This window comes from Azospirillum canadense (assembly GCF_025961225.1).
In the GTDB taxonomy this organism is placed as follows: domain Bacteria; phylum Pseudomonadota; class Alphaproteobacteria; order Azospirillales; family Azospirillaceae; genus Azospirillum; species Azospirillum canadense.
This window is the reverse complement of record NZ_JAOQNG010000004.1, coordinates 320,488-544,834: the sequence shown is the minus strand read 5'-3', so window position 1 is coordinate 544,834 and position 224,347 is coordinate 320,488. Positions and strand designations below refer to the sequence as shown.

Sequence of the window (224,347 nt, the reverse complement as noted above, 5' to 3'; positions counted from 1 at the left end):
GCAGCGGCGAGTACGAGGCGTGGCCGGCGGGAGGGTTGCCGCCTTCCGTGACGGCCGATGAACAGGCCGACCGCCTGCGCGAAGCGCTGCGGCGGCTGCACTGGAACGTGTCGGCCGTGGCGCGCGACATGGGCGTGGACCGCTCCACGGTGCACCGGCAGATGCGGCGCTACGGGATCGTGCCGCCCCATCGGGAGTGACGCCCAAATACGTCGCCCCGCGAAGGGATTCACCACCAAGACACCAAGGCACCAAGAATCCTCGCATCCAGCATGTGGTGGATTCTTGGTGCCTTGGTGTCTTGGTGGTAAAAACCCATGCAACACCTGTGGCACCACCCTGCAACAGTCCGCGCAACACCGCCCCACCCCACACCCCCGCCAACCCCCGGATTTTAAAGAAAGTCCGCTCCGCCAACAAAATGGCACGCCCGCTGCAATAGCCTCCCCGACGCAGAAGCTGGAAGGGAGTGCAGCGTGGCCCCCGTCGTCGGCATCATCGCCAACCCCGTCTCCGCCCGCGACATCCGCAGGGTCGTCGCCAACGCGGCGAGCCTGCAGATCACCGACCGGGCGAACATCGTCCTGCGCGTCCTGGCGGCGCTCCGCGCCTGCGGGGTGACGGACGTCCTGATGATGCCGGAAAAGGGCGGTATCCGCGGCCATGTGGAGCGCGGCGTCGTCCGCGCCCGCGCGCATGGCGACACGCCCTACCCGGCCATCCACCTGATCGACATGCCGGTTACCGGCACCGTCGCCGACACCCACCGGGCCACCGAGGCCATGCGGCAGGCCGGGGTGGCGGCCATCGTCGTGCTGGGTGGGGACGGCACGCACCGCGCCGTGGTCGCCCATTGCGGCAGCATCCCGGTCGCCGGCATCTCCACCGGCACCAACAACGCCTTTCCCGAACACCGGGAGCCGACCATCACCGGGCTGGCGACCGGCCTCGCCGTCACCGGCAAGGTCCCCGCCCCGGTCGCCTTCGCCGCCAACAAGCGCATCGACGTCTGCGTCAACGGCGGGGAAGTGCGGGAGATCGCGCTGGTCGACGTGGCGATGGTGACGGAGCGCTACATCGGCGCCCGCGCGCTCTATCGGACGGAGAATTTCCGGGAGCTGTTCGTGACCTTCGCCGACCCGGAGGTGATCGGCATGTCGGCCATCGCCGGCCTGCTGGAGCCCGTCGCCCGCGACGAGAGCGGCGGGCTGATGGTCCGCCTCGCCACGCCCGAACAGCGGCAGGCGGGAACCTGCGGCACGATCCTGCACGCCCCGATCGCCCCCGGCATGATCACCCCGGTCGGCGTCACCGACTGGCGTCGCATGCCGGCCGGCGTGCCCTTCGTGCCGGAGATCAAGGCCGGCTCCATCGCGCTGGACGGCGAGCGCGAGGTCTCTTTTTCGGCGCGCGACCGCGTGTCCCTGACGCTCCGGGACGACGCCTTCCGCACCGTCAACGTGGGCGGCTGCATGCGGTTCGCCGCTCAGAACCGGCTGCTGGCCGGCGCCCCGGCGCCGCTGTCGGCGACCGCCTAACAACAACGAAGGGGAGAAACACCGTGACCGAGAATCCATTTCCCTTGAGCCGTGACGACCTCCTGAAAGCCTACCGGATCATGCGGACGATCCGCGAGTTCGAGGAACGGCTGCACATCGACTTCGCCAAGGGCGACATCCCCGGCTTCGTGCACCTCTACGCCGGCGAGGAGGCCAGTGCGGCCGGCATCATGATGCACCTGAAGGACAACGACCGCATCGCCTCCACCCACCGCGGCCATGGGCACTGCATCGCCAAGGGCGTGGACGTGCACGAGATGATGGCGGAGATCTACGGTCGCTCCACCGGCGCCTGCCGGGGCAAGGGCGGCTCCATGCACATCGCCGACCTGTCCAAGGGCATGATGGGCGCGAACGGCATCCTCGGCGCCGGGGCGCCACTGGTCTGCGGCGCGGCGCTCGCCGCCAAGGTGCGCGGCGACGGCGGGGTCGGCATCAGCTTCGTCGGCGACGGCGCGTCCAACCAGGGCACCTTCCTGGAAAGCCTGAACCTCGCCGCCGTGTGGAACCTGCCGGCGATCTTCGTGGTGGAGAACAACGGCTACGCCGAATCCACCGCGCGCGACTGGGCGGTGGCGGTGGATTCCTACATCGACCGCGCCAGCGGCTTCGGCCTGCCGGGTGTCACGGTGGACGGCACCGACTTCTTCGCGGTCTACGAGGCGGCCGGCGAGATCATCCGGCGCGCGCGCGAGGGCGGCGGCCCGGCGCTTCTGGAATGCAACATGGTCCGCTTCTACGGCCATTTCGAAGGCGACGCCCAGACCTACCGCGCCAAGGGCGAGGTGGAGGCGATCCGCGCCAGCCGCGACTGCATCAAGATCTTCGCCGAGCGCGTGATCGAGGCCGGCGTGATCCCCCGCGCCGAGTTGGAGGCCATCGACCGGCAAGTGCTTGACCTGATCGAGGACGCCGTCCGCGCCGCCAGGGGCGCCCCGCTGCCGGCCCCGGCCGAACTGCTGACCGACGTCTACGTCGCTTACTGAAAAAGCCTGCCCGATAAGGAGGAACGAACCATGGCCCGCAAGATCAGCATGAAGCAGGCGATCAACGAGGCGCTGGACCTGGAGATGACCCGCGACCCGACCGTCATCGTGATGGGGGAGGACATCGTCGGCGGCACCGGCTCCCCCGGCGAGGACGACGCCTGGGGCGGCGTTTTGGGCGTCACCAAGGGGCTGCACGCCAAGCACGGCGACCGGCTGATGGACACGCCGCTGTCGGAATCCGCCTACATCGGCGCGGCCATCGGGGCGGCGACCTGCGGCCTGCGTCCGGTGGCGGAGCTGATGTTCATCGACTTCATGGGCGTCTGCTTCGACCAAATCTTCAATCAGGCGGCCAAGTTCCGCTACATGTTCGGCGGCAAGGCGGAAACGCCGGTGGTCATCCGCGCCATGGTCGGCGCCGGCTTCCGCGCGGCGGCCCAGCATTCGCAGATGCTGACGCCCATCTTCACCCACATCCCCGGCGTGAAGGTGGTCTGCCCGTCCAACGCCTACGACGCCAAGGGCCTGCTGATCCAGTCGATCCGCGACAACGACCCGGTCATCTTCTGCGAGCACAAGAACCTATACGGGCTGGAATGCGACGTCCCGGCCGAATCCTACGCCATCCCCTTCGGCGAGGCGAACGTGCTGCGCGACGGCGACGACGTGACCATCGTCAGCTACGGCCTGACCGTCCACCGCGCCATGGAAGCCGCGGAAGCTCTCGCCAAAGAGAAGGTGGAGGCCGAGGTCATCGATCTGCGCACCCTGTCGCCCATCGACTGGGACACGGTGATCGACAGCGTGGAGCGCACCGGCCGGCTGGTCGTCGTCGATGAGGCGCACCCGCGGTGCAGCATCGCGTCGGACGTCGCGGCCTTCGTCGGGCAGAACGCCTTCGGCGCGCTGAAGGCCGGGGTGCAGATGGTGACGGCGCCGCACGTGCCGGTGCCCTTCTCGCCCGTGCTGGAAGATCTCTACATCCCGAACGCCGCCGCCATCGCCGACGCGGCGCGCAGGACGCTGGCGCCCACCGGCACCTCGCCCCGCAGCATCGCCGCCTGACCCGGAGCGCCTTCTTATGCACACTGAGCGCATCAAGCCAATCGTCATGCCGAAGTGGGGCCTGTCCATGTCGGAGGGCAAGATCACCGGCTGGCTGAAGCAGCCGGGATCGACCGTCAACGTCGGCGACGATCTGCTGGAGGTCGAGACCGACAAGATCACCAACGTGGTGGAGGCCGGGGACGCCGGCACGCTGCGCCGGGTGCTGGCGGAGCCGGGCAACGTCTACCCGGTGAAGTCGCTGATCGCCGTGCTGGCCGACCCCGACGTGCCGGACGCGGAGGTGGACGCCTTCGTCGCCGGCTTCGCCGTGCCCAAGGGCGACGACGAGGAGGGCGGCGAGGAATCCAGCCCGCAATACCTGTTCGCCGACACGCCGGCCGGAACGCTCCGCTATGCCAAGCGCGGCGATGGGAACCGGACGGTGCTGCTGGTGCACGGCTTCGGCGGCGACCTCGACAACTGGCTGTTCAACATCGACGCGCTGGCGGAGAAGGCCACGGTCTACGCGCTGGACCTGCCGGGCCACGGGCAGTCCACCAAGGCCATCGCCGACCCGTCGCTGGCCGGCCTGTCGGCGGCCTTGCGCGGCTTCATGGACACGGTCGGCATCGGCTCCGCCCATCTGGTCGGGCATTCCATGGGCGGGGCGGTGTCCATGCAGACGGCGCTCGACGCGCCGGACCGGGTGGACTCGCTGGCGCTCATCGCCTCGGCCGGACTGGGGCGGGAGATCAACCACGCCTACATCCAGGGCTTCGTCGCGGCAACGGGACGGCGCGACCTGAAGCCGGTGCTGGAGCAGCTGTTCGCCGACACCGGCCTCGTCAGCCGCCAGCTGGTTGAGGATCTGCTGAAGTACAAGCGGCTGGACGGGGTGGACGGCGCGCTGCGGGCGCTGTCCGGGGCCCTGTTCACGAACGGGGAGCAGGCGCGCGTGCTGGCGGCGGACGTCGCCGGCACGGGCAAGCCGACGCTGGTGGTGTGGGGCCAGGAGGACCGGATCATCCCGGCCGCCCACGCCACCGCACTGGGCTCCGGCTCCCGGACGGAAGTGATCCCCAACGCCGGCCACATGGTGCAGATGGAAGCCGCCGGCACCGTGAACGCCCTGCTGAAGGAGCACATCGGAAAGTGAACGGTCCCGCGGCGCGGGAGGCTACTCGGCGAGGCCGGGTTCCTCCCGCGCCGCGCCGTTGCCCGGCACCGCATCGGCCATCCCGGTCGGGGCGGTTTCCGGCATACCGAGCAGCAATGCCGCCAGCGCCACCAGGGCGGCGGCCCCGCAGGTGAGGAAGGCGGCCGTATAGCCGAAGCGGTCCACGACCAGCCCGGCAACCAGGCCGCTGGTCGAAGCCCCAACCCCCTGCATCGTCGCGATGGCGCCGAGCGCCAGGTTGTAGCGCCCGGTGCCCCGCATCAGGTCCGCGGCCACCAGCGGGGTCAGCGCGCCGAAGATGCCGGCGCCAACGCCGTCCAGAAGCTGAACGCCGATCAGCCACGCGCTGTCGTCCGACAGCGTGTAGAGCAGCGCCCGCAGCGGCAGCATGCCGAAGCCAATGAGCAAGAGCGGCTTGCGCCCCCAGCGGTCGGCGTTCCGCCCCACCAGCACGGCGATGGGCAGCATGACCAGTTGGGCGGCGATGATGCAGGACGACATCATGGCGGTCGCCCACTCCCCATGCGCGAAGGCGAGCTTCTGCCCGACGAGCGGCAGCAGCGGCGCGTTGGCGAAGTGGAACAGCAAGGCGCAGACTCCGAAGATCAGCAGCGGCCGGCATTGGACCAGCACCTTCACGCCGGACACGTGACCGTCCGCACCGCCCTCCTCCGCGCCGCGCGCGCGGCGCTGGTCGATGGCCGCGGCCGGGATCGACAGCACGGCGGCGGTGGAGAGCAGCGCGAAGACCGGCACCAGCAGGAACACCGCCCGTTGCGAGAACATCCAGCCGACCGCCCCCGCGGCGGCCGCGACGGCGACATTGCCTGCGTGGTCGAAGGCGGCGTTGCGCCCCATCCGCCGGGCAAGCTCCCGCCGCGGGACGAGGCCGAGCGTCAGGGCCGCCACCGCCGGCCCGAAGACGTCGCCGACCACGGCGATCAGCGTGTTGGCGACCAGGACCGGCCAGAAGCGCGGGACGGCGTAGATGCACAGGGCACCCGCCGCCAGCACGGCCAGCGCCAGGACGATGGCGCCGCGCTTGCGGTGGGTGGCGTCAATGGCGGCGCCGATCGGCGTCTGCACCGCAAGGCCGAGCCACCCCGCCAGCGTGGTCACCAGCCCGACCTCCGCCTGGCTCCAATGCTGCTGGGTGACGAGGAAGACGTTGAGATAGGGGCCGAGCGCCCCACGGACGTCGGCCAGCAGGAAGTTCACGGCGTCCAGCGACGCGGGGCGGAAGCCGTCCTTCGAGTCCGTTCCCTGCCCGCTCATCCGGCCGCCCCCTCGCGCCGTGGGTCCTCCGTGCCGTCCAGGAACACGGAAGCGGCCGGCAAGGATCACAAGATAAGCCGCTGCACCCGTTGCGACAGCGGGGCGTACCCGGCGAAGCCGGTCAGCAGCTCCCGGTCCAGGATGGTCAGCCGCCCTTCGGCGATATGGGCCATGCGCCGGTCGCGCAGCTCCGCCAGGGAGCGGTTCACGTGCGTGCCCGAAAGCCCGGTCGCGTCGGCGAGGTGGCGGCGGCGCAGGGGAAACTCGCAGCAGCCGTCGTTCAGCTGGCCCGCCATCTCCAGGCGTTCCGCCAGTTCCAGCATCAGGTAGGCGATGCGCTGCGGCCCCAGCGTGCGGCCCAGCACGGCCAGCCGGCCGTCGGCGCGCCGCTTGTCCTCCACCAGTGTGTGGATCAGCGCCCGGTTCAGCGCGGGGAAGCGCGCGCAGAGTTCCTCCAGGCTTGGCGCGCGCAGCCGGCAGAGCAGGACGGGGGTCAGCGCGGTGACCTCGTAGTCCCAGTCGCCGACCAGGGCGACGTGCAGGCCGAAGACATCCCCCGGCAGCAGGAACTCCAGGATCTGCCGCGACCCATCGGCCAGCCGGATGGAGCGGTAGGCCCAGCCCGAATACAGCGTGTAGATGTAGCCGCCGGCCGGGCCGGGTTGCAGCAGGCGCGCGCCGGCCGGACGGGACAGCTGCCGCTCCCGCAGTTCGGCGACGTACCGCAGTTCGCCGTCGTCCAGCGGCTTGAACAGCCGTGTCCGCCGTAGCGTGCAGTCGAGACAGGCCACGTTCGGCACGCGGGTCGAGGCCTGGGGGCGTGTCGCCGTCATCGTTCCTTCAGAGTCATCGTTCCTTCAGACCCCAGCTGCCGGGAACAGGATCGCCTGTGCAACCTCCGCTTTCTCAACGAACGGGTGCTGGGCGCGTTCCCCGCGCAACGGCGTCCCCCGCAGCGGGAAGACCGGACGCCGGTCTGCGACAAGTTCCGGCACCGTTCGTTGGCACGGAAGACGGTCCACAGGGCCGAAAGGGAGATGCACAATGCCCGCGAATCTTACGACCCCGACCCCACAAAACATTGCCCGGCGTCATGCCCGGACGCCATTGGGACTCCGCCTCGTCCTGGTGGCGGCGGGGATCGCCGCTGCCCCGGCGTTCTGCGGTGCTGCGCTTGCTCAAAGCCAAGCCCCGGCCCCCGCCCTGAACCAGACGCCGGCGGTGGACACCGGGCTCGACCGACTGCCCAGCTTCCGCCCCATGGTGGAAAAGGTCATGCCCGCCGTCGTCAACATCTCCGTCATCGAGCGCGCCACCGCCAGCCAGATGGCCGAGGCCGGGCCGGGCGTGCCCGAAGGGGTGCCCTTCGACGAGATGCTGCGGCGCTTCTTCAACGGCCCCGACCAGTCCGCACCACAGACGGGACCTCGGATGGCGCTGGGCTCGGGCTTCATCATCAGCGCGGACGGCTATGTGGTGACCAACAACCACGTGGCCGGGGACGCCGACAAGGTCACCGTCATCTTCCAGGACGGGACCAAGCATCCCGCCAAGGTCATCGGCACCGACGACAAGACCGACCTTGCGCTGCTGAAGATCGACTCCGACCGGCCCCTGCCCTACCTGAACTTCGGGGACAGCGACGACGCCAAGCCCGGCGACTGGGCCGTCGCGGTGGGCAACCCGTTCGGGCTCGGCGGGTCGGTCAGCGCCGGCATCGTCTCGGCGCGCGGGCGCGACCTGCACTCCGGCCCCTATGACGACTTCCTCCAGCTCGACGCGCCGATCAACCGCGGCAATTCCGGTGGGCCGACCTTCAACACCCGCGGCGAGGTGATCGGCATCAACACCGCCATCCTGTCCCCATCGGGCGGCAGCATCGGCATCGGCTTCGCCATTCCGTCCAACCTCGCCAAGCCGGTGGTGGCGCAACTGAAGGAGCACGGCAAGGTGACCCGCGGCTGGCTGGGCGTCTCGATCCAGGAGGTGACTCCCGACATCGCCACCGCGCTCGGCCTGCCGGAGCCCAAGGGAGCGCTGGTCACCGACGTGACCGAGGGCGGCCCGGCCGCGAAGGGGGGACTGCGCCCCGGCGACCTGATCGAGGCCTACAACGGGCAGCCCATTGAGCAGTCGCACGACCTGCCGAAACTGGTCGCCAACACCGCCGTCGGCCAGCCGGCGCAGCTGACCGTCCGCCGCCAGGGCCGGGACGAGACGATCCGCGCCAGCGTGGGCGAGATGCCCGCGGACAAGGCCGTGGCCAGCGGCGGCACGGGCGAACCATCGGGCGGCGAGGCGCTCGGGCTGGCGCTGGGCGAGCTGACCCCGCAGGTGGCGCGGCAGCTCCACCTCGCGGGTAACGCCAAGGGGGCGCTCGTCGTGGCGGTGGAGCGCGACGGCATTGCGGCTGCAGCGGGTATCCGCCCGGGCGACGTGATCGAGCAGGTGGACCAGCAACCGATGCGCGACGCCACGGCGGCGGCGAAGCGCCTGTCGGCATCGCTGGAACACGACAAGCGGGCGCTCCTGCTGATCGACCGCGCCGGCCAGCGGCAGTTCGTCGCCGTCTCGACGGAGGGCGGGCATGGGTGATGTCCGCCGGAGGTAACTCAATCGCACCCCTATCCCCTTGTGCGGACTTTCCTGTTTGCCCGTCCTGAAGGATTGTCCCGATTGGTCAACTTGGGAATTATGCCCTAGAGCGGATGCACGGCCCGGACCCGGCCAGCGCCGCGTCGTCGCTGGGCGCCGTGGGCGGGCGTGCAATCAAAGGGAGCAGGTGTCCGGAATGGCGATCCAGTCGGTGGTGGAACCTCTGTCGGGCAACCCGGCCATCGATGCCCTGCTGGACGGGGAACGGTGGATCACCAACACGCTGACCGTCGGATTTCCGGTCACGTCCTCCTCCTGGGAGAATTACAGCGCCGGCAGCGAGCCCTTCACCGGCTTCGCGACGCTGAACAGCGCGCAACAGCAGGCGGTGACCGCAGCCTGGGGAAGCTGGGCGGCGGTCGCCAACCTGACCTTCGTGCCGGTGACGGAGCCGACGCAGACCGCCGACCTCCGCTTCGCCGGCACGACGGAGGCGAGCACCGCCTACACCTACCTGCCGACCGACGTGCCCCAGGGCGGCGACGTCTGGTTCGGGCGGACCGTCACCAACGTGCCGTTCTGGGTGCCCGGCAGCTACCAGTACGCCACCGCGGTGCATGAAATCGGCCACGCCCTGGGGTTGAAGCACCCGCACGATCCCGTGGTGACCGGGGTCACGGCGCCCGCGGCGACGGACTCGATCGAACTGTCGATCATGAGCTACCGCTCCTATCCCGACGCACCGCTGAGCGGCTACACCATCCCCCGCGGGTCCTACCCGACCACCCCGATGCTCGACGACATCGCGGCGATCCAGTACGCGTATGGCGCCAACTACGCCACCAGGGCCGGGGACACCGTCTACCGCTTCACCCCCGACGAAAAGACCATCTTCCAGACGGTCTGGGACGGCGGCGGCACCGACACCTACGACCTGTCCACCTACACGACGGGCGTGTCCGTCAACCTCCAGCCCGGCGGCTGGAGCACCCTCTCCACCGCGCAGTTGGCCCGGCTGGACTATGCCGACCCGACCAAGCTGGCGCGCGGCAACGTCGCCAACGCCTATCTCGCCGATGGAGACACGCGGTCGCTGATCGAGAATGTGGTGGGGGGCATCGGCAACGACACCATCGTCGGCAACCAGACGGCGAACGTGCTGATCGGCGGCACCGGCGCCGACCTGCTGCAACTGCCCGCGGACGGCGTGGGCGACATGATCCTCTGGGCCAGCCCGGACGACGGCGGCGCGCCCGGCCAGCCGGCCGGGTTCGACCAGGTGACCGGCTTCGAATCCGGCATCGACAAGCTCGCGCTGGGCGGGGCGCTGCGCAGCGCCATCGATCGCAACGGCGACGGGATCCTGGGAGGAACCGTCCGCGGCCCCGGCGAGATCGACGGGCTGACCGACGAGGCGGTGCGGCTGTCCACCCCGCTGGCCGGGCTGACCGACCCGGGCTTCGCCAGCCTCCTCGCCGCCGTCGGCCCGTTCGTCGGACCGGCCCCGGCCCACGACGTCCTGGTCCTGGCCAACGATGGGACGAACACGGGCGCCTACCTGGTCAGCGATGCCGGGGCGCCGGGCCAAGCCGTTGCGTCGTCCGACGTGCGGCTTCTGGGCCTGTTCTCCGGCAACCCCAACGTCGGCTTGGGCGACCTGACCCTGGTCTGATTCCGACGGGACGGAAAAACGGCACCGGCTGTGACGCAGGCCACAGCGGCGGACGGCCCATGGGCGTACCGTTCGCTCATCGGACACACCCGCTTCCTTCCTCCCGTCCCCGAACCTCCGGCCGGCAGCTTCTGCCGGCCGGCTTTTTTTGGGGGGTCTCCATTCATCTGACGAATACAGGTATGACTCCGGCTGCCGGTGACGGGTCGTCCGTGCTACGTTGAGCAGATGGGACGGAGGGAGACGGGATCGGAATGGCCATCGACTTCGACAAGGTCGTGACGGTCAGCGCGGCCAAGCAGATCGCGGAGAGCATCCGTGCGGCCATCATGGACGGCCGGCTGAAGGTGGACGAACGCCTGCCGACCGAGGATGAGCTTGCCCAGCGCTTCCAGGTGTCCCGCCCGACCGTGCGGGAAGCGCTGAAGCGGCTGGCCGCGCAGCACCTCATCCGCTCGCGCCGCGGCCCCACCGGCGGGAACTTCGTGGCGAGCCCAGCGCCGGAGGAGGCCGCGCAGTCGCTGGCCAACGCCACGACGCTGATGGTTGCCGTCGGCGACATCAGCCTGGACGACATGGCCACCGCCCGGCTGGAGCTTGAGACGGTGTGCTGCCGCTTGGCGGCGCAGCACCGGACCGACGCACAATTGGAGGCCATGCGCCGAGAGGTGGAGCGCCAGCGCGACCCGGCGCTGACCGACGAGGAGTTCTGCGCGTCGGACGTCCGCTTCCACCGGGCGCTGGTCGACGCCGCCGGCAATGCCCTGCTCGGCTACCTGATGCACGCCGTCGTGGAGGCGCTGGAGCCGGTGAGCAACATGATCATCTTCCGCGTGCGCGACCGTCTGGTCGTCGCCGACCTGCACGAGCGCATCCTGCACGCCGTCGAGGCCCGCGATCCGGCCGCAGGCACGGCAGCACTGTCCGACCTCGTCGCCTACACGCGCGACCGCTATGGGGAGGCGCTGAAGCGGCGTGCGGAGCGGGCGGGGTGAAACGGGGAGGTGGTCGCACTGGCCCCCTCCCAACCTCCCCCCACTTCGCGGGGGGAGGCGTTAATCCCCTCCCCCGCCCAGCCGGGGAGGGTTAGGGTGGGGGCCCAGCGCAACCACCTCCCACAGCCAACTCACCCCTTCAAATCAACCACCACACGCCCGCGGATCTGCCCGGCGAGGATCTTCGTCGCCAGATCCGGCAGCGCCTGGAAGGGCTGGACCTCGTACATCGCCGCCAGCTTGTCCTTGTCCAGGTCGCGGGCCAGCCGCGCCCAGGCGGCGTTGCGGCGATCCGGCGGGGCCATCACGGAATCGACGCCCAGCAGGGTCACGCTGCGCAGGATGTGCGGCAGCACCGTGCCCGGCAGGTCCGCGGAGCCGGCCAGTCCACAGGCGGCAATGGCGCCGCCCCACACGGTCTGCGACAGCGCGTTCACCAGGGTCTGCCCACCGACGGAATCGACGCCGCCGGCCCAGCGCTCCTTCTGCAGCGGCGCGCCCTTCTCCAGCAAGGTGGCACGGTCGATGAAGCCCGTGGCGCCGAGGCCGCGCAGGTAGTCGTGCGTCTCCGGCCGGCCGGTGGAGGCCACCACCGGGTAACCGCGCTTGGCGAGCAGGGCCACCGCGACGGAACCGACGCCACCGGCCGCGCCAGTGACCAGCACCTCCTTGGCGCCCGGCTGGCTGGCGGGCTGGATCACGCCCCACTTTTCCAGCGCGTCCACACAGAGCGCCGCCGTGTAGCCGGCTGTGCCGATGCCCATCGCCTCTTCCAGCGAGAAGGCGTCGGGCAGGCGGGTCAGCCATTCCGGCTTCAGGCGCTGGAACCGGCTATAGCCGCCCCATTGGGTTTCCGACAGGCCCCAACCGTTGACCACGACATTGTCGCCGGCCTTCCAGTCCGGGGAGCGGGACTCGACGACGGTGCCGGCCAAGTCGATGCCGGCGACCATCGGCAGCTTGCGGGCGATGCGCCCCTTGCCGCTGACCGCCAGCCCGTCCTTGTAGTTGACGGTCGAATAGGCGACCTCGACCAGCACGTCGTTGTCGGGCAGATCGGCCAGCGTCAGGCGCTTGAAGCCGCCCTTGGGCTTTCCCTCGGCATCCTCGATCACGAAGGCATCGAAGCTCTCGGCCACGTCGAAGTCCTCCCGTCCTTGATGGCGCACGACGAACGGCGTCGTCCTGAACCGAGACGCTACGCGCGGCATCGCTATTTGTCAAACAAATAGGGATTTAGGGCGACGCGCCGGTGGCGCGGGCGGCCAGAGCGACGAGGCCGGCGGCCATCGCCCGCAGGTTCCCCTCCGCGCCCGCGGCCCCGCCGTGGCGTTCAGCCAGCCAGACCGGGTCGTTGACGGCCAGCCAGGTCCGGCCCTCCTCGTCCTGCCAGACCAGCGCTTTCAGCGGCAGGTCGATGGCGATGGTCGGGATTGCCTGCATGACCGGAGTCCCGGCCTTCGGGTTTCCGAAGACCAGCACCTCCGTCGGGCGCAGCGTCAGCCCGGCCTTGGCTGCGGCCGCCGCGTGGTCGATGCGCGCGGCAATGCCGATCCCCGCCTCGGTGACGGCGGCGACCAGCCGGTCCATGGTCTCCTTCGGCCCGAAACGGCTGGGGGAAACGATGAGTCCCTGTCCGGATGGGGTTGCGGATGGCGTTTGCGTCATGGTCCGCTCGCTGTTGCCGGCCGCGGCGGCCGGCGGGGGGAAGGACGCGGCCGCCAGGGCCACCAGCAGCGCCCCGGCGACCAAGCGGATCGCGGTCATGGTGTCAGGGGCACGGCTTGCGGTCGGCGGCCTCTTCCGCGAAGCGCGCTTCCACCTCAGCCATCTTCCGGGCCAACTCGCCCGGCGTCAGGATGCCCTTTTGGAAAAGGATGTTGGCGAAGGCGGCGAGCCAGCGCTCGTAGTAGCTGAGCTCGCCGACCATCTCGCTGCCCAGCGCCTCGACGCCACGGCGCTTTTCCTCGGTGTTGATGATCTTGTGGAAGTCGAGCACGTCGGCCAGCGCGTGGCAGCGCTTCTCCCACGGTTCCAGTTCGTGCTCCACGCGCTGGATCGGCTCGGCGGGCAGGCCGCCGATGTCGTTCGGCAGGCGCTTCATCAGCTGTTCGGTCGCGGTCATTGCAGCGCTCCTTTCGCCGTATGGCCTGCCGTCAGGGTCACCGGCACCACGCCGATCATTGCGTCCCGCGTCACCAGCGCCGCCAACTGCTCCTCGCTGAAGCCTTCCGTGCCGTCCGGCCGGCGGGGCAGCACGAGGTAGCGGACCATGGCCGTGGAATCGCTGACGCGGATTTCCACGTCGTCGGGGATGATGGTGCCGAATTCGGCCAGCACGGCGCGCGGTTCGACCACCGCGCGCGCCCGGTAGGCCTTCAGCTTGTACCAGTCCGGCGGCAGCCCCAGCACCGGCCGCGGGTAGCAGGAGCACAGCGTGCAGACGATCAGGTTGTGGACCTCGTCCGTGTTCTCCAGGACGATCAGCTGGGTGTCGTCGTAGAAGCTGATCCCCAGTTCCTCGCAGGCGGTCCGCCCGTTGGCGAGCAGGCGGCGGCGGAAGTCCGCGTCAACCCAGGCGTGCGCCACCACCTTGGCGCCGAGCGCCGGGGTGCGGGAGTCCAGCACCTCGATTTGGCGCCGGATCTCGTCGGCGCCAATCAGCCGCCGCTCGACCAGCAGTTCCCGGACCGCCGTCTCCATGATCTCGTAATAGCCGGGCATCCCGGTCTGGGCGATCTCGGCGTGCGGGTGCCCGTGCCCGTCTCCATGATCGTGATCATGGTCATGATGGTGCTGGCTCATCCGTCAGATCCTCTCAAGCCACGTCTCGAAGATTTCGATGCGCAGGCTGTCGGCGGGGTTGCCGCGGTAGTCGGCCCAGATCGCCGTCATCGGAACGGCCACGCGGTAGTAGTGGCGGCGTGCCCCGGCGTTGCGGCCGTAGCCTTCCTCCTCGTTGTCGACGGCGGCCGGCCGGATGACCGCCTCGACGGAGGCGGTCTTGCCGCGCAGGTACAGCGGAACGCGGTAGTGGCCGACCGGGGACAGCGTCCGGATGCGGACGGCGTCCCCCGGCGCGAAGACCGGTTCCTCGCCGTCCGCGGGCACGATCCCGGCGAAGGGGCCGCCATGGGCGGCCGTTTGCGATGGCATGCGGAATCCTCTTGTCAGGAGCCCTGCGGCCGGGCTCAGCCGGCCAGCGTGGCATCGAGCGTGATGTCCGCCTTCAGAAGCTTCGAGACAGGGCAGTTGGCCTTGGCGGCTCCGGCCAGCCGTTCGAAGGTCGCCGCGTCGGTGCCCGGAATCGTGGCGTTCAGCGTCAGGTGGATGGCCGTGATGGCGAAGCCGCCCTCGACCTGCTCCAGCGTCACGTCGGCGCGGGTCTCCATGCGCTCCGCCTTCAGGCCGGCCTCGCCCAGGATCAGCGACAGGGCCATGGTGAAGCAGCTGGCGTGGGCGGCGCCGATCAGCTCCTCCGGGTTGCTGCCGCGCTGGCCTTCGAACCGGCTGGCGAAGCCGTAGGGATAGGCGTTCAGCGCGCCGCTTTCCGTCGAAATGGCGCCGCGCCCGTCCTTGAGGCCGCCGCGCCACTCGGCCGAACCGTGTCGCTTGATCTTCATGGGTCGTTTCCTCCTCGATGCCGCGCCCTCGACACTGTGCGGGGTCCGGCGGCTGATCGCTGTTCGTTGATGAAAGAGCGAGGTCGGGCGCGGGCGGGATGTGGGGGCGTCATCGCCGCCCGACCCGACCTCCATGCCCGGCCCAGGAGCCTGCCGGGCAAACCAGCTGCGTTGCGGTTGGGGAAACCATACCGATGGACGCCGTCTATACGCCGCGTCCAGCAACGGCGGCGCTCGACACATGCCGGAACTTAGGCGAACAGCGACAGGACTTATAGAACGATGCACCCGTCTTTGGGACCGCGCGCAGGACCGGGCGGGGCAGCCCTCACCCCGCGGCGGTCAGCCGGCTGTCCGCCCGCTGGCGACCAGCCGCCGCATGGCGTCGGCCGGCATGGGGCGGCCGAACAGCCAGCCCTGGCCGTAATGGCATCCCAGGTCGCACAAGCGCGGCACGATGCCGTCGTCCTCGATCCCCTCGGCGACGACCTGCAGGCCAAGCGCACCGGCCAGCTGCAGCATGGCCGTCGTGATGGCGGCGGTGCGCGGGTGCTCCGCCATGCCGACGACGAAGCTGCGGTCGATCTTCAGCACGTCGATGGGAAAGCGGTGCAGGTAGCTGAGCGACGAATAGCCGGTGCCGAAGTCGTCGAGCGAGACCTGCGCGCCCAGCCCGTGGATCGCCTCGATGACGGCCAGCGCGCGTTCCGGATGGGCCACCAGCACGCCCTCGGTGATCTCCACCTTCAAGCGCGACGGCGGGAAGCCCGTGTCCTCGATGATCGCGGCCAACTGGTCGATGACCTCCAACGACGCGAAGTGGCTGCCCGACAGGTTGATGCTGAGGAAGGGCGCGCGCCCACCGTCGCTCCCGGCCGCCAGTACCGCCCGCGCGGCCCGTTCGAAGACGTGGAGGTCGACGGCGCGGATCAGGCCGCTGCGTTCCGCGGTGGGGATGAAATCGGCGGGCATGACCAGCCCGCGCTCCGGGTGCCGCCAGCGGACCAGCGTCTCGAAGCCGGCGAGCCGTCCCGATCCAAGCTCCACGATGGGCTGGAAGAAGGGTTCGAGCGCGCCCTCGGCCAGGGCCTGCCGAATCTTCAGGTCGTCGATCAGCAGGGAGAAAACGTCGCCCTCCCCGTCTCCCGGTAACTCCTGCGTCGGGTCCGGGGCCGAGGGTGCGCCGCCCGTGTGCTGCACCAGGGCGCGTTGCGCGTGGCGCATCCGGGCGATCAGGACGTGCAGCAGACGGCTGAGCAGAGGGTCGGCCTTCTCCAGATAGCCGCGCAGGACGTCCCGGGTGATCACCAGCAGCTCGACCGGTTCCAGCGCCCGCGCCGTTGCGGAGCGGGGATGGTCGTCGATCACCGCCATCTCGCCGATCAGCTCGCCGGCGCCAAGGCGGGCCAGCACGACCGGCGGGCCGTCCCGTCCGGCCACGATCTCAACCGATCCCGAACCGATCAGGTAGGCGTGGTCGCCCGGCTCCCCTTCCGAGAAGATCCGCGCCCCCGCCTCCAGCCGCAGCACGTCCATGGCACCGGCCCGGTCAAGATCGATCATCGCACACCCCGGAATTTCCAAAGGCCGGTACCTGCCAAGCCAAGCCGACTTGAGCTTTGCCGTTTCTTAATTCTGCACCGGAACCTTCCCGGCGCATAGGACGAGGATCAGGGAGCCGGCCCGCCGCGAAGGCAATCCTCCAGGCAGGACAGGAACGCCCCGACATCCAGCGGCTTGGTGAAGAAGGCCTTGGCGCCGCCTTGCAAGGCGCGCTCCCGCAGCCGGTCCGACGCCAGCCCGGTGACGAACAGGATGGGAAAGCCGAGTCCCAGGCGCCGCACGGCCGCCTGGAGGGCGAAGCCGTCCATGCCCCCCATGTGGATGTCGGTGACCAGGCACGCCGTCGCGTCGCGCCGCGGCGAGTTCAGGAAGTCCTCCGCCGAGGCGAAGGTTTGCACCCGCAACCCGAGCGAGCGCACCAAGCTGGCGGTCGCCGAGCGGACGCCCTCGTCGTCGTCGACGATCGAAATGAGGTGTGAGTGCGGCACTGGGGGATCCCCGGAAGCGACAGTCCCTCGCGGCACGTCCGCCGGTCGTCGCTACAAGGCTATAGTCTCGCCACCCGCGCCTGAGACACTATACACAAGTTTGGTAGCGGCCGACGCACGCGGCGCGGACTTGCAAGGTCTCCGCCATCCGCACAAGGTCCGCCAGCGACTGCGCGCCCATCTTCTTCATCACGTTGCCACGGTGGATCTTCACCGTGATTTCGCTGATGTTCAGCTTGCCGGCAACCTGCTTGTTCATCAGACCGGCGGCGACAAGGCCCATTACTTCGCGCTCGCGCGCGGTCAACGTCTCATAGGTCGCGCGCAGGCGGTCACTTTCGTCCTCCTGCTGCCGGCGACCGCGGTCGGTCCGGATCGCTTCCCCGACGGCGGCCAGCATGTCCTCCTCGCGGAAGGGCTTGGGGAGGAAGTCGACAGCGCCGGCCTTCATGCCGCGCACGGTCATGGGAATGTCGCCGTGGCCAGTCATCAGCACCACCGGGATCGGCCGGTCGGAACTGGCGAGCTGCGTCTGGAAGTCGATCCCGTCGATCCCCTGCAACCGCACGTCCAGCACCAGGCAGCAGGGCGCCTGGGACCGCTCGTGGGCCAGGAATTCCCCCGGCGACGCGAAGACCACCGCCCGCAGGCCCACGGAGCGGAAGAGGCTGGACAGCGCCCCCCGGACTTCCGGGTCGTCATCGACGACGAACACCGTCGGCGTGTCGTCGTCCGCCGTGTTGCCGGCCCCACCCTTGGAGGCCCCGTAGGGGATCGTCGAAGCCATCAGGCGCCCTCCTTGGCAACCGGAAGCGTGAACTGGAACGTTGCACCGACGACGCCGTCATCCCCACGGCCGTCATCCCCACGGTTGTTCGACGCCCAGATGCGCCCGCCGTGCGATTCCACGATCGACCGGCAGATCGACAGCCCGATGCCCATGCCGTTCGACTTCGTCGTGAAGAACGGCTCGAACAGCAGGCCCAGGTCCTTCTCGGCGATACCGACGCCACGGTCACGGACCGCGACGCGGATCGTGTCAGGATCGGGCCGCGCGACGTCGATGACCAGGACCCGCGACGGACCGTCGACGGCATCGGTCATGGCCTGGGTCAAGGCCTGAACGCTGTTCAAAAGCAGGTTCATGATCACCTGCTGGATCTGGACGCGATCGCCGAGAACCTCGGGCAAGCCGGCCTCCATGGTCTGGCGAAGCGTGATGCCGCCGGTCGCCAGTTCGCGCTGGATCAGAACCAGCGAGGCGTCGACCACCTCGCACAGGGCGAAGCGCTCCTTGCGCGGAACGCTCTTGCGGCTGAGCGCGCGCACGCGCTCGATCACGTCGGCCGCCCGGCGACCGTTGTCGAGCATGTGGCCAAGGCAGGCGGCCGTCTCCTCCGCGCCCGGCGCCTCCCGCCGCAGCCAGCGCCGCCCCGCCTCCCCATAGGTCACGATGGCCGACAGCGGCTGGTTCACCTCGTGCGCGATCGAGGCGGCCATCTGGCCGAGCGTCGACACGCGTGAGGCATGGGCCAACTCGGCCAGCGTGCGGGTCAGCGCCTGCTGCGTGCGGTTGCGCTCCGTCACGTCCAGCATGGTGACCAGGACCCGTTCCCAGCGCGCCGCCTCCGCCGGAATGGTCAGCCGCAGCAGGACGTCGATCCGCTCACCAGCCAGGGTCTGGAAGGACGTCTCCGCCTCGCACCGGCCGTCCCCGTCCCACATGGACGCGACCAGCCGCGAAAAGGTCTCCTCCGCCTCCGGCGTGGAGATGGCGGACTCGACCGCGCCGAGCAGCCGCCCCCGCTCCCCCGCCTGAAACAGCGCGACGGCGGTCTCGTTCACGTCCGTCACAGTGACCATGCCGACGAGCCTGCGCACCAAGTCCCGGTCCTGCAGCAGATGGGCGCGGACATCGGTCACGCCGCTCGCCTCCAGCCCTTCCAGGGCGGTGAACAGGCGGGAGAAGTCATTTTCCCAGATGGCCACCCCGGCGTTCTGGAAGATCAGGCGATAGCGGTGTTCGGCGCTACGGATGCTGGCGTCGGCCCGCTTCCGCTCGGTCATGTCCGCGCTGGTCTCGATGACGTCGCCGCGCCGCCCTCCCGTGGCGGGCCGCCAAAGCAGGCGGGTCTGCAATTCCACCGGCTGGCCGTCGCGGCGCGTGCGGACCAGGTCGCCGGACCAGGTTCCCATGGTGCGCAGCGACCGCTCGACCTCCCCGAACGGGACGGGGAAGCGTGTGCCCAGCAACTCCTGGCAGCGGGCTCCGATGGCTTCGCGCCGGGTCCAGCCGTACAGCTTCTCCGCGCCGCCGTTCCAATAGCGGATGATATCGTCGGCGTCGCAGATGATGACCGTGTCGTGCGTCAGGTCGAGGATTTCAGCCTGCTGGCCCAGGATCCGCTCGGCGGACCCCTTGCGCATGGCGAGCAGCGTGGTGAACGCGATGGCCGCGAGGCTGACCGCCAAACGCAGGTGGCTGGCGCCCCAGGGTTCGCCATAGTGCATGGCGAGGAAGCTGCCGACGGCGAGGAGCGCGCACCCCAGGCCGGTCAGCAGGACCGTGCGCGGTGCGCAGTCCTCCGCCACCAGAAGGACGATCCCGGCGTACAGGACGGCCACCGCGCTGGGCAGGGACGTGCCGGAATCGACCAGAAAAACCAGTGCTGCCAGGGGCAACGCCATGGCCGCCCGCCAGCCGCTCCGGCCCCACGGCCCCGCGAGCCGCAGGGCCGCCCGCGGCTCGGAAGATGCCTTTTGCGGGGACCCGGTCATTTTCGCTAAGTCCGAAGGTTCTATTCCTGCGCAGGCTGGAATTTTCCATGCGCGCCAGGGGGCGTCTTGAACAAGGTGAATGTTTTTGTCGGATCCGCACATCGGCAGCCAAGCCGGAGTTCGTCCGGCTGCACCCGCCGCACGGTGGCAGGCAACTTCCGACGCCGAGAAACGTGAAATATTCGAAAAATTGTTTAGATTTTCGGTGTGGACAGCGAATGAGTGCTCTGCCAACGTTCAAAAAAATCGTTCGCGCAACTCAGGGCAGCATATGCATTTCGGAGGGTGAGATGTTTGGGTTGATCGGTGGTTCGGATTTGAAGGCAAAGCTCTGCGCTTTGGACAAGTCACATTCCATCATCGAATTCGACTTGGACGGCACGATCATCTCAGCGAACGAAAACTTCCTCAAAGCCGTCGGCTACACGCTGTTGGACATTAAAGGCAAGCACCACAGCATGTTCGTCGATCCCGCGGAGCGGCATGGCTCCGGCTACCGCGGCTTTTGGGATGCCCTCCGCCTGGGCCGGCACCAGACGGCGGAATTCCGGCGCATCGGCCGGGACGGCCGGGAGATCTGGATCCAGGCAAGCTACAACCCTGTCCTGGACGGAAACGGCAAGCCCGTGCGGGTGATCAAGTTCGCCACCGACGTCACGGAACGGAAACGGCTCTTCTCCGACTTCCAGGGCCAGATCGACGCCATCAACCGCTCGCAGGCGGTCATCCATTTCGACATGGACGGCACCATCCTCGACGCCAACGACAACTTCCTCAAGGCGGTCGGCTACACGCTGGCGGACATCAGGGGCAAGCACCACAGCCTGTTCGTCGATCCCGCGGAGCGGGACGGTGTGGACTACCGCCGCTTCTGGGAATCCCTGCGCAACGGCCGCTATCAGGTCGCCGAATTCCGGCGCATCGGCCGGGACGGCCGGGAGATCTGGATCCAGGCGAGCTACAACCCGATCCTCGATCCCGCCGGGAACCCCGTCAAGGTGGTCAAGTTCGCCACCGACATCACCGCGCAGGTGCAGGAACGGCTGCGCCGCAGCACCGTCCAGACGGAGATCGACGGGGAACTCGGCGCCATCACGCGCTCGATCGCGACGGCCAACGAACAGGCGGAAAGCGCCGCTCTCGCATCGAACCGCGTCTCGTCGAACGTCCAGGCCGCCGCGTCCGGCGCCGAGGAATTGGCGGCGTCGATCGGCGAGATCGGGCGTCGGATGACCGATGCGGCCCAGGTCACCGAACAGGCGGTCGAGCAGGCCGACCGCACCAACGCCATCATGGCCGGGCTGGCGGACGCGGCCAACCGGATCGGCCATGTGGTGAACCTGATCCAGCAGATCGCCAACCAGACCAACCTGCTGGCGCTGAACGCGACCATCGAGGCCGCCCGCGCCGGTGAGGCCGGAAAAGGCTTCGCCGTCGTGGCGTCGGAGGTGAAAAGCCTCGCCAACCAGACGGCGAAGGCCACCGACGAGATCGCGGAGCAGATCGCCGGCGTCCAGGCCGCGACAAGCGAGGCGGTCGGCGCCATTGGCTCCATCGCAGGCGTGATCGCCCAGCTCAACGAGATCTCCGCCACCATCGCGTCGGCCGTGGAGGAGCAGGGGGCGGTGACCCGCGAGATGGCCGCCAACATGACCAATGCAGCGGAGGGCGCCAGTTCGGTCAGCCGAAGCATGAACCGCATCGCCTCGGCGACCCAGGCCGTCAGCGATTCCACGCGGAAGGTGAAGGAGACCTCGCAGGCGCTGTTGGCGTGAGGGCGGAGGCCGCCACGACACCTAGGCGCGACACCTAGGTATGATTGAGCGGCGTTGCGGGCGACCGCTACGGTTTCCGCCTGATCCCGGCCTTATCCTGGAGGGGTGGCATGAGCACGCGGTTCGACGCGATCATCATCGGGGCCGGCCAAGCCGGCCCGTCCCTGGCCGAGCGCCTGACGAAGGCCGGCATGACCGTGGCGCTGGTCGAGCGGAACCTGTTCGGCGGCACCTGCGTCAACACCGGCTGCATCCCGACCAAGACGCTGGTCGCCAGCGCCCGCGTGGCGCATCTGGCCCGCCGGGCGGAGGAGTTCGGCGTGGTGCTGAACGGCCCCGTCCGGGTCGACATGGCCCGCGTGAAGGCGCGCATGGACGCTGTCTCCGGCCGGTCGCGCGAAAATGTGGAGACATGGTTGCGCGGGATGACCGGCTGCACCGTTTTCCAGGGGCACGCGCGCTTTGAATCCCCGAACACGCTCCGCGTCGGGGACGAGGTGCTGACCGCCGAGCGCATCTTCATCAACGTCGGCGGCCGGGCCACCGTGCCGGACATGCCGGGCGTGCGCGACGTCCCCTTCCTGACCAACAGCACGATCCTCGACCTCGACACGCTTCCCCGCCACCTCGTGGTGATTGGCGGCAGCTACATCGGGCTGGAATACGCGCAGATGTACCGCCGCTTCGGCAGCGCGGTGACCGTCGTCGAGAAGGGGCCGCGGCTGATCGGGCGGGAGGACCAGGACGTCTCCGACGCGGTGAAGGACATCCTGGAGAAGGAAGGCGTGTCGGTCCGGCTGAACGCCGAATGCATCCGCTTCGCCCCGCACCGGGACGGCGTCGCCGTCGGCGTGACCTGCGCGTCGGGCGAGGAGCCGGAGGTGGTCGGCTCCCACGTCCTGCTCGCGGTCGGGCGGCAACCGAACACGGACGACCTCGGCCTCGACAAGGCAGGGGTAAAGACCGACGTGCGCGGCTATATCACCGTGGACGACCAGCTGCGCACCAGCGCGCCCGGCGTCTGGGCCATGGGCGACTGCAACGGCCGCGGTGCTTTCACCCACACCTCCTACAACGATTTCGAGATCGTGGCGGCCAATGTGCTGGATGCCAACACCCTTGACGATGGCCCGCGCCGGGTGAGCGACCGCATTCCCGCCTACGGCCTGTTCATCGACCCGCCGCTCGGCCGCGTCGGCATGACCGACGACGCGGTGCGCAAGTCCGGTCGCCGCGCGCTGGTCGGCATGCGCCCGATGACCCGCGTCGGCCGCGCCGTGGAGAAGGGCGAGGCGCAGGGCTTCATGAAGATCGTGGTAGACGCCGACAGCAAGGAGATCCTGGGTGCCGCCATCCTCGGCCCCGGCGGCGACGAGGCGATCCACTCCGTCGTCGACATGATGTACGCCAAGGCGCCCTACCCCACGCTCGAGCGCGCCGTGCACATCCACCCCACTGTGTCGGAGCTGATTCCGACCCTGCTCGGCGAGCTGAAGCCGCTTCGGTGACCCTGACGAACCGTCAGGATGACGATACCTGAGTATAGTTCCGCCAACCCTCCCGCTCCTGCACTGTGGCCTCGCAGAATTCACCAGAAGACATGGGCCAGACGGCACGAGGTTGAACGGTCGAGGAAGGCCGTACTTCCAAAGAGGAGGGACACATGGGCAAGATTACGACCAAGGACGGCGCGCAGATCTTCTACAAGGACTGGGGCAGTGGCCAGCCGATCGTCTTCTCGCACGGATGGCCGCTCAGCGCCGACGCGTGGGACGGGCAAATGATGTTCCTCGGCCAGCAGGGCTATCGGGTGATCGCCCACGACCGCCGCGGCCATGGCCGGTCGGACCAGACCTGGACCGGCAATACGATGGACCAGTACGCCGACGACCTCGCCGAGCTTTTTGAAAAGCTCGACCTGAGGAACGTCGTGATGGTCGGCCATTCGACCGGCGGCGGCGAGGTTGCCCGCTACATCGGCCGGCACGGCACCGGCCGCGTCACCAAGGCGATCCTGACCAGCGCCGTGCCGCCCATCATGCTGAAGACCGCCGCCAACCCCGGCGGGTTGCCGAAGGAGGTTTTCGACGGCCTGCGCAAAAGCACCTACGACAACCGGGCCCAGTTCTTCATGGACCTGAGCCTGCCCTTCTACGGCTTCAACCGGGACGGCGCCAAGGTGTCGGAGGGAACGCGCCAGTTCTTCTGGCTCCAGGGGATGATGGCCGGGGTCAAGGGCGCCTATGATTGCATCGAGCAGTTCTCGGAGACGGATTTCACCGAGGACCTGAAGAAGATGACCATCCCGACGCTGTTCATCCACGGGGACGACGACCAGATCGTGCCCATCGGCGCCGCGTCCCGCCACGCCGTCGAGATCGCGCCGAACGCCACGCTGAAGGTCTATCCGGGCGCCCCGCACGGCCTGCCGGTCACCCACCAGGACCAGTACAACGCCGACCTGCTGGCCTTCATCAAGGGCTGAGCGCCGAGGCCGGCATACTTCCCCTCTCCCCTCTGGGGAGAGGGTGGCCCGAAGGGCCTCTCGCGCAAACGAAGTTTGCGCTGACGGCGTCAGGCGGATGCCTCTGGCATCCGCTGAGAGCTGGGTGAGGGTCGCGCAAGGATCAGCGACGGATTCTCGGCGGTACCCTCACCCTCCCGTCTTCAGCGGGTCCCTCCTTCTCCCGGGGCGGGAGAGGGAATTAACCCATCACACCCTGAACCTCCGTCCAAGGCGTCTAAACCTAAGTATGGATGTGAGGTTTGAGCAAATCGACTAAGCTTTTCTCACAAGTTCAGTTCATTGCTCCAAAATAGCTATCTTTTGTTCATTCGTTTCTTTTCCGCGGAATAAGCGGATTTTTCAATGCATGGAAGGGCGGAATCTCCGGCGCGCAATCACGGAGGACGCCTTTTTCGAGGGGAAATTGGAGATGGACATGATCCGCAGCGAGTCATCGTCGCTTCACAGCATGGATTTGGCCGCCGACGCGGCGGCTTCCTCCGCCATTCTCGCACGCCACGGTGCCGGGACCGAGATCCGCCTGATGCCGCGGCAGCCGCGGGCCGTGGCGGACCTGTCCGGAGCGGACCGCGTGTCCGCGGTCGCGGAGCGGTTGCTGGAGGTCGCCAGCCATTCGCTGGAACGCGACCGCAAGTCGGTGGAAGAATGCCTAGCCCTGGCGCTGGCGCGCCTGCAAACCATCGTGACCGACCCGCCGGCCACCGCGCTGGAACGGCCCGCCGCCCCGGAGGAAAACTCCGCATCGGACAGCGTGTCATCGGATAGCACGACGGCCGGCGGCACCGGCCTCGCCGCCTGGCAGATCCGGCGCGTCACGCTCTACATCGACGCCCACCTCGCCTCGCCGGTCAAGAACAAGGACCTCGCCGCCGCGGCGAAGCTGAGCTGCGGCTATTTCTGCCAGGCCTTCAAGGACAGCTTCGGCCATCCGCCGCACGCCTACATCATGCGCCGGCGCGTCGCGCGGGCGAAGGAGATGCTGGAGGGAACGACCAAGCCGCTGTGCCAGATCGCGCTCGACTGCGGCTTTTCCGACCAGTCGCATTTCTCGCGCATTTTCCGACGCATCGCCGGCGAGAACCCGCGCATGTGGCGCCGCAAGCACCAGCTTGAACTCTAACCCGCGGGATCCACGTCCCTGGGCTGGACACTCGTCTGGAACGATGGAGCCGCCGACGCCATGGATCGCACGAGCAACGACCCGTCAGCCCGCACCCCTCGGTCGCCGGAAGAAGACCGCCTGGACAAGCGCTGCATCGACACCATCCGCACCCTGTCGATGGACGCGGTCCAGAAGGCGAATTCCGGCCATCCCGGCACGCCGATGGCCATGGCGCCGGTGGCCTACACGCTGGTGCAGCACGCGCTGCGCTACGACCCCGCCGACCCGGAATGGCCGAACCGCGACCGCTTCGTCCTGTCGGTCGGGCACGCGTCCATGCTGCTCTATTCCGTCCTGCACCTGATGGGCGTGGCGGGGATCGGGCCGGACGGCGCCTCGCTGGGCAGCGCCGCGGTGACTCTGGACGACATCAAGCACTTCCGCCAGCTCGGCAGCAAATGCCCGGGCCATCCCGAATACCGCCTGACCGCGGGGGTTGAGACGACCACCGGGCCGCTCGGCCAAGGCTGCGGCAACAGCGTCGGCATGGCGATCGCCGCCCGCTGGCTGGCCACGCGCTTCAACCGCCCGGACTTCCCGCTGTTCGATTACACCGTCTACACGCTGTGCGGCGACGGCGACATGATGGAGGGCGTGGCGAGCGAGGCCGCCTCGCTGGCCGGGCACCTGAAGCTGTCCAACCTCTGCTGGATCTACGACAGCAACCGCATCTCCATTGAGGGCGGCACCGACCTCGCCTTCACCGAGGACGTGGCCGCGCGCTTCCGCGCCTACGGCTGGACCGTGATCGACGTGGCCGACGCCAACGACACGGTCGCCCTGCTGGACGCGCTCGACCGCGTCGGCCGGTCCGGTTCCCCGACCATGATCGTCGTGCACAGCCACATCGGCTTCGGCGCGCCCAACAAGCAAGACACCGCCGCCGCGCATGGCGAGCCGCTGGGCGCCGATGAAGTCCGGCTCGCCAAGAAAAGCTACGGCTGGCCGGAGGACTCGCAGTTCCTCGTCCCCGACGGCGTCTACAAACATTTCGCCGACGGCGTCGGCCGGCGCGGCCGGGCGTTGCGCGAGGACTGGTCCTCCATGCTGGAGCGCTACACCAAGGCGCACCCGGATCTGGCCGCCGAGCTGCACCGCACGCTGAAGCGCGAGCCGCCGCCGGGCTGGGACGCCGACCTGCCGAACTTCCCGACAGACGCGAAGGGGCTGGCGACGCGCGACTCCTCCGGCAAGGTGCTGAATGCCATCGCCGCGCGCTATCCTGAACTCCTGGGCGGGGCGGCCGACCTTGCCCCCTCCACCAAGACGCGGCTGACCTTCCAGGGGGCTGGTGACCTCGGGCCCCATGAGCCCGGCGGCCGCAACCTGCATTTCGGCGTGCGCGAGCACGCCATGGGCGCCGTCGTCAACGGCCTCGCCCTGTCGCACCTGCGCGCTTACGGGTCCGGCTTCCTGATCTTCAGCGACTACATGAAGCCGTCGCTGCGGCTGTCCGCGCTGATGGAGCTGCCGTCGATCTGGATCTTCACCCACGACTCCATCGGCGTGGGGGAGGACGGCCCGACCCACCAGCCGATCGAGCAGCTGGCCGGCCTGCGTTCCATCCCCGGCCTGACCGTGCTGCGCCCGGCCGACGCGCAGGAGGTGGTCGCCGCGTGGCGCGTGATCATCGGCCTGAAGCACGACCCGGCCTGCCTCGTCCTGACGCGCCAGGCGGTGCCGACGCTCGACCGCAGCCGCTACGCCCCCGCCGCCGGATTGGCGCGGGGAGCCTATGTGCTGGCCGACCCGCCGGATGGCCGCAAGCCGGAGGTGATCCTGGTCGGCACGGGCAGCGAGGTCTCGCTCTGCGTCGGCGCCTACGAGACGCTGACGCAGGACGGGATCGCCGCCCGCGTGGTCAGCATGCCCTCCTGGGAGCTGTTCGAGCGGCAGGACGAGGATTATCGCGAAAGCGTGCTGCCGCCCGCCGTCACCGCCCGCGTCTCGGTGGAGCAGGGATCGGTCATCGGCTGGGACCGCTACGTCGGCATGACCGGCACCAAGATCGGCATGCACACCTTCGGCTCCTCCGCGCCGCTGAAGGATTTGCTGACCCAGTTCGGATTCACCCAGGACGCTGTGGTCGCCGCGGCGCGGGAGCAGATCACCGCATCCAAGAAGCGCAGCGGATAGTCGCAAACCCGGCAATCAACAGAAGGGAGCCGTGCGATGCAGCTTGGCGTGGTCGGGCTTGGACGGATGGGGGCGAACATTGCGCGCCGCCTCATCCGCGCCGGGCATCACATCGTGGTCCAGAGCCGGAACGAGGACTCCGTGAAGGCGGCCGTGGCGGACGGCGCCATCGGCAGCGCGGATCTGCGCGATCTTGTGGCGAAGCTGGAGCCGCCGCGCGCGGTCTGGGTCATGCTGCCCGCCGGCGCGGTCACCGAGGACACGGTGTGGCAATTGGCCGAGATGCTGTCGCCCGGCGACACCATCATCGACGGTGGCAACACCTTCTGGAAGGACGACATCCGCCGCGCCGCCGCCCTGAAGGACAAGGGGCTGCACTACCTCGACGTCGGCACGTCGGGCGGCATCTGGGGGCTGGAGCGCGGCTACTGCTTGATGATCGGCGGCGACACGGCGGAGGTGAAACGCCTCGACCCCATCTTCGCGGCACTCGCCCCCGGCCGCGACGCCGCCACGGCGACGCCAGGCCGCGAGGGGCGCGACCAGCGGGTGGAGAACGGCTACCTTCACGCCGGTCCCTGCGGCGCGGGCCATTTCGTGAAGATGATCCACAACGGCATCGAATATGGCCTGATGCAGGCCTACGCCGAGGGCTTCGACATCCTGAAGAACGCCAACTCGACGTCCCTGCCGGAGGAGCAGCGCTTCGACCTGCCGCTCCCCGACATCGCGGAGGTGTGGCGGCGCGGCAGCGTGGTCAGCAGCTGGCTGCTCGACCTCACCGCCACGGCGCTGGCCCGCAGCCCGACCCTGTCGGAGTTCCCCGGCGTGGTCGAGGATTCCGGCGAGGGCCGCTGGACGCTGATGGCCGCCATTGAGGAGGCGGTCCCGGCGGAGGTGCTGTCCGCCGCGCTCTACGCGCGCTTCCGCTCCCGGCAGGACCACACCTTCGCGGAGAAGATGCTGTCGGCCATGCGCAAGGGCTTCGGCGGCCATGTCGAACCTTCCCAGCGCTGACGCGAAAGCCGCGCAGGACCGGCTGAAGCGCGCCGCCGCGGAGGCAGCCGTGGCCCTTGTCGAGGACGGCATGGTCGTCGGCCTCGGCACCGGCTCCACGGCGGCCTTCGCGCTGGAGGCGCTCGCCGCGCGGGTCGCACAGGGCTTGCGCATTGCGGGCGTGCCGACCTCGGAGGCCACCGCGGCGCTGGCGCGACGGTTCGGCGTCCCGATGACCGATTTCGCCACCCACCGGCGGCTCGACCTCGCCATCGACGGCGCCGACGAGGTGGAGCGCGGAACGCTGAACCTGATCAAGGGTCTGGGCGGCGCGCTGCTGTACGAGAAGATCGTCGCCGCGGCGAGCGCCCGCTTCGTCGTCATCGCCGACGAGACCAAGCTGGTCGACCGCCTGGGGGAGCGCGCCCCCCTGCCCGTCGAGATCGTGCCCTTCGGATTGGAAGCGACACTGGGCCGCCTCGCCGACGCGGGCTTGGCACCGACGCTGCGGCGGGCGGGCGGTTCGGGCAAGCCCTTCCGAACGGACGGCGGCCACGTCATCGCCGACTGCCAGATCGGCCCTATCGCCGATCCGGTGGCGCTCGACCGGCAACTCCGTGCCATGGTCGGGGTCGTGGACAGTGGCCTGTTCATCGGCATGGCCGCTGAAACGTTCATCGGAACGGCGCAGGGCGTCCGGGGCCTTATCCCCGGCGGCTGAATAATCCCCTCTCCCTGCGGAGCAGGGAGAGGGGACTTCAGGTTGCGTGCCCCTCCACGCGCAGCACGCTGGGGAGATCGCGGAGGAAGGCGGCGCCGCGGTCGGTGGCTTCGAACAGCAGCAGGCCGCTGCGGTCATGGCCGCGCAGGCGGGCCTCGGCGTCCATGCCGGCGGCCTGCACCGCCTTGGCGACGTTGGAGACGGCTTGCCAGGTCCAAGCGCGGTGCTCGGCCCGGCTGCGGAAACCCTGCGGATCCGCGGCGTTGAGGGCGACCGTGAAGGAATGCAGCTCAATGGACATGAGAGCTCCAGGGGATTTTCGATCACGCTTTGAAAAATCTATAACGGAGTCGGACTCCGGGCGTTGCGCGCGGCACGGCCCGCCAGACTCAGAGCGCCCGCCGGGGGCGCCGGACGTCGATGCTATGGTGGAGTGGGGTGGTAGGTGTCGACGGATCGGGCGGCAGGCCCGTTGATGGAGCGAGCGCGTGTCCAACGCTCCGCAGGTCCGAACAATGTCGAAGGTCCCGGACGTGCGGCGAGGTCATTCATGGGAACGCCAGCGGTTTGAGTGCCCAACAGTGGGAATCTACCCCATGCCGGAACCGTGCGGTGTGACAACCGGAGGAGTGGCCGGAGGGGCCCGCACGGTCCCGTCACTATAACGAACAGCGGCGCTCCGTTTCTATTCCAACGAACGGCCTGCCCCACCTTTGCCGGCGTCTATGCCATGGCCGACCGGGGCACAACTGTCGGCGCGGGCTTCAGCGCGGGACGGACAGCTTCTCCGCGCTGGCGATCAGCAGGTCGATCATGGATTTCTGCTCCGCCTCGCCGGTGTCGGCCGGGATGACGAAGCAGATCGTCGCGATGCATTGGCGCGACGCGTCGCGCACCGGGGCGGCGAGGCAGGTGGTGAAGCGGTCGACCAGCGCGGTGGTGCGCACGTAGCCGTTCTCCCGCGCCTGCCGGATGTCGTGCATGAACTCGTCGCGGGCGATGCGGCGGCCGTCGGGCAGCAGAAAGTCCTCGTCCGGGATGAAAGACAGGATTTCCTCGGGCTTCAGGTGGTCGACCAGCAGGCGGCCCGAGGCGGTCCAGGGGATCGGCACCTTGATCCCGATCTCCGAGCTGATGCGGAACATGCGCCGGCCCGGCTCATTCAGCACGACCAGGTACTTGTCGCCCTCCAGCATGCAGAACTGCGAGGTCTCCCCGGACATCTCCGCCAAGTGGGCGACTTCCAAGCGCGCCTTCCGGATCAGGTCGACGCTGTCCAGGTAATCGCTGCCGTAATAGTGCATGGCCGGGCCGAAGTAGACGGTGCCGTCGTCGTCGCGCAGTTCCAGCCAGCGCGCCTCCACCAGCGTGTTCACCAGCTCGTAGACCGTGGAGCGCGGCGTGCCCGTGTCGCGCGCGATGTCCGCGATGCGCGTCGGCGTGCGCAGGCTGTGCAGATGTTCCATCAGCGCGATGACGCGGTCGATGCCGCGGGCGCGGCCGTTGGCCCGCTCCTCGCCCCGGGCGGGAGCCTTCTTCTCCGCCGTCACGCCGTTTGCCATCGCCTAAATCCCCCCTCTCGACCCACCATCCGCGGGCATCGCTTAGCACACCAAAATTCGTCTTGCGAACGATTCTTGTCCGGTATACCGTTCTCTTGTCCGGAATACAAGAATGTTGTCCGAAATATCGGACTTGCCGTTTGGGGGGCAGAATGACAAAGGTTTCACGCCGTCTGTTCACCGCCGCTCTGGGCGCGGCCCTAACCACCACTGGGACGCTGGCCGGTACGCTGGGCGCCTGGACCAGTCCGGCGCTGGCGCAGCAGCCGGGTTCGGTCATCACCGTCGCGACGATCGGGGAGCCGCCGACCCTCGACCCGGTCGGCACCACGTCCGATCTGGTGAGCATCATCACCCAGCACGTCTTCGAGACGCTGTTCACCTTCGACAAGGACTGGCAGCTCCAGCCGCTGGTCGCCTCCGCCCTGCCGCAGGTGTCGGCCGACGGCAAGACCTACACGATCCCCCTGCGCAGCGGCGTCACCTTCCACGACGGCAGCAAGATGACCGCCGAGGACGTGGTCGCCTCGCTCGACCACTGGCTGAAGGCCTCCCCGCGCGGCAAGACCGCCGCCCCGATGGTCGACAGCATCGCCGCCAAGGGCGCCGACACCATCGTCATTGCGCTGAAGGAACCCTTCGCGCCGCTGACCGCGCTGCTGGCGATGAACAACGGCGCCGCGGCCATCGTGCCGAAGTCGGTCATCGACGGCACCAACCCGCTGAAGTCGCTGGTCGGCACCGGCCCCTACAAGCTGCTGGAGCACAAGCCTGACCAGTACATCCGCCTGGTCAAGTTCGACGGCTACGCCTCCCCCGCCGGCCCGGCCAGCGGCTACGCCGGCAGCCGCGTCGCCAAGATCGGCGAGGTGCGCTTCGTGCCGGTGCCGAACGCCGCCACCCGCGTGTCCGGCGTGCTGGCCGGCCAGTATCAGTTCGCCGACAGCCTGCCGGCGGAGGCGCTGGGCCGCTTCAAAGGCGTGGCCGGCGTGCAGCCGGTCATCGTGAAGCCCTTCGGCTTCCCGCTGATGATCATGAACAGCAAGGCCGGCGTGATGGCCAACCAGAAGCTGCGGCAGGCCGTGCTGACGGCGCTGGAGCCCGGCGACATGCTGCTGGCCGGCTTCGGCGATCCGGCCTTCATCGCGCCGGAAGGTTCCATCTACGCGCCGGGCACGCCCTACTATGACGCGGCCAGCGCCAAGCCCTATGGCGAGCACGGCCTGTCCAAGGCGACGGAGCTTCTGAAGGCCGCCGGCTACAAGGGCGAGCCGATCCGCATCATGACCTCCACCCAGTACGAGTTCCTCTACAAGATGAGCCTGGTCGCCCAGGCGCAGCTGGAGGCGGCCGGCTTCAAGGTGGATCTCCAGGTGCTGGACTGGGCGACGCTGCTGCAGAAGCGCGGCGACGAGAAGGCCTGGGACGCCTTCTTCACCTACCACACCTTCGTGCCGGAGCCGTCGCTGATCACGGTCATGAACCCCAGCTATCCCGGCTGGTGGGACACGCCCGCCAAGAAGGAGGCTCTGGCCGCCTTCAACCGCGAGATGGACCCGGCCGCCCGCAAGGCGAAGTGGGTGGAGATCCAGAAGCTGTTCTACAGCGAGGTGCCGAGCATCAAGGTCGGCGAGTTCTACAACCTCGCCGCGGCCAGCGACAAGCTGACCAACTACACGCCGACCCCCTGGCCGTTCTTTTGGAACGCCGACCTGAAGAACTGAGCGCTTGAGCCTTCTTCCCCTCTCCCTGCTCCGCAGGGAGAGGGGACCTCATCCGGGACAGCACCCATGTTCGTGTACATCGTGCGCCGGCTTGCCGGCATGATGGTCGTCATGCTCATCGTCGCGGCGGTGGTCTTCGTGATCGCCCGCGTCGTTCCGGGCGACCCCGCCGCCGTCATGCTGGGCTCCTCCGCCACGCCGGAGGACATCGCAGCACTCCGCTCCCGCCTGGGGCTCGACCAGCCGCTGCTGGCACAGTTCATCCTCTATCTGGGGCAGATCGCGCGCTTCGACCTCGGCGATTCCATCTTTTTGAACCGCCCGGTGATGCAGGCTTTGGCCGAACGGTCGGAGCTGACCGGCTTGCTGACCCTGATGTCCGTGAGCATCGCGGTGCTGATCGGCGTGCCGATTGGCATCCTGTCCGCGGCCAAGCGCGGCCGCTGGATCGACCAGACCGCGCTCGGCCTCGCCATGCTCGCGGCCAGCGTGCCCAGCTTCTGGATCGGCCTGACGCTCATCAAGTATCTGGCGGTGGACCTCACCTGGTTCCCGGTCGCCGGCTACGGCGCGCCCGACGCCAGCTTCGCGGAACGGCTGCGCCACCTCGTCCTGCCGGCCATTGCGCTGGGCATCCCCAATTCCGCGCTGATCCTGCGCTTCACCCGCACCAGCATGCTGGACGTGCTCGGCGACGACTATGTGCGCACGGCGCGGGCCAAGGGCCTGCCCCCGATGGTCGTGGTGCTGAAGCACGCGCTGCGCAACGCGATGATCCCGATCCTGACGGTCATCGGACTGACCGCCGCCGTGATGATCGCCGGCGCCATCGTGACGGAGACGGTGTTCGGCCTGCCCGGCGTCGGCAACCTGATCGTCTCGGCCGTGCTGCGCCGCGACTACCCGGTGATCCAGGGCGCGCTGCTGGTCGTGTCCGCCATCTACGTCCTCATCAACCTGTCGGTCGACCTGCTCTACGCCGTGGTCGATCCGCGGGTCCGCTACTGAGAAGGGGGCCTACGCCATGGCAAGCCTTCCCGCCCAACAGCCCGCCGACACCGCAGTCCCCGTCGCCGGGGCGAGGCCGCGCAGCCGGTCGCCCTTCGCGCTGCTGATGCGCCGCCTGTTCCGCCGACCGCTGGTGGTGGTCGCCTTTATCCTGCTGCTCGCCATCCTGGCCGTGGCGGTGCTGGCGCCCTGGATCGCGCCCTTCAACCCCATGAAGATGGACATCCTGGGCCGGCTGAAGCCGCCGTCGGCCGCCCACTGGTTCGGCACCGACGAGTTCGGGCGCGACGTGCTGTCCCGCATCATGCTGGGCGCGCAGCTGTCGCTGCTGGTCGGCCTGCTGGTCGTGATCGTCGCCACCGTTCTCGGCACGCTGATGGGGCTGGCCGCCGGCTATGTGCGGCGGCTCGACGGGCCGCTGATGCGGGTGACCGACGCGCTGATGGCCTTCCCGGATATCCTGCTGGCCATCGCCTTCATGGCGGCGCTGGGGCCATCGCTCTACAACGTCGTGCTGGCGCTGGGCATCGTCTACACGCCGCGCGTCGCCCGCGTGGTGCGTGCTGCGGCGCTGGTCGTGCGCGAGATGCCCTATGTGGAGGCGGCGACCGCGCTGGGCGCCACCAGCCCGCGCATCGTCTTCCTGCACATCCTGCCCAACCTCGTCTCCCCCATCCTGGTGCAGGCCACCTTCATCTTCGCCTACGCGATCCTGACGGAGGCGGCGCTGTCCTTCCTCGGCGTCGGCGTGCCGCCGACCACGCCCACCTGGGGCAACATGATCGCCGGCGCCCAGCAGTATTTCCAGCAGGCCGACTGGCTGATCCTGTTCCCCGGCTTCGCAATCGTGCTGACCGTGCTGTCGCTCCAGATCGTCGGCGACGGGCTGCGCGACGCGCTCGACCCGCGCCTCCAGAAGGTGACGTGATGTCCATCCTGATCCGGAACGCCCGCATCCTCGACGGCACCGGCGCGCCCTGGTTCCCCGCCGACGTGTGCATCGAGGGCGAGCGCATCGCCGCCGTCGGCCCGAAGCTGAACACCGACGGCGCGGAGGTCGTGGATGCCGCCGGGCGCTACCTCGCCCCCGGCTTCATCGACGCCCACGCGCACGACGACCTGATCTACCTGCGCCAGCCCGGGCGGCCGGAGAAGGTGGCGCAGGGCGTGACCACGGTGGTGGTCGGCAACTGCTCCTTCGGGCTCTACCCGCAGACCCCGGCCAGCGCCGGCGATGTGCGCGACCATTTCGGCAGCCTGCTGGGCACCGTGTCGGCGGACGAGACCTTCGCCGACTTCGCCGCCTATCGCGCATCGCTGGACGGGCGCGGCATCGCCATCAACCTCGTCTCGCTGGTCGGGCACGCGGCGCTACGGCTGGCCGTCATGGGCTGGCAGAACCGCGCCGCCACCCCCGACGAGCGTGAAGCCATGGCGTCCCTGCTGGCGGAGCAGTTCCGCCAAGGCGCGCACGGCCTGTCGCTCGGCCTCGTCTACCCGCCCAGCGCTTGGGCCGACACCGCCGAACTGGTGCGGCTGGCCGAGATGGTGGCGGAGCATGGCGCGCTGCTGACCGCGCATGTCCGCTCCTACGAGGGCGGGCTGATCGCCTCCGTCGACGAGTTCCTCGACCTGCTGAAGGCCGGCGGGGCGAGCGGCCTGCTGTCCCACCTCCAGGCCGCCGGGCGGCCCTATTGGGGCAGCCTGCCGCGCGCGGTGGAGCGGCTGGAGATCGCGCGCCGGGGAGGGGTGGACGTCAGCTTCGACATGTACCCCTACCCGGCCGGGTCCAGCACCATCCTGCAACTGCTTCCCCCGTCGGCGCTCGCCGGCGGCGTGGAGGCCCTGCTGTCCCGCATGGCCGACGTGGACGGCCTCGCCGCCCTGCGCAGCGCGGTTGAGGAAGGCAAGGCCCCCGCCGACCCCGGCTGGGAGTCCAAGATCCGCCTGATTGGCTGGGAGAATGTCCGCATCGGCGGCGTGGGCGAAGACTCCCTCCGCACCCTCGAAGGCCTGTCCCTGGCGGAGATCGCCGAGGCGCGCCGCGAGGCGCCCTTCGACACGCTGGCCTGGCTGGTCGCCGCCGACCGCGGCCGGACCAACATCGTGATGTTCCAGCTGTCGGAGGACGACCTGGAGGTCGCGCTGTCCCACCCGCTGCACATGCTGGGGTCCGACGGGTTGCCGCGCGAAACCGGCAAGCCGCACCCCCGCGCCTTCGGCGCCTTCCCCCGTTATCTCGCCCGCGCGCTGCGCGGCGAGGGTGCCCTGGGGCTGGAGGACACCGTCCGCCACATGACCGCCGTCCCGGCGCAGCGCTTCGGACTGACCGACCGCGGGCTGGTGCGGCCGGGCATGGCGGCCGACCTGACCCTGTTCACCGCCGACGCGAGCGACCGCGCGACCTTCACGGACCCGACGCAACCGCCCCACGGCATCACCGACGTGCTCGTCGCCGGCCGCTTCGTGCTGCGCGACGGCGAACACACCGGCGCGCGTCCCGGCCGGACGCTGGCGCGCGCCTGAACCATCACACTTCATAAAGACGCTTGAGAGGGATCATGACCAACCGGACGCCGATCTTCGCCGAGAAGGGCGCGAAGCCCGCCGGCCAGTACAGCCACGCCATCGTCGCGAACGGCTTCGTCTATGTGTCCGGCCAGGGGCCGCACCACCCGGAAACCGGCGAGAAGCCGGCCGACTTCGCCGGCGAGGTGCGCCAGACGCTGCGCAACCTGGAGATCATCCTGAAGGCCGCCGGCACCGACCTCGCCCATGTGGTGAAGGTGAACAGCTACCTCAGCGACCTCGCGCGCTTCCAGGAATACAACGCCATCTATTCGGAATTTTTCCCCGCCGAGCCGCCGGCCCGCACCACCATCGGCTGCCAGCTGAACAACATCCAGGTGGAGATTGATTGCATCGCGGTGTTGCCGACGAAGTAAGCGCTTTATCCCCTCTCCCCTCTGGGGAGAGGGTTAGGGTGAGGGGGCGCCCTGCAAGGGCGTCCAAGCACTGCAATGAGCGTGCGTTGTCGGCCTTACGGCCGCCCCCTCATCCCAACCTTCTCCCCAGAGGGGAGAAGGAGTTTCTCTCACCCCCGCGTCACGGAGCCGATCCATGCGCGTCGACGATCTCGACACCCCCGTTCCCGTCATCGATCTCGACCGGGTCGAGCACAACCTGGCCAAGATGCAGGCCTACTGCGACAAGCACGGCCTGGCGCTTCGCCCGCACATCAAGACCCACAAGCTCCCCCAGTTCACCCAGCGCCAGATGGAGCTGGGCGCGGTCGGCATCACCTGCCAGAAGATCGGCGAGGCGCTGGTCATGGCGGAGGCCGGCTGCCCGGACATCCTGCTCAGCTACCCCATTGTCGGCGTCGCCAAGGTCGGCCCGCTGGCGGAATTGGCCGGCAAGACGAAGCTCACCGTCGCCATAGACAACCCCGTGGCGCTCGACACGGTCGCGGCAGCCGCGCAACAGGCCGGCGTCGAGATCGGCATCCTCGTGGAGTTCGACAGCGGCGACGGCCGCTGCGGCGTGCAGACGCCGGAGGACGCGCTGACGCTCGCCCGACGCGCCAACGGCAACGGGCTGACCGCCTTCCGCGGCCTGATGACCTACCCGCGCGGTCCCCGCACCGTTCCCTTCGTGGCCGACACGCGCAAGCTGCTCGACGAGGCCGGCATCCCGTTGCAGACCGTGTCGGTCGGCGGCACGCCCGGCTGCTGGGACACGCACGAGCTGCCCGGCGTGACGGAGCTGCGCGTCGGCACCTACATCTACCACGACCGCGCCACCGTCGGCGCCGGGGTGGCGACGCTGGACGAATGCGCGGTGCACGTCGTCGCCACCGTGGTCAGCCGCCCGACCGAGGACCGCGCCGTGCTCGACGCCGGGTCGAAGACGCTCTCAAGCGACCGTGTCGCGCCGTCCGTCGGCGAGGGCTTCGGCCTGATCCTCGACTACCCGGACGCGGTCATCACCCGCGTGAACGAGGAGCACGCGGTGGTCGACCTCTCCGCCTGCGCCAAAAAGCCCGCCATCGGCGAGCGCCTGCGCATCCTGCCCAACCACGTCTGCGTCGTCAGCAACCTGCACGACCGCATGGCGGTCAGCCGGAACGGCGAGGTGATCGGCGAATGGCCGGTCGCCGCCCGCGGCTGCACCCGCTGACACTATAACTAGGGAGTGCCCGCGATGATCGATGGGGCGATGGACGCGGACATCACGCTGGACATCCGCAACCTGGAAACCCACTTCGCCGCCGACCCCGGCGTGTCGAAGGCGGTGGACGGCGTCTCGTTCACGGTGCGCCGGAACGAGACGCTGGCCGTCGTGGGCGAGTCCGGCAGCGGCAAGTCGGTCACCAGCCTGTCGGTGATGCGGCTGATCCCGACCCCGCCCGGCCGCATCGCCGGCGGCGAGATCCTGTTCCGCGGCCGCGACGGCCGGGTGCGCGACCTCGCCCGCCTGTCCGAGAAGGAGATGCGGAGCGTCCGCGGCAACGAGATCGGCATGATCTTCCAGGAGCCGATGACCTCCCTGAACCCCGTCTACAGCGTGGGCGACCAGATCGGGGAGGCGTTGCGCTACCACCAGGGGATGGACCGCAAGGCGGCGCGGGCGGAAGCGCTCGCGCTGCTGAAGAAGGTCGGCATCCCGGCGGCGGAGCGGCGGCTGGACGAGTTCCCGCACCAGATGTCGGGCGGCATGCGCCAGCGCGTGATGATCGCCATGGCGCTGGCCTGCCGCCCCACCCTGCTGATCGCCGACGAGCCAACCACCGCACTGGACGTGACCATCCAGGCGCAGATCCTCGACCTGATGCGGCGTTTGCAGGCGGAGACCGGCACCTCCATCCTGTTCATCACGCACAATCTGGGCGTGGTGGCGGAGATCGCGCACCGGGTCGTCGTCATGTATTCCGGCCGCGTGGTGGAGGAAGGGGATGTCCGCTCCCTCTTCAAAAATCCGCGGCATCCCTACACGCGCGGCCTGCTCGCCTGCATGCCCAACCTCGGCCAGAGCCGCGGCGAGGCCGCCCGGCTGGAGGCCATCCCCGGCAACGTGCCGAGCCCCATGAACCGCCCGAAGGGCTGCACCTTCGCCCCGCGCTGCCCCTGGGCCGAGCCCGCCTGCACCACCGCCGAGCCGGCCCTGGAGCCGGTCAGCCCCGACCACTCCGCCCGCTGCCGCCGCTGGAGGGACCTGCCGTGACGACTCAACCCTTGCTCCAAGTCCGCGGCCTGGAAAAGAAATTCCCGATCCGCGGCGGGCTTCTGCAACGCCCCGTCGGCTGGGTGAAGGCGGTGGACGACCTGTCCTTCGACCTGAACCGGGGGGAGGTGCTGGGGCTGGTCGGCGAGTCCGGCTCCGGCAAGACCACGGCCGGGCGCAGCATCCTGCGGCTGATCGAGCCGACGTCGGGCTCCATCCGCTTCGACGGGGAGGAGGTCACCGGCCTGCCCCCGGCGAAGATGCGGGCTCTGCGCCGGCGCATGCAGATCGTCTTTCAGGATCCTTACGCCAGCCTCGACCCGCGCCAGCGCGTGCGCGACGTGATCGGGGAGGCGCTGACCATCCACAACATCGGCACCAAGGCCGACCGCCGCGACCGCATCGCCGCGCTGCTCCAGAAGGTCGGCCTGACCGCCGACGCCATGGACCGCTTTCCGCACGAGTTCTCCGGCGGCCAGCGCCAGCGCATCGGCATCGCCCGCGCGCTGGCGGTGGAGCCGGACTTCATCGTGGCGGACGAGCCCGTCTCGGCGCTCGACGTGTCGGTGCAGGCGCAGGTGGTCAACCTGTTGGACGATTTGCGGCGCGAACTGGGGCTGGCGGTTCTGTTCATCGCCCACGACCTCGCCGTCGTGCGCTACATCAGCGACCGCGTGGCGGTGATGTATCTCGGCCGCCTGATGGAACTGGCGCCGAGCGACAGCCTCTACGACCGCCCCCGCCACCCCTACACCCGCGCCCTTTTGTCGGCGGCCCCCGAGCCGGACCCGGACGCCCCCAAGCAGCGCATGCTGCTGGAAGGCGACGTGCCGAGCCCGATGAATCCGCCGTCGGGTTGCGTCTTCCGCACCCGCTGCCCGTACGCCCTGCCCGCCTGCGCCGAACCCGCCGCCAGCATCCCGCGCGAGGTGGCGCCGGGCCATGTCGTCTCCTGCATCCGCGACGACGTGATCATGGCGTAGGATAGAGCGCCCAAAGGCCCCACTCCTTCAAACAAGTGGGGCCTTCGACGTCACCGCCCCTCGACAAGGCCGCGCGCGGCGCTTTCGATCGCCTCGGCCTGTGGGACGAAGGCCTGTTCCAGTGGGTAGCTGGCGGGGGCCGGCGCGTCGGGGCCGGTCAGGCGGACCACCGGAGCGCGCAGGCTGCCGAAGGCCTTCTCCGCAACCAGCGCCGCGATCTCCGCGCCCACGCCGCACATGCGGCTGGCTTCGTGCACCACGACGAGGCGCCCGGTCTTGCGGACGGAGCGCAGGATCGTGTCCTCGTCCAGCGGCTTCAGCGTGCGCAGGTCGATCACCTCGGCCTCGATGCCCGCCTCGGCGAGGCGCGCCGCGGCCTGGACGCAGCCGTGCACCGTCTTGGCGTAGGAGACCAGCGTGACGTCGGCGCCCTCGCGCAGGACAGCCGCCTTCCCCAACGGAACGACCGCATCCCCGTCCGGCACCGGCCCGTCGGCGTAGGCGAGGCCGATGTCGGTGAAGAACAGCACCGGATTGTCGTCGCGGATCGCCGCCTTCAGCAGCCCCTTGGCGTCCGCGGGGTTGGAGGGCATGACCACCTTCAGGCCGGGGCTGTGGACGAACCAGGCCTCATTGTTGTGGTTGTGCTGCGCGCCCACGCCCCAGCCGGCGCCGGTCTGCGCCAGCACCACCATGGGGAAGGCGAACTGCCCGCCGGAGATGTAGCGCAGCTTTCCCGCGCTGTTGACGATCTCGTCCATCGCGTAGGTCAGGAAGGGCGCGAACAGCAGGTCGATCACCGGGCGCAAGCCGGTCGCCGCGGCGCCCGCCGCCGTGCCGGCGATGATGCCCTCGGCCAGCGGCGTGTTGCGGACGCGGGGCGCGCCGAATTCCTCGACCAGGGGAAGGCGTTTGGTGGCGACGCCCTCGCCCATCAACAGGACTGTGGGATCGCGGCGCATCTCCTCGGCCAGGGCTGCAGAGACGGCGTCGGTGACGGTCATGGTCGGCATGGGTGCCCTCTCCTCAGGCGTAGACGTCGCGGGTCAGGTCTTCGGCGCCCGGATAGGGGCTCGCCTCGGCGAAGGCGACGGCGCTCTCCATGATGCCGCGCGCCCGCGCCTCGATGGCGTCAGCCTCCCCCATGGAGAGCAACCCGTCCCGTTCCAGCCGGGCGCGCAGCACGGCGATGGGGTCGCGCCCGCGCCACTGCTCCAGCTCACTCGGGTCGACGTAGGACTGGTCGTCCGGCTCGAAATGGCCGCGCAGGCGGTAGGTCCGGGTCTCCAGCAGGAAGGGCTTGCGCGTCCGGCGCACGGCGGCGACGGCCTCCGCCGCGGCGGCCTGCACGGCCTCCACATCGTTGCCGTCCACGCTCTTGCCGTCCATGCCCAGGGCGGCGGCCTGCGGGACGACGCTGTCGGCCAGCGTCGTCTCCTTGCGGTGGACGAAGGCCTGCCACTGGTTGTTCTCGCACACGTAGAGGATCGGCAGGTTCCACAGCGCGGCGAGGTTCAGCGATTCGTGGAAGCGCCCCTCGCAGGCCGCCCCGTCGCCGAAGAAGCAGACGACGATGCCCTCCCCGCCCAAGGTCGCGCGCGACAGCGCCACGCCGGTCGCCAGCGCCAGCTCCCCGCCGACAATGGTGGAGGTCAGCACCACGCCGATCTCCTTCGCCGCGATGTGCAGCGACCCGCTCTTGCCCTTGCAGTAGCCGTCGCGCTTGCCCATCACCTCGGCCATCAGGCGGCCGGGGTCGGCGCCGCGGGCCAGCAGGTGGCCGGCACTGCGGTGGTTGGTCAGGATCAGGTCCTCAGACGACAGGGCGGAGACCACGCCGACGGCCGACGCCTCCTGCCCGACCGACGTGCAGGTCCCGGCCGCCCGCCCCTGGCCGTGCAGCCCGACCAGCGTGTCCTCATAGGCGCGAATCAGCACCATGCGCTCCAGCGCCTGGATGAGCGTGTCGCTTGTCATCGTCCCCTCCTTCAGGCCGCCAGGGCCGGCGTGGCCAGTGCGCGGGTCAGCTTGTCGTGATCGGCCGGCGTCAGCACCGATTGCGCCAACGCCATCATGCCCGCGAACGCCTCCGCCGGGGCCATGGCGCGGATCCCGCCCAGCAGGTCCGCGCGCTCGGCCGGGGTCGCGGAGGCGAGCATCCAGCGCAGCACCAGCATCATCTCATCCGGCGGCTGCGCGGCGACGATGGCCTGCTCGATGGCTTGCAGCTCCTCGTCCCGGTGGGTGCGCCAGAGAACGCCGTTGTTGTGGCTCTCCTCCGCCTCCATGTGGGTGAGGTTCTCGCCGACGAACAGCGCCAGCCGGCGGTAGAGCGCGTGGGCGGCGTCGGCGCGGGCTGGCCCATGGGCGGCCTCGACCGCACCAACGGCCGCGACGAGGGCGGCGAGGTCATGCGCGTGGTGGTCGTGGTCCGACGCGATGTCCGCGGACGAGCCCGGCGCGCGCGCCTCCATCGCCGGGTGGACGAAGCGGTTCTCATGCTCCACATGGCTGCCGCACAGCGCGAGCAGGCTGCGCACGCGGGCCAGGACCGCCACGACATCCCTGTCGTCCCCGGCGTCCATACGGCCCACGGCCGCCAGCGTGTCGACCATGAAGCCCCGCAGGGCCTTGTGAATCAGGCGATACATGTCGTACCGCGACGCCTGCCCGGTCATCCCTCATCCCCCCAATTTGTTTTGTGAACGGGGCGGACGATACGCGGGACGGCCGGCGGACGCTTGCTAAGTCATGGCTCACGAAATGCTAAAAGAATCGTAAGGCGTTGATAACAATACCCTTTGTGATTATGCCATATCCTCCAGGGCGAGCGGCCGTTGCACGACGAGGCGGAACCGCCCGCGCCCGGTCTTCTCGATGCCAAGGAAGGGGCAGCGTTCGGCCAGCCGCCGTTGCAGCAGGATCAGTCGCGCCTCCAGGTTCTCCGCCAAGTCGGGCAGACGGATGTCGGGGGCCAGCCGAAGCTCCCGGTTGGAGAAGTCGGTCCGCCCCTGCCGGACATAATCGCGCGCGAGCTTCCAGAAAATGGCGCCGGCCACACCCTTGATCAGGTAGTCATGGTCGATGAAGACGCTGTCGTCGGCGGCGTAGTGGCGGATGACCGCAGCCGCTCCGTCGGCCGGGACCGAACCGTCCTCCGCCGCCTCCTCGGGCGGGGCGGCCTGTTGCCGGAAGGCCAGGATCATGGCGCCGAGCTGGGCGGCCAGCGTCGCCAGCGCGTCCTCGTCGTCGTAGCAGAAGCGCATCTCCTGCGGGCTTTCCACGAACAGCACGCCGACGAGCTTTGGGCCGGCGAGGATCGGCACGGCGAGCTGGCTGTGCGGTTCGGGAAGGCCGGGAAAAGGGATCTCCGTAACCGGGGCAAGCTCCACGCCCGCGTCGGCCACGCTGGCGCGCACCGCGCGGCTGTAGGCGTAGTCGGTGGTCATGTGGGTAACGCGGATCGGCGTGCGCTCCCGCGCCGCCACCCCGATGACCCCGTCGCCCAACGCGACCTCCGACCCCACGCCGGACACGCTGTAGCCCATGGCGGCGACGGTGTAGAGCCGCCCGGCGCATTCGTCCAGCATCAGCACCAGCGCGTGTTCGATGCCGAAGCCGGCCCGCAGGTCGGCCAGCGCACGGTCCAGAAGCTCCGACAGGTCGGCGCAGGCCAGCATCCCCTCGCAGCTCCGCCGCACCGCCGGCAGCAGGCCGCGCTTGTGGACCGGCGGCGGAAGGGTGGCGCCCGGCACCACCTCGATCCGCTGCACCTCGTACAGGTCGGCGCCCAGCAGGCGATAGACCCCCTGCATGCCGACGTGGGACGCGATGCCGGCCAGCTTGGCCTTCATGCTCTCGAACAACGGGCCGCTGGTCTCGGTGTGCAGGTAGCGCAGGGTCAGCCGGTACTGCGCCGCCGTGGCCGGATCGACCAGCTGCACGGTGGCGGTGGGGTTGGCCAGGATGTTGGCGCGCGTCTTGTTGAAGAACTGGTAGGTCAGCGCCACCCGGCCGCTGTCCACGTAATGCACCTGGGACAGGAAGGAGACGTTCGGCGTCCCGTCCGCGTCGCTGGTGGCGATGGCGGCGGGGATGACGCCTTCCAGGCAGTCGCGGATGGAATCGACGGTCAGTCCATTGCTGCTCGGGGGGCTGGTCATGGCGTGATCACGGTCCCCGCGTTGGGGCCGGGCGTCTGGTCGAAGACACCGGTCGGCGTGAAGGCCACGGCCACGACGTCGGCCGGGTCGTGGTCCATCAGCGTGCGGACCAGCGCCTCCGTGAAGCCGATGTTGACGACATCCGCGGTGAAGGCGTCGATCTTCCGGGCGATGACGTCCCCGGCGTTGGCCGCGCAGTGCACAAGCCGGGCGTCCTGCCCTTTGATCTGCACGGAACGGTGGGTGCTGGGCTTGGAGACGGCCACCGCGATCCGGCCGGTTTCCCCGATGGCCGTCAACAGATCGGCGCAAGGTGCTGCGGCGACATACACCGTGACTGTGCGCCCGTCGGCCGACAGGCGACAGCCGAGCGCGCGGCCAAGCGCCGGCCGGTTGCCGGCATCGCTGGACGACACCAGCACGCTGACGCCCTCCGTTAGGAAGGCGCCGAGCGCCTCGCCCAGAACGACGGCCTGCGGCATTTCCCCCTGCCCCGCCCTGTTTTTCGATCAAAAAGATACCAAAGATAACCGAAAAGCGTCACGCGCAATGTTACGCACACGAACTCCCGCAAAGGGTTGAGCCGGAAAGCGTCTCGGGGGTGATACGCAGCACCCGCGATTCCTCCTGCGCCGCCCCGCTGTGACGAAATTCGGCCTCCCCTCAGAACGCCCGCACCACCCCTACGTGCGCGATGTTGCACCGCTGCATCGGGCAACATTTCGCCGATGCGGCTGATATTTGCCACAAATCGGAATAGAGTTTTAGGCGAATTCGGTAATATCTCATTAACCTTTCCCGGCCAGGGTCGAGCCATCGAAACCGCAAGGGAAAAGACTAATGGCGACGACCTCCACGACCCTGTCCAAGACGAAGATCGTCGTGAATGCCTATGGCAACTCAACCGATGGAATTGCTCCGCACTTTCGTCTGTTGATCGACGGCAAGGACGCTGGGCAGGCCTCGGTGAGTTCGACCGACGCAAAGTCCTACACTTTTGATACTGATGTTGTTGCGGGACAGGCGCACAAGATTCAGATCGTTTACGACAACGACGACATTGCGGCCGGGCAGGACCGCGACCTGGGGATCAAGTCCCTCGTGGTTAACGGGACCACCCTGAACCCGACCTCCGCCACCTACGAGCGGTATGACGACGGCGCCACCACCACGACGATGCCGGGCCAGGAAGGCCTGTGGTGGAACGGTTCGCTGACCTTCTCCACGCCGGGCGACCTCTACGCCGCTTCCACCAGCGGTAGCGCCCCTGCCGTCACCGCCCCCGCCGCCATCCCCGAAGCCGGGAGCGCCGTTTCGGGCAGCACCGGCAGCACGGACGCCGGCAGCGGGAGCAGCGGCTCCTCGACCATCGTGATCAACGCCAAGGGCGTGGCCGCCGGCGGCCAGAACGCGCACTTCACCGTCCTGGCCGATGGCCAGAAGATCGGCGGGGGCACGGTCGGCACCGACGCGCATGACTACACGTTCAAGACCGACCTGGCCGCCGACCAGGCGCACAAGATTCAGATCCAGTACGACAACGACGGCGTCGTGAGCGGCACCGACCGCAACCTGCACGTCGGCAGCGTGACGATCAACGGCCACGCCGTCTCCTCGACCGACAGCTCGGTCAGCTACGACAAGGGCACGCTGGACGGCAACGACGTGGTCAAGGGCCAGTCCGACCTGTGGTGGAACGGCACGCTGCAGGTGAACGCGGACAAGGCCCTGTTCACGTCCGACAGCGGGTCCGGCTCCTCGGGCTCTTCGGGCACCACCACCCCGGCGGCCCCGACCACGCCGACGACGCCGACGACGGGCACTGGCAGCACCGGCAGCGGCACCAGCAACACCGCCACCGGCATCGCCGACGGCTACCTGCACACCGAGGGCAGCCAGATCATCGACAGCGCCGGCAACGCCGTGAAGCTGACCGGCGTCAACTGGTTCGGCGCCGAAGGCTACGCCTTCGCCCCGCAGGGCCTGTGGCAGGACAGCTACCAGCACATCATGGACCAGATGCTGAAGGAGGGTTTCAACACCATCCGCCTGCCCTGGTCCGACGCGATGCTGGACAGCGGCCGCATGCCCACCGGCATTGACTACTCGAAGAACCCCGACCTCCAGGGCAAGACCAGCCTGGAAGTCTTCGACAAGATCATCGACTACGCCGACAAGACCGGCATGAAGATCATCCTCGACCACCACCGCTCCGGCGATGGCGCGTCGGCGAACGAGAACGGGCTCTGGTACACCGACCAGTACCCGGAATCGAAGATGATCGCGAACTGGAAGATGCTGGCCGAGCGCTACGCCGACAACCCGTCGGTCGTCGCCGCCGACCTGCACAACGAGCCGCACGGCCAGGCCACCTGGGGCGACGGCAACCAGGCCACCGACTGGCACGCCGCGGCCGAGCGCATCGGCGACGCCATCCAGACGGTCAACAAGAACTGGCTGATGATCGTCGAGGGTGTGGAGCAGTACAACGGCAACACCTACTGGTGGGGCGGCAACCTCCAGGGCGTGCAGGACCACCCCGTCGACCTGACCGTCGACAACAAGCTGGTCTATTCGGTCCACGACTACCCGCCGTCCATGGCCGGGTTCGGCTGGTTCGGCGACAGCAACTTCCCGAACAACATGGACGACGTGTGGACCAAGAACTGGGGCTACGTCGTGCAGAAGAACATCGCGCCGGTTCTGGTCGGCGAGTTCGGCACGAAGCTGGAGTCCTCGCAGGACCAGCAGTGGCTCAGCTCCATGGTCAAGTACATGGACGGTGACTACAACCTCGACGGCAAGTCCGACCTGGCCGCTGGCCATGAGGGCGTCAGCTGGACCTACTGGGCCTGGAGCCCGGGTTCGGGCGACACCGGCGGCATCATGACCGACGATTGGTCCATCAACCAGTCCAAGATGACCGCGCTCCAGCCGGCTCTCTTCGACGGCGGCACCCACTGACCGCGGGCCTCTCTCCGTCGTTCGCGTCAGCGGATCGCCCGGCACCGGATTTTCCGGTGCCGGGCGGTTCCGTTTTGGCGCCAATTGGACGCTTTGTTCTTGTACATACTGCGGTTATGCCCAACCCGGCCCGCATGGGATGCTGCCATTCCCACAGGCGGCGTGCTAGGGTCGCGACGATCGTGTTTGATAGGGCGGTCGACTTGGCCGCTCAACGCAGGGCACCCGCGTCATGAACCACATCGTCGTTCCGCAGGACCACCCGGAATGCCTGGAGTCCGCCATCTCCGAAAACGTCAACGCGATGTGGGCGATGCTGCGCGCGGAGGCGGAAGCGGTGGTGGCAAAGGAGCCGTGGCTGCGCCCCTTCATCGACACGGCCGTGCTCCTGCACCGGGATTTCCCCTCCGCGCTCGGCAGCCTGCTCGCCCGCAAGTTGGGCGATTCCTACATCTCCGCCGACCAGCTGGCCGACATGGTGCGCCGCGCGGTGGAGGACGCCCCCTGCATCGTGGACGAGGCCTGCGCGGACCTTCAGGCCATCTGCACGCGCGACCCCGCGGCCGACACCTGCCTGACGCCCTTCCTGTACTACAAGGGCTTCCACGCGCTGGAATGGCACCGCGTCGGCCACTGGCTGTGGCGGCACGACCGCCATGACCTCGCCCATTTCCTGCAAAGCCGGGTGTCGGAGGTCTTCGCGGTGGACATCCACCCGGCCGTGCCGGTCGGGCGCGGCGTGTTCATCGACCACGGCACCGGCGTGGTGATCGGCGAGACGGCCGTGGTCGGCAACGATGTGTCGATCCTGCAGGAGGTCACGCTGGGCGGCACCGGCAAGGAGCACGGCGACCGCCACCCGAAGGTGCGCGACGGCGTCCTGTTGTCGGCCGGCGCCAAGATCCTGGGCAACATCGAGATCGGCAGCCGCGCCAAGGTCGGCGCCGGCAGCGTCGTCCTGAAGGACGTGCCGCCCTGCGCCACCGTGGTGGGCGTCCCGGCCCGCATCGTCGGCTGGTGCCGCGATACCATCCCGGCACTCGCCATGGACCAGACGGTGCCGGAGCCCGAGTATCACATCTGACGGGCTTTTACGTCGCCGACAGGATCGGCCGGGTGGCTTCCGACACCGCGGCCTTGCGCACGGGCAGGCTGGCCTGCTGAAGCGCGGCGATCAGGCGGTCGCCGTGCCCTTCGTCCTCCACCTCGATCAGCAGTTCGACCTCCGCGGACTTGACGGAGAAGGCGCCGAACAGGCGCTGGTGCTGGACCTCCACGATGTTACCGCCGCATTCCGCGACGATGCGCGTCACCTGGGCCAGCGCGCCGGGCTGGTCGGCGATGTCCACTTCCAGGTTCAGCAGGCGCCCATCGCGGGCGAAGCCGCGCATTAGCACGTTGGCGAGCGTGCGCGTGTCGATGTTGCCGCCCGACACCATCAGCCCGACGCGCTTGCCGCGGAACCGCTCGGGATGGAACAGCAGGGCGGCGAGGCCGGCGGCGCCCGCCCCCTCCGACACGGTCTTTTCCACCTCGATCAGCATGGCGATGGCGCGCTCGATGGTCACCTCGGGCACCAGCACCACGTCGCAGCCGTGCTGCTTCAGAATGTCCATGGGGCGGTCGCCGACGTCGCGCACGGCGATGCCCTCCGCCACGGTCGGGCCGCCGACCTTGACCGGCTGACCGGCGAGCCGCTGGGCCGCCGCCGGGTAGGTCTCCACCTCCACCCCGATCACCTCCAGGTTCGGGCAGAGCGTCCGCGCCGCCACCGCAGCCCCGGCCGCCAGCCCGCCGCCGCCGACGGGGATGGCCAGGCAATCAAGCTCCGGCATCTCCTCCAGCATCTCCAGGATCGCGGTGCCCTGGCCGGCAATCACCGCGTCGTCGTCGTAGGGATGGACGAAGACCAGCCCCTCCCGCTTGGCGAGTTCATGGGCGAAGGCCGCGGCCTCCGCCAGCGTGTCGCCTTCCAGGATGACCGTGGCGCCGTGATAGCGCGTGCGCTTCACCTTCACGAAGGGGGTGAAGCGCGGCATGACGATGGTCGCGGCGATGCCCAGCTTCTTCGCGTGGTAGGCCACGGCCTGGGCGTGGTTGCCGGCCGACATGGCGATCACGCCGGCCGCCCGCTCCACCTCCGACAGCAGGAGCAAGCGGTTGGCCGCGCCGCGCTCCTTGAAGGAGGCGGTGAACTGAAGGTTCTCCAGCTTGACCCAGACCTCGGCGCCGGTGATCGCCGACAGCGTTTCCGACTTCAGGAACGGCGTGCGGCCGACCCGGCCGGAAATGCGCGCGGCCGCGGCGCGGATGTCGTCGATGGTGACCGGCATGTCTCTTGTTCCCTCGTGTTCCCTACCCCGTCTCGTTGGACGGGGGCGCTACCATAGCGGCGGGGAGGGCGTTCCGTACAGATCCGGTCGCCGATCGGCAAGATGCGTCGCGACCGCGCGCAGCGCCGGGTCGATGTCCACGACCAGGATCTCCTCCCCCTCCCCGGCCCGCGACAGCACCGATCCGTCCGGGCCGGCGACGGTGCTGAGCCCGCAATAGTGCAGGACGCCCTCCCGCCCGCAGCGGTTGGCGTAGGCGACGAAGATCCCGTTCTCGAAGGCGCGGGTCGGGACGACGCCGTTGGCGACGATGGTGTAGGGGTGCATCAGCGCGGTCGGCACCAGCAGCGCGTCCACCCCGGCCAGCGCGTGGCGCCGCACGAGTTCCGGGAACTCCACGTCGTAGCAGATCATCACGCCGACCCGGATCCCGCCGACCTCCGCCACGGCGAAGCTGTCCGTGCCCGGCGTGAAGGAGCCGCGGTCGAGGTCGCCGTAGAGGTGCGCCTTGCGGTGGTTGATCAGCCGCGCCCCGTTCGGCCCGATCAACTGGGCGGCGTTGTAGACCGCCCCGCCCTCGCCCAACTCCGGATAGCCGTAGAGGATGCCGAGGCCGAGGCGGCGGGCGATGCCCGCCACCCGCTGCGCCATCGCGCCGTCCGGCGGCTCGGCCAGCGCGCGCACCGCCTCCGGCCCGAGGTTGTAGCCGGTCAGCCCCATCTCCGGGCCGACCAGCAGCTGGGCGCCCCGCTTCGCCACATCCCCGGCCGCTCGCTCCAGCCGGTCGAGGTTGCGGTCCGGGGCGCCGGGCTCCGCGTCCGCCTGGAACAGGGCCAGCCGCATCGCCCCTTACCCCTTCCGCCGGGCGAGCGCGCCGACCGACAGGCAGAGGATCTCGAACAGCATCTGCGCGCCGGCCTGGGCGGTGTTGGTCGTCGCGTCGTACTGCGGCGCCACCTCCACCACGTCGCCGCCGATGACGTCGATGCCGCTCAGACCGCGCAGGATGGCCAGCGCCTCCCGCGTCGTGACGCCGCCCACCTCCGGCGTGCCGGTGCCGGGGGCGTAGACCGGGTCCAGGCAGTCCACGTCGAAGGAGACGTAGACCGGCCCATCGCCGACCACCTTGCGCGCGGTCGCGATCACGTCCTCGATGCCGCGCTTGGGAATGTCCTCCGCGTGGATGACGGTCATGCCGCTCTCGTAGGAGAACTCCCACAGATACTCGGTGCTGCCGCGGATGCCGATCTGCACCGTGCGCTCCGGATCCAGCACGCCGTCCAGCACCGCTTGGCGGAACGGACCGCCGTGGTGGAACTTGGAGCCCTCATAGGCGCCGCCGGTGTCGCAATGGGCGTCGAAATGCACCATGCCGACCGGCCGCCCGCGGCCCAGCGCCTTCAGGATCGAGTAGGTGATGGAATGGTCGCCGCCGACCGACAAGGGCACGACGCCCGCATCCATGACCTTGTGGTAGAAGGCCTGGATGTCGGCGTGGCAGGTCTCCAGGTTGAAGCGGCTGCTGAGCGGCACATCGCCCACGTCGGCCAGCGTGCAGGCGGCGGACGGTACCATGCGCAGGACATGCTCGTAGGGGCCGATGCGCTCGATGGCGCGCACGGCGCGGGGCCCGAGGCGCGCGCCGGCCCGGTTGGTGACGCCCAGGTCCATCGGCACGCCGACCAGCGCGATGTCCAGCCCGCCGAAAGCGGCGAGGTCTGGCGCATCCGGCCGGTATGGCGCGTCGAGCAGCGTGGAGACGCCGGAGAAGGGCTGCACCCGCTTGCCGCCGGAGAATTGCAGCGCGGCCACGCGCTTGAACTCCGGATCGTGGAAGTCGTCGCCGCCGGAGCCGCTGTACTTGCTGCGCAGATGGTCAAGCTTCTTGGGGTCGATCATGGATCAAATCTCTGTGGGAATGGGTCAGTCGCTCTTGGCCCAGGCGCCGAGCAGGCGCGGCAGGTCGCCGAACCAGGCGATCAGCCCGAAGACCAGGGCGGTCAGCGACACGAACAGCACCGTCACGGCCGCCATGGTCGGCGTGTAGCCGTAACGGAGCGCGTTGAAGATCTTGATGGGCAGCGTCTCCAGCGTGAAGCCGACCACCATGTAGGCGACGATGTACTCGTTCAGCGACAGCACGAAGGCGAAGGCGAAGCCGGAGATGACGTAGGGCCGCACCAGCGGCATCACCACGGTGCGCAGCACCGTCCGGTCGTCCGCCCCCATGGTCGCCGCCGCCTCCACATAGCTGCGATCCACCGCGCCGAAGCCCAGCGACAGGGTGACCAGCGGCAGTGTCACGAAGAACACCGCGTGGCTGACCACCACGGTCCAGGGCGCGCCGTACTCGCCGACCGCCGCCCAGAAGCTGAGAAAGCCCAGCGCGGTGATGACCGGCGGCAGGATGAAGGGCGTCATGCCCAGCACCTCGAACGCCCGCGCCCAGGGGGCGCGCCAGCGCCACAGGAACCACGCCAGCGGGAAGGCGATCAGCACCGCCAGCGCCGCCGACAGCGTCGCCACCACGAGGCTGGCGATCAGCGCGTCGCGCCAGCCCGGATCGGTGAACACCTCCGCGTACCAGGACAGCGAGAAGCCCTGCGGCGGGAAGGTCAGCGACTTCTTGGCGTTCACGGAGACGCCGGCCACCACCATGATCGGTGCGGCGAGCACCAGCGCGATCAGGGAGGCGAGAACCGTGCTCAACTTGCGTGCCAGCATCACGCCGCCTCCTCTTTCCGGCCGGCGAGCAGGGCCAAGCCGACGAGCGCAAGGCTGACCAGCACCAGGAACACCGCCATGGCCGCCGCAAAGGGCATGTTGGCCTGATAGATCGCCTGGTCGGTGATCAGCACCGACAGGGTCCAGTGCTGTGGCTTGCCCAGCAGCTGCGGCAGCAGGTAGGAGCCGAGCGCGAAGACGAAGACCATGATCGTCGTGGCGACGATGGTGTTGCGCTGCCCCGGCACGACCACGGTCAGGAAGGACTTCAGCGGCGAGGCGCCGAGGGTGCGCGCCGCCTCCACCAGGTTCGGGTCGAAGCGGGCGAGCGAGGGGTAGAGCACCAGCACCGTGTAGGGGAAGGCCTGGTAGACCAGCCCCGCCAGCAGCGCGCCGAAGCTGGGGCTGAGCGCCATCGGCTCGCTCATCAGCCCCAGCGCCACGAACAGGTTGGTGATGCCGGCGGTGCGCGACAGCAGCGTCGACCAGGCGAAGCCGATGATGACTTCCGACAGCGACAGGATCGACAGCAGGAAGACCAGCCAGCGGATCTGGTTCACCCGCGGCAGCCGCACCAGCCGGTAGGTGAAGGGAAAGGCGATGCCCACGGACATCGCCGCGACCAGCGCCGCCAGCCCCAGCGAGAAGGACATCACCCCGCCGAAGAAGGTGGTCAGGAACCGTTCGTAGTTCGAAAACACGAAATCCGGCTCGTAGAAGCCGCCCGGCACGCGCCGGAAGACGCTGACCGCGATCATCAGGCTGAAGGGGATGACGAAGAAGACGACGAGCATCAACGCCGGGAACAGGATCGGCGAATGCTCGGCCAGGGTGCGGGGGGCGCGGCGGATCATTGCGGCCTCTCACCCATGGGGGGAAGGACGACGCAGGCGGCCGGCGGGAACTCCACCGACAGCGGGCCGCCGGGCTCCACCGGCGGTCGGTCCTGCGGGCGCGACACGGCGACAATCTCCCGCCCGGCCACGTCGATGCGGAACTCCACGCTGGCGCCGAGGTCACGCATGAAAGACAGCCGGCCGGTCAGGCGGTTCGGGCCGTCATTGCCCGCGGGATGGACGATCACCTCCTCCGGCCGCACCGACAGCAACACGCGGCCGGACGGCGGCAGGTTCGGCAGGTGCAGCTGCCCGCCGGGCACCGCGACAGCACCCGGCGCCGTCACTTCTCCGTCCAGCAGGTTGGTCAGGCCGATGAAGTCGGCGACGAAGGCGTCGGCCGGCTGGCGGTAGACCTCCATCGGCGGGGCAGCCTGGTGGATGCGGCCCTGCGACATGACCACCACGAGGTCGGCCATGGTCATGGCCTCCCGCTGGTCGTGGGTCACGACGATGGTTGTGATGCCGAGCCGCTGCTGAAGCTGCTTCAACTCGATTTGCATGGCCTCGCGCAGCTTGGCGTCGAGCGCCGACAGCGGCTCGTCCAGCAGGAACAGCTTGGGCTTCAGGGCGAGCGCGCGGGCGATGGCGACGCGCTGGCGCTGGCCGCCGGACAGCTTCGACACCGGCCGGTCGGCCACGCCGGGCAGGCGCACCAGCTCCAGCAGTTCTTCAGCACGCTTGCGCTGCTCGGCCTTGTTGGCGCCGCGGATGCGCAGCGGATAGGCGATGTTCTCGCCCGCGGTCAGGTGCGGGAACAGGGCCAGCGACTGGAACACCATGCCGAACTCCCGCAAATGGGCGGGCGCCTCGGTGATGTCCTTGTCGTCAATGACCAGCCGGCCGCCGGAGGGATCCTCCAGCCCCGCGATCATGCGCAGCAGCGTCGTCTTCCCACAGCCCGACGGGCCGAGCAGGCAGACGAACTGGCCGTGCGGAATCCGTAAGCTGGCGCCGTGCACCGCGACCACGGAACCGTAACGCTTGGTGAGACCGTCGAGGACAAGTGCGGACATGGGCGGGCTTTTTGTGTGTCTTTGAATTTGCGGGACGTCGTTCCCTCTCCCCTCTGGGGAGAGGGTTAGGGTGAGGGGGCGCCCGAAGGGCGTCCAAGCACTGCAATGAGCCAGCGTTTCCGGCCTGCGGCCGCCCCCTCATCCCAAACCCTTCTCCCCAGGGGGGAGAAGGGCTCTACATCACCCCACGATCATCTCGGTCCACTTCTGGTTCAGCCAGTCGGACTTGGCCTGATACAGGTCGTAGCGCGGGATGATCGGCGGGATGTCGGAGGACACCGCCGCGAACTCCTTGTCCGTCAGGTCGGTCAGCTTGCGGTCGATGGTCGGGGCGGTGCCGACCTTGCGCGACAGCAGGGCCTGGACCTGGGGCTGGCACATGTAGTCCACGAAGACGTGCGCCAGATCGCCGGCCTTGGAGGCGCGGGAGATCGCCCAGCTGCCGCTGTCGTTGATGCCGCCTTCCTTCGGGAAGGTGGAGCGCACCGGGTTGCCGTCGGCGGCGGCGAGGCCGGTGACGTCGTGGTAATACTGGCCCATGGGGATCTCGCCGGACTTCAGCGCGGCTTCGAACTGCGCTTCGTCGCGGTACCAGAGCTTCACGTTGTTCTTCAGCTCCGCCAGCTTCTTGAAGCAGTCGAGCTGGCCCTGCTCCGTGTCCAGGTGCTTGGTGCCGCCGAAGAAGGTCGCGGCCGTGACCTCCAGCAGGAAGCTGTTGCTGACCAGAGCCAGCAGGCCGAGCTTGTCCTTGTTCGCCGGATCCCACAGCGCGGCCCAGCTGTCCGGGGCCTGCGGGTAGGCCTTGGTGTTGGTGACCAGCGTGATGTACCAGGACACCGCGCCGATGCCGCTGACCTTGCCGTCCGGATACTTGTTGATCAGGTGCGGCATGACCTTCGCCGCGTTCGGCAGCTTGGACATGTCGTAGGGGGCCCACAGCTCCGCCGACATGCCCTTCAGCATGGCGACCTGCGACATCATGGAGACGTCGGCCGGGGCCTGGCGCGCGCGGGCCGCCTGCTCCAACTGGACCAGCCAAGCCTCGCCCGTCGGTTCGGCCACCGGCTCCACCGTGATGCCGGACGCCTTGCTGAAATCCGGGAAGATGTGCTTTTCGAACGACTCTTTGAAATAGCCGCCATAGACGCCGACCTTCAGCGTCTTCGACTGGGCGCGGACGATGTTCGGGAAGCCGATCGCCGCCACCGCGGCCACCGTGCCCGCCCCCGCCAGCACGGCGCGCCGGCTGACGCCATGATTGCCCTTGTTCCCAGACAGTCCCTGCTTACCCGTCGTCTCGTTCATGGATTTGACCTTTCCTTGCGGACGAGCTTTCTGGCCGTCCTTGTGGACGGGCGTTCTGTTCGCGAGTCCAATTTTGTGGACTCTCATCATTAGACGGCGGCGGCGGTTCCTGGAAAATGCAAAAGTGTTGTATCTTACTTCGACGCTGGTCGAAGTAAGGCGCCCGCGCACCGCCCGATCTAGCGCAAACCCTTGGAGATCCTGGACCGCCATGGCGATCCCGCAGTTGGAAACCGTTGATCTGCGCCTGCTGCGCATATTCATGACGATCGTGGAGGCAGGCGGCTTCACTGCGGCGCAAAGCGAACTGAACCTCTCCCTTTCCACCATCTCGACGCATTTCGCGGATTTGGAAACGCGACTCGGGCTGCGCCTGTGCCGGCGCGGACGGTCCGGGTTCCAGCTCACCACCGAAGGGCAGGCGGTCTATGACGAGCTGCGCCGCGTGTTCGACACGCTGGATCGCTTCCGCGCGCGGGTGCGGGGCCTGCGCGAACGGCTGACCGGCACGCTGACGCTCGGGCTGGTGGACAACACGCTGACCGACCCGCGGGCGCCGCTGGAGCGGGTCTTCGCCCGTTTTTCCGAAGCGGCGCCGGAGGTGTCGCTGGCCATCGCCGTGCGCCCGCCGAACGAGCTTCTGCGTGACGTCATCGGCGGCCAACTCCAGGTGGCCATCTCCAGCTTCCCGCGCATCGTACCCAGCCTGTCCTATGAGGATCTCTACCAGGAAACGAACCACTTCTACTGCGCCGCGGGCCATTCCCTGTTCACCGCGCCGGAGGAGTCCATCGACCTGGACGAGGTGCGGCGCTACCGGCTGGTGTCGCGCGTCTATTGGGGCTTCCGCGACATGAAGGTGTTCGCGATCACGACGCCCAAGGCGACGGTCAGCGACATCGAGGGGGCAGCGCGCCTGATCCTGTCCGGCGCCTACCTCGGCTACCTGCCCGACCATTTCGCCGCGTCTTATGTGAAGGCCGGGCGGCTGCGCGTGATCCTGCCGACGCTGCTGTCCTACCAGGCGCCCTTCCAGGTCGCCTTCGACGCCAACCGCTCCCGCAGCCCGGTGGTGGAACTGTTCGTCAACCTCGTGAAGGAGGAGATGACCGCGCCAGAGTTCCGCAAGGCGTAGGAACTGCCCACCGATTGGTCAGCTGCGCCGCCTTTCGCGCCAGTTCCGGGCCGTGCATCGCCGTGACACGCTACCCGCTGCGGTGGCATGGGCCGTGCAGCGACGGTTCCCGCCGACCAGCGCGGAGGGAGTGCCGGACATGACCACCAAAATCCACCCGGCCAAGATTCATTCAGTGGACGAGATGCTGCCGCTGCCGCGGCTCCTGGCCTTGGGGCTGCAGCACGTGATGGTGATGTACGCCGGCGCCATCGCCGTGCCGCTGATCATCGGCGGTGCGCTGAAGCTGCCGAAGGATCAGGTGGCCCTGCTGATCAACGCCGACCTCTTCGCCTGCGGGGTCGTCACGCTGATCCAGGCGCTGGGCGTCTGGAAGTTCGGCATCCGGTTGCCCGTGATGATGGGCGTCACCTTCGCCGCGGTGGGGCCAATGGTCGCCATGGCCGGGAACCCGGAGCTTGGGCTGCTCGGCATCTACGGCGCGGTGATCGGGGCGGGCGTCTTCGCGACGCTGGTCGCCCCGCTGGTCGGCCGTCTGCTTCCCCTGTTTCCGCCGGTGGTGACGGGCAGCGTCATCACCATCATCGGCATCTCATTGATGCGGGTCGGGGTCACCTGGGCCGGCGGCGGGGCGGGCAATCCGAATTTCGGCGACCCGGCCTATCTCGGCATCGCGCTGTTCGTGCTGGCGGTCATCTTGCTGGTGACCAAATACGCCAAGGGCTTCTGGGCCAACATCTCCGTCCTGCTGGGCATACTGGCGGGCTTCGCGCTGACGGTGGCGCTGGGCATGGCGAGCTTCGACGGCGTCGGACATGCGAAGTGGGTGGACGCCGTCTATCCCTTCCAGTTCGGCCTGCCGCGGTTCGAGTTCTGGTCGATCCTGACGATGTCGCTGGTGATGATCGTGGTCATGATCGAATCCACCGGCATGTTCCTGGCGGTGGGGGAGATGGTAGGCCGCCCCGTCAGCCGGGAGGATCTGACCCGCGGCCTGCGCACCGACGGGCTCGGCACGCTGATCGGCGGCCTGTTCAACACCTTCCCCTACACCTCCTTCTCGCAGAATGTCGGGCTGGTCGGGATCACCGGGGTGCGGTCCCGCTGGGTCTGCGTGGCCGGCGGCGGCATCCTTGTGGTGCTGGGGCTGGTGCCGAAGATGGCGCACGTCGTCGCCTCCATTCCGCCCTATGTGCTGGGCGGCGCCGGGCTGGTGATGTTCGGCATGGTGGCGGCCACGGGGATCAAAATCCTGTCGAAGGTCGATTACGCCGCCAACCGCGGCAACCTGTACGTTGTCGCCATCAGCATCGGCACGGGCATGGTGCCGCTGGTCGCCGACAAGATCTTCCAGAAGATGCCGCCCTTCCTGTCGCCCCTGCTGCACAGCGGCATCCTGCTGGGCACCATCGCGGCAGTGCTGCTGAACCTTTACTTTAATGGCCTGCAGGCATCGCAGGGCGCAGAGGAGTTCGTCACCGCCGCCAAGACGGCGGAAGTGTAGCCCGGCCCGATCCGGCCCTACCCAATCTTGCATCGACAAGACGTCGGATGCCGCATTGCCGACAAGAACAGACCTGCTCTCAACTGGCGTAGGGATCTCCGCCGGTCGTCCGACGTTTTGACAGTATACCTCTTCTGAAAAAACTTTGCCGGAACGTGGAGCGGCGCATTTGTTCCGTCGTGGCATTTCCGCCACCAACACATCAATCCACGGGCCAATCCACGGGATGCATCGGCTCACGCGAATTTCCGCGTCGAGCATCACGCGAATATTGCGTAAGGAGATCCACCATGGCTGACACCAGCCCCATCGGGAGCATTGTCCAGGGAACCGCCCAGGCCGACACGCTGAACGGCAGCGCCGGCTCCGACCTGATTTTCGGCTATGAGGGAGGCGACACGCTGAACGGAAAGGCCGGCAACGACCTGATCGACGGCGGTCCCGGCTTCAACCTGATGTCCGGCGGCGACGGCAACGACGTCCTGCTGGCCGGCCCCGACGAAAACCTCATGCTCGGCGGCAACGGCGCCGACCAACTGGTCGGGAACAACGGGTCCGACGCCATGCTCGGCGGGGCCGGCGACGACACGCTGTTCGGCGGGAAGGGCCTCGACCTCGCCATCGGCGGCGCCGGCAACGACCTGATGGACACCGGCGAGGGGCTGGGCGTCCATTTCGGCGGCGCCGGGTCCGACACCTTCCGCATCGGGAACGACATCCTGAACAACGGGCAGGCCGACCGCGTCGTCGCCCTGGACTTCAAGGCCGGCGAGGACAAGCTGGACCTCGGTTCCGGCATCCTGGGCGCCGTGACGCGGATCGAGGACACGACGATCGATCTGCGGCCCCTCGTGGAGGCGGCGCAGAAAACCGGCTTCTTCAGCAACGACCTGCCGTCCCGCCTCGGCAAGCTGGACGATGTCGGCGGCGCGCAAGGCGACGCCACCGGAGCGCTGTCCTTCTTCACGCCGAACGAGTTGGGCTTCGTCGATGCCAAGGGCGTCAGCGTCTTCCTGCAAGGCGGCGACCGGATCGATGTGGTCGGCGTGACCCGCGATCAGCTGCTCAGCCTGCTCAACACGCCCAGCACCTGAGCACCAGCGTTTGAAGGGCGACTGACCAGAGCCGCCCCTTTCCTCACGCGGGGGAGGGGCGGCTCTCGTCATGTTGGGGCACCGGATTCAGCTCATTGCATGGGCTGGTCCATCGGGCGGCCGAGTTGCGCGCCCGCAATTCCTCCCAAGGCGCAGCCCAGCGCGGCGGCCGGCCCGGTGACGGGCAGCGCCGCGCCACCGGTCGCCAACCCCGCCGCGACGCCGCTGGTCGCCCCGACCGCGGCACCGGCCGCGCAGCCGAGCGTCAGGCCGGCGATGGTGTGCCGGTTCTGGTAGACCAGCGCCCCGCCCAGGATGATCGCCTTTTCCGCCCCGTCCTGAAGCGCCACCGCCTTGTCGGACAGCCAGCCGCCCCAGCCCGGCTCCGCGGGCGGCGCGGCCATCGCGGCGGGAGCGCCCAGGCATATGGATGCCAACAGGGCGGCAACGGCGGCGTGGCGCAGGATGCGGCGCATGGAAACCTCCAAAGTCCTTGAACGGCAGTAGGCCATGGCACCCGCCCGCCTGTCCAAGGCCGCAGCCCGCTCCATGCCGTTGGGGTACCCCCTTCGATCCCGTGGTTGTAGTAGATACTTACTGCCATGCTGATATTCAGCATCACTAACATTCACGCTGGAGCCACCAACCGGGACGGAGCCAGCCGACATGGCCAAGGCCATCCACATGATGATACGGGTCCTCGACGAAGAGCGGTCGCGGGACTTCTACGCCAAGGCTTTCGGCCTTGAATGCGCCGACCGCTACGCCTTCGACGGGTTCACGCTGGTCTATCTGCGCAACGCGGAAAACGACTTCGAGGTCGAACTGACCATCAACCACGGTCGCTCGGAGCCCTACGCCCACGGCGACGGCTATGGGCACTTGGCGGTGTGCGTGGACGACCTGGACACCGAGCACCGGCGCTTCACGGCCCTCGGCTACAGCCCCAATCCCATCAAGGAGTTCATGCGGGACGGCGCGCTGATGGCCCGCTTCTTCTTCGTGCAGGACCCCGACGGCTACAAGATCGAGGTCCTCCAGCGCCACGGCCGCTACCGCTGACGGCGACAGCCATCAGGGCGGATTTTGAAAAGAGGGAGGACGCGATGAGTTCCACGATGGATTCCGGTGCGGATTCCGGTGCGGGTCCCAATGCCCGGGCCGCGGTCGGCCGGCGCGCATTCCTGGCCGGATCGGCCACCGCGGCGGCCGCGGCGGCCGCGGCGGCCATCTTGGTGTCGGGCGGGGCGATCCTCTGCCCGCGCGAGGCCTGGGGGTACGAGACCAAGGCGCTGGCGCCGGACACCATGCGCTCGCTGGTCCGGATGGCACGCGACATCTACCCGCACGACCGGCTGCCCGACCGCGTCTACGCTGTCGCCATGAAGGTGCAGGACGAGGCCGCGGCCAGCGACGCCAAGCTGAAGGAGATGTACGAGGCCGGCATGGCCAAGCTCGACAAGCTGGCCAAGGCCAAGCACGCGACTCCCTACGCCGACGTCGGCTGGGAAGCCGACCGCGTCCGCCTGCTGCACGAAATGGAGGCCGATCCCTTCTTCCAGAAGGTCCGCGGCGGGCTGGTGACCGGCATCTACAACAACAAGGAGGTCTGGCCCCTCTTCGGCTACGAGGGCGAGAGCGCGGCTAAGGGCGGCTACATCGACCGCGGCTTCAACGACATTGAGTGGCTTTAAAGCCACCGCGTATTGAAGGGGGAATCGTCAGCCATGGCAGCGAAATTCGACCTGAACGACGACAGCGTCGTCGTCATCGTGGGGTCCGGCGCGGGCGGCGGCACGCTCGGCACGCAGCTGGCCCTGAAGGGCATCAAGACGGTCATCCTGGAGGCAGGCGCCCGCCACGAGATGGAGGACTTCCAGAACGACGAGTGGGCCAGCTTCACGCAAATCTCCTGGCTCGACCCGCGCACCACGTCGGGCAGCTGGCGCGTCGCCAAGGACTTTCCGAACCTGCCGGCCTGGATCGTGAAGGCGGTGGGCGGCTCCACCATCCACTGGGCGGGCGCGTCGCTGCGTTTCCAGCCGCACGAGTTCAAGACGCGCACGACCTACGGCGACATCCCCGGCGCCAACCTGCTGGACTGGCCGGTCACGCTGGAGGAGATGGACCCTTGGTACGCCAAGGCGGAAGACCGCATGGGCGTCACCCGCACCAACGGCATCCCCGGCCTGCCCGGCAACAACAACTTCAAGGTCATGAAGGCCGGCGCCGACAAGATGGGCTACAAGGAGTGCCACACCGGCCGGATGGCCATCAACTCGCAGGAACGCGACAACCGCGGCGGCTGCCAGCAGATCGGCTTCTGCTTCCAGGGCTGCAAGTCCGGCGCGAAATGGTCCACGCTGATCGCCGAGATCCCGAAGGGCGAGGAGACCGGCAAGCTGGAAGTGCGCCCGAACTCGCAAGTGCTGAAGATCGAGCATGACCCCCGCGGCAAGGTCACCGGCGTGGTTTACGCCGACAAGGACGGCACCATGCAGCGCCAGAAGGCGCGCATCGTCGCGGTCGCCGGCAACTCCATCGAAAGCCCGCGGCTGCTGCTGAACTCCGCCTCCAGCATGTTCCCGGACGGTCTCGCCAACTCCTCCGGCCAGGTCGGCAAGAACTACATGCGGCACATGACCGGATCGGTCTACGGCATGTTCGACAAGCCCGTGCGCATGTACCGCGGAACGACCATGGCCGGCGTCGTGAAGGACGAGGCCAGGCACGACCCCAGCCGCGGCTTCGTCGGCGGCTATGAGATGGAGACGCTGTCGCTGGGATTGCCCTTCATGGCCGCCTTCCTCGACCCCGGATCCTGGGGGCGGGAGTTCACCTCCGCGCTCGACGGCTACGACCGGATGGCCGGCATGTGGCTGGTCGGCGAGGACATGCCGCAGGAAACCAACCGCGTCACCCTGCATTCGGAGATGAAGGACAAGTACGGGCTGCCGATCCCGGACGTGCATTTCGACGACCACCCGAACGACATCGCCATGCGCAACCACGCCTACCGGCAAGGATCGGCGCTGTATGAATCGGTGGGCGCGATCCGGACCTTCCCGACGCCGCCCTACCCCTCCACCCACAACCTCGGCACCAACCGGATGAGCGAGAAGCCGCGCGACGGCGTGGTGAACAAGTGGGGCCAGGCGCACGACGTGGCGAACCTGTTCGTCTCCGACGGGTCGCAGTTCACCACCGGCGCGTCGGAAAACCCGACCCTGACCATCGTCGCCCTGGCCCTGCGCCAAGCCGACTACATCGCCGACCAGATGAGCAAGAACGCGATTTGAAGTGCCGGCAAAGCCCTTCTCCCCCCTGGGAGAAGGGTTGGGATGAGGGGGCGGCCGCAGGCCGGAAACGCAGGCTCATTGCAGTACGCTTCCGCCCTTCGGGCGCCCCCTCACCCTAACCCTCTCCCCTGAGGGGAGAGGGGATTTACGCCACCTCGCAAGCTGGTTCGACCGCCGGCAACATCGCGGCGAAGTCGGTGCGCGCCTCGCGTTCCAGTTCCTCCACGCAGGGGCGGCGGCCCTTGACGTCGCGGGCGTAGGTCAGGCAGGCGCAGCGCAGAAGCCCGGCGAAGTTCCGCCGCTCCACCCCCCGTGCCATGACCTCGTCGTGCAGCTTGGACAGGAAGCGGCCGAGCGACACCCCCTGCATCTCCGCGATCTCCTCAAGCGTGTCCCAGAAGGCGGCCTCCAGGCAGACGCTGGTGGAGTGCCCGCTCAGGCGGACGCGCCGCGTCACCATGCGGAAGCGGGCGGGATCCTGGCCGGCGAAAATCTGACACATGGTGCTGGGTCCTCCCCATCGGCTTTGTCAATCGGCTTTGTTCTTTAAAAATGCATCATGCACAAACTTTCCGCAGCGCGCATCATATACCGAACGAGACTTGGCGAAAAGCATGGGACGCGTGTTGGAGAGGAAAAATAAGGTTTGTTCACTGTTTCCATGAAGTCGTTGCAAATTTTCCGCCTTTCTCACTTGCCTTTCGCAACAGGCTGTTACCCAGCCTGCCCAACGCAAAAGTATTAGCTGTGAAAAATGGTGGATCATTCCCGGCGTATTAACTCCGGGATGGAACCGGCCACTCCAGCACCCGTTGTTAGCTCTCGTTTTGCAGGTGCACACAGGCCTGCGAAAAAAGGTTGCATTTCCAATGTATCCGCGACGGCACAACTGACGAGAGGAAGACCATATGAGCTGGGCCGGCCAGTTTCAGTTCGCCATCGGGAAAAACCGAAAGAATTCCAACCAAAAAGCACACACTTCCGCCATCACAGCACCATCGTCCACCATCATCTGCTTTTCGCACCTCCGGTGGAGTTTCGTTTATCAGCGCCCACAACATTTGATGTCCCGTTTCGCACGGGATCATCGGGTCTTCTTCGTCGAGGAGCCCATCCGCAACGATACGCCGGAACCCTGGCTCGACGTCCGCGAGGACGAAGGGGTCCACATCCTGGTGCCACGCCTGCCCGCCGGCCTCGGCGAGGCGGAGGCGGCGACCGCCCAGCGCATGCTGCTCGACCAGCATCTGGCGGGCGAGGGCGTCGCGGATCCGATCCTCTGGTACTACACGCCGATGAGTCTGGGCTTCTCCAGCCACCTGCGCGGCTCCCTGGTCGTCTACGACTGCATGGACGAGCTGTCGGCCTTCCACGGCGCCCCGCCGGAACTGGTGGAACGGGAACGCCAACTGATGAAGCGCGCCGACCTCGTCTTCACCGGCGGCGTCAGCCTGTGGGAGGCCAAGCGCAACCTGCACCCGAACGCCCACGCCTTCCCCAGCAGCGTGGACGTGCCCCATTTCGCCGCCGCCCGCTCCATCGCGGAAGAGCCCGACGACCAGGCGCACATCCCCCACCCCCGCCTCGGCTTCTACGGCGTGATCGATGAGCGGCTGGACGTTGGCCTGCTGGACGCAGCTGCCGCCGCGCGGCCGGACTGGCAATTCGTGCTGGTCGGCCCGGTGGTGAAGGTCGATCCCGCCCGGCTGCCGCGCCGCCCGAACATCCATTATCTCGGGCCCAAGGTGTACGACGACCTGCCACACTATCTGGCCGGCTGGGACGTCGCGCTGATGCCCTTCGCGCGCAACGAGTCCACCCGCTTCATCAGCCCGACGAAGACGCCGGAATATCTGGCGGCGGGGCGTCCAGTGGTTTCCACCTCCATCACCGACGTGGTGCGGACCTACGGCGACACCGGCATCGTCCGCATCGCCGACACGGCCGGCGACTTCGTGGCCGCGATCGACGCGGCGCTGCAGGACGCGGCCGACCCGGACCGCCTGCGCTCCACAGCCGACCTCGTGCTGCGCGACATGTCCTGGGACAAGACGCAAGGGCGCATGAAGGAACTGATGGACCGCACCCGGGCCCGCGCGCGCGCCGCGTCGCAGATCCATCTCGTAGCCTCGGCACCGGCGCAGCCGGCGAAACACAGCAACGGCCGCGCGGTCGGCCGGCGGTCGGGCTTCGACTACCTGATCGTCGGGGCGGGCTTCGCCGGCAGCGTGCTGGCCGAACGGCTGGCGGTGGGGCTCAACAAGCGCGTCCTGCTGATCGACCGCCGCCCGCACATCGGCGGCAACGCCTACGACCACTACGACGACGCCGGCCTGCTGATCCACCGCTATGGGCCGCACATCTTCCACACCAACGCCCAACAGGTGGTCGACTACCTGTCCCGTTTCACCAAGTGGCGCCCCTACGAGCACCGGGTGCTGGCCCACGTTGACGAGCAGCTGGTTCCCATCCCGATCAACCGCACCACGGTCAACCGCCTGTACGGCCTGGACCTGGACGAGGCGGACGTCGCGGCCTTCCTCGCGTCCCGCGCCGAGCCGGTGGCCGAGGTCCGCACGTCGGAGGACGTGGTGGTCGGCGCCGTCGGACGGGAGCTATACGAGACGTTCTTCCGCGGCTACACCCGCAAGCAGTGGGGCCTCGACCCGTCGGATCTCGACAAGTCGGTGACCTCCCGCGTGCCGACGCGGACCAACGACGACGACCGCTATTTCGGCGACAGCTTCCAGGCGATGCCGCTGCACGGTTACACGCGGATGTTCGAGGCGATGCTCGACCACCCCAACATCAAGGTCATGCTGAACACGGACTTCGACGACGTCCGCGACGAGATCCAGTACGACCGCATCGTCTACACCGGACCGATTGACGAGTTCTTCGGCCACCGCTTCGGCAAGCTGCCCTACCGGTCCCTGACCTTCCGGCACGAGACCGTGGGACAGGAATGGTTCCAGCCAGTCGCCGTGGTGAACGAACCGTCGGAGACCGTACCCTACACCCGCGTCACCGAATACAAGCACCTGACCGGCCAGAAGCACCCGAAGACCAGCATCACCTACGAGTATCCGGCCGCCCAGGGCGACCCCTACTACCCGATCCCGCGCCCGGAGAACCAGGAGCTGTTCCGCAAGTATCAGGCGCTGGCCGACGAGACGCCGAACGTCACCTTCCTGGGGCGGCTCGGCACCTACCGCTACTACAACATGGACCAAGTGGTGGCGCAGGCCCTGTCGGTCTACGCCCGCATCGCCAAGGAGGAGGAGCGCCTGCATGGCCTGACGGCCGCCGCCCGCGAACTCCGCTCCCTGGGGATGGAGACGAAGTCGCGCGGAGCCGCGGCGGAACGGGCGGTCGGCTTGGGGGATTGAGGCGCTCGGCCGGGTTCCCCCACCCTCCCGCTTCGCGGGTCCCTCCCTCCCCCGCTGGGCGGGGGAGGGTTAGGGTGGGGGCAACGCCTGCGACAATCTTGCGACCTGCCCAATTCCCGATAGCCACCCGCCTCCCAGCCGATCCTTCTCTCCCCCAACGCCGAACGGCCGGCGCCGCCTTCCATGGCGCGCCGACCCGTTCCCTGGAAGGGCAAGAACACCATGCGCACATCCCCGCTCCATCAGCCGGCCCTGTTCGACGGATTCTTCCTCGGTGGATTCGAGTGCTCGACGCATCGCCGCCACGATGGTCGCCGCCTCGACCTGATCGCCGCAACCGGGCACGACCGCCATGCCGCCGCCGATTACCAGCGCATGGCCGCGCACGGTATCCGCACCGTCCGCGACGGTGTGCGCTGGCACCTGATCGAGACGGCGCCCGGCCAGTACGACTGGTCCAGCCTGCTGCCGATGATGCGCGCCGCGCGCGACGCCGGGGTGCAGGTGATCTGGGACCTCTGCCATTACGGCTGGCCGGACGACGTCGATATCTGGCGCCCGGCCTTCGTGGAACGCTTCGCCCGCTTCTGCGCCGCCGTCGCAACCCTGATGCGCGACGAAGGGGTCGATACGCCCTGCTTCTGCCCGGTCAACGAGATCTCCTACTGGGCCTGGGCGGGCGGCGACATGAAGCGCTTCAACCCGATGGCGGAGCGCCGGGGCTTCGAGCTGAAGCACCAGCTCGTCCGCGCATCCATCGCGGCGATCGACGCGATCCGCAGCACGGACCCGCGCGCCCGCATCATCCAGGTCGACCCGGTCATCAACGTGCTACCGCGCCCCGACCGCAAGGGAGACGTCAACGCCGCGGAGAACGCGCGCCTGTCGCAGTACGAGGCCTGGGACATGATCGGCGGCTACGCCTGGCCCGGCCTGGGCGGCAAGCCGGAGTACCTGGACATCATCGGGGTGAACTACTACTCCGACAACCAATGGTTTCTGAACGGCGGCGCCATCGGGCGCGACGATCCGCGCTACCGCCCCTTCGCCGACATCCTGGCGGAGGTCCACCGGCGCTACGGCCGCCCCGTCCTGGTGGCCGAGACGGGGGCGGAGAACGACGCCCGCGCGCCCTGGCTCGACTACGTCACCGACCAGGTGATGGTCGCGCTGCGCGAGGGTGTGCCCGTGGAAGGCATCTGCCTGTACCCGATCCTGGACTATCCCGGCTGGGCCAACGACCGCCATTGCGAGACCGGGCTCTACGGCCTGTGCGACGAGGCGGGCGGGCGCTGCCTGCACCAGCCGCTGGCCGACGCGCTGGAGCGCCATCAGGCCCGCGTCAACGCCCTGCTCGGCCGCCCGCCCCTGCAGATCGCCGCCCAGTGAGGGATCAGCACGAGGATTTCCCGATGACGTCGCGGCCCATCCCGAGCCGCCCGGCCGCCTTCCTGATGCATTACATGCGTCGGCGGCCCTGGCAATTCGGCGGACTGTTCACGACCATCGTCTCGGCCGCGGCTTGCGCGGTGGCGGTGCAGTACGCCATGAAGCTGCTGATCGACGCCATGGCCGCGCCCGACCGCCTGACGGCCGACGTGTGGACTCCGCTCGGCCTGTTCCTCGGCTTCATCGCGACGGAGAACGTGCTGTGGCGGCTGGGCGGCTGGCTCGGCTGCCGGGCCGTCCTGGCGACCGGCGTCGACATGCGGCTGGACCTGTTCCAGCACCTGACCGGCCATTCGATGCGGTACTTCTCCGAGCATCTCGCGGGGTCGCTCGGCAACCGCATTGCGTCGACGGAGACGGCGGCGACCAACATCTTCCGGACGCTGACCTGGAGCATCGTGCCCCCCTGCACGGACTTCTTAGGTGCCGTGGTCGTGCTGCTGACCATCCACTGGGGCATGGCGGCGGCGCTCGTCTTCTTCGCCGCCATGGTGGCCGGGGCCATCGTGTATCTCGGCCTGCGCGGGCGGGCCGTGCACCACGCCTACGCCGACCAGACCGCGCGGACCAACGGCGAGCTGGTGGACGTCGTCTCCAACGTCTGGACGGTGAAGGCCTTCTCCGCCCGCGGGCGGGAGCGGGAGCGGCTGGCCCGCGCCTTCGGCGTGGAAGCCGGGGCGCACCGCCGCAGTTGGATGCACCTGGAGAAGACCCGCGTCGTCCACGACGCCTGCCTGTGGGTGATGGCCGGGTCGATGCTCCTGTGGGCGTTGCTTCTGTGGCGGAGCGGGTCGATCACCACCGGCGACGTGGTGATCGTCAGCGCGCTGACCTTCCGCATCCTGCACGGATCCCGCGACCTCGCCTTCGCGCTGGTCAGCGCGACCCAGCAGTACAGCGCCATCAGCGAAAGCCTGCGCGTGATCGCCCGGCCGCACGACGTCCTGGACCCCGTGCCGGCCCTGCCAGCGGTCCCCGGCGGCGGCGCCATCGCCTTCGACGAGGTGACCTACCGCTACCCGGAAGGGCGGCGGGTGCTGGACCGCTTCACCCTGACCATCCCGGCCGGGCAGAAGGTCGGTTTCGTCGGGCCGTCCGGGGCGGGCAAGTCCACGATCATCAGCCTAATCCAGCGGCTGGACGACGTGCAGCGCGGCACCATCCGGATCGACGGGCAGCCGATCACCGCGCTGGCCCAGGACGAGTTGCGGGCCAAGATCGCCGTCGTCCCGCAGGACATCGCCCTGTTCCACCGCTCCATCCTGGAGAACATCCGCTACGGCCGTCCCGACGCCACCGACGAGGAGGTGTTCGAGGCCGCCCGCCACGCCTTCTGCGACGGCTTCATCCGGCAGCTTCCGGAAGGCTATCGCACCATGGTGGGGGAGCGCGGCGTGCGCCTGTCCGGCGGCCAGCGCCAGCGGCTGGGCATCGCCCGCGCCTTCCTGAAGAACGCCCCGATCCTGATCCTGGACGAGGCCACCTCCGCGCTGGACACCCAGTCGGAGAAGGAAATTCAGATGGCGCTGGCCGATCTGGCCCGCGGCCGGACGGTGGTCGCGGTGGCGCATCGCCTGTCCACCGTCTCCACCTTCGACCGCGTGCTGGTGCTGGTGGACGGCCGCATTGCGGAGGACGGTTCGCCGATGGAGCTTCGCCGCCGCCGCGGCGGCGTGTTCAACACGCTCTGGCAAATCCAGGCGGAAGGATTCGCCGCGGAGTAATCGTAAAAAGCAAGACTCGTTCCGGCCGACCACCCAATGGTATCGACCGGAACGGCTATATCGGGTTGCCCTTCGCTCGGGTCCTTTCGGGGTCGCCGTGTGTTAAGACACATGTGCACAAAAAGAAAACACCGACCCGTCGCAATGCAGGATTGGATTCGTACATCCCACCCGACAGCCCCGACCATTCCCCGCCGCCGCTTCGGAGCCCGCCGCCTCGGAGTCCAGAGATGACGGGAACACTTGCGGTCCGGCATGGCCTCGGTTTTCTGGCCGACGGCGGCGCCATGGGGGCTCTGGTCCGCGGCCACGACTGGTCCGCCACGCCTCTAGGGTCCCCGGAGACCTGGACGCAGAGCCTGCGCACGGTCGTCAACCTGATGCTCACCTCCCGACAGGCGATGTTCGTGGCCTGGGGGCCGGAACTGACCTTCCTCTACAACGACGGCTACGCGCCGATCTTCGGCGCCAAGCACCCTGCGGCGCTGGGCCGTCCTTTCCGCGAGGTCTGGTCGGACATCTGGCCGCAATTCGGCCCTCTGGTCGACCGCACCCTGTCCGGCGAGGCGCTGTGGCACGAGGACCTGCTGGTCCCGATGGAGCGCCACGGCTATCGCGAGGACGCCTGGTTCACCTTCTCCTACACGCCGGTGCGCGACGACGATGGGCGCATCGCCGGCATGTTCTGCGCGGTCATTGAGACGACCGAGCATGTGCTGGCCAAGCGCCGCACGGTCTTTCACCTGGACCTGGAAAGCCGGTTGCGCCACCTGTCCGACCCGTCGGCGGTGGTGGCGACGGCCGAGGAGGCGCTGGGCAGGCATCTCGGCGCCAGCCGGGTCGGCTATGGCGTGATGGACGAGACGGCCCGCTACTTCACCACCAGCGGCAATTGGACGGACGGGACGGTCGCGCATTACGCGGGCACCCACGACCTCGCGGGCTTCGGGCCGGATGTCCTGGCGACGCTGCGCCGCGGGGAGCCGCTGGTCGTCCACGATTCCGCGACCGACCCGCGCGCCGCCACGCCAGACCGGCAGGCCGCCTTTGGGGCGCTGGAGATCGGCTCCGTCATCACGGCGAGCCTGGTGAAGAACGGCCGCATGGCCGCCGCCCTCTATGTCCACGACCGCAAGCCGCGCCGCTGGCGGCCGGACGAGGTCCAGCTGGTGGAAGAGGTGGCGGCGCGCACTTGGTCGGCCGTCGAACGGGCCCAGGCCGAAGCGTCGCTGCGCCGCGCCAACGCACGCCTCGCCGCGGAGGGGGAACGCCTGCGCGAACTGTTCCGGCAGGCGCCCGGCTTCATGTGCGTGCTGCGCGGCCGCGACCACGTCTTCGAACTCGCCAACGACGCCTATCATATGCTGGTGGGCGCCCGCGACCTGATCGGCCGGTCGGTTCAGGACGCCTTCCCGGACATCGTCGACCAGGGCTTCTTCCAGCTGCTCGACCGCGTCTACGACAGCGGGGAGCCGTTCGTCGGGCACGAGCTTCCGGTCACGCTGGTCCGCTCCCCCGGCACCCCGGCCGAAGAACGCTTCGTCACCTTCGTCTACCAGCCGATCAAGGACGCGGAAGGCCGGGTCACCGGCATCTTCTGCGAGGGCAGCGACGTCACGGAGGCCAAGCGCGGCGAAATCGCCCTGCGCACCAGCGAGGAACGGCTCCGCATCGCGCAGGAAGCCGGGGGCGTCGGCACCTTCGAGCTGCGCGCCGACGGCACGCTGTCCGTGTCGGACGCCTTCTGCCGCCTGTGGGGCGTTCCGCCGCGTCCCGAGGTTGCGATGGAGGAACTGGTCGCGATCATCGACCCGGCGGACCGCCCGCGGCTGAACACCCTGCAACGGGGCCAAGTGCCGAGCCGCATCTTCGGCTACGTCGAATACCGGATCCATCGACCGGACAGCGGGGAGATGCGCTGGATCGCGCGGCGCGGGCAGGCGGTGCAGGAACGTCCCGACGGACCTGCCCGTGTCATCGGCGTCTGCTATGACATCACCGAGCGCAAGCGTGCCGAGGAGGCGCTGCGCGACCTCAACGCCACGCTGGAACGGCGCGTCGCCGAACGCACGGCCGAACGCGACCGCATGTGGCGGCTGTCCACCGACGTGATGCTGGTCGCCCGTTTCGACGGAACCATCACCGCGGTGAACCCGGCCTGGACGGCGCTGCTCGGCTGGGGCGAGGCGGAGTTGGTGGGTACGTCCTTCATGGACCTCGTCCACCCGGACGACCGGGACGCCACGGCGGCCGAGGCCGGCCAACTCGCCGCCGGGCGGACCACCCCGCGCTTCGAGAACCGCTACCGGCACAAGGACGGCAGCCATCGCTGGCTGACCTGGATCGCCGTTCCCGACGACCGTTTCATCCACGCCATCGGCCGCGACATCACCGCCCAGAAGGAGGCCGACGCCGCCCTGCAACAGGCCGAGGAGCAACTGCGCCAAGCGCAGAAGATGGAGGCGGTGGGGCAGCTGACCGGCGGCGTCGCCCATGATTTCAACAACCTGCTCCAGGCGCTGGGCGGCTGTCTCGCCATGATCGAACGGCGCAGCCGGGAGCCGCAGGTGCGCCCGCTGCTGGACGCCGGGCAGCAGGCGGTCGGCCGCGGGGCCAAGCTCGTCCAGCAATTGATGGCCTTCGCGCGGCGCGACAGCCTGCGGCCGGAGCCGATCAGCGTCCACGACCGGGTGCTGGGTATGACGGCGCTTCTGGAGCGCGCGCTGCGCGCCGACATCCGGCTGGAGACGCGGTTCGGTTCCGGCCTCTGGCCGGTCGAGGTCGATCAGACCCAGTTCGAGTTGGCCGTTATCAACCTCGCGGTAAACGCCCGCGATGCCATGCCCACCGGCGGCCGCCTTCTGATCGAAGCGGACAACGTCACGCTTCCGCCCGGCAACCCGAAGGGGCTGGAGGGGGAGTTCCTGCGCCTGTCGGTGACGGACACCGGCAGCGGCATGGCGCCGGAGGTGGCGGCCCGCGCCTTCGAGCCCTTCTTCACGACCAAGGAACTGGGCAAGGGCACCGGCCTGGGTCTGGCCCAAGTCTACGGCTTTGCGCAGCAGGCGGGCGGCACCGCCTGGATCGACAGCCAGCCCGGACAAGGAACCGCCGTCACCCTGCTGCTGCGCCGGTCCGGTGCCACCCCCGCGGAAGAGGCCGCGCCGGCAACCGCCCCCACGATCGCCGGGTTGACCGCCGCCCCGCACCGGCCCGGCCGGGTGCTGGTCGTGGAGGACGACCCGATCGTGGCGATGACCGTCGGCACCGCGCTGGAGGACGCCGGCTTCTCTGTCCTGTCCGCGGCGACCGCCGACGAGGCGCTGCCGATCCTGTCGTCAACGGCGGTGGACATCCTGTTCAGCGACGTGGTGATGCCGGGCAGCATGAGCGGCGTCGACCTGGCCCGCGAAGCCCAGCGCCTGCACCCTGGCTTGCCGGTGATCCTCGCCACCGGCTACAGCGAGGAGATCGCCCGCGCCGCCGGAATCCCGGTGCTGTCCAAGCCCTACCGGATCGACGACCTCGTCCGCCGCATCGACCGCGCGCTGGCGGACGGAGCGCTGGAGGCGGGGGTGGAAAGTCGTCGCGCTGGGCCCCCCTCCCAACCTCCCCCCACCTTCAGCTAGGGGAGGAGCAATCCCCTCCCCCGCGAAAGTGGGGGAGGGTTAGGGTGGGGGCCCAGCGCAACCACTTATGTCATTCGCTCGCCGCGTTCAGCCGCTCAATCGACGCGCCATCCAGGGTGAGCCGCGCTGCGGCGACTAGATCGCCCATCTGCTCGACCTTGGAGGCGCTGGCGATGGGGGCGGTCAGGCTCGGTCGGGCGATCAGCCAGGCGAGCGCCACCTGGGCCGGCGTAGCCTTGTGCTGGGCCGCCACCTCGTCCAACGCCGCGAGGATCGCGCGGCCACGGTCGTTCAGGTACTTGGAGACGACGCCCCCGCCGCGCGCACTCTTGCCCGCGTCCTCGGCGGAGCGGTACTTGCCGGTCAGGAAACCGGCGGCCAGCGAGTAATAGCTGATGACGCCCAGCCCGTTCTCCCGGCACACCCCCTCCAGCTCCGCCTCGTAGCCGCTGCGGTCGTAGAGGTTGTATTCGGGCTGCAGCGTCTCATACCGCGGCAGGCCCGCCTTCGCCGCGACCTCCAGCGCCTCGCGCAGGCGGGCGGCTGTCAGGTTGGAGGCGCCGATGGCCCGCACCTTTCCTTCTTGAATCAGGCACTGGTAGGCGCCCAGCGTTTCCTCGAACGGGGTGTCGGGGTCGTCCCAGTGCGACTGGTACAGGTCGATGCGGTCGGTCTGGAGGCGGCGGAGCGAGTCCTCCACCGCGCTGCGGATGTAGGCCGCCGACAGGCCCTTCCTGCCCGGCCCCATCTCCGACCCGACCTTGGTCGCGATCACCACCCGGTCGCGGTTGCCGCGGCGTTTCAGCCAGTTGCCGATGATGGTCTCCGACTCGCCGCCCGTGTTGCCGGGTGCCCAGGCGGAATAGACGTCCGCCGTGTCGATGAAGTTGAACCCGGCGTCCAGGAAGGCGTCGAGCAGGCGGAAGGAGGTCGCCTCGTCGGCCGTCCAGCCGAACACGTTGCCGCCGAAGCAGAGCGGGGCCACCGTCAGGCCGCTGCGGCCAAGCTGTCGTTGCTCCATCCTCTCGTCTCCCTTATTTCTCTATGCGCGCGGTTTGCGGAACTCGGTTGCGTAGAACAACAGGCCGGCCAGGGGAAAGGCGGCGCCGATCCAGGTCACCGGCTCCCACCCGCCGCGGGCGAAGGCGTAGCCGGCCAGCGCCGAGCCGGCCGCCCCGCCGGTGAAGAAGACGGCCATGTAGACGCCGTTCATGCGGCTGCGCGTCTCCGCCCCCAGGGAATAGATGGCCCGCTGGCCCAGCACCATGTTGGTCTGCACGCCCATGTCCAGCAGCAGGCCGGCGATCACCAGCAGCGCGATGGAGCCCTCCCCCACCCGCGCCACCAGGAAGGACAGCGCCCCCATGGCGAGCGCCACGCCCGTCGCCGGCCGCGTCCAGCCCCGGTCGGCGATGCGCCCGGCGATGGGCGCCACCAGGGCGCCCGCCGCCCCGGACAGGGCGAACAAGGCGATGCCCCGCTGCGTCAGGTTGAAGGGCGGCGATGCCAGCAGGAGCGGCACGGCGGTCCAGTACAGGCTGAAACTGGCGAACAGCGCCGTCTGGTAGGCGGTCCGCCGTTGCAGCACCGGCGTGCGCACCAGAAGCCGGCCGAGCGACGCCAGCAGCGCGCCATAGCCGGAATGCCGCGCCGGGCGGCGTTCCGGCAGGCGGCGCCCCAGCAGGACGGCGAAGCCCACCATGGCGATGGCCGACAGTCCGAACACGGCGCGCCAGCCGAAGCTGTCGGCGATCAGGCTCGACACCGGCCGCGCCAGCAGGATGCCGAGCAGCAGGCCGCTCATCACCGTGCCGACCACCTCCCCGCGCTTGGCCTCCGGCGCCATGTGCGCGGCGAGCGGCACCAGCATCTGCACCGCGACGGATGTCAGGCCGATCAGGAAGGACGCGGCCAGGAACACCGACGCGGTCGGCGCGAAAGCAGCGGCCACGAGTGCCAGAACCGTCGCGCAGAGCGTCGCCGTGACCAGCCGCCGGTTCTCCAGCAGGTCGCCCAGCGGCACCAGCAGCACCAGCCCGACCCCATAGCCGATCTGGGTCAGTGTGACGACGAGGCTGCTGGCCTCCGGCGACAGGTTGATGGCCGGGCCGATCAGGGCGACCAAAGGCTGGGCGTAGTAGATGTTGGCGACGATAACCCCGCAGGCGATCGCCAGCATGGTGACCAGGGGACGGGAAATCGTCGGCAACGCCGCCGCGGCGGGCGCTTGGGAATGGCTGATGTCGCTGGTGGACATCCGGTACTCCTGCGGACGGTGGCTTTGAAGATCCAGGGCGGATGGGTCGGAGTGCGGCCCGGATCGCTTCAACAGCCGGCAGCGTACGTCGGCATGCCGCACCGCCGCATCGGCGAAAACCGCCGCGTTGCCATGCGTTGCGGGCAAAACAAAACCCCTCCCCCATGCATGGGAGAGGGGTTTCGAAGGCCCGAACGGTCAGAGATGGTCGGACGATAGGATCGCTTCCGCGTCACCGCCGCTGCCGCGGCCGGGCAGCAGCGCGTTCAACAGGACGCCCAGCACCGCCGACAGCGCCATGGAGGAGACGACGAAGCCACCCTCGCCGAACTTCAGCGAGGCGCCGCCGATGCCGATCACCAGGATGGTGGAGGAGATCAGCAGGTTGCGCTTGTCGCCCAGATCCACCTTGCCCTCGATCAGCGTGCGGATGCCGCTCGACGCGATCACGCCGAACAGCGCGATCGACACGCCGCCCATCACCGCCGTCGGAATGGTGGACAGGAAGGCGGACAGCTTGCCGACGAAGCCCAGAATGATGGCCAGCGTCGCGGCCCCGCCGATCACCCACACGCTGAAGATGCGGGTCACCGCCAGCACGCCGATGTTCTCGCCGTAGGTCGTCGCCGGCGGGCCGCCCAGCGCCGCCGCGATCATGGTGGCGACGCCGTCGCCCATCACCGAGCGGTGCAGGCCGGGATCGGCGATGAAGTTGCGGCCGACGACTCGGCTCAGCACGATCTGGCCGCCGATGTGCTCGGCGATCGTCACCATCGCGACCGGCGCCACCAGCAGGATCATCGCCCAGGCCGACACGCCCGGCTTCATGTCGGAGAACAGCAGGTGGAAGTTCGGGATCTGGAACAGCGGGGCGGCGGCGACCGCGCTGAAGTCCACCATCCCGGCCAGCACGCCCGCGACGTAGCCGGTGATGATGCCCAGCAGGATCGGCACCACGGTGAAGAAGCCGCGCAGCACGATGGAATAAACGAAGATGCTGCCCAGCGTGAACAGCGCCAGCAGGAAATGCGGCAGGCTGTAGGTGCCGCCCCCGGCCGTGTTCTGCGCCATACCCACGGCGACCGAGGCGAGGCCGAGCCCGATGACCACGATCACTGGTCCGACGACGATCGGCGGCAGGATGGCCAGCAGCCAGCGCACGCCGAAGCCGCGGATCAGCAGGGCGACGATCACATAGACCGCACCCGCGGCGCAGGCGCCGACCAGCGCGCCGCCCGGCCCGCCGATCTGGGTCGCGGTGACGATCGGCCCGATGAAGGCGAAGGAGGAGCCCAGATAGGCCGGCAGCCGCCATTTCGTGAAGGCAAGGTAGATCAGCGTGCCCAGGCCACTGGTCACCAGACCGACCGACGGGTCGAGCCCGGTCAGGATCGGCACCAGGACGTTCGCGCCGAACATGGCGAACAGGTGCTGGAGGCTGAGCAGGATGAAGGTGGCCGGGGGCGGACGCTCGTGAACGTCCAGCACCCGGTCGCGCGGTGCACTCATAATAAAGGTCCCGTCCCGACGATAACGTGTGTGTGCACACCGTTACTCCGACCGGGCCGGCGTGGTCAAATTCCCCGCACCCGGTCGTTTCGCCGCATGGTGTAGCCGGATGGGAGGTCCGCCCGTTATGGGCCGACGCCGACCCGCCAGGGTTCCACGGGCGGCTCCAGGAAGGCGCCGGCGACTCCGCCCAGGGATTCGGCGTGGAGCGAGTTCCGCTCGAAGGCGCAGAGGCCGGCGGGCAGCTGGGCCGCGTCCGGGTGGAAGGCGTAGGGGCGCGGCGCGGCGCGCGACAGGCTGGTGTCCTGGGTCATGGTGCTGGCCTGGGTGCCGGTCGGGACGCTCTGCTCCACCCACACCCACAGGACCCGCGGGTCCGTTCGGAACCGGTTCAGTACGGCGTTCAGCGTCCCCCGGCATTCCCCGGGCGAAAGGTTGTGCAGGCCTTGGTCGACAACGTCCGTGTCGGTCACCACCGTGGCGGAGGCCAGCGACAGCCAGCCGGCCAGCACAAGGCCGGACACCACGGCTCCGGTCAGCGACGTTGCCGTCAGAAAGCCCAGTTCCTGCGGGGTGTCACCCCAGTCGTTCGATCCGTCCTGCATGCCGATCCTTTGCTCCGCGACGCGGGCGCTCCGTCTTGTCCTTGCTGGAGGACGGTAATTCCGAATGACGGTTGGGCGTGTGATGCGGATCAAACGATCGGCACTTTTGACCAAAGTTTATCCCGCCAAATTTTGTCCTACCCTTCCGTGCCCCCCGCCACCGGAGCGTCCGGACCCAGCCACCAACCGAATGAATCCGATGCGGTTCCGAAACGATTAAGCCTTTCCCTGGCTTGGGGCACCCCAACCAGCGAACGGCCCTGCTCCAGCTGGGTTCCGATACCACCCCTAATTTGGTTAACAAATCCCTAACGTTCCTGTAGCGTAACCACACTCGATAGGATAAGGTTTCGTTACTTCATCCTTTCGGGAATGACTGACGATGCACCCCGTCTCCGTAGCTTTGATCGATTCGAATAACCTGTTCCGTCAGGGCCTGAAGGCGCTGCTCGCGGACCAGGAGTTCCAGATCACGAGAGAGGCCTCGTCTTTGAGCGCCGCGCTGTCGATGTCCGCCGAGGAGAATTCGCCGCAACTGCTTCTCGTCGATCCGGCCGGCATGGGGGACAGTGTGCAGGTCGTCCAGACGCTGAAGGCCGCGTTGCCCGACGCGCGTCTGGTCCTGCTGACTGGCAAGCTGGACGGTGAGGTCATGGCCAAGGCGATCCAGGCCGGCGCCGACGGCTTCCTGATGAAGGACATGTCGGTGGAGGCGCTGGCTCAGTCGCTGCGCTTGGTCATGCTGGGCGAAAAGGTGTTGCCGAGCGATCTGGCTGCCCTGCTGATCAGCGGCCGCATGAATGGCAGCAGCGTGGAACTGCCGGTCTCGCGCAAGGGAGTTTCGCAGCGCGAGGCGCAAATCCTGCGCTGCCTGCTGAACGGCGACAGCAACAAGCTGATCGCGAACCAGCTGAACATCACCGAGGCGACGGTGAAGGTCCACCTGAAGAGCCTGCTGCGCAAGATCGACGCATCGAACCGCACGCAGGCCGCCATCTGGGGCCTGAACAACGGCTTCGGCGAAGGCGGAACCTTCGCCACGAACTGACAAGCCCGGACATCCACCCCGGACATCCAACGAAAAAAGCCCGGCGGCCGAGTCCGCTGGGCTTTTTTGGTTCGGCCTGGGCCGTTCACCTGGGCACAGACAATCGCCCGGTCGGGACGGATCCCGACCGGGCGGCGTCTACCTGTGCGTCAGGCGATCTCGATGCGCTCGGCCTCGGGACCCTTCTGGCCCTGGCGGACGGTGATGCGCACGCGCTCACCATCGGACAGGCTGCTGAGGCCCGACCGCTCCACCGCCTTGACATGGACGAACACGTCCTTGCCGCCGTTGTCCGGCGCGATGAAGCCGAAGCCCTTGGTGGCGTTGAACCACTTCACGGTGCCGTCCATGGTCTCGCCGGAGCTGGCGCCATAGCCCTGGTCGTCCCAGCCGCCGCGGCGCGGTGCGCCGTAGGAGGAGGAACCGCCCCGCGACGGCGAGCGGCCGCCGCCGCCACCCGACGTGGCGGTCGAGGTGTCGACGGAGTGGAGAACCGCCACCTGCGGGCCCTTCGGGCCGCGGGACAGGTCGACCAGCAGCGTCGCGCCCTCGGGCAGCGAGTCGTGGCCGGCGAACTGGACGACGGAGGCGTGCAGGAACGCGTCCGGCGAACCGTCTTCCGGCGTCACGAAGCCGAAGCCCTTCTCGGGGTTGTACCACTTGACCGTGGCGGTCACGTCGCGTTGGGTAATCTCGGAGGGGGCGCGGGAGCCGCCGCGCGGCGAGCGATCGTACATCAAAGTCTCGTAAAACAGGTAACAGGCCACTTCCACCTTGGAAGCGCTTACCCAACGATGCCTGTAGAAACCGCCGAACGCAACCGGTATTGCCCGGATCGAGAAATAATCTTCAAGAGAAGGCTTCCGCAGGCGCGAAATCGTGGGCTGGGCGGTTCGACCTTGACCAAAAAAGCGTCACACTTCATATCCGGCAATACAGCGCTCCACCCTATCGGTTCGTGAACAGGCACGCCGCCGCCTGAGACGCAGGACGCATACCATGCCCGATCACAAGCCACCCACCCATCCGTCGATTTCTCCCCATCCGCCACAAGATATTGATCCGCAGGACGGATTGTCCGCTATACCTGACTGCGAGAGCTGCGGAGCCTGCTGCTCCTTCTCGTGGGAATGGCCGACCCTGATTGGCGACCATGACGGCGACGGCATCCCGGCCTACCTGATCGAGGATGGGCGCATGCGCTGCGACGGCGACCGCTGCGCTGCGCTCGCCGGCACCATCGGCGACTCGGTCCATTGCCGCGTCTACGCCGACCGCCCCCTGGTCTGCCGCGAATTCGCCGCCGGCAGCGAGGCCTGCCACGCCGTCCGCGCCCATTTCGGGCTGGATGAATAGCGACTCACCCCTCTGGACCGGGCGACGCCGCGACCCCATGCTTTTGCCGCGTCGACGGTGCGGAGGGACGATGACGTCGGAAGTTTTCGGGAGCGTGTGGCGATTGCGGTTGGCGGCCAGCCTGCTGCTCGGCTTGGCGGTCGCCTCGCCCGCGCTGGCGGACGACGGCTTCACCGACTCGGCCGGGCGGCGGGTGCCGGTGCCGCCCCGCGTCGAGCGCGTGTTCCCGGCCGGCCCGCCGGCTTCGGTCGTTGTCTACATGCTGGCCCCGGACAGGCTGCTGGGCTGGACCCGCGCCATCAGCCCGCCGGAGCGGCCCTTCCTGCCCGACCGCTACGCCGACCTGCCGGAACTCGGCCGCCTGACCGGGCGCGGCAACACGGTGAACCTGGAGGCGGTGGTCGGCGCCAAGCCTGACCTTGTCCTCGACGTCGGCAGCACGGCGCCGACCTTCGCCTCGCTCGCCGACCGGGTGCAGGAGCAGACGGGCGTCCCCACCGTGCTGGTCGACGGCCACCTGGCCGACTCGCCGCGCACCTTCCGCACCGTCGGCGCCCTGCTCGGCGTGCCGGAAGCGGGGGAGCGGCTGGCCCGCTACGCCGAGGACACGCTGGCCGACGTGCGGCGGCGCTTGGAAGGCGTACCGCCCGACCATCGGCTGAAGGTCTACATGGCCCGCGGCCCGCGCGGGTTGCAGACGGGCCTGCGCGGCTCCATCAACATGGAGGCGCTGGAGGTCGCGGGCGTCCGCAACGTCGCGGCCGAGGCGCTGGGCGACGGCGGCCTCGTCAACGTGTCCATGGAGCAGGTGCTGGCCTGGCAGCCGGACGCCATCGTCACCATCGACCGCGGCTTCTACGAGTCGGTGTGGACCGACCCGCTGTGGCAGGGCGTGAAGGCCGTGCGGGACAAGCGCGTCTACCTGTCGCCAGGCCTGCCCTTCACTTGGATCGACTCGCCGCCCGCCGCCAACCGGCTGCTCGGCCTGCGCTGGCTGGGCGCCGTCCTTTACCCCGACCTGTTCCCGGAGGATCTCCGGGAGGAGACGAGACGTTTCCATGCCCTCTTCTACCACCGGGACCCCACCGACCAGCAGATCGACGCGCTCCTCGCCGGTTCCCGCCCGCCGGGCTGACGCGGCTTTCCCGCTGGCGCTCGGCGGGGTGGCCCTCGCCCTGGTCGCCGCGGTGTGCGTGGCCTTCAGCGTCGGCGTTTACCCCGTGTCGCCGGGCGAGTTGGCCGCGGTTCTCTGGGCCAAGACCACGGGTGGCGCGCTGGCCGTGCCGAAGGCGGTCGAAACGGTGATCTGGGACATCCGCGGCCCGCGCGTGCTGGCCGCGATGCTCGTGGGCGCCGGGCTCGCCGCGTCGGGCGCGGCCTACCAGGGGCTGTTCCGCAACCCGCTGGTTTCGCCGGACATCCTCGGCGTTTCGTCCGGGGCGGCGCTTGGCGCGGTGTTGGGGATCTTCGCCTCGCTTCCGGTCCTCGCCATCCAGGCGCTGGCCTTCGTCGGCGGGTTGCTGGCGGTGTCGGTGGTCTACGGCGTGGCCGCGACGATCCGCGGACGCGACCCGGTGCTGGTGCTGATCCTCGGCGGGGTGGTGATCGGGGCCTTGCTGGGATCCGGAGTCGCGCTGCTGAAGTATCTGGCCGACCCGTACAACCAACTGCCTGCCATCACCTTCTGGCTGCTCGGCAGCCTGTCGGCGGTCAACCGGGCCGACCTGCTGGCGCTGCTTCCCCCCGTGGCGGTCGCGCTGGTTCCGCTGGTGCTGCTGCGCTGGCGGCTGGACGTCATGACGCTGGGCGACGAGGAGGCGACCTCGCTGGGCGTCTCCGTGCGCGCGACCCGCGCGGTGGTGGTCGCCGCCGCCACGCTGATGACCGCTGCGGCCGTGTCGGTCAGCGGGATCGTCGGCTGGGTCGGGCTTCTCGTCCCCCACCTCGCCCGGCTGATGGTCGGGCCGGCCTTCGCCCGGCTGCTGCCGACCTCGGTCCTTCTGGGCGCCGCCTACCTGCTGGCGGTGGACACGCTGGCGCGCAGCCTGGGGCGGGTCGAGCTGCCGCTGGGCGTGCTGACGGCGGTGATCGGCACGCCTGTGTTCCTGTGGCTGCTGGCCTTCGGCCGCCGGGGCTGGTCATGAACGCGCGGCTGTCCGTGGAGGATCTCGCCTTCGGCTACGGCGAGCGGACCGTCGGTGCCGGTTTCGGCTTCGCGGTGGAGGCGGGGGAGGTGCTGTGCCTGCTCGGCCCCAACGGCGGCGGCAAGACGACGCTGTTCAAGACGATCCTCGGCCTGCTGCCGGCCCGCGCCGGCCGGATTCGCATCGACGGCGAGGATGTGGCCGGGTGGAGCGCGCGCCGCCGGGCGCTCGCCCTGGGCTATGTGCCACAGGCCGGGGCCGGCCCTTTCCCCTTCAGCGTGCGCGAGATGGTGCTGATGGGCCGCACCGCCCACCGCGGCCCCTTCGCCGCCCCTGCCCCCTCCGACCACGCCGCGGCGGAGGCGGCGCTCGACCGGCTGGGCATCGCCCATCTGGGGGAGCGCGACTGGCTGCGCATCAGCGGCGGCGAGCGTCAGCTGGCCCTGATCGCCCGCGCCCTGGCCCAGGCGCCGCGCATCCTGGTGCTGGACGAGCCGACCGCCAGCCTCGACTTCGGCAACCAGGTCCGCGTGCTGGAGCAGGTGCGCCGGCTGGCCGACGCCAACGGGCTGACGGTGGTCTTCTCCACCCACCATCCGGAGCAGGCCTTCGCCATCGCCGACCGCGTCGCCCTGCTGCACGAGGGCCGGCTTGCCCGGCTGGGCAGGCCCGCGGAGGTCATCACCTCCGCCATGATGCGCGAGGTCTACGGGACCGAAGTGGACGTGCTGCCGGTCGGCGATGGCGGCATGCGCGTCTGCCTGCCCCGCGCCCTGCGGCGGGATCAAAGGATATAGGTCATCACCAGATACAACACCGCTTCGTCCGCGCCGACATTGCGGTAAGCGTGCGGGACGTCGGCGTCGAACTGGATGGAGTCGCCCTCCTCCAGCCGGTATTCCCCGTCGCCCGTCACGATGTCCACCGTGCCGCGCCCGACCAGGATGTTCTCCGTCGTACCGATGGCGTGGGCGCCGGCTTCCTCGTCGGTGCCCGGCGCCAGCCGCAGCTCATAGAATTCCGCCTGCCGGTCGCCTTCCAGGGGGAAGAGCGCGCGCGAGGTAAAGCGGCCGTCGCGGGAGGCGAGCGGCTTGGAGTCGCGGCGCCGGATCACCGCGGTCCCGCCGCTGCTTCCGCGGCTGATCAGGCTGGAGAAGGGCACGTCGAGCGCCTTGGCGATGGTCCACAGCGTGGCGATGTTCGGCCGACCGCGGCTGGACTCGATCTCCTGCAGCGTCGTCTGGTCGGTTCCCGACAGGCGGGCCAGCGCTTCGACCGACAACCCGTGGCGCAGCCGGAAGGACCGGATGTTCTCGGCGATGATGCCGGCCAGCTGGTCCGACGTGTCGCCCCCGGCGTCCGCGGTCCGCTGGCGGGTGGCTCCCTGGCCCTTGGTGATGGTCATCGCCTTCCCTCCTCCGGTCAGCGGCTTTGGTAGATCTGGTCGAAGACGCCGCCGTCCGCGAAGTGGGTCGCCTGCGCCTTGCGCCAGCCACCGAAGACCTCGTCGATGGTCACCAGGCGGACGTCGGCGAAACGTCCCGCGTATTGGCGGGCCAGCTCCGGGTGGCGCGGGCGGTAGAAGTTCTTCGCGGCGACCTCCTGCCCCTCGCGGGTGTAGAGGTATTGCACATAGGCCTCCGCGACCTTGCGGGTGCCTTTGCGGTCGACCACGCTGTCCACCACGGCGACCGGCGGCTCGGCCAGGATCGACAGGGATGGGACGACGATTTCGAACTTGTCGGCGCCGAACTCCCGCAAGGACAGGTAGGCCTCGTTCTCCCAGGCGAGCAGCACGTCGCCCTGACCGCGCTGGACGAAGGTCACGGTGGACCCGCGGGCGCCGCTGTCCAGAACCGGCACATGCTTGAACAGGTCGCCCACGAAGGCCTTGGCCTTGCCTTCGTCGTTGCCGTTCTTGTCCAGCGCGTAGGCCCAGGCGGCGAGATAGTTCCAGCGGGCGCCGCCCGACGTCTTCGGGTTCGGTGTGATCACCTCGACACCCGGCTTCAGCAGGTCGTCCCAGTCCTTGATCTGCTTCGGATTGCCCTTGCGCACCAGGAACACGATGGTCGAGGTGTAGGGAGAGCTGTTGTTCGGCAGGCGTGACTGCCAGTCCTTGGCGATCAGCCCGGCGTCGGCGATGGCGTCGATGTCGTAGCCCAGCGCCAGCGTGACCACGTCGGCGTCCAACCCGTCCATGACCGCGCGCGCCTGGCTGCCGGAGCCGCCGTGCGACTGCCGGACGACCACGGACTGCCCTGTTTCCGCCTTCCAGGCCTTGCCGAAGACCTGATTGAACTCCGTGTACAGCTCCCGCGTCGGGTCGTAGGAGACGTTCAGGATGGCGTCCCCGCCGGCCGCGCGGGCGGTGGCGAGTGCCGCGAGCAGCAGGCCGCCGACCAGGACACTCAGACTGAAACGCGACGTCATGTGGACTTTCCCGCGGATGCCTTCCGTACCGGGGATTAGAACACCAGAGAAGTCTATCCTTCAAGTGGATTTTATTTTTCAGAAATGTGGAATTCCCGACGACATTGAACGAATTGAATGCGTAATTAGCGGAACGCCTGCCTCAGGCGCTTGGCTTCGGCCACCAGCCCCGGCAACAGGGCCAGGGCCTGCGCATCCTCCCCGCCGCGGCAGGCGACTTCAATGCGCGTCGCGATCCGCATGACGGCCATGCCACCGAAACTGCCGGCCATGCTGGACAGGTCGTGCGCCTCCGCCGCGAGGCGACGCAGGTCGCTCCCGTCGGACAGCGCCTCCAGCCGGAGGAGCCGGCGGTCCAGATCGCCAAGGAAGCTGTCGATGATCCGCCGCCGCTCCTCCTCCGGCAGGGACGCCATCGCCTCGTCCAGGATCGTGCTGTCCAGCGCTGGCGGCACGCCCGTCCGGTCCTCCTCCTCCTCCGCGCCGCTGGACGGCGACAGCCAGCGCTCCACGACGGCCAGCAGGGCCGCCGGGTTGACCGGCTTGCCGAGGTGGTCGTCCATGCCCGCCGCCCGGCAGGCTTCCCGCGTTTCCGGCAGGGTGTCGGCCGTCAGCGCGACGATTGGGACACGCGCCCAGGGATCGCCCAACAGCCGGATGGCCTGCGCCGCCGCGAGGCCGTCCATGCCCGGCATCTGGACGTCCATCAGCACGAGGTCGGCGCCGGTCCCCAGAAGGATGGACACCGCCTCCGCCCCGTCACCCGCGACCTCCACCGCATGGCCGGCGCGGCGCAGCAGGGACGCGACGATCAGCTGGTTCGTCGGGTTGTCCTCCGCGACCAGGATGCGCCCGGTCAGCGCTTGGGCCCGCACCGGCGCCTGCGTCATCAGCCCTCTCCCCCGTCGCCATCGGCTTTCCACTGCTGGAGCTTGCGGTAGATGGTGGAGGGGCTGATCTCCAGCAGCGAGGCCGCGCGCGGGACGTCGTCGCTGCACAGGCGCAGCGCGCGCTGGATCATGTCCTTTTCCAGGCGCCAGAGGGGCGTGATGGTCTCCTCCGCCGCCGGGTCGGCCGGGGATGCGGCCTGGGCCGCCGCGGGAAGGACCGCGGCCCGCCGCGTCGACGCTCCGCCGCCGCGCAGGGGGGGCGGCAGCATGTCCGCCGTCACGACCTCGCCGTCATGCAGCACCACGATCTGCCGCACCACATTCTGCATCTGCCGGATGTTGCCCGGCCAGTCGCAGGACCGGAAGGCGGCCTCGACCTCCGGCGCGAAGGCGGTGAATCTGCGCCCTTCCTCCCGCGCGCAGTCGGCCAGCAGCGCGCGGGCAATCAGCAGCACGTCGCCGCCGCGGTCACGCAACGGCGGCAGGTGCAACGGGATGACGTGCAGGCGATAGTAGAGATCCTCGCGGAAGCGCCCCTCCTCCACCTCGCGCAGGGGGTCGCGGTTGGTGGCGGCGACGAAGCGGACGTCCACCTTCTCCGCCCTGGAGCTTCCCACCGGCTGGATCACCCCGGTCTGAATGAAGCGCAGCAGCTTGGCCTGGAGGTCGAAGGGCATCTCGCACACTTCGTCCAGGAACAGCGTCCCGCCGTCCGCCTGCGCCGCCGCCCCGACGCGGTCGGCGGTCGCCCCGGTGAAAGCGCCGCGGACATGGCCGAAGATCTCGCTTTCCAGCAGGTCCTTCGGGATCGCCGCGCTGTTCAGCGCGACGAAGGGTTTGCCGCGGCGCGGGCTGGCCTGGTGGATCGCCTCCGCCGCGACCTCCTTCCCGGTGCCGCTTTCGCCGGTGATGAAGACGCTGGCGCGGCTGGCCGCGACGCTTTCGATCGTGCGATAGACGGCCTGCATCTCCGGCGAAGCGCCGATGAAGCCGTGGAAGCGGTCGCGGTCCAGGTCCCGGCGGTAATCGTCGACCATCCGCGCCAGCGAGCGGCGCTCCAGCGCGTTGCGCAGCGTGACGTTCAGACGGTCGGCGGTGAAGGGCTTGACCAGGAAGTCGAAGGCGCCGCAGCGCATCGCCTCCACCGCCACACCGACCGAGCCGTGCGCGGTGACGACGATCACCGACACGTCCGGATCGCGCTCCCGCAGGATGCGCAGGACGTCCAGCCCTTCCATGTCCGGCAGCTTCAGGTCGAGGATCACGCCGTCGGGCGGGCAGGCCTCCGCGGCCGCCAGGGCCTCCCGCCCGGTTTCGGCGTGGGCTACCTTATGACCCTCGGCCCGCATGAACTCAATGTAGAGCCGGGCCAGGGGGGCCGTGTCCTCGATCAGCAGAATCCTGTGCGCCCGTGAACCCACGATCGAGCCCTCCCCCTCCCGGACCGGCACACGCGGGATGCCGGTTCAGCAAGTTGTAGCGCCCTTTCCGTCTTCGTGCATTCCCGAACGCGGGCGCGGATCGGCGGCGAACGCCTTCTGCGACAGCATCTCGCAGCGTGAGAGCCGAAATGACGGCGCCCGACGCGCACAGGTCCGCGCGGCGCGGTTTCCGGCCCGGCTGACGCTTGGCCCGCGGCGTGCAGTGTCGGTCTTCCGACCTGGATGCCGACCTGAAGGCAGAGGACCGACCATGAAGACCACCGCTCTCTCCCCGCGCCGCTGGATCGACGCCTGCCTTCAAAAGGCCCTGAATGCGCTCGGCGGCCGGCAGGCGCCGCCGACGCAGCCCGCCCCAGCGCCGGAGCGCCTTGGAGCCCCGCCGCAGGTTCTCGGCCCGCTGCGGCTGACCCTGGGCACCGGTTGCCGCGTGTCGGACCGGATCACCTTCTCCGGCCGCGGTGCGGGAGACGAAGTGCCCGAACTGTTCGTCGGGCGCAACGTCGACATCGGCTGGGAGACGACCATCGCCGTCGGCCGGCGCGTGACCCTGGGCGACAACGTGCGGATCGCCGGGCGCGCCGTGCTGGCCGGCTACCCCGGCCATCCGCAGGACCCGGCCGCCTGGGCCGCCGACCTTCCGGGCGCCAACCTCCCAAATGGCGGAACCGGGGTGGGCGACATCGTGCTGGAGGACGAGGTGTGGCTGTCGACGGGCGTGGTCGTCGGCGCGGGCGTGCGGATCGGGCGGGGCACCGTGGTCGCGGCGGGAAGCGTGGTGACCCACGACCTACCGCCGATGGTCCTGGCCGGCGGCATTCCGGCCCGGGTCATCCGCCCGCTGGCGCCAAACCCCTCGGGACACCGCCTGTGACCGCCGATCTCGTCATTTTCGGCAAAGAGTGGGGCGTTCACCCCAGCGGGACCGAGCAGATCGTCCGCCGCCTGAACCCGCAAGGCCACCCGCAAGGCCGCCGGATGCTCTGGGTGAACGCGACCGGCCGCCGGGGTTCGGCGGACGGAGCACCGTGCCCCGGCGACATCCGCGTGCTGACTCCGCGCACGGTTCCCATGCGCGGCAATCCCCTGGCGCGCCAAGCCAACCGGCACCTGCTCGGCCGGCAGGTGCAGGGCGCCATGGCCGACCTCGGGATCGCGCGGCCGATCCTGTGGGCCTCATGGCCGACCGCGGTGGATGCGGTGGGGCGTCTTGGGGAGCGCGCCGTCGTCTACCAATGCGACGACGACATCTCCGCGCTGGAGGGCGGCGACCGCGGGCCGCTGCGCGCGATGGAGGACGAACTGGTCGAGCGCGCCGACCTGGTGCTGGCGTCCAGCCCGACGCTGGCCGCGCGTTTTCCGCGCTACAAAACCATCATGGTGCCTCATGGGGTGGACATGGACCTGTTCGCCACCCCCGCCCCGCGCGCGTCCGATCTGCCGGATGGGTTCGTCGCGGGCTTCTATGGCGGCCTGACGCCCTGGGTCGACACCGACCTGATCGCCGCCGCGGCGGAGGCGCTGCCCCACTGGACCTTCTTCCTGATCGGCCCCATCCCGGAGCGTCCGCCGGTGCTGAGCGGCCTGCCCAACCTGGTGCTCGCCGGGCCGCGTCCCCACGAGTCCCTGCCCGACTATTCCCAGCACTGGACGGCGTCGATCCTGCCCTTGCGCGACACGCCGCGGATGAACGCCTGCACCCCGTTGAAGCTGCGCGAATACCTCGCCGCCGGCACGCCGGTGGTGGCGACCGGCGGCCCGGCGCTGGAGGAGTATCGCGAGGTGGTGGCGGCGGTCTCCGGCGCGGACTGGTTCATTCGTGCGCTGGCCGTCACCGGTGGAAACACCAACAGCCCGGAGCGCGTCCGGCGCCAGCGCGCGTGCGTCGCCGGGGAAAGCTGGGACAAGGCCGCCCGCTTGGTCGCCGACGCGCTGGATCGCTTGTGATCCCGGCCGCCGGGCGGTTGGGGTTGACTATCCCTGCGGGTCCTCCGCGTCGCGGCGCGGCCGTTTCCCGGCGTCCGCCTTCGGCGTCGGCGGGGCGGCGTCCTGGTCGGGAAGATCCCGGCGCTGGCCGGTGTCCTCACCGACGGTGACCGTGGTGGAAGGGCCGTCCGCCGCCGTCCGCGCCGGCTCGGGCGGAGCCTCCGTGTAGTCGCCGACCGAAACCCCCATGCCCTGGCCGGCGCGGCCGGGCGTCACCGGCTCACCACCGCCGACCGGGCCGAAATCGGGAGCTTTCCCGCTCGAAGCCCCCTTGCCGCCGTTTCGTTCCGCCATTCCATTCTCCCTTGCCCGTCGCATGACATCAGCCTGTCGTCGAAGGCCAACATCCGCCGGGGCGGCGAGTTCCGATTATCCATCCCCTGGTTCAGCCCGCGAGTGGAACGTTCCGTCTTCAAAACATAACAGACGGCTGCGGCGAATGCGGCCGGCTGGCCGACTGGCGTTGGCAAGGCGCGATCGGCCGCCTATAATTATGCCTTTCTCATGCAGCTTTGGTGCCGGGATGCATTTGTCGAGCTACACCGATTATGCGCTGCGGCTGCTGATGTATGTGGCGGTGCGCAAAGACGGCCTGCCGACGATCAGCGAGGTCGCGCAGGCCTATGGCATCTCAAAGAACCACTTGATGAAGGTCGCCCACCAGCTGGGGCTCGGCGGTTATCTGGAGACGGTCCGCGGGCGGAACGGGGGCCTACGGCTCGGCCGCCCGGCCGACCAGATCCGCATCGGTGACGTCATCCGCTACACCGAGCAGGATCTGGCCATCGTGGAATGCATGGCCGCGCCCAACGGCGGCCCCTCCGCCTGCCGCCTTTCCCCGGCCTGCACCCTGCGTACGGCCCTGCGCGAGGCGCTGGAGGCCTTTTTGGCGGTGCTGGACGGTTACACGCTGGAGGACATCGTCCACCAGCGGCAGAGCGTGGCCACCCTGCTGGGATTGCCGGTCCCGCCACCTCTCCCGCCACCTCTCCCATTGCCCGAAAGCGCTGGAATCCCCTGACCCGCCGCTTTCCAGATTTGCGCTTTCATGATGAACAACATATATAAAGCCCGTACTGGAGCGGAGGTGCGGGCATGCGGGTGAGCAGGGAAAAGGCGGCGGAAAACCGGCGCCGCATCGTCGATGTGGCAAGCGCGCTGTTCCGCGAAAAGGGATTCAACGGGATCGGCGTCGCCGACCTGATGAAGGAGGCCGGCCTGACCCACGGCGGTTTCTACGGCCACTTCGCATCGAAGGACGACCTTGCCGCCGAGGCCTGCGCCACCGCGATGTCCGGCGCTGCGGAACGCTGGGCGACGTTGGCCGAGGAAAAGCCGGCGGAGGCGCTGGCGACGATCACCGGCAACTATCTGTCCGCCCGGCATCGCGACAACATCACCAAGGGCTGTCCCATCGCGACGCTGGGCGGCGATGTGGTGCGCCAGCCGGAGTCCGTGCGGCGGGCCTTCACCGACGGCCTGCGCCCCTTCATCGAGGTGCTGGCCAAGCTGGTCCCCGGCGAAACGGAGGAGGAGCGGCACGCCCAGGCGCTCGCGGCTCTGTCGGAACTGATCGGGGCGGTGATCCTGTCGCGCGCGGTCGATGACCCAGGGTTGTCCGACGCCATCCTGGCCGCCGCCGCGACCCATGGCCCGGCCGTTCCGCTGGCGGACGGAAAGTCCACGGCAAAGCACCGTTCCAAGTCCGGAACGACTCCCGACGCGTAACGGGGTGTCCTTCCGGCGGGTGGGCCACCTCAGTGGACCGCGGGCGCCCGGTCGTTCTCCGCCGACCGCCGGATGACCTGCGGCGGCTGTCCGTAGGAGCGCAGGAAGGCCCGGCGCATGCGCTCGCGGTCGGCGAAACCGGTTTCGCGGGCGATGACGTCCATGGGGTGCCGTCCCTCCTCCATCATCACGCGGGCGGCTTCCAGACGCAGGTGTTCGACCGCCTTGGCCGGCGACTGGCCGGTCTCCTGCCGGAAGACACGGCTGAACTGCCGTGGGCTGAGGCTCGCGGCCTCGGCCAGTTCCTCCACCGACAGTTCGTTCTTCAGGTTCTCCTTGGCGTAGATCAGCGCCTTGCGCACCCGGTCCGACTTGGGCTCCAGTTCGAGCAGCGTGGAGAATTGCGACTGCCCGCCGGCCCGGCGCAGGTAGACGACGAGCTTGCGCGCGACGGACTTGGCGACATCCTGCCCGAAGTCGTTCTCGACCAGCGCGAGCGCCATATCCACGCCGGCGCTCATCCCGGCCGAGGTCCAGACGTTGCCGTCGACGCTGAAGATGCGGTCCTCCTCCACCACGACCTTGGGGTACTGGCGCTGGAGGCTCCGCGCGTGGCCCCAGTGGGTGGTCGCCTTGCGCCCGTCGAGTAGGCCGGCCTCCGCCAGCACGAAGGCGCCGGTGCAGATGCCGGCGATCCGGCGCGACTCCGTCGCGGCTTGCCGCAAATAGGCCAGAAAACCGTTCGACGACGGCTTCACGACCAGCGAGCCGATGGTGATGGTGGTGTCGCGGAAGTCCCTGCCAAAAGGTGCCGTGTCGATGTTGAAGCCCAGCGAGCTTTTCACCGGCCCGCCATGCTCCGACAGGACATGGACCTCATAAGCCGGCCGGTCCAACACATGGTTCGCCATCTCGAACACCGACAGCGCCGCCATTCCCATGACCTGGAAGCCGTCGAAAACCAGGAATCCGATGGCGGGCATGGGCTCTCCGAATGTCTCGTTTCAGCGGGCAGCCGCGATTCAGGACACCTCATAGGCGTTGCTGTCAACCGTCTCGTCACCGAAACCAAACCCTCATTGGCCCCGGAAGGGCAGCCCCGCACGAATTCCAGTTGACATTATATGACGGTCGTCATCATTTCATATTCATGATGTGCGTCATTTAATGGCGCGCCCGCCCCGCGAGGCGACGCCCAGGACTGGAGATGCGCCCATGCCCACCCACCTCGCTTCGATCGATTCCGATCCGATTGTCATCGTCTCCGCCGTCCGCACGCCGCTCGGCCGGTTCCAGGGCGACCTGTCGGCTCTGCCCGCGGCGGCGCTCGGCTCCCACGTCATCCGCGCGGCGCTGGAGCGCGCCGGGCTGGCGGCCGACCGCGTCGACGAGGTGCTGATGGGCTGCGTGCTCCCGGCCGGCCAGGGGCAGGCCCCCGCCCGGCAGGCCGCGCGCGGCGCCGGGCTGCCGGACGCGACCGGCGCCACCACCGTCAACAAGGTCTGCGGGTCGGGCATGAAGGCCACCATGCTGGCCCACGACCTGATCCGCGCCGGTTCGGCCGACATCGTGGTGGCCGGCGGCATGGAGTCCATGACCAACGCCCCCTACCTGCTGGCCAAGGCGCGCGGCGGCTACCGCATCGGCCACGACCGGCTGCTCGACCACCTGATGCTCGACGGGCTGGAGGACGCCTACGAGGGCGGCAGGCCGATGGGCGACTTCGGCGAGGCCACGGCCCAGTCCTACGGCTTCAGCCGCGCCGACCAGGACGCCTACGCCGTGGAGACGCTGACCCGCGCCCGCACTGCGGTGGAAACCGGCGCCTTCGCGCCGGAGATCGCCCCGATTGCCGTACCCGCCAAGGGCGGGGAGCGCGTGGTCGCGCAGGACGAGAACCCGCTGAAGGTCTCCCCGGACAAGATCCCGGCGCTGAAGCCGGCCTTCCGCAAGGACGGCACGATCACCGCGGCCAGTTCTTCCGCCAACGCCGACGGCGCCGCCGCGCTGGTGCTGACACGGCGCTCCGTCGCCGAGCGCGAGGGGCTGCCGATCCTGGCGGTCATCCGCGGGCACGCCACCCACAGCCAGGACCCGGCCTGGTTCACCACCGCGCCGATCCCGGCGATCCGCAAGCTGCTGGGCAAGGTGGGCTGGTCGGTCCGTGACGTTGACCTGTTCGAGATCAACGAGGCCTTCGCCGCCGTCGCCATGGCGGCCCAGCGCGACCTGGACATTCCGCGCGATCGGCTGAACGTCAATGGCGGCGCCTGCGCCCTCGGCCACCCGATCGGCGCGACCGGCGCCCGGCTGATCGTCACGCTTCTGCACGCCCTGGCGGCGCGAGGCCAGACGCGCGGCGTTGCGTCGCTGTGCATCGGCGGCGGCGAGGCGACCGCCATCGCCGTCGAGCGCGTTTAAAGCGAACTGCGTTCGCTTTAATTCAAATGGCCTCACACGCCGGCCGGGCTTCGGTCGCACGTGCGACCGGGCCCGCCGTCGCGGTCCAAAGCGGATCGCAATCCGCTTTAACAGAAGGCAAGAGCATGATTTCGGCACGTCTGGCGGCGCTGCTCGCCCGCCGCGACATCCATTACGGCTGGGTGGTCGCGGCGTCGACCTTCCTCACCATGCTGGTCACCGCGGGGGCGATGGGCGCGCCCGGCGTGCTGATCGTGCCCTTGGAAAAGGAATTTGGCTGGAGCACGGCCGACATCTCCACGGCGCTGGCGATCCGGCTCGTCCTGTTCGGACTGATGGGGCCCTTCGCGGCGGCCTTCATGAACCGCTTCGGCGTCCGCACGGTGACTGTCATCGCCCTGCTGATGATCACCGCGGGCCTGCTCGGCTCCCTGGTGATGCGGGAGCTTTGGCACCTCTTCGTCCTGTGGGGGCTGGTCGTCGGGGTGGGCACCGGGCTGACCGCGCTTGTCCTCGGCGCCACGGTGGCGACGCGCTGGTTCACCAGGCGCCGGGGCCTCGTCGTCGGCCTGCTGACGGCCAGCTCCGCGACCGGGCAGCTGATCTTCATGCCCTTGCTGGCCGACCTGTCCGACCGCATCGGCTGGCGCAGCGGCATTGTGGTCATCGTGGCCCTGCTGGCCGTCACCGCCGTCGCCGTGCTCGCGCTGATGCGCGACCGCCCGGGGGACGTCGACCTCGCCCCCTACGGCGAGACCGCCATCGTTCCGGCACCGCGGACGACCCCCGGGCTGGCCGCGCTGGCGACCGCCCCGCTCTTCGCCCTGGCGGAGGCTTCGCGCTCCCGCACCTTCTGGATCCTGTTCGCCACCTTCTTCATCTGCGGGCTCAGCACCAACGGGCTGATCCAGACCCATTTCGTCACGCTGTGCGGCGACTACGGCATGGCCGCGGTGGCGGCGGCTGGCGTGCTGGCGATGATGGGCCTGTTCGACTTCGTCGGGACCATCGGGTCGGGCTGGCTTTCCGACCGCTACGACAACCGCTGGCTCCTGTTCTGGTATTACGGGCTGCGCGGGCTGGCGCTGATGGCGCTGCCCTTCTCCGACTTCACCCTCTACGGCCTGTCGCTGTTCGCGGTGTTCTACGGGCTGGATTGGGTCGCCACGGTTCCGCCCACCGTGCGGCTGTCGGCGGAGCGTTTCGGGCGGGAGCGGTCGAACCTCGTCTTCGGCTGGATTTTCACCGGCCACCAGCTGGGCGCCGCCTCCGCGGCCTTCGGCGCCGGCGTGACGCGGACGCAGCTCGCCAGCTACCTGCCGGCCTTCTTCGCGGCCGGCGCCTTCTGCCTCGTCGCCGCGCTGATCGTGCTGTTCATCAACCGGCGCGAGAAGGAGAAGGACGGCGTTCCGGCCGCCGTTCCCGCCCCGGCAAAGGCTTAACCCCTGTCGGCCGCCTTGTTCAGGTCGTCGCGCAACGCAACGATGCTGTCGCGCAGCGTCCCCAAGGTCTCGGCGGAGCGGTTGGCCGCCTCCAGGATGCGGGTCGGCAGGCATTCCGCCCTGGCCCGCAGCGCCGCCCCCGCCGGGGTCAGGCGGATGCGCACCAGCCGCTCGTCCTGAGGATCGCGGGCGCGGGTGACCAGCCCCTGCCCCTCCAGCCGCTTCAGCAAGGGCGTGAGCGTGCCGCTGTCCAGCCCCAGCCGCTCGCCCAGATCCTTCATGGCCTGATCGTCCTCCTCCCACAGCAGCAGCATCATGACGTACTGCGGGTAGGTCAGGCCAAGCTCCTCCAGCAGCGGGCGGTAGACGCGCGCCATGGCCAGATTCGCCGAATAGAGCGCGAAGCAGACCTGGTTGGAGAGCAGAAGCGGGTCGGACTTGTCGGCTGGCATGGTGGGCTCCCACGAAAAGCGTCACCGGAGCGTCGCATGCCCGTCCTTACTGCCAAGGATGGGCGTGCGCAACACTCCGGTGACCCAACGCTCGGATCAACGACAGCCGGCGCGGCCTCAGGCGATGGTGGTGGTCACCGGAATGTTGCCCTTGGTGGCGTGGCTGTACGGGCAGACCTTGTGCGCGCGGGCGACGAGGTCCTCGGCGACGGCCTTGTCGAGGCCCGGCAGCGAGACGGTGAAGTCGACCGACAGGCCGAAGCCCTCGCCGTCGTCGCGGGCGCCGATGGCGACCTTGGCGGTGACGGAGACGTCCTTCGGCACGGCGATTTTGTCGCGGTTGCCGACGAACTTGATGGCGCCGATGAAGCAGGCGGAATAGCCGGCGGCGAACAGCTGCTCGGGGTTGGTGGCGCCGCCCTGGCCGCCGAGTTCCTTCGGCGCGGCGAGGTTCACCGACAGCAGGCCGTCGTCGCTCTCAGCCTTGCCGTCACGCCCACCGGTCGCCGTGGCCTTGGTCGTGTAGAGAACCTTCATGATCGTCGCTCCTGTCTTGAGAGGTCTTGTGCGCTGAAGAGACTATTGCACACAATTGAATTGCGCGCAATTAATTTAATCGTGCGCAATTCGAATGCGCGCAATGCATCAGGCGCATGCCGCCGCTACGCCACCAGGGACAGGCTGTTGCTGCGGGACAGGCTCTCGGCCAGGAAGGTGACCAAGGGACGGACGAGGTCGGATGCGTTCCCCTCCTCCCCGACCACAGTGATCTCGGTCATCGGCAGGGCCGGCCAGTGCTGTGGCGCGCTCAGGATCTGCATGCCGTCCTGCACGAAGGACCGGCCCAGCACCGTGACGCCCAGCCCGCCCGCGACCGCGGCCTGGATGCCCATCAGGCTGCTCGCCGTGCAGGCGACTTCCCACTCCCGGCGGACGGAGTCCAGGGTGGACACCATCAAATCCCGATAAGTGCAGGGCGACGGCAGCATGACCAGCCGCGCCGGCTTCGTGAAGTCGAGCTGGTAGTCGGCCGAGGCCATCCAGACCAGCGGCTCCCGCCAGATCACCCGGCCACGCTGGGCGGTGCCGTCCTTCTTGGCGATCACCGCGTCGAGCCGGCCGTTGTCGTAGGCCTCCAGCAGGGCGCAGCTGAGGCCGGTCATCAGGTCGATCTGCGTGCGGGGGTACAGGCGGCTGAAGCGCGACAGCAGCTTCGGCAGTTCCTTCGGGATGAAGTCTTCGGAGATGCCAAGGCGCAGGATGCCACCCGCTGGGGTTTCCCGCAGGTCGCGGACGACCGCGTCGTTGAACTCCAGCATCTGGCGCGCGGCGACCAGAAGCCGTTCCCCATCGCGTGTCAGGCTGAGCGAGCGGCTGGTGCGGTCGAAGACCCGCCGCTGGAGGATTTCCTCCAACCGCAGGACCTTCTGGCTGACCGCCGACTGCGACCGCCCGACCACCTCGGCCGCCGCCGTGAAGCTCCCGGTCTCCGCCACCGCGACGAAGGCCCGCAGCAAGTCGATTTCCAGGTCGGGAACGCGCATAACTCAGTCGCCTTTCTGATGGAATACCAAGAACTTATGCGTTTTCCTGCTGGCCGACAAGGACGTGTGGCTTCAGAAGCCCGAGAGCACGACCTTGCCGATGCTGCGGCCGCTCTCCACCATCGCGTGGGCGCGGCGCAGGTTTTCCGCGGTGATTGGGCCGTAGTTGTCGGCCACCGTGCTGGTCAGCACGCCGCTGTCGACCAGGGCCGACACCTCGGACAGGATGCGGTTCTGCTCCGCGATGTCCGGGGTGCCGAAGAGGGAGCGGGTGAACATCAGCTCCCAATGGACGGCCAGGCTCTTGCGCTTGAAGGGCACCACGTCGAACGTCGCCGGGTCGTCGATCATGGCGAGCGCGCCCTGCGGGGCCAGCGACTCCACGATGGCCGCCTGGTGCTGGTCGGTCGCGGTCAGGCCGGCGACGTAGCGCACCTGCGGGATGCCGATCGCCTTCAGGCCCTCGTTCAGCGGCTTGCGGTGGTCGATGACGTGGTGGGCGCCCATGCGCCGCGACCACTCGATCGTCTCCGGCCGCGACGCCGTGGCGATCACCGTCAGGCCGGTCAGCTTGCGGGCGATCTGCGTGAGGATGGAGCCGACGCCGCCAGCCCCGTTGATGATCAGGATCGCGTCGTCGCCGCTCTTCTGACCGTAGGGCACGCGCAGCCGGTCGAACAGCAGCTCCCACGCGGTCAGGGAGGTCAGCGGCAGCGCCGCGGCATCGGCGAAGGATAGGCTCTGCGGCTTCGGGCCGACGATGCGCTCGTCCACGGCGTGGAACTGGGCGTTGGTGCCCGGCCGGTCGATGGCGCCGGCGTAGAAGACCGCGTCGCCCTTCTTGAAGCGGGTGACCGCCGGGCCGACCGCCTCCACCACGCCGGCGGCGTCGAAGCCGAGGACGCGGGCGCTGCCCTCCGGCGGGGTGGCGCTGGCGCGCACCTTCACGTCGACGGGGTTGACGGAGACTGCCTCCACCTTCACCAGCAGGTCGTGGGGGCGCAGCTCCGGTGTGGGCAGGTCCAGCTCGACCAGGGAGTCCGCAGCGTCGATGGGGCCGGGACAATGGAAACCGATGGCTTTCATGGTGTCAGTCCTTCTTGGCGACAAGGGTGACGTTCAAAGATGGATTGATCAGCGGCCGGGGGAACGGCCCCGTGAACCGCCCAGGGAATGGCGGGGGATGGCGTTGATGGCGATGCCCAGGACGATGGCCAGGGATCCCAGGCCCAGCGCCATGGTCAACGGCTCGCCCAAGGCGGCGACGGAGATGGCGACCCCGGTCACCGGCACGCCCAGCATGATGGTGGACATGGCGGTGGCGGGCAGGCGGGCGCTGGCGGAATTCACGGCAGCGAAGCAGAAGGCCGTCGCCACCGGGCCGACGAAGCCGACCGACGCCCAGAAGGCCATCGTGCCGTCCCCGTCGAAGGGTCCTTCCACGGCCAGCGCCAGGACCGCCAAAACCGCGGCGGCCAGCAGCATCTGCCAGGGTGCCAGATGAAAGGCGGACGACGCGCTGCGGGCGTAGCGCAGGTGCAGGATGCACAGGGCCCAGCACAGGGACGCGGCCAGCAGCATGGCGTTGGCGCCGACCACACCGCCATCGCTCCAGTCGATGGACAGCGGGTTGACCAGGATGGCGACGCCCAGCACCGCCAAGGCGATCCCGCCGGCGCGGGTGGCCGACAGCCTCTCCCCGAAGAACAGGACCGAGGCTGGCGCCACCCACAGCGGCGTGGTGTAGCTGAGGATGGCGGAGCGCCCGGCCGGGAGCCGCGTCATGGCGTAGGCGCCGAGTGCCGTGAACAGCATCATCTGCAGCAAGCCGATGGAAGCCACGAAAGGCAGGTCCTGGCGTTGCGGCAGGCGCAGCTCACGGCGCGCCGCCTGGATCACCAGCAGGCTCAGCGCCCCGCTGGCGAAGCGCAGGGCCGAGAACCAGAGCGGCGACACATGGCCGAGCCCAACTTTCATGACCGGCCAGTTCGCCCCCCAGAGGACGATTGCCACGGCGAGCGTGGCGACCGTCCGTACGTCCATACCGACGCTGGAGACGGCCGGGCGGATAGCAGCGCAGGAGATGGCTCCGGATGCGGACAGGCTCATGATCGGAACTCGGCGTTCGGGAAAATGGGAAAGGGCGTCGTCGTCAGGCGATGCGGACGACGACCTTGCCCCGCGCCTTGCCGCTCTCCAGGTGGCGGTAGCCGTCGGCGGCCGTCGCCAGGTCGAAGCGGCGCTCGTCGATGAGGGGACGCAGCTTCCCGGCGTCGGCCAGCCCGGCCAGCGCCTGCATGATGCGGCCGTGGCGGTCGCGGCCGATGTCGTGCAGCATCGGGATCAGCATGAACACGACGTGCAGCGACAGGCCCTTGGAATGCAGCGGGGAGAGGTCATGGGTGCTGCGCGCCGCCGTGGCCGCGATCCGGCCGTTCAGCGCCGCCGCGGCGAAGGAGCGGTCGAGGTTGGCGCCGCCCACCGTGTCGATCACGGCGTCAAAGCCGCGCCCACCAGTCAGCCGCTGCACGTAGGCGGCGACCTCCTCCTCCTGGTACAGGATGGTCTCGTCGGCGCCGAGCTTGCGGGCGAATTCGGCATCCTCGGCCGAGGCGACGGTGGCGGCGACGCGGGCGCCCAGGCTCTTGGCGACCTGCACCGCGACATGGCCGACGCCGCCGACCCCGGCGTGCACCAGCGCATGGTCACCGGCCGTCACGGCCGTGCGCTCCAGCGCCTCCCAAGCGGTGATGCCGACCAGCGGCAGGGCCGCAGCCTCCTCGAAGGACAGGGATTTGGGCTTGTGCGCCAGCAGGCGGGCGTCGGCCACGATGAACTCGGCCAGCGTGCCGCCCTGCCCCTTCACGCCGCCGGCGCAGCCGAAGACGTCGTCGCCGGGCGCGAAGCCGGTCACGCCGGTGCCCACGGCCTCCACGGTGCCGGCGACGTCGGCGCCCAGGATGGCGGGCAGCGGGGCACCGATCGGCAGGCCTTCACGGATGCGCCCGTCGATGCGGTTCAGGGAGGTCGCGACGAGGCGGACCAGCACCGTCCCGGGCCGCAGCTCCGGGCGCGGAACCTCGGCCAGTTCGAAATTCTCAGGCCCGCCGTGGGCCTTCAGCAGCAGAGCGCGCATCATGACCATCCATCAGGGATCGTGGTGATGGAGGCAGGGTGCGCGCGTCGCACGAATTAGAGAAACGCATATTTCAGATCGTTTCGATCCGAAAGTCTGCTAGATTGGAGCGACTGCCCTCAGGCGATGGCGCGCAAGGTCTGGTGCTGCGCGGCGATGGCCGATACCGTCTGGGCGAGCAGCCCGGGCCGGTCGTTGACCAGATCGCGCACCGGACCGAAATCGATCAGGATCGCCGCAGAACCGGCGGCGCGCAGTTCGCGGCAGGCCCGGATCACGCCGTCCAGCGTCGCCGCGGCGGCGCGGACCACGCCCACGCTGATCTTCAAGGGGCTGCCGAGCGGTGCGGCGGCCAGCGCGCGGTCCTGCTGCGCCATCCATTCAGACAGCCGCTGGACGGCCGCGGCGAATTCGCGTTCCAGGGCGGCGACGTCGCAGGGCTGGACGTCGGCGGGAAGGTGCAGGGCGGGTTCCGGCAGCGGCTGCGACTGGGCGCTGGCGATGATCGCCGAGGCGAGCGCCGCCCCGGAGAAGGGCCGGCCGGCGACGTCCCTGGACCGTTCCGCCGTCATCCGCTCCGCCATCATCGTCACAACCTGGGCCATCCGATCACCCTCCCGAAAGCGTGCTTTAAAGGTTAGGACACGGTCAACTCGGCGGTCGCCACGGCGCCGTTCAGCGATTCGAAGTGGACGACGCAATCGGGCGAGTCGGCGATGTAGGCCAACACGTCGGCGTAGGGGCCGGAGATGCGGATGATGTCCAGCCCGCGCGCCCCGCTGCCCTCCTCCGCTGGCGGCAGCCGGTCGTGGGTGATGGTCAACAGGTCCATCCGTGGCGCCCAACCCCTGGTCGTCGCGGCGAGCACGAAGGCCTGGTGGCGGTGGTTCGTCCGGCGGAAAGGAACGATGCGGGCGGTTTCCACAACACCGGAAGCGGGCTCATTGTGGAGCGTCGCGGGTTGTCTCTGGGCCATGGCTCACCTCGATCGTTCTGGCGCGCTTGCGGAAGGGCCGGGGCGGCGGCCGGCGGAGCGCGGTCCCGTCGGCCATCTGTGGTATACCGTATCCCAGAATGATCTTGTTCTCAACAGTCATTTCGCGCAACATTACGCATGCCCCGCCATGACGGCCCGCCCCTTGGGGAGCGCGCTTTCCGCACAGAGGAAATTCCGCCCCCCGGGCTGGACAGCCGCCGCCGCGCCATGATCTTTCCATGGGAAAAGCCACGCCCACCGGGAGCATTCCATGGATTCGGCCACCGTCATCCTCGTCCACGGCGCCTTCGCGGACGGTTCCAGCTGGAGCCGGGTCATACCCCTTCTCCAGGCGGAGGGGCTGGATGTGGCCGCGGTGCAGAACCCGCTGGCCTCGCTCGATGAGGACGCGGCTTATGTCCAGCGCGCCATCGACCGGGCGAAGGGTCCCGTGGTGCTGGCCGGGCACAGCTGGGGCGGCGCCGTCATCACCCAAGTCGGCAACCAGGACCGGGTGAAGGCGCTGGTCTATGTGGCCGCCTTCGCCCCCGGCGTCGGGCAGTCGCCGAACGACACGCTGAAGCCCTTCCCGCCATCCCCCGGCCTGTCCAGCGTGTCGGTGGACCGCGCGGGCTACCTGTTCCTGACGCCGGACAACCTGGCGAAGACCTTCGCGCAGGACCTCTCCCCGGCGGAGATCGCGCTGCTGGCCGCGACCCAGGGGCCGACCGCCGCCGCCTGCTTCCGCACCCGCGTGACCGCCGCCGCCTGGGAGCACAAGCCCTCCTGGTACGTGGTCGCCAGCGAGGATCGCATGCTGCCCGCCGCCTTCCAGCGCGCCACCGCCCAGCGCATCGGCGCCCGGACCACCGAGGTCGAGGCGAGCCACGTCCCCCACTCCTCCCGGCCGGAAGCGGTCGCGGCGGTGATCGCGGAGGCTGCGCGCACCCGCTAATCCCGGCGCCGGTTTGCGGCGAAAAGAACCGGAACCTCCTCTCGCCATGTCCGGTTGAGCCGGGCATTCAACGCTTTGCGAGAGGACAACCCCCATGGCCCGTGCAGCCAACAAGCCCTTGGCGATCGTCACCGGCGCGTCCAGCGGGATCGGCCGCGAGCTGGCCAAACAGTGCGCCGAGAACGGCTTCGACCTGCTGATCGCCGCCGACGATCCCGCGATCGAGGACGCCGCAATGGAATTACGCGGCCTGGGGGCGGCGGTCGACACCATGCAGGCCGACCTCGCCACGCTGGAGGGGGTGGACAAGCTCTGCGCGGCGCTGAAGGGGCGGCCGGTAGACGCGCTGCTGGCCAACGCCGGCCATGGGCTGGGCCATGGCTTCCTGGACCAGGACTTCAAGGACGCCCGGCACGTCATCGACACCAACATCACCGGCACACTGTACCTGATCCAGAAGGTCGGGCGCGGCATGCGCGACCGCAAACAGGGCCGCATCCTGATCACCGGCTCCATCGCCGGCTTCACGCCGGGCGCCTACCAGGCGGTCTACAACGGCACGAAGGCCTTCATCGATTCCTTCTCCTTCGCCCTGCGCAGCGAGCTGCGGGACTGCGGCATCACCGTCACCTGCCTGATGCCCGGCGCCACCGACACGGAGTTCTTCGAGCGCGCCGGCATGATGGACACCAAGATCGGCCAGTCGAAGAAGGACAGCCCCGCCATGGTCGCGGAGGTCGGCTTCAACGCCATGATGCGCAGCGAGGGCGACGTGGTCAGCGGCTGGAAGAACAAGCTGCAAACGGCGGTGGCGAGCGTCACCCCGGCCGGCGTCCTGGCCGAGCAGCACCGCAAGATGGCGGAACCCGGCTCCGGCACGCACTGACCACCGCCCCTATTCCCGAAAACGAAGGACGCCGCCCATCATGCGGTTCGATCGGTTCACCCCCACCCGCCGCGGCGTGATCCTGACCGGATCGGCCGGGCTTCTCACCGCGGCGGCTGGCCCGTCCTTCGCCGCGGGCTCCGGCCCTCTGCCCGGCACGTCGCCCGTGGACGCCGGAAAGGTGGAGGGCGGGCGTGTCACCTTCCCGAACTGGCGGGGGGAGGCGGACCGGCCCTCCGCTCCGCCGCCGGCCCCCTTGCCGCCGTCGGAGCGGGTGGGCTTCGCCATCGTCGGGCTCGGCCGGCTGGCGCTGGAGGAGATCCTGCCGGCCTTCGGGGACTGCAAGCGCGCCCGCCTGGTCGCCCTGGTGTCCGGCAGCCCGGAAAAGGCCAAGCTGGTCGCCGCACAGCATGGGATCAAGCCGGAGTCCGTCTACAGCTACGCCGACTTCGACCGCATCGCCGAGAACCGGGAGATCCAAGCCGTCTACATCGTGCTGCCCAACGGCCTGCACCGGGAGTATGTGCTGCGCGCGGCGAAGGCCGGGAAGCATGTGCTGTGCGAGAAGCCCATGGCGACCTCCTCCGCCGAGGCGCGGGAGATGACCGCCGCCTGCGACGCCGCGGGCGTCCGGCTGATGGTCGCCTACCGTTGCCAGTACGAGCCCTACAACCGCGAAGTCATCCGGCTGGTCCGCTCCGGCGAACTGGGCGCGGTGCGCTTCATCGAGGCGACCAACACCCAGACCATGGGCACGGCCGACCAGTGGCGTTTCCGCAAGGCGTTGGCCGGCGGCGGCGCGCTACCCGACATCGGGCTCTATTGCCTGAACAGCGCCCGCGCCCTGCTGGGCGAGGAGCCGGTGGAGGTCTTCGCCCGTGCCTTCTCCCCAAAGGACGACCCGCGCTACCGCGAGGTGGAGGAGTCGCTGTCCTTCATGCTGCGCTTCCCGTCCGGCGCCATCGCCAACTGCGCGGCCAGCTATGGGGCGCACGAGTCCAAGGACCTGCGCGTCCGGCTGGAGAAGGGCTGGATCGACCTGGAAAACGCCTTCGCCTACGAGGGCCAGCAGATGCGCCTCGCCCATCGCGACGGGAAGAGCGAAGCGGTGGAGTCCGTCCGCCTGTCGCGGGAAAACCAGTTCGCGCTGGAGATCGACCACATGGCGACCTGCGCCGCCCAGGGCCGCACGCCCCACACGCCGGGGACTGAGGGCGTTCAGGACCATCAGGTGATGGAGGCGATCTACCGGTCCGCGGAAACCAGCGCCCCGGTCAGCCTGCCCACCGTCGCGGCGCGCGATTCGACCCGCGGTCCGGAACCGGACACCGGGTGATGCCAACTCACGCCGCGGTCGACCGCCGCACGCGGGTGCAGGACAGGGCGGCGGCCAGGCCGCGTTCCAGTTCGACGCGCCCGTAGGGCTTGGCCAGGCTGACGCACTCCATGCCGCTGGCGCGATGGCCGTCGTCCGCGCGGTCGGCGTAGCCGGTCGCCAGGATGACCGCGATGCCGGGACTCCGTTCCCGCACGAGCTTGGCGAGGACGAGCCCGTCCATGCCCGGCAGGCCGAGGTCGGTGATCAGAACGTCGAAGCCGTTCCCATCCTCCAGGCAGCGCAGGGCCTCCGTCCCGTCGCCGGCCTCGGTCACGGCGTGGCCCAGGTCGGCCAGCGTGGCGGCGGCGACCATGCGGACCAGCGTGTCGTCCTCGACCAGCAGGATGCGCAGGCTGGGCGCCGCGTTCGCCGCAATGTTCATTGCTGCGTTCGTTGGGAGTTCCGCCGCCTTCCTGCCCGTTGATTTCGGATGGGGCAGGATGGTGCGGATCATGGCCGCAAGGTCTGTCTCGCGGTAGGGCTTGGGCAGCAGCGGGTGCGACTCCTCCAGCCCATGCTCCTGCGCCAGGGCCTGCGCCGTGTAGCCGGAGGTCAGCAGCACGCCGATCCCCGGGCGCAGCCGCCGCGCCTCGCGCGCCAAGGCGACGCCGCTCATGCCGTTGGGCATGACCACGTCGCTGAACAGCGCATCGATCCGCTGGCCGCCCTGGAGGATGGCGACCGCGGAGGGGCCGTCCGGCGCCGTGACGACCACATAGCCGAGGTCGCGCAGGCTGCGCGCCGCGATCGCCCGGACATCGTCGTCGTCATCCACCACAAGGACGACCTCACCCTTCCCGGCCAGCGGATCGGATCGGAACAGCGACGCGTCGGCCACGGCCGCCCGTTCCCGGGTCTGGGGCAGCAGCAGGGTCACCGTGGTGCCTTCGCCGACCGCGCTTTCGATCTGGGCCTGCCCGCCGGACTGCCGGGCAAAGCCGTAGATCTGCGACAGACCCAGGCCACTGCCCTTGCCGACGTCCTTGGTGGTGAAGAAGGGTTCGAACACGTGGGGCAGGATGTCGGGCGGGATGCCGGCACCGGTGTCCGCGACGACGACGGCGACATAGTCGCCCGGCCCCAGTTCCCCGGCCGCGGAGTCCAGGCGGGCGTTCCGCGTCGCGATCGTCAGGCGCCCGCCGTCGGGCATGGCGTCGCGCGCGTTGACCGCAAGGTTCAGCAGCGCCGTCTCACACTGGTTCGGGTCAATGCGGCAGTGGGCCAAGTCGTTGGCGAGGCGCAGGTCGACCGCGATGCGCTCCCCCACCGCCCGCTGCACCAGCGGCACCAGCCCGGACACCAGCCGGTTCACGTCCACGACCTGCGGGCGCAGCGCCTGCCGCCGGGCGAAGGCGAGCAGGTGCTGGGTCAGCCGCTCGCCACGCGCCGCCGCGGTTAGGGCGGCGGCCGCCATGCCGCGCACCTCGTCCGGGTTGTTCGCCCGCCGTTCGATCAGGCCGAGGTTGCCGACGATGACCGTCAGCAGGTTGTTGAAGTCGTGCGCCACTCCACCGGTCAGCTGGCCGATGGCCTCCAGCTTCTGGCTTTGCCGCAGGGCCGCTTCGGCCGCCTCCCGCCGCTCCGCCTCTTCCGCCCATTGGGCGGTGGCGCGCTGTTCCCGGATGGTCTGGCGCAGGGCCAGCCACGTCGTGGCGAACAGGCCGGCCGCTGCCGCCAGGAAGACCACGCCGTAGATGGCGAGGTTTTCGCCCCACTCGCGCAGGACCGAGGCATAGGTCACGCCGGCGGCGATGTGCAGCGGGTAGGAACCGATCCGCTGCACGCTGACGATCCGCCACACGCCGTCCAGCTGCGACTTCACCCAGATCGGGCGCCCGAACTCACCCTTGCGGACCGCCGTCATCACGCCGCTGTCCGGCGACAGCCGCATGCCGGGCTTCGGCGGGTTGGGGTAGCGGACGACCACCATCCCGTCGTCGCGGGTCATGGTGACCGCGACGTCCTGCCCGGCCCCGGCGATGCGCTGGTAGACGTCGGTGAAGTAGGAATGCGCGATGGAGACGGAGACGACGCCGCTGAACCCGGCGTCCGGACCGGTGCGCCGCCGGCTGATGTTGAAGAAGGTCTCGGCGGTGAGGACGCCCTGCATCGACTCGGTGACGAAGAGCCCCCCGTCGCCGCGGCGATGAGCCTGGAAATAGGGACGGCCGGCGGCGCTGACGCCCTGCGGCACGGGATAGAAACGGTTGCTGACCAGCGGCGCGCCCTGGTCGTCCAGGATCCAGGCCGCCTGGATCTGGGCGATGCCCGTGCTCATCGACTTCAGGCGTTCGTGCAAGGCCTGCTCGTCGGCGCGGATCGTGGCGGCGCCCATGCCATGCGTCACGTCGTCGATGCGCCCCAGCAGCGCCTCGTTGGTCTCGAACACCTTCTGCGCGTGCTCGTGGACGATGCTGGTGAGCTTCTCCGCCCGATCGGCGGCGTGCTCCATGGCGTCGTGGTAGCTCTTCCAGGCCGCTCCGGCGAACATCAGGGCCGGGAGCAGGATGGACGCGGCGAGCAGCACCTTCAACGACCGGATGCTGCCACCCTGCAAGGGCCGCAGGCGATCACCGTCGATGGATTTCGTTGACATCCGTGCTTGTGCCCTCGCCCGACCGGCCCGATGGCGAAGCGCATCGGGCAAGGTTGCCGCGTCCGGAACCGGTGGGCCGCGGCTTCCCGCCAGCCGCTACAATGATTTGGGTTCGACACGAAACCAATATCGCCTTTGGCCATAGCGCTTAGGGGGTAACGACTCGCTAAGGACGCGGCAAAAAGCCCCCTCTCCCCTCAAGGGAGAGGGGGCTTTTCCTCATCGTATCAGCCCCTTACCGCCCACACGAAATGCAAGCATCGCGCAGCACTTTCGCGGGACGAAGACGAAACGAAGCGGTCATCCCTCGAATGGGCTTCCGAATGGCCCCTCAGCGTCGCTCCGGGTCGAAGCGTTTTCGGAGACCCTGCCAGCAACGGAAATACTCGTGCTGGAGCTGGGCGGTTTCCAGCGCGTAGCGGGTCGGGCGAATGACGGCGCGGGTTTCCACCATGAAGGCCATGGTGTCGGCGACATGGTGCGGCCGGGTCGTGTCGGCGGCGGTGGCCTTCTCGAAAGCCTCCGCATCCGGGCCGTGGCCGCTCATGCAGTTGTGCAAGCTGGCACCACCGGGCAGGAACCCCTCTTCCTTGGCGTCATAGACGCCATGGATCAGGCCCATGAACTCGCTGGCGATGTTGCGGTGGAACCAAGGCGGCCGGAAGGTGTCTTCCGCGGCCAGCCAGCGCGGCGGGAAGATCACGAAGTCGATGTTGTCCACGCCCGGCGTGTCGCTGGGCGCATGGAGGACCAGGAAGATCGACGGGTCGGGGTGGTCGTAGCTGATCGAGCCGATGGTGTTGAAGCGCCGCAGGTCGTACTTGCAGGGCGCGCAGTTGCCGTGCCAAGCGACGACGTCCAGCGGCGAATGGCCGATCGCGGCCGACCACAGGTTGCCCATGAACTTGGCGACCAGCGTGAAATCGCCCTCGCGGTCCTCGTACCAGGCCGTCGGCGTCAGGAAGTCGCGCGGGTTGGCCAGCCCGTTCGACCCGATGGGGCCGAGGTCCGGCAGGCGCAGCGGCGCGCCGTAATTCTCGCAGACGTAGCCGCGCGCCTCACCGTCCGGCAGTTCGACCCGAAAGCGTATGCCGCGGGGGATGACGGCGATTTCCTGCGGCGCGACCTCCAGCCGGCCGAGTTCGGTGGCGAGGAGAAGCCGGCCCGTCTGGGGCACGATCAGCATCTCGCCGTCGGCGTTGCTGAAGAAGCGCCCGTCCATGGGCCGGTTGGCGGCGTAGAGGTGGATGGCGCAGCCGCTCTGCGCCGCCGGGTCGCCGTTGCCGGCCATGGTGACGAGCCCGTCCAGGAAATCGGCCGGCCGGTCGGGCATGGGCAACGGGTCCCAGCGCAGCTGGTTGGGCGGCGTCGGCACCTCGTCGAAGCGGCTGAGCAGCCGTCCATTGTCGAGTGGCTGGAACGGCTGGTGCATGACCGCCGGGCGGATGCGGTACAGCCAGCTGCGGCGGTTGTGCGCGCGGGGGGCGGTGAAGGCGGTGCCGGACAGCTGCTCCGCATACAGGCCATAGGGTGGGTTCTGGGGTGAGTTGCGCCCGACCGGCAGCGCGCCGGGCAGCGCTTCCGTCGCGAACTCGTTCCCGAAGCCCGAATTGTAGGTGAGATCGCTGGTCATGATGACTTTCCCCCCTTCACTCCCCGACACGCACCACCCCGTCGGCCCCCACGGCGACCGGCACCGGCGTCAGGCGGCAGTCCGGCTCGACCGGGCCGCCGAGGGCACGGCCATCCTCCACCGCGAACTCCGCCTGATGGTTCGAGCAGACGAGCCGCGCGCCGTCGGCGCTGACGACGGAGGCGCCGCGGTAGGTCAACGGCAGCCAGACATGCGGGCAGGCGTTGACGAAGGCGCGGACGTCCCCGCCGCAGCGCACGACCAGCATGGAGAAGACCCGCCGCCCCTCGCCGAAGCGGAATTCCCGCGCCTCGCCGTCCGGAAACTCCTCCAGCCGCCCCAGCGCCGTGCCGGGGGCGGGCGCCAGCGGGCTCTTGCGCCACGCGTCGCCGTTCTCCGCGTTACCGTTCTGGGCCGCCATGGCCGTCAGGCGTCCGGCCCGATGACGCCGCGCTGGAGCTGGTCGGCCTCAATGCTCTCGAACAGGGCGCGGAAATTGCCCTCCCCGAAGCCTTCGTCGCCCTTGCGCTGGATGAACTCGAAGAAGATCGGGCCGATCACGGTCTTGGAGAAGATTTGCAGCAGGACGCGGGCGTGCCCGCCTTCCACCACCCCGCCGCCGTCGATCAGCAGACCAAGCTCGCGCAGCCGGTCCAGCGGCTCCCCATGGTTCGGCAGGCGCTGGTCGACCATGTCGTAATAGGCGTCGGGCGGCGCCGGCATGAACTCCTGCCCATTCTCGGCGAGCTTCGACACCGTGTGGTAGATGTCGCTGCTTTCCAGCGCGACGTGCTGGATGCCCTCGCCCTTGTAGTCGCGCAGATATTCCTCGATCTGGCTCTTGTCGTCGGCGCTCTCGTTGATCGGGATGCGGATCTTGCCGTCCGGGCTGGTCATCGCCTTGGAGAAAAGGCCGGTGTGCTTGCCCTCAATGTCGAAGTAGCGGATCTGGCGGAAGTTGAAGAGCTTCTCGTAGAAGCCCGCCCAGCGCGCCATGTTGCCGCGGTGGACGTTGTGCGTCAGATGGTCGATGGTGTGCAGGCCGACGCCGACGGGCCGCGCCTCGCGTTCCCCGGTCCAGCGGAAATCGACGTCGTAGATGGAGCCGCTGTCGCCGTAGCGGTCGACGAAATAGAGCAGGCTGCCGCCGATACCCTCGATGGCCGGGATGTTCAGCTCCATCGGTCCGACCGGGTTCGGCACCGGCGTGGCGCCCAGGGCGACCGCGCGTTCGAAGGCGTGCTTGGCGTCGGCGACGCGGAAGGCCATGGCGCAGGCACAGGGCCCATGCGCCTGGGCGAAGCGGCGGGCGAAGCTGTCGGGCTCGGCGTTGACGATGAAGTTGATGTCGCCCTGGCGGTACAGCGTCACGTCCTTCGACCGGTGCCGGGCGACAGGCTGGAATCCCATGGTTTCGAACAGCGCGCCGAGCTTTTCCGGCTCCGTCGAGGCGTACTCGACGAACTCGAACCCGTCGGTGCCCATTGGATTGTCGTCGGTGATCCGCGCCCGCGCGGCCGTGCTGAACGTCCTCGTGCTGGAAGTCGTCATGGGGTGACCTCTTCACCTCGAATGGGGCGGAACTGTTGCCTCCTTATATAGTTTCAAAGCGAACAATTTCCAGTGTCCAAACGGCCGATGGGCGTCCGGGCACCGTGGGTGGGGAACGGCGTGTGCCCGTCAGATCCGCGCGCCGGCGATGTGGGCGATCTGGGCGCCAACCTCGTAATAGGCCTCCTTCGCGGCGCGGTGCTGGGCGGCCTCGGGGGCGGTGACCGGCAGCGGCAGGTCGGCTTCGGTGATCGCCCCGGACACCAGCTGCGCGAGGCAGCGGCCGAACACCGTTCCCGGCGCGATGCCGCGCCCATTGTAGCCGCTGAAGGACACGACGTTGCGCGCCAGCCGGTGGAAGCGCGGCAGGTTGTCGGCGGTCATGCCGATCTTGCCGTACCATTCCGTCTCGAATCGCACGCCGCGCAGCTGCGGGAACAGCTTGGCCAGCGCCCGCCGGCCCCAGTCGCGGTGGACCGGCAGGCCCGTCCCGCGCAACGCGCCGACGCTGCCGAAGACTAGCCGGCCCTGCTGGTCGAAGCGGAAGGAACTCAGCACCTCGCGCGTGTCCCACACGCCCTGGCGTTCCGGCAGGATGGAGCGCCGCAGATCCTCGCTGAGCGGCGTGGTCGCCATGTTGAAGTAGGGCAGATGGACCAACTCGCCCCGCACCTCCGGCCACACGCCGCTGGTGTAGGCGTTGGTGGCGACGATGACCTGCGTCGCGCGGACCGTGCCGCCCAGCGTGCGCAGGCGCCACGCCGCGCCCTCGTCCGTGGCCGAGACGACCGGGCTGCCGGTGTGGATCACCGCCCCGGCCTTGATCGCGGCGGTCGCGAGGCCGCGGGCGTAGGCCAGTGGCTGGATGGTGCCCGCCCGCAGGTCGAGCAGGGAACCGGCGTAGGCCTTCGTCCCGACCTTGCGCGCCGTCTCCTCTGGCCCGAGCAGCTGGACGGGCGCGCCGCGTTCCTTCCACTGCCGCTCGCGCTCCCGCAGTTCCCAGAAGCCCTGCGGCCCGACGGCGCAATGCAGGGTGCCGCGGTGCTCCGCCTCGCACGCCATGCCGTGCCGCTGGACCAAGTCGAAGACGACGCTCGGCGCGTTGCCGAGCAGGTCGAGCAGCCGCTGGCCGTGCACGTCGCCCAGCACCCCGGGAAGCTCGTCGGGCATCACCCACATGCCGGCGTTGACGAGGCCGACGTTGCGGCCCGACCCGCCGAATCCGATCTCCACCCCCTCCAGCACGACCACCGAGGCGCCGCCTTCGGCGAGGTGCAGGGCCGCGGACAGGCCGGTGAAGCCGCCGCCGACGATGGCGACGTCGGCCTCGACGTCGCCGGACAGCGGGGTGGTCGCGGGGGCCGGCGGAGCGGAGCGCTCCCACAGGCCATGGCTGCGCGGATCGTTCTTCATGGGAGTGGTTCCGGCTTCGGCGTTGTCCTGTCGGCGGCGCAGGTCATGCGCGCCGGGCACAATCGTCGCCCGCGCGCCCCGTTGTTTCAAACGAATTCGCCGTGTAACGTCATGACGGTTCGGAATGAGTGTGGCGGCCAGCGAAGGGGTGACGTGGCGTGGCGATCGTGCGGCGGTTCCTGCCCTCCATGTCCCTGCTGAGCGCCTTCGAGGCGGCGGCCCGGCACCAGAGCTTCACCGCCGCGGCGGCGGAGCTGAACCTGACCCAGAGCGCAGTCAGCCGCCAGATCCGCGCGCTGGAGGAGGTGCTGGGGGCGGAGCTGTTCCTGCGCGAACGCCAGACCGTCCGCCTGACCCTGGCCGGGGAGACCTACGCCCAGCAGGTGCGGGAGGCGTTGCAGCACATCTCCACCGCCACGCTGAACTTCCGCGCCAACCCGCGCGGCGGCACGCTGAACCTCGCCATCCTGCCGACCTTCGGCACGCGCTGGCTGGCGCCGCGCCTGCCCGGCTTCGTCGCCGAGAATCCGGGGATCACCGTCAACCTGACGACCCGGCTGGCGCCTTTCGACTTCCAGCTGGATCCGCTGGACGCCGCCATCCATTTCGGGGCGCCGGACTGGCCGGGCGCCGAACTCGACCCGCTGATGCGCGAGACGGTGGTGCCGGCCTGCAGCCCTGATTTGCGCGACCGGCACCGGTTCGCGAAGGCCGAGGACCTGCTGACCGCCCCCCTCCTGCACCTCGTCTCCCGGCCCGACGCGTGGGAGCGCTGGTTCGCGGCCATGGGCGTGGCGCCGGACGGCGTGCGCGGCATGCTGATCGACCAGTTCGCCACGGCGGCGCAGGCCGCCACCGCCGGCATGGGCGTGGCCCTGCTGCCCCGCTTCCTGTTCGAGGCGGAGCTGGCGCGCGGCGACCTTGTCGAAGCAATTCCCGGCGCCGTGCAAAGCGCCGGGCGCTATTACCTCGCCTGGCCGACCCGGCGGGAGAGCTATCCCCCGCTCCAGGCCTTCCGGCGCTGGATCGCCCGCGAGGCGGCGGCCGCTTAGAAGCCGTGGTCACCGCTGTAGCCGTTGCGCGGCGGCGAGGTCCAGCCCTGCGGCGGAGCCACCGGCTCATACACCTCGACCAGCAGCGGGTAACAGGCAGCCGTGTCGCTGGAATGCTCCGCGCTGCAATCGCCGCCGGGGCAGGCGGACAGGGCGCCCAACAGGTCAATCTCCGCGAAAAACTCCAGGAAGTCGCCGGGCCGCACCGGGCTCGCCTTCATGAAATACTGGCCAGTGTCGCGGGTGAAGCCCGTGCACATGAAGACGTTCAGCACGTCGTGCACCGCCGGCTCCACCTCCGCCGTCGGGCGCTGCGCGTGGCCGGCCAGCGCGCGCGTCAGGTTGGAGTGGCAGCAGTGGTGATACTCGCCGCCGCTCAGCAGTTTGTGGGTGTAGGGGTCGCAGCGCGTCCCGATGACGTCGTGGACGGAGCCGCCGAATTCGTCGAAGCCGTACCAGTCCAGCGTGTCCTCGGTGATCGTCGCCATGGGGCGCAGGAAGGGCAGGCAGGACCAGAGACGGTCGCCGGTGGACAGGTGCGTGCCGTGCAGCGCGCGCGTCTTGCCGGAGAAGAAACGCTCATTCAGATTTTGCGCCGCCCACAGGTTCAGGTCGCCGACCTGCGGCCCATCAATGCTGACGATGCGGAAGAAGCATCCCGCCGGCACTTCGAACGTGCGGGCGTCGCGCGGCGGCACCACCACCTCCGACAGTTTCCGCCAGCCCTGGCGCGCCGCGCGGTAGGCGGCGAGGTCGGGCGGGGCGAGGCTGTCGACGGGGTAACAGATCACCGGCCGAACACCGCGGCGTGCGGCGGCGTCCTGCGGTTCGGCGCGTTCGAACTTGTCCAACTTCACAAGAAACTCTCCCGAATGCCAAATCCCCTCTCCCCCCTGGGGAGGGGGTTAGGGTGAGGGGGCGCCCCCTCATCCTAACCAAGGGCCGCTTGCAAGTCTCGCGACCCCGACGCCACTACTTCTTCGCGAGCGGGCAGCCGCCCTGGTCGAGGGGGCGGAAGGCTTCGGCCGCGGGGATCGTTTTCACCAGCTTGTAGAAGTCCCAAGGGCCCTTGGACTCGTCGGGCGACTTGACCTCGAAGAACAGCATGTCGTGCACGGCGCGCCCGTCGGCGCGGACAGTGCCCTTGCCGAACAGGGGATCGTCGGTCGGGATCTCCTTCATTTTGGCGGCCACGACCGTCCCGTCCGTGGTGCCGGCGGCCTTCACCGCCTTCAGGTAATGCAACGCGCCGGCGTAGACGCCGGCCTGATTGCCGGTCGGGCGGCGCCCGTTCATCTTGGCGGCGAAGCGGTCGGCGAAGGCGCGCGTCCCGGCGTTCAGGTCCCAGTAGAAGGCTTCCGTCAGGTACAGGCCCTGCGCGTCCTTCAGGCCCACGGCGGCGACGTCGCTCAACTGCATCAGCAGCGCCGCCAGACGCTGCCCGCCGGTGGTGATGCCGAACTCCGTCGCCTGCTTGACCGACCCGATGGTGTCACCGACAGCGTTGGCGAGGCCGATGATCTTGGCGCCACTACCCTGCGCCTGGAGCAGATAGGAGGAAAAGTCCGACGCGTTCGGCGGATGGCGGACGCTGCCCACGACGTTCCCGCCCAGGCTCTTGACCACGGCGGAGGCGTCGTTCTCCAGCGCGTGGCCGAAGGCGTAGTCAGCGGTCAGGAAGTACCAGCTCTTGCCGCCGCCCTCCGTCACCGCGCGCGCCGTGCCGTTGGCGAGCGCCCAGGTGTCGTAGGTCCAGTGGATCGTGTTCGGGGAGCATTTCGGCCCGGTCAGCTCCGTCGTGCCGGGGCCGGAGGCGACGAACACGGCCTTGGAGTTGCGCAGCGCCTCGTTCACCGCCAGCGCCACGGAGGAGAAGGGCACGTCCAGGATGGCGTTCACCTGTTCCTGGTCCAGCCAGCGCCGGGCGGTCGCCGCGCCGATGTCCGGCTTGTTCTGGTGGTCGGCCTGGACGACCTCGATGGTCACGCCGGGCAACTCCTTGGCGAAGTCCTCCGCCGCCAACTGGGCCGCGACGAGGGAGCCCATGCCGGTGGAATCCGACGCGAAGCCGCTCATGTCCGTCAGCACGCCCAGCTTGACGCGCTTGCCGGCGATCTCCGCCGACGCGCCGCCTGCCCCGCACAGCAACGCCACCACGCTTGCCGTCGCCAGAATCCGATGCGCCTTCATGTTTCCTCCTTGTCCTTCTTCTTTATCGTCGTTCTTGCGGGCTTTCAGGCGCCGCGCAGTTCCTGGAGCACCGCCTGGGCGACGTCCTGCCGGACCGTTCCGCGCTCCACGAGGATGCGGGCGACGCGCTCGATCTCCTCGCCGACCGCGCCGGCCATCATGGCGATGTTCTGGGCGTGCAGCGCCATGTGCCCCTTCTGGATGCCGGTCGTCGCCAGCGCCTTCAGCGCGGAGAAGTTCTGCGCCAGCCCAACCGCCGCGATGATGCGGGCCAGCCGCTCCACGCTGGTGACGCCCAGGATCTTCAGGCTGGCCTGCGCGGTGGGATGCACCTTGGTCGCCCCACCGATCAGCCCAACCGCCATGGGCAGCTCGATGGAGCCGCTGAGCGCGCCGTCCTTGGTCACCTCGAAGCGGGTCAGGCTGCCGTAATGGCCCTGGCGGGCAGCGTAGGCGTGGGCGCCGGCCTCCACGGCGCGGGTGTCGTTGCCGGTCGCCAGCACGACGGCGCTGATCCCGTTCATGATGCCCTTGTTGTGCGTGGCCGCGCGGTAGGGGTCGGCCGCCGCGAAGTGGTAGGCGCTGATGATGCCGTCGCGCACCGCCTCGCCACTCATCTGATTGACGGCGATCTGATCCAGCGGCCACACCGCGTGCGCCCGCGCCAGCCGCCGGTCGGCGAGGTTGGAGAGGATACGCAGATACACGCGCCCGCCCGTCCATTGCGCGATGTGCGGCGCCAGTGTTTCCGCCATGGTGTTGACGGCGTTGGCGCCCATGGCGTCGCGGGTGTCGACGATCAGGTGGGTGACCAGCATCGGCCCGCCCAGGCTGTCGATGACGCGCACCTCCACATCGCGGAAGCCGCCGCCGAATTTCAGCAACACCGGGTCGCAACCGTCGCAGAGCGCCTTGATGTCGTCGCGACGGTCCAGCACGCGCAGGCGCGCGGCGTGCGGGTCGGCCACGTCGATCGCCTGGATCTGCGCGATCATCAGCGTGCCGGACATGGAGGTGGTGAAACCGCCGGCGTCGTAGCACTGCCGGGCGGCGTTGCAGACCGCCGCAACCACGGAGGACTCCTCCGTCGCCATGGGGATCAGCAGGTCCTCGCCGTCCACCTTCATGTTGGTGGCGATGCCCAGCGGGATGTTCATCGAGCCGACGACGTTCTCCACCAGCCGGTCCGCAAGGTCCAGGTCCAGGCCGCCGGTGTCGGCCAGCCGCTCGGTGATGGCGGAATCCAGGCCGGCGAACTCGGCAACGATGCGCAGCCGCTCCTGCGGGGACTTGCGGTGGAAGCCGGGGATGCGCGCGTTGCGGTGGGCGTGAGACAAGACCGTCCTCTCCTCTTGGTCCAACGTTCCCGGAAGCGTTCTTGCATTCCTTCCGTCGCGCTGATGATCCGTATACTCAAGGGACAATGGAAGGGACAGTTTGCGAAATTTCCCGGGACACTGTACCAGTCCAGGGGGTGGGACAATTTCGGCGCTGGAGGACGGGAATGACGCGGGTCGACGGCATCGTCGCGAAGATCGCGGCCATGATCGACGGCAACCTGCTGAAGCCGGGGGAGCGGCTGCTGTCCGTCCGCGCCGGGGCGCTCGAACACGGCGTGTCCAAGAACACGATGGCGGAGGCCTACGACCGGCTCGTGGCGCTCGGCCATCTGGAGGCCCGGCAGGGCTCCGGCTACTACGTGGCGCGCGTCCGCCGCCCGTCGCCGGAGCAGCGGCCGTCCCACGTGGCGGAGGCCGCGGACTTCGTCTCGCTTCTGCGCGAACAGCTGGTGCAGAACTATGCGGTCCGCGTCGGCGACGGGCGCCCGCCACCGTCCTGGATGGAGCGCTTCGAGGTGGGCGGCCAGCCGCGCCACACGCCGGCGGCGTCCGAGCACGGCTACGGCAACCCCTGGGGCTTCCTTCCCCTGCGGGAACGGCTGGCACTGACCCTGGCAGAACGCTCGATCAAGGTGGCGCCGGAGCAGATCCTGCTGACCCAGGGCGCCAACCACGCCCTCGACCTCGTCGCCCGCCAGCTGCTGGAACCCGGCGACGTGGCGCTGGTGGACAGCCCCGGCTACTACCCGCTGTTCGGCAAGCTGAAGCTCGCCAAGGTGGAGATCGCCGGCGTCCGGCGGCGCGGCGACGGGCCGGATTTGGAGGAGTTGGCCGCCCTGGCCACGCGGCTGAAGCCCAAGGTCTTCTTCACCCAGTCCCTGGCGCACAACCCGACCGGCGGGTCGATCACGCCGGCCGTTGCCCACCGCCTGCTCCAGATCGCAGAGCAGCACGGCTTCCATGTGGTGGAGGACGACCCCTTCGCCGACATCCTGCCGGCCGCCAGCCCGCGCCTTGCCACGCTGGACCAGTTGGAGCGGGTGATCTACGTCGGGACCTTCTCCAAGACCCTGTCGGCCAGCCTGCGCGTCGGCTATGTGGCGGCCAAGCCGGCGCTGATCAACACGCTGTGCGACCTGAAGATGCTGACCGTCGTCAGCACATCGGACTTCGTCGAGCGCATCGTCTACGGCGTTATCGCCAGCGGACAGTATTTGCGCCACCTGCGCCGGCTGAAGGCGCGCGTCGAGGCCGCGACCGAGGAAGCGGTGGGCGCGCTGGGCCAACTCGGCCTCCGCATGCCGATCCCACCGACCGGCGGCTATTACCTGTGGGGCGAGCTGCCGGAAGGCACGGAGGAGCGCGCGCTGGTCCGCGACGCGGCGGAGCGCGGCATCTTCCTCGCCCCCGGCTCCGTCTTCGTGCCCGGAAAGGCGCTGGCCGTCCCGGCCATGCGCATCAACGTCGCCTACGCCGGCGACCCGCGCTTTGTCGAGTTCATGCGGGATCAGCTGGGCCGGTGACCAGGGGTGTCAGCGCCGCGCGCAGGGGGTCCGGCAGCAGCACCGGGCGGCGCGTTTCGCGGTCCACATAGACATGCACGAAATGGCCGCTGGCTGCGGGCGCCGGGTCGTCGTTGCGGAACAGCCCGACCTCGTACCGCACGCTGCTGTTGCCGAGCCGCGCCACGCGCAAGCCGGCGTCCACCCGGTCGGGGAAGGTGATCGGCGCGAAGTAGCGGCAGCCCGTTTCGACCACCAGCCCGATCACCGGGCTGGTCTCGATCTCCAGCGCGCCGGCGTCGATCAGGTAGCGGTTCACCACCGTATCGAAATAGCTGTAGTAGACCACGTTGTTGACGTGGCCGTAGACGTCGTTGTCCATCCACCGCGTCGGGATGGTCAGGAAATGCCGATAGTCCGCCCGCTCCTCACTCTTGCGCTCCACCACGCGTGCCCTCCCGTTTCACCGGTTGCGGAGGGATCCGGTGCCGCCGCCCGGGTCCCGACGGCCATCATATGGGCCGCCCACGGAACCCGGACGAGCCCCGGCCACGCTCAAGGCAGAGAGAAAGCGTCAAACGACCTGAAGCCGGACCGGCACGTTGTTGCGGGTCGCGTTGGAATAGGGGCAGACCTGGTGGGCCTTTTCGACCAGCGCCTCGGCCTTGGCCCGGTCGACGCCCGGCATGGCGATCTTCAGGTCGACCTCAAGCCCGAAGCCGCCTTCCGACCGCGGGCCGATGCCGACCGTGGCGGTGACCGTGGTGTCGGCGGGCACCTGCATCTTCTCCTGCCCGGCGACGAACTTCATCGCACCCAGGAAGCAGGCCGAATAGCCCGCGGCGAACAGCTGTTCCGGATTGTTGCCGTCGCCACCGCCGCCGCCCAGTTCCTTCGGCGTCGTGAGCCTGACGTCCAAGGCCCCATCGGCGGTCTTGGCGCGTCCGTCGCGCCCGCCGGTCGCGGTCGCCTCGGCCCGATACTTCACATCCACAGGCATGTCGGTCCTCCCTGGTTGAAGTGAGGGGGCCTTCGGCCCTCCTCGACAGTCCCCCTCAACAGCCGGCAGGCGCTTTCTGTCACGCTGCCGCTGCTTGAAGAGCGGCAATCGTATAGGAGGGGGAAGCCCTTCTCCCCTTGGGGGAGAAGGGCTTCCGCTATAGAATCAGTGGATTAATTGAGGTTCACCTCGACCAGCACCGTGTCGCGGAGGAACTCCGCAGCGTGCCAGGCCTGGGGGTCGAAGCGGACGACCATGCCGGGGCGCAGCTCGACCGTCCCCTCCTCTGTTTCCAGGCGGGCCAGCCCGTCAAGCACCAGGAGGAACTGCTCGTGATCGTGGCTGTGACGCGCGGCAACCGTGCCGGCCTTGATCACGATCTGCTTCAACGAGGCGCCGGCGCCGGGAATCTCGCGCCGCTCCGCGCCGTTACCCCCGGTCGCCGGAAGGTCGTTCCACGTGATCACATCCGTCCTGGGCATACCGTCCTCCTCCCGTCTCTGGTGTTCGGAATACGGCCGAACCGAAGGCCGGCCGTATTCCGGAGAGGTCCCGGCCCTCAGCTCACCTGGATGATGCGCAGGTTGTTGGTGGTGCCGGCCTGGGCGAAGGGGATGCCGGCGACCACGACCATGCTTTCGTTCGGGCGCACGAAGCCTTCCAGCTGGCCGACGTTGATGGCGCGCTCCACCATCTCTTCGTAGGTGTGGATGTCCGCCGACAGCACGCTGTGGGCACCCCACAGCAGGCTCAGCCGGCGCGACACCGCGCGGTCGGAGGTGATCGCCAGGATCGGCACCGCCGGGCGCTTGCGCGCGATGCGCGCCGCGGTCGTGCCACTGGAGGTGAACGCCACGATGGCGGTGGAGTGGATCACCTCCGCCAGTTCGGCCGCCGCCGCGGCCACCGCATGCGGAGCCGTCTGCTCCTCACCCGGAGCGGAGGCGTCGATGATCGAGCGGTAGAGCTTGTGCTGCTCGGTGGAACGGATGATGCGGTCCATCATCTCCACCGCCTCGACGGGGTAGGAGCCCGACGCCGACTCCGCCGACAGCATCACCGCGTCGGCGCCGTCGTAGACCGCCGTTGCCACGTCCGACGCCTCGGCCCGTGTCGGGGTCGGGGCAGCGACCATGGAGTCGAGCATCTGGGTGGCCACGATCACCGGCTTGACCGCGAGACGGCACGCGCGCACCAGCTCCTTCTGGCGGCCGGGCACCTCCTCGTGCGGAATCTCCACGCCCAGGTCGCCGCGGGCGACCATGACGGCGTCGGACAGGCGGATGATGTCGTCGATGCGCTCCAGCGCCGCCGGCTTCTCGATCTTGGACATCAGGCCGGCGCGGTCGCCGACCAGGCCGCGCGCCTCCAGCAGGTCGCCCGGCTTCTGCACGAAGGACAGGGCAACCCAGTCCACGCCCAGCTCCAGCCCGAAGGCGAGGTCGGTGCGGTCCTTGGCGGTCAGCGGCGACAGCTCCAGCACCGTGTTGGGGACGTTGACGCCCTTGCGGTTGGAGATGGTGCCGCCGAACAGCACCTTGGCGTCGATGTGGTCGTCGCTGAGGCCGGTGATCTCGACGCGCACGCGGCCGTCGTCGATCAGCAGATGGTGGCCGGGCGCGGCAGCCGCGAAGATCTCCGGGTGCGGCAGCGGGATGGAATCCTTGTCGCCGTCAGCCCCCTTCAGCACGAAGCGGATGGTCTCGCCGGCCTTGACGGTGATCTTGCCGTCGCGGATCGTGCCGACGCGGATCTTGGGACCCTGAAGGTCCTGGAGGATGCCGATGGGGCGGCCGACCTCAGCCTCCAGGGCGCGGATGGCGGCGTGGACCTTGGCGTGGTCCTCGTGGGTTCCGTGGCTGAAGTTCAGACGGAACGTATCGACGCCGGCCATGAACAGCCGTTTCAGCATCTCGGGCGAATTGCTGGCCGGTCCGACGGTGGCAACAATCTTCGCGCGGCGGTGACGACGCATTGTCTCTCGGCCTCTTGGGCCGCCTCCTTGGTGGGGCGTTGGCGCGCAGAGTATGGTCAGCGCGCGATCAGGACAACCCGGATATCGTCCACGGCGGCGAGCATCAGACCCCCTACCCCTTCTTCGAGGAGAAAGCGCCGTGGCCGAAGCGGGCGGCCGATCAACCCTTCAGGAAGCGCAGCAGTTCCGCCGCGATCTCGTCCGGCGCCTCCTCCTGGAGGGTGTGGCCGCAGTCGAGCGCCCGGCCGCGCACGTCCAAAGCCTTCTCCCGCCACGTCTCCAGCACGTCGTACAACGCCCCCACCGTCCCCTTGGCGCCCCACAGCGCGAGCAGCGGGGCGGTCACCCGGGCGTCGGCGTCGGCCGCGTCGTGGTCCAGGTCGATGGAGGCGGCGGCGCGGTAATCCTCGCAGATGGCGTGGATGGCCGCCGGGTCGCGATAGCAGCGCAGATACTCCCGGAACAGCGCCTCGTTCTCCGTGCCCGGATTTTTGGTCTGGCCGGCGATGTGCCGGCGCAGAAAGTGTTCCGGATCGGCGCCGATCATCCGTTCCGGCAGGTCGAAGGGCTGGATCAGGAAGAACCACCAGAAATAGCGGGTGGCGAACTCCCGATTGGTGCGGGCGTACATGGTCGCGGTCGGCGCGATGTCGAGCAGGGCCAGACGCTCCACCGCGCCGGGATGGTCGAGCGCCATGCGGTGGGCCACCCGCCCACCCCGGTCGTGCCCGACCACGGCGAATCGCTCGTGCCCCAGCGCCCGCATCACCTCCACCTGGTCCAGCGCCATGGCGCGCTTGCTGTAGTTGGCGTGCCCCTCCCCGCCCGGCGGCTTCGACGAGTCGCCGTAGCCGCGCAGGTCGGCGGCCACGATCGTGCAGCCGGCCTCCACCAACCGGGGCGCCACCCGGTACCAGGTCAGGTGAGTCTGCGGGTGCCCGTGCAGCAGCAGGACCGGCGGTCCGCTATGATTCGACGTCGACACGGCGACGCGGATGCGGGCGCTGGTGGTGTCCAGGTCCAGGCGGCGGAAGCCGGGCATGATGGCGTCGGCGGCGGGATCAAGCATGTCCATGCTCATAAAGATAGCGCTCAATCGTGCAGGCCAAGTCCGCTCAGGCCAAGTCCGCTCAGGCCAAGCCAGGGCCGAGCAACCGTAGGGCCGAGCGACCGCATGGCCGGCGGCACCCAAACGCGCTATCATAATGATTATCGTGATAAAGGAATCCGGGCGCCGCCATGAGCCGCAAGCCGACCAACACGCCGCCAGGCGAAACGCCGAAACAACCGGCCAAGCGGTCGGAGGCCGCCAGGCTGGCCGATTTCATGTGCTTCTCGATCTATTCCGCCAACCTCGCCTACTCCCGGGTCTACAAGCCGGTGTTGGAGCAGCTTGGCGCCACCTACCCGCAGTACATCACGATCATCGCGCTGTGGGAGGAGGACCGGCAGACGGTGAAGAGCCTGAGCGACAAGCTGTTCCTCGAACCCAGCACCATGACGCCGATGCTGCAGCGCCTCGAAGCCATGGGCTACGTCACGCGGATGCGCGACCATGAGGACGAGCGCGTCGTCCGCGTCGCCCTGACCGAGGCCGGCCGCCAGCTCCGCGAGAAGGGGCTGGGGTTCGGGGAGCTGACGGTGGCGGCCTCCGGCCTTCCGCCGGACGAGTTCCGTGTCCTCCAGAAGGCCGTGGCGCGGCTGCGGGACAATTTGCAGAAGGCCGCCCGGGGTGAGGCGTGACCGTACCGGCCAGCCTCAGCTGGCCGTGCCTCAGCCAAAGGTGAAGACGTAGGCGTCGACGCCGGGTTCGAGGAAGCGGATCTCGAAGGTCCGCTCGCGCACGTCCCCCGCCTGCCGCACGAGCTGGTAGAGCCGGGTTTCCGACACCGTGCCGGTGCCGTCGGCGGTGATGTCCGCGCCATGGTCCGCTCCCGGCGCCTTGCCGTCGACCGTGACCTGGAAGCGCACCGGCTTGCCGTCCGGACCGGGGCCGAGCACGAGGTGCAGGTCCCGCGCGCTGAAGCGGTGGACGATCCCCCCGCCGGGCCGGTTCAGCCGGGCCTGCTCCGCCCCGACCGTCCAGTTGCCGGCCAAACCCCAGCGGTTGAGCCTCGGCGTGCCGACGGTGTAGTCCTGCGGCCGGCCGGGGCGCACGCCTTCGGGCGACGCGAAACCGTCCGCCTTCTCATAGCCGATGTAGGTCTCGCCCGAGCGGGCGTCGGCAAGGTCGGCGGCGGCCTGCGCCCCCGGCGCGTCCGGGTTGACGAGCCCGGCGTCGGCGCTCCGCCGTCCCGCCGCGTCGGCCAGCAAGTCCTGGATGACCCGCTCCGACCGCTCGTAGCCGCCCTCGCCGAACTGGTGGTGGCGGATGCGCCCCTCGGCGTCGACGAAGTAGAGGGCCGGCCAGTAGCTGTTGCCGAAGGCGCGCCAGATCGTGAAGTCGCTGTCCACCGCGACCGGGTAGCTGATCTTGAAGTCGCGGAGGGCGCCCTTGACGTTCGCGATCTTCTTCTCGAAGGCGAATTCCGGCGTGTGGACGCCGATCACGACCAATCCCTGGTCCTTATACGTCTCCGCCCAGGCCCGCAGGTAGGGCAGCGTCCGGATGCAGTTGATGCAGGAGTAGGTCCAGAAATCGACCAGGACCACCTTCCCGCGGAGCTGCTCCGCGGAGAGCGGCCCGGAGTTCAGCCATTCGACCGCCCCACCGAGGGACGGAAGCCGCCCTTCCACCGGCAGGCTGCTGCGGTAGGGGCGGTTCGTGTCGGTGGCGGCCATGGCCATGCTCCTGTCCGTCAAGCCTGCGGCGGGAAGCTGGTCGAGAAGGGACTGCTCGATCCCGGTGGTGCCGGCGTAGGACAGGCGCGCCAGCAGGCCGGTGTCGACGCCCAGCGCGATGGCGGCCACACCGGCGAGGACGGCGGCGCCCAGCCCCTTCCGGACACGCTCGCCGGCGCCCAGGGAGCGCTTCATCGCCGCCAGCATCCGGCCGCCGGCGAGCACCGCCAGGGCAAGCGACGTCGCGGCGCCGGCCGCGTAGGCCGCCAGGAACAGGGTCGTCTGCGCGTTGGCCCCCTGGAGCGCGGCGCCGGTCAGGACCAGCCCCAGGATGGGGCCGGCGCAGGGGGTCCACAGGAAGCCGGTCGCCACGCCCAACAGCAGTGACCCGCCGACGGTCGCCGGCCGCCCCCCGGCCCGGCCCGACAGCCGGTTTCCCAGCGCGAGCCATGGGCGGCTCAGCACCGCGGCGGCGCGCGGCGACAGCAGCGTCCAGCCGAACACGGCCATCAGGGCGAGGGCGGCGAGCCGCCCGGCCTCGTTGGCACCGACAGCCCACTGACCGCCAACGGCGGCGAGCGTCGCGACTCCCGCGAAGCTCGCCACCATGCCGGCCAGCATCGGCAGCACGCTGCGGCCGGCGGGCTGCCCCGCCGTCGAAAACACGAAGGGCACGATGGGCAGGATGCAGGGGCTGAGGATCGTCAGCACGCCCGCCAGATAGGAAACCAGGAAAAGGGTCATGGCCGAACCTTTCGGATCCGCCGGACGCCGATGGGGGTCGTCCGTTTCATTTGTACAATAATAGTTATGATGATAAGTTTTGTCCAGCATGAAGCCGCCGATCGGCGTCAGCCGGGACAAACCGGCGTTGAGCGTTCGGCATGGAGCATTCGGCATGGACCACATCGACCACGTCCTGATCGTCGACGACGACCGGGACATCCGGGACCTCGTGTCCGACTATCTGAAGAGGAACGGGCTGCGCACCACCACGGCCGCGGACGGGCGGCAGATGCGGAGGTTCCTGGAGCGCGACCGGGCGGACCTGATCATCCTGGACCTCATGATGCCGGGCGACGACGGGCTGGCGCTGTGCCGGGAGCTGCGCGCCGGCCGCCATGGCGCGACGCCGGTCCTGATGCTGACGGCCTGCGGCGACGAGACGGACCGGATCGTCGGGCTGGAAATGGGGGCCGACGATTATCTGACGAAACCCTTCGCGGCGCGCGAACTGCTGGCCCGCATCAAGGCGGTCCTGCGCCGCACGCGCATGCTGCCGCCGAATTTCCAGGTGACCGGGCAGGCGACCGGGGCCGGCCGGCTCCTGCGGTTCGGCGACTGGCGGCTCGACACCACGGCCCGTCACCTGCTCGACCCCGGCGGCGGCGTTGTTGCGCTGAGCGGCGCCGAATACCGGCTCCTGCAGGTCTTCCTCGACCATCCGCAGCGGGTTCTGTCCCGCGACCAGTTGCTCAACCTGACCCAAGGGCGGGAGGCCGAACTGTTCGAGCGCTCCATCGACCTTCTGGTCAGCCGGGTCCGCCAGCGGCTGCGCGACGACGCGCGCGAACCTGCCTACATCAAGACGGTCCGCAGCGAAGGCTACGTGTTCGCCATGCCGGTCGACATCGTCGCGGCGCACGCCGAGTTTGCCCGGAGTTCGGCGGCATTCTCGGGCGTTACGGAGCGCGCACCGGCTGCAATGCCTGGATGACGGCCACGGCCGTGCGGCGGCTGTGGTCGGCCAGCAGGGCGCCGAATTCCTCGGCGTCGCGCCGGCGCAGCGCCGTCATGAAGACCTCGTGCTCGTCCACCGACTCCTGCCAGCGGCCGGCGTCGTAGTTGGCGAGCGAGCGGGCGCGCAGGATCTTCGTCGCAAAGCCGCCGTAGGTCGCCTCCAGCGCCGGGTTGCGCGCCATGGCGACGATCTGCGCGTGGATCTGCCGGTTGGTCAGGAAATAGGCCGCGCGCTCCCCCGCCTCGTGCTGCGCGACGAGCTGGTCGTGCATGCGGTCCAGCTTGGCGAACTCGGTATCCAGCCCGTTCTTGCAGGCCAGGGTCCCGGCCAGACGTTCCAGCGCGTCCATCACCTCGAAGATCGCCGCGATCTCGTTGGGATCGACCGGCGCCACGATGGCGCCGCGGTGCGGGCGCAACTCCACCAGCCCTTCCGAGGACAGCACGCGCAGGGCCTCGCGCAACGGCGTGCGGGAGATGCCCAGCTGCTCGCACAGCTGCACCTCCGGCACGCGGACGCCCGGCGGCAACTCCCCGTCCAGGATCATCGCGCGCAGTTCCGCCACGGCGGAATGATGCAGCGTGGAGCGGCGGATCGGCCGGGCGGTGGTCTTCACGGTCTTCAGCGCGTCCATGCTCGCCCCGGTTCCTTCCCCAAAGTGCCGCATGCTTGGGCATGCACGCCAAAAGGATGCTCTTTGCCCAAAATCGGGGCACAGCCATCGTCGGACCGCGCCTCCTCACTATTATGCCGTAAGCCGCTGAAAACAGCCAACAAAATGCTGATCATTATTTTGTATACAATTTGGCACGGCGCTTGCGACCGGCTGTGGGACGCAACCGCATGGGGAGCCCACGGACATGACGTTCCGGACCACCGTTTTGAAGACAGTTGTCGCCGCCATCCTGGCCCTGTCGGCCACCGCTTCCGCTCAGGCGGCGGATACGATCAAGCTGGGCTTCGCGAAATGCGCCCACTGCCTGCCGATGGCGCTGACCCCGGGGCTGGCCAAGGGGGTAGAGATCGAGGCGATCAACTTCAACTCCGGCAACGACGTCCTGACCGCACTGGTGTCCAAGAGCATCGACGTCGCCCAGGTCACCTATCTCCACTACATCACGGCGCTCGACAAGGGCTTCGACGTGGTCGCGGTGTCGGGCCAAGTGAACGGTGGGTCGGAGATCGTCACGGCCAAGGGCATCGACCTGAAGGCGGATGACTGGGACGGGCTGAAGGCGCTGATCGCCGCCCGCAAGGAGAAGGGGGAGCCGCTGCGCGTCGCGGCGTCGCGCGGCAACGCCCAGGACATCCACATGCGCGGCGCCCTGCTGAAGCACGGCATCAACGTCAACAAGGACGTGCAGTTCATCAACATCCCGAATCCGTCGGACCACGCCGCCGCTCTGCAGCGCGGCGAGGTGGACGTGATCTGCACGGTGGAGCCCTTCGCCTCGCAGATCCGCCAGACCGGCGTCGGCAAGCATTTCGCCCTGCCCTACGACCAGGCGGCCGGCAACCTGACCAACCTGATCGTCACCCGCTCCGACGTGATCAAGGAGCACCCGCAGGCGGTCGAGGCCACCGTCGGCTCCGTCGTCGCCATGGTGGACAAACTGAAGTCCGACCAGGCCGCCTGGGTGGACGTGATCAACAAATACACCGGCATGGACAAGGCCGTGGCGGCGGAAGCGCTGAAGAACGCCTCCCCCGACTACGCCATGCACAAGGACAGCACGCTCGCCATCGCCGCGATGATGCGCGACCTGAAATACATCTCCCACGACGTCTCGGCCGAGGCGGAGAAGAACCTCGACTACCGCTTCCTGGAGGCGGTCACGAAGAAGCCGAAGACCGACCTCGGCTACTGATCCGCACAGCATAGGGACTCCGGGCCATGACGGCACTGACGAAATCCTGGGAGCGGCTGGCCGTTCCCCTGTTCATCCTCGCCGCCTGGGAGGTCTTCTCCCGGTCCGGCGTCCTGCCGGAGGCGCTGCTGCCGGCCCCGTCGGTGGTGCTGCACACCTGGGCCGACTGGATCGCCGGCTTCGACGAATCCTCGCAGGCCAACAGCGGCCGCTGGCTGGCCGACGCGCTGTCCAGCGCCCTGCGCGTGGCTGCCGGCTACGCCATCGCGGCGGTCAGCGGCGTGGCGCTGGGCATCGCCATCGGCTGGTGGCGCTGGGTGGAGCGCACGGTGGAGCCGACCATCCAGATGCTGCGCCCGGTGCCGCCGGTGTCCTGGATCCCGCTCGCCATCATCTGGTTCGGCATCGCCAACAAGCCGGCCATCTTCCTGGTCTTCCTGGGCGCCTTCTTTCCCATCCTGATGAACACCATCCACGGGGTGAAGACGGCCGACCGCAACCTGATCCGCGCCGCCTCCATGATGGGTGCCACGGAGCAGCAGCTGCTGCGCCACGTCGTGTTTCCCGCGGCGCTGCCCAGCATCTTCGCCGGCCTGCGCATCGGCATCGGCGCCGCCTGGATGCTGACCGTGACGGCGGAGATGGTCGCGGTGAAGAGTGGCCTGGGGTACGTGCTGTGGGACAGCTACTACTTCCTGCGCTACGACCTCGTGCTCGCGGCCATGGCCAGCATCGGCCTCTTGGGCTTCGCCACCGACGGCGCCATCAAGCTGCTGATGTCCGCCACGCTGCACTGGCAGCACGGCTCCACGCTCCAGAGCCGGGAGGGCTGACTCCATGGCCTCCATCGACCTTCAGAACATCACCAAGATCTACCGCGACGCCAAGCGCAAGCGCGACCTGCTGGCCATCGACGACGTCAGCCTGTCGGTCCAGCCGAACGAGTTCCTCTGCCTGCTGGGCTCGTCCGGCTGCGGCAAGTCCACGCTGCTGAACATGATCGCCGGCTTCGAGAAGCCGACGACCGGCACCGTCACGGTCGGCGGCAAGCCGGTCGGCGGGCCGGGGGCCGACCGCGGCATGGTCTTCCAGCAGGCCAACCTGATGCCCTGGCTGCCGGTGTGGGAGAACGTGGCCTTCCACCTGCGCCTGAAGGGATGGCGCAAGGCCGACCGGCGCAGAGCGGCGCAGGAATACATCGACATGGTCGGCCTGCGCGGCTTCGAGAACCACTACCCGGCGGAGCTGTCCGGCGGCATGAGCCAGCGCGTCGGCATCGCCCGCGCCCTGCTGCTGAACCCGCAGGTCATCCTGATGGACGAGCCCTTCGCAGCACTCGACGCCCAGACCAAGATGGACATGCAGGAGGAGCTGGTCGCCATCTGGCAGAAGCAGCGCTGCACCGTCGTCTTCGTCACCCACAGCGTGGACGAGGCGCTGGTGCTGGGCACCCGCGTCGCGGTGATGACCAGCCGGCCGGGCCGCATCCGCGAGCTGATCGACCTGGACCTGCCGCGCCCGCGCGACATCACCAGCCCGCGCTTCAACGACCACAAGCGCCACATCCTGAACCTGATCCGCGAGGAAGGGATGCAGCAGCGCCAGGGCGTCGCCGCATGAGCGCCGGGCTGCTCGACCTGCTGCTGACCGGCGCCACCGTCCTGACCGGAGAAATGGCCGGAAGCATCATCGAGGACGCCGTCCTCGGCATCCGCGACGGCCGGATCGCCCACCTCGCCCCGGCCTCACAGCCCTGCCCGCCGGCCAAGGTAGTGCGGTCCCTGCCCGGCCGCCTCGTGACGCCCGGCTTCGTCAACGCCCACCTGCACGCCGTGCTGGTCATGGTGCGCGGCGTCGCCGCCGACCTGGGCTTCGCGCCCTCCTACACGCCCGGCATTCCCAAGGGGACCGACGCCACGCCGGAGGAAGCCCGTGCGCTGGCCCGGCTGGGCGCGGTGGAGGCCCTGCTCGCCGGCTCCACACTGGTGTGCGATCACTTCGTCCACGCCGACGCGACGCTGGACGCCATCGCGGAGCTTGGCCTGCGCGTCCACGCGGGCTGGCGCGTCCACGACGTGAACTTCGCCCGCGTCGCGAACGGCGAGTGGTCCTTCGACGCGAGCATCGGCGACGACCTGCTGCGCCGTACGCTCGACCTGCACGACCGCTGGCACGGCGTCAATGGCGGGCGCATCCAGGTGCAGATGGCCGCCCACGCGCCGGACACCTGCTCCCCCGCCTTCCTGCGCACCATCGCCGCCGAGGCTGCCGCGCGGGACATGCGCGTCAACACCCATCTGGCGCAGAGCCGCGTGGAGGTGGAGCGCGTGAAGGCCTCCACCGGCCTGACCCCCGCGGAGTTGCTGGAGGAGACCGGACTCCTGAACGACCGGCTGCTCGCCACCCACTGCCTCTATGTGAGTGACACGGACATCGCGCGGATCGCCCGCAGCGGTGCCCACGCGGTCCACGTTCCGAAATGCAACGCCGCCTCCGGCCGGCTGGCGCCGACGCCGGCGCTGAAGGCCGCCGGGGTCAACCTCGCGCTCTGCACCGACACGCAGCACGGCGACATGGTGGAGGCAATGCGCTGGGCGCTGGCCACCGCCCGCATCCAGCAGGGCGGAGTCACCGCCGACTGGCAGCCGGCCGACGTCTTCCGCATGGCGACGCTGGGCGGTGCCAAGGCCGTCGGGATGGCCGACGACCTCGGCACGCTGGCCGTGGGCAAGAAGGCCGACCTCGTCGTCTTCGACACCCGCCGCCCGCACCTGCGTCCGCTGGTCAACCCGCTCGGCACGCTCGTCCACACGGGCCAGGGGCGCGACGTGGAGATGGTGCTGGTGGACGGCGAAACGCTGGTGGAGGACGGCCGCCCCGTCCGCGCCGACCTGGACCGCATCTGCACCGAGGCCGATCAGGCCGCCCGCGCGCTCTGGGCGCGTGCCTAATTTCAAGAAAGAAGACCAAGACCATGACCGACCGCGTCCTCCTGGGCATGTTGACGCCCTCCTCCAACACGGTGCTGGAGCCGGTGACCTCCGCGATGCTGAGCGGCCTGCCCGAGGTCACCGCCCATTTCGGCCGCTTCACCGTCAAGGAGATCTCGCTGCGCGCCGCTGCGCTCGACCAGTTCACCGACGCGCCCTTCCTGGACGCCGCCCGACTGCTGGCCGACGCTCGGCTGAACGTGATCGGCTGGAACGGCACCTCGGCCGGCTGGCTGGGCTTCGACGCCGACGTCCGGCTGTGCAGTGCCATCGAGGCCGAGACGGGCATCACCGCCTGCACCTCCATGCTCGCGCTGAACGAGATCCTGGAGACCACGGAGCGCAAGCGCTTCGCCATCGTCAGCCCCTACCTGGACGAAATCCAGGAGAAGATGGTCGCCAACTACAACGCCGCCGGCTTCGAGGTGGTGGCGGAGCGGCACCTGAACGACCGCGGCAACTTCTCCTTCTCCGAGATCAGCGAGGAGCGGATCGAGCGCCTGTGCGCCGAGGTCGCCGAAGCCAAGCCCGACGCCATCGCCATCATCTGCACCAACATGCGCGGCGCCCCCGTGGCGGAACGGGTGGAGAAAGCGCTGGGCATCCCCGTCTACGACACGGTGTCCACCGTGGTGTGGAAGGCGCTGCGCATGACCGGCGTCGACACCCGCCGCGTGACGGGCTGGGGCAGCCTGTTCCAGGAACTGCACGGCTGAAGAAGCGATCACCACAGAGACACGGAGGCACGGAGAAACCACCCCCTCTGTGTCTCCGTGTCGCTGTGGTGAACACTCAAGCGCATCACGAAAGGCTTGAAGCATGGACTTCGATCTGGTCATCCGCAACGGCACGGTCGCCACCGCGTCGGACGTGTTCAAGGCCGACGTCGGCGTGCGCGGCGGCAAGGTCGCCGCGTTGGGCGAGAACCTCGCCAACGGCCGGGAGGAGATCGACGCGGCCAACCTGCTCATCCTGCCCGGCGGCGTGGACGGCCACGTCCATTTCGACCAGCCCACCGGCGACGAGTCGGAGATGGCCGACGATTTCCTCAGCGGCACGCGCTCCGCGGCCTTCGGCGGGACGACGACGGTGCTGCCCTTCGCCTGCCAAGCCAAGGGGCAGTCGCTGCGCGCCGCGGTGGAGGACTATCACCGCCGCGCCGAAGGCAAGCCGGTGATCGACTACGCCTTCCACCTGATCGTCACCGACCCGACCAAACAGGTCCTGGGGCAGGAGCTGCCGGCGCTGATCCGCGACGGCTACACCTCCTTCAAGATCTACATGACCTACGACGCGCTGAAGCTGAACGACCGCCAGATCCTGGAGGTGCTGGACATCGCCCGCACAGAGGGCGCCATGGTCATGATGCACGCGGAGAACGCCGACTGCATCGCTTGGCTGACCGACAAGCTGGAGCGCGCCGGCCAGACCGCCCCCTTCTTCCACGGCGTCTCCCGCCCCCGTGTGGCAGAGCGCGAGGCCACCCACCGCGCCATCTCGCTGGCCGAGCTGGTGGACGTGCCGATCCTGATCGTCCACGTCTCCGGCGCCGACGCGGTGGAGCAGATCCGCTGGGCGCAAGGCCGGGGCTTGCGCATCTACGCGGAGACCTGCCCGCAATACCTGTTCCTCACCGGAGACGACCTGGGCGGCGACGGGTTCGAGGGCGCCAAATGCATCTGCTCCCCACCGCCCCGCGATGCCGCGAACCAGCGGGTGATCTGGGACGGGCTGACCGGCGGCACCTTCCAGGTCTTCTCCTCCGACCACGCACCTTTCCGCTACGACGGGCCGAAGGGCAAGAAGGTCGCGGGTGAGACGGCGCCCTTCCGTTGCGTCCCCAACGGCATCCCCGGCGTGGAGACGCGGCTGCCGCTGCTCTTTTCCGAGGGCGTGATGAAGGGCCGGATGGAGCTGACCAAGTTCGTGGAGCTGACCGCCACCAACCCCGCGCGCATGTACGGCCTGCACCCGCGCAAGGGCACCATCGCTGTGGGCGCCGACGCCGACATCGCGCTGTGGGACCCGTCGCGCACGGTGACGATCACCAACGACCTCCTGCACCACAACGTGGACTACACGCCTTACGAGGGCATCGAGGTCACCGGCTGGCCGGTGGCGACCCTGTCCCGCGGCGAGGTCGTGTGCCGCGACGGCGCGCTGCTGGCCGCACCCGGCCGCGGCGCCTTCCTGCCCTGCGGCCTGCCGGCCCCCGCCCGCCCAAAGGGTAAGCCGACCCCGGTGCTGCCGTTCTGACCTTCCCTCACATCCCCGCCGGCCAGCGGTGCCGGAAGCCCAGCTCCCGTTCCAGGAAGCGGGCGCAGCACAGCAGCGTGTCCTCCCCATAGGGCTTGGCGATCAGCTGAAGGCCGATGGGGAGGCCGTCGGACGTCCAGCCGCAGGGGATCGACAGGCAGGGGAAGCCGATCAGCGACACCGTGTAGGTGATCGCCAGATAGTCGATGATCGTGCGCAGGCGGAAGCCGTTGATCTCCGTCACGTCGCCCTGCGCGTTGGGAAAGGGCAAGACGCTGGCGCTCAGCGTCATCAGGATGTCGTGCGTCTGGAAAAAGGCGGCGAAGCGCCGGTAGAGCGCGCTGCGCTGCGCCTCCGCCCGCAGATAGTCGGCGGCGGTCAAATTGCGGCCGCGGGCGATGTTCCAGGCGACGGTCGGGCTCAGCCGGTCGCCGTCCTGCTCCAGCGTCGCGCCGTAGGTGTGGTGGATGTGGGCGGCGCGCAGCGTCTCGAAGGCATCGGCGGCGGCGCGGCAGTCCGGGCTGGCCTTGGTGAAGGAGGCGAACCGGCCCTCCAGCCCGCGCATCACACCCTCGAACACATCCGCCAGCCCGAGGTCGACCAGCGCCGAGCCCAGGTCCGTCGACCACGCCACCCGCAGAGTCCTCGGGTCCAGCGCGTCGAGGTCCGGCACCGCCCAGGCCGGCACCGGGACGGAGGTCGGGTCCTGCGGCGCCGGCCCGCTCGCCACCGCCAGCGCCAGGGCGGCGTCCTCCACCGTGCGCGCCAGGAATCCCTGCGTCGCCAGCCCGTCCCAGGCCAGAGCCCGGCCCGGGCTGGGGATACGCCCCGGCGTCGGCCGCAGCCCCACCACCCCGCAAAAGCTGGCCGGTGTGCGCACCGACCCGCCGAAGTCCGTCCCCTGCGCCAGGGGCACCAACCCCGCCGCGACCGCCGCCGCGGAGCCGCCGCTCGACCCGCTGCTGGTCATCGCGGGGTTGTGCGGGTTGGCGGTCGGCCCGCACAGTTCGTTGCTGGTGATGGCGCCGAAGCCGAATTCCGGCGTGTTGGTCTTGCCCAGCACGATCGCCCCCGCCGCCTTCAGCCGCGCGACGCTGAGGTCGTCGGCGTCGGGCACGAAGTCGGCGTAGAGCGTGGAGCCGTAGGTGGTGCGCAGCCCCGCCGTGGGCGTCAGGTCCTTGACCCCCACCGGCACGCCGTGCAGCAGGCCCAGCGGTCTGCCCGCCTCCACCCGCCGGTCAGCCTCATCCGCGGCGGCCAGCGCCGCCTCCGGCGCCAGTGTGATGAAGGTCTTCAAGGTGCCGTCCAGCCGCGCGATGCGCTCCAGGCTCGCCGCGACAAGGTCGCGCGCGCGGAAGCGCCGTCGGCGCACGCCCTCCGCCATCTCGGCGGCGCTCAAGCGGGTCAGGGCGTCGTTGGTGTCGGTCATGGAAAAACGAATCCTCGGGAAAGCGATGCTGGACCGACAGCAAGCCAGGGGCCAGACGAACGCCCGCCCTGCCCAACCACCGTGCGGACTGGTCAAGGTCAAGGCAGCGATGAAATTTTGGGCAAGGCCCGCAGGCAGTCTGCCCAGCATCGCGCCCCTGCCCAACAGGGCACCCCAAGGGAATACCGGAGTAGGCGGCCTTTTGTCGGCCCTGCCATGCCGGAAGGCACCGCGCTGGCATGGTGCTTGCTCCCCTCAAAGTCGGCGCACCGCAAACGGCGATGCGCCGCCGGGGGTTCCCGGCCGGCGCGCCCCACCAGGACATGGCACATGGCCGCACTTCAGTTCGCCCGCTCCCAGGACCGCAAGGCTCCGCCGCCCGCCGCAGAAACCGCCAGCACCCCTGGTGGCGTGGCGGTCACGCTGGACGGCATCACCCACCGCTTCGGCACCACCACCGCCGTCAACGACGTCACGCTGGAGATCAAGGCCGGCGAGATGGTGGCCCTGCTGGGGCCGTCCGGCTGCGGCAAGACCACGCTGCTGCGCATCCTCGCCGGCTTCCAGTCGCAGACGCTCGGCCGCGTGGTGATCGGCGACCGGGTGGTGGACAGCCTGCCCCCGGCCGGCCGCGGCGTCGGGATCGTGTTCCAGAACTACGCGCTGTTCCCGCACATGACCGTGGCGCAGAACGTCGCCTACGGGCTGGAGGCGCGCGGCACCGCCCGCGAGGCGGTGCGTGCGCGGGTGGAGGGGATGCTGGATCTCGTGAAGCTCGGCGCCATGCGCGACCGCTTCCCCAAGCAGCTGTCGGGCGGCCAGCAGCAGCGCGTGGCGCTGGCCCGCGCGCTGGCCATCCAGCCGAGCATCCTGCTGCTCGACGAGCCCTTCGCGGCACTCGACAAGAACCTGCGGCTCGACATGCAGATCGAGATCAAGCAGCTCCAGCGCCGCTTCGGCATCACCACCATCATGGTCACCCACGACCAGGAGGAGGCGCTGAGCATGGCCGACCGCATCGCCGTGCTGAGCCGCGGCCGGCTGGAGCAGTTCGGCACGCCGGAGGAGGTCTACGACCGCCCGGCCAGCCTGTTCGTCAACAGCTTCGTCGGCAGCGCCAACCAGCTGAAGGGGCGCATCCTGCGCAACGCGGGCGGCACGGCCGACGTGGCGCTCGACGCCGGCGCGGTGCTGAGCGCCGGCACCTTCGACAGTGGGCTCGCCGAGGGCGCGCCGGCCGTGCTGTGCGTGCGGCCGGAGAACCTGCGCCTCGCCGCGGAGCCGGCGCCGCAGCAAATCCCAGGCACGGTCGAACTCGCCCTGCCGCTCGGCCCCGTCGTGGTCTACGAGGTGCGCACCGCCGACGGCGGGCAGGTCAAGGTAACCGAGCCGCGCGTGGCCGGCGTCCCATTGCGCGAAGCCGGCACGCCGGTGCGCCTGCACCCCGTTTCCCCCCAGGCCTGCCGCGTCTTCGCCGCCCTCGCCTGACCCCTCCCCTCCTCTCCGTCCGGAGTCTTTCGCCCATGACCCTCAACCGCCGTCACATATTGGCCGCGAGCCTCACGCTGGGCGCCATGAACCTGTTCCCGGGCCTCAGCTGGGCGCAGGCGCGCAAGCTGGTGTTCGCCACCTTCACCGGCAGCTGGGAGGAAGCGCACCGCGAGGTGATCGTCCCGCATTTCCGCAAGGCCAACGGCAACGCCGACATCGTGCTCGACCCCATGCTGTCGGTGGACATGATCGCCAAGGTCGCCGCGGCGAAGAACAGCCCGCCGATCGACGTCATGCTGATGGATCCGGGCCCGCGCCTGACGCTGATCGACCAGGGGCTGACCGCCCCCTTCCCGACCGACGCCAGCAAAAACTACAGGGATCTGCTGCCGGTGGCGCAGCTGCCGGAAGGGCCGGGCATCTTCTTCCAGGCTGTCGGCATCACCTACAACCCGGAAAAGGTGAAGACCCCGCCGACCAGCTGGGACGACCTGTGGAAGCCGGAATACAAGGGCCGCGTCGGCATCACCAACATGAACTCGACGCTCGGCACCGCCTTCATGGTGGAACTGGCGAAGATCCGCGGCGGCGGCGAGGACAACATCGACCCGGCCTTCGCCGCGCTGAAGGAGCTTCAGCCCAACCTGGGCGCTGTGGCCCCGAACCCCGGCGCGCTCGCCACCCTGTTCCAGCAGGGGCAGATCGACATCTCCCCCGGCAACTTCAACGCCATCCAGATTCTGCGCGCCCGCGGCGTGCCGGTGGAGTTCGCCAAGCCGAAGACCGGCACCATCGCCTTCCTGACGACCGCCCATATCGCCAAGAACACGCCCAACGCCCCGCTGGCGGCGGCGCTGATCGAATCCGCCATGGCGCCGGAGGTGCAGACCAAGCTGATGCAGGCGCCCTTCTTCGTCATCCCGACCAACGGCAAGGTCAAGATGGAGGGTGACATCGCCAAAATGATCGCCAAGGACCAGGAGGATCTGAAAGCGTCCTTCGTCTTCCACGACTGGTCGATCATCAACAAGAACCGCGCCGCCTGGATCGAGCGGTTCAACAAGGAAATCAAGGTGTAAGGAGTCGAACCGGGCCCCCACAGCTCTTGCGTCGGGCCCCCAACCCTAACCCTCCCCCATCTTCGACGGGGGAGGGAACTCCGCCCCGCGTCCCTCAAAGCCCTCCCCCGCCGAAGGTGGGGGAGGGTTGGGTGGGGGCCCAACGCAACCACTCCCCTCACACCCCCCACGGACCCCCGCCCATGGTCGCCAGCACCGCTGACACAGTCGCCTCGGCCCATGCCCCACCAAAGCCCCATGCGGGGCTGGAATGGACCCTGGCGCTGCCGTTGACCGCCTTCTTCGCGGTGTTCTTCGTCACGCCGTTGCTGCTGCTGGTCGTCGTCAGCCTGTTCGCCGACAGCGAGATGACCCGCTTCGGGCTGGACCAGTACGCCAAGTTCTTCGGCGACGCCTTCAATTGGAAGGTGCTGGGCAGCACGCTGTTCCTTGGCGTCAAGGTCACGGCGCTGACGCTGCTGTTCGGCTATCCGCTGGCTTGGCTCTACACCCGCAGCGGGCCGCGGATGCAGTCGGCGCTGATCCTCGTGGTCATCCTGCCGCTGCTGACCTCGGTCGTGGTGCGCACCTTTGCCTGGGTGGTCATCCTGGGGCGCGACGGCATCGTCAACAACCTGCTGCTGACGCTGGGCCTTGCGGAGACGCCGCTGCGGCTGCTCTACACCGAGAACGGGCTGGTCGCGGCGCTGGTGCAGGTGCAGATGCCGCTGATGGTGCTGCCGCTGATCACCACGCTGACGCGGCTCGACCCCAACCTGCTCGACGCCTCCTCGGCGCTGGGGGCAGGGCCGTGGCGGACCTTCTTCAAGGTGACGCTGCCGCTCAGCCTGCCGGGCATCGTTGCCGGCTGCCTGCTGACCTACGCAGCGTCGGTCACCGCCTTCATCACGCAGTCGCTGGTCGGCGGCGGCCAGCTGCTGTTCATGCCGCAGTACATCTACCAGCAGACGATCACGCTGCACAATTGGCCCTTCGCCGCGGCGATCTCCATGGTCTTCATGGTGTCGGTGCTGGGGGTGGTGATGCTGCTGAACCTGCTCGGCCGCGCCAGCAAGGGGTACATCCATGCCTGATCCGCGCCGCCCGACCTGGGGCAGCTTCTCCTTCGGGCTCGTCATGGGCTCGCTGTCCACCGCGGCGCTGCTGCTGCTGGCGGCGCCGACGCTGGTCGTGCTGCTGACCTCCTTCACCGACGGCTATTCGCTGAAGTTCCCGCCGCCCTCCTACAGCCTGCGCTGGTACGTGTCGCTGCTCGACGCGTGGCAGCTTCAGGACGCGGCGCTGACCAGCCTCCAGCTTGGCGTCGTGGTGACCGGGGTGTCGGTGGTGCTGGGGACCGCCGCGGCGCTGGCCATCGGGCGCAGCCGCAAGGCTTGGGCGCGCGGGCTGGACGGGCTGTTCATGTCGCCGCTGGTGCTGCCGGCGCTGGCCTTCGGGCTGGCGTCGCTGATGTTCTTCAGCACGGCGGGGATCGAGCTGTCCTTCCTGACGCTGGCGGTCGGGCACATCGTGGTCAGCGTGCCCTACGTGCTGCGCACCACGCTGGCAAGCCTCGCGCAGCTCGACCCGGCGCTGCTGGAAAGCTCCGAAAGCCTGGGGGCCGGGCGGCTCTACACCTTCCGCCGGGTGACGCTTCCGACCATCCGCAACGGCATCGGGGCGGGCGCCTTCATCGCCTTCATGTCCAGCTTCGACAACATCCCCGTGTCGCTGTTCATGGCCGACGCCCGCAACGAGGTGCTGCCCATCCGCATGTGGCAGATCCTGGAGAACAGCCTGGACGTCCGCGCCGCCGCGGTGTCGGGCGTGCTGATCGTCGTCACGGTTCTCGCCATGGTGGTGATGGAGCGGGTCGCCGGCCTGTCGCGCCAGCTCCGTTGAGCGTCACGCCCCGCGGAACAGCGAGAAGCCCCAGGGGGTGAACTTCAGCGGCAGGTGGAAATGCTGGTCGACGTCGGTGACCGTGAAGCGGAAGGGCACCTCCTCCAGGAAGGCCGGCGACCCGACGGCGACACCGGCCGCACGCTGGAAGGCACCGATGTGGAACACCGCCTCGTAGACGCCGGCGGTCACGCCCTGCCCCGCCGTCACCGGATGGTCGAGCGCGCCGTTGGCCCCCAGCACGCCCTCGGCCAGCAGCACCCGCCCGCCGTCACGAAGCGCGAACAGTTCCACCCGCATCCCCTGCGCCGGCACGCCGCGCGCCACGTCCACCGCATGCACCGAAACACCGCCGGCCATTGCATCATCCCCTGTTGCCGAGTGCCTTCATGAACACCCGGCTTCGAGACCAGGTCAAGGACACACCATGCAGTTGAGCGCACGCCGGATCGCCGAACACGTCGCCGCCGGCGAATTGAGCGCCGTCACCCTGTTCGACGCGCTGATGGAGCGCATCGCCACGGAGAATCCGCGACTCAATGCCTTCGTCCACTGGAACCCGGAAGCCGGACGCGCCGAGGCGGCGGCGGCCGACGCCCGCGCCGCGCGGGGTGAGGCTCTGCCCCTGCTCGGTGTCCCCTTCACGGTGAAAGACAACATCTGGGTCGGCGGTTGTCCGACCACCCAGGGCTCCCGCCTGTTCGCGGGCTTCAAAGCGCCGCAGGACGCCGTGGCGGTGGCCCGGCTGCGCGCCGCGGGCGCCGTCTTCGCCGGCATCACCAACTGCTCGGAGTTCGCCTGCAAGGGCGTCACCACCAACCCCTTGCACGGCGCCACGCGCAACCCCTGGAACCTGGAACTGACCCCTGGCGGGTCGTCGGGCGGGGCAGCCAGCGCGGTCGCCGCCGGCCTGTCGCCGCTGGCGCTGACCACCGACGGGGGCGGCTCCACGCGCCGGCCGGCGGCGCATGTCGGGGTGGTGGGGATGAAGCCCTCGGCCGGCATCGTCCCGCACCCCATCGGCTTCGCGGAGCCGGTGTTCGGCAACTCGGTGGTCGGGCAGATGGCCCGCTCGGTCGGCGACGTGGCGTTGATGCTGGACGTTCTGGCCGGACCCGACCCGCGCGATCCGCAGTCGGTGGCGGTGCCCGGACGCTTCCTCGACGCGATCACCGCCCCCGATCCCACCGGCCTGCGCGTCGCCTACAGCCCACGCCTCGGCCTCGGCTTCGCGGTGGAGCCGGACGTCGCCCGCTGCGTGGAATACGCGGTGCGCCGCCTGGAGTGGGCCGGCGTTCCTGTGGAGGAGGCCGATCCCGTCTGGCCGGAGGGGGCTGGCGAATCCGGACTGATGGCCTTGCAATTCGCCGGTCTGGCGTCACTCTATGGTGACCGCTTCCGCTCGGAGCCGGGCCTGTTCGACCCGGACATCGCCGTCCAGATCGAGGCGGGCCTCCGCACCACCGGCGCGGAGGTCGCCCGCGCCCTGCACCTGCGGGAGGAAGCTTACCGCGCGCTCGGCGCCTTCTTCACCCGCTTCGACCTGCTGATCACGCCGACCACGCCGGTCACCGCCTGGCCGCTCGACCAGCTCGGCCCGACGACCATAGAGGGGCGCCCGGCCAGCCCGCGCGGCCACGCGGTGTTCACGCCGCTGCTCAACCACTGCTACGCGCCAGCCTGCTCCATCCCCTGCGGGCTGGACAACCGCGGGCTGCCGGTCGGCCTGCAAATCGCCGGCCCCCGCCTGTCCGACGCCCGCGTGCTGACCCTGGCCGCCGCGATGGAAACGATGATCGGTTGGAGCGCGCAGCCGCCAATGCGTGTGGGTTGACGAGAAATCGTTCACGCTGCTTACGGGGGCGGCATCTTGCGATCTTGGGTGCGCACAGGAATGTCGCCCGAACGCTTACCCCAGCGCCCGACCCGGACATGGCCCATACCTTGCAGTGCAACAACGCGATACTCCCGGGGCGAATGCCCAACAATCCCTGTCGGAAATTCGATTGACAGCGCCGCGAGGCCACCGTTAGCATCGCCCCATAATTAATTGACCGTATAATAAAACACGGCAACCGCAGAACCTGCGGACGACACCGATCCCCCCTCCCGAGCCGCAATCGCGGCCACACGGATGGCGTGGATCGGACGGGGAGTCGTCGATGGCAACCGTTGAAAAACCACCGTCGAAGCGGAGGGAGAGATGAAGAGACTCGTATTGGGCAGCCTGCTGTTGGCGGGCGCCGCCGCGCCCCTTTCGGCGCAGGCGCAGGACACGATCAAGATCGGCATGGTCGAGCCGCTGACCGGCTCGGTCGCCTACAACGGCAAGTCCGTCGTGGAAGGCGCCAAGCTCGCGGTCGAGGAAATGAACGCCGCCGGCGGCATTCTCGGCAAGAAGATCGAGCTGGTCATCGAAGACGGCCAGTGCACGCCGGCCAACTCGGTGAACGCCGTCGAGAAGCTGGTGCAGAAGGACAAGGTCGCGGCGCTGGTCGGCGCCTTTTGCAGCTCCGCCACCGCGGCGATCATGCCGGTGGCGCAGAAGTACAAGATTCCGCTGGTCACCGGCGTGTCCTCGCAGGCCAGCCTGACGGAGCAGGGCAACCCCTACTTCTTCCGCGCCGCGGAGACCGACGCGCTGATGGCCAAGGCCTTCGCCAAGATCCTGGCGAACGACCTTAAGCTGACCAAGGTCGCCTACATCGGCGTCAACGACGACTGGGGCCGCGGCGGCGTGGAGGAGTTCTCCCGCGACCTGTCGGCGCTGGGCGCGAAGAGCGTCCTGACCGAGTATTTCGACCACGGCACCACCGACTTCTTCACGCTGCTGACCAAGCTGCGCGCCGCCAAGCCGGACGGCGTCTTCGTCGCCGCGGAAACGCAGGACGGCTCCATCCTGGTCAAGCAGATCCGCGAAATGGGCCTGGACGCCAAGGTGTTCGGCGTCGGCTCCTGGGCGACGGCCGACTTCATCAACCTGACCGGCTCCGCCGCGGAGGGCATCCACGCCGCGGTGCCCTACGCCTCCAGCATGGACGCGCCGCGCAACCAGACCTTCGTGAAGAGCTACGAGGCGAAGTACCGCGTGAAGCCGGGCAAGTACGGGGCCGCCGGCTACAACGCCCTGAACATCACCGCCCAGGCCATCGCACGGGCCGGCAACACCGACGCGGAGGCCATCCGCGCCGCCCTCGCCAAGACGCAGTACGAGGCGCCGAACGGCGTCTACCGCTTCACCGAGAAGGGCCAGGCCTACGGCTTCGACGCGGTGCTGGTGCGGATCGAAGGCGGGCAACCGAAGGTCATCGCCTCCACCCCCGTGGACGCGCCGCACTGACCGGCCGCGGGAGGTCTCCGCAGCGGAGCCTCCCCCACCCGCACACCTGACGATCCACGCCAAGCATTCGCGAGACCGCCATGGATCTGGATCTCTTTCTGCAGTTTCTGACCAACGGAGTGGTCATGGGCGTGTTCTACGCCCTGTCCGCCCTGGGTCTGACGCTGATCTTCGGCCTGATGCGCGTGGTCAACTTCGCCCATGGCGAGTTCTACATGCTGGGCGGGGTGACGGGCTGGTTCGTCACCTCCTACCTCGGGCTTGATTTCTTCTCCGGCCTCGCGCTGGTCGCGGTGGCGATGGCGGCGTTCGGCTGGCTCGTGGACCGCTTCCTGATCGAACGCGTGCGCGGCCAGGGCGAGGAGCCGGGCATCCTGCTGACCATCGGGCTGTCGATCTTCCTGGTCAACGCCACCCTGCTGGTGGTCGGCCCCGCCCCCATGAAGGTGGCCGGCGCCGTCTCCGAAGGGCCGCTGTTCTTCGGCCCGATCGCCGTCACCAAGCTGCGGCTGGTCGCCGTGGGTGTGGGCATCGCGCTGATCGCCGGCGCCCACCTGATCATCCGCAGGACGCGGCTGGGGGCGGCCATGCGCGCCACCTTCCAGGACCCGATGGCGGCCAGCCTTGCCGGCATCCGCACGGGCAACGTCTACGCCGCGACCTTCGCGCTCGGCTGCACGCTGGCCGCGCTGTCCGGCATGCTGCTGGGCTCCATCTACTCCGCCCAGGCGTCGGTCGGCGGGCTGATCAGCCTGAAGAGCTTCGTCGTGGTGATCCTCGGCGGCATGGGCAGCTTCGCCGGCGCCATCGCGGGCGGCCTGCTGCTGGGCGTGGCGGAGGCCTTCTGGGGCGGCTATGTCGCCACGGGCATGGTGGACGTCGTCGGCTTCGTCCTGGTCATCCTGATCCTTCTGTTCCGGCCGCAGGGCCTCTTCTCGATCCGCGCGGAGAGGGCGTGACATGACCCTGGAACGCAACGTCCTTCTGGCCTTCCTGGCCGCGGCGGCCCTGCTGCCGGCGCTGGTGACGGACCAGTACCTCCTGCATCTCGGCGTGGTGGCGCTGTTCTACGCCATCCTGGCGACCAGCCTGAACCTGGTGGTCGGCTATGTCGGCGAGTTCTCGCTGGGCCACACCGCTTTCCTGGGCGCCGGCGCCTACACGGCGGCGCTGCTGTCCACGCATCTTGGCCTGCCGATGTGGGCGACGATCCCGCTGGCCGGCCTGATCTCAGCGGTCTTCGGCTTCGGCATCGGCGCGATCACGCTGCGCCTCCAAGGCCCCTACTTCGTGATCGTCACGCTGTCCTTTGCGGAGGTGCTGCGCATCGTTGCCAACAACTGGATCGCCGTCACCAACGGCCCCATGGGTTTGGCGGGCATCGACCAGTTCGGCATCACCAACAAGGGCACCTTCTTCTACATCGTGCTGGGCCTGACGGCAGTGGCGCTCTACCTCGCCTTCCGCTTCGTCCATTCCAACGCGGGCCGGGCGGCGGTCGCGGTGCGGGAGAACCGCTACGTGGCGCAGTCCATCGGGGTCGATCCCTTCGGCACCGCCATGCAGGCCTTCGTGCTGGGTGCCTTCCTGGCCGGCTTGGCCGGCGGCTTCTACGCCCACTACATCTCCTTCGTCGGGCCGGAGGTGTTCCGGTTCCCCTTCATGGTGACGATGATCATCATGGTGCTGCTGGGCGGCAAGGGCACGCTGCTCGGCCCCATCGCCGGCGCCGTCATCGTGACCCTGCTGGAGGAATACCTGCGCGAGATGCAGGAACTCCGCCTCACCCTGTTCGGGCTGATCGTCATGGCGGTCGTCCTGTTCCTGCCCAACGGCCTGATGGGCTTCATCGCGCAACGCCGCGAACAGCAGGGCACCAAGCCCGCCCCCCGCGCCGCCACGAAGGAGAGGACCGTATGAGCGCCCCCACCGGAACCTCCCCGCTGCTGCGCGCCGACACGCTCTGCATGAACTTCGGCGGCATCATGGCGGTGAAGGACTTCAGCTTCCACATCGACGCCGGGGAGACGGTCGGCCTGATCGGCCCCAACGGCGCCGGCAAGACCACCTGCTTCAACATGCTGACGGGCTTCTATTCCCCCAGCAACGGGCGCGTCCTGTTCAAGGGCCAGGACATCACCAACCGCAAGCCGCACGCCATCGCGCGGCTCGGCCTCGTGCGCAGCTTTCAGAAGACCAACGTCATGAAGCGGCTGACGGTCTTCGAGAACGTGCTGACCGGCCACTACATGGCCGGCCGCCAGTCGCTCCTGGCCACCTTCTTCCCCGGCGAAAAGGTCCGCCGCGCGGAGCGGGAGGCGCGGGAGAGTGCGGCGGAGATCGTCGAGACGATGGGCCTGTCCCACCGCATGAACGCCCCGGCCAACCTGCTGTCCTGCGGCGAGCTGCGCCTGCTGGAGGTCGCCGTGGCGCTGGCCGCCAAGCCGAGCCTGCTGATGCTGGACGAGCCGGCCGCCGGCCTGAACAGCCACGAGGCGACGACCTTCGGCGCGGTTTTGAAGACGCTGGTCGGCCGCAGCATCGACGCGCTGCTGATCGTGGAGCACAACATGGAACTGGTCATGTCCGTGTCCGACCGCATCGTCGTCCTGAACTTCGGCCGCAAGCTGGCCGAGGGCAAGCCCGGCGAGATCCTGGAGAACCGGGAGGTGGCGGAAGCCTATCTTGGAAAGGCGGCAGCATGACGCTCCTGTCCGAATCCCCCGCCGCCACGGCGGATGCGACGGAGGCCCGCACCGTGCTGACGGTGGACGGCCTGCACGTCTCCTACGGAAGCACGGCGGCGCTGCACGGCGTGTCGCTCGACGTCCGGGCCGGCGAGACGGTCGCCCTGATCGGCGCCAACGGTGCGGGCAAGAGCACCACGCTGCGCGCCATATCCGGCATCCTGAAGGCGCGGTCCGGCAGCATCACCTGGGACGGCAAGCCGATCGCGAACTTGGCCCCGGACCGCATCGTCGCCGCCGGCATCGCGCATTGCCCGGAGGAGCGGCACGTTTGGCCGCACATGACGGTCGAAGAGAACATCATGCTGGGCGCCTACCTCTGCCGCTCCCGCGGCGAGGTGCAGCGCCGCGCCGGCATGGCCTTCCACCGCTTTCCCCGCCTGCGGGAGCGCGCGAAGCAGCTGGCCGGCACGCTGAGCGGCGGGGAGCAGCAGATGCTCGCCATCGCCCGCGCGCTGATGTCGGAGCCGCGGCTGCTGATGCTGGACGAGCCGAGCCTCGGCCTCAGCCCGAAGATGGCCGACGAGGTGTTCGACGTGGTCCGCAGCATCAACGCCCACGGCGTCACCGTGCTGCTGGTCGAGCAGAACATCCACAACGCGCTGAGCGTGGCCAGCCGCGCCTATGTGGTGAAGACCGGCCGCATCGCGGCCAGCCGCCCGGCGGCGGAGCTGCGCAACGACCCCGACTTGCTGCGGGCCTATCTGGGCGGCTGAGCCGGCATCGGCCCCACCCCTTCCCGCCCCATTAATTAAACAATCGGCCGATTAAATTCGGCCGCAGCCCGAGTTCAGGAGGCAAGAGTGCGAAAGACACTGCGTATCGGCATCGTCGGCGGCGGCATCGGCGGCGTAGCGCTTGCGGGCAGCCTGCTCCAGCGCGGCTTCGAGGTGCGCCTGTTCGAACGCGCGCCCGGCTTCGGCGAGATCGGCGCCGGCATCCAGATGACCCCCAACGCCGTGAAGGTCATCAAGTCGCTGGGCCTGCTCGACCCGATGCTGAAGGCGGGTTTCCTGCCCAAGGCGCTGGTCGGCCGCAACTGGAAGACCGCGCGGGAGAGCTTCCGCACGCCGCTGATCGACACCTGCCCGGTGCTGTACGACGCGCCCTTCATCCACATCCACCGCGCCGACCTGCACGCCATCCTGGCGACCCTGGTCCCGGACAGCGTGGCGACCTTCGGCGTCAGCGGCACCGGCGTGCGGCAGGAGAAGGACACCGCCGTCGCCACCTTCAGCGACGGCAGCGAGTTCGAGGCCGACCTGATCGTCGGCGCCGACGGCGTGCGCTCCGTCGTGCGCTCCGCCCTGTTCGGGGAGGAGGCGCCGCGCTTCACCGGCCACATGTGCTACCGCGCCGTGGTGCCGGTGGACGGGGTGGTGGACTTCGTCAGCCCCGACAGCTCCTTCTGGTTCGGCCCGCACAGCCACGTCGTGACCTACTACGTGCACGGCGGCAAGGCCGTGAACATCGTCGCGGTCGCCGAGACGAAGGAGTGGGTGGAGGAGTCCTGGAACGCCCCCAGCAGCAAGGAGGAGATGCTGAACGCCTTCCGCGGCTGGCACCGAAACGTGGAAACCCTCTTCAGCCGCGTGGATCAGGTCTACAAGTGGGGCCTGTTCGACCGCGACCCGATGCAGACCTGGTCCAAGGGCCGCGTGACCCTGATGGGCGACGCCGCCCACCCCATGCTGCCCTTCCTGTCGCAGGGCGCCGCCATGGCGATCGAGGACGCTTACGTTCTGGCCGAATCCCTGAAGGGGCACGGCCGCGACGTCGCCTCGGCGCTCCGCGACTACGAGGCGGAGCGCCTGCCGCGCACCAGCCGCGTGCAGTTGGAAGCGCGGGAGCGCGGCCGGACCTACCACCTGCCCTCCCCGCTGGCCCAGGCCAAGCGCGACTTCATGTACTGGGTGCGCGGCCTGTTCAACCCGCAGGCCACCGGCATCCAGGCCAACTGGGTCTACCAGTACGACGCCCGCGCCTTCCGCCCCACCGTCGCCGCCAAGCCCGAACTGGCCGCCTGACGCCAAAGCTTCGCCGCGAGGATTCACCACCAAGACACCAAGTCACCAAGAAGCTCCATAGTGCTTTCGCATCGGCTCCGGTCAGCGTTCCGGGCCGGGCCTCTCACTTGGTGTCTTGGTGCCTTGGTGGTGAAAACCGGCCCTTCAAAGAAATCCCCAAGGATCAACCATGCACACCAAGACCCACCGCATCGGCCAGATCGTCCCCAGCTCCAACACGACCATGGAGACGGAAATCCCGTCGATGCTGACCGCGCACGCGCTGGCGCACGGCACGCGCTTCACCTTCCATTCCAGCCGCATGCGCATGAAGACGGTGAAGAAGGAGGAGCTGGCGGCCATGGACGCGGAGTCCGACCGCTGCGCCCTGGAGCTGTCCGACGCCCGCGTGGACGTGCTGGGCTACGCCTGCCTCGTCGCGATCATGAGCATGGGCAAGGGCTACCACCGCACCTCGCAGGAGCGGCTGCATTCCCGCACCCAGGAGAATGGCGGAGCCGCTCCGGTCATCACCAGCGCCGGCGCGCTGGTCGACGCGCTGCACGTCATTGGGGCGAAGCGCATCGCGCTGGTCGCCCCCTACATGAAGCCGCTGACCCAGCTCGTCGTCGACTACATCGAGCATGAGGGCGTGCAAGTCGTGGACTGGCGCGCGCTGGAGATCCCCGACAACCTGGAGGTCGGCCGCCACGACCCGGCCCGCCTGCCGCAGATCGTGGCGGGCATGGAGACGTCCAACGTCGACGCGGTCGTCCTGTCGGCCTGCGTGCAGATGCCCTCGCTGCCCGCCATCCCGCAGGTGGAGGCGATGACCGGCAAGCCGGTGGTCACCGCGGCGGTCGCCACGACCTACGCGATGCTGAAGGCGCTCGACCTGAAAACCTTTGTGCCGGGGGCCGGCGCGCTGCTCTCCGGCGCCTACTGAGGGGTGGGATGATGACCAGCACCTACCGGTACGGCGCCAACGTCCGCGCCAACGGCATTCGCCAGCATTACCTGCGTTACGGCGGGAAAGGACGCCCGGTGATCATCGTGCCGGGCATCACCAGCCCGGCGGTCACCTGGGGCTTCGTGGGGGAGCGGTTCGGCCGCAACTTCGACACCTACGTGCTCGACATCCGCGGCCGCGGCCTGTCGGAGGCGTCGGACAGCTTGGATTATAGCCTGGACGCCATGGCCGCCGACGTCGCGGCCTTCGCCGAGGCGCTGGGCCTTCGAGACTACGCGCTGGTCGGGCACAGCATGGGCGCCCGCATCGGCCTGCGTGCGGTCAGCCGGCACGGCGCCACGCCGGCCCGGCTGGTGATGGTCGATCCGCCGGTGTCCGGCCCCGGCCGCCGGCCCTACCCGGCGCAGCTGCCCTGGTACGTGGACTCCATCCGCCTGATGAGGCAGGGGGCCGACCTGGAGGCCATGCGGCCCTTCTGCCCGACCTGGACCGACGAGCAACTGCGCATGCGCGCGGAGTGGCTGCACACCTGCGACGAGCGGGCCATCGTCACCGCCTTCGAGGCCTTCCAGACCGACGACATCCACGCCGACTTCCCGCGCCTGACATGCCCGTCGCTGCTGATGATCGCCGGCGGCGCCACCGTGATCCTGCCGGAGGACGAGGCGGAGATCCGCGACCTCCAGCCCGCCATCCGCACCGTCCGGGTGGAAAAGGCCGGGCACATGATCCCGTGGGACGACGAGGAAGGCTTCTACCGCGCCTTCGGCGATTTCCTCGGCACCCCTGTTTGACCAAACCCCGTTCAGAAAGGGAGCATCCATGGCCGTCAGCGACGCCGACATGGTCCGCGCCTGGACCCATGTCCTGACCCTCTCCAAGCTGAAGCCGCAGGACGTGGTGACCGCGCTGACCAGCGACAGCACCCACCCGCAGACCCTGCGCACCGCCCTGATCGCCGCCGGAAACCTTGGCGCGCGGGTCAACCGGCTGGACCTGCCGCCGGTGAACGCGGAGTTCGCGCACAGCCGCGACAGCCTCGCCTATCTCGGCACCACGCCGCTGACCGGCAACCGCGCCGCCATGGCCGCGCTGAAGGAAAGCGACCTCGTTCTGGACCTGATGACCCTGCTCTTCTCGCCGGAGCAGATGGAGATCCTGGACAGCGGCACGAAGATCCTGCTGGCCGTCGAACCGCCGGAGGTGCTGGTCCGCCTGCTCCCCAGCCTGGAGGACAAAGCGATCGTGGGTGAGGCCGCAGCACTGCTGAAGGCCGCGAAGGAGATGCGCGTCACCTCCAAGGCCGGCACCGACCTGCGGCTGCCCATCGGCGAGTTCCCCGTGGTCCAGGAATACGGCTTCGTGGACGAGCCCGGCCGCTGGGACCACTGGCCGAGCGGCTTCAGCTTCACCTTCCCCAACGAGGGCAAGGCGAGCGGGCGCATCGTGCTGGACAAGGGCGACATCCTGTTGCCGATGAAGTCCTACCTGACCTCGCAGATCGAGATGACGGTGGAAAACGGCTTCGTCACCGCCATCACCGGCGGCTTGGACGCCGACCTGCTGAACGACTACATGGACGCCTTCGACGACCCGGAGGCTTACGCCATCTCCCACGTCGGCTGGGGCACGCAGGCCCGCGCGCGCTGGTCGACGCTCGGCCTCTACGACCGGGAGCAGACGCTGGGCATGGACGCCCGCGCGTTTGCCGGAAACTTCCTGTTCTCGATGGGGCCCAACAACGAGGCCGGCGGATCGCGCGTCACCGCCTGCCACATCGACATCCCCATGCGCAACTGCACCGTGGCGCTGGACGGACGCGAGATCGTGCGCGACGGCAAGATCCTGGCCCAAAAGGAAACGACCAAGAAGGTATCCGCATGAGCACCGCTGAAACGCAGGTTTATGAGCGCCAGGGATTCGGCCGGTCGCTGGGCATCCAGGGGCAGATCGGCCTGCTGATCGTCGATTTCGTCAACGGCTTCGCTGACCCGGCGGTGTTCGGCGGGGGCAACATCCCGCCGGCCATCGCCCGCACGACGGAGGTCCTGGCCAAGGCCCGCAAGCGCGGCTGGAAGGTGGCGCACAGCCGCATCGTCTACGCCGACGACGGTTCCGACGGGAACATTTTCTCGATCAAGGTGCCGGGCATGCAGACCCTGACCGAGCGTGCGGCCATCAGCGCCATTGTGCCGGAGCTGACGCCGGTGGAGGGCGAGTTGGTGGTCCGCAAGACCGTCCCGTCCGCCTTCTTCGGCACCGGGCTGGCGCCTTGGTTGACTCAGCGCGGGGTCGAGACACTTCTCATCGCCGGAGCGACGACCAGCGGCTGCGTGCGGGCCAGCGTCGTCGACGCCATGTGCCACGGCTTCCGGCCGGTGGTCATGGCGGACTGCGTCGGCGACCGGGCCATCGGCCCACACGAGGCCAACCTGTTCGACATCGCCCAGAAATACGGCGACGTCGTCCCGGCGGAGCGCATCCTCGCGCTGTGATCGGTCCTGTGATCGGGGCGGGGGACGGTGGTATGGTGAAGGATTGGGAAGAGACGCAGCGTTGAGAATGAGCCAGGCGAAGACCAAACCCCAGGACGCTCCGTCCCCCTCCGACGTCCCTTCCAATGGGACGCCACGGCGGCGGGCCGGTCCCGGCCGGCCGGAAGGCACCAGCCACGTGCGCGACGCCATCCTCGACGCGGCGGAGGTGGAGTTTGCGGCACTCGGCTACGCCGGCACCAGCCTGCGCAACGTCGCGGAGCGGGCCAACGTCACCCAGGCGCTGATCAACTATTATTTCGGCTCCAAGAACGGCCTGTTTGAGGAGGTCTTCCTGCGGCGCGGCCGGCAGATCGCCGAGGAGCGCCTGCAGCGGCTGGAGGTTCTGCGCGGCTCCGGGAAGCCGCTGTCGGTCCCGGACATCGTCTACGCCTTCCTGATGCCGGCCCTGTCGATGCGGGAGACGGACGGCGGGCGGACCTTCATGCGGCTGCACGCCCGCCTGCACACCGAACCGCCGGAAATCTCCTACAAGCTGCGCAACCAGGCCTACGACGAGTCCACGCGCGCCTACGCCGACGCGCTGCGCGAGGCCCTGCCGCATTTGTCGGAGCGGGACGTCTACTGGCGCATCACGCTGATGATCGGCGCCTATCTCTACGCCTTTTCCGACACCCACCGGCTGGAGGAGATGGCGCGCGGCGTCTGCAACCCGGACGACCCGGACGAGATCATGACGGCCATCAGCAGCTTCGTCACGGCGGGCATGGTGGCCCCTGCCCCGGCCGTGCCGGAAGCGCCCGCACCAAAGAAGCGGAAGCCCAAGGTCACAAAGGCCAGCGCAACAACCGCTTGATCCGGCGGAGATCCTGGTCGACGATGCGGCCGGCCGCGCTCTGCGGCCGAAGCGCGCGGGCACCCCTCCCTTCCCCGCGCCACGCCATTCCCCGCGTCAAAAACCTATCGTCGAAAGCCGAGAATGCCCCGACCCAACGCGGAGCCGACCTCGCTCCTCTTCACGACCGCCGAGTATGAATCGCGTCTGACGGCGGTGCGCGCGCAGATGCAGGCGCGCGGCGTCGATGTCCTGCTCGTCGACCAGACCGAGTTCCTGTCCTACCTGACCGGCTTCGGCCCGTCCGAGACCATGCACCGCGCCTGCCTCGTGCCGCTGAGCGGGGAGCCGGTGATGGTGCTGCGCGCCATCGACGTCGCCCCCTTCCAGGAGCACACCTGGCTGACGCGCCACGTCGCCTTCGCCGATTGGGAGGACCCCGTCGCAGTGCTGGCCGACACGCTGCGGCGGAACGGCTGGGCCGGCGTGCGCCTTGGGCTGGACGAGGACTCCTACTGCATGACGGTGCGCCGCTTCCGGGCGCTCCAGGCCGCCCTGCCGGACGCCCGCTTCGTCGATTTTTCGGGCGTCCTGGATGTGCTGCGGGCGCGCAAGTCGGTGACGGAGATCGCCTACATCCGCAAGGCGGCCTCCATCGCCGACCTCGCCATGGCCGAGGCCATCGCCGTGGCCGGTGAGGGCAAGAGCGAGCGCGACGCCGCCGCCGCGGCCAGCCACGCCTTCGTCCGGCTGGGCGCCGACACCGGGCGCGCCGGGCCGATCACCGCCGGAACAGGGCTGGGCTTCCTGCACGGCCACCTGCACAGCCGGGCGATGAGCGCCGGCGAGATCCTGCACCTGGAGCTGATCCCCACCGTCAACGGCTATGGCGCCCGCCTGATGCGCCCGGCGGTCATCGGCGCGCCGACCGACGAGCAGCGGCACACCGCCGAAACACTGATCCACATCCAGGACCAGCAGTTCGCCGCGATGCGGCCGGGCACCCTCGCACGGGAGGTCGACGCCATCGCCCGCGAGGGTATCCTCGGCGCGGGCCTGCGCGACAGCTACAGCAACGTCACCGGCTACACGCTCGGCCACTACCCGCCGTCGACGCCGCGCACCAGCGACTTCACGCGCGTCTTCCTGCCGACCTCCGACTGGGTGCTGGAGACGGGCATGACCTTCCACATGTACGTGTCGGCCTGGGGCATCGCCTTCAGCGAGACGATCCTGGTCACCGACCATGGCGCCGAGCGGCTGACGCAGACCGCCCGGTGCCTGTTCGTGGCTTAAGGCTTCAGGTACGGCCCAGCGGCTGGGCGGTGGCGGCGATCCGCGCTGGCTTGCCGCTGGGATGCGGGGCCGGAGCTTCGGCTTCCGGCTCCAGCGCCTCGGCCGCGTCGGCGTAGCGGCGGGCGAGGACGGCGCAGGCCATCAGCTGGATCTGGTGGAACAGCATCACCGGCAGCAGCACCAGCCCCGCCGTGGCCGGGGAGAACAGCACCCCGGCCATGGGCACACCGCTGACCAGCGACTTCTTCGACCCGCAGAAGACGATGGCGGTCTCGTCGGCCTTCGAGAAGCCGAGCCGCCGGGTGAGCAGCGTGGTTCCCCCCAGGAAGATCGCCAGGATGACGCAATCGATGGCCAACAGCACGGCGAGTGACTGCGGCGGAACCTGAAGCCACAGCCCGTTCGCCACCGCTTCACTGAAGGCCAGATAGACCACCAGCAGGATCGATCCGCGGTCGGTGAACTTCAGCAGCGTCTTGTGCCGCGCCGCCCACCCGCCGACCCAGGGGCGCAGAACCTGGCCAAGGACGAAGGGCAGCAGAAGCTGCGCCGCAATGGTCCCGATCGTGTCGAGCGACAGTGTGGCCCCCTGCACCTTCAGGAACAGCGCGACCAGCAGGGGCGTGACCAGGATGCCGCCGATGTTGGACAGGGTCGAACTGCACACCGCCGCCGCGACGTTGCCCCGCGCCATCGAGGTAAAGGCGATGGAGGACTGCACGGTGGAGGGCAGCAGGCAGAGGAACTGCACGCCCATTGCCAGCGCGGGCGGCAGCAGGCTGGCCGGCATCGTTTCCACCACCAGCCAGCCGATCAGCGGGAAGGCGACGTAGGTCAGGGAGAGGATCAGCAGGTGCAGCCGCCAATGGGCGATGCCGGCGATCACCTCCTCGCGCGGCAGGCGGGCGCCGTGCAGGAAGAACAGCAGCGCGATGGCCGCATCCGCCAGCCAATGCATCCCCTCCGCCGCCTCGCCCTGCACGGGAAGCAGAGTCGCGAGCCCAACCGTCGCCGCCAACGCCATCGTAAAGCCGTCGAGGTTCAGGCGAGGCAAGCGGATCATCGGGACTGCCTTCAAGCGGAAGCGGAACAACGGATTTAACGCTGCACCGCCACAAATGGAAGCATCCACGAGCCCACCAGGCAGAGTTTCGCCCGCATAGCAGGCCTGATTTTGTCCGTTTTTCTGACTTTCAGTGAGGCGTATTACTGCATTCGCAGTGGCGAAGACCGACCATTACCTCATCGCACCTCGTTGACGTAGCGGTGGTTGTCGGCCAGCGTTCGGTGATGGCCGACGATGGTCAGTGCCCCGGCCTGATCGAACGCTTCCTCATCGATGACCAGCAGGGCGGCCGGGTCGGGCAGGTCCAGGACGGCGCGATCCTCATCGATGGCGAGGCCGGCGGACACCTGTTCCCGCACCGCGGAGATGCGGATGCCGTAGGAGTCGAGCAGGTGGATGTACAGGCGCTGCGGCACCTCGGCCGGCTCCATCGGGAAATTCGGCAGCCGGCGGGCAACCAGCGCCATGCGCGAGCGCATCACCGCCCGGCCGTCGACCCGGCGCACGCGCTCGATGCGGAGCATCGGCTCCCCCTCCGCCTCTCCGAACAGCAGCGCCTCCGCCGATGTGGCCGGCTCGATCACAAGGCGCCTCACCTCCGCCTCCGAGGTCAGCAGCCGGCCGTCGGGGCCGTGCATCCGGTAGTACTGGAAGAAGAATCGCAGGCTGTGCTGCGGCGTGCGGCCGGTGACGATGGTGCCGGTCTTGCGCCGGCGCATCAGCATGCCGTCGGCGGTCAGATCGGCCAGCGCGCGGCGCATCGTGCCCACCGCGACGCCATACTCGGCGGCCAGCGCCACCTCCCCCGGCAGCACCATGCCCGGCGGCCATTCGCCGAGCAGAATGGCCTCCGCCATGCGCCGCTTCACATGCTCGTACAGCGGCACCGGAAGCTCGGCTAACCCGCTTGCTGGCCCGCTTGCCTGTTTTTTCGCCACCGCCGCCTCATAATCGGTCATTTTGTTGCTCAAAACTTGACGATTGACAAAGTGTCTGTCCGGCCGTCTATTTCTTTATAGAATATAGAAATAGCCCGGTGGATGCCATGCCCGAAGCCATGCCCGGTGTGTTCCATGAATGACCTCGGTGCCATGAAAAGCCTTGATGGCGCGATGGCCTGGATCGAGCGCGCGGCGGAAAGCGCTGTCGCCGACTTCGCGCGCATGATCGCCATCGACACTGCCTTTCCTCCCGGCGCCGGCTACGACGCCTTCGCCGACCTGATGGACGAGCTGATCGCCCCGCTGGGCTTCCAGTCCCAGCGCGTCGTGGTGCCGGAGGCGCTGTGGGCGGCTCCCGGCAACTGGGCGAAAGGACAGCGCACCAATCTCATTGGGGAGCGCGAAACGGGCAAGCCCGTTCTCGGGCTCTACTTCCACGTGGACACCGTCCCGGCCGCCCCCGGCTGGACGCGCGATCCGCTGGCCCTGACGCGCGAGGGCGACCGGCTCTACGGGCTGGGTGCCGCCGACATGAAGGGCACCATCGTCGCGGTCCTGCTGGCGCTGCGCGCCGCACAGGCCAGCGGCCTGGACCTCGCCTACGACCCGACGCTGCTGTTCTGCACCGACGAGGAGGGCGGGCTGTACCCCGGCATCCGCTATCTGGCGGAGCTGGGGCTGCTGAAAGGCCACATCCTGAACTTCAACGGCACCGCCGCCCCGCGGATTTGGGCCGGCTGCTTCGGCCTGTTCAACCTGCTGGTCCGCATCCACGGCCACACCGTCCACGCGGGCGAGGGCAACAACAGCGGCGCCGGTGTCAACGCCATCGAGGCCGCGCTGCCAGCGCTCCAGGCGCTCGCCGCGCTGAAGCCCACGGTCGCCGCCCGCACCTCCACCCTGCCGGCCCCGCCCACAGCCACCGGCCCGCTAACCGCGCGATTGGACATCGCCGCCGCCAACGGCGGCACGGCCGGCGGGCAGGTTCCGTCTTTGTTCGAGATCCTGGTGTCGCGGCGCTACGCGCCCGAGGAGCGGTTTGAGGACGCCTATGCGGAGATCGCCGGCGCCATCGCCGCGGCCATGGAGCCGGTGAAGGCGGCCTCCCCCAGCGTGCAGATCGAAACCCACCTCGTCGGTCACCTCGCCCCGACGTCCGACCCGACCGGTCCGCACTGGCCGCGCTGGCAGGCCGCCCTGTCGGCCGGCTTCGGCTACCGGCCGGAGGAGTTCCGCGCCTGGGGTGCCTCCAGTTGCTCCGACTTCGGCTGGGTGCAGCGGACAGGCATGCAGGAGGTGCTGCTGACCGGCCTCGGCCGGCCCGACCGGCACATCCATTCCCCGGACGAGCACACCACGCTGACCGACATCGTCGCCCTGGCGAAAAGCGTGCTCGCCTACCTCGCGGCCGGCTTCGCCCCGGACCTCATTCCTGAAAACGCCGCCCAAAACGCCGCCAACGTTTCCCCGACCTCGCAGAAGGAGTTCGCTCGATGATCCCCGTGACCCGCCGGCTCTTTCTCAGCGGCACCGCCGCCGCCGTCTGCGCCCTGTCCTCCGGCGCCGCCCTGCTCGGCCCGGCCACCACGGCCTTCGCCCAGACGGCCGCCCCGAAGCGCGGCGGCGTACTGCGCATCTCCGTCGACCAAGCGGCCAGCGTCATCCACCCGCTGCGCACCCGCGTGAACCCGGAATATCTGGTGGCGGAGCTGCTCTATTCCGGCCTGACCCGCCTCGGCCCGGAGATGACAGCGGAGCCCGACCTCGCCGAGTCCTGGAGCCCCGACGCCAGCCTGACCGAATGGACCTTCACGCTGCGGCCCGGCCTGACCTTCCACGACGGCTCCCCCTGCACGGCCAAGGACGTGGTCGCGACCTTCACCGCCATCCTCGACCCCAAGACCGCCTCGCCCGGCCGCACCAACGTCGGCCCGATCAAGGAAGTTGTGGCGCGCGACGACCGCACCGTCCTGATCCGCCTGCAATCGCCCTTCGCCGACCTGCCGGTGACGCTCGCCTACACCAACGCCCGCATCATCCCCGCGGCGGTGATCGAGGGCGACCTGGACAGCCTGTCGCGCACGGCCATCGGCACCGGCCCCTTCAAGCTCGTCTCCTTCGAGCCGGACCGCAAGATCGTGGTGGAGCGCAACCCCGCCTATTACGACCCCGCGCGCCCCTACGTGGACCGCGTTGAGGTGCTGGTCTATCCCGACCGCACGGCGGAGGCCTCGGCCCTCATCTCCGGCGACACCGACCTGATGATGGCGACCGCCCCCGGCGAGTTCCAGCGGCTGGGCAAGGCGTCGGGTGTGAAGACGCTGCGCGTGCCGTCGGGCCAGTTCCTGAACGTCAACATGGGCTGCGACCAGAAGCCCTTCTCCGACGTGCGCGTGCGCAGGGCGCTGGCGCTGACCATCGACCGCGACGCCATGGTCGGCTTCGTCGCCGGCGGCTACGGCACGCCCGGCAACGATTCGCCGGTCAGCCCGGCCTACCACTTCTACAAGGAGATGCCGCTGCGCAAGGCGGACGTCGCCCAGGCCAAGAAGCTGCTGGCCGAGGCCGGCTACCCCAACGGCGTGGACCTGACGCTGATCGCGTCGGACAAGCCGGGCACCCGCACCGACCTTGCCGTCGCCATCCGCGAGATGGCCAAGGCCGCGGGCTTCCGCATCCAGGTGCAGACCATGCCGCACGCCACATACCTGGATCAGGTGTGGAAGAAGGGCAACTTCTACGTCGGCTTCTACAACATGCAGGCGACGGCCGACGCCATCTTCTCGCTGCTCTACACCTCCGACGCGGCCTGGAATGAGACGCGCTGGAACAACAGCGCCTTCGACGCCCTGGTGGCGGAGGCCCGCACCAAGACCGACGAGGCCGAGCGGCAGGCGCTCTACGCCAAGGCGCAGCAGCTGATGCACGACGAGATCCCGTCGGTCATCCCGGTCTTCTTCGACCTGCTGGCCGCCCAGCGCGCCTATGTCCAGGGCTATGGCCTGCACCCGCGCGGCTCGGTCTTCCGCCTCGACTTCGTGTCGCTGGGTGCCGACGCACCGAAGCGGGGCTGACGCCGGTGTCGCTGTCCTGGATTCTGCGGCGGCTGCTGCTGATCGTCTACACGGTCTTCGTCGTGTCGGTCCTGGTCTTCGGCATCACCCAGGTGCTGCCGGCCGACGCGGCGGTGACCCTGCTGGGCGAGAACGCGACCGCCGACGCGCTGGCCGCCATCCGCGACCGGCTGGGCCTGGGCGCCCCGATCTGGATGCAGTATCTGCGCTGGGTCGGGCACGCCGTCACCGGAGACTTCGGCCTGTCCATGCGGACCGGCCAGCCGGTCGGGCCGGAGATGGTGGCGGCACTCGGCCGCTCGCTCCTGCTGGCCTTCGCCGCCATCGCGCTGATGCTGGTGATCGCGGTGCCGCTCGGCGTCGTGGCGGCGGTGCGGCAGGGCAAGCTGGCCGACACGCTGACCAGCCTCGTCTCCTACCTCGGCGTCGCCTTTCCGGAATTCGTGACGGCGACGCTGTTCGCCATGCTGCTGGCCGACACGCTGCAATGGCTGCCGGCGACCGGCTACGTCTCCCCCTTCGAGGATGTCTGGGGAGCGGTCCAGCACTTGGCCTTGCCGGTGCTGACCGCGTCGGTGATCCTGGTGGCCCACGTCTCCCGCATGGTCCGGTCGGAGACGCTGGACGTGCTGCACAGCGATTACGTCCGCGCCGCCCGGCTGAAGGGCCTGCCGGAGCGCACCGTGCTGATGCGCCACGCCCTGCGCAACGCGCTGCTGCCGGTGGTGACGATCGTGGCGCTGGACGTCGGTTACCTGCTCGGCGGCATCATCGTCATCGAGGAGATCTTCGCCATCCCCGGCATCGGGCGGCAGCTGATGGTGGCGATCACCGCGCGCGACCTGCCCTCCATCCAGGCCGGCGCGCTGATCATGTCGGCGACCTACGCCGTCGCCAACACGCTGGCCGACGTCGCCTACGCCTTCCTCGACAAGAGAATCCGCTATGACTGACCTCCTGCGACGCCTCGTGCGCACGCCGCAGGGCGCCATCGGGCTGCTGCTCCTGCTCGTCCTGGCGGCGGTCTGCCTGTTCGGCCCCTGGCTGGCCCCGCAAGACCCGGAGAAGATCGACTTCCTCGGCCGCTTCCGCCCGGCCGGGGCGGAGAACTGGTTCGGCGCCGACCAGCTCGGCCGCGACGTGCTGAGCCGGCTTCTGGTCGGCGCCCGCTCCACCATCCCCATGGCGCTGGCGGCGACGCTGCTCGGCACCGTCATCGGCTCGGTGGTGGGAACGGCGTCGGCCTATCTCGGCGGGCGCTGGGACGAGGCGATCATGCGCACCATCGACGCGGTGATGGCGGTGCCCGGCCTGCTGCTGGCGCTTCTGCTGGTCAGCACGCTGGGCAACGGCGCCACCAACGCGATGGTCGCCATCGCCGTCGCCTTCGCGCCGGGCATGGCGCGCGTCACCCGCTCCGTCGCGCTCAACGTGCGCAACCAGGATTACGTCAAGGCGGCCATCGTGCGCGGCGAGCGCGGGTCCTGGATCGTGTTCCGCGAGATGCTGCCCAACGTCATGGCCCCGGTGGTGATCGAGACGACCATCCGCGTGTCCTTCGCGGTGATGCTGTTCGCCACACTCAGCTTCCTCGGCCTCGGCGCGCAGCCGCCGGCGTCGGAATGGGGGCTGATGGTGGCCGACGCGCGCCAGTACGTCCACCAGGCGCCCTGGATCCTGATCGCGCCATCCATCGCCATCGCGGTGACCGCCATCGCCTTCAACCTGCTCGGCGACGGGCTGCGCGACGCCATGAACCCGCGGAACGAACGATGACGACTCCGGTCCTGTCCATCCGCAACTACACGCTCGAGTACCTGACCGGCGCCGGCCCCGTCCGCGTGCTGCAGGACATCGGGTTCGACATCGCACCGGGGGAGGTGCTGGGCCTCGTCGGCGAGTCCGGCTCCGGCAAAAGCTCGCTGGCTTGGGCGATCATGCGCCACCTGCCGAAGAACGCGCGCGAAGTGTCAGGCGACATCCGCCTGGGCGACACGGATCTCCGTGCCCTGCCCGGCCGCGAGCTGACCCGCGTCCGCGGGCGGCGCATCGGCATGGTGTTCCAGGACCCGTCCACCTCCCTGAACCCCACCCTGCCCGTCGGCCGCCAGATCACCGAGACGCTGGTCACCACCCGCGGCCTCAGCCCCAAGGAGGCCTGGACGGAAGCGCTCGCCCTGCTCGGCCATGTCGAGCTGCGCAACCCCGAGGCGCTGATGAAGCGCTACCCGCATGAAATCTCGGGCGGCGAGAAGCAGCGCATCCTGATCGCCACCGCCTTCGGCTGCCGGCCGGAGCTGATCGTCTTCGACGAGCCGACCACCGCGCTGGACGTCATCACCGGCGCAAAAATCCTGGAGCTGTTCACCCGCCTGCGGGCGGAGACCGGGGTCGCCGCACTCTACATCTCCCACGACCTCGCGCTGGTCTCGCGCGTGGCTGACCGGGTCGCGGTGATGAAGCACGGCAAGCTGGTGGAGGAGGCCCCGGCCGACCGCATCTTCCGCGCGCCGCAGCATCCGGAAACGCAGATCCTCGTCGATGCCGTGCCGCGGCCGGAACGCCGCCTCGTCCACGACCAGCCGGGGGAGCGGGTTCTGCTGGCGGCACAGGACATCTCTGTCCACTACGCCCGCCGCCGCCTGTTCCGCCCGGCCCCGCCGCCGGCGACGCAGGCGGTCGGCTTCGACGTGCGGGCGGGGGAGATTCTGGGCGTGGTCGGCGAATCCGGCTCCGGCAAGTCCTCCATCGCGCGGGCGCTGACCGGGCTGGCCGACTTCAGCGGAAACATCCGTTTCGACGGCCGGCCCATCGCCGCCGGGCGCGCCATGGACCGCCAGTACCGCCGCGCGGTGCAGATCGTCTTCCAGCACCCGGACAGCTCGCTGAACCCGCGCCAGAAGGTGGGGGAGATCCTGGCCCGGCCGCTGCGCCTGTTCGGCGGCAACGTGGCGGACGTGGGCAAGCTGCTGGAGCAGGTGCGCCTGCCCGCCAGCTTCGCCGACCGCTGGCCGCACCAGCTTTCCGGCGGGCAGAAGCAGCGCGTCGCCATCGCCCGCGCCTTCGCGGCCAAGCCGTCGCTGGTCATCTGCGACGAAATCACCGCCCCGCTCGACGTGTCGGTGCAGGCCTCGATCATCGAGCTTCTGCTCACGCTGCGGGCGGAGACCGGGACCGCCTACCTGTTCATCACCCACGACCTGAACCTGATCCGCCAGATCGCCCACCGCATCGCCGTGATGCGCGGGGGCGAGCTGGTCGACCTGCTCTCCATCGACGCCATCGACGCGGAGCACGTCCACCCCTACACGCGCGACCTGATCGCCGCGTCCCCCACCCCCGTCGGCTGAGGCCAAGGATTTCCGATATGGACACCCCAATGGATAGGCAAGCCCTTCTCGCCCGCCTGGACACGGACGCCGCCCTGGCGTTCCTCGCCCGGATGGTCCAGCACAAAAGCTACAGCCAGACCGACGGCGAACGCGCGCTGGCCGCCTTCATGAAGGACGCAATGGCCGGCATCGGGCTGGAGGCGGAGCTGACCCCGGTGCCCGGCGAGCGGGTCAACGCCGTCGGCCGCTTGCGTGGGACTGGGGGCGGCAAGAGCCTGTTGTTCAACGGCCACATCGACACCAACCCGGTGACCGAGGGCTGGACCGTGGATCCCTGGGGCGGGAAGATCGACGACCGCTTCATCTACGGCATCGGCTGCTCCAACATGAAGGCGGGCGACGCCGCCTATTTCTGCGCGGTCAAGACGCTGATCGAGGCCGGCGTGAAGCTGCGCGGCGACGTCATCCTGACCTATGTGGTGGGGGAGCTTCAGGGCGGCATCGGCACCTTCGCCCTGATGGAGCAGGGGCTGCGCGCCGACTATTTCGTCAACAGCGAGCCGACGGACCTGCAGGCCATGACCATGCACGCGGCGGCGCTGTCCTTCGTGATCGAGCTGGTCGGCGACACCCGCCACCTGTCCAAGCGGGAGGAGGCGGTGGACGCCATCCTGGCCGCCTGCGACCTGATCCCGCGCATGACCGCGATGAAGCTGTCGGGCGCCCGCTCGCCGGAGCATGAGACGATCAACCGCGTCCATGTCGGCGTGGTGCACGGCGCGCTGGGCAAGGACCTGCACGAATGGCGCCCGCCGCAGGTCGCCGACTTCGTCCGGCTGAAGGGCTCCGCCCGCTACGCCACCGGCCAGACGGAGGACGGCGTGCTCGCCGACCTGCGCTGCGAATTGGACGCGCTGGAGGCGCGCTTCCCCGGCCTGAAGGCGACGGTGCTCTCGGACAACCAGCGCGGCACCCCGACCATGCCGACCTTCGAGGTGGCGAAGACCAGCCCCATCGTCCAGGCCATCAACAAGGCCTACCGCGAGGTGCGCGGGACGGAGCAGCCGACCGGCGCCATCACCCCGCCGGGCTTCTACGGAACCGACGCCGGGCACCTGCTGCATTCCGGCGGCATGGAAGGAATCGTCTGCGGCCCTGGCGGCCGCTACAACACCATGCCGGACGAGCGCGTGGACATCGAGGACTACCTCGACATGATCCGCGTCTACATGCTGACGATCCTGGAGGTCTGCGGCTGAGCCCCCTCCCGCGGCGTGCACGCGAAAAAAGCCCCTCGCCCCTTGGGGGAGAGGGGCTTTTCCGTCGGCATTTCAGGCGCTTACCGCCCACACAGGATGTGTGCACACCTTAAGGGAGGGGAACGGCGAATGGCAGATTACCGCCCCACCCCGCCCATGCAGAGGTACTTGATCTCCAGATAGTCCTCGATGCCGTACTTGGAGCCCTCGCGGCCGATGCCGCTCTCCTTCATGCCGCCGAAGGGGGCGACCTCGGTGGAGATGATGCCCTCGTTGATGCCGACGATGCCGTATTCCAGCGCCTCGGCCACCCGCCAGACGCGGCCGATGTCGCGGCTGTAGAAGTAGGCGGCCAGGCCGAACTCAGTGGCGTTGGCCATGCGCACGGCCTCGTCCTCGCTGTCGAAGCGGAACAGCGGGGCGACCGGGCCGAAGGTCTCTTCCCGCGCCACCTTCATCTCCGGCGTCACGTCGGCGAGGATGGTCGGCTCGAAGAAGCTGCCGCCCAGGCTGTGGCGCTTGCCGCCGGCCACCACGCGGGCGCCCTTGCCGACCGCGTCGCGGATGTGGTCCTCGACCTTCTCCACGGCGGCCATGTCGATCAGCGGGCCCTGCTGGGCGCCGTCGGTGGTCAGGCCGGGACCGACTTTCAGCGCGGCGACGGCGTCGGACAGCTTGGCGGCGAAGGCGTCGTAGACGCCGGACTGCACCAGCAGGCGGTTGGCGCAGACGCAGGTCTGGCCGGTGTTGCGGTACTTGGACGCGATGGCGCCCTTCACCGCCTCGTCGAGGTCCGCGTCGTCGAAGACGATGAAGGGGGCGTTGCCGCCCAGCTCCAGCGACACCTTCTTCACGGTGCCGGCGCACTGCGCCATCAGCTCCTTGCCGATCTCGGTGGAGCCGGTGAAGGACAGCTTGCGGACGATGGGGTTGCCGGTCATCTCGCCGCCGATAGCGCGGGCGGAGCCAGTGACGACGCTCAGGAGACCGGCCGGAATGCCCGCCCGCTCCGCCAGCACGGCCATGGCGAGTGCCGTGAAGGGGGTGGCGGTCGCCGGCTTGATCACCATCGGGCAGCCGGCGGCGAGCGCCGGGCCGGCCTTGCGGGTGATCATGGCGGCCGGGAAGTTCCACGGCGTGATGGCAGCGGTGACGCCGATCGGCTCCTTGGTGACGACGATGCGGCGGCCTTCCAGGTGCGACGGGATGGTGTCGCCGTAGACGCGCTTGCCCTCCTCCGCGAACCACTCGATGAAGGAGGCGGCGTAGGCGACCTCGCCGCGCGCTTCGGCCAGGGGCTTGCCCTGCTCGGCCGTCATGATGCGGGCGATGTCCTCCTGGTTCGCCATCATCAGGTCGAACCAGGCGCGCAGCAGCTTGGCACGCTCCTTGGCGGTCTTGGCGCGCCACGCCGGCCAGGCGCGGTCGGCGGCCTCGATGGCGCGGCGGGTTTCGTCGGCGCCCATCATCGGGACGCTGCCCAGGACCGAACCGTCGGCCGGGTTGCTGACCTCCACCGTCTTGCCGCTGTCGGCATCAACCCAGCGCCCATCGATGTAGCACTGGAAGCGCAGAAGCTCGGCGTCCTTCAGCCCGAGCCGGCGGGCGGTGTCCACGGAATCGTACGGCATGGCGACTGTTGCTCCCCTCGAATTTCTTATAAGGCTGACGGGTGGTGTCCAACACAAGTGTGTCGGCGGCGCCTGCTTTTCCACCGTCCGGCACCGATGGGGGCACTCCCTCTGCGCGGGAACCCGCGACACGCCGTCCGCATCAAATCCCACAGATGCACAGCGTTGCGATGGGGAGCCCCGCATGAGCCAAGCGAATCCGAGCGACCGGCGCACGGCCGCACCCGACGGTGATCCGGCCCCCGACGATTTGGCCCCCGACAATCTGGCCCTCGACGACTTGGTTGGGCGGCTCCGGGCGGGGAACGCCGCCGCGTTCCGCACCCTGATGCAAGCTCACAACCGACGCCTCTACCGCTTGGCACGCAGCGTCCTGCGTGACGCAACGGAGGCCGAGGATGCGGTCCAGGACGCCTACGTCTCTGCCTTCACCCACCTGGACCAGCTCCGCGACGCGTCCACCCTGGGGACGTGGCTTGGCCGCATCGTCCTCAACGAAGCCTTCCGCCGGCTCCGGCCGAGGCCCGCCATGACGGAATTCGACGATGTGACTGGTCCCGTTGAGGCGCCAAGCGCCCAAATCATTCCGTTTCCCGGCGCTCCGCAAACGCCGACGACCCCTGAGGAGGACGCCGCGCGGGCCGAGATGCGCCGATTGCTGGAGCGCGCCGTGGACGAACTGCCGGAGGTGTTCCGCATCGTGTTCGTCCTGCGCGAGGTCGAGCAGATGAGCGGCCAGGACGTCGCCACCCTTCTCGGCATCCCAGCGGACACCGTCAAGACACGCCTGCACCGGGCGCGCCGCTTGCTCAACCAGAGCCTTCGCCGGCGGCTGTCGCCCACCCTGGCCGGGGTGTTCCCGTTCGCCGGCGACGAGTGCGCGCGCATCGTCGCGCGGGTTCTCAACCGCCTGGGTCTGCCCGCCGATCCGAATGGGGGTTAGCGGGGGAAGACCGTCATTCACACAATGGGAGGAAAGCATGCTGATCCGCACAGCCTTGATCGCTGGCGCGTTCGCCCTGACATCCGTATGGGCAGCCATGCCCGCGCACGCCCAATCCGTAGGGAAGGCACCTCCGGGCGGCGCCTACAAGAAGGTGAGCGAGCTGGTGAAGCTGCCGGACTTCCTGCCCGGCCTCGGCACGCTCTACGTCGATCCCAAGACCCTGCCCGCCGGCCCGTTCCTCGCCTACGACCACGACGGGCGGCTGGTCAGCACCGTCTATATGATCCCGGTGGAGGACATGCAGGCGCAGAAGAAGTTCGAAGCCCTGAAATCGCCGGGCGGCGCCGTCGATCATGTGGACATGTACTTCAACGCCGGCCATCCCGGCGTGGAGAAGCCCCACTATCACGTCGTGCTCTGGCACGTCGCCAAGGCCGACGAAGCGCGCGTGGCGAAGTAGGGCCTTGTGCCATGATCACCAGACGCGCGCTGTTGCGGGCCGGCGGTGGGACCGTCGGCCTTGCGCTGCTGGCCCTGCCGCTCCGCACGCGGGCGGAGCCGGTCATCGAGATCGCCATGCGCGGCAACAGCGACGGCTCGAAGGTCTGGTTCGATCCCGTCGGGCTGCTGGTCGAGCCGGGGCAGACGCTGCGCTGGATCAACCGCGACCCCGGCAACGCCCACACCAGCACCGCCTTCCATCCGGCCAACGGCGGACACGCATTGCGCATCCCGAATGGGGCGGCGCCGTGGAACTCCGACTATCTGTTGCCGGACCAGAGCTTCGACCTGCGCCTCACCACCTTCGGCGTCTACGACTACTTCTGCATCCCCCACGAGGAGGCCGGCATGGTCGGGCGCATCGTGGTCGGCCCTTTGGATCGCGGCCCGTCGGATCGAGATTGGCCGGAAACCGCCCGCGGCCAACTCCCGACACCGGAGGAGATCGTCCGCCGCAAAGTCATTCGCCGCCCCCCGTGAGAGCCCAGGCCTCCACGGCCCCGGCGCGACCGGGCAGCGACAGGGGGCCGAGCGGTCGGGCCGCCATCCCCTCCGCCGCCAGACGCTCCGCCACCAGCCGGTGGGTGGCGTCGGAGATCAGGACGTCCGCGCCCGCCGCCTTGGTCGCGGATTCCAGACGCGCCCCGACGTTCACCGCGTCGCCCAGCACGGTGTAGTTCAGCCGACCGGCCCCGCCGACGTTGCCGATCACCATCGGCCCGGTGTGGATGCCGATCCCGACGCGCAGCGGGTCGACCCCAAGGCTCCGCCAGCGCTCCGCCCCCGCGGCGACCGCCGCCTGCATGGCGAGCGCGCAGCGGCAGGCGTCCAGCGCCGGCTCCGCCCGCGCCACCGGCGCGCCGAAAACGGCCAGGATGCCGTCGCCGATGAACTTGTCCACATAGCCGCCGTGGCGCCGGATCTCTGCTGTCATCGCCTCCAGATAGGCGCCGAGGAAGGCGATCAGCCGGTCCGGCGGCAGTCGCTCCGACAGGCCGGTGAAGCCGCGGATGTCGGAGAAGAGGACGGTCAGCACCCGCTCCTCCCCGCCGGGACGCAGCGCCTGCGGGTGGCGGACGAGACGCTCGACGAGGTCGGGGTGCAAATATTGAGCGAAGGCCTCCCGGATGCGCCGCCCCTCCGCGCGGCTGCGGCGAAAGGCCTGGGCCATCACCGCACCGCCCGGCAGCAGGACGGCCGCCAGCGGGAAGGCCATGCCGAGCACCAGCCCTTCCAGCGCGAAGGCCGCGTGGATTGCCCCGGCTACCACCAGCGCCAGCCCGGCCAGGGCCGCCAGGGCGGCGACCGGCGGAAACCCCGCCAGCGCCGACGCCGCCACCCCGGCCAGCGCGGTGACCCCGAGGTCGCCGAGCCGCGTCACCGCGTCCTGGCGCAGCAGCCGGTCGGTCAGCAACGTATCCACCAGCATGGCGTGACGCTCCACCCCGGCCAGCGCGTCGTCGAAGGGGGTCGGGAAGCGGTCGCCCAGCCCGGTGACGGCGGCGCCGACCAGCACAACCCGCCCGCGCACCCGCCCGGCCTCCAGCCGGCCGCCCCACAGGTCGGCCAGCGGTGCGGTGTCGATGGTCCCGGACGGGCCGAGGTAGTTCACCGGCATCCGCAAGGCGCCGTCGGTTGCGATCCACTGCCCGTCGAGGTCAAGCCCATGTCCGGCATCCGTCCGCAACGGCTCCCCCGCCATACCCAGCCGCAGCCGGACCGCCGCCAAGGCCAGGGAGGGCAGGACGCCGTCCCCGTCCTTCAGCATCAGCGCCTCGCGCGAGGGGCGCCCGGCGGCGTCGGGGAACAGGTTGACGTGGCCCAGGTCCGCCGCGGCGTCCGCCAGCGCCGGGATCGGCCGGACGATCCGCTCCGGCGTCGGAAGGGCGCCATCTCCCCCGCCAAACTCCCCATAGGCCGCCAGCACCACCCGCCCGAAGCGTGTGATGGACTGCGCAAAGGCGGCGTCCCCACCCGGGTCCGGGTCGGCCTCCGGGAACAGTAGGTCGAAGGCGACCACCTCCGGCCCCAGCGCGGCGAGCCGATCCACCAGATCGGCCATGCGGCGGCGCGGCCAGGGCCAGCGGCCCAGTTTCTCCACCGAGGAGTCGTCGGCCAGCAGGACCAGCACCTCCCCGCTGACCGGCAGGACGCCACGCAGGATGAATCGCCCGTCCAGGGTCAACGCCTCCAGCCGGGCCGCCCACCCGCCGTCCCCGGCCAGCGCCTGGACGATGACAAGAAGGGCGGTGACGGTGAGGCCGATCCTCATCGGCGACCGGTCACGGCAGGGTGGTGGCATCGAGCGCGCGTGCGGCCCGGGGGGCGGCCCAGGTCTTGGGCGGCTGCGGTGCGGCACCGAGCGCCACGTCGGTCCCCTCCCCAGCCTTCAGCTCGACCGGAGGCCCGATGCCGGGGCCGGTGGACCGCACCGACACGGTGCCCGACACCCCCAGCACGGCGGTGCCCTCGCGGGTCACCTCGACGATCCATTCGGTGGAGCGGGCGGCGGCCACCGCGGTCGGCGTCCGCACCTCGAAGCGGGAGGCGCCGACCAGCTTCTCCGCCACTGCGCGGACGGCTCCCCCGGCGATGGCCAGCGCCGCGTCACGGGTGCCGGTGCCGCCCGGCTCCTCGAACCGCTCCACGGTCATGGCGGCGTTGGAGCCCAGCGTGGCGGCGCTGCCGTCACGGAACTTCACGCGCAACCGCCCGGCCGCCCCGGTCCGCAGCTCGTCCCCGGCCTCCACGGGCAGGCCGGTTTTCAGGGGGGTGACGGTACCCGACCGCACCAACTCGGCCGTCCCGACGACGGTCTGGATCTCCCCCACCGGCCCGGCGGCCAGGGCGGCCCCCGACGCAACAAGCATCACTCCGGACAGGACGGCGGCGCAGGCTTGGCAGGGCATTCTCGGTGGCCTCCCCTCGGGGACATGCAGGCCTAAGAATGCACCGTTCCACGAACGGGCGGCCGGTGCGGGCGGATTACCGCCGGCAAAAACAGATAGGCCCAAAAAAATCGGGTGCCGCCGGCGAGCGGCGGCACCCTGGTGATGTGCGTGTGGTGGGTGGTTACTCGGCGGGGGTGGCGATCATGCCGCCCGGCAGGCCGGTCTTGCGGACCTGAAGCAATTCCTTCCACTTCTTCAGGGCGGCGATCAGGATCACGAAGCCCAGCGTCAGCATGATGATGGAGATGCCGGCGTTGAAGAGGTTGTAGCCCTTGGCGACCGGATTCAGGTAGACGTTGGAGATCATCCAGTAACCGGCGTAGTTCACGGTGACGAACAGGTAGGCCAGCGGGACCAGGCAGGTCAGCATGTAGGACCGCTTCTCCGACAGGCGCAGGATGATGGTGGCGCCGATGATCAGGCCGACCGAGGCCATCAGCTGGTTCGACACGCCGAACAGGGCCCAGACCGAGTTGATGTCGCCCGATGTCAGCAGGTAGCCCCAGGCCACGCAGGCGATCACGCTGGCGGTGATGGAACCGGGCATCCAGTCGAGCCGCTTCATGGGAGCATAGACGTCGCCAAGCAGGTCCTGGATCAGATAGCGGGCGACGCGGGTCCCGCTGTCCACGGCGGTCAGGATGAACACCGCCTCGAACATCACGACGAACTGGAAGAAGTAGGAGGCGAGGCTGCTGAACCACGGGATGCGGGTGAAGATCTCGGTCATGCCGACCGCGAGGGTCACCGCACCGCCGGTGCGGCCGTAGAGGTCAAGACCGATCTCCTGGCTGAGGCGCGGCAGGTCGACCACGTCCATGCCGAGCGCCTTGAAGGCGGCCGGGGCGGAGTTGATGGCGAAATAATCGGCCGGGTGCAGGGAGGTCGCGGCGATCAGGGCCATGACGCCGACCACGCATTCCGCCAGCATGCCGCCGAAGGCCACGGGACGGATGTCGCTCCACTTGTCGATCAGCTTCGGCGTGGTGCCCGAGCCGATGAAGGCGTGGAAACCGGAGATAGCGCCGCAAGCGATGGTGATGGAGATGAAGGGCCACACCGGGCCGGCCAGCACCGGGCCGCCGCCATGGATGAAGTCGGTCAGGGCCGGGAAGCGGATCTCGGGGTTGATGAAGACGACGCCGATGACGAGCGCGCCGAACACGCCGATCTTCATGAAGCTGGACAGGTAGCCGCGCGGGGTCAGCAGCATCCACACCGGCAGCGCCGTGGCGAAGAAGGCGTAGATCGGCAGGATCAGCGCGACGGTCTCCGCGTGCAGGGTCAGCCAGGAGCCGAGCATCGTGCCCTGGATGTAGGGGCCGGCGAAGACCGACGCCGCGATGGCCGCGATGCCCACCTGCGTCGCGCCCTTGGAACTGCCGGTGAAGCGCTCGTACAGGCCGAGCGCCACGGCGATCGGGATGGTCATGAAGACCGCGAAGGCGCCCCAGGCGTTGCGTTCCAGCGCGTGCACCACGACCATCGACAGGCCGGCCATGGTGATGGTGATGATGAACAGCATGGCAAGGCCAGTGCACCAGCCTGCGACCGGGCCAAGCTCGGCCTTCGCCACCTCGGACAGGGACTGCCCCTTGTGCTTCATGGAGGCGAACAGCACGACCGTGTCGTGCACCGCACCGCCGATGACGCAGCCGATCAGCAGCCACAGGAAGCTCGGCAGGTAGCCGAACTGGGCGGCCAGCACGGGGCCGACCAGCGGGCCGGCGGCGGCGATGGCCGCGAAATGCTGGCCGGCATTCACCCACTTCTTGGTCGGGACGTAGTTGCGCCCGTCCTCCAGCGCGTGCGACGGGGTGACCTCGGAATCATCGGCACGGAGCACCTTGCGCACAAAGAACACGCCGTAGAAGCGGTAGCAGAGGGCGAGGATGCAGAGTGTCGCGATCACAAATGTTAAGGCGTGATCCATGACAGCTCTCCTTGGAAAGGATCTGCTGTCACCTTAGGAGTGTCCCGACCCGCCGTGGGGTGATGTCCCCGGAGCGGCGCCATGGCGCGCCGAGCGGTCGGAAAGCGGGGCTGAGCGGCGGGGGTGTACTCCGCGCAAAGTTCCCTCTCCCCTCTGGGGAGAGGGTTAGGGTGAGGGGGTTGCGCTTTTGCCGGACGTAACAGAGTCGCGGGACCCCCTCACCGGCCCTTCGGGCCACCCTCTCCCCAGAGGGGAGAGGGTTACAGACTCAAACCGAACGACCCAGCCCACCGTCCACGCGGATGTTCTGGCCGGTGATGTAGCCCGCTCCGGGCGATGCCAGGAAGGCCACCGTCGCGGCGATCTCCTCAGCCGTGCCATAGCGCATCATCGGCACGCCCTGGCGGCGTTCCTCAACCGCCGGCAGCCTGTCGATCCAGCCCGGCAGGACGTTGTTCATGCGGACGTTGTCGGCCGCGTACTGGTACTCGTTGGACTGGTTCGACCCGGTCACGCCGAGGCCGCCAAGCTCCTTGGCCAGGGCCTCACCCTTGCCGGAGGAGGACAGGATCGCGACCTTGAACCCCTCGGCGGCCAGCTTGCGCGCCGAGGCCGCGCCCATGCCGCTGCCGCCCGCCGTCACGACGGCAACCTTTTCACCCGATATTCCGCAACCCTCCCAAGGCCATGTTGTTGGTCCACGGCCAGCCTAGGGGCGGATCGCCATCGGTTCAAACCCGTTCTGCGATAAGCATCACCCGATCCCGAGCCGCTCCTTCAGCGGGCCGAGGAAGCGGCGGCTGACCGGGATCGCCTGCCCGCCGTGCGTCATGATCTCGGCCAAGCCGTTGTCGATCAGGCGGATTTCCTGGATGCGGTCGGGGTTGACAAGATACTGCCGGTGGCAGCGGACCAGTGGGGTCTTCTCCTGCACCGTGTTCAGGGTCAGCTCCGTGAAGCGCTCCGCCCCGTCGGCGCCGACCACGAAGACGCCGGTCGCCTTGGACACCACGCACTCCACCTCCTCCAGCTTCAGCAGCAGGATGCGGTTGTGGCCGGAGCAGGGGATCTGGCGCAGCGGCTCGGCGGCCGGCTTCAGCACGTCGACGTCCTGCGGCGCGCGGTCCCGGCGCAGGCGGGCCAGCGTCTTGTCCAGGCGCGCCGGATCAGCGGGCTTCAACAGATAGTCGAAGGCGTGCTCCTCGAAAGCCTGGACCGCGTATTCGTCGTGGGCAGTCAGGAAGACGATGCGCGGCATGCGCTCCGGGTCGAGCATGCCCAGCATCTCCAGCCCGCTGACGCGCGGCATCTGGATGTCCAGGAACACCACCTGCGGCGCGCGGCGGTTGATGGCGCCGATCGCCTCGATGGCGTTGGCGCACTCCCCGACCACCTCCACGTCCGGCGCGCCGTCCAGAAGGCGGCGCAGCTCCTCGCGCGCCAGCGGTTCGTCGTCCACGATCAGGACCGTCATCATCAGGCGATCTCCGCCGCAACGGGAATTTCAAGGGGCAGGCGCAGCGTGATGCGGGTGAGGACGTCCGGCTCGCAGGCGACATTCACGCCGTAGGCTTCGCCGTAGCGGTTGCGGACCCGCCGGTCCACGATGGTCATGCCAAGCCCGTCGCCGCCCGGCTTCGCCTCGTAGAGGCCGGCGTTGTCCTCAACCGACAGCAGCAGGTCGGCCCCATCCCGCCGCGCCGCGATCCGCACATGGCCGCCGCCGAGAAGCTGGGAGGTGCCGTGCTTGATGGCGTTCTCCACCAGCGGCTGAAGCGAGAAGGCCGGCAGATGCGTATGGCGCAGATCCTCCGGCACGTCGATGTCCACCGAGAGGCTGTCGCTGAAGCGGGCCAGCTCGATCTGGAGGTAGGCGTTCACGTGCTCGATCTCGTCGTTCAGCGACGCCTCTTGGCTGGGGCGCTTCAGGTTCTTGCGGAAGAAGACCGACAGACTCTGCACCAGCTGGCGCGCCCGCTCCGGGTCGTTGCGGATGACCGCGGAGATGGTGTTCAGCGCGTTGAACAGGAAATGCGGGTTGACCTGGGCGTGCAGCAGCTTGATCTCCGACTGGGCGAGCAGGGCCTTCTGCTGCTCATAGCGGCCGGCCAGGATCTGGCTGGACAGCAGGCGGGCGATGCCCTCCCCCAGCGTGCGGTTGATGGTGGAGAACAGCTTGGTCTTCGGCTCGTACAGCTTGATCGTCCCGATCACCCGCTCGTCATCCCCTTCCAGCGGGCCCACCAGCGGGATGACCAGCGAGGCGTTCAGCCGGCAGTGCGGGTGGATGGAGCACTGGTAGACCACCTCATTGCCGTCGGCATAGAGCACCCGGTTGCTGGCGATGGCCTCCCGGGTCATGGGCGAGGTGATCGGCGTGCCGGGCAGATGGTGGTCGTCCCCCACCCCGATGAACGCCAGCAGCTTCTCCCGGTCGGTGATGGCGACGGCGCCGACCCCGGTCTCCTCATAGATGATGCGGGCGACGCGGGTGCTGTTCTCCTGGTTGAAGCCCTGGCGCAGCACGCCGTCGGCGCGCGCGGCGATCTTCAGCGCCTTGGCGGAAAAGGCGCTCGACTGCTTGTCGATCAGGGCGCGGCGGTCCATCAGGATGCGCATGAACAGACCCGCCCCCAGCGTGTTGGCGACGATCATCGGCAGGGCCACGATCTCCACCAGATGCACCGCCGCGCTGAAGGGCTTCGCCACCAGCAGGATGATCAACATCTGGACGATCTCGGCGAACAGGGTCACGCCCCCCACCCGCAGCGGGTCGAACAGCTGGTCGATGCGGCCGCGCCGGACCATGTGGCGGTGCACGAGGCCGCCGATCACCCCTTCCGCCACCGTGGAGATGGCGCAGGCCACGGCCGACATGCCGCCCAGCGAGTAGCGGTGCAGCCCGCCGGTGAAGCCCACCGCCAGCCCGACCGACGGCCCGCCCAGGATTCCGCCCAGCACCGCGCCGATGGCGCGCGTGTTGGCGATTGAATCGTCGATCTGCAACCCAAAATAAGTTCCCATGATGCAGAACATCGAGAAGACCAGGGCGCAGGCGAGCTTGTGCGGCCACCGCACGGTGACGTGCATGACCGGCAGGAACAGCGGCGTCCGGCTGAGCAGGTAGGCGATCAGCAGGTAGACGCTCATCTGCTGGAGCAGAAGGAAGACGAGGTTGAGGGGGTCGACGGTCATGGGGAGGCGGTGCGGTCGCGGAGCGCGGGATGGGGGCGAGGGTAAGCCCGCCCGAATGCTCAGGGAATGATGGGGATCAATTGGTGTAAAAGCGGAATAGCCCTAAGAAAAGAGCGGGAAAAGCCCCCTCCTACCATCGTCCAAGGCGGCCCGTCACGAACACCATTGACCGAGATTCCGCGTCAACTACTCTAGGGCAAAAGAACGATCGCGCGTGGGGAAGGGACTTGGCAGACGATTTCGGGGGCGGAGGCATGGATCTGTCGGCGCGCTTCCAGGCCATGCTGGACACGGTGCCGGACGGCGTCGTCATCATCGACGGCCGGGGCCGCATCCAGACCTTCAACCCGGCCTGCGAACGGCTGTTCGGCTGGACCGTGGCGGAGGTGATCGGCCGCAACGTGAAGATGCTGATGCCCTCCCCCTACCAGGAGGAGCATGACGGCTACCTGGAGCGCTACCAGCGCACGGGGGAGCGGCGCATCATCGGCATCGGCCGCGAGGTGATGGGCGCCCGCAAGGACGGCACCACCTTCCCCATGGAGCTGTCGGTCGGCGAGGCGACCCCCGGCACCAACGGCGACGCGGTCTACATCGGCATCATCCGCGACATCTCCGAGCGCAAGCAGGCCGAGACGGCGCTGCGCGAGCGGGAGGCGCGGCTGACCTCCATCCTCCAGACCGTGCCGGAGGCGATCATCGTGATCGACGAGCGCGGGCTGATCGAATCCTTCAGCCCGGCGGCGGAGCGCCTGTTCGGCTACGCCGCCGACGAGGTGAGGGGGCGCAACGTCAACATGCTGATGCCGCCGCCCTATCGGGAGCAGCACGACGGCTATCTGGAGCGTTACCAGCGCACGGGGGAACGGCGGATCATCGGCATCGGCCGCGTGGTGTCGGGCCAGCGCCGCGACGGCTCCGTCTTTCCTATGGAGCTGGCGGTGGGCGAGGTGCTTCTGGCCGGCCGGCGCTGCTTCACCGGCTTCGTCCGCGACCTGACGGAGCGGCAGGCGACGGAAAAGCGCCTGCAGGAGCTTCAGGCGGAGCTGCTGCACGTCAGCCGGGTCAGCGCCATGGGCCAGATGGCCTCCACCCTCGCGCACGAGCTGAACCAGCCGCTGACCGCGGTCATCAACTACGCCAAGGCGGTGAAGCGCCTGCTCGACCGGCCGGAGGGGGCGGAGAAGGCCAAGGAGACCATGGACAAGGCAGTCGCCCAGGCGGCGCGCGCCGGCCAGATTATCCGCCGCCTGCGCAACTTCATCGAGAAGGGCCACACCGAGCGGTCGGCTGAGAGCATCAACAAGGTGGTCGAGGAGGCGAGCGCGCTGGCCCTGGTCGGCGCGAAGGAGAGCGGCGTGCGCGTCCGGCTCGACCTCCACAACGACGACGGGCTGGTGCTGATCGACAAGATCCAGATCCAGCAGGTCATCCTGAACCTCGTCCGCAACGCGATCGAGGCCATGGCCGGGCGCGAGCGGCGGGACCTGACCGTCACCACCCGGCCCGACCCGGAGGCCCCCGGCCTGATGCGCGTCAGCGTCGCCGACACCGGCCCCGGCCTGGACGACGGCGTCATGGCCCAGCTGTTCCAGCCCTTCGTCACCACCAAGGCCAAGGGCATGGGCCTCGGCCTGTCGATCTGCCGCTCGATCATCGAGGCCCACGGCGGGCGCCTGTGGCTGGAGCAATCCTCCGAAGGCGCCGTCTTCTCCTTCACCGTACCGGTTGCCGGAGACGAGCATGAACAGCCCTGATCCGACCGTCTTCATCGTCGACGACGACGAGGCCGTCCGGGACTCCGTGGCCATTCTGCTGGAATGCGCGGGCTTCCGGGTGGAGAGCTACGATTCCCCCCTGGCCTTCCTCCAGTCGGACGCGCCGGTGCGGCGGGGCTGCCTGCTGGTCGACGTGCGCATGCCGCAGATGAGCGGGCTCGACCTCCAGGAGCGGCTGGTCCAGGAGGGGCGCGCCCTGCCGGTCATCGTCATGACCGGCCACGCCGACGTGCCGCTGGCCGTGCGCGCCATGAAGGCCGGCGCCATCGACTTCGTGGAGAAGCCCTTCGAGGAGCAGGCGCTGGTCGACAGCGTCCGCTCCGCCCTGGCCCGCGCCGGCAACGGTACTGTGGACCCTCCCGCCGCACCGGCCGCCGCTGCGCCACCGCCCCCCGAACCGGCCGTCTCGCCCGAAATCCAGGCCCGGCTGGACAGCCTGACCCCGCGGGAGCGCGATGTCCTGCAATGGCTGGTCGAGGGCAAGTCCAACAAGGTCATCGCCTTCGAGCTGTCCATCAGCCCCCGCACGGTGGAGATCCACCGCGCCCGGGTGATGGAGAAGATGCGGGCCGACAGCCTGCCGTCCCTGGTCCGCATGGCCCTGTCCGCCGGTGTGGGACCCCGCTCCAGCGAATAATCCCCTCGCGGGCGGATGATATGGATCAAAACCACGTCCGATAAGGGGAACTCCTTATTCCGGCCCGGCATTGGGACTTCTATCTTCCCAGGAGCGCCGATCCTTGGCGCTTTTGTGCGTGGATAGTCAGCTGGAGGCAGCCTTGGCCGAAGCGAGCGATGGGATCGTCTACATCGTCGACGACGATGAGCCGGTCCGTGACTCGATGAAGGCGCTGCTGGAAGCCTGTGCCTTCGAGGTGCGGGACTATGAGTCGTGCCAGAGCTTCATCGACCATTTCGACGGGAAACCAGAGGGTTGCCTCGTCCTCGACCTGCATCTGCCGGTGATGAGCGGCCTCGAGTTCATCGAGCGCTTCGGCCAGCGCCTGCGCGGCATGCCGGTGATCATGGTGTCCGGCCGCGGCGATCCCGCGACCTTCGCCCGTGCCCGCGAGGCCGGGGTGACCGCCTTCCTCGAAAAGCCCTTCGAGGAGGACCAGCTGCTCGACGCGGTGCAGAAGCTGCTGCCGTCGCACGCCTGATCACGTACGGGGATCCGCGTATAGGTAGTCTTACGTAGGGGAACCCCCTTAGGTATAAGACCGAACTGCACAGCACGGCTCGCGGCGGATAACTTTCGGCTCATCAAGCGGTTGGCACGGACCGGCCGCTTCCGACACACAGCCGAGGTCGCCATGTCCGCTCTCACCGCCGCCGTCGCCGCCCAGCCGAACCGCTTCGTTCCGGGTTACCTGGCCGCCTCGATGCCGTCTTCGGTGGGCGGTATGGCCAAGGTTCAGCGCAGCCCCGACCCGCTGGCGGCCATCGCGCAGGTCAAGGTGTACGACCGCGAGCACGCCCTCTTCGCGGAAGGCGACGCGGCCGACGCCATCTTCCGGGTCGTGGACGGGGTGATCCGGCTCTACAAGCTGCTGCCCGACGGCCGCCGCCAGATCATCGGCTTCCTCCAGGCCGGCGACATGATGGGCCTGGCCTTCGCCGAGCGCTACCTCTACTCGGCCGAGACGGTCACGGCGACGACGGTGCAGCGCATCTCCCGCTCCCAACTCGACGATCTGCTGGACGCGCAGCCCTCGCTGGCCCGCAAGCTGCTGTCGGTGACCACGTCGGAGCTGGTGGCCGCCCAGGACCAGATGCTGCTGCTCGGCCGCAAGACCGCGCTGGAGAAGCTGGCCTCCTTCCTGCTGGCGCTGAGCCGCCGCACCGACGGCAACCGCGCCATCGCCCTGCCGATGAGCCGCAGCGACATCGCGGACTATTTGGGCCTGACGACCGAGACCGTGTCGCGCGGCTTCACCAAGCTGAAGACCAGCCGTCTGATCCGTATCCTCGACGGCGGCAAGGTCGAGCTGCTGGACCGCCCGGCGCTGGCCGAACTGGCCGAGTGCGCGTAACTCGTTCCTGAGGACCGGCCCATTGCCGATACGGCGCCTTGGGCCAGATTGGGGGCATGGTTGATGCACCCCTGATCCTGACGCTGATGATGGATGCGGCGTCCTTCCGCCGGCTGGACGAGCTGCGGCGGGCCCACTTCCCGCCGGCCCGCAATGTTATCCCCGCCCACCTGACGCTGTTCCACCACCTGCCCGGCGATGCCCTGGCCTCCGTGGCCGCCACGCTCGCCGGCACCACGGCCGGGCAATCCCCCTTCTCCCTGCGCGCGACCGGCCCCCGGTTCCTTGGCCGCGGCGTCGCGATCGCCTTCGACGCCCCGGAACTGACCGACCTCCGCAAGCGTCTGGCCGCCGACTGGTCCGCCTGGCTGACCCCGCAGGACCGCCAGGGCTTCCGCCCCCACGTCACCATCCAGAACAAGGTCCCCGCCGACGAGGCCCGCACGCTGTTCGAGCGCCTGGACGCCGGGTTCCAGCCCTTCGACGTGCGGGCCGAGGGCCTGCTGCTCTGGCGTTACCTCGGCGGCCCGTGGGCGATGGTTGGGGAGTTTCCGTTTCGTGAAACGCGCTTGGCAATGGGAACGGGGAGAACCACAGAGACACGGAGACACAGAGATCGTTGATCCGGACCCTCTGTGTCTCCGTGTCTCTGTGGTGAATCCCCGGCTGCGATCAGGGGAGTTCAGGCTTCGCGCCGGGGATCGAGGCGGGGTGGGTGTCGTCGTAGAGGCGGCGTTCGGCCTCCTGGTCGCCCATCAGGGCGAGGAAGGAATCGGCCGCGCGGTCCCAGCTGTCGCGCACCTCCCCCGGCTGCGGTTCGTAGCCCGGGCCGTGGTGCCCGCCGAAGCCGTAGGCACCAACCCAGCCCTCATCGGTGCTCTTCACGGCAGCGTCGCGCTGATGGACGTGGAAGAAGCTGATTTTCATGATCGTCTCCTGAACTTACGCCGATTGCGGCGATGGGGGCGTCCGTGGATCGCTTCCCCGTTACCGACATGTCGTCTGGTCAACGTGACCCGACCAGTGAGCGTTTCGTTAATTCGACGTCATGTTCAGAACGACGATGCGCCCGTCAGGACACGGGCCGCGCTTCCGCCCGTTCCTCCCGGCGGCTGTGCAAGAAGGCCTCCGCCAACGCGTGGTAGAGGGAATGGGGCGACACCAGCCGCGCGATGTTGGAGGCCAGCAGCGCCGTCAGCATCAGCGGAAGCAGCATGGCGGGATCGCGGCTCATCTCCATGACGATGATCACCGCGGTCAGCGGCGCCTGCACCGCCCCGGCGAAATAGCCGGTCATCGCCAGCAGGATCACCGCCCCCACCGGGCTGCCGGGCAGGGCGCCGGCCAGGACGGAGCCGATCCCGGCCCCGACCGACAGCGACGGGGAGAAGACGCCGCCGGGAATGCCGCTGACCGCGCAGACGGCGGTCGCCAGAAGCTTCAGGGGCGCGTAGCTCCAGGGCAAGGCCGCCTCCCCCGCCAGCGCCTGCTGCGCCTGGCTGTAGCCGGTGCCGAAGGTCAGCCCGCCGCTGAGCGCGCCGGCCAGCGCGACCACCAGCCCGCAGGCGAGCGCGAACAGCACCGGGCGGGCGGCGGCGCGCGCCAGGCGACCGCGAGCCAGCGACCGGTTGACGCCGAGCACGATCCGGCTGAACAGCGCCCCGGCGATCCCGCCGACGAGCCCCGTGGAGATCACCGCGGCGGCGTCGGTCCAGTCGACCGCGGCGTCTGTCCGGCCGAAATAGGTGTAGTTCCCGGACAGCATCATGGCGGCCAGTCCGCCGATGATGACCGCGGTCATGACGAGGTTGCCGGTGCGCCGCTCGAAGCTGCGGCTCATCTCCTCGATGGCGAAGACGACCCCGGCCAGCGGCGTGTTGAAGGCCGCGGCGACGCCGGCCGCTCCGCCCGCCAGGATCAGGCCGGGCTGCCGCCCGATCCCCGCGAAAGTCCCGGCGGCCAGCATGATGGAGGCGCCGATTTGAACGGTTGGCCCCTCCCGCCCAATAGACGCGCCGCAGGCGAGGCCGAGCAGGGTCAGTGCGATTTTGCCCACAGCAATGCGCAGCGACAGCAGGCGGTTGCGCGCCTCCGCCCGGTCGATCTGGCGGGCGGCGATGGCCTGGGGGATGCCGCTTCCCTGGCTGCCCGGCACGACGCGCAACGCCAGCCAGGCGGACAGGGCGAAGCCGGCGGGGGCGAGCAGGAAGGGCAGCCAGGGGCGCGCGTCGCTGAGGATGCGGAACAGCTCCTGCGCGCGGTCGGCCGCCAGCGCGAACAGCACCGCCACGAGGCCGACCAGCGCCGCCCCGGCGGAGAAGACCACGCGCTTGCGCCACATCTGCGGGGACAGCCAGACATGGCGGGGACGGCGCAGGTGGAACCGGTGGGCGTACTGGCGGAAGGGGCGTGGCATCGGGATGTCCGGGGAGCGGTGCGCGGCGGAGCGGGTGCTTGGCCGTCCTAAGGGACAACACGTCGCGTGCACCAACGATTTTCCGCGGGTGCAGAAATCGCGGGAATGCAGGGCTCGGCTTGGCTTGGCAGGGACGGAACCCCCGCGAGGATGGCGGGGTTGACCGAGGGAGACACCCCACGGGAAAGGATGCGCCATGCCCGACGACAAGAACCGCACAGACCGGCCGGAGACGGCCAAGCCCGACGATGCCGGGAAGACAACGGATGTGAAGGGGAGCCCGGACGCCGCGGCGGAGGCCAACAGGAAGGCCGCCGAGGGGGAGCGTGTGGAGAAGGCCCCCAACCCCGGGCATCCGGTCTGACGGCGAGGGGGGATTCACCACCAAGACACCAAGCCACCAAGAATCCACGACATGCCGGGCGCGAGGATTCTTGGTGACTTGGTGCCTTGGTGGTGAAAAACCTCAGGTGCCGAAAAGACCTTAGACGGCGGCCGTAACCACGACCTCGATCAGGATCGACGGGTCGCCGAGGTCGGCGACGCCGATGGTGGCGCGGGCCGGCAGGTCGTTGCCGTCCAGCCACTCCAGCCAAGCGGCGTTCATCGCGTCCTTCGCCTTCATGTCGGTGATGAAGAGCTGGGCGGACAGCAGCTTGGTCTTGTCGGAGCCGGCCATGGCCAGCACCGCGTCCAGCTTCTTGCAGATCTGGGCGGTCTGCTCCTTCATGCCGACGCTGACGTCGTCGGCGATGATGCCGCCGAGGAAGGCGGTGCCGTTGCTGACGACGACGCGGTGCATGATCTTGGTCTTTTCGATGCGCTTGATCACGAGTGTTCTCCCGGTGTTGTGTTGATGGTTCGGGTTACGGGGTGACGGTGAAATCGACGTACTTGGCGGCGATGCGGGTGAGCGTGCCGTCCTGCACGACCGATGCGATCGCCGCGTCGAAGGCCTTCTTGAGATCCGTGTCGTCCTTGCGCAGGCCGACGCCCACGCCGGGGCCGAAGACGTCCGCGTCGACCAGCGGCTTGCCGACGAGCTGAAGGGTCTTCGACGCGTCGGCCTTCACCCAGTCGGACGCGGTGGCGCCGGTGGTGATGGCCGCGTCGATGCGCCCGCTCTTCAGGTCGGCCAGCAGGTTGCCGGCGGTGTCGTAGCTGCGCAGCGTCACATCGTTGCCGAAGTGCTTCTCGACGTAGCGGTAGTGGGTGGTGGAGGTCTGGGCGCCGACCGTCTTGCCCTTCAGGCTCTGCGGCGAGCCGTCGATGCCGCTGTTGCTGGCCGCCACGAAATAGGCCGGCACGACCATGTAGGGGTTGGAGAAGGCGATGGTCTTCGCGCGTTCCGGCGTGATGTTCATCGTCGCCATGATCGCGTCGTACTTGCGCGCCACCAGGGCCGGGATGATGCCGTCCCAATCCTGCGCGACGATGGTGCAGGTCCGCTTCATGCGTTCGCACAGCGCGTTCGCCAATTCGACCTCCAGCCCGCCGAGCGTGCCGTCCGGCTTGGTGAGGTTGAACGGCGGGTAGGCGCCCTCCGTCGCGATGCGCAGCGCGGGACCGTCGGCCCAAGCAGTCGTAGAGACCGCGGCAGTAGAGACGCAGAGGCTCAGCGCCAGGCCGAGGGCCAGACGTTTCATGGGTGTGCTCCGTGGAATTGGGGTTTTCTCCCTCTCCCCCCTGCTCACGCGCAAACAAAGTTTGCGCTGACGCGACAGGCGGACCTTCGGTCCGCCGAAAGCGGGGAGAGGGGATTGAGGATGGGCGTCGGGGGGCGCCTACTTCGCCGCGATCACCTGGATTTCCACCAGCAGGTCGGGGTTGGCGAGTTTCGCCTCCACCGTGGCGCGGGCGGGGGCGTTGGCGCGGTCGACCCAGGCGTCCCAGGCGGCGTTCATCTTCGCGAAGGCGCTCATGTCGGCGAGGTAGACGGTCGCGGTCAGCAGCTTGCTCTTGTCCGTGCCGGCACGCTCCAGCAGGACGTCGATCTGGCGCAGGACGTCGCGGGTCTGGGCCTCCACGTCGCTGGTCACGCCGCCCATGGCCTCGAAGTCGGCGATCTGGCCGCAGAGGTAGACGGTGTCGTTGTGGATGACCATCTCGCTCATCCGCGGGCCGCAATCGAAACGTTGGATCGGCAAGGTACTGTCTCCTGAATGCAAAGGGGATCTCAGGCCGCAACCGCGTCGCGGCGGAAGCGTTGGATCCGGAAGGGCTCGATGGGCAGGTCGGTGCGCCCCTGCGTAATAAGGTCGGCGGTGATCCGCCCGACAATAGGGCCGAGCTGGAAACCGTGGGCGGAGAAGCCGAAGGCGTGGTAGACGCCCTCCTCCGTGCCGCTGGGGCCGATCACCGGGATGTCGTCGGGCATGCGCGCCTCGATCCCCGCCCAGGCGCGGACGATGGTCGCGCTGCGCATCACCGGGAACAGGTCCCAGACCGTGCGGGCGTTGGTGGTGACGTTGGCGAAGTCCAGGTCCGTCCGGTTCTCGTCGCGGTAGGCGCGGCCGAGCAGCCCGCCGCCGATCAGCACGGTCCCGTTCGGGAACTGCTTGAAGGACAGCGTCCGCCCCGTGGCACCGACCACCGGCTTGATGAAGGGCGGAACGCGCGCGGTGATCATCAGCATGGGCGCGATGACCTCCAGCGGCACCGGCTCCCCCAACTGGGCGGCGATGCGGTCGGCCCAGGCGCCGGCGCAGTTGACGAGGATCGGTGCCGTGTGGTGGGCTCCGTCCGACGTCTCAACCGCCCAAGTCTTGCCGTCGCGGGCGATCTTCGCGACCGTCACCCCCTCCACAAAGCGCGCGCCGAGGCTTTCCGCCCTACGCTTGAAGGCGAAGGTGGTGCGGTAGGGAATGGCCGCCCCGTCGCGGCGGGAGACGAGCGCGCCCACGCAGTGGCCGGCGATGGCGGGGACGAGGCGGCGCAGCTCCGCCTGGTCGACCACCTCCTCGTGCGTGAAGCCCAGCGCGTTGAGCTGGTCGGCGCGGGCCTGGCAGGTGGCCAGCTCCGCCTCCGTCTCCGCGACCTTGACCTGTCCGTGGCTTTCGAAGCCGCAGTCGTCGTCCACGAGGTCCCGGATGCCGTGCCACAGCGCCATGGAGGCGACGGTCAGCGGCACCTCCGCCACATGGCGGCCGAGCTGGCGCACGCCGCCCGCGTTCACGCCGGAGGCGTGACGGCCGATGTGGTCCTTCTCCAGCACCAGCACCTTGACCCCGCGCAGGCTCAGGTGCAGGGCGGCGGAGCAGCCGTGCAGGCCGCCGCCGATGACGATGACATCCGGTTGGGGCGTGGGGCTCGACATGGGACGCGTGTCCTCAGTGGTGCAGCACGGCGGCGATCTCGTCCTCGGCCTTGGGCAGGGAGGCGAGTTCGGCCAGCGTGATCGGCTTCACCGGCGGGCGCAGGCGGTAGTAGCCGACCTCCGCCGGGGAGACGCCGCGGGCGTCGGCGATCACCTCCACCACCGTCGGGCCGCAGAGCCGGCCCTGGCAGGGCCCCATGCCGCAGCGCAGGAAGGACTTGGTCTGGTTCGGCCCGCTGACGCCCAGCTTCACGGCGTCGCGCACCTGCTTGGCGGTCACCTCCTCGCAGCGGCAGACAATGGTCTCGTCCGTCGGCACGCGGAAGTCCTTGGCCGGGCGGTAGAGCGTGTCGAGGAACTCGCGCCCGCGCTGCGCCTTGTCCAGCGCCTCCCGGTGCGGGGCGGCGTCGCGGTCGCGGGCATCACGGTCCAGCACGCCGAGGCGGTGCAGCGCGTCGAGCGCCGCCAGCCGGCCGCGGTGCTCCGCCGCCAGCGCGCCACCGATGCCGGCGCCGTCGCCGGCGATGGACACGCCCTCCACCGAAGTGGCGCCCCAGCCGTCCACGGTGGGGACCCAGCAGCGCTGCGCCTCGTCCCAGTTCTGGGCGCAGCCGGTGGCGTTGGCGAGGTTGATGTTGGGGATGACGCCGTGGTGCAGCAGCAGCGTGTCGGCGGGCAGGCGCTGCTCCGCCCCGTCGCCCTGGCGGAAGACCACGGTCTGCACGCGCCCGTCGCCCTCGGCCGCCAGGCTGGTGACGTTGCCGATCACCTTGACCTTGCGGCGGACCTCCAGCAGCAGCTTCAGGCCCTTGCCGACATAGCCGGAGCGCACGAAGGCGCCCATGTGCGGCATGGCCTGCCGCCAGTTCTCCCGCGGGGTGGTGTCCAGGATCACGTCGATGCGGGCACCGGCGCGCAGATACTGCCAGGCCAGAAGCCACAGCAGCGGCCCCGTCCCGGCGAGCACCACGTTGCCGGAGGCCACGAGGCCGGAGGTCTTCAGCAGGATCTGCGCGGCACCGGCGCCCATCACGCCCGGCAGGGTCCAGCCGGGGATCGGGAAGGGACGCTCGATCGCGCCGGTCGCCAGGATGATGTGCCGGGCCGGCAGGACGCGCGCGGCACCGTCGCGCGACAGGCCGATGTCCAGGCTGCGCGCGACGCTCCACACCGTGGTGCCGGGTGCGTAGTCGGCGCCGCTGTCGCGGAACGGGCCGACGAGGTCGGCGCCGTGCCAGTAGTCGGAGCCCAGCACGCTGGGGTTCCGGACCGGCGACTGGGTGACGGCGCGGTAGATCTGGCCGCCGGGGGCGCGCTGCTCGTCCAGCAGCACCGTGGACAGGCCGCGCTGGGCGGCGAGCGTCGCGGCGGCGAGGCCGGCCGGGCCGGCGCCGATCACGGCGAGGTCATAGCGAGGCTTCAGGTCACTCACCGTTCGATCTCCCGCTTGCCGTTCTGGGTCTCGACCCGCATGCCGGGGCGCACCCGCACCAGGCAGCCCTGCTGGTTGCCGACGTCGTCGATGGTCACCAGGCAGTCGAAGCACACGCCCATCATGCAGTAGGGCGCGCGCGGGGCGCCGGACACCGGGGTGGTCCGGCAGGCCGACACGCCGTTGGCGATCAGCGCCGCGGCGACGCTGTCCCCCGACAGGGCTTCGGCCGCGCGGCCGTCGATGGTGAAGGACACGCGCTCGCCGGACGCGTTAGGCAGCCGCTGGAACATGGAACCTCCGGGCGCTAAAAGCCGTGAACTCGTCGGGCAGGCTGCCGGCCGCGATGTGCGGGGCCAGCGCCAGCGCGTGATTGGCGGCGAGCGTCACGCCGCTGTGGCAGGTGGCGACGAAGGCGCCGGGCATGCTGGTGGACTGCTCGTAGATCGGGAAGCCGTCCGGCGTCAGCACGCGCAGCGCCGCCCAGGTCCGCACCACGTTCAGCTTGCCCAGCAACGGGAAGATGCGCAGCGCACGGTCGGCGATGGTGGAGGTGATGCCGTTGCGCACCGTGGTGTCGAGCCCGACATCCTCGAAGCTGTCGCCGATCATCACCCCGCCCTCGTCGGTCTGGCGGATGAAGCCGACCGGGTATTTCAGGAAGGGGGCGGTCTTCTCCGTCACGATGATGTGGCCGCGCTCCGGCCGCACGGGGGCCTCCAACCCGACCATGGGCGCCAGCCGGCGGCCGTCGTGCCCGGCGGCGATCACCACCTTGCCCGACCGCACCTCGCCCGACGCCGTGGTCATGCGGAAACCGCCAGCCATCGGGTCGATCCGCTCCACGCGGTGGTTCGGCAGGTACGCGACGCCGCTGAGGCTGATGCCGGTGTGCAGCGCGCGCAGCAGCTTCAGCGAATTGCAATGGCCGTCCAGCGGGCAATAGCTCGCCCCGACCACGTCCTTGCCGATGAAGGGCATCTCCTTCTCCACGGCGGCACGGTCCATCATCTCATAGTCGTAGCGGACGACGTTCGGCTGGTTGTGCAGGCGGCGAAGCTGGTTGGCGCGGTGCTCCATCTCCGCTTCCGACAGCAGGGGCATGAAGCCGCCCGGCCGTTCGTAGCAGACGTCGATGCCGGTCTGCTGGCGCAGTTGGTCGGCGAAGCCAGTCCAGGTGTCGGACGACCGCTTCGACCAGCCCGCATATTCCGGCAGCCCCAGCCCCTTGCCCTGCACCCAGACGAGCGCGAAGTTGCCGCGCGACGGGCGGACGGCGATGTCCCCCTCGTCCAGGATGGCGACCTTCTGCCCGTGCTGGGCGAGGCCCCAGGCGATGGCCGATCCGACCAGCCCGCCGCCGATCACGGCGACGTCGTAGTCGGACCTCGTTGTTTCGGTCATGGTGACGGTCACTCCTGTCCGCGGCCGACCAGCAGCCGCTCAAGCCCGTAGAGCCGGTCCAGCACCAGCATCGCGCCCACCGTCATGAAGATCAGCGCGGCGGAGACCGCGGCCACCAGCGGGTCGATGTTGTCCTGGATGTAGAGGAAGAGGCGGACCGGCAGGGTCGTCGTTTCCGGCGAGGCGATGAAGACGGTCATCGTCACCTCGTCGAAGCTGTTGATGAAGGCCAGCACCCAGCCGCTCGCCACGCCCGGCAGGATCAGCGGCAGCGTCACGCGCCGGAAGGTCGTCCAGGAGGTGGCGCCGAGCGAGGCCGCCGCGTTCTCGATGGAGCGGTCCATGCCGGTGGAGGCCGCCAGGATCAGCCGCAGCGCGAAGGGCAGGATGATGACGACGTGGCTCAGCACCAGCCCGGCGAAGGTGCCCCCCAGCCCGATCTGCGTGAAGAAGCGCAGGAAGGCGATGCCCAGCACGATGTGCGGCACCATCAGCGGCGACAGGAACAGCGCCGTGATCGCCTCGCGCCCCGGAAACTGGTGGCGGGCAATGGCGAGTGCGGCTGGGATGGAGAAGCCCACGGCGAGGGTGGAGCTGATCGCACCCAGCACCAAGCTGTCGCGGAAGGCGCGCACGAATTCCGGGTTGTCGGCGATGGCCTTGAACCAGCGCAGCGACAGCCCCTGCGTCGGCAGCGACAGGTAGCCCTGAGAGGTGAAGGCGACCACGCAGACGATCAGGATCGGCGCCAGCAGGAAGGCCAGGAACAGCGTGTGGAAGATCAGCGCGATGGGGCCGTTGCGGTTCATTCGAACACCTGCTTGTAGCGACGCTCGATCAGCCGATTGCAGCCGACGATGATGACCACGTTGGCGATCAGCAGCAGGATCGCGACCGCGGCACCGAGAGGCCAGTTGAGCGTGTTCAGGAACTCGTCGTAGGCCAGCGTCGCCGCGACCTTCAGGCGCCGCCCGCCGATGATGGCCGGGGTGGCGAAGGCGCTGGCGGCCAGCGCGAAGACGATGATGGAGCCGGACAGGATGCCGGGGACGACCTGCGGCAGCACCACGCGGCGCAGCACCGTGAAAGGCTTGGCGCCCAGCGACAGGGCGGCGTTCTCCACCTGTGGGTCGAGCCGCTGAAGCGAGGCCCACACCGACAGCACCATGAAGGGCACCAGCACGTGGGTCAGCGCGATGACCACGCCGGTTTCCGTGTACATGAACTCGATCGGCGTCGCGATCAGGCCGATGGACATCAGTGCTGTGTTGATGATGCCGGTGGATCCGAACAGCAGCGCCCAGCCCAGCGTGCGCGACACGACCGAGATCAGCAGCGGCCCCAGCACGACCAGCAGGCACAGGCCACGCCACGGCGACTTCATGCGGCGCAGCACGTAGGCCTCCGGCGCGCCGAGCACGGCGCACAGCAGGGTCACCAGCACGGCGATGCGGAAGGTGCGCAGGAAGATCTCGTGGAAATAGTCGTCGGTGACGATGTCGATGTAGTTGCCGAGCTGCCAGACGTCCTGGATGCCGGTGTAGAAGCCGAAGCTGTTCAGCGACAGCAGGAACGTCATCGCCAGCGGCACCAGCAGCAGCACCGCGTAGAGCGCCAGCGCCGGCAGGCTGAGGAGATAGGGCGCCCAGTTGCGGCGCTCCGGCTCGGCGGGCGGCGGCGCGGCGGTGTCAGTCGCAGGCCCCGTGTCCATGATGTTCTGGCTGTCCACGGCGGTCATGCCCCACCAGCCGTGCCGGCCATGACGCGCATGTCCTCGGCACGCCAGCCGACCGTCACCCGCTCGTTCTCGGCGGGGAGAATCTGGCCGTCGTGCTGGCGGATGACCGTCAGGGGGCCGGCGTCGGTCTGGATTTCGAACAGCCACTGCGTGCCCTGGAAGACCCGCGCCCGGACGAGGCCGGGTACGCCCGCGCCATCCACGAAGGTGACCTTCTCCGGCCGGACGGTCAGCACGCCGGGACCGGCGGGCAGTTCCGCCGCGACCGGCCAAGCGGTGCCGGCCACGTCGATGCGGCAGCCGCCGCCATCCTGGCGCAGCGTGCCCTGGAGGAGGTTGGTGCGGCCGAGGAAGTTGGCGACGAAGGCGCTGGCCGGGTTGTCGTAGGCGTCCTGCGGGGCGGCGACCTGCTCCACCTTGCCCTTGTTCATGATCACCACGCGGTCCGACAGGGCCATGGCCTCCGCCTGGTCGTGGGTGACGAGGATCATGGTGGTGCCGACGGTGCGCTGGATGCGCCGCAGCTCGATCTGCATCTCCTCGCGCATCTTGGCGTCGAGGTTGGACAGCGGCTCGTCGAGCAGGAGCAGGCTCGGCTTGATGACCATGGCGCGGGCGAGCGCCACGCGCTGCTGCTGGCCGCCGGACATGCGCCGCGGGTAGCGGTCGCCGAAGGCGCCCAGGCCCACCAGTTGCAACGCGTCCTTGACCATCCGGTCGCGGTCGGCGCGGGGGATGTTGCGCATCTCCAGCCCGAAGGCGACGTTTTCCGCCGCGGTCATGTGCGGGAAAAGGGCGTAGCTCTGGAAGACGATGCCGAGGCCGCGCTCGTTGGGCTTCTTGGCCAGCAGGTCGGCGCCGTCCAGCGTGACGCGCCCGCCGCTGGGGTCGAGGAAGCCGGCGATCATCTGCAAGGTCGTGGTCTTGCCGCAGCCCGACGGCCCGAGCAGGGAAATCAGCTCTCCCTTCTCCACCGTCAGCGACAGGTTGTCAACGGCCAGCCACTGGCCGAACCGCTTGGTCAGCTTGTCCAGGACAAGGTAAGGCATGGTTCCGTCTCCGCGTCAGAGCCTTAAGACCCCTCTCCCAGCGGGGCTGGGAGAGGGGTGGATTTGCGTCAGCGCTCGATTTCGCGGGTCCAGCGCTTGTTCCAGGCCTCGCGGTTGGCGTTGATGGTGTCCCAGTCCACCACCAGCAGCTTGCCCATCTGCTCCGGCCCGTAGGGGATGCCGGTCTGCTGCTCGGTCGAGAGGGTCACCTTCTTGTTCACCGGGCCGAAGCCGGCGCTGACGGCCAGCGCGGTCTGCACCTCCGGCGTCAGCATGTGCTGGATGAACTGCTGGGCCTCCGGCGCCTGCTTGCTGCCGACGATCTGGCAGGCCGCCGACGCCAGCACGATGCCGCCTTCCTTCGGATAGGCGAAGGCCGCGGGGAAGCCGGTGTCGGCCAGCGCCTTGGCGCGGCCCGAACCCCAGACGGCGATGTCGGCCTGGCCGCTCTGGAACAGTTCGGTCATCTTGCCCGGCGACGGCTCGTAGGCGAGCACGTTCGGGTTGACCTTGTCCTTGAACTCCTTGAAGCCCGGATCGATGTTCTTCTCGCCGCCGCCGTTCAGCCGCGCCATCATCACCAGCGCGTGCAGGCCGTAGGAGTTGTTGATCGGCGGGACGACCAGCTTCTTCTTGAACTTGGCGTCCTCGATGTCCTTCCAGGAGGACGGGGCCGGCCACTTGTTCTCGTCAAAGACCTTCTTGTTGTAGACGATGCCGGTGCCGACGGCGCCGAAGTTCACCGCCTTGCCCGACGGGATCTTGGCGAGGTCGTACAGGTCGTCGTAGATCGGCGCCTTCGCCAGATCGGAACAGAAGCCCAGCGCCACGGCCTGGTACATCGGGCCGTCGTCCAGCATGACCACGTCGATCTGCTGGTTGCCCTTCTGCGCCTGGAGCTTGGCGAGGTTGTCGGTGGAGTTGCCTGCGACGTATTCGACCTTCACGCCCGTCTTCTGCTCGAAGGGCGGGATGACGTCCTTGCGCATGGTCTGTTCGAAGGAACCGCCGTAGGCGGCGACGTACAGCGTCTTCTGCTGGGCCTGAGCCGTGCCGCACCACACGGCGGCGGTCGCCATCAAGCCGTAGACCAATGCCCGCATCTGCCCTCTCCTGTTCCGGTTCGTTCGTTGCGTCTGTTCGTCGCGATACGCATTTTGTCGCACCCCAGAGCCTTGCGTTCGGACGGCATAATCGTCAAATCGAAATGTTGGGGGTGTCCATGACCTAATGTTATGCTGCAACGCATCCGTAGCCTTTCCGTCGGCCCTTGCGATGCTCAACCCACGCCAGATCGAAGCCTTTCGCGCCGTCATGCTGACCGGCGGAATCACCGCGGCGGCGGAGCTTCTGAACATCTCGCAGCCGGCGGTCAGCCGCCTGATCTCCGACCTGCAATACGCGCTGAAGCTGACCCTGTTCGAACGCCGCGGCTCGCGCATCGCGCCGACCAGCGAGGCCTTGTCGCTGTACCAGGAGGTGGAGCGGTCCTTCGTGGGGCTGGAGCGGATCGAGCAGGCGGCGCGCGACCTTCAGGAACGACGCGCCGGCATCCTGCGCATCGGGGCCATGCCGGCGCTGGCCATCGGCTTCCTGCCGCGCTTCGTCGCCCAATTCCTGGAGCAGCGGCCGCGTGTGGACGTGTCGCTGTGGGGCAGCAGTTCCACCGTGGTGCTGGACTGGGTGGCGGCCGGCCAGTGCGAGCTGGGGTTTGGCCAGTCGCCGGTCGAGCACGGCACGGTGCTGAGCGAGAAGCTGCCGCCCGTCCCCGTGGTCGCCATCGTGCCGAGCGGCCACCCGCTGGCCGCCCGCAGCCGCCTGACGCCGCAGGACTTCGCGGGCGAGGCGTTCATTTCCCTGGGGCCGTCGACCCTGCTGCGCTACCGCATCGACGCGGCGTTCGCCGACCACGGCGTGAACCGGACCATGCGGGTGGAGACGCAGTTGACCATGATCGCCTGCGCTATGGTCGCGTCCGGGGCCGGGGTGTCCATCGTCGACCCCTTCACGGCGGAGGAATACGCCGGGCGCGGCGTCGCCATCCGCCCCTTCGAGCCGCGCGTGCACATCGAGATGGCCGTGCTGCAATCGGCCCAGCGCTCCCTGTCCACGCTGGCCCAGGATTTCCTGGGGGAGTTTCGTTCGGCCGTCGCCGCCTTTGGCCGGCGGGAGGGGTGATGGGGATGGCGCGCACCCCAAATCCCCTTTCCCCCCTGGGGCGAGGGCTTTCCCCCTCACCCTCCCCTCTCCCCCGGGGGAGAGGGTTAAAAAAGGCCAGACGCGTTCGCCCCTGTCCGCCCAGGCGTGACCTGTGCTAGAGGTCCGCTCCCCGCCGCGCCCGCTTCGGGCGCCGCTTTCCAAAGTTTCATTGGCTCAACCGATGACCCGCTTCCCGATCCTGCCGACGCGCCGCAGCCTTCGCCGCGCGCTCGCCGCCCTGTCCTTCGCCACCCTGCCGTTCGCCGCCATGGCCGTCCCTGTTGCCGCGTCCGCCGCGACGCCGCCGGAGACGCTGGCCCGGCAGGCCTTCCTGGTGGACCTGTCCACCGGCACGGTGCTGATGGACAAGAACGGGGAGGACCGGATGGCCCCCTCCTCCATGACCAAGATGATGACCGCCTATCTGGTCTATGAGGCGATCACCAAGGGGGCCACGTCGCTGGACACCCCCTTCCCGGTCAGCCAGGCGGCCTGGAAGATGGGCGGGTCGCGCATGTTCGTGAAGATGGGCAGCAGCGTGCGGGTGGAGGACCTGCTGCGCGGCCTGCTGGTCGATTCCGGCAACGACGCGGCTGTGGCGCTGGCGGAAGGGCTGGCGGGATCGGAAAGCGCCTTTGCGGAGCGGATGAACGCCAAGGCGCAAGAGCTGGGCATGCGCGGCAGCCATTTCATGAACGCCAGCGGCTGGCCGCACCCGGACCACTACACCACGGCGCACGACCTTGCCCTGCTGGGCATGCACCTGATCCGCGACTTCCCGCAATTCTACCATTACGAGGCGGAGCGGACCTTCACCTGGAACGGCATCAAGCAGGGCAACCGCAACCCGCTGCTCTACCACCCCGTCGGCGTGGACGGCATCAAGACCGGCCACACCGACGTCGGCGGCTTCGGCCTGACCGCGTCGGGCGAGCGGAACGGGCGCCGGCTGCTGCTGGTGGTCAACGGCCTGCCCAGCGCCCAGGCGCGCAACGACGAGCCCATCCGCCTGCTCGACTGGGGCTGGAACGGCTTCCGCGCCTACCCGCTGCTGCGCGCGGGGGAGACGGTGGACACGGTCCCGGTCTGGATGGGCGAGGCGGACAGCGTGCCCGTGGTCACCGGCCAGGACGTCGCCGTCACGCTGGCCCCGCAGGACCGCGACAGCCTGCGCGTGGAGGAGAAGCTGACGGAGCCGCTGCCCTCCCCCATCCACCGCGGGCAGGTGGTCGGCCAGCTGGTCGTCGACTATGCCGGCGGGGAGCGGACGGTCGACCTGCTGGCCGCCGCCGACGTCCCCGCGGCCGGCGGCTTGACCGCCTTCGGCAAGAAGCTGTCGCTGCTGTTCCGGTAAGCCCTTACACGGCGTCCAAGGGCGCGTTCAGCAGGGTGCCCGGGACGATGATGCCGCCGCGCTCGCCCGGCGCGACCGTGCCGAAACGTTCCGCGAAGACCAGAGGCAGCGGGCGCGCGCCGGCCGCAAGCCAGAGCCGCAGCAGGTGCCGCTTGCGCTCCGGCTCCGGCCAGTCCTCGAAACCGGTGCGGTCGTGCAGCAGCGTGTGGTTGTTCACCAGCTGCACGTCGCCGGGCTCCAGCGCCATGGTGAAATGGAGCGCCGGGTCGTTCGCCAGCGCGTCGAAGAGGTCGAGCGCCTCCGTCAGCGCCGGCGTCAGGCGCGGCGCGTCGGGGAAGCGCTGGGCGGAGTCGATGTACTGGCGCTGGTAGATGGCCGACAGGTGGCCCTGGTGCCAGTTGAGCACCGGGATCAGGAAATAGGGCCTCTGCCCGGCCGGCACCTCGCCGCGCCGGTCGGTGGCAATGGGCTGGAACAGCAGCCGCGCGAGGTCGGGCCGGCGCCGCCGCATCTCGTTGAAGATGGTCACGGAGCTGACCAGGGCCGACAGCCCGCCCGAGCGCGCCGTCTTCAGGCAGAGCAGCCCGACCACATCGCAGGAATCGGTGTGGAAGGTCTGGCGCTCCCGCGTCTGGTAGATGCGCACCGCGGGGTTGTCGGAGCTGAGCCCCAGGTCGCGGACGTGGCCGAGCACATGACCCTTGGCGTTCTGCGAGCGCGCGCTGCCCAGGTGCGTGCCCAGCCCGAAGAAGGCAGTGGCCGCCTCACGGATCGACCAGCGCTGCACCGGCAAGCCGCGCAGCAGAGCGAAGCCGCGCCCGTCCAGCACGTCCGCCAGCACCCGCTGAAGGACCGGGCCGAGGGTGGGCAGCGCGAACTGCTCGCGCGTCATGGTGGCGATTTCCCGACCGGTCGCGGCGAAGGCGGCGACGGCGCGCTCCACCTCCGCGACCTCGGCGGCGGCCAGGGGACGGACCCACGCGCCGCCCGCGGCCATGTCCGGGCCGTACCAGGCGGACGGTCCGGTGATCTCCGGCGGCAGGTCCTCCGGCGGTGCGGCGTGCGGCATTGGGGCGTCTCCGTTTCTCGTTCTTGATTCGTAACGATGGTTGCGCACTCTAGCACGCGGCAGGGTTCGCCGGCGCCGATCATTGTCCATGGCGGAACGGCCCGCCGATCCCTATGGTCGAGGCTCGGTTCCGCGCCATTGCCGAGAGTTCGCATGTTTCGCCGTCCGACCGCCGCCCTGCTGCTGCTTGCCCCGCTGGCCTCCGCCATGGCGGCGGAGCCACGCTTCGAACTGCCGATCGACTGCCGCGTCGGGGAGGTCTGCTTCGTTCAGAACTATGTGGACGAGGATCCCGGGCCGGGCTGGCGGGACCACGCCTGCGGGCGGCTAAGCTACGACGGGCACGACGGCACGGACATCCGCCTGCCCGACTACCGCATGATGGACAAAGGCGTGCCGGTGCTCGCCGCTGCGGCCGGCACCGTGCTGCGCGTGCGCGACGGGATGGAGGACGTGAACGCCAGGATCGTCGGACGCGACAAGGTGGTGAATGTCGGGGCCGGCAACGCCGTCGTCATCGACCACGGAGACGGCTGGCAGACCGCCTACCTGCACATGAAGCGCGGCAGCCTCGCCGTGACGCCCGGCCAGCGGGTGGAGACCGGCCAGAAACTCGGGCTCGTCGGGCTGTCGGGCCTGACGGAGTTCCCGCACGTCCATTTCGGCGTGCGCCACAACGGCACGGTGGTCGATCCCTTTGTCGGGGAGGACCCGCCCGCCACCTGCGGCCAGCCCGGCCATTCGCTGTGGAGCGCCGCGGCGGCCAAGGCGCTTGCCTACAAGCCCACGGCGGGGCTCGGCGCCGGTTTCGCGGTTCGCATTCCGGAGGACGAAGCGGCCCGCCATGGGGAGTACGACGCCGACCGGCTGACCGCGGATGCCCCGCTGCTGGTGATGTGGTCGGACATCATGGGCAGCAAGGCCGGCGACCGCCAGCGCGTGCGGATCGAGGCAGCGGACGGCCAAGTGCTGTTCGAGCACACGACCGACCTGGCGTCCGACAAGGCGGCCTGGTTCGGCTACCAAGGGCTGAAGCGCCCAGCCGGAGGCTGGCCCAAGGGCCCTTACCGCGGCACCGTCACGCTGATCCGCAACGGCGAGGCGGTGGTCACCCTGGAGCGCACGATCGCGCCGCGTTAGCGGCGCGATCGCCACTGGTCGCGGGTCTGGCCCCAGATCTCGATGGGTGCGGCTTCAAAGGGGGCCGGCAGGCGGCCGGGGCCACGCAGGTCCGAGCCGAGCCGGCGCGCCACGGCCTGCGACGGGGCGTTACCGGGGTCGATGGAGTGGATGACCTCGGTCCAGCCCAGCGCGTCGAAGGCCCAGTCCATGGCCGCGGCGGCGCCCTCCGTCGCGTAGCCCTTGCCCCAGGATTCGCGGGACAGGCCCCAGCCGATCTCCGGCCCCGGCCAGCCCTCGGGCTTCCAGGGGCCGAGGCGGCCGACCCAGCGCCCGGTCGCCTTTTCGATGACCGAGAACATGCCGAAGCCCTGGACCGACCAGGCGCCGGCCATGGTCAGGAAATCCCGCCACGCCTGCGAGCGCGCCTGCGGGCCGCCGACGAAGCGGGTGGCCTCCGGGTCGGACCGCCAAGCGGCCCAGCCCTCGAAATCCTCCGCGCGTGTGGGGCGGAGGACCAGCCGCGCGGTCTCCAGAACCGGTTCAGCCATGGGTCGGGGCATGGTTTTGCGGCCTTACCCGACCAGGGCGGACTTGACGAGCACGGCGGCGCTTTCCGTGGAATCGCGCTTGTCCAGCTTCTTCGCGACCTCTTCGATGTCGGCCAGCGGCAGCACGCGGCGGGCCTGCTTGGCGACCGTGGTCAGCCGACGCTGCGCCAGCCGGACGCGGTCGCCCAGCTCCGTCAGCGCCTGGTAGGCCTTGCGGCGGGCGGCGGTGTCGATGCTGCCGCTCGTCTCGGTCGCGCGCTCCGTCGCGGCCGCCAGTTCCTTGCAGGCCTGCAGGTAGGCGGTGATGGCCTCGGTGATCTGCCGGCGGGCTTCGGACTTCGGGTCGATGGGGGTGCTGCTCGACGCGGACACGGACACGGGACAAGGCTCCTGGCTGTTGCTGGTGAATTTCCGAAAGACAGGCGGCGAAAATGGGGCGTCCGGTGGCGTATGTCGAGCGTCATTGATCGGCAGGACAGCCGCATCCCCCGCATGGCTGCCCGTTCGGATGAGGAACCCGGCCCGCTGGCCGGTGCCGGAGGGCGTGGGGGGAGCTTGGAACGGCGTCCCTTTCCGCCATGTTGTTTGGGCACCCGCCCGGCCGCAGAACACGCCGCTGAACACGAGGATCACCATGGCCAACACCCAGCATTTCGCCCCGCCGGGCCCGCTCGGCTTCGGGGGCGCGCCGCTCGGCAACATGTTCGAGGAGGTGCCGGACGACGTCGCGGAGGCGACCCTGGCCGCCGCCTGGGACGCCGGAATCCGCTATTTCGACACGGCGCCCGAATATGGTCCCGGCATCTCCGAACACCGCTTCGGGCATGTGCTGCGCAATTACCCGCGCGACCAGTTCGTGCTGTCCACCAAGGTCGGCCGGCTGCTGCGCGCCGACGCCAGCAAAGGCGGCAAGCACGGCCCCTTCGTGAAGGGCCTGCCCTTCCGCGTCGACTACGACTACACCGCCGACGGCGTGCGCCGCTCCATCGAGGACAGTTTGCAGCGGCTGGGCATGGCGCGGATCGACATCGCCTACATCCACGACTGCGCGGAGGACGCGCACGGCGACCGCTGGCTGGAGGTGTTCGACACCGCCATGAAGGGCGCCGCCGTCGCCCTGACCAGGCTGCGCGAGGAGGGGGTGATCCGCGGCTGGGGCCTGGGCGTCAACCGGGTGGAGCCCTGCGTGATGGCGCTGGAGCGGGCGGATCCGGACGTCTTCCTGCTCGCCGGGCGCTACAGCCTGCTGAACCAGCCGGCGCTGGACGAGCTGTTCCCGCGCTGCCAGGAGCGCGGCGTGCACGTCGTGGTGGGCGGCCCCTACAACTCCGGCATCATCGCCGGGGGGAAGAATTTCGAATACCAGGAAGCGTCGCCCGACAAGGTCGCGGCCCGCGACCGGCTGGCAGACATCGCGAAAAAGCACGGCGTGGACCTGCGCGCGGCAGCGCTCCAGTTCTGCGCGGCGCACCCGGTGGTGGCCTCGGTCATTCCCGGTACCAAGAATCCGCCGCGCGTGCAGGAGAACGTCCGCTTGATGAACGCGCCGATTCCCGCCGCCTTCTGGCAGGAGCTGAAGCAATCCGGCATCCTGCCGCAGCAGGCGCCGACGCCAGCGTGATGGAGAGGCAGGGGAACGTGATGGGGGATGAGCGCAAGAACACGGACCCGGCCACGGCACAGGCAGGCACGCCCTACCAACCGCTGTCCGATGCCGACTGGCCGCCGGATTTGGCCGATATGTTGCCGGGCTTCGCCGGGCGTCTCAACGTCTACCGGGTCATGGCGCACAACCCGGCGCTGCTGCGCTCCTGGGCCGGGTTCCGCGACCATGTGGTGGTGAAGAACGCGCTCGGCCCTCAGCGCAGCGAGGTGGCAATCCTGCGCACCGGGCATCGGCTGGGTGCGCCCTATGAATGGAACCACCATGTCTGCCGCGGCCGCGCCTGCGGGATGGAGGACGCGCGCATTCTCAGCCTCCGCGGCGCGCCGGAGGCCATGGCCCCCGAGGACGCGGTGATCGCGCGGGCGGTCGACGATCTGGTCGACCACGCCCGCCTCTCGCCCCCGGTGCGCGAGGCGCTTGAGGCGCTGGTCGGCACCACGGGGATGTTCGACGTGATCGCCACCGTTGGGCTCTACAGCACGCTGGCCTTCATCGTGAACAGCTTCGACACGCCGCTCGACGCCGACGTCGCCGCGCAATTGGAGGAGCGGCCGATCGGCTGAGTCCGAACCGGCGGAGGTCGAGGGCGTCCTCACCCATGCCCATTCCGGCATGGATGGATGACGGACGGCGATTGGAACGTTATCGCTGGTTCCGCTAACGTTCCGTAGGTCCACCAACCTTCGGAGCCGTCCATGCCCGTCCGTCCGCCCCGCCGCCTCGCCTTCCTCGGCATCGGTCTGATGGGGTCGCGGCAGGTCCGGCGCCTGCTGGCGGCGGGCTACCCCGTCACCGTCTGGAACCGCACCCGCGCCAAGGCGGAGCCGCTGGCGGAGCATGGCGCCTCCGTCGCCGACACGGCGGCCGAGGCCGTGCGCGACGCCGACGCCGTCGTCGTGATGCTGGAGAACGGCCGCGTCGTCGCCGACGTGCTGTTCGCGCAGGGCGTGGCGGAGGCGATGCGCCCCGGCGCGCTGCTGATCGACATGAGTTCCATCCAGCCGGCGGAGGCCCGTGACCACGCCGCCCGCCTCGCCGAACGCGGCGTGCGCTGCCTCGACGCGCCGGTGTCCGGCGGCACGGTGGGGGCGGAGCAAGGCACGCTCGCCATCATGGTCGGCGGCGCGGAGGAGGACTTCGCGGCGGCCGAACCGATCCTGGCAGCCATGGGCCGCCCGACCCGCGTCGGCCCGGCCGGGGCCGGTCAGTACGCCAAGCTCGCCAACCAGATCATCGTCGGGGCGGCCATCGCCGCGGTCGCCGAGGCGCTGCTGCTGGCGGAACGCGGCGGCGCCGACCCCGCCAAGGTGCGTGACGCCCTGCGCGGCGGCTTCGCGGAGAGCCGCGTGCTCGACCTGCACGGCCAGCGCATGGTGGACCGCGCCTTCGAGACCAAGGGGCGCTCCGTCACCCACCTGAAGGACATCGACAACGCGCTGGCCGCCGCGGCGGAGACCGGCTTCGATGCGCCGCTGACCCGGCAGGTCGGCGACCTGTTCCGCGACCTGCTGGCCGTGGAGGGCGACCTCGACCATTCCGCGCTGTACCTGGTGCTCGACCGGCGCAGCCGCGGCGGTCGCTGAGTGGGTGGTCGGCTAAACCCTCTCCCCCCTGGGGAGAGGGGACTTTGAAGGCGCGTCAGGGCCCTGCCCGCCAGGACCGGCGCAGGTCCGGCAGGGCGGCGGCTTGGCGGCGCAGCGCGTCCAGGACGGCGGTCGTGGCGGGCGCCTGCTCGCAGCCGGCCACGCGGATGATGCCGAGCGAACTCAGGCCGAAGCCAAGCGCGAAGGGCAGCACGGCGACCGTGCCGCCGCGCACCGCTGTCGCCACGGTGTCGAGCGGCAGGACGGCCAGCACGTCCTCCGCCGCGACCAGCGACAGGGCCGCCGTGTCGGAGGCGGTTTCCACATAGAGGGTCGGCTCGGCGATGCCCAGTTGGTGGAAATGGTCCTCCAGGCGGTCGCGGGACGGGCTGCCACGAGGGTGCATGACCCAGGGATAGGCGACGGCGTCCTCGATGCGGAGAGCCCCGCTGCCGAGCAGCGGGTGGCCGACCCGGCAGACCAGCGCCAGGGGTTCGTCGCACAGCGTCTCGAACAGCAGGCCGCCGCGGTCGGCGCCCGCGGGGATGCGCCCGACCGCGAGGTCGATGCGGCGGTCGTGCAGGGCGGCGACCAGCCGGTCGCTGGTGTCGACCTGCAAGGACAGGCACAGGGTCGGGAAGCGCTCCCGCAACTCGCGCACCGTGCCGGTCATCAGCTGGGGCATGGCGCCGGTAACGCAGCCGATGCGCACCGCGCCCAACAGGCCGGACGCCAGCCCGGCGATCTCCTCCCCCGCCGCCGCCAGCTCCGCCATCAGGTTGCGGGCGCGGCGGATGACCACGGCGCCGTAGGGGGTCGGCGTCAGGCCGCGCGCCTGCCGCTCGAACAGCGGCACGCCCAACAGCATCTCCGCCTGTTGCAGCAGCTTGGTGGCGGCGGGCTGGGTGGTGTTCAGGTGATCCGCGGCGCGGCGCAGGCTGCCGAGGTCGGCAATGGCAACCACGAGGCGCAGTTGTCGCAGCTTCAGACGAAGCGGCGCCCGTTCCAACCGCCCGTCCTGCGGTATGACCGGAGTCAGGGCCAGGGTCATGGAAGCGCCGTCAGTTGCGGAAATGGACGTTCAGCTCGGCCACCTGCTCCGCCGTCAGCGGGCGCGTGGGATGGCCGTGCAGGAGGAAGTGCAGCTTGGCCGTCTCCTCCAGCTCCTCCAGCGCGTATTGCGCGTCCTTCAGGCTCTTGCCGGCGATGACCGGGCCGTGGTTGGCGAGCAGGATGGCGGCGTGCTTGACCGCCACCTCCTTCACCGCCAGGGCCAGCCGCTCATCGCCCGGCCGGTAGTAGGGCACAAGGGCGAGGTCGCCGACGCGCATCACGTAATAGGCGGTCAGCGGCGGCAGAACCGGCGCCCCCGGCTTGTGGTCCAGGCAGGACACCGCCGCGCAGTGGGTGGAGTGGGTGTGGATGATCGCCGTGGCGTCGCCCCGCACGTCGTAGACGCAGCGGTGCAGGAACGCCTCCTTCGAGGGCTGGTCGCCGTCGAGCAGCCGGCCGGCGGAGTCCAGGCGCGACAGGCGGGCCGGGTCCAGCTCCCCCAGGCTGCTGTTGGTGGGCGTCACCAGCCAGCCGTCGTCCAGCCGGACGCTGAGGTTCCCCGTGGAGCCGTGGACGAGCCCGCGGCGGACCAGAAGCTCCCCCATCCGGCACAGCGCCTCGCGCGCCTCGCTCTCCCGCATCGCGATTCCTCCCTTATCCGGCCTGCACCGATGAGGAGGCCGAGCCCGCCCCGCCCAGCCGCTGCACCAGCGCCGAGGCCAGCGGCCAGAGGAGGAGCAGCAGGGCCAGCGTCATGATCGTCCCGACCAGCGGGTTCGACCAGAAGATTCCCAGCGTGCCTTTGGACATGATCATCGACTGGCGGAAGGCGTCCTCCGCCTTGTCGCCCAGCACCATGGCCAGCACCAGCGGGGCGATCGGGTAGTCCAGCTTCTTAAACACATAGCCGGCGAGTCCGAAGGCCAGCACCAGCCCCATGTCGAAAACGGAGCCGTCCACCGTGTAGGCGCCGATGAAGCACACCACGACGATCACCGGGCCGATGATCGAAAAGGGGATGCGCAGGATGGCGGCGAACAGCGGCACGGTTGCCAGCACCAGCACCACGGCGACGACGTTGCCCAGATACATGCTGGCGATCAGGCCCCAGACGAAGTCCGGGCGCTCGATGAACAGCATCGGCCCCGGCGTCATGCCCCAGATCATCAGGCCGCCCATCATCACCGCCGCGGTGGCGGAGCCGGGGATGCCCAGCGCCAGCATGGGCAGGATGGCGCTGGTGCCGGCGGCGTGGTCGGCGGTTTCCGGCGCCACGACGCCCGCGGGCTCCCCCTTGCCGTAGCCGTCCTTGCGCCGGGCGAAGCGCTTGGCGATGCCGTAGCTCATGAAGGACGCCGCGGTGGGGCCGCCCGGCGTGATGCCCATCCAGCAGCCGATCAGCCCGCTGCGCAGAAGCGTCAGCCAATAGCGCGGCAGTTCCCGGACCGTCTGGAACACCTCGCGCGGGCTGATGCGCGCCCGGATGCCGTCAAAGCGCAGCCCCTCCTCCATCGTCAGCAGAAGCTCGCCCAGGCCGAACAGGCCGATCACCGCGACGAGGAAGCTGATGCCCTTCACCAGTTCGATCATGTCGAAGGTCAGGCGCAGGCTGCCGGAGATGGTGTCCATGCCGATCGCCGCGAAGGCGAAGCCCAGCATCATCGACACCACCGTCTTGAAGGGCGAGGAATGGCCCATGCCGATGAAGCTGGCGAAGGTCAGGAGGTAGACCGCGAAGAACTCCGGCGAGCTGAACTTCAGCGCGAACTTGGCGACCCAGCCGGACAGCAGCGTGATGACCAGAACGCCGAACAGGGCGCCGGTCGCCGCGGACAGGAAGGCCAGCGTCAGCGCGTGCGCCGCCCGCCCGTTCTTGGCCATGGGGTAGCCGTCGAAGGTGGTCGCCACCGACGAGGGCTCGCCCGGTATGTTGAACAGGATCGAGGTGGTGGAGCCGCCGAACAGCGCCCCCCAGTACATGCTGGTCAGCAGGATGATGGCCGACACCGGGTCCATCGTGAAGGTCAGCGGCAGCAGCAGCGACACCCCGTTGGGCGCCCCCAGCCCCGGCAGCACGCCGACCAGGATGCCCAGCATCACGCCGGCCATCATCAGGCCGACGTGGTAGGCGGTCAGCGCGATGCTGAACCCATGCATGAGGTTGGCAACATTGTCCAAGGCAGTTCCTCCCCAGGAAACGGCGGTCGGTCAGTGAAGGCCGAGCCAGGCCTCGAGCGGGCCTTTCAGGATGGGCACCTGGAACCAGATTTCGAACAGGACGAAGAAGAAGACCGCCGTGCCGCCCCCGACCGCGGCGGCCTGCCACGCCCGGTATTTCCCCTGCACGACCATCACGCCGAACAGGTACAGCGCCGTCGCGACGTAGAGGCCGAGCAGCACCGTGGCGACCACGAAGGCAACCATCGGCAGGCCGAAGGCCAGGACGCGGCCGGCTTGCTCCGCGTTCAGGAAGACCTCGCGCGAGCCGCGCTGGCGCCCGCGCTGGTGCAGGACGGCCTGGGTGAGCGTGCCGAGGCTGGCCAGCACGATGAACAGGCCGATGTAGAAGGGGAAATAGCCCGCCTGCGGGCCGGCGTCGTCCCAGCCGGTCCCGTATTCCAGCGAGCCCAGCGCGACGACCGCGCCGATGCCCGCGGTGACGAGCGCCGTCGCCACCTCCATTGCGAACCGGGTGATGACGAAACCGGCGGGCAGCCGTCCGGGGAACATTGGCATGGGGCGCACTCCGGAAATATCCCCTCTCCCAGCAGGGCTGGGAGAGGGGAGAATTGCGGCTTACTGGCCGTTTACTGAACGATCCACTTCTCGGCCTTGAAGACCTCGACCGCGCGGGTTTCGTCCTGCTTCACGAACTTGATCATGTCCTCGCCGGCCATGAAGGCGTCCGATTGCGACGTGCGCTCGATGTATTCCTTCCATTCGGGGGTGGCGCTGACCTTCTTCAGCAGGTCGGCGTAGAAGGCGACCGCGTCGGGCGGCGCGCCGGCCGGCAGCCAGACGGTGCGCGGCATGCGGTAGCTGTCGATGGCAATCCCCGTTTCCTTGCAGGTGGGGATGTCGCTCCACCCCATGCCCTGGGCCACCTTCGGGCCGGCCTCCATGCGGGCCGGGCTGAAGACGCAGAGCGGACGGACCATGCCGGCCTTCCACTGGCCAATGTTCTCGTTAGGGTTGTTGACGTTGGAGTCGATGTGCGCGCCGGCCAGCTGCACCGCCGCCTCGCCGCCGCTCTTGAAGGGGATGTAGGTGAACTTGGCGCCCGTGGCCTGGGAGATCAGGCTGACCAGCGTCTGGTCGGTGTCCTTGGACTGGCTGCCGCCCATGCGCAGGCCGTCGGGCTTCTTCGCCGCCTCGACGTAGGCCTTGGTGTCCTTGAGCGGCGATTCCCCGTTCACCCAGATCAGGAACTCGTCCAGCGCCATGGTCGCCACCGGCGCGAAGTCCGACGCCTTGTAGCCGAGCTTGGCGACGTAGGGCAGCAGGTACTGGTTGTTGGTGCCGAAGGTCAGCTTGTAGGGGTCGCCGGCGGCGCTGGCGGAATAGACGTAGCCCTCCGCCCCGTTGCCGCCGCCCTTGTTGACCACGACGATGGGCTGGGCGACCAGCTTGTGCTTGGTGACGATCGCCTGGATGGTGCGGGCGAAGTTGTCGGTGCCGCCGCCGGCCCCGGAGGTGACGACGAACTCCACCGGCTTCGCCGGCTTCCAGTCCGCAGCGCCCGCCGCGCCGGCCGTGAAGGCCGACGCCAGCAGGGCGGCGGCGAGGATCGTCTTCTTCATTGTCGTTTCCTCCCTTCGTTGAACGATGATTTTTTGGGCTCGGTTACCCCGCGGCAAGGCGCGGTGCGGCCTCCCTGTCGGTGGTTTTCGCGGCCATGCGGGCGGCGAGCAGAAGCGCCTGCCGGCTGGCGCCGATGTTGGCGATGCCGCGCCCGGCGATGTCGTAGGCGGTGCCGTGGGCCGGCGTGCAGATCGGGAACGGAAAGCCGCCCAGCAGCGTGACACCCCGGTCGAAGCCCATCAGCTTCATCGCGATCTGGCCCTGGTCGTGGTACATGGTCAGCACCGCGTCGAAGGCGCCCCCCTTGGCGCGCAGGAACACGGTGTCCGCCGGATAAGGGCCGGAGGCGTTGTAGCCGCGCTCCACAGCCATCCGCACGGCCGGCTCGATCACGTCGATTTCCTCCCGCCCGAAGTTGCCGCCGTCGCCCGCGTGGGGGTTCAGCCCGGCCACGGCGATCCGCGGGTTGGCGAAGCCGGCGGCGCGCAGGCAACGGTCGGTCAGGTCCAACTCCGCAAGGATGGCCTCCGTCGTCAGGCTGGCCGCCACGTCTTTCAGCGGGATGTGCGAGGTGACGCGGGCGTTCCACAGCCCTTCCAGCACGTTGAACTCGCGCGCCGCCCCTTCGAACCCGATCACGTCGGCGACGAAGCGGATCTCGTCGTCGTAGCCGGCGTAGACGGTGCGCATCGCCTGCTTGTTGAAGGGCGTGAAGCACACCGCGTCGGCCTGACCCGCCTGGGCCATGCGCAGGGCCCGTCGGAAATTCTCCGTTGCGAAGGCCCCGCCGACCGCAGTCGCGGCGCCGCGCGTCACGTCCGCCGGGTCGAGGTGGCCGAGGTCCACAAGGACCGGCTTCTCCGCGGCGTACGTCGGCGCACCCGGCTGCACGATGTCGATGTCGAGCGAAAGGCCGGCGACGCGCGCCCCTTCCTCCAGCACGCGGCGGTCGCCGAAGACGACCAGACGGGCCGCCGCGCGCACCTCGTCGAGCGCCAGCAGCTTGGCGGTCAGTTCCGGGCTGATGCCGGCGGGATCGCCCATCGCCAGCGCGATGGTCGGGCGCTGATGGGCAGCGGTTTGCGGCTGAGATGCCACAGGCAACTCCCTGGATTGGCTTCGTATCCCGATTATGCGTAACACGAACAAATAGCCGCATCAAGCATGTTGCGTGTTGAATGCTGAATTCAGCATTCAGGTCATTGACGCCGACCCGGCCCGCGTGCATTCTTTTCAGGCGTGGTCGGGTACGGTTGCGGCTACGACTGTGGCGGGAGTGTCGGTGATGAGGGCGGATCGGGCGGCGCTGGACGTTGAGGAACAGGCTCTTCCGGGGATCGAGGGAGGGCGCATCGAACGCCCGACGCTGCACGACGTCGTGGTGACCCGCGTGCGCGACATGATCATCGAGGGCACGCTTCCCGCCGGGTCCCGCATCCACGAGGGGCAGCTGGGCCAGCAGCTCGGCATCTCCCGCACCCCGCTGCGCGAGGCGCTGAAGGTGCTGGCCATGGAAGGGCTGGTGGAGCTGGTGCCGAGCCGCGGCGCGCTGGTCCGCAAGCTGACCGCCAAGGACGTGAAGGACATGCTGACGGTCCTGACCACGCTGGAGGATCTGGCCGGCCGCCTTGCCTGCCAGAACGCCAGCGACGCGGACATCCGCCAGGTCCGGCGCATGCACGACGAGATGATGGAGCTGTACCGGGTGCGGAACCGGCTCCCCTACTTCAAGCTGAACCAGGCGATCCACACCGCCTTCATCCGGATTTCGGGCAACGAGGCTCTGGCCTCGGTCCACGGCATGCTCCAGGCGCGGCTGAAGCGGATCCGCTTCATCGGCAACGAGACGCCGGACACCTGGGCCGCGGCCGTCGCCGACCATGAGGATATGATCGCGGCGCTGGAGGCCCGCGACGGCGAGCGCTTGGCCAAGGCGCTGACCCACCACCTGGAAGCCACCTGGGACCGCGTGCAGCACGCGATTTGACGGATTTTCACCACCAAGGCACCAAGACACCAAGTGAGGCGTCCGGCCCGACACGCGAACCGGAGCCGACGCGAAGGCAGGTTTGATCTTGGTGTCTTGGTGCCTTGGTGGTGAATCCCCGCACACGCATCAACCACCACCACAACCCGGCAAACAAAGCCGGGGCAGCCCGCGGACGCACCGCCGGGAAGGAGGAGACATGCCCATGCTTCAGCCCATCGCCGTCGCGCTGGTCGGCGCCGGAGAGTTCGGCGCGACCTTTGCCGCGCAGGCGCGCCGCATCCCGGCGCTCGCCCTGCGCGTGGTCTGCGACCGCGACCTCGAACGCGCGCGCAACGCGCTGCGCAGCGGCGGCTACGCGGCGGAGGACCTCGCCGTCTGCGACAGCCGCGCTGCGATCCTCGGCGCGATCGAAACCCGCAAGGTGGCGGTGGTTGCCGACCTCGCCCTGCTCGCCGACCTGCCGTTGAGCATCGTCGTCGAGGCGACCGGCCAGCCGGAGGCGGCGGCGCGCGTTGCCGAGCTGGCGCTGGCGTCCGGCTACCACCTCGCGCTGGCGACGAAGGAGACGGAGGTGGTGATCGGCCCCCTGCTGTCGCGCCGCGCCAAGGCGGCCGGGCTGGTGCACACGCCGGTGGACGGCGACCAGCCGAGCCTGCTGATGGGCCTGATCGCCCGCGCCCGCCTGCTCGGCCTGCCGGTCGTCGCGGCGGGGAAGGCGGGCGAGTCCGACTATGTCTTCGACCCGGTGGCGGAGACGGTCACCTGCTGGGGCCGCACCGTCGCCGTGCCGGGCTATGGGCGCCTGTTCGACGTCGGCACCGATCCGCGCGCGGCGCTGGCCGACCGCGTGGTGCCGGGGCTGGAGACCGCCACCGTGCCGGATCTCTGCGAGTTGGCCGTGGTCGCCAACCACACCGGCCTGTCGGCCGACCGGCCGGAGTTGCACGCCCCCGTGGCGCGCACGGTGGAGCTGCCGTCCATCTTCCGCCCGGCGGAGGATGGCGGCATCCTCGGACGGCGCGGCGCCGTGGACGTCTTCGCCTGCCTGCGCCGGCCGGACGAGCTGAGCTTCGCGGGCGGAGTCTTCGTGGTGGTGGAGACGCCCGACCCGGCGACCGGGCGCCTGCTGGGCGGCAAGGGCATCCCGGCGAGCCCGGACGGCCGTTACCTGCTGCTGCACAACCCCGTGCACCTGTTGGGGGTGGAGGCGCCGGCCTCCGTCCTGTCGGCGGCCGGGCTCGGCCGCTCCACGGGTGGGGAGGAGGTGCTGCCGCGGGTGGACCTCGCCGCCCGCGCGGTGCGCGACCTCGCCGTGGGCGAGACGCTGGCGATGGAGGCGCGGCACGCCATCCCCGCGGTCGATCCGCTGATCCTGCCCGGCCGCCGGCTGGAGGCGGACGCGCCGGTCCCCTACTACCTCGCCGCCGGCCGGCGCGTCGCGCGCCCGGTCGCCAAAGGACAGGCGCTGACCATGGCCGATGTGGACCTCGACGCCGACAGCACGCTGCTCCGCCTGCGCCGGGAGCAGGACGTCCTGTTCTGACGTCCTGTTCTGACGTGGGGTTCTGACCTTCAGATCGGCGTCACCGAATGCGGGTCGAAGGACGGGAAGGCCGGGTCGGCGCTGCCGATCCGGGTCACGTGGCCCCCGCCGGCGTCGACGGAGAACAACACGCGGTCCTGGTTCAAATCGGTCGCGCTGAAGAACAGCCGGTTGTCGACCACGCTCAGGTCGGCGGGCGACGACCAGCCGTCGTTGGAGGCGGCGTCCTTGACCCTGTGGGTGCCGGCGGCGGTGCCGTCGCTCATCCACAGGTCCGGGGCGCCCTGCCCCTCCCCCGCCGTGAAGAACAGTTCCTTGCCGAGCGCGGTCAGGTTGCTGACGGCGGAACTCCCGCTGCCCGGCGTGATGTCCTTCACGAGGTGCGTACCGTCCGTGGTGCCGTCGGAAAACCACAGCTCCCGCCCATGCACGCCGTCGTTGGCGGTGAAGAACAGGTTCTTGCCCGCGGCGGTCAGGTTGTTGGGGTTCGTTTCCGGCAAGGAGGCGAAGGACTTCACCTTCTGCGTGCCCTCCGGCGTGCCGTCCGACTTCCACAGCGCGAAGCCGGTGTTGAAGAACAGCGTGTTCCCGGCAGCCTCCAGATTGGTGATGAAGCCGCTGCGCGGGTCGTCGAACAGGTCGTTCTTCAGCAGGACGGTCCCCTCCGCCGTGCCGTCGGTCTTCCACAGGCCGATGTTGAAGCCGCCCTGCCGCGAGGTCAGGAACAGGTCCTTGCCGACGGCGGTCAGGTGCTGCGGCGCTTGGCTGTAAGGCGTCGGTGGGTCGAAGCTGCCGGGAATGAAGTCCTTGACCAGCGTGGTGCCGGAGGCCGTGCCGTTGGTCTTCCACAGCGCCACCCCGTGCGTGCCGTCGTTGGCGCTGAAATACAGATCGCGCCCCACCGCCGTCAGCTCGGTGGGGAAGGCGCTGGCCCCGCCCTGCCGCAGGTCGGTCACCATCCGCGTCCCGGCGGCGGTGCCGTCGCTCGTCCACAGCTCGGTCCCGTGCGTGCCGTCGTCGGCCGTGAAGTAGAGCCGGCGGCCGGCCGCGGTCAGATGGCCAGGGTCGAAGGAGGCGCCGGGCGGCTCGATGTCCTTGACCAGCGCCGTGCCGGACCCCGTCCCGTCGGTCTTCCACAGCTCCACCCCGTGCGTGCCGTCGTCAGCCGTGAAGAAAACGGTCTTTCCGACCGTCGTCAGCTCCTGCGGGTCCGAGGGGTCCGATCCCGGCGCGATGTCCTTCACCGGGCGCGCGGAGCGGCCGTCGGTGGCCCAGATCTCCCGGCCATGGGCGGAGTCCCATCCGGTGAACACCGCCCGGACGTGCGCCGGATTGGTTGGCCGGGAGTCGGGGCGGTGGGCGTGGCCGTTCATCTTCTTGGGGGCCGTCTTCTCGGGGGTGTGCTGGTTGTCCATCGGTTTCTCCTCCGCGGCGGGCCAGCATGGCGCCGAAGGCCCCCCTCGGACTTGATCTGGTTTAATGCTGCGTCCAGCCATGGTCCGAAAATCCCGGAGTGAATCGCCCCATTCCGACATCCGCGAGATTGCCATGAACACCGAAGCCGCCGCCCATACCCTCGTCAAACGTCCGGCCGTGACCAAGGCCGCAATCGCCGGCCTTGTGGATTCGCTGGCCCGGACCGCGGCCCAGGACGGCACGGACGGCGTGATCCTGGCGACCTACCTGCGGCACCTGTACGGCGGCCCCGATCCGGAGCTGATCCACGAGATCGGCCGGCGGCATTTGGACGCCTTGAACAAGGGGCTGCAGGCGCGCGGCCTGCCCGCCGTCACCTGCGACGAGCACTGCTTCCGCTTCCTGACCTGAAGCGGCGGTCAGGCGGCGGCAGACGTGCCGATGTTGGGACCGGGGTCGGGATCCAGCTGCGCGATCCGGGCGAGACGGCCGGGGTCGAGCAGCACCAGGTCTCCCTTGCGGAATTCCAGGAGGCGCTCGGCCTTCAGCTGCTTCAGCGTTCGGCAGACGTGGACAGGGGTCAGCCCCGTCGCGTCGGCGATGTGGATCTGGCTGAGCGGCAGGTGCAGGACCGTCCCGGCCTGCGGTCCACCGTCAATTTCGCGTTGCGAGGTGATGCGCCGGTGCAGGTCGAGCAGGAGGTTGGCGACCCGCCCAAGGGCGGCCTGTTGCCCCAACGCGCCGACGTGGTTCCAGGCGGCCAGGGCCTCGCGCGTTACCATCGACGCGAAGTTCATGGCGAGCCTGGGGGACTCCGCGCAGACCCGGTAGAACACCGCCCGCTTGATGGCGCAGACCGTCATGTCGGTGATGGCATCGGCGCTGTAGGCCATGCCGCTGTCCCCGGAGCCCTCGAAGCCGATCAGGTCGCCGGGCATGGCGAAGCGGATGATCTGCCGTCGCCCGTCCTCGAACAGCTTGTAGATCACGGCCCAGCCGGACTGCACGATGAGGATGTGATCGAACGGCTCGCCCTGGTGGAACAGCGGGACCCCGGCTTTCCGGGCGCTCGTCCGCGCGCCGTGGGGAAACAGCCGGTCGATGTCGCGCCGGTCGACGCGGCGGCACACGCTGACGTCCTGGACAGGGCATTGGCCGCAGGACAGCCAGCGCACGGGCGTCGCACCGTTCGGAAAATGGTTGGACGCAATCGCACCGGAATGGGCGGCACCGGAAGGCCGGTCGAGCGCGTCGGCGGGCATGTTGGCGGACATGTCGGCTTCATCACGCACGATGACGCCTCCGATCCGGGGCAGGCATTGCCACCAAAAGCATTGCCGCCAAAAAACATTGCGGATGAAGGGGATGCTAGGCCGTCACGGCGTTCCCCGTCCATTCTTCCGACGGGGTAGGTCGAGGATATGACATCGGGCACAAGGGGGGCGCAAGGCGGGTGCCGAAAGCCGGAACCCGGGCCGCGTCACGGCCCGACGCCGACCTGCCAGGGCTCCGGCGTCGGCTCCATAAGGGGTCCGGCGACACCGCCCAGCGACAGGGCGTGCAGGGAGTTCCGCTGGAAGCCGCAGGCCTCCGCGGGCGCCGCCGCGACGTCCGGCCGGAAGGCGTAGGGGCGCGGCGCCTCGCGCGTCGCGGCGGTGTCCACCGTCGTGACGGGATAACCGATCCGGGCCGGTGCACTCTCCTCCGCCCAGACCCACAGGACGCGGGGATCGCTGCGGAACTCGCTGAGCACGGTGGCCAGCGTGGACCGGCATTCGGCGGGGTCGAGGTTGTGCACGCCCTGGTCGACGACGTCCGTGTCCGCCACCGGGCTCGCCGCGGCGAGCGACCACCAGCCGGCCATGACGAGACCGGACACGACCACGCCGGCCGCGGCGGTGGCGGTTAGAAAGTTCAAGTCCTGCCCGGCGTCGTCCCACCGGTTCGATCCGTCCTGCATGCTGATCCCTCGCCTGCGCACCGGCGACTGTACCGTCCTTCGGCCACTTGGCCGAAAAGCCCACGGCGCTGCGTTCCGGGGCACCCGCCCCAATCATCCAAGCCTGGGAAATCTATGTTGCAATGCACAAAAACACACCCACGGACTCCGGTGGGGAGCCGTGCGATGAACGCATGACCGTTTGCGTCCGCCGCGCGCCAGCGTGGATCGCGCCCGGCGCGGCCGCGGCGGAGGCGATCGTCGCCGACGGCGCCGATCAACCCCGCTGCGTCGCGAACGAGGGCATCGAGCCCCTGCTCGCCCCTCGCCCGTAAGCCCGACTTTCGGTCGGGTCCGCCGTCAGTTCGTGGCGGCGGGGCTTCGCCGCAGGCTGGTCAGCCAATGCGCCAGCGTCTCCGCGTCGCGGCGCGCAGGAAGCGAAACCGGGGCGGCGGTCGTTTCCCGCGACCGGGCTCGCGCTTCCCGCGGGCTGAGGCCGAAGCGCCGCCGGAAGGCGCGGCTGAAATGCGCGTCGCTGGTGAAGCCGTGCGTGTAGGCGACTTCGCTGATCGACACCCGGCCGCCCCGGCTCGGCCGGGTAATCTCCATGTAGCAGCGGTCGAGCCGGCGGTTCTGGATCAGGGCCGCCACGCCGCCGTCCTTGCCGAACAGCCGGTACAGCGTGGCGCGCGACATGCGGAAGGCGTCGGCCAGCCGGGTCGGCGTCAGCCGGTGGTCGCTGAGGTTGGCGTCGATGTAGTCCAGGATCGACAGGCGGCAGGTCGTCCGCATCATCTGCAGCGAGTCCGGAAAATTGTCGCTGACCAGCGCCGACGTGCGTTCCAGCATCAGCACGGAGGACTTCAGCGCGGCGTCCGCCTCCAGCCGGTCCATGGTCGTCGCCACGGTGGCGAGCGTGGACAGGTGGCTTTCGAACAGGCGCGTCATGGTCAGCCTTGCCGGCAGCACCATGCCGTGCAGCGTGCCCTGCCCCAGGGTGGCGGCGATCAGGTCGCGCGGCAGCAGGAGCATGACGCTGCGGAAGGCCTCCGTCTCGATGACAGTGGGGTGGCCGAGGTCGAGCAGGGCGATGTCGCCGGGGTCGATGCGGACCGCCCGGCCGGCGCATTGCGCCTCCGCCCCTCCTTGGAGGAAGGCCTGCACGACGATGTGGTCCAGGCCGGTCGCCGCGGCGTGGCCGATGGATCGGACGAAGCGTTGCCGCTCCCCCGTGCACCGCACCACCAGCGCCCGTCCGAGCCGGGCCACAGACAGCTGGCCGCCGAACGGCCCGCCGTCGCTTATGGGTTCGACGTCGAACAGCGGTCGGAAGACGTCCCGCCACAGCGGCATACGTTCGTTCTCCGGCATTTCGTTGAGGTCGAAATGGAGCGCGCTTCCCTCATTCAACATATCCGAATACACCATGCTCGTCTGAGTTAAGTTGCCCATCGTCACCAAAGAACGCGCACCACTCCCCGTCCCCCCCGACGTCGCCGGGCGGCATATTTGTAATATTATTGGCAGCGTGTTGGACTAGCTTCCGTCTCTAATCAGCGCGACGCGGTCTATCAAGGCAACACCGTACGTATTTCGGCGTATTATGCGCACGAGAAAATGTCACTAATATTTGAATATCCACTTCAATTTAGAAACATTCAAACAATAGTTTTGAGACACAAGGTCAAAACATGACGATCTTTATGATGTAGAAAAACAGCCGTTCCGCCTCATGGGCACCAGCAACGGCATTTCCTGTCTTTATCATACAAAGGCATGATTTAACCTTCGATCATTATCTTCTTTCGTCGATTTGATTGAGGGCATGGCATGGCGCAGCGGTCCGCGCGCGGCGCGGCGATGCGTCCTGGTGCCGTTTCCGGCCACGAAAGGCCGCTTGCGGGGTGGAACCGTCCGAACGGCTTGCGGCCGTCCGGTCGCTCGTCCTCACCGCCACGACGCACCAGGAGACCGACAATGGTTGCAACGCCTTCGGGAATTTCGGGCACCACCACTTCGGGCACCGCCCCGGACCCCAGCCTGCTCAGGGCCAAAGTCGAGGGAACCTACCGGCGCGAGCAGCGCAGCGAGAGCCGCACCGAAACTTCCTGCGTCCGGCGGATCGACGTGGTGTTCGACGGCGAAGCGCACCCCGCCCCCGACCGCGAATGACCCGCCGCGTCCGCGCGAAGATCCACACCATGGAATGTTGATGCCGGCCGTACAGCGGAATGAGACATCAGGTCCATGGAAAAACCTCGCGCTCTTACGCCCTCGTGTTAAACAAATGCCGCAAGACAAACTTTTAATACTTTAAAAGAAGCAAGCTGCACATTTGGACGACGAAACCTTTATTTTTAAAGGTCGTCCGTCGTCGTGGGTTTGTTTTTGGGTCATGCGGCGATTTTTGTGCGAGCGGGCCGCCGCTCGCAAAGTCCCACCACTCAGAATGAGGAATCGATCCCGTGTCCGGACTTACGCTCCACGACCTGATCCAATCCATCGCCGGCGCCGTCGCCGATGCGCAGGACAAGGTCCAACGCTTCCAGATCGCGACCGTCCGCCAGTACTTCGACGAGAACAACCGCCCGGTCAGCGTGGACGTCCGCCTGCCGTCGCTGGACATCGACGCCGAGCCCGAGGACGAGCGGCTGGTGCATGTGCCGCTGCTGTCGCTGGTTGGGCCGCAGCTTCTCAACATCAAGGACGTCGAGATCCAGTTCGACGTTGCCCTGAACGGGCTTGCCGACAAGGCCCCCTCCGACGGCGACGGCGAAGGGCCGGTCGAGGGCGCCCACAAGTCACTGAGCGTCGATATGGGCGCTCCCCGCGATCGTGGCGCGGGCTCGATGGCCCGCGTCACCCTCAAGGTCGAGAGCCAGGAGCCGTCTGACGGCATGGCAAGGCTGATCCAGCACCTCGACAAGCAAATCTAACCAATTTGCAAATTCAACCGATTGGCAAATCTGACCAATGAAAGGGAAAAGCAATGCCTATCAACATGGGTGACCAGTTCCGCGGCCTTCCCATGGGCGACCTGATCGGTGGCCCGCTGATGGCGGCCTGCGAGGCGCAGGTCCGCCTGGCCAACGCGACGGCCGACTTCATCAAGGTGGTCGGCTTCATGCCGCCGACGGCCGAGGAGATGAAGAAGGACAGCCGCGCCGTCGGCGACATCCGCACCGTGTCGTTCAAGTACGACCGTCCGACCGAGGATGGCAGCGGCAGCGAGCGCGTGTCCATCGACGTGCCCCTGCTGGCCGTGGTGAAGATCCCGTCGCTGGCCGTCAACAAGGTGGACATCACCTTCGACATGGAGGTGAAGAACTCCGAGCGGCAGGCCGAGTCCACGGACGCCAAGGCGGAGATCCAGGCCAGCGTGTCCGGCGGCTGGGGCCCGGTGAAGGCCAGCGTCAAGATGACCGGCTCGGTCGCCTCCCACAAGGAGAACACCCGCCAAACCGACCAGTCGGCCAAGTACCACGTCGAGGTCCACGCCGAGGACAACGGCATGCCCGAAGGCCTGGCCCGCGTGCTCGACATGCTGTCCCAGTCGGTCGCGCCCAAGCAGGTCGAGAAGAAGGAAGGCGACAAGCGGATCGGCTCCGGCGCCGCGGCGGAGTAACGCCGAACAACGCCCACTGAGGCCTTCACCGTGAAGGCCTGACCCCACGCATGCACATTCTCTCCGGGCAGGCGACCAGACATGTTTGATCTCACTGACGTCGGTTACATCAAGCGCATCGTGGTCGGCAGCACCGACCCGGAGAAGCTTGCGTCGGAAGAGGAGGCCCGGTCCGCGGCCGACCTCCTCAACCGATGCCTCGCCGGCCCGCCGCGGGGCCGCATCGTGGGCATCGAGAAGACCTTCACCCTCCTGAACATCGGCGAGCACCAGGTCGTGCTGCAATGCATGATCTACCATGTCGGCTTCGCCCGCCGGCCCCACTGGCTCGAAGAATAGCGGGGGCCGCGGCGATGATCGGCATGGAGGAGCTTATCCACGTCCTGCGCGCGGCCGCCCAGTCCGTGCGCGCGGACATGGACCGCTGGGAGGCGGACCGCATCGACCGGCTGTCGAAGATGGACCCCGTCCTGGTGGACTGGAGCGGCGATCCCGAAGCCGGTCCCGGCGCCGGTGGCGAGGGCAGCCCCCGGATCGGGGCCGACTGGAACGTGAACATCGAGATCGCGCCGGAGGACGCCGGCGGGGCCGGCCGGCCGGCCCATGTGTCCGTGCCGATGCTCGCCCTGCTTCGCCCGATGGCGCTGCGGATGACGAAGCTGACGCTGGAACTGCCGGTGGTCGTGGAGGAGCACCCCTCCCCCGACGACCCGAACGACACCGTGCTCTCGCTGGGCGCGGCGGAGGGGGCGCCGGAAAACGCGAAGCTGTTCCGGCTCGCGCTGGAGCTGGCGGAGAACGGCACGGTGGACGTGTCGCTCGAAGGCCAGCTGCTCGACAGCTTCAAACCCGATGGCAAACCCGAGGATGGCAAACCCGATGCCGGGGAGGGCGGCCATGAGCAACAGTAACGGTTCCTTCCGCATCGCGCTGTCCAACGACCAGGCGACGTCCCTGCGCCGCGTCGTGGACACGGAGTCCATCGTCCCGCCGCCGAAGCGGGAGCCGGACCCGGCGCCGAAGCCCGACCCGGCTCCGCCGGAGGACACGGCGGCACCGGAACCCAGCGCGGAACACCGTGCGCAACCGCCCCAACCGCAGCCGCAACCGCTCCCGCCGGCGCGGCCCGACCCCGCCCGCCCCCGCCGCACCCCCGTTCCGCGGCGCCCCGCCGTGCGGGGCCGGCGGAAGAAGCGCTCCCCCATGACGCTGGTGGCGGTCCTGCTGGCGCTGGCGGCGGTGGCGTCCGTCGCGCTGCGCAACCTTCCCGACGACTGGCCGGAACAGCTTCCGGCCTTCATCCAAGACCTTCAACACTGAGGAGACATTTCCATGCGACGCACCCTGATCGCCGGCGCCGGCCTGATGCTGGCCCTGGCCGTGAGCACCGCCGTGCCCGGTATCGCCCAGGTCCCGACGACCAAGCCCATCGAGGGCGTCTGGAGCGGCGAAGTCGTGAAGGAGGGACGGCCCGTCCCCGTCCCGATGACGATGATCATCACCGACCAGCCGCGCGGCAGCCGCGCCGGCGACATCGTCTGGGGCGCGCCCTGGGTCTGCAAGTCGACGCTGCAGTTCTCCGGCGTGAACGACAAGACCTTTCTGCTGACCCTGGACAGCGGCAACGGCCCGCACTGCGACTCCCTGCGGAATGGCCATGCGCAGGTCACGCCCGACGGCTCGGACAAGGCGGACATCACCATCTTCGACGCGAAGAACAAGCTGGTCCACAAGACCCGTGTGGAGCGCACCGCGCGCGGCCAGGGCGCGGCCGGCTGATCCGCCGCCGGCGTGCCCGGCCAACAAGACCAACAGGAGGCTTCTCGCGATGTGCATCACGGGTTCCGTCGGCCAGAACGGCCGCAACGACAAGGGCGACGTCAAACGCATCCAGCTTCTGCTCAACATGAACGCGGCGGCCTGCGGGCTGGAAAAGCCGCTGGCGGCGGACGGGATGTGCGGCTCCGGCACCGTCGGCGTGCTGAACGCCTTCCAGCGCCACGCCGGGGTGATGTCGAACGGCCGCGCCGAGCCGGGCGACCAGACCATGAAGGCTTTCCAGGACCGGCTGCCGCGCGGCCTGACCAAGGAAAAGCTGTGGACCATCATGACCGGCGCGACCGAGGCGCACATCAAGCGCTACCACGAGCCGCTGCTGAACTGCCTGGAGCGCAACGGCATCGACACCCCGCTGCGCGTCGCCCATTTCCTGGCGCAGGTCGGGCATGAGTGCGGCGACTTCCGCTACCAGGAGGAGATCGCCGACGGCAGCGCCTACGAGGGCCGCAAGGACCTGGGCAACACCCAGCCGGGCGACGGCAAGCGCTTCAAGGGGCGCGGGCTGGTCCAGCTGACCGGCCGGTCCAACTACACCCGCTACGGCGAGGCCATCGGCCGCGACCTCGTGACGGGCGACAACCCGCGCCAGGTCGCCGACGACCCGGAACTCGCCATCGACGTGGCCTGCTGGTACTGGACCAGCCGCAAGCTGAACCAGTGGGCCGACGAGGACAACGTCCGCGAACTGACCCGCCGCATCAACGGCGGCTACAACGGCCTGGAAGACCGCGAAGCCCGCTTGGCCCGCGCGAAGTGGGTTCTGGCCATCGCGTGATGCCGGCCCGGTGCGACGCGCACCGGGTCATTCCTTCCCCACCCCCGCTCCCCGAGAGAGCGCACGCCCGCCCGGGCCCCGGCGACGCCGGAGTCCGGGAACGGGGAGGTGCGCCCCGACGGGAACGCCCGAAAGGACTGCCCGAAAGGACTGCCATGAAGATCGACCTCAACACCCTCGCCACCCGCCTCGACGAGTGGGCCCGCGCGCGGTACTTCGACGACATCAGCGCGCACGGCGCCGGCTGGTCGCGGTGGCTGCAGACGGACTTCGCCGCCTGGATGCGCGACCGCTTCCCGAAGGCGGACATCCAGCGCGACGTCCGTGTGCTGGCGGACGAGGGGCCCGGCATCGACCTGCTGCTGAACGCCCAGTCCCCCGCCGCCGAGCGGATCGCCGTCTTCGTCCTGTGCCAGACCTCGCAGGAATCCAACTTCCTGACCAAGGCCGACGAGGCGATGAACCGGCTGTCGAAGATCGCCGCCGTCGCGGAGCACCGCGGCTGTTCCGTCCACCTGCTGGCCGGGGTGATCACCGAGGTGCCGAGCGAGGGCCTGCGCCAGCGCGGCTTCACCGGCATCCACAACGGCAACGGCATGCACCTGTACATGAAGCAGGTGAACGCCTGATCCGCCGCGGGCCGGGCGTCCCTTCCCGGCCCGCGCGCGATCCCTTCCGGCGGTCCCACCGCCGGACAGCTAGGAACGGACATGGCCCGCGATTTCGGACGCTCCAACAATTCTTCGTTTGCCGAAGACGCCTCGGCGGACACGGTCGACCTGGCGCCGCCGATCATGCGGTCCCAGCTGCTGGACGAATGCGACGCGATGGTTCAGTACGCGCTCGGCTCCGGCATGATGCTGCCGACGGACATCCACGGCGGCCTCGCCCTTCTGGACAGCGTGCGCAGCGGGGCCATGGACACGCTGGCGTCCTCCGAGGTGGTGGAGCTGGCGGTGCTGCACGGCCAGCTGGCCCATCTGGTGGCGCCGGCCAAGCCGCACACGCTGTACCTGATGCAGACCGACCCGGCGCGCGATTCCTGGGTCTCCATCCTGGGGCCGTTGCCCAACATCCGCCGCCTGATGATGGGTGCGGTGGTGTTCGTGGCGATGTTCATCGGCACCAGCCTGTCCCCGAACCTGAACAAGGAGACCATCGCGGGCAGCATCTATTCCCTGAGCGGCACCGTGCTGATGGTCAACCTCGCCTTCATCATCGCGGCGGCCGGCATCGGGTCCTGCTTCCACGTGCTGTTCGCCGCCCACAAGTTCGTCAGCGAGGGCACCTACGAGCCGAAATACGAGTCCACCTACTGGATGCGCATCGCCATGGGCGTGATGTCGGGCCTGATCCTGGCGGAGATGGTCGGCATCGACTTCCAGGACGGCAAGACCATGGGCAAGCCGATCCTGGCGCTGCTCGGCGGCTTTTCCGCGACGCTGCTCCACCGGATTCTGAACCAGCTGGTCACCAAGGTGGAATCGATGTTCCCGACCGAAGGCGCGGAGCCGGCCAAGCCGTATGACGGCGGTTCGGGCGGCGGTTCGGGCGGCGCGTCCGGTGGTGGGAGCATCGGCGCCGACCGGCCCGCCGCGTTGCCGCTGCCGGCCGAGGTCCAGGCGCCCGCCGAATCCGCGCCGCCCGCGCTGCCCCCGCCCGCAGCAGCGCCGCCCCCACCGCCGCCCGCGCAGGACGAGCCGGACGAGCCGGCCCCGGCCCCCACGCCCGCTCCTTCGGCTGCGCCTGCTCCCGCACCTGCTCCCTCGGCCACCCCTGCACCCGCTCCGTCGCCGGCACCGGCCGAGACGAAAGAGCAAGGCGGGTCCTGGCTGCGGCCCTGATCGAACCCACGCCCGACACCATGGACGGCGCGCGCGGAACCCGCGCCAGACGCCGCCACCGACACACCGGAGAATTCCATGAAGCCCACCCAGCCCCCCGCTGCGCCCCCCACCCAGCCCGTCGACATCACCCGCAACTACGACGAATATTACAAGACAGGTCTGTATAAATACCGCTACCCCACGCCCAACGAGGAGGTCTTCGCCCTGGTCGCCCGCTCGGTCGAGGAGGTCGGCAACCGCGTCCTGGATTTCGGCTGCGGCGACGGGCGCTACGCGGCCCCCCTGCTGTACCACACCGACGCGCGGGTCATCGGCTACGACATCAGCCGCGTGGCGCTGGACGATCTGGGCGCGCGCTGCCGGGAGCACCTGGACAATGGCCGCCTCGTCCTGATCGACGGCGACCTGGAGGACTTCACCCGCGAGGCCGAGCCGCTGGCGCCCTTCGACCTGGCCCTGATGATGTTCGGCGTGCTGGGCCATGTGCCGACGCGCGCGGGCCGGCTGGAGACGCTGCGCCGGGTGGCGTCGATGCTGCGGCCGGGCGGCCGGCTGATCGCCTCCGTCCCCAACGCGCGGCGCCGCTTCCACGCGGAGCAGGCGGCCAGCCGGGAGCGGATCGACCGCGGCGAGCTGGAACCGGGCGACATCACCTACACCCGCCACGCGCCCATCGATTCCGGGGACCGGGAGATCACGCTCTACTACCACCTCTACACGCCGGAAAGCTTCGTCGGGGAGTTGGAGGAGGCCGGCTTTTCCGTGACGGCCCTGGAGGCGGAGAGCGTGCTGCCGGAAAGCGGGGTGGTGTCGTCCCTGCTGCTCCAGGGGCTCGACCGGCTGCTCGGCGCGATCCTGCCGGTGCGCTTCGCCTACGGCTTCCTGGCGATGGCCGAGCGCGACATGCCGGAGACGCCCGAACAGGCCCAACCTGATTCCGGCCGGACCACAACGACCCCCAGCCCCGTCCCGGCGGAGGCGGGCTGACCCCATGGGCTTACGATCGGTCGCGGCCCTGTTCCTGATCCTTCTGTGCGGCCTCTCCAGCGGGGAGGCCGCCGCCGACCGCCTGGACCTGATCCGCAAGCGCGGCACGCTGATGGTCGGCGTGAAGGGTGACTATCCGCCCTTCGGCATGCTCGACATCGACGGCGGGCTCGTCGGCTTTGAGCCGGACCTCGCCTGGGAGATCGCGAAGGCGTTGGACGTCCAGCTCCAGCTCGTCGGCGTCAACAGCGCCAACCGCCTGCAGAAGCTGGAAGAGGGAAGCGTCGATCTGATCATCGCCACGCTGGGCGACACGGCACAGCGGCGCCAACTGACCACCATCATCGAACCGGATTATTACGCCAGCGGCGTCAACCTGCTGATGCCGCTCGACACGCCGATGACGGACTGGGCCGACCTGCGCGGCCGGACGATCTGCGCCACCCAGGGAGCGCTGTTCAACCGCCCCATGGCGCAACGCTATCTGTTGGATCTCAAGGTTTTCAACGGCACGCGGGACGCCAAGCTGGCCCTGCGCGACCGGCGCTGCGTCGGCTGGCTGTACGACGACACGGCCATCGCCAGCGACCTGTTCAGCCCGGAATGGAAGGGCTACGGCATGCCCCTGGCCTCCAGCATGCCTTTGAATTGGGGCATGGCCATCGCGATGAGCGAACACGGCACGGCCTATGAGCGCACGCTGTCCGACATGGTGGCCGACTGGCACCGTTCCGGCCTGCTGATAGAGATCGAGCGCCGCTGGAACCTGAAGCCGTCCGCCTTCCTGTCCGGCGCACACGAGCTGTGGCAGCGCCGCGGGCCCAACGGCAAACTCCTCTGCACGCGCCAGCCCGACGGCGAATGGCCGGCGGAATGCCGCAACAAGGCGGTCCTGACCTCGACGGACGTCGGCGGCCTGCACCGTGCCGGCCTGCTGATGAAGGAGCTGACGGGCCTCAACGTCACGATCGTCTACGACGACTACGACCGCGGCCATTTCCTGCACGGCCTGCTGGTGACGCTGGAGCTGATCGCCCTGTGCCTGGCCGGCAGCCTGCTGGTCGGCGTCGCCGGCGCGATCACCGTCGAGGCCCGCATCCCGCTGCTCAGCCGCGCGGTGAAGGGGCTCGCCACCTTCGCCCGGATGACTCCACCGCTCCTCCAGGTCTATGTGGTGTTCTTCGGCATCGGCAGCGTGGTGGTCAGAACCTACGGCTGGACCTTCGACGGCGTCACGGTGACCGCGCTGTGCCTGTCGCTGTACGCCGGTGCGGCCAATCTCTTCGCCTTCTTGGAGGCCGCCGCCCATGTGAGGGAGCACGAGGCGGGCTTCCGCCTGCACCCGTCCTCGCTGCGGTCATCGTTGCCGGCGGCGCTGCGCGTCGCCTACGGGCCGTTGGTCGCCACGCTGGTCAACGTGGTCAAGGCCACCGGCATGGCCAGCGCCATCGGCGTGCCCGAGCTGATCTCGTCGTCCGCCGCCATCGTGGCCGACCAGGGCAATGCCGGCGTCATGATGAACGTCCTGATGGTGACCTACTTCCTGATCGTGCTGCTGGTCGTGCGCCTGTTCGGCATGCTGGAACGCAGGATGGTGCGCCATGGAACCGCTTGAGACCGCGCGAGCGCTGATCACCTGGACACCGTTCCTGGCCGGCGGGTTCGTCTGGAACATCGTGATCTCGCTGACCGCGATGGCGATCGGCAGCGTGCTGGGCACGGCGCTGGCGGTCATGCGCACGGCCGCGCGCCCGGGGCTGGTGCGGAGCAGCCTTGCCCTGACCGCCTTCACCCGCAACGTACCGACCTTCGTGGTGCTGTTCTACCTGGCCTTCGTCATTCCGGTGGAGTTTGAGATCGACGACACCGTCTATCGCTTCCCGGCATGGGTGAAGGCGTCCCTCGCCCTGGCCATCGCCGTGGTCGGCTTCGTATCGGACAACCTGTCCACCGCCATCGGCGAGTGGCGGAGCGGCAACCGGGGAACAGCGCTGCTCTTCATCCCCGGCTGGACCTCCTACTTCGTGGTCATCGTGATGGCGTCCTCCACCGCGTCGGTCATCGGCGTCGGCGAGATCGTGTCGCGCTGCAACACGGTGATCGGGGCGACCGGCCGTAGCGGCCTGATGCTGTGGATCTACCTGTACGCGATGACGTGGTTCTTCCTGTTCTGCTTCCCCCTGAACCTGCTGATGGCGCGCGCCCGGCGGCGGCTCCAGGCGCGGGTCGCTTCCCCGGCAACGGCCACGGACGGCGCGGTGGACAGGGCCACGGACACCGACTGATGGACCCGACGTCATGAAGATGAAGAAAAACGCACGGTCCCCGAACCGGGTGATGAACCCGACCACGCTGGTCATCGCCCTGCTGGTCGCGGCCCTGGGATGGAGCTGGTTCGGGGCGGACGCCATGCCCCCCGGCGTGGCGGGGCTGCTGGACGCGGTCGGGCTGGGCAACGGAAACGGCCGCAAGGCCATCACGCTGGCCGTGGCGACCGACCACCCCCAGCCCGGCGGCACCGGGGCCACCATGGTCAACGGGGTGCGGCTGCTGGTGGAGGACGTGAACCGGGCGGGCGGCATCGACGGCCGGCCCCTGCGGCTGGAGGTGTTCGACGACGGCGGCGAGGTGGAGACAAGCAAGGCCGCCGCCGCCAAGCTGGTGCGCGACAGCGACGCTGTCGCGGTGATCGGGCACCGGCTGAGCGCCGCGACCAAGGCGGCCGGCCCCGTCTACGCCACGCACGGCATCGCCGCGATCTCCCCCGCCTCGACCTCCACCGACGTGACGGAGGGGAACGAGTGGCTGTTCCGCACCGTCTTCAACAACGACTTCCTGGGCCGCTTCCTCACCCAGTACATCCACGCGGTGTTCAAGCCCGGCGAGCTGCTGATCGCCGCCGGCAGCCACAGCTACGCCCGCCAGCTGATCGCGCTGATCCAGTCGGAGGCCAAGGGGCTGAACATGGGCGTGGCCGAGCCGGAGGTCGTGGAGGCCGGCAACGGGCCGGAGACGCGCGCCGCCATCGGCCGCCTGATCGAGCGGCTGCGCCAGACGACGGGGCCACGGGTGCTGTTCATGGCGCTCTACCCGGAGGAGGCGGTGCCCGTCGTCCAGGCGGTGCGCGACGCCGGGCTGGAGGATGTGACGCTGATCGGGCCGGACTCACTGGACCGCATCGACTTCCCCCGCCTGTTCCAGTCCCTGCCCAACGAGCGCCGCACCCCCGGATTCTACTCCAACGGCATCACCATCGCGTCCTCGGTCGTCTACGACACGGCGGGGCGCGCCGCGGGCTTCTTCCGGGAGCAGTACGGGCGCCGCTTCGGCCAAGCGCCGGACTGGCGCGCCGCACTCGCCTACGACGCCGGCCGCGCGGTGGTGGAGGCGATCCGGCAGAGCGGCGGGGCGGCGAACGTTCCCCCCGCCACGCTGCGCCGCAACGTCCGCAACGGGCTGGACGGGATGAACAGCGTGGAGACGGCAGTGGAGGGCATCGCCGGCCCCGTCTTCTTCGACGACCACGGCAACGCCAGCCGCCCCGCGGCCATCGCCCGCTACCAGAACGGCGAGCTGGTCTCCGACTTCGCGCAGTTCCAGACCCTGCGCAAGCTGCCGCACGGCGCGCGGCTGCCGGACATGGTCAAGGCGGGCCAGGTCATCAACGTCGGCGACCGGCTGTTCGAACGGACCCAGGTGGCCTTTTCCGGGCTTCTGCTGCACGACGTCGCGAAGGTGGACCTTGGCGCCTTCACGGCGGATCTGACCGGCGAGGTCTGGTTCCGCTTCGCCCGCACCGATCGCGACCCGGCCCGGGATCCGGCGACCACGGAGCCGTCCGACATCGTCTTCCTGAACGCCGTCGGCCCCGTCACGCAGGAGGTCCGGGCCGAGGATAAGACCGAGTCCGGCATCGTCTACCGCCGCGTGCGCTTTTCCGGGACCTTCCGCATCGACTTCGTGCCGGGCATGCGCTCCTACCGCCACCCCACCATCGGCGTGGAGTTCCGCCACCGCACACAGCCGTCCAACCGCCTGCTCTACGTCGCCGACCTCCCCGGCATGGGCATGAGCGACGGCGCCGGCTACACGCAGTCGCTGCGCGCGCTTGCCCCGGCGCTGGAGGCGCAGGGCTGGCAGGTGCGGGAGGCAACCGTCTTCCAGGGCGTGGCGTCGGTTTCCACGCTGGGCGACCCGCGCCACATCAGCCAGGACAAGGGCGTGGCGCTCTACTCCACCTTCGCCGCGGTGGTCCGGCTGGACGAGATCGCCAGCCAGTCGCTGGTCAGCGTCCTGCCGGACAAGCACGGCCTGATCCTGGCCGGCGCGCTGGGGATGCTGCTGGTGGCCGGCGTCGCCAACCGGTCCGTCCGGGCCCCGCGCGCGCGGCTGCCGCTGCTGGCGGTGGAGGTGGCGACCGCCGCCGTCGCCCTGTCGGTCGCCCGCGCCTACAGCATCGAGAGCCTGCAGGAGCGCCTGCCCTTCGTCTATCTCGACAACATCGAGCGCGGGTTCCAGGCTGCCTGGTGGCTGCTGGGCGCCTATGGCCTGAACGTCGCCATCAAGCGCTTCCTGTGGGAACCGCTGGAGCGGCGGACGGAGCGGCGGGTGCCGGCGATCCTGCGCCATTCGGTGTCGTCGGTCATCCTGCTGCTGTGCCTGTTCGGGATCATAGCCTTCGTCTTCAACCAGCCGCTGACCAGCCTGCTGGCGACCTCGGGCCTGATCACCCTGATCATCGGCATGGCGATCCAGACGAACCTGTCCAACATCTTCGCCGGGATTGTGCTGAGCCTGGAGCGGCCCTTCTCGCTCGGCGACACGATCAAGTTCGGCGACCAGGATCCCGCCCGCGTCGCCGACATGTCCTGGCGCACCACGCGGCTGGAGGACGGGTTCGGCTATGTCCGCTGCATCCCCAACAGCAAGGTCGCGGAGACGGTGCTGGTGAACTACTCCCGCCGCTCCCCGCTGGGCGACGTGCAGCACGTGCTTCTGCCGCCCGACGTCGCGCCGGAGCGGGCGGTCGCCGTGCTGCGCGGCGCGCTGGCGCAGTGCCGCGCCATCCTCCAGGACCGCAGCGCAAATGTGGCCTTCATGGGCATCCACACGGTGGACCGCAACGCCGTGGGACGCTACGCGCTAACCTACACGCCCGTCCCCGGCGCCACCCGCTGGACCGCCGCCGAGGAAGTGTCGACCCGCGTCCAGGACCGCCTGTCGGCGGAAGGCCTGCCGCAGGTGGAGGGTCGGTGAGGGCCGAACCGGCCGTCATTTCGCCCTATCGTTCGGCCGGTTCCGCGCCCATAATCCGGCGAACCGCCCAACGGTCGCGCCGTCCATGACCTTGCCGCCGCCACCCCTGCCCGTCATCGCCCTGAACCGCCTGGCCTTCGGCCCGCGCCCCGGCGATGCGGAGGCGTTGCAGCGCGAGGGGCTGGCCCGCTGGCTCGACCGGCAGCTCGCCCCCGGCGAGCCGGACGATGCGGCGGTGGAGCGCCACCTTGCCGACGCGCGCCTGCGCATCCGCTACGCGGCCGCCGAAGGCTGGGCGGCGATGGACGAGGAGCGGACGCTCGCCAGCCTGGACAAGCCCATCGAGGCGCTGTGGCCGCTCGCCGACAACCGCAAGCCGATGCCCGGCGCGGAACGGCAGATGCCGCGGCTGGAGGTCGCCGCCGCCACGGTGATCCGCGCCGTGCACGGCCAAAGGCAGCTGCGCGAGGTGATGGCCGACTTCTGGCACAACCACTTCAACGTCAACGCCGCCGGCGACCAGACGGTGGCGGCGGCGCTGCCGGTCTACGACCGCGAGGTCATCCGCCGCCACGCGCTGGGCAATTTCCGGGAGTTCCTGGAGGCGGTGGCGACCAGCACCGCCATGCTGGCCTATCTGAACAACCGCTCCTCCCGCGCCGGCATCGCCAACGAGAACTACGCGCGCGAGCTGTTCGAGCTGCACGGGCTGGGGCGCGGCGCCTACCTGAACGCGCTGTACAACCGCTGGCGCGACGTGCCCGGCGCCGCGAAGGGGGAGCCCGCCGGCTACATCGACCAGGACGTGTACGAGGCGGCGCGCGCCTTCACCGGCTGGACCGTCGAGGACGGCGCCGGGCTGGGCGGGGACGTGCGACTGCCGGCGACCGGGCGCTTCACCTACGTCGAGGCTTGGCACGACAACTACCAGAAACGCGTCCTGGCGCGGGAGTTCGACCCTTTCCAGGCGCCCATGGCCGATGGGCGGCGCGTGCTGGACCTCGTGGCCGACCACCCGGCGACCGCCCGCAACCTCTGCGCCAAGCTGTGCCGCCGGCTGGTCTGCGACGAGCCGCCGGACGCCCTCGTCGTCCTGGCCGCGCGAGTGTGGACGGAGAACCGGCGCAAGCCCGACCAGATCGCCCGCGTGGTGCGCGCCATCGCCCTGTCCGCGGACTTCGCGCGCAGCTGGGGCGGCAAGGTCAAGCGCCCGCTGGAGCTGGTGGCCTCCTTCGCCCGCGCCACCGGCACCGACCTGACCGCCACCAATGGCCTGCTGGGGGAGCTGGACGGCAGCGGGCAGAAGCTGTTCGGCTGGCCGGCACCCAACGGGCATCCGGACATCATGGACGCGTGGCTGGGCGCCGCCGCCATGCGCCGGCGCTGGTCGCTGCTGCTCGGCCTTGCCGAGAACTGGTGGAAGACCGGCGCGCCAGACCCGGCCCGGCATTTTTCCGGCCCGGTCGCCGCCGGCCCGGCGGTGGACCACTGGCAGCGCGTCCTGTTCGGGCGGGATCCCGCGCCGGACGTCACCGCCGCCATCCTGGCCGGGATGAAGCTCGGTCCCGACGCCACGCTGGCGCCCGGCAGCCGCGACGGCGACGCCCGGCTGCGCCGCATCGCCGCCTTCGTGGCGATGGCCCCGCCCTTCCACCAGCGCTGACGGAGGCTCCAGAATGACGGTCACGCGCCGCGGTCTGATCCAGGGAACGCTCGCCGCCGGGCTGGCAACCATGCCCGGAGTGCGCAGCCTTGCCTTCGCCGCGGACGGGTCGCCGGACGTTTTGGTCGTGGTCTTCCTGCGCGGCGGGGCGGACGCGCTCAGCCTCGTGGCGCCGGCCGACGACCCCGATTATTTGGCCGCCCGCGCGCCGGAGCTGCGCGTGGCGACCGAGGGGCCGAAGGCCGGGCTGCGGCTGGCGCAGGAGATGGCCCCCGCCATCGATTTCCGCCTGCACCCGGAGGCGGCGCCCCTGGCGGAGTTGTACGCCGGCCGGCAGCTCGCCATCGTCCACGCGGTCGGCCTGTCCGACGGCACGCGCAGTCACTTCGTCGCGCAAGATCTGATGGAGCACGGCATCGGCCAGGAGGGCGAGCTGGCGCGCACCGGCACCGGCTGGGTCGCCCGCTGGCTGGACGGCGACGGCGCCCGGCCACCCGGTCCAGTGGCCGCGGTCGGCACGGTTGCGGCACCGCCGGCGACGCTGGCCAGATTCGGGGCGGCGGTCGCCGTGCCGGACCTGCGCGCCGGCCTCGCCCCGCCCGGCGGGCCGCAGGCGGCCGACGTGCTGGCCGCCCTGCACCATGGCGAGAGCCCCTACGAGCGGGCGGCGCGCGCCGCGCTCGGCGGGCTGTCGGCCATCGACGGCCACCTGTCCCGCGGCCCCGACGGCAAGGTCGAGTCCTACGGGGCGGAAGGCGGTGCCGTCTATGAGGAGACCGAGGCCGGGCGCGCCTTGCAGACCGTCGCGCGCATCCTGAAAATGGACGTCGGCC

General features: G+C 69.2%; 216 protein-coding genes (2 of these 216 running past the window's edge). 117 read left to right on the top strand and 99 right to left on the bottom strand.

Annotated elements, in window-relative coordinates; genetic code table 11:
* From M2351_RS24080 to M2351_RS24060, 5 genes are all read left to right on the top strand, one after another.
* Positions 1 to 200: the 3' portion of a sigma-54-dependent Fis family transcriptional regulator gene (locus M2351_RS24080; protein ID WP_264658586.1), read on the top strand. It extends 1,732 nt beyond the left edge of the window; only the last 200 of its 1,932 coding nucleotides appear in the window; its start codon lies off the left edge, out of view; the stop codon is at positions 198 to 200.
* Positions 201 to 476: 276 nt separating this feature from the next.
* Positions 477 to 1,538 (top strand): ATP-NAD kinase family protein, encoded by a 1,062-nt coding sequence (locus M2351_RS24075; protein ID WP_264658585.1) that lies wholly within the window; start codon positions 477 to 479, stop codon positions 1,536 to 1,538.
* 23 nt (positions 1,539 to 1,561) lie between these two features.
* Positions 1,562 to 2,545 (top strand): thiamine pyrophosphate-dependent dehydrogenase E1 component subunit alpha, encoded by a 984-nt coding sequence (locus tag M2351_RS24070; RefSeq protein WP_319801918.1) that lies wholly within the window; start codon positions 1,562 to 1,564, stop codon positions 2,543 to 2,545.
* Positions 2,546 to 2,575: 30 nt separating this feature from the next.
* The gene (locus M2351_RS24065) at positions 2,576 to 3,613 is read left to right on the top strand and encodes an alpha-ketoacid dehydrogenase subunit beta (RefSeq protein ID WP_264658584.1); all 1,038 of its coding nucleotides are present in this window, start codon (positions 2,576 to 2,578) and stop codon (positions 3,611 to 3,613) included.
* A gap of 16 nt (positions 3,614 to 3,629) precedes the next feature.
* Positions 3,630 to 4,751 carry an acetoin dehydrogenase dihydrolipoyllysine-residue acetyltransferase subunit gene (locus M2351_RS24060; RefSeq protein ID WP_264658583.1) on the top strand — a complete coding sequence of 374 codons (1,122 nt, stop codon included), beginning with the start codon at positions 3,630 to 3,632 and terminating at the stop codon, positions 4,749 to 4,751.
* Positions 4,752 to 4,772: 21 nt separating this feature from the next.
* On the opposite strand, the gene M2351_RS24055 is transcribed toward M2351_RS24060, so the two are convergent.
* Complete coding sequence (locus tag M2351_RS24055; RefSeq protein WP_264658582.1) at positions 4,773 to 6,047, bottom strand: MFS transporter; 1,275 nt, start codon at positions 6,045 to 6,047, stop codon at positions 4,773 to 4,775.
* Between the two features lie 65 nt (positions 6,048 to 6,112).
* Positions 6,113 to 6,880 (bottom strand): Crp/Fnr family transcriptional regulator, encoded by a 768-nt coding sequence (locus tag M2351_RS24050; protein ID WP_264658581.1) that lies wholly within the window; start codon positions 6,878 to 6,880, stop codon positions 6,113 to 6,115.
* 211 nt (positions 6,881 to 7,091) lie between these two features.
* On the opposite strand from M2351_RS24050, the gene M2351_RS24045 reads away from it, so the two are divergent.
* The 3 genes from M2351_RS24045 (at position 7,092) to M2351_RS24035 (ending at position 11,309) form a co-directional block, all read left to right on the top strand.
* The gene (locus M2351_RS24045; protein ID WP_264658580.1) at positions 7,092 to 8,642 is read left to right on the top strand and encodes a DegQ family serine endoprotease; all 1,551 of its coding nucleotides are present in this window, start codon (positions 7,092 to 7,094) and stop codon (positions 8,640 to 8,642) included.
* Positions 8,643 to 8,838: 196 nt separating this feature from the next.
* Positions 8,839 to 10,314, top strand: coding sequence for a M10 family metallopeptidase (locus M2351_RS24040; protein WP_264658579.1), 1,476 nt, complete (start codon positions 8,839 to 8,841; stop codon positions 10,312 to 10,314).
* Between the two features lie 254 nt (positions 10,315 to 10,568).
* Complete coding sequence (locus tag M2351_RS24035; protein ID WP_264658578.1) at positions 10,569 to 11,309, top strand: FadR/GntR family transcriptional regulator; 741 nt, start codon at positions 10,569 to 10,571, stop codon at positions 11,307 to 11,309.
* 131 nt (positions 11,310 to 11,440) lie between these two features.
* Here the strand turns inward: M2351_RS24035 and M2351_RS24030 are convergent, their stop codons facing one another.
* The 10 genes from M2351_RS24030 to M2351_RS23985 all read right to left on the bottom strand — a co-directional run bounded on the left by M2351_RS24030 (position 11,441) and on the right by M2351_RS23985 (position 19,671).
* Positions 11,441 to 12,448 carry an MDR family oxidoreductase gene (locus M2351_RS24030; protein WP_264658577.1) on the bottom strand — a complete coding sequence of 336 codons (1,008 nt, stop codon included), beginning with the start codon at positions 12,446 to 12,448 and terminating at the stop codon, positions 11,441 to 11,443.
* A 97-nt stretch (positions 12,449 to 12,545) separates the two neighbouring features.
* A complete protein-coding gene (locus M2351_RS24025) occupies positions 12,546 to 13,076 on the bottom strand; it encodes a DUF302 domain-containing protein (protein ID WP_264658576.1) in 531 nt (176 codons plus the stop codon).
* A gap of 4 nt (positions 13,077 to 13,080) precedes the next feature.
* Positions 13,081 to 13,434 (bottom strand): nitrile hydratase subunit beta, encoded by a 354-nt coding sequence (locus M2351_RS24020; protein ID WP_264658575.1) that lies wholly within the window; start codon positions 13,432 to 13,434, stop codon positions 13,081 to 13,083.
* Complete coding sequence (locus M2351_RS24015; protein WP_264658574.1) at positions 13,431 to 14,114, bottom strand: nitrile hydratase subunit alpha; 684 nt, start codon at positions 14,112 to 14,114, stop codon at positions 13,431 to 13,433. Before M2351_RS24015 ends, M2351_RS24020 begins: the two co-directional genes overlap by 4 nt.
* Before the next feature lie 3 nt (positions 14,115 to 14,117).
* Positions 14,118 to 14,465: a nitrile hydratase subunit beta gene (locus M2351_RS24010; RefSeq protein WP_264658573.1), complete on the bottom strand. Its 348-nt coding sequence runs from the start codon at positions 14,463 to 14,465 to the stop codon at positions 14,118 to 14,120.
* Positions 14,466 to 14,500: 35 nt separating this feature from the next.
* Positions 14,501 to 14,932: an OsmC family protein gene (locus M2351_RS24005; RefSeq protein WP_209771624.1), complete on the bottom strand. Its 432-nt coding sequence runs from the start codon at positions 14,930 to 14,932 to the stop codon at positions 14,501 to 14,503.
* Positions 14,933 to 15,274: 342 nt separating this feature from the next.
* Positions 15,275 to 16,495 carry an EAL domain-containing protein gene (locus M2351_RS24000; RefSeq protein ID WP_264658572.1) on the bottom strand — a complete coding sequence of 407 codons (1,221 nt, stop codon included), beginning with the start codon at positions 16,493 to 16,495 and terminating at the stop codon, positions 15,275 to 15,277.
* Positions 16,496 to 16,602: 107 nt separating this feature from the next.
* Positions 16,603 to 16,983: a response regulator transcription factor gene (locus M2351_RS23995; protein ID WP_264658571.1), complete on the bottom strand. Its 381-nt coding sequence runs from the start codon at positions 16,981 to 16,983 to the stop codon at positions 16,603 to 16,605.
* An 88-nt stretch (positions 16,984 to 17,071) separates the two neighbouring features.
* Complete coding sequence (locus M2351_RS23990; RefSeq protein ID WP_264658570.1) at positions 17,072 to 17,770, bottom strand: response regulator transcription factor; 699 nt, start codon at positions 17,768 to 17,770, stop codon at positions 17,072 to 17,074.
* Positions 17,770 to 19,671: an ATP-binding protein gene (locus tag M2351_RS23985; RefSeq protein ID WP_264658569.1), complete on the bottom strand. Its 1,902-nt coding sequence runs from the start codon at positions 19,669 to 19,671 to the stop codon at positions 17,770 to 17,772. Before M2351_RS23985 ends, M2351_RS23990 begins: the two co-directional genes overlap by 1 nt.
* A 380-nt stretch (positions 19,672 to 20,051) precedes the next feature.
* On the opposite strand from M2351_RS23985, the gene M2351_RS23980 reads away from it, so the two are divergent.
* The 7 genes from M2351_RS23980 (at position 20,052) to rpiA (ending at position 29,078) form a co-directional block, all read left to right on the top strand.
* On the top strand, positions 20,052 to 21,536 hold the full coding sequence (locus M2351_RS23980) for a methyl-accepting chemotaxis protein (protein ID WP_264658568.1): 1,485 nt from the start codon (positions 20,052 to 20,054) through the stop codon (positions 21,534 to 21,536).
* Between the two features lie 110 nt (positions 21,537 to 21,646).
* Positions 21,647 to 23,044, top strand: coding sequence for an FAD-containing oxidoreductase (locus M2351_RS23975; RefSeq protein ID WP_264658567.1), 1,398 nt, complete (start codon positions 21,647 to 21,649; stop codon positions 23,042 to 23,044).
* Between the two features lie 155 nt (positions 23,045 to 23,199).
* Positions 23,200 to 24,021 carry an alpha/beta fold hydrolase gene (locus M2351_RS23970; RefSeq protein WP_264658566.1) on the top strand — a complete coding sequence of 274 codons (822 nt, stop codon included), beginning with the start codon at positions 23,200 to 23,202 and terminating at the stop codon, positions 24,019 to 24,021.
* Between the two features lie 457 nt (positions 24,022 to 24,478).
* On the top strand, positions 24,479 to 25,183 hold the full coding sequence (locus tag M2351_RS23965) for a helix-turn-helix domain-containing protein (RefSeq protein WP_264658565.1): 705 nt from the start codon (positions 24,479 to 24,481) through the stop codon (positions 25,181 to 25,183).
* Positions 25,184 to 25,243: 60 nt separating this feature from the next.
* Positions 25,244 to 27,361 (top strand): transketolase, encoded by a 2,118-nt coding sequence (gene tkt, locus M2351_RS23960; protein ID WP_264658564.1) that lies wholly within the window; start codon positions 25,244 to 25,246, stop codon positions 27,359 to 27,361.
* Between the two features lie 36 nt (positions 27,362 to 27,397).
* A complete protein-coding gene (gnd, locus tag M2351_RS23955; RefSeq protein WP_264658563.1) occupies positions 27,398 to 28,378 on the top strand; it encodes a phosphogluconate dehydrogenase (NAD(+)-dependent, decarboxylating) in 981 nt (326 codons plus the stop codon).
* Entirely contained in the window at positions 28,356 to 29,078 is a 723-nt protein-coding gene (gene rpiA, locus M2351_RS23950; RefSeq protein ID WP_264658562.1) for a ribose-5-phosphate isomerase RpiA, read from the top strand. Before gnd ends, rpiA begins: the two co-directional genes overlap by 23 nt.
* A gap of 37 nt (positions 29,079 to 29,115) precedes the next feature.
* Here the strand turns inward: rpiA and M2351_RS23945 are convergent, their stop codons facing one another.
* The gene (locus tag M2351_RS23945) at positions 29,116 to 29,379 is read right to left on the bottom strand and encodes a hypothetical protein (protein ID WP_264658561.1); all 264 of its coding nucleotides are present in this window, start codon (positions 29,377 to 29,379) and stop codon (positions 29,116 to 29,118) included.
* Between the two features lie 463 nt (positions 29,380 to 29,842).
* The gene (locus tag M2351_RS23940) at positions 29,843 to 30,640 is read right to left on the bottom strand and encodes an IclR family transcriptional regulator (RefSeq protein WP_264658560.1); all 798 of its coding nucleotides are present in this window, start codon (positions 30,638 to 30,640) and stop codon (positions 29,843 to 29,845) included.
* A 152-nt stretch (positions 30,641 to 30,792) separates the two neighbouring features.
* On the opposite strand from M2351_RS23940, the gene M2351_RS23935 reads away from it, so the two are divergent.
* The 8 genes from M2351_RS23935 to M2351_RS23900 all read left to right on the top strand — a co-directional run bounded on the left by M2351_RS23935 (position 30,793) and on the right by M2351_RS23900 (position 39,578).
* The gene (locus M2351_RS23935) at positions 30,793 to 32,364 is read left to right on the top strand and encodes an ABC transporter substrate-binding protein (protein ID WP_264658559.1); all 1,572 of its coding nucleotides are present in this window, start codon (positions 30,793 to 30,795) and stop codon (positions 32,362 to 32,364) included.
* Between the two features lie 66 nt (positions 32,365 to 32,430).
* Entirely contained in the window at positions 32,431 to 33,372 is a 942-nt protein-coding gene (locus tag M2351_RS23930; RefSeq protein WP_264658558.1) for an ABC transporter permease, read from the top strand.
* A 16-nt stretch (positions 33,373 to 33,388) separates the two neighbouring features.
* Positions 33,389 to 34,300 (top strand): ABC transporter permease, encoded by a 912-nt coding sequence (locus M2351_RS23925; protein ID WP_264658557.1) that lies wholly within the window; start codon positions 33,389 to 33,391, stop codon positions 34,298 to 34,300.
* Positions 34,300 to 35,898, top strand: coding sequence for an N-acyl-D-amino-acid deacylase family protein (locus tag M2351_RS23920; protein ID WP_264658556.1), 1,599 nt, complete (start codon positions 34,300 to 34,302; stop codon positions 35,896 to 35,898). The genes M2351_RS23925 and M2351_RS23920 overlap by 1 nt, the downstream gene beginning before the upstream one ends.
* Before the next feature lie 35 nt (positions 35,899 to 35,933).
* The gene (locus M2351_RS23915; RefSeq protein ID WP_209771588.1) at positions 35,934 to 36,317 is read left to right on the top strand and encodes a RidA family protein; all 384 of its coding nucleotides are present in this window, start codon (positions 35,934 to 35,936) and stop codon (positions 36,315 to 36,317) included.
* A 175-nt stretch (positions 36,318 to 36,492) separates the two neighbouring features.
* Positions 36,493 to 37,551 (top strand): D-TA family PLP-dependent enzyme, encoded by a 1,059-nt coding sequence (locus M2351_RS23910; RefSeq protein ID WP_264658555.1) that lies wholly within the window; start codon positions 36,493 to 36,495, stop codon positions 37,549 to 37,551.
* A 39-nt stretch (positions 37,552 to 37,590) separates the two neighbouring features.
* Complete coding sequence (locus tag M2351_RS23905) at positions 37,591 to 38,595, top strand: ABC transporter ATP-binding protein (protein ID WP_264658701.1); 1,005 nt, start codon at positions 37,591 to 37,593, stop codon at positions 38,593 to 38,595.
* Positions 38,592 to 39,578, top strand: coding sequence for an ABC transporter ATP-binding protein (locus M2351_RS23900; RefSeq protein ID WP_264658554.1), 987 nt, complete (start codon positions 38,592 to 38,594; stop codon positions 39,576 to 39,578). Before M2351_RS23905 ends, M2351_RS23900 begins: the two co-directional genes overlap by 4 nt.
* Positions 39,579 to 39,628: 50 nt before the next feature.
* Here M2351_RS23900 and M2351_RS23895 read toward each other — a convergent pair whose 3' ends face one another.
* The 5 genes from M2351_RS23895 to M2351_RS23875 form a co-directional block, all read right to left on the bottom strand.
* Complete coding sequence (locus M2351_RS23895) at positions 39,629 to 40,591, bottom strand: alpha-ketoacid dehydrogenase subunit beta (RefSeq protein ID WP_264658553.1); 963 nt, start codon at positions 40,589 to 40,591, stop codon at positions 39,629 to 39,631.
* Positions 40,592 to 40,604: 13 nt separating this feature from the next.
* Positions 40,605 to 41,555 carry a thiamine pyrophosphate-dependent dehydrogenase E1 component subunit alpha gene (locus M2351_RS23890; protein WP_264658552.1) on the bottom strand — a complete coding sequence of 317 codons (951 nt, stop codon included), beginning with the start codon at positions 41,553 to 41,555 and terminating at the stop codon, positions 40,605 to 40,607.
* 11 nt (positions 41,556 to 41,566) lie between these two features.
* Positions 41,567 to 42,256 carry a hemerythrin domain-containing protein gene (locus tag M2351_RS23885; RefSeq protein WP_264658551.1) on the bottom strand — a complete coding sequence of 230 codons (690 nt, stop codon included), beginning with the start codon at positions 42,254 to 42,256 and terminating at the stop codon, positions 41,567 to 41,569.
* Between the two features lie 129 nt (positions 42,257 to 42,385).
* Positions 42,386 to 43,741 (bottom strand): GAF domain-containing protein, encoded by a 1,356-nt coding sequence (locus M2351_RS23880; RefSeq protein ID WP_264658550.1) that lies wholly within the window; start codon positions 43,739 to 43,741, stop codon positions 42,386 to 42,388.
* On the bottom strand, positions 43,738 to 44,223 hold the full coding sequence (locus tag M2351_RS23875; RefSeq protein ID WP_264658549.1) for a hypothetical protein: 486 nt from the start codon (positions 44,221 to 44,223) through the stop codon (positions 43,738 to 43,740). The genes M2351_RS23880 and M2351_RS23875 overlap by 4 nt, the downstream gene beginning before the upstream one ends.
* A gap of 358 nt (positions 44,224 to 44,581) precedes the next feature.
* Here M2351_RS23875 and M2351_RS23870 point away from each other — a divergent pair, with 358 nt between their 5' ends.
* Together M2351_RS23870 and cysE are read left to right on the top strand one after the other, a co-directional pair.
* Positions 44,582 to 46,705 carry a cellulase family glycosylhydrolase gene (locus M2351_RS23870; protein WP_264658548.1) on the top strand — a complete coding sequence of 708 codons (2,124 nt, stop codon included), beginning with the start codon at positions 44,582 to 44,584 and terminating at the stop codon, positions 46,703 to 46,705.
* A 304-nt stretch (positions 46,706 to 47,009) separates the two neighbouring features.
* Positions 47,010 to 47,789 carry a serine O-acetyltransferase gene (cysE, locus tag M2351_RS23865; protein WP_406567434.1) on the top strand — a complete coding sequence of 260 codons (780 nt, stop codon included), beginning with the start codon at positions 47,010 to 47,012 and terminating at the stop codon, positions 47,787 to 47,789.
* Between the two features lie 7 nt (positions 47,790 to 47,796).
* Here the strand turns inward: cysE and M2351_RS23860 are convergent, their stop codons facing one another.
* The 7 genes from M2351_RS23860 to M2351_RS23830 all read right to left on the bottom strand — a co-directional run bounded on the left by M2351_RS23860 (position 47,797) and on the right by M2351_RS23830 (position 54,979).
* A complete protein-coding gene (locus tag M2351_RS23860) occupies positions 47,797 to 49,038 on the bottom strand; it encodes a threonine ammonia-lyase (protein ID WP_264658546.1) in 1,242 nt (413 codons plus the stop codon).
* Between the two features lie 48 nt (positions 49,039 to 49,086).
* Positions 49,087 to 49,881, bottom strand: coding sequence for a carbon-nitrogen hydrolase family protein (locus M2351_RS23855; protein WP_264658545.1), 795 nt, complete (start codon positions 49,879 to 49,881; stop codon positions 49,087 to 49,089).
* A gap of 6 nt (positions 49,882 to 49,887) precedes the next feature.
* Positions 49,888 to 50,937: an agmatinase gene (gene speB, locus M2351_RS23850; RefSeq protein WP_264658544.1), complete on the bottom strand. Its 1,050-nt coding sequence runs from the start codon at positions 50,935 to 50,937 to the stop codon at positions 49,888 to 49,890.
* 24 nt (positions 50,938 to 50,961) lie between these two features.
* Positions 50,962 to 51,762 carry an ABC transporter permease gene (locus tag M2351_RS23845; protein ID WP_264658543.1) on the bottom strand — a complete coding sequence of 267 codons (801 nt, stop codon included), beginning with the start codon at positions 51,760 to 51,762 and terminating at the stop codon, positions 50,962 to 50,964.
* Positions 51,762 to 52,616, bottom strand: coding sequence for an ABC transporter permease (locus tag M2351_RS23840; RefSeq protein WP_264658542.1), 855 nt, complete (start codon positions 52,614 to 52,616; stop codon positions 51,762 to 51,764). Before M2351_RS23840 ends, M2351_RS23845 begins: the two co-directional genes overlap by 1 nt.
* The gene (locus tag M2351_RS23835) at positions 52,613 to 53,674 is read right to left on the bottom strand and encodes an ABC transporter ATP-binding protein (RefSeq protein WP_264658541.1); all 1,062 of its coding nucleotides are present in this window, start codon (positions 53,672 to 53,674) and stop codon (positions 52,613 to 52,615) included. The genes M2351_RS23840 and M2351_RS23835 overlap by 4 nt, the downstream gene beginning before the upstream one ends.
* A 180-nt stretch (positions 53,675 to 53,854) precedes the next feature.
* A complete protein-coding gene (locus M2351_RS23830) occupies positions 53,855 to 54,979 on the bottom strand; it encodes an ABC transporter substrate-binding protein (RefSeq protein WP_264658540.1) in 1,125 nt (374 codons plus the stop codon).
* 211 nt (positions 54,980 to 55,190) lie between these two features.
* Here M2351_RS23830 and M2351_RS23825 point away from each other — a divergent pair, with 211 nt between their 5' ends.
* The 3 genes from M2351_RS23825 to M2351_RS23815 all read left to right on the top strand — a co-directional run bounded on the left by M2351_RS23825 (position 55,191) and on the right by M2351_RS23815 (position 58,712).
* Positions 55,191 to 56,114, top strand: coding sequence for a LysR family transcriptional regulator (locus M2351_RS23825; RefSeq protein ID WP_264658539.1), 924 nt, complete (start codon positions 55,191 to 55,193; stop codon positions 56,112 to 56,114).
* 139 nt (positions 56,115 to 56,253) lie between these two features.
* Positions 56,254 to 57,618 (top strand): nucleobase:cation symporter-2 family protein, encoded by a 1,365-nt coding sequence (locus M2351_RS23820; RefSeq protein ID WP_264658538.1) that lies wholly within the window; start codon positions 56,254 to 56,256, stop codon positions 57,616 to 57,618.
* Between the two features lie 290 nt (positions 57,619 to 57,908).
* Entirely contained in the window at positions 57,909 to 58,712 is an 804-nt protein-coding gene (locus tag M2351_RS23815; protein ID WP_264658537.1) for a calcium-binding protein, read from the top strand.
* A 92-nt stretch (positions 58,713 to 58,804) separates the two neighbouring features.
* On the opposite strand, the gene M2351_RS23810 is transcribed toward M2351_RS23815, so the two are convergent.
* Positions 58,805 to 59,188 (bottom strand): hypothetical protein, encoded by a 384-nt coding sequence (locus tag M2351_RS23810; RefSeq protein WP_264658536.1) that lies wholly within the window; start codon positions 59,186 to 59,188, stop codon positions 58,805 to 58,807.
* A gap of 190 nt (positions 59,189 to 59,378) precedes the next feature.
* Here M2351_RS23810 and M2351_RS23805 point away from each other — a divergent pair, with 190 nt between their 5' ends.
* From M2351_RS23805 to M2351_RS23795, 3 genes are read left to right on the top strand one after another with little or no spacing between them, the layout of a single operon-like run.
* Positions 59,379 to 59,774, top strand: coding sequence for a VOC family protein (locus M2351_RS23805; protein ID WP_264658535.1), 396 nt, complete (start codon positions 59,379 to 59,381; stop codon positions 59,772 to 59,774).
* Positions 59,775 to 59,818: 44 nt separating this feature from the next.
* The gene (locus M2351_RS23800) at positions 59,819 to 60,406 is read left to right on the top strand and encodes a Twin-arginine translocation pathway signal (RefSeq protein ID WP_264658534.1); all 588 of its coding nucleotides are present in this window, start codon (positions 59,819 to 59,821) and stop codon (positions 60,404 to 60,406) included.
* A 33-nt stretch (positions 60,407 to 60,439) separates the two neighbouring features.
* Positions 60,440 to 62,011 carry a GMC family oxidoreductase gene (locus tag M2351_RS23795; protein WP_264658533.1) on the top strand — a complete coding sequence of 524 codons (1,572 nt, stop codon included), beginning with the start codon at positions 60,440 to 60,442 and terminating at the stop codon, positions 62,009 to 62,011.
* A gap of 145 nt (positions 62,012 to 62,156) precedes the next feature.
* Here the strand turns inward: M2351_RS23795 and M2351_RS23790 are convergent, their stop codons facing one another.
* Positions 62,157 to 62,513, bottom strand: coding sequence for a ribbon-helix-helix domain-containing protein (locus tag M2351_RS23790; RefSeq protein ID WP_264658532.1), 357 nt, complete (start codon positions 62,511 to 62,513; stop codon positions 62,157 to 62,159).
* Positions 62,514 to 63,075: 562 nt separating this feature from the next.
* Here M2351_RS23790 and glf point away from each other — a divergent pair.
* From glf to M2351_RS23770, 4 genes are all read left to right on the top strand, one after another.
* Positions 63,076 to 65,400: a UDP-galactopyranose mutase gene (gene glf / locus M2351_RS23785; protein ID WP_264658531.1), complete on the top strand. Its 2,325-nt coding sequence runs from the start codon at positions 63,076 to 63,078 to the stop codon at positions 65,398 to 65,400.
* A gap of 183 nt (positions 65,401 to 65,583) precedes the next feature.
* Complete coding sequence (locus M2351_RS23780) at positions 65,584 to 66,789, top strand: glycoside hydrolase family 1 protein (protein WP_264658530.1); 1,206 nt, start codon at positions 65,584 to 65,586, stop codon at positions 66,787 to 66,789.
* A 23-nt stretch (positions 66,790 to 66,812) separates the two neighbouring features.
* Positions 66,813 to 68,573 (top strand): ABC transporter ATP-binding protein, encoded by a 1,761-nt coding sequence (locus M2351_RS23775; protein WP_264658529.1) that lies wholly within the window; start codon positions 66,813 to 66,815, stop codon positions 68,571 to 68,573.
* Between the two features lie 230 nt (positions 68,574 to 68,803).
* Positions 68,804 to 72,202 (top strand): PAS domain-containing protein, encoded by a 3,399-nt coding sequence (locus tag M2351_RS23770; protein ID WP_264658528.1) that lies wholly within the window; start codon positions 68,804 to 68,806, stop codon positions 72,200 to 72,202.
* A 70-nt stretch (positions 72,203 to 72,272) separates the two neighbouring features.
* Here M2351_RS23770 and M2351_RS23765 read toward each other — a convergent pair whose 3' ends face one another.
* The 4 genes from M2351_RS23765 to M2351_RS23750 all read right to left on the bottom strand — a co-directional run bounded on the left by M2351_RS23765 (position 72,273) and on the right by M2351_RS23750 (position 76,573).
* Positions 72,273 to 73,223, bottom strand: coding sequence for an aldo/keto reductase (locus M2351_RS23765; RefSeq protein ID WP_264658527.1), 951 nt, complete (start codon positions 73,221 to 73,223; stop codon positions 72,273 to 72,275).
* 21 nt (positions 73,224 to 73,244) lie between these two features.
* The gene (locus M2351_RS23760; protein ID WP_264658526.1) at positions 73,245 to 74,459 is read right to left on the bottom strand and encodes an MFS transporter; all 1,215 of its coding nucleotides are present in this window, start codon (positions 74,457 to 74,459) and stop codon (positions 73,245 to 73,247) included.
* Between the two features lie 198 nt (positions 74,460 to 74,657).
* Entirely contained in the window at positions 74,658 to 75,968 is a 1,311-nt protein-coding gene (locus M2351_RS23755) for a solute carrier family 23 protein (RefSeq protein WP_264658525.1), read from the bottom strand.
* 125 nt (positions 75,969 to 76,093) lie between these two features.
* Entirely contained in the window at positions 76,094 to 76,573 is a 480-nt protein-coding gene (locus M2351_RS23750; RefSeq protein WP_264658524.1) for a hypothetical protein, read from the bottom strand.
* A 382-nt stretch (positions 76,574 to 76,955) separates the two neighbouring features.
* On the opposite strand from M2351_RS23750, the gene M2351_RS23745 reads away from it, so the two are divergent.
* On the top strand, positions 76,956 to 77,621 hold the full coding sequence (locus tag M2351_RS23745; RefSeq protein ID WP_264658523.1) for a LuxR C-terminal-related transcriptional regulator: 666 nt from the start codon (positions 76,956 to 76,958) through the stop codon (positions 77,619 to 77,621).
* 149 nt (positions 77,622 to 77,770) lie between these two features.
* On the opposite strand, the gene M2351_RS44990 is transcribed toward M2351_RS23745, so the two are convergent.
* Positions 77,771 to 78,358: a cold-shock protein gene (locus M2351_RS44990; RefSeq protein WP_319801917.1), complete on the bottom strand. Its 588-nt coding sequence runs from the start codon at positions 78,356 to 78,358 to the stop codon at positions 77,771 to 77,773.
* Positions 78,359 to 78,695: 337 nt separating this feature from the next.
* Between M2351_RS44990 and M2351_RS23730 the strand changes: the two genes are divergently transcribed.
* The 4 genes from M2351_RS23730 to M2351_RS23715 all read left to right on the top strand — a co-directional run bounded on the left by M2351_RS23730 (position 78,696) and on the right by M2351_RS23715 (position 81,918).
* Positions 78,696 to 78,977 carry a YkgJ family cysteine cluster protein gene (locus tag M2351_RS23730; protein ID WP_264658522.1) on the top strand — a complete coding sequence of 94 codons (282 nt, stop codon included), beginning with the start codon at positions 78,696 to 78,698 and terminating at the stop codon, positions 78,975 to 78,977.
* Between the two features lie 70 nt (positions 78,978 to 79,047).
* Positions 79,048 to 80,112 (top strand): iron ABC transporter substrate-binding protein, encoded by a 1,065-nt coding sequence (locus M2351_RS23725; RefSeq protein ID WP_264658521.1) that lies wholly within the window; start codon positions 79,048 to 79,050, stop codon positions 80,110 to 80,112.
* Entirely contained in the window at positions 80,036 to 81,121 is a 1,086-nt protein-coding gene (locus tag M2351_RS23720; protein ID WP_264658520.1) for a FecCD family ABC transporter permease, read from the top strand. Before M2351_RS23725 ends, M2351_RS23720 begins: the two co-directional genes overlap by 77 nt.
* Positions 81,118 to 81,918 carry an ABC transporter ATP-binding protein gene (locus tag M2351_RS23715; RefSeq protein WP_264658519.1) on the top strand — a complete coding sequence of 267 codons (801 nt, stop codon included), beginning with the start codon at positions 81,118 to 81,120 and terminating at the stop codon, positions 81,916 to 81,918. The genes M2351_RS23720 and M2351_RS23715 overlap by 4 nt, the downstream gene beginning before the upstream one ends.
* Here the strand turns inward: M2351_RS23715 and M2351_RS23710 are convergent.
* The 4 genes from M2351_RS23710 to M2351_RS23695 form a co-directional block, all read right to left on the bottom strand.
* The gene (locus tag M2351_RS23710; protein ID WP_264658518.1) at positions 81,906 to 82,526 is read right to left on the bottom strand and encodes a helix-turn-helix domain-containing protein; all 621 of its coding nucleotides are present in this window, start codon (positions 82,524 to 82,526) and stop codon (positions 81,906 to 81,908) included. The genes M2351_RS23715 and M2351_RS23710 overlap by 13 nt on opposite strands.
* 17 nt (positions 82,527 to 82,543) lie before the next feature.
* Positions 82,544 to 83,554: a sulfate ABC transporter substrate-binding protein gene (locus M2351_RS23705; protein WP_264658517.1), complete on the bottom strand. Its 1,011-nt coding sequence runs from the start codon at positions 83,552 to 83,554 to the stop codon at positions 82,544 to 82,546.
* A 125-nt stretch (positions 83,555 to 83,679) separates the two neighbouring features.
* Positions 83,680 to 84,444, bottom strand: a complete 765-nt coding sequence (locus M2351_RS23700; protein WP_264658516.1) for a response regulator — start codon at positions 84,442 to 84,444, stop codon at positions 83,680 to 83,682.
* The gene (locus tag M2351_RS23695; protein ID WP_406567430.1) at positions 84,444 to 85,865 is read right to left on the bottom strand and encodes a sigma-54-dependent transcriptional regulator; all 1,422 of its coding nucleotides are present in this window, start codon (positions 85,863 to 85,865) and stop codon (positions 84,444 to 84,446) included. Before M2351_RS23695 ends, M2351_RS23700 begins: the two co-directional genes overlap by 1 nt.
* Positions 85,866 to 86,136: 271 nt before the next feature.
* On the opposite strand from M2351_RS23695, the gene M2351_RS23690 reads away from it, so the two are divergent.
* Entirely contained in the window at positions 86,137 to 86,757 is a 621-nt protein-coding gene (locus M2351_RS23690) for an acyltransferase (RefSeq protein ID WP_264658515.1), read from the top strand.
* Entirely contained in the window at positions 86,754 to 87,830 is a 1,077-nt protein-coding gene (locus M2351_RS23685; RefSeq protein ID WP_264658514.1) for a glycosyltransferase, read from the top strand. Before M2351_RS23690 ends, M2351_RS23685 begins: the two co-directional genes overlap by 4 nt.
* Before the next feature lie 27 nt (positions 87,831 to 87,857).
* On the opposite strand, the gene M2351_RS23680 is transcribed toward M2351_RS23685, so the two are convergent.
* Complete coding sequence (locus M2351_RS23680) at positions 87,858 to 88,163, bottom strand: hypothetical protein (protein ID WP_264658513.1); 306 nt, start codon at positions 88,161 to 88,163, stop codon at positions 87,858 to 87,860.
* Between the two features lie 229 nt (positions 88,164 to 88,392).
* Here M2351_RS23680 and M2351_RS23675 point away from each other — a divergent pair, with 229 nt between their 5' ends.
* Together M2351_RS23675 and M2351_RS23670 are read left to right on the top strand one after the other, a co-directional pair.
* Entirely contained in the window at positions 88,393 to 88,890 is a 498-nt protein-coding gene (locus M2351_RS23675; RefSeq protein ID WP_264658512.1) for an Rrf2 family transcriptional regulator, read from the top strand.
* Positions 88,891 to 88,964: 74 nt separating this feature from the next.
* Complete coding sequence (locus M2351_RS23670) at positions 88,965 to 89,597, top strand: TetR/AcrR family transcriptional regulator (RefSeq protein WP_264658511.1); 633 nt, start codon at positions 88,965 to 88,967, stop codon at positions 89,595 to 89,597.
* A gap of 29 nt (positions 89,598 to 89,626) precedes the next feature.
* Here M2351_RS23670 and M2351_RS23665 read toward each other — a convergent pair whose 3' ends face one another.
* Positions 89,627 to 90,580 (bottom strand): GlxA family transcriptional regulator, encoded by a 954-nt coding sequence (locus M2351_RS23665; RefSeq protein ID WP_264658510.1) that lies wholly within the window; start codon positions 90,578 to 90,580, stop codon positions 89,627 to 89,629.
* Positions 90,581 to 90,812: 232 nt separating this feature from the next.
* Between M2351_RS23665 and M2351_RS23660 the strand changes: the two genes are divergently transcribed.
* On the top strand, positions 90,813 to 92,018 hold the full coding sequence (locus M2351_RS23660) for an acetyl-CoA C-acyltransferase (protein WP_264658509.1): 1,206 nt from the start codon (positions 90,813 to 90,815) through the stop codon (positions 92,016 to 92,018).
* Positions 92,019 to 92,143: 125 nt separating this feature from the next.
* The gene (locus M2351_RS23655; protein WP_264658508.1) at positions 92,144 to 93,460 is read left to right on the top strand and encodes an MFS transporter; all 1,317 of its coding nucleotides are present in this window, start codon (positions 92,144 to 92,146) and stop codon (positions 93,458 to 93,460) included.
* Here the strand turns inward: M2351_RS23655 and M2351_RS23650 are convergent.
* From M2351_RS23650 to M2351_RS23615, 8 genes are all read right to left on the bottom strand, one after another.
* Positions 93,457 to 93,912: a MarR family winged helix-turn-helix transcriptional regulator gene (locus M2351_RS23650; protein ID WP_264658507.1), complete on the bottom strand. Its 456-nt coding sequence runs from the start codon at positions 93,910 to 93,912 to the stop codon at positions 93,457 to 93,459. The genes M2351_RS23655 and M2351_RS23650 overlap by 4 nt on opposite strands.
* A 117-nt stretch (positions 93,913 to 94,029) precedes the next feature.
* A complete protein-coding gene (locus M2351_RS23645) occupies positions 94,030 to 94,449 on the bottom strand; it encodes an organic hydroperoxide resistance protein (RefSeq protein WP_111070897.1) in 420 nt (139 codons plus the stop codon).
* Positions 94,450 to 94,574: 125 nt separating this feature from the next.
* Complete coding sequence (locus M2351_RS23640) at positions 94,575 to 95,456, bottom strand: LysR substrate-binding domain-containing protein (RefSeq protein WP_264658506.1); 882 nt, start codon at positions 95,454 to 95,456, stop codon at positions 94,575 to 94,577.
* A gap of 72 nt (positions 95,457 to 95,528) precedes the next feature.
* Complete coding sequence (locus tag M2351_RS23635) at positions 95,529 to 96,542, bottom strand: zinc-binding alcohol dehydrogenase family protein (protein ID WP_264658505.1); 1,014 nt, start codon at positions 96,540 to 96,542, stop codon at positions 95,529 to 95,531.
* A gap of 48 nt (positions 96,543 to 96,590) precedes the next feature.
* Positions 96,591 to 97,565, bottom strand: a complete 975-nt coding sequence (locus tag M2351_RS23630) for a DMT family transporter (RefSeq protein ID WP_264658504.1) — start codon at positions 97,563 to 97,565, stop codon at positions 96,591 to 96,593.
* Positions 97,566 to 97,608: 43 nt separating this feature from the next.
* Positions 97,609 to 98,595 carry a zinc-dependent alcohol dehydrogenase family protein gene (locus M2351_RS23625; RefSeq protein WP_264658503.1) on the bottom strand — a complete coding sequence of 329 codons (987 nt, stop codon included), beginning with the start codon at positions 98,593 to 98,595 and terminating at the stop codon, positions 97,609 to 97,611.
* A 116-nt stretch (positions 98,596 to 98,711) separates the two neighbouring features.
* Entirely contained in the window at positions 98,712 to 99,197 is a 486-nt protein-coding gene (locus tag M2351_RS23620) for a hypothetical protein (protein ID WP_264658502.1), read from the bottom strand.
* A gap of 32 nt (positions 99,198 to 99,229) precedes the next feature.
* On the bottom strand, positions 99,230 to 99,568 hold the full coding sequence (locus tag M2351_RS23615) for a hypothetical protein (RefSeq protein ID WP_264658501.1): 339 nt from the start codon (positions 99,566 to 99,568) through the stop codon (positions 99,230 to 99,232).
* A gap of 271 nt (positions 99,569 to 99,839) precedes the next feature.
* On the opposite strand from M2351_RS23615, the gene M2351_RS23610 reads away from it, so the two are divergent.
* The 3 genes from M2351_RS23610 to M2351_RS23600 all read left to right on the top strand — a co-directional run bounded on the left by M2351_RS23610 (position 99,840) and on the right by M2351_RS23600 (position 102,745).
* Positions 99,840 to 100,523, top strand: coding sequence for an alpha/beta fold hydrolase (locus M2351_RS23610; RefSeq protein WP_264658500.1), 684 nt, complete (start codon positions 99,840 to 99,842; stop codon positions 100,521 to 100,523).
* 94 nt (positions 100,524 to 100,617) lie between these two features.
* Positions 100,618 to 101,409, top strand: coding sequence for an SDR family NAD(P)-dependent oxidoreductase (locus M2351_RS23605; RefSeq protein ID WP_264658499.1), 792 nt, complete (start codon positions 100,618 to 100,620; stop codon positions 101,407 to 101,409).
* 40 nt (positions 101,410 to 101,449) lie between these two features.
* Positions 101,450 to 102,745 carry a Gfo/Idh/MocA family protein gene (locus tag M2351_RS23600; RefSeq protein ID WP_264658498.1) on the top strand — a complete coding sequence of 432 codons (1,296 nt, stop codon included), beginning with the start codon at positions 101,450 to 101,452 and terminating at the stop codon, positions 102,743 to 102,745.
* A 7-nt stretch (positions 102,746 to 102,752) separates the two neighbouring features.
* On the opposite strand, the gene M2351_RS23595 is transcribed toward M2351_RS23600, so the two are convergent.
* The 5 genes from M2351_RS23595 to M2351_RS23575 form a co-directional block, all read right to left on the bottom strand.
* Positions 102,753 to 105,383: a response regulator gene (locus tag M2351_RS23595; RefSeq protein WP_264658497.1), complete on the bottom strand. Its 2,631-nt coding sequence runs from the start codon at positions 105,381 to 105,383 to the stop codon at positions 102,753 to 102,755.
* Between the two features lie 331 nt (positions 105,384 to 105,714).
* The gene (gene hmgA / locus M2351_RS23590) at positions 105,715 to 107,016 is read right to left on the bottom strand and encodes a homogentisate 1,2-dioxygenase (RefSeq protein ID WP_264658496.1); all 1,302 of its coding nucleotides are present in this window, start codon (positions 107,014 to 107,016) and stop codon (positions 105,715 to 105,717) included.
* A gap of 16 nt (positions 107,017 to 107,032) precedes the next feature.
* Positions 107,033 to 107,437: a Rieske (2Fe-2S) protein gene (locus M2351_RS23585; RefSeq protein WP_264658495.1), complete on the bottom strand. Its 405-nt coding sequence runs from the start codon at positions 107,435 to 107,437 to the stop codon at positions 107,033 to 107,035.
* Between the two features lie 5 nt (positions 107,438 to 107,442).
* Positions 107,443 to 108,567: a 4-hydroxyphenylpyruvate dioxygenase gene (hppD, locus tag M2351_RS23580; protein ID WP_264658494.1), complete on the bottom strand. Its 1,125-nt coding sequence runs from the start codon at positions 108,565 to 108,567 to the stop codon at positions 107,443 to 107,445.
* A gap of 129 nt (positions 108,568 to 108,696) precedes the next feature.
* Positions 108,697 to 109,980 carry an NAD(P)/FAD-dependent oxidoreductase gene (locus M2351_RS23575; protein WP_264658493.1) on the bottom strand — a complete coding sequence of 428 codons (1,284 nt, stop codon included), beginning with the start codon at positions 109,978 to 109,980 and terminating at the stop codon, positions 108,697 to 108,699.
* Positions 109,981 to 110,138: 158 nt separating this feature from the next.
* Here M2351_RS23575 and M2351_RS23570 point away from each other — a divergent pair, with 158 nt between their 5' ends.
* The gene (locus M2351_RS23570; RefSeq protein ID WP_264658492.1) at positions 110,139 to 111,032 is read left to right on the top strand and encodes a LysR family transcriptional regulator; all 894 of its coding nucleotides are present in this window, start codon (positions 110,139 to 110,141) and stop codon (positions 111,030 to 111,032) included.
* Here M2351_RS23570 and M2351_RS23565 read toward each other — a convergent pair.
* The 3 genes from M2351_RS23565 to M2351_RS23555 all read right to left on the bottom strand — a co-directional run bounded on the left by M2351_RS23565 (position 111,029) and on the right by M2351_RS23555 (position 114,559).
* Entirely contained in the window at positions 111,029 to 111,889 is an 861-nt protein-coding gene (locus M2351_RS23565; protein WP_264658491.1) for an urea carboxylase-associated family protein, read from the bottom strand. The two genes, M2351_RS23570 and M2351_RS23565, sit on opposite strands and share 4 nt — an antisense overlap.
* A 115-nt stretch (positions 111,890 to 112,004) precedes the next feature.
* Positions 112,005 to 113,222, bottom strand: a complete 1,218-nt coding sequence (locus M2351_RS23560; protein WP_264658490.1) for an ABC transporter substrate-binding protein — start codon at positions 113,220 to 113,222, stop codon at positions 112,005 to 112,007.
* Positions 113,223 to 113,266: 44 nt separating this feature from the next.
* Positions 113,267 to 114,559 carry a hydroxymethylglutaryl-CoA reductase, degradative gene (locus M2351_RS23555; protein WP_264658489.1) on the bottom strand — a complete coding sequence of 431 codons (1,293 nt, stop codon included), beginning with the start codon at positions 114,557 to 114,559 and terminating at the stop codon, positions 113,267 to 113,269.
* Between the two features lie 167 nt (positions 114,560 to 114,726).
* On the opposite strand from M2351_RS23555, the gene M2351_RS23550 reads away from it, so the two are divergent.
* The gene (locus M2351_RS23550; RefSeq protein ID WP_264658488.1) at positions 114,727 to 116,085 is read left to right on the top strand and encodes an aminotransferase-like domain-containing protein; all 1,359 of its coding nucleotides are present in this window, start codon (positions 114,727 to 114,729) and stop codon (positions 116,083 to 116,085) included.
* On the opposite strand, the gene M2351_RS23545 is transcribed toward M2351_RS23550, so the two are convergent.
* The 5 genes from M2351_RS23545 to M2351_RS23525 all read right to left on the bottom strand — a co-directional run bounded on the left by M2351_RS23545 (position 116,060) and on the right by M2351_RS23525 (position 120,108).
* The gene (locus tag M2351_RS23545) at positions 116,060 to 116,509 is read right to left on the bottom strand and encodes an acyl-CoA thioesterase (protein WP_264658487.1); all 450 of its coding nucleotides are present in this window, start codon (positions 116,507 to 116,509) and stop codon (positions 116,060 to 116,062) included. The genes M2351_RS23550 and M2351_RS23545 overlap by 26 nt on opposite strands.
* A 129-nt stretch (positions 116,510 to 116,638) precedes the next feature.
* Complete coding sequence (locus M2351_RS23540) at positions 116,639 to 117,064, bottom strand: organic hydroperoxide resistance protein (RefSeq protein WP_264658486.1); 426 nt, start codon at positions 117,062 to 117,064, stop codon at positions 116,639 to 116,641.
* A 173-nt stretch (positions 117,065 to 117,237) separates the two neighbouring features.
* Complete coding sequence (locus M2351_RS23535; RefSeq protein ID WP_264658485.1) at positions 117,238 to 117,546, bottom strand: cupin domain-containing protein; 309 nt, start codon at positions 117,544 to 117,546, stop codon at positions 117,238 to 117,240.
* 77 nt (positions 117,547 to 117,623) lie between these two features.
* Positions 117,624 to 119,039, bottom strand: coding sequence for a pyruvate kinase (gene pyk, locus M2351_RS23530; protein WP_264658484.1), 1,416 nt, complete (start codon positions 119,037 to 119,039; stop codon positions 117,624 to 117,626).
* A 160-nt stretch (positions 119,040 to 119,199) separates the two neighbouring features.
* Entirely contained in the window at positions 119,200 to 120,108 is a 909-nt protein-coding gene (locus M2351_RS23525) for an alpha/beta fold hydrolase (RefSeq protein WP_264658483.1), read from the bottom strand.
* Positions 120,109 to 120,278: 170 nt separating this feature from the next.
* Here M2351_RS23525 and M2351_RS23520 point away from each other — a divergent pair, with 170 nt between their 5' ends.
* Entirely contained in the window at positions 120,279 to 120,782 is a 504-nt protein-coding gene (locus M2351_RS23520; RefSeq protein ID WP_264658482.1) for a MarR family winged helix-turn-helix transcriptional regulator, read from the top strand.
* A 30-nt stretch (positions 120,783 to 120,812) separates the two neighbouring features.
* On the opposite strand, the gene M2351_RS23515 is transcribed toward M2351_RS23520, so the two are convergent.
* Positions 120,813 to 122,564, bottom strand: a complete 1,752-nt coding sequence (locus tag M2351_RS23515; protein WP_264658481.1) for a cytochrome c biogenesis protein DipZ — start codon at positions 122,562 to 122,564, stop codon at positions 120,813 to 120,815.
* A gap of 154 nt (positions 122,565 to 122,718) precedes the next feature.
* Here M2351_RS23515 and M2351_RS23510 point away from each other — a divergent pair, with 154 nt between their 5' ends.
* A complete protein-coding gene (locus M2351_RS23510) occupies positions 122,719 to 123,537 on the top strand; it encodes a response regulator (RefSeq protein WP_264658480.1) in 819 nt (272 codons plus the stop codon).
* Here the strand turns inward: M2351_RS23510 and M2351_RS23505 are convergent.
* Complete coding sequence (locus M2351_RS23505; RefSeq protein WP_264658479.1) at positions 123,503 to 124,195, bottom strand: GntR family transcriptional regulator; 693 nt, start codon at positions 124,193 to 124,195, stop codon at positions 123,503 to 123,505. The genes M2351_RS23510 and M2351_RS23505 overlap by 35 nt on opposite strands.
* A 226-nt stretch (positions 124,196 to 124,421) precedes the next feature.
* Between M2351_RS23505 and M2351_RS23500 the strand changes: the two genes are divergently transcribed.
* From M2351_RS23500 to hydA, 6 genes are all read left to right on the top strand, one after another.
* Positions 124,422 to 125,429, top strand: a complete 1,008-nt coding sequence (locus M2351_RS23500) for an ABC transporter substrate-binding protein (protein WP_264658478.1) — start codon at positions 124,422 to 124,424, stop codon at positions 125,427 to 125,429.
* Positions 125,430 to 125,455: 26 nt separating this feature from the next.
* A complete protein-coding gene (locus M2351_RS23495; RefSeq protein ID WP_264658477.1) occupies positions 125,456 to 126,262 on the top strand; it encodes an ABC transporter permease in 807 nt (268 codons plus the stop codon).
* Positions 126,263 to 126,266: 4 nt separating this feature from the next.
* Complete coding sequence (locus M2351_RS23490) at positions 126,267 to 127,049, top strand: ABC transporter ATP-binding protein (RefSeq protein WP_264658476.1); 783 nt, start codon at positions 126,267 to 126,269, stop codon at positions 127,047 to 127,049.
* Positions 127,046 to 128,380, top strand: a complete 1,335-nt coding sequence (locus tag M2351_RS23485) for an amidohydrolase family protein (protein WP_264658475.1) — start codon at positions 127,046 to 127,048, stop codon at positions 128,378 to 128,380. The genes M2351_RS23490 and M2351_RS23485 overlap by 4 nt, the downstream gene beginning before the upstream one ends.
* 23 nt (positions 128,381 to 128,403) lie before the next feature.
* Entirely contained in the window at positions 128,404 to 129,135 is a 732-nt protein-coding gene (locus tag M2351_RS23480) for a maleate cis-trans isomerase family protein (RefSeq protein WP_264658474.1), read from the top strand.
* Between the two features lie 103 nt (positions 129,136 to 129,238).
* Positions 129,239 to 130,675 carry a dihydropyrimidinase gene (gene hydA, locus M2351_RS23475; protein ID WP_264658473.1) on the top strand — a complete coding sequence of 479 codons (1,437 nt, stop codon included), beginning with the start codon at positions 129,239 to 129,241 and terminating at the stop codon, positions 130,673 to 130,675.
* Positions 130,676 to 130,682: 7 nt separating this feature from the next.
* On the opposite strand, the gene M2351_RS23470 is transcribed toward hydA, so the two are convergent.
* Positions 130,683 to 132,104 carry an amidase gene (locus M2351_RS23470; protein ID WP_264658472.1) on the bottom strand — a complete coding sequence of 474 codons (1,422 nt, stop codon included), beginning with the start codon at positions 132,102 to 132,104 and terminating at the stop codon, positions 130,683 to 130,685.
* 330 nt (positions 132,105 to 132,434) lie between these two features.
* Between M2351_RS23470 and M2351_RS23465 the strand changes: the two genes are divergently transcribed.
* From M2351_RS23465 to M2351_RS23450, 4 genes are all read left to right on the top strand, one after another.
* Positions 132,435 to 133,592, top strand: coding sequence for an ABC transporter ATP-binding protein (locus tag M2351_RS23465; RefSeq protein ID WP_264658471.1), 1,158 nt, complete (start codon positions 132,435 to 132,437; stop codon positions 133,590 to 133,592).
* A gap of 35 nt (positions 133,593 to 133,627) precedes the next feature.
* Positions 133,628 to 134,674: an ABC transporter substrate-binding protein gene (locus M2351_RS23460; protein ID WP_264658470.1), complete on the top strand. Its 1,047-nt coding sequence runs from the start codon at positions 133,628 to 133,630 to the stop codon at positions 134,672 to 134,674.
* Positions 134,675 to 134,856: 182 nt separating this feature from the next.
* Positions 134,857 to 135,747: an ABC transporter permease gene (locus M2351_RS23455; protein WP_264658469.1), complete on the top strand. Its 891-nt coding sequence runs from the start codon at positions 134,857 to 134,859 to the stop codon at positions 135,745 to 135,747.
* Complete coding sequence (locus tag M2351_RS23450) at positions 135,740 to 136,555, top strand: ABC transporter permease (RefSeq protein ID WP_264658468.1); 816 nt, start codon at positions 135,740 to 135,742, stop codon at positions 136,553 to 136,555. The genes M2351_RS23455 and M2351_RS23450 overlap by 8 nt, the downstream gene beginning before the upstream one ends.
* 3 nt (positions 136,556 to 136,558) lie before the next feature.
* Here M2351_RS23450 and M2351_RS23445 read toward each other — a convergent pair whose 3' ends face one another.
* On the bottom strand, positions 136,559 to 136,915 hold the full coding sequence (locus M2351_RS23445; RefSeq protein ID WP_264658467.1) for a hydroxyisourate hydrolase: 357 nt from the start codon (positions 136,913 to 136,915) through the stop codon (positions 136,559 to 136,561).
* Positions 136,916 to 136,982: 67 nt separating this feature from the next.
* Here M2351_RS23445 and M2351_RS23440 point away from each other — a divergent pair, with 67 nt between their 5' ends.
* From M2351_RS23440 to M2351_RS23380, 13 genes are all read left to right on the top strand, one after another.
* A complete protein-coding gene (locus M2351_RS23440; RefSeq protein ID WP_264658466.1) occupies positions 136,983 to 138,389 on the top strand; it encodes an amidase in 1,407 nt (468 codons plus the stop codon).
* Positions 138,390 to 138,758: 369 nt separating this feature from the next.
* Positions 138,759 to 139,895 carry an ABC transporter substrate-binding protein gene (locus M2351_RS23435; RefSeq protein ID WP_264658465.1) on the top strand — a complete coding sequence of 379 codons (1,137 nt, stop codon included), beginning with the start codon at positions 138,759 to 138,761 and terminating at the stop codon, positions 139,893 to 139,895.
* A gap of 80 nt (positions 139,896 to 139,975) precedes the next feature.
* Positions 139,976 to 140,854 carry a branched-chain amino acid ABC transporter permease gene (locus M2351_RS23430; RefSeq protein ID WP_264658464.1) on the top strand — a complete coding sequence of 293 codons (879 nt, stop codon included), beginning with the start codon at positions 139,976 to 139,978 and terminating at the stop codon, positions 140,852 to 140,854.
* Between the two features lies 1 nt (position 140,855).
* Positions 140,856 to 141,815 carry a branched-chain amino acid ABC transporter permease gene (locus tag M2351_RS23425; RefSeq protein ID WP_264658463.1) on the top strand — a complete coding sequence of 320 codons (960 nt, stop codon included), beginning with the start codon at positions 140,856 to 140,858 and terminating at the stop codon, positions 141,813 to 141,815.
* Positions 141,812 to 142,600, top strand: a complete 789-nt coding sequence (locus M2351_RS23420) for an ABC transporter ATP-binding protein (RefSeq protein WP_264658462.1) — start codon at positions 141,812 to 141,814, stop codon at positions 142,598 to 142,600. The genes M2351_RS23425 and M2351_RS23420 overlap by 4 nt, the downstream gene beginning before the upstream one ends.
* Complete coding sequence (locus M2351_RS23415) at positions 142,597 to 143,358, top strand: ABC transporter ATP-binding protein (protein WP_264658461.1); 762 nt, start codon at positions 142,597 to 142,599, stop codon at positions 143,356 to 143,358. Before M2351_RS23420 ends, M2351_RS23415 begins: the two co-directional genes overlap by 4 nt.
* Positions 143,359 to 143,445: 87 nt before the next feature.
* Positions 143,446 to 144,669, top strand: coding sequence for an FAD-dependent monooxygenase (locus M2351_RS23410; protein ID WP_264658460.1), 1,224 nt, complete (start codon positions 143,446 to 143,448; stop codon positions 144,667 to 144,669).
* 169 nt (positions 144,670 to 144,838) lie between these two features.
* Positions 144,839 to 145,594, top strand: coding sequence for a maleate cis-trans isomerase family protein (locus M2351_RS23405; RefSeq protein ID WP_319801916.1), 756 nt, complete (start codon positions 144,839 to 144,841; stop codon positions 145,592 to 145,594).
* A gap of 8 nt (positions 145,595 to 145,602) precedes the next feature.
* Entirely contained in the window at positions 145,603 to 146,412 is an 810-nt protein-coding gene (locus tag M2351_RS23400) for an alpha/beta fold hydrolase (protein ID WP_264658459.1), read from the top strand.
* Between the two features lie 28 nt (positions 146,413 to 146,440).
* Entirely contained in the window at positions 146,441 to 147,502 is a 1,062-nt protein-coding gene (locus tag M2351_RS23395) for a M29 family metallopeptidase (RefSeq protein ID WP_264658458.1), read from the top strand.
* Positions 147,499 to 148,113: an isochorismatase family protein gene (locus tag M2351_RS23390; RefSeq protein WP_264658457.1), complete on the top strand. Its 615-nt coding sequence runs from the start codon at positions 147,499 to 147,501 to the stop codon at positions 148,111 to 148,113. Before M2351_RS23395 ends, M2351_RS23390 begins: the two co-directional genes overlap by 4 nt.
* A 178-nt stretch (positions 148,114 to 148,291) precedes the next feature.
* Entirely contained in the window at positions 148,292 to 148,969 is a 678-nt protein-coding gene (locus M2351_RS23385) for a TetR/AcrR family transcriptional regulator (RefSeq protein ID WP_264658456.1), read from the top strand.
* Positions 148,970 to 149,092: 123 nt separating this feature from the next.
* A complete protein-coding gene (locus M2351_RS23380) occupies positions 149,093 to 150,244 on the top strand; it encodes a M24 family metallopeptidase (RefSeq protein WP_264658455.1) in 1,152 nt (383 codons plus the stop codon).
* Positions 150,245 to 150,248: 4 nt separating this feature from the next.
* Here the strand turns inward: M2351_RS23380 and M2351_RS23375 are convergent, their stop codons facing one another.
* Positions 150,249 to 151,307: a bile acid:sodium symporter family protein gene (locus tag M2351_RS23375; protein ID WP_264658454.1), complete on the bottom strand. Its 1,059-nt coding sequence runs from the start codon at positions 151,305 to 151,307 to the stop codon at positions 150,249 to 150,251.
* Between the two features lie 179 nt (positions 151,308 to 151,486).
* Positions 151,487 to 152,269, bottom strand: a complete 783-nt coding sequence (locus tag M2351_RS23370) for a GntR family transcriptional regulator (RefSeq protein WP_264658453.1) — start codon at positions 152,267 to 152,269, stop codon at positions 151,487 to 151,489.
* A 114-nt stretch (positions 152,270 to 152,383) separates the two neighbouring features.
* Here M2351_RS23370 and M2351_RS23365 point away from each other — a divergent pair, with 114 nt between their 5' ends.
* Genes M2351_RS23365 through M2351_RS23340 form a run of 6 tightly spaced genes read left to right on the top strand, consistent with a single transcriptional unit; the run spans position 152,384 to position 159,916 of the window.
* Positions 152,384 to 153,748 carry a M20 family metallopeptidase gene (locus tag M2351_RS23365; protein ID WP_264658452.1) on the top strand — a complete coding sequence of 455 codons (1,365 nt, stop codon included), beginning with the start codon at positions 152,384 to 152,386 and terminating at the stop codon, positions 153,746 to 153,748.
* Entirely contained in the window at positions 153,745 to 155,325 is a 1,581-nt protein-coding gene (locus M2351_RS23360) for an ABC transporter substrate-binding protein (protein ID WP_264658451.1), read from the top strand. Before M2351_RS23365 ends, M2351_RS23360 begins: the two co-directional genes overlap by 4 nt.
* A gap of 5 nt (positions 155,326 to 155,330) precedes the next feature.
* The gene (locus M2351_RS23355; protein WP_264658450.1) at positions 155,331 to 156,278 is read left to right on the top strand and encodes an ABC transporter permease; all 948 of its coding nucleotides are present in this window, start codon (positions 155,331 to 155,333) and stop codon (positions 156,276 to 156,278) included.
* Complete coding sequence (locus M2351_RS23350) at positions 156,271 to 157,101, top strand: ABC transporter permease (RefSeq protein WP_209770979.1); 831 nt, start codon at positions 156,271 to 156,273, stop codon at positions 157,099 to 157,101. The genes M2351_RS23355 and M2351_RS23350 overlap by 8 nt, the downstream gene beginning before the upstream one ends.
* Positions 157,098 to 158,675 (top strand): nickel ABC transporter ATP-binding protein NikE, encoded by a 1,578-nt coding sequence (gene nikE, locus M2351_RS23345; protein WP_264658449.1) that lies wholly within the window; start codon positions 157,098 to 157,100, stop codon positions 158,673 to 158,675. The genes M2351_RS23350 and nikE overlap by 4 nt, the downstream gene beginning before the upstream one ends.
* Before the next feature lie 29 nt (positions 158,676 to 158,704).
* The gene (locus tag M2351_RS23340; RefSeq protein ID WP_264658448.1) at positions 158,705 to 159,916 is read left to right on the top strand and encodes a M20 family metallopeptidase; all 1,212 of its coding nucleotides are present in this window, start codon (positions 158,705 to 158,707) and stop codon (positions 159,914 to 159,916) included.
* Positions 159,917 to 160,053: 137 nt separating this feature from the next.
* Here the strand turns inward: M2351_RS23340 and gabD are convergent, their stop codons facing one another.
* Positions 160,054 to 161,547, bottom strand: coding sequence for an NADP-dependent succinate-semialdehyde dehydrogenase (gene gabD / locus M2351_RS23335; RefSeq protein WP_264658447.1), 1,494 nt, complete (start codon positions 161,545 to 161,547; stop codon positions 160,054 to 160,056).
* A 184-nt stretch (positions 161,548 to 161,731) separates the two neighbouring features.
* On the opposite strand from gabD, the gene M2351_RS23330 reads away from it, so the two are divergent.
* Genes M2351_RS23330 through M2351_RS23320 form a run of 3 tightly spaced genes read left to right on the top strand, consistent with a single transcriptional unit; the run spans position 161,732 to position 163,474 of the window.
* On the top strand, positions 161,732 to 162,490 hold the full coding sequence (locus M2351_RS23330) for an RNA polymerase sigma factor (RefSeq protein WP_264658446.1): 759 nt from the start codon (positions 161,732 to 161,734) through the stop codon (positions 162,488 to 162,490).
* A gap of 37 nt (positions 162,491 to 162,527) precedes the next feature.
* Positions 162,528 to 162,953 (top strand): DUF5602 domain-containing protein, encoded by a 426-nt coding sequence (locus M2351_RS23325; protein ID WP_264658445.1) that lies wholly within the window; start codon positions 162,528 to 162,530, stop codon positions 162,951 to 162,953.
* 11 nt (positions 162,954 to 162,964) lie between these two features.
* Positions 162,965 to 163,474, top strand: coding sequence for a plastocyanin/azurin family copper-binding protein (locus tag M2351_RS23320; RefSeq protein ID WP_264658444.1), 510 nt, complete (start codon positions 162,965 to 162,967; stop codon positions 163,472 to 163,474).
* Here M2351_RS23320 and M2351_RS23315 read toward each other — a convergent pair.
* The 6 genes from M2351_RS23315 to M2351_RS23290 form a co-directional block, all read right to left on the bottom strand.
* Complete coding sequence (locus M2351_RS23315) at positions 163,455 to 165,266, bottom strand: CHASE2 domain-containing protein (RefSeq protein WP_264658443.1); 1,812 nt, start codon at positions 165,264 to 165,266, stop codon at positions 163,455 to 163,457. The two genes, M2351_RS23320 and M2351_RS23315, sit on opposite strands and share 20 nt — an antisense overlap.
* 10 nt (positions 165,267 to 165,276) lie before the next feature.
* Entirely contained in the window at positions 165,277 to 165,903 is a 627-nt protein-coding gene (locus M2351_RS23310; RefSeq protein WP_264658442.1) for a FecR family protein, read from the bottom strand.
* A gap of 163 nt (positions 165,904 to 166,066) precedes the next feature.
* The gene (locus M2351_RS23305; protein WP_264658441.1) at positions 166,067 to 167,878 is read right to left on the bottom strand and encodes a carbon starvation CstA family protein; all 1,812 of its coding nucleotides are present in this window, start codon (positions 167,876 to 167,878) and stop codon (positions 166,067 to 166,069) included.
* A gap of 268 nt (positions 167,879 to 168,146) precedes the next feature.
* Entirely contained in the window at positions 168,147 to 168,521 is a 375-nt protein-coding gene (locus tag M2351_RS23300) for an SDR family oxidoreductase (RefSeq protein ID WP_454464591.1), read from the bottom strand.
* 111 nt (positions 168,522 to 168,632) lie between these two features.
* Positions 168,633 to 169,355, bottom strand: a complete 723-nt coding sequence (gene btsR, locus M2351_RS23295) for a two-component system response regulator BtsR (RefSeq protein WP_264658440.1) — start codon at positions 169,353 to 169,355, stop codon at positions 168,633 to 168,635.
* On the bottom strand, positions 169,355 to 171,073 hold the full coding sequence (locus tag M2351_RS23290; protein WP_264658439.1) for a sensor histidine kinase: 1,719 nt from the start codon (positions 171,071 to 171,073) through the stop codon (positions 169,355 to 169,357). The genes btsR and M2351_RS23290 overlap by 1 nt, the downstream gene beginning before the upstream one ends.
* Before the next feature lie 254 nt (positions 171,074 to 171,327).
* Here M2351_RS23290 and M2351_RS23285 point away from each other — a divergent pair, with 254 nt between their 5' ends.
* The 5 genes from M2351_RS23285 (at position 171,328) to M2351_RS23265 (ending at position 175,507) form a co-directional block, all read left to right on the top strand.
* Positions 171,328 to 172,830 (top strand): PAS domain-containing sensor histidine kinase, encoded by a 1,503-nt coding sequence (locus M2351_RS23285; protein WP_264658438.1) that lies wholly within the window; start codon positions 171,328 to 171,330, stop codon positions 172,828 to 172,830.
* Positions 172,817 to 173,488: a response regulator FixJ gene (fixJ, locus tag M2351_RS23280; protein ID WP_264658437.1), complete on the top strand. Its 672-nt coding sequence runs from the start codon at positions 172,817 to 172,819 to the stop codon at positions 173,486 to 173,488. The genes M2351_RS23285 and fixJ overlap by 14 nt, the downstream gene beginning before the upstream one ends.
* Before the next feature lie 142 nt (positions 173,489 to 173,630).
* A complete protein-coding gene (locus tag M2351_RS23275) occupies positions 173,631 to 174,011 on the top strand; it encodes a response regulator transcription factor (RefSeq protein ID WP_264658436.1) in 381 nt (126 codons plus the stop codon).
* 153 nt (positions 174,012 to 174,164) lie between these two features.
* Positions 174,165 to 174,884, top strand: a complete 720-nt coding sequence (locus M2351_RS23270; RefSeq protein ID WP_264658435.1) for a helix-turn-helix domain-containing protein — start codon at positions 174,165 to 174,167, stop codon at positions 174,882 to 174,884.
* A gap of 56 nt (positions 174,885 to 174,940) precedes the next feature.
* Positions 174,941 to 175,507 carry a 2'-5' RNA ligase family protein gene (locus M2351_RS23265; RefSeq protein ID WP_264658434.1) on the top strand — a complete coding sequence of 189 codons (567 nt, stop codon included), beginning with the start codon at positions 174,941 to 174,943 and terminating at the stop codon, positions 175,505 to 175,507.
* 49 nt (positions 175,508 to 175,556) lie between these two features.
* On the opposite strand, the gene M2351_RS23260 is transcribed toward M2351_RS23265, so the two are convergent.
* Both M2351_RS23260 and M2351_RS23255 read right to left on the bottom strand, forming a co-directional pair.
* Positions 175,557 to 175,811, bottom strand: coding sequence for a hypothetical protein (locus tag M2351_RS23260; protein ID WP_264658433.1), 255 nt, complete (start codon positions 175,809 to 175,811; stop codon positions 175,557 to 175,559).
* A gap of 145 nt (positions 175,812 to 175,956) precedes the next feature.
* The gene (locus M2351_RS23255; protein WP_264658432.1) at positions 175,957 to 177,300 is read right to left on the bottom strand and encodes a chloride channel protein; all 1,344 of its coding nucleotides are present in this window, start codon (positions 177,298 to 177,300) and stop codon (positions 175,957 to 175,959) included.
* Between the two features lie 196 nt (positions 177,301 to 177,496).
* Here M2351_RS23255 and M2351_RS23250 point away from each other — a divergent pair, with 196 nt between their 5' ends.
* Positions 177,497 to 177,664, top strand: a complete 168-nt coding sequence (locus M2351_RS23250) for a hypothetical protein (RefSeq protein ID WP_264658431.1) — start codon at positions 177,497 to 177,499, stop codon at positions 177,662 to 177,664.
* Positions 177,665 to 177,784: 120 nt separating this feature from the next.
* On the opposite strand, the gene M2351_RS23245 is transcribed toward M2351_RS23250, so the two are convergent.
* The 11 genes from M2351_RS23245 to M2351_RS23195 form a co-directional block, all read right to left on the bottom strand.
* Positions 177,785 to 178,132, bottom strand: coding sequence for a RidA family protein (locus tag M2351_RS23245; RefSeq protein ID WP_264658430.1), 348 nt, complete (start codon positions 178,130 to 178,132; stop codon positions 177,785 to 177,787).
* A gap of 34 nt (positions 178,133 to 178,166) precedes the next feature.
* The gene (locus tag M2351_RS23240; protein ID WP_264658429.1) at positions 178,167 to 178,946 is read right to left on the bottom strand and encodes a transporter substrate-binding domain-containing protein; all 780 of its coding nucleotides are present in this window, start codon (positions 178,944 to 178,946) and stop codon (positions 178,167 to 178,169) included.
* Positions 178,947 to 179,084: 138 nt separating this feature from the next.
* Positions 179,085 to 179,447, bottom strand: a complete 363-nt coding sequence (locus M2351_RS23235; RefSeq protein ID WP_264658428.1) for a RidA family protein — start codon at positions 179,445 to 179,447, stop codon at positions 179,085 to 179,087.
* Between the two features lie 29 nt (positions 179,448 to 179,476).
* Positions 179,477 to 180,616, bottom strand: a complete 1,140-nt coding sequence (locus tag M2351_RS23230; protein ID WP_264658427.1) for an NAD(P)/FAD-dependent oxidoreductase — start codon at positions 180,614 to 180,616, stop codon at positions 179,477 to 179,479.
* 13 nt (positions 180,617 to 180,629) lie between these two features.
* On the bottom strand, positions 180,630 to 182,048 hold the full coding sequence (locus M2351_RS23225) for an FAD/NAD(P)-dependent oxidoreductase (protein ID WP_264658426.1): 1,419 nt from the start codon (positions 182,046 to 182,048) through the stop codon (positions 180,630 to 180,632).
* Positions 182,045 to 182,341, bottom strand: coding sequence for a (2Fe-2S)-binding protein (locus M2351_RS23220; RefSeq protein ID WP_264658425.1), 297 nt, complete (start codon positions 182,339 to 182,341; stop codon positions 182,045 to 182,047). Before M2351_RS23220 ends, M2351_RS23225 begins: the two co-directional genes overlap by 4 nt.
* On the bottom strand, positions 182,322 to 183,452 hold the full coding sequence (locus M2351_RS23215; protein WP_264658424.1) for an NAD(P)/FAD-dependent oxidoreductase: 1,131 nt from the start codon (positions 183,450 to 183,452) through the stop codon (positions 182,322 to 182,324). Before M2351_RS23215 ends, M2351_RS23220 begins: the two co-directional genes overlap by 20 nt.
* Positions 183,453 to 183,460: 8 nt before the next feature.
* The gene (locus M2351_RS23210; protein ID WP_264658423.1) at positions 183,461 to 184,261 is read right to left on the bottom strand and encodes an ABC transporter permease; all 801 of its coding nucleotides are present in this window, start codon (positions 184,259 to 184,261) and stop codon (positions 183,461 to 183,463) included.
* Positions 184,258 to 185,190, bottom strand: a complete 933-nt coding sequence (locus tag M2351_RS23205; protein WP_264658422.1) for an ABC transporter permease — start codon at positions 185,188 to 185,190, stop codon at positions 184,258 to 184,260. The genes M2351_RS23210 and M2351_RS23205 overlap by 4 nt, the downstream gene beginning before the upstream one ends.
* A complete protein-coding gene (locus M2351_RS23200) occupies positions 185,187 to 186,239 on the bottom strand; it encodes an ABC transporter ATP-binding protein (RefSeq protein WP_264658421.1) in 1,053 nt (350 codons plus the stop codon). The genes M2351_RS23205 and M2351_RS23200 overlap by 4 nt, the downstream gene beginning before the upstream one ends.
* 68 nt (positions 186,240 to 186,307) lie before the next feature.
* Positions 186,308 to 187,342 carry an ABC transporter substrate-binding protein gene (locus M2351_RS23195; protein WP_264658420.1) on the bottom strand — a complete coding sequence of 345 codons (1,035 nt, stop codon included), beginning with the start codon at positions 187,340 to 187,342 and terminating at the stop codon, positions 186,308 to 186,310.
* A 172-nt stretch (positions 187,343 to 187,514) separates the two neighbouring features.
* On the opposite strand from M2351_RS23195, the gene M2351_RS23190 reads away from it, so the two are divergent.
* Both M2351_RS23190 and M2351_RS23185 read left to right on the top strand, forming a co-directional pair.
* Positions 187,515 to 188,417 (top strand): LysR substrate-binding domain-containing protein, encoded by a 903-nt coding sequence (locus tag M2351_RS23190; protein WP_264658419.1) that lies wholly within the window; start codon positions 187,515 to 187,517, stop codon positions 188,415 to 188,417.
* Positions 188,418 to 188,619: 202 nt separating this feature from the next.
* On the top strand, positions 188,620 to 189,792 hold the full coding sequence (locus M2351_RS23185) for a D-alanyl-D-alanine carboxypeptidase family protein (protein ID WP_264658418.1): 1,173 nt from the start codon (positions 188,620 to 188,622) through the stop codon (positions 189,790 to 189,792).
* Between the two features lie 4 nt (positions 189,793 to 189,796).
* Here M2351_RS23185 and M2351_RS23180 read toward each other — a convergent pair whose 3' ends face one another.
* On the bottom strand, positions 189,797 to 190,861 hold the full coding sequence (locus M2351_RS23180; RefSeq protein ID WP_264658417.1) for a TauD/TfdA family dioxygenase: 1,065 nt from the start codon (positions 190,859 to 190,861) through the stop codon (positions 189,797 to 189,799).
* 153 nt (positions 190,862 to 191,014) lie between these two features.
* Here M2351_RS23180 and M2351_RS23175 point away from each other — a divergent pair, with 153 nt between their 5' ends.
* Positions 191,015 to 192,001: a M23 family metallopeptidase gene (locus tag M2351_RS23175; RefSeq protein WP_264658416.1), complete on the top strand. Its 987-nt coding sequence runs from the start codon at positions 191,015 to 191,017 to the stop codon at positions 191,999 to 192,001.
* Here the strand turns inward: M2351_RS23175 and M2351_RS23170 are convergent.
* Positions 191,998 to 192,531, bottom strand: coding sequence for a GNAT family N-acetyltransferase (locus M2351_RS23170; RefSeq protein WP_264658415.1), 534 nt, complete (start codon positions 192,529 to 192,531; stop codon positions 191,998 to 192,000). The two genes, M2351_RS23175 and M2351_RS23170, sit on opposite strands and share 4 nt — an antisense overlap.
* Positions 192,532 to 192,555: 24 nt before the next feature.
* Positions 192,556 to 192,909, bottom strand: coding sequence for a hypothetical protein (locus tag M2351_RS23165; RefSeq protein ID WP_264658414.1), 354 nt, complete (start codon positions 192,907 to 192,909; stop codon positions 192,556 to 192,558).
* A 256-nt stretch (positions 192,910 to 193,165) separates the two neighbouring features.
* Here M2351_RS23165 and M2351_RS23160 point away from each other — a divergent pair, with 256 nt between their 5' ends.
* The 3 genes from M2351_RS23160 (at position 193,166) to M2351_RS23150 (ending at position 195,780) form a co-directional block, all read left to right on the top strand.
* Positions 193,166 to 194,152, top strand: coding sequence for an aldo/keto reductase (locus tag M2351_RS23160; protein WP_264658413.1), 987 nt, complete (start codon positions 193,166 to 193,168; stop codon positions 194,150 to 194,152).
* A 17-nt stretch (positions 194,153 to 194,169) separates the two neighbouring features.
* Positions 194,170 to 194,760, top strand: a complete 591-nt coding sequence (locus M2351_RS23155) for a carboxymuconolactone decarboxylase family protein (RefSeq protein WP_264658412.1) — start codon at positions 194,170 to 194,172, stop codon at positions 194,758 to 194,760.
* Positions 194,761 to 194,892: 132 nt separating this feature from the next.
* Positions 194,893 to 195,780, top strand: a complete 888-nt coding sequence (locus M2351_RS23150) for an NAD(P)-dependent oxidoreductase (RefSeq protein ID WP_264658411.1) — start codon at positions 194,893 to 194,895, stop codon at positions 195,778 to 195,780.
* 55 nt (positions 195,781 to 195,835) lie between these two features.
* Here the strand turns inward: M2351_RS23150 and M2351_RS23145 are convergent, their stop codons facing one another.
* The 6 genes from M2351_RS23145 to M2351_RS23120 all read right to left on the bottom strand — a co-directional run bounded on the left by M2351_RS23145 (position 195,836) and on the right by M2351_RS23120 (position 201,732).
* Complete coding sequence (locus M2351_RS23145; RefSeq protein ID WP_264658410.1) at positions 195,836 to 196,831, bottom strand: LysR family transcriptional regulator; 996 nt, start codon at positions 196,829 to 196,831, stop codon at positions 195,836 to 195,838.
* A gap of 10 nt (positions 196,832 to 196,841) precedes the next feature.
* On the bottom strand, positions 196,842 to 197,474 hold the full coding sequence (gene otnC, locus M2351_RS23140; RefSeq protein ID WP_264658409.1) for a 3-oxo-tetronate 4-phosphate decarboxylase: 633 nt from the start codon (positions 197,472 to 197,474) through the stop codon (positions 196,842 to 196,844).
* 13 nt (positions 197,475 to 197,487) lie between these two features.
* Positions 197,488 to 199,011, bottom strand: coding sequence for a tripartite tricarboxylate transporter permease (locus tag M2351_RS23135; RefSeq protein WP_264658408.1), 1,524 nt, complete (start codon positions 199,009 to 199,011; stop codon positions 197,488 to 197,490).
* A gap of 30 nt (positions 199,012 to 199,041) precedes the next feature.
* Positions 199,042 to 199,569 (bottom strand): tripartite tricarboxylate transporter TctB family protein, encoded by a 528-nt coding sequence (locus tag M2351_RS23130; protein ID WP_264658407.1) that lies wholly within the window; start codon positions 199,567 to 199,569, stop codon positions 199,042 to 199,044.
* 71 nt (positions 199,570 to 199,640) lie between these two features.
* The gene (locus M2351_RS23125; protein WP_264658406.1) at positions 199,641 to 200,633 is read right to left on the bottom strand and encodes a tripartite tricarboxylate transporter substrate binding protein; all 993 of its coding nucleotides are present in this window, start codon (positions 200,631 to 200,633) and stop codon (positions 199,641 to 199,643) included.
* 43 nt (positions 200,634 to 200,676) lie between these two features.
* The gene (locus M2351_RS23120; RefSeq protein WP_264658405.1) at positions 200,677 to 201,732 is read right to left on the bottom strand and encodes a 4-hydroxythreonine-4-phosphate dehydrogenase PdxA; all 1,056 of its coding nucleotides are present in this window, start codon (positions 201,730 to 201,732) and stop codon (positions 200,677 to 200,679) included.
* A gap of 187 nt (positions 201,733 to 201,919) precedes the next feature.
* On the opposite strand from M2351_RS23120, the gene M2351_RS23115 reads away from it, so the two are divergent.
* Both M2351_RS23115 and M2351_RS23110 read left to right on the top strand, forming a co-directional pair.
* Complete coding sequence (locus tag M2351_RS23115) at positions 201,920 to 202,621, top strand: GntR family transcriptional regulator (protein ID WP_264658404.1); 702 nt, start codon at positions 201,920 to 201,922, stop codon at positions 202,619 to 202,621.
* Between the two features lie 205 nt (positions 202,622 to 202,826).
* Entirely contained in the window at positions 202,827 to 204,167 is a 1,341-nt protein-coding gene (locus M2351_RS23110; RefSeq protein ID WP_264658403.1) for a homoserine dehydrogenase, read from the top strand.
* Between the two features lie 29 nt (positions 204,168 to 204,196).
* On the opposite strand, the gene M2351_RS23105 is transcribed toward M2351_RS23110, so the two are convergent.
* A complete protein-coding gene (locus M2351_RS23105) occupies positions 204,197 to 205,582 on the bottom strand; it encodes an ELWxxDGT repeat protein (protein WP_264658402.1) in 1,386 nt (461 codons plus the stop codon).
* Between the two features lie 133 nt (positions 205,583 to 205,715).
* Here M2351_RS23105 and M2351_RS23100 point away from each other — a divergent pair, with 133 nt between their 5' ends.
* Complete coding sequence (locus M2351_RS23100; RefSeq protein ID WP_264658401.1) at positions 205,716 to 205,994, top strand: hypothetical protein; 279 nt, start codon at positions 205,716 to 205,718, stop codon at positions 205,992 to 205,994.
* 8 nt (positions 205,995 to 206,002) lie between these two features.
* Here the strand turns inward: M2351_RS23100 and M2351_RS23095 are convergent, their stop codons facing one another.
* Both M2351_RS23095 and M2351_RS23090 read right to left on the bottom strand, forming a co-directional pair.
* Complete coding sequence (locus M2351_RS23095) at positions 206,003 to 206,875, bottom strand: Crp/Fnr family transcriptional regulator (RefSeq protein ID WP_264658400.1); 873 nt, start codon at positions 206,873 to 206,875, stop codon at positions 206,003 to 206,005.
* A gap of 188 nt (positions 206,876 to 207,063) precedes the next feature.
* Entirely contained in the window at positions 207,064 to 207,543 is a 480-nt protein-coding gene (locus tag M2351_RS23090) for a hypothetical protein (RefSeq protein WP_264658399.1), read from the bottom strand.
* A 173-nt stretch (positions 207,544 to 207,716) separates the two neighbouring features.
* Between M2351_RS23090 and M2351_RS23085 the strand changes: the two genes are divergently transcribed.
* Complete coding sequence (locus M2351_RS23085; protein ID WP_264658398.1) at positions 207,717 to 207,857, top strand: hypothetical protein; 141 nt, start codon at positions 207,717 to 207,719, stop codon at positions 207,855 to 207,857.
* A 25-nt stretch (positions 207,858 to 207,882) separates the two neighbouring features.
* Here M2351_RS23085 and M2351_RS23080 read toward each other — a convergent pair whose 3' ends face one another.
* Complete coding sequence (locus M2351_RS23080) at positions 207,883 to 208,875, bottom strand: AraC-like ligand-binding domain-containing protein (protein ID WP_264658397.1); 993 nt, start codon at positions 208,873 to 208,875, stop codon at positions 207,883 to 207,885.
* 624 nt (positions 208,876 to 209,499) lie between these two features.
* On the opposite strand from M2351_RS23080, the gene M2351_RS23075 reads away from it, so the two are divergent.
* The 16 genes from M2351_RS23075 to M2351_RS23000 all read left to right on the top strand — a co-directional run.
* Complete coding sequence (locus tag M2351_RS23075) at positions 209,500 to 209,694, top strand: hypothetical protein (protein ID WP_264658396.1); 195 nt, start codon at positions 209,500 to 209,502, stop codon at positions 209,692 to 209,694.
* Positions 209,695 to 209,987: 293 nt separating this feature from the next.
* Positions 209,988 to 210,458 (top strand): DUF2589 domain-containing protein, encoded by a 471-nt coding sequence (locus M2351_RS23070; RefSeq protein ID WP_264658395.1) that lies wholly within the window; start codon positions 209,988 to 209,990, stop codon positions 210,456 to 210,458.
* Between the two features lie 53 nt (positions 210,459 to 210,511).
* Complete coding sequence (locus tag M2351_RS23065) at positions 210,512 to 211,147, top strand: DUF2589 domain-containing protein (protein WP_264658394.1); 636 nt, start codon at positions 210,512 to 210,514, stop codon at positions 211,145 to 211,147.
* An 81-nt stretch (positions 211,148 to 211,228) separates the two neighbouring features.
* Positions 211,229 to 211,486 carry a hypothetical protein gene (locus M2351_RS23060; protein ID WP_264658393.1) on the top strand — a complete coding sequence of 86 codons (258 nt, stop codon included), beginning with the start codon at positions 211,229 to 211,231 and terminating at the stop codon, positions 211,484 to 211,486.
* A gap of 23 nt (positions 211,487 to 211,509) precedes the next feature.
* The gene (locus tag M2351_RS23055) at positions 211,510 to 212,058 is read left to right on the top strand and encodes a hypothetical protein (protein ID WP_264658392.1); all 549 of its coding nucleotides are present in this window, start codon (positions 211,510 to 211,512) and stop codon (positions 212,056 to 212,058) included.
* Positions 212,045 to 212,467 carry a hypothetical protein gene (locus M2351_RS23050; protein ID WP_264658391.1) on the top strand — a complete coding sequence of 141 codons (423 nt, stop codon included), beginning with the start codon at positions 212,045 to 212,047 and terminating at the stop codon, positions 212,465 to 212,467. The genes M2351_RS23055 and M2351_RS23050 overlap by 14 nt, the downstream gene beginning before the upstream one ends.
* A gap of 12 nt (positions 212,468 to 212,479) precedes the next feature.
* Complete coding sequence (locus M2351_RS23045; RefSeq protein ID WP_264658390.1) at positions 212,480 to 212,926, top strand: hypothetical protein; 447 nt, start codon at positions 212,480 to 212,482, stop codon at positions 212,924 to 212,926.
* Positions 212,927 to 212,975: 49 nt separating this feature from the next.
* The gene (locus M2351_RS23040) at positions 212,976 to 213,761 is read left to right on the top strand and encodes a glycoside hydrolase family 19 protein (protein WP_264658389.1); all 786 of its coding nucleotides are present in this window, start codon (positions 212,976 to 212,978) and stop codon (positions 213,759 to 213,761) included.
* A 155-nt stretch (positions 213,762 to 213,916) separates the two neighbouring features.
* Positions 213,917 to 214,390, top strand: coding sequence for a hypothetical protein (locus M2351_RS23035; protein WP_264658388.1), 474 nt, complete (start codon positions 213,917 to 213,919; stop codon positions 214,388 to 214,390).
* Positions 214,391 to 214,471: 81 nt separating this feature from the next.
* Positions 214,472 to 215,605, top strand: coding sequence for a hypothetical protein (locus M2351_RS23030; protein WP_264658387.1), 1,134 nt, complete (start codon positions 214,472 to 214,474; stop codon positions 215,603 to 215,605).
* Between the two features lie 78 nt (positions 215,606 to 215,683).
* Positions 215,684 to 216,595: a class I SAM-dependent methyltransferase gene (locus tag M2351_RS23025; protein ID WP_264658386.1), complete on the top strand. Its 912-nt coding sequence runs from the start codon at positions 215,684 to 215,686 to the stop codon at positions 216,593 to 216,595.
* 4 nt (positions 216,596 to 216,599) lie between these two features.
* Positions 216,600 to 218,210 (top strand): transporter substrate-binding domain-containing protein, encoded by a 1,611-nt coding sequence (locus tag M2351_RS23020; protein WP_264658385.1) that lies wholly within the window; start codon positions 216,600 to 216,602, stop codon positions 218,208 to 218,210.
* On the top strand, positions 218,197 to 218,880 hold the full coding sequence (locus M2351_RS23015; RefSeq protein WP_264658384.1) for an ABC transporter permease subunit: 684 nt from the start codon (positions 218,197 to 218,199) through the stop codon (positions 218,878 to 218,880). The genes M2351_RS23020 and M2351_RS23015 overlap by 14 nt, the downstream gene beginning before the upstream one ends.
* 13 nt (positions 218,881 to 218,893) lie before the next feature.
* A complete protein-coding gene (locus tag M2351_RS23010; protein ID WP_264658383.1) occupies positions 218,894 to 221,851 on the top strand; it encodes an ABC transporter substrate-binding protein in 2,958 nt (985 codons plus the stop codon).
* Between the two features lie 85 nt (positions 221,852 to 221,936).
* Positions 221,937 to 223,514 (top strand): DUF1800 domain-containing protein, encoded by a 1,578-nt coding sequence (locus M2351_RS23005; RefSeq protein ID WP_264658382.1) that lies wholly within the window; start codon positions 221,937 to 221,939, stop codon positions 223,512 to 223,514.
* A gap of 13 nt (positions 223,515 to 223,527) precedes the next feature.
* Positions 223,528 to 224,347, top strand: the 5' portion of a protein-coding gene (locus tag M2351_RS23000; RefSeq protein WP_264658381.1) for a DUF1501 domain-containing protein. 425 nt of this gene lie beyond the right edge of the window; the window shows 820 of its 1,245 coding nt (coding positions 1–820); its start codon is at positions 223,528 to 223,530; its stop codon lies off the right edge, out of view.

Bases quoted from the DNA above. Each gene is read 5' to 3' on its own strand.
- M2351_RS24065 (WP_264658584.1), top strand. From the start codon at position 2,576: ATGGCCCGCAAGATCAGCATGAAGCAGGCGATCAACGAGGCGCTGGAC.
- M2351_RS24060 (WP_264658583.1), top strand. From the start codon at position 3,630: ATGCACACTGAGCGCATCAAGCCAATCGTCATGCCGAAGTGGGGCCTG.
- M2351_RS24055 (WP_264658582.1), bottom strand. From the start codon at position 6,047: ATGAGCGGGCAGGGAACGGACTCGAAGGACGGCTTCCGCCCCGCGTCG.
- M2351_RS24050 (WP_264658581.1), bottom strand. From the start codon at position 6,880: ATGACGGCGACACGCCCCCAGGCCTCGACCCGCGTGCCGAACGTGGCC.
- M2351_RS24045 (WP_264658580.1), top strand. From the start codon at position 7,092: ATGCCCGCGAATCTTACGACCCCGACCCCACAAAACATTGCCCGGCGT.
- M2351_RS24040 (WP_264658579.1), top strand. From the start codon at position 8,839: ATGGCGATCCAGTCGGTGGTGGAACCTCTGTCGGGCAACCCGGCCATC.
- M2351_RS24035 (WP_264658578.1), top strand. From the start codon at position 10,569: ATGGCCATCGACTTCGACAAGGTCGTGACGGTCAGCGCGGCCAAGCAG.
- M2351_RS24025 (WP_264658576.1), bottom strand. From the start codon at position 13,076: ATGACCGCGATCCGCTTGGTCGCCGGGGCGCTGCTGGTGGCCCTGGCG.
- M2351_RS24020 (WP_264658575.1), bottom strand. From the start codon at position 13,434: ATGACCGCGACCGAACAGCTGATGAAGCGCCTGCCGAACGACATCGGC.
- M2351_RS24015 (WP_264658574.1), bottom strand. From the start codon at position 14,114: ATGAGCCAGCACCATCATGACCATGATCACGATCATGGAGACGGGCAC.
- M2351_RS24010 (WP_264658573.1), bottom strand. From the start codon at position 14,465: ATGCCATCGCAAACGGCCGCCCATGGCGGCCCCTTCGCCGGGATCGTG.
- M2351_RS24005 (WP_209771624.1), bottom strand. From the start codon at position 14,932: ATGAAGATCAAGCGACACGGTTCGGCCGAGTGGCGCGGCGGCCTCAAG.
- M2351_RS24000 (WP_264658572.1), bottom strand. From the start codon at position 16,495: ATGATCGATCTTGACCGGGCCGGTGCCATGGACGTGCTGCGGCTGGAG.
- M2351_RS23990 (WP_264658570.1), bottom strand. From the start codon at position 17,770: ATGGCTTCGACGATCCCCTACGGGGCCTCCAAGGGTGGGGCCGGCAAC.
- M2351_RS23985 (WP_264658569.1), bottom strand. From the start codon at position 19,671: ATGGCGTTGCCCCTGGCAGCACTGGTTTTTCTGGTCGATTCCGGCACG.
- M2351_RS23980 (WP_264658568.1), top strand. From the start codon at position 20,052: ATGTTTGGGTTGATCGGTGGTTCGGATTTGAAGGCAAAGCTCTGCGCT.
- M2351_RS23975 (WP_264658567.1), top strand. From the start codon at position 21,647: ATGAGCACGCGGTTCGACGCGATCATCATCGGGGCCGGCCAAGCCGGC.
- M2351_RS23970 (WP_264658566.1), top strand. From the start codon at position 23,200: ATGGGCAAGATTACGACCAAGGACGGCGCGCAGATCTTCTACAAGGAC.
- M2351_RS23965 (WP_264658565.1), top strand. From the start codon at position 24,479: ATGATCCGCAGCGAGTCATCGTCGCTTCACAGCATGGATTTGGCCGCC.
- tkt (WP_264658564.1), top strand. From the start codon at position 25,244: ATGGATCGCACGAGCAACGACCCGTCAGCCCGCACCCCTCGGTCGCCG.
- gnd (WP_264658563.1), top strand. From the start codon at position 27,398: ATGCAGCTTGGCGTGGTCGGGCTTGGACGGATGGGGGCGAACATTGCG.
- rpiA (WP_264658562.1), top strand. From the start codon at position 28,356: ATGTCGAACCTTCCCAGCGCTGACGCGAAAGCCGCGCAGGACCGGCTG.
- M2351_RS23945 (WP_264658561.1), bottom strand. From the start codon at position 29,379: ATGTCCATTGAGCTGCATTCCTTCACGGTCGCCCTCAACGCCGCGGAT.
- M2351_RS23940 (WP_264658560.1), bottom strand. From the start codon at position 30,640: ATGGCAAACGGCGTGACGGCGGAGAAGAAGGCTCCCGCCCGGGGCGAG.
- M2351_RS23935 (WP_264658559.1), top strand. From the start codon at position 30,793: ATGACAAAGGTTTCACGCCGTCTGTTCACCGCCGCTCTGGGCGCGGCC.
- M2351_RS23930 (WP_264658558.1), top strand. From the start codon at position 32,431: ATGTTCGTGTACATCGTGCGCCGGCTTGCCGGCATGATGGTCGTCATG.
- M2351_RS23925 (WP_264658557.1), top strand. From the start codon at position 33,389: ATGGCAAGCCTTCCCGCCCAACAGCCCGCCGACACCGCAGTCCCCGTC.
- M2351_RS23920 (WP_264658556.1), top strand. From the start codon at position 34,300: ATGTCCATCCTGATCCGGAACGCCCGCATCCTCGACGGCACCGGCGCG.
- M2351_RS23915 (WP_209771588.1), top strand. From the start codon at position 35,934: ATGACCAACCGGACGCCGATCTTCGCCGAGAAGGGCGCGAAGCCCGCC.
- M2351_RS23910 (WP_264658555.1), top strand. From the start codon at position 36,493: ATGCGCGTCGACGATCTCGACACCCCCGTTCCCGTCATCGATCTCGAC.
- M2351_RS23905 (WP_264658701.1), top strand. From the start codon at position 37,591: ATGGACGCGGACATCACGCTGGACATCCGCAACCTGGAAACCCACTTC.
- M2351_RS23895 (WP_264658553.1), bottom strand. From the start codon at position 40,591: ATGCCGACCATGACCGTCACCGACGCCGTCTCTGCAGCCCTGGCCGAG.
- M2351_RS23890 (WP_264658552.1), bottom strand. From the start codon at position 41,555: ATGACAAGCGACACGCTCATCCAGGCGCTGGAGCGCATGGTGCTGATT.
- M2351_RS23885 (WP_264658551.1), bottom strand. From the start codon at position 42,256: ATGACCGGGCAGGCGTCGCGGTACGACATGTATCGCCTGATTCACAAG.
- M2351_RS23880 (WP_264658550.1), bottom strand. From the start codon at position 43,741: ATGACCAGCCCCCCGAGCAGCAATGGACTGACCGTCGATTCCATCCGC.
- M2351_RS23875 (WP_264658549.1), bottom strand. From the start codon at position 44,223: ATGCCGCAGGCCGTCGTTCTGGGCGAGGCGCTCGGCGCCTTCCTAACG.
- M2351_RS23870 (WP_264658548.1), top strand. From the start codon at position 44,582: ATGGCGACGACCTCCACGACCCTGTCCAAGACGAAGATCGTCGTGAAT.
- cysE (WP_406567434.1), top strand. From the start codon at position 47,010: ATGTGGGCGATGCTGCGCGCGGAGGCGGAAGCGGTGGTGGCAAAGGAG.
- M2351_RS23860 (WP_264658546.1), bottom strand. From the start codon at position 49,038: ATGCCGGTCACCATCGACGACATCCGCGCCGCGGCCGCGCGCATTTCC.
- M2351_RS23855 (WP_264658545.1), bottom strand. From the start codon at position 49,881: ATGCGGCTGGCCCTGTTCCAGGCGGACGCGGAGCCCGGCGCCCCGGAC.
- speB (WP_264658544.1), bottom strand. From the start codon at position 50,937: ATGATCGACCCCAAGAAGCTTGACCATCTGCGCAGCAAGTACAGCGGC.
- M2351_RS23845 (WP_264658543.1), bottom strand. From the start codon at position 51,762: ATGCTGGCACGCAAGTTGAGCACGGTTCTCGCCTCCCTGATCGCGCTG.
- M2351_RS23840 (WP_264658542.1), bottom strand. From the start codon at position 52,616: ATGATCCGCCGCGCCCCCCGCACCCTGGCCGAGCATTCGCCGATCCTG.
- M2351_RS23835 (WP_264658541.1), bottom strand. From the start codon at position 53,674: ATGTCCGCACTTGTCCTCGACGGTCTCACCAAGCGTTACGGTTCCGTG.
- M2351_RS23830 (WP_264658540.1), bottom strand. From the start codon at position 54,979: ATGAACGAGACGACGGGTAAGCAGGGACTGTCTGGGAACAAGGGCAAT.
- M2351_RS23825 (WP_264658539.1), top strand. From the start codon at position 55,191: ATGGCGATCCCGCAGTTGGAAACCGTTGATCTGCGCCTGCTGCGCATA.
- M2351_RS23820 (WP_264658538.1), top strand. From the start codon at position 56,254: ATGACCACCAAAATCCACCCGGCCAAGATTCATTCAGTGGACGAGATG.
- M2351_RS23815 (WP_264658537.1), top strand. From the start codon at position 57,909: ATGGCTGACACCAGCCCCATCGGGAGCATTGTCCAGGGAACCGCCCAG.
- M2351_RS23810 (WP_264658536.1), bottom strand. From the start codon at position 59,188: ATGCGCCGCATCCTGCGCCACGCCGCCGTTGCCGCCCTGTTGGCATCC.
- M2351_RS23805 (WP_264658535.1), top strand. From the start codon at position 59,379: ATGGCCAAGGCCATCCACATGATGATACGGGTCCTCGACGAAGAGCGG.
- M2351_RS23800 (WP_264658534.1), top strand. From the start codon at position 59,819: ATGAGTTCCACGATGGATTCCGGTGCGGATTCCGGTGCGGGTCCCAAT.
- M2351_RS23795 (WP_264658533.1), top strand. From the start codon at position 60,440: ATGGCAGCGAAATTCGACCTGAACGACGACAGCGTCGTCGTCATCGTG.
- M2351_RS23790 (WP_264658532.1), bottom strand. From the start codon at position 62,513: ATGTGTCAGATTTTCGCCGGCCAGGATCCCGCCCGCTTCCGCATGGTG.
- glf (WP_264658531.1), top strand. From the start codon at position 63,076: ATGTCCCGTTTCGCACGGGATCATCGGGTCTTCTTCGTCGAGGAGCCC.
- M2351_RS23780 (WP_264658530.1), top strand. From the start codon at position 65,584: ATGGCGCGCCGACCCGTTCCCTGGAAGGGCAAGAACACCATGCGCACA.
- M2351_RS23775 (WP_264658529.1), top strand. From the start codon at position 66,813: ATGACGTCGCGGCCCATCCCGAGCCGCCCGGCCGCCTTCCTGATGCAT.
- M2351_RS23770 (WP_264658528.1), top strand. From the start codon at position 68,804: ATGACGGGAACACTTGCGGTCCGGCATGGCCTCGGTTTTCTGGCCGAC.
- M2351_RS23765 (WP_264658527.1), bottom strand. From the start codon at position 73,223: ATGGAGCAACGACAGCTTGGCCGCAGCGGCCTGACGGTGGCCCCGCTC.
- M2351_RS23760 (WP_264658526.1), bottom strand. From the start codon at position 74,459: ATGTCCACCAGCGACATCAGCCATTCCCAAGCGCCCGCCGCGGCGGCG.
- M2351_RS23755 (WP_264658525.1), bottom strand. From the start codon at position 75,968: ATGAGTGCACCGCGCGACCGGGTGCTGGACGTTCACGAGCGTCCGCCC.
- M2351_RS23750 (WP_264658524.1), bottom strand. From the start codon at position 76,573: ATGCAGGACGGATCGAACGACTGGGGTGACACCCCGCAGGAACTGGGC.
- M2351_RS23745 (WP_264658523.1), top strand. From the start codon at position 76,956: ATGCACCCCGTCTCCGTAGCTTTGATCGATTCGAATAACCTGTTCCGT.
- M2351_RS44990 (WP_319801917.1), bottom strand. From the start codon at position 78,358: ATGTACGATCGCTCGCCGCGCGGCGGCTCCCGCGCCCCCTCCGAGATT.
- M2351_RS23725 (WP_264658521.1), top strand. From the start codon at position 79,048: ATGACGTCGGAAGTTTTCGGGAGCGTGTGGCGATTGCGGTTGGCGGCC.
- M2351_RS23720 (WP_264658520.1), top strand. From the start codon at position 80,036: ATGCCCTCTTCTACCACCGGGACCCCACCGACCAGCAGATCGACGCGC.
- M2351_RS23715 (WP_264658519.1), top strand. From the start codon at position 81,118: ATGAACGCGCGGCTGTCCGTGGAGGATCTCGCCTTCGGCTACGGCGAG.
- M2351_RS23710 (WP_264658518.1), bottom strand. From the start codon at position 82,526: ATGACCATCACCAAGGGCCAGGGAGCCACCCGCCAGCGGACCGCGGAC.
- M2351_RS23705 (WP_264658517.1), bottom strand. From the start codon at position 83,554: ATGACGTCGCGTTTCAGTCTGAGTGTCCTGGTCGGCGGCCTGCTGCTC.
- M2351_RS23700 (WP_264658516.1), bottom strand. From the start codon at position 84,444: ATGACGCAGGCGCCGGTGCGGGCCCAAGCGCTGACCGGGCGCATCCTG.
- M2351_RS23690 (WP_264658515.1), top strand. From the start codon at position 86,137: ATGAAGACCACCGCTCTCTCCCCGCGCCGCTGGATCGACGCCTGCCTT.
- M2351_RS23680 (WP_264658513.1), bottom strand. From the start codon at position 88,163: ATGGCGGAACGAAACGGCGGCAAGGGGGCTTCGAGCGGGAAAGCTCCC.
- M2351_RS23675 (WP_264658512.1), top strand. From the start codon at position 88,393: ATGCATTTGTCGAGCTACACCGATTATGCGCTGCGGCTGCTGATGTAT.
- M2351_RS23670 (WP_264658511.1), top strand. From the start codon at position 88,965: ATGCGGGTGAGCAGGGAAAAGGCGGCGGAAAACCGGCGCCGCATCGTC.
- M2351_RS23665 (WP_264658510.1), bottom strand. From the start codon at position 90,580: ATGCCCGCCATCGGATTCCTGGTTTTCGACGGCTTCCAGGTCATGGGA.
- M2351_RS23660 (WP_264658509.1), top strand. From the start codon at position 90,813: ATGCCCACCCACCTCGCTTCGATCGATTCCGATCCGATTGTCATCGTC.
- M2351_RS23655 (WP_264658508.1), top strand. From the start codon at position 92,144: ATGATTTCGGCACGTCTGGCGGCGCTGCTCGCCCGCCGCGACATCCAT.
- M2351_RS23650 (WP_264658507.1), bottom strand. From the start codon at position 93,912: ATGCCAGCCGACAAGTCCGACCCGCTTCTGCTCTCCAACCAGGTCTGC.
- M2351_RS23645 (WP_111070897.1), bottom strand. From the start codon at position 94,449: ATGAAGGTTCTCTACACGACCAAGGCCACGGCGACCGGTGGGCGTGAC.
- M2351_RS23640 (WP_264658506.1), bottom strand. From the start codon at position 95,456: ATGCGCGTTCCCGACCTGGAAATCGACTTGCTGCGGGCCTTCGTCGCG.
- M2351_RS23635 (WP_264658505.1), bottom strand. From the start codon at position 96,542: ATGAAAGCCATCGGTTTCCATTGTCCCGGCCCCATCGACGCTGCGGAC.
- M2351_RS23630 (WP_264658504.1), bottom strand. From the start codon at position 97,565: ATGAGCCTGTCCGCATCCGGAGCCATCTCCTGCGCTGCTATCCGCCCG.
- M2351_RS23625 (WP_264658503.1), bottom strand. From the start codon at position 98,595: ATGATGCGCGCTCTGCTGCTGAAGGCCCACGGCGGGCCTGAGAATTTC.
- M2351_RS23620 (WP_264658502.1), bottom strand. From the start codon at position 99,197: ATGGCCCAGGTTGTGACGATGATGGCGGAGCGGATGACGGCGGAACGG.
- M2351_RS23615 (WP_264658501.1), bottom strand. From the start codon at position 99,568: ATGGCCCAGAGACAACCCGCGACGCTCCACAATGAGCCCGCTTCCGGT.
- M2351_RS23610 (WP_264658500.1), top strand. From the start codon at position 99,840: ATGGATTCGGCCACCGTCATCCTCGTCCACGGCGCCTTCGCGGACGGT.
- M2351_RS23605 (WP_264658499.1), top strand. From the start codon at position 100,618: ATGGCCCGTGCAGCCAACAAGCCCTTGGCGATCGTCACCGGCGCGTCC.
- M2351_RS23600 (WP_264658498.1), top strand. From the start codon at position 101,450: ATGCGGTTCGATCGGTTCACCCCCACCCGCCGCGGCGTGATCCTGACC.
- M2351_RS23595 (WP_264658497.1), bottom strand. From the start codon at position 105,383: ATGTCAACGAAATCCATCGACGGTGATCGCCTGCGGCCCTTGCAGGGT.
- hmgA (WP_264658496.1), bottom strand. From the start codon at position 107,016: ATGACCAGCGATCTCACCTACAATTCGGGCTTCGGGAACGAGTTCGCG.
- M2351_RS23585 (WP_264658495.1), bottom strand. From the start codon at position 107,437: ATGGCGGCCCAGAACGGTAACGCGGAGAACGGCGACGCGTGGCGCAAG.
- hppD (WP_264658494.1), bottom strand. From the start codon at position 108,567: ATGACGACTTCCAGCACGAGGACGTTCAGCACGGCCGCGCGGGCGCGG.
- M2351_RS23575 (WP_264658493.1), bottom strand. From the start codon at position 109,980: ATGAAGAACGATCCGCGCAGCCATGGCCTGTGGGAGCGCTCCGCTCCG.
- M2351_RS23560 (WP_264658490.1), bottom strand. From the start codon at position 113,222: ATGAAGGCGCATCGGATTCTGGCGACGGCAAGCGTGGTGGCGTTGCTG.
- M2351_RS23550 (WP_264658488.1), top strand. From the start codon at position 114,727: ATGACGCGGGTCGACGGCATCGTCGCGAAGATCGCGGCCATGATCGAC.
- M2351_RS23540 (WP_264658486.1), bottom strand. From the start codon at position 117,064: ATGCCTGTGGATGTGAAGTATCGGGCCGAGGCGACCGCGACCGGCGGG.
- M2351_RS23535 (WP_264658485.1), bottom strand. From the start codon at position 117,546: ATGCCCAGGACGGATGTGATCACGTGGAACGACCTTCCGGCGACCGGG.
- pyk (WP_264658484.1), bottom strand. From the start codon at position 119,039: ATGCGTCGTCACCGCCGCGCGAAGATTGTTGCCACCGTCGGACCGGCC.
- M2351_RS23525 (WP_264658483.1), bottom strand. From the start codon at position 120,108: ATGCTTGATCCCGCCGCCGACGCCATCATGCCCGGCTTCCGCCGCCTG.
- M2351_RS23520 (WP_264658482.1), top strand. From the start codon at position 120,279: ATGAGCCGCAAGCCGACCAACACGCCGCCAGGCGAAACGCCGAAACAA.
- M2351_RS23515 (WP_264658481.1), bottom strand. From the start codon at position 122,564: ATGACCCTTTTCCTGGTTTCCTATCTGGCGGGCGTGCTGACGATCCTC.
- M2351_RS23510 (WP_264658480.1), top strand. From the start codon at position 122,719: ATGGACCACATCGACCACGTCCTGATCGTCGACGACGACCGGGACATC.
- M2351_RS23505 (WP_264658479.1), bottom strand. From the start codon at position 124,195: ATGGACGCGCTGAAGACCGTGAAGACCACCGCCCGGCCGATCCGCCGC.
- M2351_RS23500 (WP_264658478.1), top strand. From the start codon at position 124,422: ATGACGTTCCGGACCACCGTTTTGAAGACAGTTGTCGCCGCCATCCTG.
- M2351_RS23495 (WP_264658477.1), top strand. From the start codon at position 125,456: ATGACGGCACTGACGAAATCCTGGGAGCGGCTGGCCGTTCCCCTGTTC.
- M2351_RS23490 (WP_264658476.1), top strand. From the start codon at position 126,267: ATGGCCTCCATCGACCTTCAGAACATCACCAAGATCTACCGCGACGCC.
- M2351_RS23485 (WP_264658475.1), top strand. From the start codon at position 127,046: ATGAGCGCCGGGCTGCTCGACCTGCTGCTGACCGGCGCCACCGTCCTG.
- M2351_RS23480 (WP_264658474.1), top strand. From the start codon at position 128,404: ATGACCGACCGCGTCCTCCTGGGCATGTTGACGCCCTCCTCCAACACG.
- hydA (WP_264658473.1), top strand. From the start codon at position 129,239: ATGGACTTCGATCTGGTCATCCGCAACGGCACGGTCGCCACCGCGTCG.
- M2351_RS23470 (WP_264658472.1), bottom strand. From the start codon at position 132,104: ATGACCGACACCAACGACGCCCTGACCCGCTTGAGCGCCGCCGAGATG.
- M2351_RS23465 (WP_264658471.1), top strand. From the start codon at position 132,435: ATGGCCGCACTTCAGTTCGCCCGCTCCCAGGACCGCAAGGCTCCGCCG.
- M2351_RS23460 (WP_264658470.1), top strand. From the start codon at position 133,628: ATGACCCTCAACCGCCGTCACATATTGGCCGCGAGCCTCACGCTGGGC.
- M2351_RS23455 (WP_264658469.1), top strand. From the start codon at position 134,857: ATGGTCGCCAGCACCGCTGACACAGTCGCCTCGGCCCATGCCCCACCA.
- M2351_RS23450 (WP_264658468.1), top strand. From the start codon at position 135,740: ATGCCTGATCCGCGCCGCCCGACCTGGGGCAGCTTCTCCTTCGGGCTC.
- M2351_RS23445 (WP_264658467.1), bottom strand. From the start codon at position 136,915: ATGGCCGGCGGTGTTTCGGTGCATGCGGTGGACGTGGCGCGCGGCGTG.
- M2351_RS23440 (WP_264658466.1), top strand. From the start codon at position 136,983: ATGCAGTTGAGCGCACGCCGGATCGCCGAACACGTCGCCGCCGGCGAA.
- M2351_RS23435 (WP_264658465.1), top strand. From the start codon at position 138,759: ATGAAGAGACTCGTATTGGGCAGCCTGCTGTTGGCGGGCGCCGCCGCG.
- M2351_RS23430 (WP_264658464.1), top strand. From the start codon at position 139,976: ATGGATCTGGATCTCTTTCTGCAGTTTCTGACCAACGGAGTGGTCATG.
- M2351_RS23425 (WP_264658463.1), top strand. From the start codon at position 140,856: ATGACCCTGGAACGCAACGTCCTTCTGGCCTTCCTGGCCGCGGCGGCC.
- M2351_RS23420 (WP_264658462.1), top strand. From the start codon at position 141,812: ATGAGCGCCCCCACCGGAACCTCCCCGCTGCTGCGCGCCGACACGCTC.
- M2351_RS23415 (WP_264658461.1), top strand. From the start codon at position 142,597: ATGACGCTCCTGTCCGAATCCCCCGCCGCCACGGCGGATGCGACGGAG.
- M2351_RS23405 (WP_319801916.1), top strand. From the start codon at position 144,839: ATGCACACCAAGACCCACCGCATCGGCCAGATCGTCCCCAGCTCCAAC.
- M2351_RS23400 (WP_264658459.1), top strand. From the start codon at position 145,603: ATGATGACCAGCACCTACCGGTACGGCGCCAACGTCCGCGCCAACGGC.
- M2351_RS23395 (WP_264658458.1), top strand. From the start codon at position 146,441: ATGGCCGTCAGCGACGCCGACATGGTCCGCGCCTGGACCCATGTCCTG.
- M2351_RS23390 (WP_264658457.1), top strand. From the start codon at position 147,499: ATGAGCACCGCTGAAACGCAGGTTTATGAGCGCCAGGGATTCGGCCGG.
- M2351_RS23380 (WP_264658455.1), top strand. From the start codon at position 149,093: ATGCCCCGACCCAACGCGGAGCCGACCTCGCTCCTCTTCACGACCGCC.
- M2351_RS23375 (WP_264658454.1), bottom strand. From the start codon at position 151,307: ATGATCCGCTTGCCTCGCCTGAACCTCGACGGCTTTACGATGGCGTTG.
- M2351_RS23370 (WP_264658453.1), bottom strand. From the start codon at position 152,269: ATGACCGATTATGAGGCGGCGGTGGCGAAAAAACAGGCAAGCGGGCCA.
- M2351_RS23365 (WP_264658452.1), top strand. From the start codon at position 152,384: ATGAATGACCTCGGTGCCATGAAAAGCCTTGATGGCGCGATGGCCTGG.
- M2351_RS23360 (WP_264658451.1), top strand. From the start codon at position 153,745: ATGATCCCCGTGACCCGCCGGCTCTTTCTCAGCGGCACCGCCGCCGCC.
- M2351_RS23350 (WP_209770979.1), top strand. From the start codon at position 156,271: ATGACTGACCTCCTGCGACGCCTCGTGCGCACGCCGCAGGGCGCCATC.
- nikE (WP_264658449.1), top strand. From the start codon at position 157,098: ATGACGACTCCGGTCCTGTCCATCCGCAACTACACGCTCGAGTACCTG.
- M2351_RS23340 (WP_264658448.1), top strand. From the start codon at position 158,705: ATGGATAGGCAAGCCCTTCTCGCCCGCCTGGACACGGACGCCGCCCTG.
- gabD (WP_264658447.1), bottom strand. From the start codon at position 161,547: ATGCCGTACGATTCCGTGGACACCGCCCGCCGGCTCGGGCTGAAGGAC.
- M2351_RS23330 (WP_264658446.1), top strand. From the start codon at position 161,732: ATGAGCCAAGCGAATCCGAGCGACCGGCGCACGGCCGCACCCGACGGT.
- M2351_RS23325 (WP_264658445.1), top strand. From the start codon at position 162,528: ATGCTGATCCGCACAGCCTTGATCGCTGGCGCGTTCGCCCTGACATCC.
- M2351_RS23320 (WP_264658444.1), top strand. From the start codon at position 162,965: ATGATCACCAGACGCGCGCTGTTGCGGGCCGGCGGTGGGACCGTCGGC.
- M2351_RS23315 (WP_264658443.1), bottom strand. From the start codon at position 165,266: ATGAGGATCGGCCTCACCGTCACCGCCCTTCTTGTCATCGTCCAGGCG.
- M2351_RS23310 (WP_264658442.1), bottom strand. From the start codon at position 165,903: ATGCCCTGCCAAGCCTGCGCCGCCGTCCTGTCCGGAGTGATGCTTGTT.
- M2351_RS23305 (WP_264658441.1), bottom strand. From the start codon at position 167,878: ATGGATCACGCCTTAACATTTGTGATCGCGACACTCTGCATCCTCGCC.
- btsR (WP_264658440.1), bottom strand. From the start codon at position 169,355: ATGATGACGGTCCTGATCGTGGACGACGAACCGCTGGCGCGCGAGGAG.
- M2351_RS23290 (WP_264658439.1), bottom strand. From the start codon at position 171,073: ATGACCGTCGACCCCCTCAACCTCGTCTTCCTTCTGCTCCAGCAGATG.
- M2351_RS23285 (WP_264658438.1), top strand. From the start codon at position 171,328: ATGGATCTGTCGGCGCGCTTCCAGGCCATGCTGGACACGGTGCCGGAC.
- fixJ (WP_264658437.1), top strand. From the start codon at position 172,817: ATGAACAGCCCTGATCCGACCGTCTTCATCGTCGACGACGACGAGGCC.
- M2351_RS23270 (WP_264658435.1), top strand. From the start codon at position 174,165: ATGTCCGCTCTCACCGCCGCCGTCGCCGCCCAGCCGAACCGCTTCGTT.
- M2351_RS23265 (WP_264658434.1), top strand. From the start codon at position 174,941: ATGGTTGATGCACCCCTGATCCTGACGCTGATGATGGATGCGGCGTCC.
- M2351_RS23260 (WP_264658433.1), bottom strand. From the start codon at position 175,811: ATGAAAATCAGCTTCTTCCACGTCCATCAGCGCGACGCTGCCGTGAAG.
- M2351_RS23255 (WP_264658432.1), bottom strand. From the start codon at position 177,300: ATGCCACGCCCCTTCCGCCAGTACGCCCACCGGTTCCACCTGCGCCGT.
- M2351_RS23250 (WP_264658431.1), top strand. From the start codon at position 177,497: ATGCCCGACGACAAGAACCGCACAGACCGGCCGGAGACGGCCAAGCCC.
- M2351_RS23240 (WP_264658429.1), bottom strand. From the start codon at position 178,946: ATGAAACGTCTGGCCCTCGGCCTGGCGCTGAGCCTCTGCGTCTCTACT.
- M2351_RS23230 (WP_264658427.1), bottom strand. From the start codon at position 180,616: ATGTCGAGCCCCACGCCCCAACCGGATGTCATCGTCATCGGCGGCGGC.
- M2351_RS23220 (WP_264658425.1), bottom strand. From the start codon at position 182,341: ATGTTCCAGCGGCTGCCTAACGCGTCCGGCGAGCGCGTGTCCTTCACC.
- M2351_RS23215 (WP_264658424.1), bottom strand. From the start codon at position 183,452: ATGACCGAAACAACGAGGTCCGACTACGACGTCGCCGTGATCGGCGGC.
- M2351_RS23210 (WP_264658423.1), bottom strand. From the start codon at position 184,261: ATGAACCGCAACGGCCCCATCGCGCTGATCTTCCACACGCTGTTCCTG.
- M2351_RS23205 (WP_264658422.1), bottom strand. From the start codon at position 185,190: ATGACCGCCGTGGACAGCCAGAACATCATGGACACGGGGCCTGCGACT.
- M2351_RS23200 (WP_264658421.1), bottom strand. From the start codon at position 186,239: ATGCCTTACCTTGTCCTGGACAAGCTGACCAAGCGGTTCGGCCAGTGG.
- M2351_RS23195 (WP_264658420.1), bottom strand. From the start codon at position 187,342: ATGCGGGCATTGGTCTACGGCTTGATGGCGACCGCCGCCGTGTGGTGC.
- M2351_RS23190 (WP_264658419.1), top strand. From the start codon at position 187,515: ATGCTCAACCCACGCCAGATCGAAGCCTTTCGCGCCGTCATGCTGACC.
- M2351_RS23185 (WP_264658418.1), top strand. From the start codon at position 188,620: ATGACCCGCTTCCCGATCCTGCCGACGCGCCGCAGCCTTCGCCGCGCG.
- M2351_RS23180 (WP_264658417.1), bottom strand. From the start codon at position 190,861: ATGCCGCACGCCGCACCGCCGGAGGACCTGCCGCCGGAGATCACCGGA.
- M2351_RS23175 (WP_264658416.1), top strand. From the start codon at position 191,015: ATGTTTCGCCGTCCGACCGCCGCCCTGCTGCTGCTTGCCCCGCTGGCC.
- M2351_RS23170 (WP_264658415.1), bottom strand. From the start codon at position 192,531: ATGGCTGAACCGGTTCTGGAGACCGCGCGGCTGGTCCTCCGCCCCACA.
- M2351_RS23160 (WP_264658413.1), top strand. From the start codon at position 193,166: ATGGCCAACACCCAGCATTTCGCCCCGCCGGGCCCGCTCGGCTTCGGG.
- M2351_RS23150 (WP_264658411.1), top strand. From the start codon at position 194,893: ATGCCCGTCCGTCCGCCCCGCCGCCTCGCCTTCCTCGGCATCGGTCTG.
- M2351_RS23145 (WP_264658410.1), bottom strand. From the start codon at position 196,831: ATGACCCTGGCCCTGACTCCGGTCATACCGCAGGACGGGCGGTTGGAA.
- otnC (WP_264658409.1), bottom strand. From the start codon at position 197,474: ATGCGGGAGAGCGAGGCGCGCGAGGCGCTGTGCCGGATGGGGGAGCTT.
- M2351_RS23130 (WP_264658407.1), bottom strand. From the start codon at position 199,569: ATGCCAATGTTCCCCGGACGGCTGCCCGCCGGTTTCGTCATCACCCGG.
- M2351_RS23125 (WP_264658406.1), bottom strand. From the start codon at position 200,633: ATGAAGAAGACGATCCTCGCCGCCGCCCTGCTGGCGTCGGCCTTCACG.
- M2351_RS23115 (WP_264658404.1), top strand. From the start codon at position 201,920: ATGAGGGCGGATCGGGCGGCGCTGGACGTTGAGGAACAGGCTCTTCCG.
- M2351_RS23110 (WP_264658403.1), top strand. From the start codon at position 202,827: ATGCTTCAGCCCATCGCCGTCGCGCTGGTCGGCGCCGGAGAGTTCGGC.
- M2351_RS23105 (WP_264658402.1), bottom strand. From the start codon at position 205,582: ATGGACAACCAGCACACCCCCGAGAAGACGGCCCCCAAGAAGATGAAC.
- M2351_RS23100 (WP_264658401.1), top strand. From the start codon at position 205,716: ATGAACACCGAAGCCGCCGCCCATACCCTCGTCAAACGTCCGGCCGTG.
- M2351_RS23090 (WP_264658399.1), bottom strand. From the start codon at position 207,543: ATGCAGGACGGATCGAACCGGTGGGACGACGCCGGGCAGGACTTGAAC.
- M2351_RS23085 (WP_264658398.1), top strand. From the start codon at position 207,717: ATGACCGTTTGCGTCCGCCGCGCGCCAGCGTGGATCGCGCCCGGCGCG.
- M2351_RS23080 (WP_264658397.1), bottom strand. From the start codon at position 208,875: ATGCCGCTGTGGCGGGACGTCTTCCGACCGCTGTTCGACGTCGAACCC.
- M2351_RS23075 (WP_264658396.1), top strand. From the start codon at position 209,500: ATGGTTGCAACGCCTTCGGGAATTTCGGGCACCACCACTTCGGGCACC.
- M2351_RS23065 (WP_264658394.1), top strand. From the start codon at position 210,512: ATGCCTATCAACATGGGTGACCAGTTCCGCGGCCTTCCCATGGGCGAC.
- M2351_RS23060 (WP_264658393.1), top strand. From the start codon at position 211,229: ATGTTTGATCTCACTGACGTCGGTTACATCAAGCGCATCGTGGTCGGC.
- M2351_RS23055 (WP_264658392.1), top strand. From the start codon at position 211,510: ATGGAGGAGCTTATCCACGTCCTGCGCGCGGCCGCCCAGTCCGTGCGC.
- M2351_RS23050 (WP_264658391.1), top strand. From the start codon at position 212,045: ATGAGCAACAGTAACGGTTCCTTCCGCATCGCGCTGTCCAACGACCAG.
- M2351_RS23045 (WP_264658390.1), top strand. From the start codon at position 212,480: ATGCGACGCACCCTGATCGCCGGCGCCGGCCTGATGCTGGCCCTGGCC.
- M2351_RS23040 (WP_264658389.1), top strand. From the start codon at position 212,976: ATGTGCATCACGGGTTCCGTCGGCCAGAACGGCCGCAACGACAAGGGC.
- M2351_RS23035 (WP_264658388.1), top strand. From the start codon at position 213,917: ATGAAGATCGACCTCAACACCCTCGCCACCCGCCTCGACGAGTGGGCC.
- M2351_RS23030 (WP_264658387.1), top strand. From the start codon at position 214,472: ATGGCCCGCGATTTCGGACGCTCCAACAATTCTTCGTTTGCCGAAGAC.
- M2351_RS23025 (WP_264658386.1), top strand. From the start codon at position 215,684: ATGAAGCCCACCCAGCCCCCCGCTGCGCCCCCCACCCAGCCCGTCGAC.
- M2351_RS23020 (WP_264658385.1), top strand. From the start codon at position 216,600: ATGGGCTTACGATCGGTCGCGGCCCTGTTCCTGATCCTTCTGTGCGGC.
- M2351_RS23015 (WP_264658384.1), top strand. From the start codon at position 218,197: ATGGAACCGCTTGAGACCGCGCGAGCGCTGATCACCTGGACACCGTTC.
- M2351_RS23010 (WP_264658383.1), top strand. From the start codon at position 218,894: ATGAAGATGAAGAAAAACGCACGGTCCCCGAACCGGGTGATGAACCCG.
- M2351_RS23005 (WP_264658382.1), top strand. From the start codon at position 221,937: ATGACCTTGCCGCCGCCACCCCTGCCCGTCATCGCCCTGAACCGCCTG.